203 protein-coding genes, 1 tRNA gene and 2 riboswitches (2 of these 206 only partly in view) are annotated in these 225,147 nt (G+C 69.9%); of the genes, 94 read left to right on the top strand and 110 right to left on the bottom strand.

Going from position 1 to position 225,147, the window contains the following annotated elements:
- The 9 genes in view from AC1MGR_RS22225 to AC1MGR_RS22185 are tightly spaced (at most 31 nt apart) and all read right to left on the bottom strand, a layout consistent with a single transcriptional unit that may run on beyond the window.
- Positions 1-345, bottom strand: the 5' portion of a protein-coding gene (locus AC1MGR_RS22225) for a uracil-DNA glycosylase (RefSeq protein ID WP_480232977.1). 366 nt of this gene lie to the left of the window's left edge; 345 of the gene's 711 nt are visible here — the first part of the coding sequence; the start codon lies at positions 343-345; its stop codon lies beyond the left edge, outside the window.
- Positions 335-1,099, bottom strand: coding sequence for a PIG-L deacetylase family protein (locus AC1MGR_RS22220; RefSeq protein WP_480232976.1), 765 nt, complete (start codon positions 1,097-1,099; stop codon positions 335-337). Before AC1MGR_RS22220 ends, AC1MGR_RS22225 begins: the two co-directional genes overlap by 11 nt.
- Before the next feature lie 4 nt (positions 1,100-1,103).
- On the bottom strand, positions 1,104-2,327 hold the full coding sequence (locus AC1MGR_RS22215; RefSeq protein ID WP_480232975.1) for a glycosyltransferase family 4 protein: 1,224 nt from the start codon (positions 2,325-2,327) through the stop codon (positions 1,104-1,106).
- Positions 2,324-3,169: a sugar phosphate isomerase/epimerase family protein gene (locus AC1MGR_RS22210; RefSeq protein WP_108040165.1), complete on the bottom strand. Its 846-nt coding sequence runs from the start codon at positions 3,167-3,169 to the stop codon at positions 2,324-2,326. Before AC1MGR_RS22210 ends, AC1MGR_RS22215 begins: the two co-directional genes overlap by 4 nt.
- Positions 3,166-4,755: a YcaO-like family protein gene (locus AC1MGR_RS22205; RefSeq protein ID WP_108040167.1), complete on the bottom strand. Its 1,590-nt coding sequence runs from the start codon at positions 4,753-4,755 to the stop codon at positions 3,166-3,168. The genes AC1MGR_RS22210 and AC1MGR_RS22205 overlap by 4 nt, the downstream gene beginning before the upstream one ends.
- A gap of 19 nt (positions 4,756-4,774) precedes the next feature.
- Positions 4,775-5,791: a Gfo/Idh/MocA family protein gene (locus AC1MGR_RS22200; RefSeq protein ID WP_108040169.1), complete on the bottom strand. Its 1,017-nt coding sequence runs from the start codon at positions 5,789-5,791 to the stop codon at positions 4,775-4,777.
- The gene (locus AC1MGR_RS22195) at positions 5,791-6,975 is read right to left on the bottom strand and encodes a class I SAM-dependent methyltransferase (protein WP_480232974.1); all 1,185 of its coding nucleotides are present in this window, start codon (positions 6,973-6,975) and stop codon (positions 5,791-5,793) included. The genes AC1MGR_RS22200 and AC1MGR_RS22195 overlap by 1 nt, the downstream gene beginning before the upstream one ends.
- Positions 6,976-7,006: 31 nt before the next feature.
- Positions 7,007-7,930: a hypothetical protein gene (locus tag AC1MGR_RS22190; RefSeq protein WP_480232973.1), complete on the bottom strand. Its 924-nt coding sequence runs from the start codon at positions 7,928-7,930 to the stop codon at positions 7,007-7,009.
- On the bottom strand, positions 7,930-9,120 hold the full coding sequence (locus AC1MGR_RS22185; RefSeq protein ID WP_108040175.1) for an inositol-3-phosphate synthase: 1,191 nt from the start codon (positions 9,118-9,120) through the stop codon (positions 7,930-7,932). The genes AC1MGR_RS22190 and AC1MGR_RS22185 overlap by 1 nt, the downstream gene beginning before the upstream one ends.
- 314 nt (positions 9,121-9,434) lie before the next feature.
- Between AC1MGR_RS22185 and AC1MGR_RS22180 the strand changes: the two genes are divergently transcribed.
- The gene (locus AC1MGR_RS22180; RefSeq protein ID WP_108040177.1) at positions 9,435-10,622 is read left to right on the top strand and encodes a transglycosylase SLT domain-containing protein; all 1,188 of its coding nucleotides are present in this window, start codon (positions 9,435-9,437) and stop codon (positions 10,620-10,622) included.
- A 1-nt stretch (position 10,623) separates the two neighbouring features.
- Here the strand turns inward: AC1MGR_RS22180 and AC1MGR_RS22175 are convergent, their stop codons facing one another.
- Together AC1MGR_RS22175 and AC1MGR_RS22170 are read right to left on the bottom strand one after the other, a co-directional pair.
- Positions 10,624-12,300: a DHA2 family efflux MFS transporter permease subunit gene (locus AC1MGR_RS22175; protein ID WP_480232972.1), complete on the bottom strand. Its 1,677-nt coding sequence runs from the start codon at positions 12,298-12,300 to the stop codon at positions 10,624-10,626.
- The gene (locus tag AC1MGR_RS22170; RefSeq protein WP_480232971.1) at positions 12,297-13,586 is read right to left on the bottom strand and encodes an HlyD family secretion protein; all 1,290 of its coding nucleotides are present in this window, start codon (positions 13,584-13,586) and stop codon (positions 12,297-12,299) included. Before AC1MGR_RS22170 ends, AC1MGR_RS22175 begins: the two co-directional genes overlap by 4 nt.
- Before the next feature lie 220 nt (positions 13,587-13,806).
- On the opposite strand from AC1MGR_RS22170, the gene AC1MGR_RS22165 reads away from it, so the two are divergent.
- The 6 genes from AC1MGR_RS22165 to AC1MGR_RS22140 all read left to right on the top strand — a co-directional run bounded on the left by AC1MGR_RS22165 (position 13,807) and on the right by AC1MGR_RS22140 (position 22,763).
- A complete protein-coding gene (locus tag AC1MGR_RS22165; RefSeq protein ID WP_480232970.1) occupies positions 13,807-14,469 on the top strand; it encodes an HdeD family acid-resistance protein in 663 nt (220 codons plus the stop codon).
- Between the two features lie 88 nt (positions 14,470-14,557).
- A complete protein-coding gene (locus tag AC1MGR_RS22160) occupies positions 14,558-17,149 on the top strand; it encodes a PBP1A family penicillin-binding protein (protein ID WP_480232969.1) in 2,592 nt (863 codons plus the stop codon).
- A 141-nt stretch (positions 17,150-17,290) separates the two neighbouring features.
- The gene (locus AC1MGR_RS22155; RefSeq protein ID WP_480232968.1) at positions 17,291-18,349 is read left to right on the top strand and encodes a helix-turn-helix domain-containing protein; all 1,059 of its coding nucleotides are present in this window, start codon (positions 17,291-17,293) and stop codon (positions 18,347-18,349) included.
- 101 nt (positions 18,350-18,450) lie between these two features.
- The gene (locus tag AC1MGR_RS22150) at positions 18,451-20,985 is read left to right on the top strand and encodes a heavy metal translocating P-type ATPase (protein ID WP_480234869.1); all 2,535 of its coding nucleotides are present in this window, start codon (positions 18,451-18,453) and stop codon (positions 20,983-20,985) included.
- Positions 20,982-21,494 carry a Cu(I)-responsive transcriptional regulator gene (gene cueR / locus AC1MGR_RS22145; protein WP_480232967.1) on the top strand — a complete coding sequence of 171 codons (513 nt, stop codon included), beginning with the start codon at positions 20,982-20,984 and terminating at the stop codon, positions 21,492-21,494. The genes AC1MGR_RS22150 and cueR overlap by 4 nt, the downstream gene beginning before the upstream one ends.
- A 93-nt stretch (positions 21,495-21,587) precedes the next feature.
- Complete coding sequence (locus AC1MGR_RS22140) at positions 21,588-22,763, top strand: M20 aminoacylase family protein (protein ID WP_480232966.1); 1,176 nt, start codon at positions 21,588-21,590, stop codon at positions 22,761-22,763.
- Between the two features lie 320 nt (positions 22,764-23,083).
- Here the strand turns inward: AC1MGR_RS22140 and AC1MGR_RS22135 are convergent, their stop codons facing one another.
- From AC1MGR_RS22135 to AC1MGR_RS22080, 12 genes are all read right to left on the bottom strand, one after another.
- On the bottom strand, positions 23,084-24,325 hold the full coding sequence (locus AC1MGR_RS22135) for an MFS transporter (protein ID WP_480232965.1): 1,242 nt from the start codon (positions 24,323-24,325) through the stop codon (positions 23,084-23,086).
- A 776-nt stretch (positions 24,326-25,101) separates the two neighbouring features.
- Positions 25,102-25,998, bottom strand: a complete 897-nt coding sequence (locus AC1MGR_RS22130; RefSeq protein WP_480232964.1) for an amino acid ABC transporter substrate-binding protein — start codon at positions 25,996-25,998, stop codon at positions 25,102-25,104.
- Positions 25,999-26,073: 75 nt separating this feature from the next.
- A complete protein-coding gene (locus tag AC1MGR_RS22125) occupies positions 26,074-27,258 on the bottom strand; it encodes an aminotransferase class V-fold PLP-dependent enzyme (protein ID WP_480232963.1) in 1,185 nt (394 codons plus the stop codon).
- A 215-nt stretch (positions 27,259-27,473) separates the two neighbouring features.
- Positions 27,474-28,259, bottom strand: a complete 786-nt coding sequence (locus tag AC1MGR_RS22120; protein ID WP_480232962.1) for an IclR family transcriptional regulator — start codon at positions 28,257-28,259, stop codon at positions 27,474-27,476.
- Between the two features lie 550 nt (positions 28,260-28,809).
- A complete protein-coding gene (gene truB / locus AC1MGR_RS22115; protein WP_480232961.1) occupies positions 28,810-29,838 on the bottom strand; it encodes a tRNA pseudouridine(55) synthase TruB in 1,029 nt (342 codons plus the stop codon).
- 132 nt (positions 29,839-29,970) lie between these two features.
- Positions 29,971-30,405, bottom strand: a complete 435-nt coding sequence (rbfA, locus tag AC1MGR_RS22110; RefSeq protein WP_480232960.1) for a 30S ribosome-binding factor RbfA — start codon at positions 30,403-30,405, stop codon at positions 29,971-29,973.
- 298 nt (positions 30,406-30,703) lie between these two features.
- Complete coding sequence (gene infB / locus AC1MGR_RS22105; protein ID WP_480232959.1) at positions 30,704-33,619, bottom strand: translation initiation factor IF-2; 2,916 nt, start codon at positions 33,617-33,619, stop codon at positions 30,704-30,706.
- A gap of 73 nt (positions 33,620-33,692) precedes the next feature.
- Complete coding sequence (locus AC1MGR_RS22100) at positions 33,693-34,436, bottom strand: RNA-binding protein (RefSeq protein WP_480232958.1); 744 nt, start codon at positions 34,434-34,436, stop codon at positions 33,693-33,695.
- 74 nt (positions 34,437-34,510) lie between these two features.
- A complete protein-coding gene (gene nusA / locus AC1MGR_RS22095) occupies positions 34,511-36,112 on the bottom strand; it encodes a transcription termination factor NusA (RefSeq protein ID WP_108039907.1) in 1,602 nt (533 codons plus the stop codon).
- Between the two features lie 75 nt (positions 36,113-36,187).
- Positions 36,188-36,988: a ribosome maturation factor RimP gene (gene rimP, locus AC1MGR_RS22090; protein ID WP_480232957.1), complete on the bottom strand. Its 801-nt coding sequence runs from the start codon at positions 36,986-36,988 to the stop codon at positions 36,188-36,190.
- Positions 36,989-37,376: 388 nt separating this feature from the next.
- Positions 37,377-38,408 (bottom strand): aspartate-semialdehyde dehydrogenase, encoded by a 1,032-nt coding sequence (locus AC1MGR_RS22085; RefSeq protein WP_480232956.1) that lies wholly within the window; start codon positions 38,406-38,408, stop codon positions 37,377-37,379.
- 266 nt (positions 38,409-38,674) lie between these two features.
- Positions 38,675-39,688 carry an LLM class flavin-dependent oxidoreductase gene (locus tag AC1MGR_RS22080; RefSeq protein ID WP_480232955.1) on the bottom strand — a complete coding sequence of 338 codons (1,014 nt, stop codon included), beginning with the start codon at positions 39,686-39,688 and terminating at the stop codon, positions 38,675-38,677.
- Positions 39,689-40,084: 396 nt separating this feature from the next.
- Between AC1MGR_RS22080 and AC1MGR_RS22075 the strand changes: the two genes are divergently transcribed.
- Complete coding sequence (locus tag AC1MGR_RS22075; protein ID WP_480232954.1) at positions 40,085-40,783, top strand: hypothetical protein; 699 nt, start codon at positions 40,085-40,087, stop codon at positions 40,781-40,783.
- A 140-nt stretch (positions 40,784-40,923) separates the two neighbouring features.
- A complete protein-coding gene (locus tag AC1MGR_RS22070; RefSeq protein WP_056466896.1) occupies positions 40,924-41,331 on the top strand; it encodes a hypothetical protein in 408 nt (135 codons plus the stop codon).
- Positions 41,332-41,421: 90 nt separating this feature from the next.
- On the opposite strand, the gene leuB is transcribed toward AC1MGR_RS22070, so the two are convergent.
- Together leuB and AC1MGR_RS22060 are read right to left on the bottom strand one after the other, a co-directional pair.
- Positions 41,422-42,528 carry a 3-isopropylmalate dehydrogenase gene (gene leuB, locus AC1MGR_RS22065; protein WP_480232953.1) on the bottom strand — a complete coding sequence of 369 codons (1,107 nt, stop codon included), beginning with the start codon at positions 42,526-42,528 and terminating at the stop codon, positions 41,422-41,424.
- Between the two features lie 62 nt (positions 42,529-42,590).
- Positions 42,591-43,553 carry a polyprenyl synthetase family protein gene (locus tag AC1MGR_RS22060; RefSeq protein WP_108039897.1) on the bottom strand — a complete coding sequence of 321 codons (963 nt, stop codon included), beginning with the start codon at positions 43,551-43,553 and terminating at the stop codon, positions 42,591-42,593.
- Between the two features lie 117 nt (positions 43,554-43,670).
- Here AC1MGR_RS22060 and mtgA point away from each other — a divergent pair, with 117 nt between their 5' ends.
- The 4 genes from mtgA (at position 43,671) to AC1MGR_RS22040 (ending at position 46,781) form a co-directional block, all read left to right on the top strand.
- Complete coding sequence (gene mtgA / locus AC1MGR_RS22055) at positions 43,671-44,369, top strand: monofunctional biosynthetic peptidoglycan transglycosylase (RefSeq protein ID WP_480234868.1); 699 nt, start codon at positions 43,671-43,673, stop codon at positions 44,367-44,369.
- A gap of 107 nt (positions 44,370-44,476) precedes the next feature.
- Positions 44,477-45,043, top strand: a complete 567-nt coding sequence (locus AC1MGR_RS22050) for a hypothetical protein (protein WP_108039895.1) — start codon at positions 44,477-44,479, stop codon at positions 45,041-45,043.
- Positions 45,044-45,123: 80 nt separating this feature from the next.
- Positions 45,124-45,888: a histidine phosphatase family protein gene (locus AC1MGR_RS22045; protein WP_108039893.1), complete on the top strand. Its 765-nt coding sequence runs from the start codon at positions 45,124-45,126 to the stop codon at positions 45,886-45,888.
- The gene (locus AC1MGR_RS22040; RefSeq protein WP_480232952.1) at positions 45,885-46,781 is read left to right on the top strand and encodes an NAD(P)H-hydrate dehydratase; all 897 of its coding nucleotides are present in this window, start codon (positions 45,885-45,887) and stop codon (positions 46,779-46,781) included. The genes AC1MGR_RS22045 and AC1MGR_RS22040 overlap by 4 nt, the downstream gene beginning before the upstream one ends.
- Positions 46,782-46,818: 37 nt before the next feature.
- Here AC1MGR_RS22040 and AC1MGR_RS22035 read toward each other — a convergent pair whose 3' ends face one another.
- On the bottom strand, positions 46,819-48,060 hold the full coding sequence (locus tag AC1MGR_RS22035; protein WP_480232951.1) for an argininosuccinate synthase: 1,242 nt from the start codon (positions 48,058-48,060) through the stop codon (positions 46,819-46,821).
- 208 nt (positions 48,061-48,268) lie between these two features.
- Between AC1MGR_RS22035 and AC1MGR_RS22030 the strand changes: the two genes are divergently transcribed.
- The 8 genes from AC1MGR_RS22030 (at position 48,269) to atpC (ending at position 55,378) form a co-directional block, all read left to right on the top strand.
- Positions 48,269-48,895, top strand: coding sequence for a 2-hydroxychromene-2-carboxylate isomerase (locus AC1MGR_RS22030; RefSeq protein ID WP_108039887.1), 627 nt, complete (start codon positions 48,269-48,271; stop codon positions 48,893-48,895).
- 102 nt (positions 48,896-48,997) lie between these two features.
- Positions 48,998-49,708, top strand: a complete 711-nt coding sequence (locus AC1MGR_RS22025) for a DsbA family protein (RefSeq protein WP_480232950.1) — start codon at positions 48,998-49,000, stop codon at positions 49,706-49,708.
- A 256-nt stretch (positions 49,709-49,964) separates the two neighbouring features.
- Positions 49,965-50,537, top strand: a complete 573-nt coding sequence (locus AC1MGR_RS22020) for a F0F1 ATP synthase subunit delta (RefSeq protein WP_480232949.1) — start codon at positions 49,965-49,967, stop codon at positions 50,535-50,537.
- A gap of 69 nt (positions 50,538-50,606) precedes the next feature.
- Complete coding sequence (atpA, locus tag AC1MGR_RS22015) at positions 50,607-52,136, top strand: F0F1 ATP synthase subunit alpha (RefSeq protein ID WP_108039882.1); 1,530 nt, start codon at positions 50,607-50,609, stop codon at positions 52,134-52,136.
- 121 nt (positions 52,137-52,257) lie between these two features.
- Positions 52,258-53,133 carry a F0F1 ATP synthase subunit gamma gene (locus AC1MGR_RS22010; RefSeq protein WP_108039881.1) on the top strand — a complete coding sequence of 292 codons (876 nt, stop codon included), beginning with the start codon at positions 52,258-52,260 and terminating at the stop codon, positions 53,131-53,133.
- Positions 53,134-53,178: 45 nt separating this feature from the next.
- Entirely contained in the window at positions 53,179-54,639 is a 1,461-nt protein-coding gene (atpD, locus tag AC1MGR_RS22005; RefSeq protein ID WP_056466935.1) for a F0F1 ATP synthase subunit beta, read from the top strand.
- A gap of 4 nt (positions 54,640-54,643) precedes the next feature.
- On the top strand, positions 54,644-54,892 hold the full coding sequence (locus AC1MGR_RS22000) for a hypothetical protein (RefSeq protein WP_108039879.1): 249 nt from the start codon (positions 54,644-54,646) through the stop codon (positions 54,890-54,892).
- 84 nt (positions 54,893-54,976) lie between these two features.
- A complete protein-coding gene (gene atpC / locus AC1MGR_RS21995) occupies positions 54,977-55,378 on the top strand; it encodes an ATP synthase F1 subunit epsilon (protein WP_056466941.1) in 402 nt (133 codons plus the stop codon).
- Positions 55,379-55,399: 21 nt separating this feature from the next.
- Here the strand turns inward: atpC and AC1MGR_RS21990 are convergent, their stop codons facing one another.
- The 4 genes from AC1MGR_RS21990 to AC1MGR_RS21975 form a co-directional block, all read right to left on the bottom strand.
- Positions 55,400-56,572 carry a CCA tRNA nucleotidyltransferase gene (locus tag AC1MGR_RS21990; protein WP_480232948.1) on the bottom strand — a complete coding sequence of 391 codons (1,173 nt, stop codon included), beginning with the start codon at positions 56,570-56,572 and terminating at the stop codon, positions 55,400-55,402.
- A gap of 62 nt (positions 56,573-56,634) precedes the next feature.
- Positions 56,635-56,892, bottom strand: coding sequence for a DUF6111 family protein (locus AC1MGR_RS21985; protein ID WP_108039877.1), 258 nt, complete (start codon positions 56,890-56,892; stop codon positions 56,635-56,637).
- Between the two features lie 34 nt (positions 56,893-56,926).
- A complete protein-coding gene (locus tag AC1MGR_RS21980) occupies positions 56,927-57,568 on the bottom strand; it encodes a CoA pyrophosphatase (RefSeq protein WP_480232947.1) in 642 nt (213 codons plus the stop codon).
- Entirely contained in the window at positions 57,565-58,143 is a 579-nt protein-coding gene (locus AC1MGR_RS21975; RefSeq protein ID WP_480232946.1) for a DUF1285 domain-containing protein, read from the bottom strand. The genes AC1MGR_RS21980 and AC1MGR_RS21975 overlap by 4 nt, the downstream gene beginning before the upstream one ends.
- A 241-nt stretch (positions 58,144-58,384) precedes the next feature.
- Between AC1MGR_RS21975 and AC1MGR_RS21970 the strand changes: the two genes are divergently transcribed.
- Genes AC1MGR_RS21970 through AC1MGR_RS21955 form a run of 4 tightly spaced genes read left to right on the top strand, consistent with a single transcriptional unit; the run spans position 58,385 to position 65,271 of the window.
- Positions 58,385-59,389, top strand: coding sequence for an AAA family ATPase (locus AC1MGR_RS21970; protein ID WP_480232945.1), 1,005 nt, complete (start codon positions 58,385-58,387; stop codon positions 59,387-59,389).
- 3 nt (positions 59,390-59,392) lie between these two features.
- Positions 59,393-60,328, top strand: coding sequence for a DUF58 domain-containing protein (locus AC1MGR_RS21965; RefSeq protein ID WP_108039870.1), 936 nt, complete (start codon positions 59,393-59,395; stop codon positions 60,326-60,328).
- A 10-nt stretch (positions 60,329-60,338) separates the two neighbouring features.
- Positions 60,339-63,158 (top strand): DUF4159 domain-containing protein, encoded by a 2,820-nt coding sequence (locus tag AC1MGR_RS21960; RefSeq protein WP_480232944.1) that lies wholly within the window; start codon positions 60,339-60,341, stop codon positions 63,156-63,158.
- Positions 63,159-63,186: 28 nt separating this feature from the next.
- Complete coding sequence (locus AC1MGR_RS21955; protein ID WP_480232943.1) at positions 63,187-65,271, top strand: hypothetical protein; 2,085 nt, start codon at positions 63,187-63,189, stop codon at positions 65,269-65,271.
- A gap of 163 nt (positions 65,272-65,434) precedes the next feature.
- Here the strand turns inward: AC1MGR_RS21955 and AC1MGR_RS21950 are convergent, their stop codons facing one another.
- From AC1MGR_RS21950 to AC1MGR_RS21925, 6 genes are all read right to left on the bottom strand, one after another.
- Positions 65,435-66,325 (bottom strand): alpha/beta fold hydrolase, encoded by an 891-nt coding sequence (locus tag AC1MGR_RS21950; protein ID WP_480232942.1) that lies wholly within the window; start codon positions 66,323-66,325, stop codon positions 65,435-65,437.
- Positions 66,326-66,368: 43 nt separating this feature from the next.
- A complete protein-coding gene (locus AC1MGR_RS21945) occupies positions 66,369-66,872 on the bottom strand; it encodes a GNAT family N-acetyltransferase (RefSeq protein ID WP_108039863.1) in 504 nt (167 codons plus the stop codon).
- Positions 66,869-67,972: a microcin C ABC transporter permease YejB gene (locus tag AC1MGR_RS21940; RefSeq protein ID WP_056212538.1), complete on the bottom strand. Its 1,104-nt coding sequence runs from the start codon at positions 67,970-67,972 to the stop codon at positions 66,869-66,871. Before AC1MGR_RS21940 ends, AC1MGR_RS21945 begins: the two co-directional genes overlap by 4 nt.
- Before the next feature lie 9 nt (positions 67,973-67,981).
- Entirely contained in the window at positions 67,982-69,841 is a 1,860-nt protein-coding gene (locus AC1MGR_RS21935; RefSeq protein WP_480232941.1) for an extracellular solute-binding protein, read from the bottom strand.
- Positions 69,838-71,721, bottom strand: coding sequence for an extracellular solute-binding protein (locus AC1MGR_RS21930; protein ID WP_480234867.1), 1,884 nt, complete (start codon positions 71,719-71,721; stop codon positions 69,838-69,840). The genes AC1MGR_RS21935 and AC1MGR_RS21930 overlap by 4 nt, the downstream gene beginning before the upstream one ends.
- Positions 71,722-71,982: 261 nt before the next feature.
- On the bottom strand, positions 71,983-72,891 hold the full coding sequence (locus AC1MGR_RS21925; protein ID WP_480232940.1) for a c-type cytochrome: 909 nt from the start codon (positions 72,889-72,891) through the stop codon (positions 71,983-71,985).
- Between the two features lie 316 nt (positions 72,892-73,207).
- Between AC1MGR_RS21925 and AC1MGR_RS21920 the strand changes: the two genes are divergently transcribed.
- The 5 genes from AC1MGR_RS21920 (at position 73,208) to AC1MGR_RS21900 (ending at position 77,262) form a co-directional block, all read left to right on the top strand.
- Complete coding sequence (locus AC1MGR_RS21920; protein WP_108039857.1) at positions 73,208-73,951, top strand: 3-deoxy-manno-octulosonate cytidylyltransferase; 744 nt, start codon at positions 73,208-73,210, stop codon at positions 73,949-73,951.
- Between the two features lie 24 nt (positions 73,952-73,975).
- On the top strand, positions 73,976-74,833 hold the full coding sequence (locus tag AC1MGR_RS21915; RefSeq protein ID WP_480232939.1) for a prephenate dehydratase: 858 nt from the start codon (positions 73,976-73,978) through the stop codon (positions 74,831-74,833).
- Positions 74,834-75,139: 306 nt separating this feature from the next.
- Entirely contained in the window at positions 75,140-76,429 is a 1,290-nt protein-coding gene (gene oxlT / locus AC1MGR_RS21910) for an oxalate/formate MFS antiporter (protein WP_480232938.1), read from the top strand.
- 239 nt (positions 76,430-76,668) lie between these two features.
- The gene (locus tag AC1MGR_RS21905; protein ID WP_108039853.1) at positions 76,669-76,869 is read left to right on the top strand and encodes a hypothetical protein; all 201 of its coding nucleotides are present in this window, start codon (positions 76,669-76,671) and stop codon (positions 76,867-76,869) included.
- A gap of 234 nt (positions 76,870-77,103) precedes the next feature.
- Positions 77,104-77,262, top strand: coding sequence for a hypothetical protein (locus tag AC1MGR_RS21900; RefSeq protein ID WP_181259759.1), 159 nt, complete (start codon positions 77,104-77,106; stop codon positions 77,260-77,262).
- An 87-nt stretch (positions 77,263-77,349) separates the two neighbouring features.
- Here AC1MGR_RS21900 and AC1MGR_RS21895 read toward each other — a convergent pair whose 3' ends face one another.
- A complete protein-coding gene (locus AC1MGR_RS21895; protein WP_108039851.1) occupies positions 77,350-78,075 on the bottom strand; it encodes a fused DSP-PTPase phosphatase/NAD kinase-like protein in 726 nt (241 codons plus the stop codon).
- Between the two features lie 215 nt (positions 78,076-78,290).
- Between AC1MGR_RS21895 and AC1MGR_RS21890 the strand changes: the two genes are divergently transcribed.
- The 3 genes from AC1MGR_RS21890 to ppa all read left to right on the top strand — a co-directional run bounded on the left by AC1MGR_RS21890 (position 78,291) and on the right by ppa (position 79,875).
- On the top strand, positions 78,291-78,797 hold the full coding sequence (locus AC1MGR_RS21890) for a GNAT family N-acetyltransferase (protein WP_108039849.1): 507 nt from the start codon (positions 78,291-78,293) through the stop codon (positions 78,795-78,797).
- A 75-nt stretch (positions 78,798-78,872) separates the two neighbouring features.
- Positions 78,873-79,202 carry a hypothetical protein gene (locus AC1MGR_RS21885; protein ID WP_480232937.1) on the top strand — a complete coding sequence of 110 codons (330 nt, stop codon included), beginning with the start codon at positions 78,873-78,875 and terminating at the stop codon, positions 79,200-79,202.
- 124 nt (positions 79,203-79,326) lie between these two features.
- Positions 79,327-79,875: an inorganic diphosphatase gene (gene ppa / locus AC1MGR_RS21880; protein ID WP_056270831.1), complete on the top strand. Its 549-nt coding sequence runs from the start codon at positions 79,327-79,329 to the stop codon at positions 79,873-79,875.
- Positions 79,876-79,974: 99 nt separating this feature from the next.
- On the opposite strand, the gene AC1MGR_RS21875 is transcribed toward ppa, so the two are convergent.
- Positions 79,975-81,231 (bottom strand): FAD-dependent monooxygenase, encoded by a 1,257-nt coding sequence (locus tag AC1MGR_RS21875; RefSeq protein ID WP_480232936.1) that lies wholly within the window; start codon positions 81,229-81,231, stop codon positions 79,975-79,977.
- A gap of 292 nt (positions 81,232-81,523) precedes the next feature.
- Here AC1MGR_RS21875 and tesB point away from each other — a divergent pair, with 292 nt between their 5' ends.
- The 4 genes from tesB to AC1MGR_RS21855 all read left to right on the top strand — a co-directional run bounded on the left by tesB (position 81,524) and on the right by AC1MGR_RS21855 (position 87,782).
- Positions 81,524-82,402, top strand: a complete 879-nt coding sequence (tesB, locus tag AC1MGR_RS21870) for an acyl-CoA thioesterase II (protein ID WP_480232935.1) — start codon at positions 81,524-81,526, stop codon at positions 82,400-82,402.
- Positions 82,403-82,744: 342 nt separating this feature from the next.
- Positions 82,745-83,083, top strand: coding sequence for a P-II family nitrogen regulator (locus AC1MGR_RS21865; RefSeq protein ID WP_055948310.1), 339 nt, complete (start codon positions 82,745-82,747; stop codon positions 83,081-83,083).
- Between the two features lie 90 nt (positions 83,084-83,173).
- Complete coding sequence (locus AC1MGR_RS21860) at positions 83,174-84,679, top strand: ammonium transporter (protein WP_108039841.1); 1,506 nt, start codon at positions 83,174-83,176, stop codon at positions 84,677-84,679.
- Between the two features lie 424 nt (positions 84,680-85,103).
- The gene (locus AC1MGR_RS21855; protein WP_480232934.1) at positions 85,104-87,782 is read left to right on the top strand and encodes a DNA translocase FtsK; all 2,679 of its coding nucleotides are present in this window, start codon (positions 85,104-85,106) and stop codon (positions 87,780-87,782) included.
- A gap of 27 nt (positions 87,783-87,809) precedes the next feature.
- Here the strand turns inward: AC1MGR_RS21855 and AC1MGR_RS21850 are convergent, their stop codons facing one another.
- Together AC1MGR_RS21850 and AC1MGR_RS21845 are read right to left on the bottom strand one after the other, a co-directional pair.
- On the bottom strand, positions 87,810-88,850 hold the full coding sequence (locus AC1MGR_RS21850) for an aldose epimerase family protein (protein ID WP_480232933.1): 1,041 nt from the start codon (positions 88,848-88,850) through the stop codon (positions 87,810-87,812).
- Between the two features lie 55 nt (positions 88,851-88,905).
- Positions 88,906-90,687, bottom strand: coding sequence for an ABC transporter ATP-binding protein (locus tag AC1MGR_RS21845; RefSeq protein ID WP_480232932.1), 1,782 nt, complete (start codon positions 90,685-90,687; stop codon positions 88,906-88,908).
- Positions 90,688-90,867: 180 nt separating this feature from the next.
- Here AC1MGR_RS21845 and AC1MGR_RS21840 point away from each other — a divergent pair, with 180 nt between their 5' ends.
- Positions 90,868-91,809: a metal ABC transporter substrate-binding protein gene (locus tag AC1MGR_RS21840; RefSeq protein WP_480232931.1), complete on the top strand. Its 942-nt coding sequence runs from the start codon at positions 90,868-90,870 to the stop codon at positions 91,807-91,809.
- 92 nt (positions 91,810-91,901) lie between these two features.
- Here the strand turns inward: AC1MGR_RS21840 and moaD are convergent, their stop codons facing one another.
- From moaD to AC1MGR_RS21820, 4 genes are all read right to left on the bottom strand, one after another.
- Positions 91,902-92,153 carry a molybdopterin converting factor subunit 1 gene (moaD, locus tag AC1MGR_RS21835; protein ID WP_108034783.1) on the bottom strand — a complete coding sequence of 84 codons (252 nt, stop codon included), beginning with the start codon at positions 92,151-92,153 and terminating at the stop codon, positions 91,902-91,904.
- A gap of 13 nt (positions 92,154-92,166) precedes the next feature.
- Entirely contained in the window at positions 92,167-92,766 is a 600-nt protein-coding gene (pgsA, locus tag AC1MGR_RS21830) for a CDP-diacylglycerol--glycerol-3-phosphate 3-phosphatidyltransferase (RefSeq protein WP_108035056.1), read from the bottom strand.
- Positions 92,767-92,824: 58 nt separating this feature from the next.
- Positions 92,825-94,933 (bottom strand): excinuclease ABC subunit UvrC, encoded by a 2,109-nt coding sequence (gene uvrC, locus AC1MGR_RS21825; RefSeq protein WP_480232930.1) that lies wholly within the window; start codon positions 94,931-94,933, stop codon positions 92,825-92,827.
- A gap of 84 nt (positions 94,934-95,017) precedes the next feature.
- Positions 95,018-95,752 (bottom strand): protein phosphatase CheZ, encoded by a 735-nt coding sequence (locus AC1MGR_RS21820; RefSeq protein WP_108034785.1) that lies wholly within the window; start codon positions 95,750-95,752, stop codon positions 95,018-95,020.
- Positions 95,753-95,998: 246 nt separating this feature from the next.
- On the opposite strand from AC1MGR_RS21820, the gene AC1MGR_RS21815 reads away from it, so the two are divergent.
- Positions 95,999-96,844, top strand: a complete 846-nt coding sequence (locus AC1MGR_RS21815; RefSeq protein WP_480232929.1) for a L,D-transpeptidase — start codon at positions 95,999-96,001, stop codon at positions 96,842-96,844.
- Positions 96,845-96,925: 81 nt separating this feature from the next.
- On the opposite strand, the gene AC1MGR_RS21810 is transcribed toward AC1MGR_RS21815, so the two are convergent.
- From AC1MGR_RS21810 to pgeF, 3 genes are all read right to left on the bottom strand, one after another.
- Positions 96,926-97,684 (bottom strand): DUF2076 domain-containing protein, encoded by a 759-nt coding sequence (locus tag AC1MGR_RS21810; RefSeq protein ID WP_108034787.1) that lies wholly within the window; start codon positions 97,682-97,684, stop codon positions 96,926-96,928.
- Positions 97,685-97,901: 217 nt separating this feature from the next.
- A complete protein-coding gene (locus tag AC1MGR_RS21805) occupies positions 97,902-98,777 on the bottom strand; it encodes a porin family protein (RefSeq protein ID WP_108034788.1) in 876 nt (291 codons plus the stop codon).
- A gap of 264 nt (positions 98,778-99,041) precedes the next feature.
- Positions 99,042-99,848 (bottom strand): peptidoglycan editing factor PgeF, encoded by an 807-nt coding sequence (pgeF, locus tag AC1MGR_RS21800; protein WP_480232928.1) that lies wholly within the window; start codon positions 99,846-99,848, stop codon positions 99,042-99,044.
- A 184-nt stretch (positions 99,849-100,032) separates the two neighbouring features.
- Here pgeF and AC1MGR_RS21795 point away from each other — a divergent pair, with 184 nt between their 5' ends.
- The 4 genes from AC1MGR_RS21795 to AC1MGR_RS21780 all read left to right on the top strand — a co-directional run bounded on the left by AC1MGR_RS21795 (position 100,033) and on the right by AC1MGR_RS21780 (position 105,224).
- Positions 100,033-100,605 (top strand): hypothetical protein, encoded by a 573-nt coding sequence (locus AC1MGR_RS21795; RefSeq protein ID WP_480232927.1) that lies wholly within the window; start codon positions 100,033-100,035, stop codon positions 100,603-100,605.
- A 453-nt stretch (positions 100,606-101,058) separates the two neighbouring features.
- Positions 101,059-102,144 (top strand): Rieske 2Fe-2S domain-containing protein, encoded by a 1,086-nt coding sequence (locus AC1MGR_RS21790; RefSeq protein WP_480232926.1) that lies wholly within the window; start codon positions 101,059-101,061, stop codon positions 102,142-102,144.
- A 98-nt stretch (positions 102,145-102,242) separates the two neighbouring features.
- Positions 102,243-103,319 (top strand): MBL fold metallo-hydrolase, encoded by a 1,077-nt coding sequence (locus AC1MGR_RS21785; RefSeq protein ID WP_480232925.1) that lies wholly within the window; start codon positions 102,243-102,245, stop codon positions 103,317-103,319.
- A gap of 222 nt (positions 103,320-103,541) precedes the next feature.
- Positions 103,542-105,224: a methyl-accepting chemotaxis protein gene (locus AC1MGR_RS21780; RefSeq protein ID WP_480232924.1), complete on the top strand. Its 1,683-nt coding sequence runs from the start codon at positions 103,542-103,544 to the stop codon at positions 105,222-105,224.
- A gap of 35 nt (positions 105,225-105,259) precedes the next feature.
- Here AC1MGR_RS21780 and hslU read toward each other — a convergent pair whose 3' ends face one another.
- The 11 genes from hslU to AC1MGR_RS21725 form a co-directional block, all read right to left on the bottom strand.
- Positions 105,260-106,573 carry an ATP-dependent protease ATPase subunit HslU gene (hslU, locus tag AC1MGR_RS21775; protein WP_480232923.1) on the bottom strand — a complete coding sequence of 438 codons (1,314 nt, stop codon included), beginning with the start codon at positions 106,571-106,573 and terminating at the stop codon, positions 105,260-105,262.
- The gene (locus AC1MGR_RS21770; RefSeq protein WP_480232922.1) at positions 106,573-107,643 is read right to left on the bottom strand and encodes a hypothetical protein; all 1,071 of its coding nucleotides are present in this window, start codon (positions 107,641-107,643) and stop codon (positions 106,573-106,575) included. Before AC1MGR_RS21770 ends, hslU begins: the two co-directional genes overlap by 1 nt.
- Positions 107,644-107,772: 129 nt before the next feature.
- Complete coding sequence (locus AC1MGR_RS21765; protein ID WP_108034797.1) at positions 107,773-109,443, bottom strand: methyl-accepting chemotaxis protein; 1,671 nt, start codon at positions 109,441-109,443, stop codon at positions 107,773-107,775.
- Between the two features lie 79 nt (positions 109,444-109,522).
- Complete coding sequence (gene hslV, locus AC1MGR_RS21760; protein ID WP_108034798.1) at positions 109,523-110,059, bottom strand: ATP-dependent protease subunit HslV; 537 nt, start codon at positions 110,057-110,059, stop codon at positions 109,523-109,525.
- Between the two features lie 140 nt (positions 110,060-110,199).
- A complete protein-coding gene (locus tag AC1MGR_RS21755; RefSeq protein WP_480232921.1) occupies positions 110,200-110,595 on the bottom strand; it encodes a GFA family protein in 396 nt (131 codons plus the stop codon).
- Between the two features lie 59 nt (positions 110,596-110,654).
- Entirely contained in the window at positions 110,655-111,824 is a 1,170-nt protein-coding gene (locus tag AC1MGR_RS21750) for an ATP-dependent DNA helicase (RefSeq protein ID WP_480232920.1), read from the bottom strand.
- Complete coding sequence (locus tag AC1MGR_RS21745; RefSeq protein WP_480232919.1) at positions 111,824-112,414, bottom strand: suppressor of fused domain protein; 591 nt, start codon at positions 112,412-112,414, stop codon at positions 111,824-111,826. The genes AC1MGR_RS21750 and AC1MGR_RS21745 overlap by 1 nt, the downstream gene beginning before the upstream one ends.
- On the bottom strand, positions 112,411-113,337 hold the full coding sequence (gene hemF / locus AC1MGR_RS21740) for an oxygen-dependent coproporphyrinogen oxidase (RefSeq protein ID WP_480232918.1): 927 nt from the start codon (positions 113,335-113,337) through the stop codon (positions 112,411-112,413). Before hemF ends, AC1MGR_RS21745 begins: the two co-directional genes overlap by 4 nt.
- A gap of 65 nt (positions 113,338-113,402) precedes the next feature.
- Positions 113,403-113,672 (bottom strand): YiaA/YiaB family inner membrane protein, encoded by a 270-nt coding sequence (locus tag AC1MGR_RS21735; protein WP_108034802.1) that lies wholly within the window; start codon positions 113,670-113,672, stop codon positions 113,403-113,405.
- A gap of 29 nt (positions 113,673-113,701) precedes the next feature.
- Positions 113,702-114,391: a PspA/IM30 family protein gene (locus tag AC1MGR_RS21730; protein ID WP_480232917.1), complete on the bottom strand. Its 690-nt coding sequence runs from the start codon at positions 114,389-114,391 to the stop codon at positions 113,702-113,704.
- Between the two features lie 85 nt (positions 114,392-114,476).
- On the bottom strand, positions 114,477-114,944 hold the full coding sequence (locus AC1MGR_RS21725; protein ID WP_480232916.1) for a tRNA (cytidine(34)-2'-O)-methyltransferase: 468 nt from the start codon (positions 114,942-114,944) through the stop codon (positions 114,477-114,479).
- Positions 114,945-115,053: 109 nt separating this feature from the next.
- On the opposite strand from AC1MGR_RS21725, the gene AC1MGR_RS21720 reads away from it, so the two are divergent.
- The 3 genes from AC1MGR_RS21720 to AC1MGR_RS21710 all read left to right on the top strand — a co-directional run bounded on the left by AC1MGR_RS21720 (position 115,054) and on the right by AC1MGR_RS21710 (position 119,695).
- A complete protein-coding gene (locus tag AC1MGR_RS21720; protein ID WP_480232915.1) occupies positions 115,054-116,925 on the top strand; it encodes an ABC transporter ATP-binding protein in 1,872 nt (623 codons plus the stop codon).
- Positions 116,926-117,255: 330 nt separating this feature from the next.
- On the top strand, positions 117,256-117,465 hold the full coding sequence (locus AC1MGR_RS21715) for a hypothetical protein (protein WP_055948402.1): 210 nt from the start codon (positions 117,256-117,258) through the stop codon (positions 117,463-117,465).
- A gap of 193 nt (positions 117,466-117,658) precedes the next feature.
- Entirely contained in the window at positions 117,659-119,695 is a 2,037-nt protein-coding gene (locus AC1MGR_RS21710; protein WP_480232914.1) for a right-handed parallel beta-helix repeat-containing protein, read from the top strand.
- A gap of 41 nt (positions 119,696-119,736) precedes the next feature.
- Here AC1MGR_RS21710 and AC1MGR_RS21705 read toward each other — a convergent pair whose 3' ends face one another.
- Complete coding sequence (locus AC1MGR_RS21705; RefSeq protein ID WP_480232913.1) at positions 119,737-120,054, bottom strand: hypothetical protein; 318 nt, start codon at positions 120,052-120,054, stop codon at positions 119,737-119,739.
- Here AC1MGR_RS21705 and AC1MGR_RS21700 point away from each other — a divergent pair.
- Entirely contained in the window at positions 120,020-120,985 is a 966-nt protein-coding gene (locus tag AC1MGR_RS21700; RefSeq protein WP_480232912.1) for a UDP-glucuronic acid decarboxylase family protein, read from the top strand. The two genes, AC1MGR_RS21705 and AC1MGR_RS21700, sit on opposite strands and share 35 nt — an antisense overlap.
- A gap of 18 nt (positions 120,986-121,003) precedes the next feature.
- Here the strand turns inward: AC1MGR_RS21700 and AC1MGR_RS21695 are convergent, their stop codons facing one another.
- Positions 121,004-123,112: a GumC family protein gene (locus tag AC1MGR_RS21695; protein ID WP_480232911.1), complete on the bottom strand. Its 2,109-nt coding sequence runs from the start codon at positions 123,110-123,112 to the stop codon at positions 121,004-121,006.
- A gap of 155 nt (positions 123,113-123,267) precedes the next feature.
- On the bottom strand, positions 123,268-124,671 hold the full coding sequence (locus AC1MGR_RS21690) for an O-antigen ligase family protein (RefSeq protein ID WP_480232910.1): 1,404 nt from the start codon (positions 124,669-124,671) through the stop codon (positions 123,268-123,270).
- Between the two features lie 469 nt (positions 124,672-125,140).
- On the opposite strand from AC1MGR_RS21690, the gene AC1MGR_RS21685 reads away from it, so the two are divergent.
- Positions 125,141-125,392 (top strand): hypothetical protein, encoded by a 252-nt coding sequence (locus AC1MGR_RS21685; protein WP_480232909.1) that lies wholly within the window; start codon positions 125,141-125,143, stop codon positions 125,390-125,392.
- On the top strand, positions 125,389-126,177 hold the full coding sequence (locus AC1MGR_RS21680; RefSeq protein ID WP_480232908.1) for a helix-turn-helix domain-containing protein: 789 nt from the start codon (positions 125,389-125,391) through the stop codon (positions 126,175-126,177). The genes AC1MGR_RS21685 and AC1MGR_RS21680 overlap by 4 nt, the downstream gene beginning before the upstream one ends.
- A 40-nt stretch (positions 126,178-126,217) precedes the next feature.
- Here the strand turns inward: AC1MGR_RS21680 and AC1MGR_RS21675 are convergent, their stop codons facing one another.
- Both AC1MGR_RS21675 and AC1MGR_RS21670 read right to left on the bottom strand, forming a co-directional pair.
- The gene (locus AC1MGR_RS21675; protein ID WP_480232907.1) at positions 126,218-127,522 is read right to left on the bottom strand and encodes a lipopolysaccharide biosynthesis protein; all 1,305 of its coding nucleotides are present in this window, start codon (positions 127,520-127,522) and stop codon (positions 126,218-126,220) included.
- Positions 127,523-127,544: 22 nt separating this feature from the next.
- Positions 127,545-128,546: a lipid II:glycine glycyltransferase FemX gene (locus AC1MGR_RS21670; RefSeq protein WP_480232906.1), complete on the bottom strand. Its 1,002-nt coding sequence runs from the start codon at positions 128,544-128,546 to the stop codon at positions 127,545-127,547.
- Positions 128,547-128,747: 201 nt separating this feature from the next.
- Here AC1MGR_RS21670 and AC1MGR_RS21665 point away from each other — a divergent pair, with 201 nt between their 5' ends.
- Complete coding sequence (locus AC1MGR_RS21665) at positions 128,748-129,527, top strand: polysaccharide deacetylase family protein (RefSeq protein ID WP_480232905.1); 780 nt, start codon at positions 128,748-128,750, stop codon at positions 129,525-129,527.
- 22 nt (positions 129,528-129,549) lie between these two features.
- Complete coding sequence (locus AC1MGR_RS21660; protein ID WP_480232904.1) at positions 129,550-130,674, top strand: glycosyltransferase family 4 protein; 1,125 nt, start codon at positions 129,550-129,552, stop codon at positions 130,672-130,674.
- 13 nt (positions 130,675-130,687) lie between these two features.
- Here the strand turns inward: AC1MGR_RS21660 and AC1MGR_RS21655 are convergent, their stop codons facing one another.
- Positions 130,688-131,542 (bottom strand): WecB/TagA/CpsF family glycosyltransferase, encoded by an 855-nt coding sequence (locus tag AC1MGR_RS21655; protein WP_480232903.1) that lies wholly within the window; start codon positions 131,540-131,542, stop codon positions 130,688-130,690.
- Positions 131,539-132,798, bottom strand: coding sequence for a glycosyltransferase family 4 protein (locus AC1MGR_RS21650; RefSeq protein WP_480232902.1), 1,260 nt, complete (start codon positions 132,796-132,798; stop codon positions 131,539-131,541). The genes AC1MGR_RS21655 and AC1MGR_RS21650 overlap by 4 nt, the downstream gene beginning before the upstream one ends.
- 717 nt (positions 132,799-133,515) lie before the next feature.
- Here AC1MGR_RS21650 and dps point away from each other — a divergent pair.
- Positions 133,516-134,085, top strand: a complete 570-nt coding sequence (gene dps, locus AC1MGR_RS21645) for a DNA starvation/stationary phase protection protein Dps (protein ID WP_108034817.1) — start codon at positions 133,516-133,518, stop codon at positions 134,083-134,085.
- Between the two features lie 136 nt (positions 134,086-134,221).
- Here dps and AC1MGR_RS21640 read toward each other — a convergent pair whose 3' ends face one another.
- The 3 genes from AC1MGR_RS21640 to arsH form a co-directional block, all read right to left on the bottom strand.
- Positions 134,222-135,103: a lipase/acyltransferase domain-containing protein gene (locus tag AC1MGR_RS21640; protein WP_480232901.1), complete on the bottom strand. Its 882-nt coding sequence runs from the start codon at positions 135,101-135,103 to the stop codon at positions 134,222-134,224.
- 114 nt (positions 135,104-135,217) lie between these two features.
- Positions 135,218-135,469, bottom strand: coding sequence for a DUF2171 domain-containing protein (locus tag AC1MGR_RS21635; RefSeq protein WP_210205174.1), 252 nt, complete (start codon positions 135,467-135,469; stop codon positions 135,218-135,220).
- Positions 135,470-135,552: 83 nt separating this feature from the next.
- Positions 135,553-136,335: an arsenical resistance protein ArsH gene (gene arsH, locus AC1MGR_RS21630; RefSeq protein ID WP_480232900.1), complete on the bottom strand. Its 783-nt coding sequence runs from the start codon at positions 136,333-136,335 to the stop codon at positions 135,553-135,555.
- A gap of 50 nt (positions 136,336-136,385) precedes the next feature.
- Between arsH and AC1MGR_RS21625 the strand changes: the two genes are divergently transcribed.
- The 4 genes from AC1MGR_RS21625 (at position 136,386) to AC1MGR_RS21610 (ending at position 138,904) form a co-directional block, all read left to right on the top strand.
- The gene (locus AC1MGR_RS21625) at positions 136,386-136,730 is read left to right on the top strand and encodes an ArsR/SmtB family transcription factor (protein ID WP_480234866.1); all 345 of its coding nucleotides are present in this window, start codon (positions 136,386-136,388) and stop codon (positions 136,728-136,730) included.
- Complete coding sequence (arsC, locus tag AC1MGR_RS21620) at positions 136,730-137,155, top strand: arsenate reductase (glutaredoxin) (protein WP_480232899.1); 426 nt, start codon at positions 136,730-136,732, stop codon at positions 137,153-137,155. Before AC1MGR_RS21625 ends, arsC begins: the two co-directional genes overlap by 1 nt.
- 57 nt (positions 137,156-137,212) lie before the next feature.
- Complete coding sequence (locus AC1MGR_RS21615; RefSeq protein WP_480232898.1) at positions 137,213-138,508, top strand: arsenic transporter; 1,296 nt, start codon at positions 137,213-137,215, stop codon at positions 138,506-138,508.
- A 102-nt stretch (positions 138,509-138,610) separates the two neighbouring features.
- The gene (locus AC1MGR_RS21610) at positions 138,611-138,904 is read left to right on the top strand and encodes a hypothetical protein (RefSeq protein ID WP_480232897.1); all 294 of its coding nucleotides are present in this window, start codon (positions 138,611-138,613) and stop codon (positions 138,902-138,904) included.
- Between the two features lie 2 nt (positions 138,905-138,906).
- Here AC1MGR_RS21610 and AC1MGR_RS21605 read toward each other — a convergent pair whose 3' ends face one another.
- Together AC1MGR_RS21605 and AC1MGR_RS21600 are read right to left on the bottom strand one after the other, a co-directional pair.
- Positions 138,907-139,287 carry an energy transducer TonB gene (locus AC1MGR_RS21605; RefSeq protein ID WP_480232896.1) on the bottom strand — a complete coding sequence of 127 codons (381 nt, stop codon included), beginning with the start codon at positions 139,285-139,287 and terminating at the stop codon, positions 138,907-138,909.
- 265 nt (positions 139,288-139,552) lie between these two features.
- Positions 139,553-139,987: a DUF3291 domain-containing protein gene (locus tag AC1MGR_RS21600; protein WP_480232895.1), complete on the bottom strand. Its 435-nt coding sequence runs from the start codon at positions 139,985-139,987 to the stop codon at positions 139,553-139,555.
- 285 nt (positions 139,988-140,272) lie between these two features.
- Between AC1MGR_RS21600 and AC1MGR_RS21595 the strand changes: the two genes are divergently transcribed.
- Together AC1MGR_RS21595 and msrA are read left to right on the top strand one after the other, a co-directional pair.
- Positions 140,273-140,542 carry a hypothetical protein gene (locus AC1MGR_RS21595; RefSeq protein ID WP_480232894.1) on the top strand — a complete coding sequence of 90 codons (270 nt, stop codon included), beginning with the start codon at positions 140,273-140,275 and terminating at the stop codon, positions 140,540-140,542.
- Between the two features lie 238 nt (positions 140,543-140,780).
- Positions 140,781-141,299 (top strand): peptide-methionine (S)-S-oxide reductase MsrA, encoded by a 519-nt coding sequence (msrA, locus tag AC1MGR_RS21590; RefSeq protein ID WP_480232893.1) that lies wholly within the window; start codon positions 140,781-140,783, stop codon positions 141,297-141,299.
- A 313-nt stretch (positions 141,300-141,612) separates the two neighbouring features.
- Here the strand turns inward: msrA and AC1MGR_RS21585 are convergent.
- Positions 141,613-141,688: transfer RNA gene (locus tag AC1MGR_RS21585), tRNA-Thr, on the bottom strand.
- Between the two features lie 224 nt (positions 141,689-141,912).
- Between AC1MGR_RS21585 and AC1MGR_RS21580 the strand changes: the two genes are divergently transcribed.
- The 3 genes from AC1MGR_RS21580 to AC1MGR_RS21570 are packed head-to-tail and all read left to right on the top strand — an operon-like array spanning position 141,913 to position 143,511.
- Entirely contained in the window at positions 141,913-142,386 is a 474-nt protein-coding gene (locus AC1MGR_RS21580) for a tellurite resistance TerB family protein (RefSeq protein ID WP_480232892.1), read from the top strand.
- A 13-nt stretch (positions 142,387-142,399) separates the two neighbouring features.
- Positions 142,400-142,798, top strand: a complete 399-nt coding sequence (locus tag AC1MGR_RS21575; RefSeq protein WP_480232891.1) for a CidA/LrgA family protein — start codon at positions 142,400-142,402, stop codon at positions 142,796-142,798.
- Positions 142,795-143,511: an LrgB family protein gene (locus AC1MGR_RS21570; RefSeq protein ID WP_108034830.1), complete on the top strand. Its 717-nt coding sequence runs from the start codon at positions 142,795-142,797 to the stop codon at positions 143,509-143,511. The genes AC1MGR_RS21575 and AC1MGR_RS21570 overlap by 4 nt, the downstream gene beginning before the upstream one ends.
- A 3-nt stretch (positions 143,512-143,514) precedes the next feature.
- On the opposite strand, the gene AC1MGR_RS21565 is transcribed toward AC1MGR_RS21570, so the two are convergent.
- Entirely contained in the window at positions 143,515-145,626 is a 2,112-nt protein-coding gene (locus AC1MGR_RS21565; protein ID WP_480232890.1) for an ABC transporter ATP-binding protein/permease, read from the bottom strand.
- A 137-nt stretch (positions 145,627-145,763) separates the two neighbouring features.
- Positions 145,764-146,057 carry a hypothetical protein gene (locus tag AC1MGR_RS21560; RefSeq protein WP_480232889.1) on the bottom strand — a complete coding sequence of 98 codons (294 nt, stop codon included), beginning with the start codon at positions 146,055-146,057 and terminating at the stop codon, positions 145,764-145,766.
- Positions 146,058-146,252: 195 nt separating this feature from the next.
- On the opposite strand from AC1MGR_RS21560, the gene AC1MGR_RS21555 reads away from it, so the two are divergent.
- The 3 genes from AC1MGR_RS21555 to AC1MGR_RS21545 all read left to right on the top strand — a co-directional run bounded on the left by AC1MGR_RS21555 (position 146,253) and on the right by AC1MGR_RS21545 (position 148,740).
- Positions 146,253-146,885 (top strand): 2OG-Fe(II) oxygenase, encoded by a 633-nt coding sequence (locus tag AC1MGR_RS21555; protein ID WP_055956504.1) that lies wholly within the window; start codon positions 146,253-146,255, stop codon positions 146,883-146,885.
- A gap of 426 nt (positions 146,886-147,311) precedes the next feature.
- A complete protein-coding gene (locus AC1MGR_RS21550; protein WP_480232888.1) occupies positions 147,312-148,235 on the top strand; it encodes a ParA family protein in 924 nt (307 codons plus the stop codon).
- Positions 148,225-148,740, top strand: coding sequence for a hypothetical protein (locus AC1MGR_RS21545; protein ID WP_480232887.1), 516 nt, complete (start codon positions 148,225-148,227; stop codon positions 148,738-148,740). The genes AC1MGR_RS21550 and AC1MGR_RS21545 overlap by 11 nt, the downstream gene beginning before the upstream one ends.
- Positions 148,741-148,859: 119 nt before the next feature.
- Here the strand turns inward: AC1MGR_RS21545 and groL are convergent, their stop codons facing one another.
- Positions 148,860-150,503, bottom strand: coding sequence for a chaperonin GroEL (gene groL, locus AC1MGR_RS21540; RefSeq protein WP_108034834.1), 1,644 nt, complete (start codon positions 150,501-150,503; stop codon positions 148,860-148,862).
- Between the two features lie 86 nt (positions 150,504-150,589).
- The gene (gene groES / locus AC1MGR_RS21535) at positions 150,590-150,877 is read right to left on the bottom strand and encodes a co-chaperone GroES (protein ID WP_018042554.1); all 288 of its coding nucleotides are present in this window, start codon (positions 150,875-150,877) and stop codon (positions 150,590-150,592) included.
- Positions 150,878-151,090: 213 nt separating this feature from the next.
- Here groES and AC1MGR_RS21530 point away from each other — a divergent pair, with 213 nt between their 5' ends.
- From AC1MGR_RS21530 to AC1MGR_RS21515, 4 genes are all read left to right on the top strand, one after another.
- The gene (locus AC1MGR_RS21530) at positions 151,091-152,101 is read left to right on the top strand and encodes a magnesium transporter CorA family protein (RefSeq protein ID WP_480232886.1); all 1,011 of its coding nucleotides are present in this window, start codon (positions 151,091-151,093) and stop codon (positions 152,099-152,101) included.
- An 89-nt stretch (positions 152,102-152,190) separates the two neighbouring features.
- Positions 152,191-153,645: a lipopolysaccharide biosynthesis protein gene (locus tag AC1MGR_RS21525; protein WP_480232885.1), complete on the top strand. Its 1,455-nt coding sequence runs from the start codon at positions 152,191-152,193 to the stop codon at positions 153,643-153,645.
- A gap of 101 nt (positions 153,646-153,746) precedes the next feature.
- The gene (gene glcE / locus AC1MGR_RS21520; protein ID WP_480232884.1) at positions 153,747-154,934 is read left to right on the top strand and encodes a glycolate oxidase subunit GlcE; all 1,188 of its coding nucleotides are present in this window, start codon (positions 153,747-153,749) and stop codon (positions 154,932-154,934) included.
- A 161-nt stretch (positions 154,935-155,095) separates the two neighbouring features.
- Positions 155,096-156,478 (top strand): heterodisulfide reductase-related iron-sulfur binding cluster, encoded by a 1,383-nt coding sequence (locus AC1MGR_RS21515; RefSeq protein WP_480232883.1) that lies wholly within the window; start codon positions 155,096-155,098, stop codon positions 156,476-156,478.
- A gap of 7 nt (positions 156,479-156,485) precedes the next feature.
- Here AC1MGR_RS21515 and AC1MGR_RS21510 read toward each other — a convergent pair whose 3' ends face one another.
- The gene (locus tag AC1MGR_RS21510) at positions 156,486-157,481 is read right to left on the bottom strand and encodes an MBL fold metallo-hydrolase (RefSeq protein ID WP_480232882.1); all 996 of its coding nucleotides are present in this window, start codon (positions 157,479-157,481) and stop codon (positions 156,486-156,488) included.
- 88 nt (positions 157,482-157,569) lie between these two features.
- Between AC1MGR_RS21510 and AC1MGR_RS21505 the strand changes: the two genes are divergently transcribed.
- Positions 157,570-158,409 carry an AraC family transcriptional regulator gene (locus tag AC1MGR_RS21505; protein WP_480232881.1) on the top strand — a complete coding sequence of 280 codons (840 nt, stop codon included), beginning with the start codon at positions 157,570-157,572 and terminating at the stop codon, positions 158,407-158,409.
- On the opposite strand, the gene AC1MGR_RS21500 is transcribed toward AC1MGR_RS21505, so the two are convergent.
- The 3 genes from AC1MGR_RS21500 to fumC all read right to left on the bottom strand — a co-directional run bounded on the left by AC1MGR_RS21500 (position 158,359) and on the right by fumC (position 160,433).
- Positions 158,359-158,577 carry a ribbon-helix-helix domain-containing protein gene (locus AC1MGR_RS21500; RefSeq protein WP_108034841.1) on the bottom strand — a complete coding sequence of 73 codons (219 nt, stop codon included), beginning with the start codon at positions 158,575-158,577 and terminating at the stop codon, positions 158,359-158,361. The genes AC1MGR_RS21505 and AC1MGR_RS21500 overlap by 51 nt on opposite strands.
- A gap of 237 nt (positions 158,578-158,814) precedes the next feature.
- Positions 158,815-159,006, bottom strand: coding sequence for a DUF4169 family protein (locus AC1MGR_RS21495; RefSeq protein WP_108034842.1), 192 nt, complete (start codon positions 159,004-159,006; stop codon positions 158,815-158,817).
- 14 nt (positions 159,007-159,020) lie between these two features.
- Complete coding sequence (gene fumC / locus AC1MGR_RS21490) at positions 159,021-160,433, bottom strand: class II fumarate hydratase (RefSeq protein WP_480232880.1); 1,413 nt, start codon at positions 160,431-160,433, stop codon at positions 159,021-159,023.
- A gap of 143 nt (positions 160,434-160,576) precedes the next feature.
- Between fumC and AC1MGR_RS21485 the strand changes: the two genes are divergently transcribed.
- Positions 160,577-161,986 (top strand): cytochrome P450, encoded by a 1,410-nt coding sequence (locus AC1MGR_RS21485; RefSeq protein WP_480232879.1) that lies wholly within the window; start codon positions 160,577-160,579, stop codon positions 161,984-161,986.
- A gap of 161 nt (positions 161,987-162,147) precedes the next feature.
- Here the strand turns inward: AC1MGR_RS21485 and AC1MGR_RS21480 are convergent, their stop codons facing one another.
- The gene (locus AC1MGR_RS21480) at positions 162,148-162,813 is read right to left on the bottom strand and encodes an SspB family protein (protein WP_480232878.1); all 666 of its coding nucleotides are present in this window, start codon (positions 162,811-162,813) and stop codon (positions 162,148-162,150) included.
- A gap of 347 nt (positions 162,814-163,160) precedes the next feature.
- Between AC1MGR_RS21480 and AC1MGR_RS21475 the strand changes: the two genes are divergently transcribed.
- The 6 genes from AC1MGR_RS21475 (at position 163,161) to AC1MGR_RS21450 (ending at position 169,408) form a co-directional block, all read left to right on the top strand.
- Positions 163,161-163,988, top strand: a complete 828-nt coding sequence (locus AC1MGR_RS21475) for a CPBP family intramembrane glutamic endopeptidase (RefSeq protein ID WP_480232877.1) — start codon at positions 163,161-163,163, stop codon at positions 163,986-163,988.
- Positions 163,989-164,089: 101 nt separating this feature from the next.
- Positions 164,090-164,884 carry a thymidylate synthase gene (locus AC1MGR_RS21470; protein WP_480232876.1) on the top strand — a complete coding sequence of 265 codons (795 nt, stop codon included), beginning with the start codon at positions 164,090-164,092 and terminating at the stop codon, positions 164,882-164,884.
- Positions 164,884-165,381, top strand: a complete 498-nt coding sequence (locus tag AC1MGR_RS21465; protein ID WP_480232875.1) for a dihydrofolate reductase — start codon at positions 164,884-164,886, stop codon at positions 165,379-165,381. The genes AC1MGR_RS21470 and AC1MGR_RS21465 overlap by 1 nt, the downstream gene beginning before the upstream one ends.
- A gap of 259 nt (positions 165,382-165,640) precedes the next feature.
- Positions 165,641-166,813 carry an FtsH protease activity modulator HflK gene (hflK, locus tag AC1MGR_RS21460; RefSeq protein WP_480232874.1) on the top strand — a complete coding sequence of 391 codons (1,173 nt, stop codon included), beginning with the start codon at positions 165,641-165,643 and terminating at the stop codon, positions 166,811-166,813.
- A complete protein-coding gene (gene hflC / locus AC1MGR_RS21455) occupies positions 166,810-167,763 on the top strand; it encodes a protease modulator HflC (protein WP_108034849.1) in 954 nt (317 codons plus the stop codon). The genes hflK and hflC overlap by 4 nt, the downstream gene beginning before the upstream one ends.
- A 106-nt stretch (positions 167,764-167,869) precedes the next feature.
- Positions 167,870-169,408, top strand: coding sequence for a DegQ family serine endoprotease (locus AC1MGR_RS21450; protein WP_480232873.1), 1,539 nt, complete (start codon positions 167,870-167,872; stop codon positions 169,406-169,408).
- A gap of 323 nt (positions 169,409-169,731) precedes the next feature.
- On the opposite strand, the gene AC1MGR_RS21445 is transcribed toward AC1MGR_RS21450, so the two are convergent.
- The 3 genes from AC1MGR_RS21445 to AC1MGR_RS21435 all read right to left on the bottom strand — a co-directional run bounded on the left by AC1MGR_RS21445 (position 169,732) and on the right by AC1MGR_RS21435 (position 172,538).
- Positions 169,732-170,838, bottom strand: coding sequence for an alkene reductase (locus tag AC1MGR_RS21445; protein ID WP_480232872.1), 1,107 nt, complete (start codon positions 170,836-170,838; stop codon positions 169,732-169,734).
- 141 nt (positions 170,839-170,979) lie between these two features.
- Entirely contained in the window at positions 170,980-171,570 is a 591-nt protein-coding gene (locus AC1MGR_RS21440; RefSeq protein ID WP_480232871.1) for a hypothetical protein, read from the bottom strand.
- Between the two features lie 83 nt (positions 171,571-171,653).
- Entirely contained in the window at positions 171,654-172,538 is an 885-nt protein-coding gene (locus AC1MGR_RS21435) for an HpcH/HpaI aldolase/citrate lyase family protein (RefSeq protein ID WP_108034861.1), read from the bottom strand.
- Positions 172,539-172,721: 183 nt separating this feature from the next.
- Here AC1MGR_RS21435 and AC1MGR_RS21430 point away from each other — a divergent pair, with 183 nt between their 5' ends.
- Positions 172,722-173,051, top strand: a complete 330-nt coding sequence (locus tag AC1MGR_RS21430) for a DUF167 family protein (protein WP_480232870.1) — start codon at positions 172,722-172,724, stop codon at positions 173,049-173,051.
- 11 nt (positions 173,052-173,062) lie between these two features.
- On the opposite strand, the gene AC1MGR_RS21425 is transcribed toward AC1MGR_RS21430, so the two are convergent.
- From AC1MGR_RS21425 to AC1MGR_RS21390, 8 genes are all read right to left on the bottom strand, one after another.
- A complete protein-coding gene (locus AC1MGR_RS21425) occupies positions 173,063-173,401 on the bottom strand; it encodes a hypothetical protein (RefSeq protein WP_108034859.1) in 339 nt (112 codons plus the stop codon).
- A gap of 43 nt (positions 173,402-173,444) precedes the next feature.
- Positions 173,445-173,816, bottom strand: coding sequence for a tRNA-binding protein (locus AC1MGR_RS21420; RefSeq protein ID WP_480232869.1), 372 nt, complete (start codon positions 173,814-173,816; stop codon positions 173,445-173,447).
- Between the two features lie 6 nt (positions 173,817-173,822).
- Positions 173,823-174,647, bottom strand: a complete 825-nt coding sequence (locus AC1MGR_RS21415; RefSeq protein WP_480232868.1) for an FTR1 family iron permease — start codon at positions 174,645-174,647, stop codon at positions 173,823-173,825.
- A 49-nt stretch (positions 174,648-174,696) separates the two neighbouring features.
- Positions 174,697-176,163: a 4Fe-4S binding protein gene (locus AC1MGR_RS21410; protein WP_480232867.1), complete on the bottom strand. Its 1,467-nt coding sequence runs from the start codon at positions 176,161-176,163 to the stop codon at positions 174,697-174,699.
- 34 nt (positions 176,164-176,197) lie between these two features.
- Positions 176,198-176,536 carry a cupredoxin domain-containing protein gene (locus tag AC1MGR_RS21405; RefSeq protein ID WP_108034855.1) on the bottom strand — a complete coding sequence of 113 codons (339 nt, stop codon included), beginning with the start codon at positions 176,534-176,536 and terminating at the stop codon, positions 176,198-176,200.
- Positions 176,537-176,541: 5 nt separating this feature from the next.
- A complete protein-coding gene (locus AC1MGR_RS21400) occupies positions 176,542-177,105 on the bottom strand; it encodes an iron transporter (protein WP_480232866.1) in 564 nt (187 codons plus the stop codon).
- Between the two features lie 185 nt (positions 177,106-177,290).
- On the bottom strand, positions 177,291-178,664 hold the full coding sequence (locus AC1MGR_RS21395) for an MATE family efflux transporter (RefSeq protein WP_480232865.1): 1,374 nt from the start codon (positions 178,662-178,664) through the stop codon (positions 177,291-177,293).
- A gap of 47 nt (positions 178,665-178,711) precedes the next feature.
- On the bottom strand, positions 178,712-179,185 hold the full coding sequence (locus tag AC1MGR_RS21390) for a gamma-butyrobetaine hydroxylase family protein (RefSeq protein WP_056467261.1): 474 nt from the start codon (positions 179,183-179,185) through the stop codon (positions 178,712-178,714).
- A 177-nt stretch (positions 179,186-179,362) separates the two neighbouring features.
- Between AC1MGR_RS21390 and moaA the strand changes: the two genes are divergently transcribed.
- Entirely contained in the window at positions 179,363-180,400 is a 1,038-nt protein-coding gene (gene moaA, locus AC1MGR_RS21385) for a GTP 3',8-cyclase MoaA (protein WP_480232864.1), read from the top strand.
- Between the two features lie 96 nt (positions 180,401-180,496).
- Complete coding sequence (locus AC1MGR_RS21380) at positions 180,497-181,378, top strand: NAD(P)-dependent oxidoreductase (protein WP_480234865.1); 882 nt, start codon at positions 180,497-180,499, stop codon at positions 181,376-181,378.
- Here the strand turns inward: AC1MGR_RS21380 and miaA are convergent.
- Positions 181,341-182,306 (bottom strand): tRNA (adenosine(37)-N6)-dimethylallyltransferase MiaA, encoded by a 966-nt coding sequence (gene miaA / locus AC1MGR_RS21375; RefSeq protein WP_480232863.1) that lies wholly within the window; start codon positions 182,304-182,306, stop codon positions 181,341-181,343. The genes AC1MGR_RS21380 and miaA overlap by 38 nt on opposite strands.
- Before the next feature lie 31 nt (positions 182,307-182,337).
- Here miaA and serB point away from each other — a divergent pair, with 31 nt between their 5' ends.
- Complete coding sequence (gene serB / locus AC1MGR_RS21370; protein WP_480232862.1) at positions 182,338-183,234, top strand: phosphoserine phosphatase SerB; 897 nt, start codon at positions 182,338-182,340, stop codon at positions 183,232-183,234.
- Positions 183,235-183,538: 304 nt separating this feature from the next.
- Here serB and AC1MGR_RS21365 read toward each other — a convergent pair whose 3' ends face one another.
- Positions 183,539-183,844 (bottom strand): hypothetical protein, encoded by a 306-nt coding sequence (locus AC1MGR_RS21365; RefSeq protein WP_480232861.1) that lies wholly within the window; start codon positions 183,842-183,844, stop codon positions 183,539-183,541.
- On the bottom strand, positions 183,841-186,138 hold the full coding sequence (locus AC1MGR_RS21360; RefSeq protein WP_480232860.1) for an FdhF/YdeP family oxidoreductase: 2,298 nt from the start codon (positions 186,136-186,138) through the stop codon (positions 183,841-183,843). Before AC1MGR_RS21360 ends, AC1MGR_RS21365 begins: the two co-directional genes overlap by 4 nt.
- Before the next feature lie 289 nt (positions 186,139-186,427).
- Here AC1MGR_RS21360 and AC1MGR_RS21355 point away from each other — a divergent pair, with 289 nt between their 5' ends.
- Positions 186,428-186,739: a hypothetical protein gene (locus AC1MGR_RS21355; protein WP_181259585.1), complete on the top strand. Its 312-nt coding sequence runs from the start codon at positions 186,428-186,430 to the stop codon at positions 186,737-186,739.
- A gap of 90 nt (positions 186,740-186,829) precedes the next feature.
- A riboswitch (cobalamin riboswitch) is annotated at positions 186,830-187,046 on the top strand.
- Between the two features lie 108 nt (positions 187,047-187,154).
- On the top strand, positions 187,155-189,323 hold the full coding sequence (locus AC1MGR_RS21350) for a TonB-dependent receptor (protein ID WP_480232859.1): 2,169 nt from the start codon (positions 187,155-187,157) through the stop codon (positions 189,321-189,323).
- Between the two features lie 278 nt (positions 189,324-189,601).
- Here the strand turns inward: AC1MGR_RS21350 and AC1MGR_RS21345 are convergent, their stop codons facing one another.
- The 3 genes from AC1MGR_RS21345 to AC1MGR_RS21335 all read right to left on the bottom strand — a co-directional run bounded on the left by AC1MGR_RS21345 (position 189,602) and on the right by AC1MGR_RS21335 (position 192,581).
- Positions 189,602-190,720, bottom strand: a complete 1,119-nt coding sequence (locus AC1MGR_RS21345) for a glycosyltransferase family 61 protein (protein WP_480232858.1) — start codon at positions 190,718-190,720, stop codon at positions 189,602-189,604.
- 425 nt (positions 190,721-191,145) lie between these two features.
- Positions 191,146-192,225: a quinone-dependent dihydroorotate dehydrogenase gene (locus AC1MGR_RS21340; protein WP_108034869.1), complete on the bottom strand. Its 1,080-nt coding sequence runs from the start codon at positions 192,223-192,225 to the stop codon at positions 191,146-191,148.
- Positions 192,222-192,581 (bottom strand): DUF952 domain-containing protein, encoded by a 360-nt coding sequence (locus AC1MGR_RS21335; protein WP_108034870.1) that lies wholly within the window; start codon positions 192,579-192,581, stop codon positions 192,222-192,224. Before AC1MGR_RS21335 ends, AC1MGR_RS21340 begins: the two co-directional genes overlap by 4 nt.
- 218 nt (positions 192,582-192,799) lie before the next feature.
- Between AC1MGR_RS21335 and AC1MGR_RS21330 the strand changes: the two genes are divergently transcribed.
- The 3 genes from AC1MGR_RS21330 to AC1MGR_RS21320 all read left to right on the top strand — a co-directional run bounded on the left by AC1MGR_RS21330 (position 192,800) and on the right by AC1MGR_RS21320 (position 195,748).
- Positions 192,800-193,432 carry a S24 family peptidase gene (locus AC1MGR_RS21330; RefSeq protein ID WP_108034871.1) on the top strand — a complete coding sequence of 211 codons (633 nt, stop codon included), beginning with the start codon at positions 192,800-192,802 and terminating at the stop codon, positions 193,430-193,432.
- A gap of 87 nt (positions 193,433-193,519) precedes the next feature.
- The gene (locus AC1MGR_RS21325; RefSeq protein WP_108034872.1) at positions 193,520-194,635 is read left to right on the top strand and encodes an ATP-binding protein; all 1,116 of its coding nucleotides are present in this window, start codon (positions 193,520-193,522) and stop codon (positions 194,633-194,635) included.
- Positions 194,636-194,749: 114 nt separating this feature from the next.
- Positions 194,750-195,748 (top strand): TIM44-like domain-containing protein, encoded by a 999-nt coding sequence (locus tag AC1MGR_RS21320; protein WP_108034873.1) that lies wholly within the window; start codon positions 194,750-194,752, stop codon positions 195,746-195,748.
- 95 nt (positions 195,749-195,843) lie between these two features.
- Here the strand turns inward: AC1MGR_RS21320 and rsmA are convergent, their stop codons facing one another.
- The 5 genes from rsmA to lptF form a co-directional block, all read right to left on the bottom strand.
- Positions 195,844-196,704 (bottom strand): 16S rRNA (adenine(1518)-N(6)/adenine(1519)-N(6))-dimethyltransferase RsmA, encoded by an 861-nt coding sequence (rsmA, locus tag AC1MGR_RS21315; protein WP_108034874.1) that lies wholly within the window; start codon positions 196,702-196,704, stop codon positions 195,844-195,846.
- On the bottom strand, positions 196,701-197,651 hold the full coding sequence (gene pdxA, locus AC1MGR_RS21310) for a 4-hydroxythreonine-4-phosphate dehydrogenase PdxA (RefSeq protein WP_480234864.1): 951 nt from the start codon (positions 197,649-197,651) through the stop codon (positions 196,701-196,703). Before pdxA ends, rsmA begins: the two co-directional genes overlap by 4 nt.
- 107 nt (positions 197,652-197,758) lie before the next feature.
- Positions 197,759-200,425, bottom strand: coding sequence for an LPS-assembly protein LptD (locus tag AC1MGR_RS21305; RefSeq protein WP_108034876.1), 2,667 nt, complete (start codon positions 200,423-200,425; stop codon positions 197,759-197,761).
- Positions 200,425-201,513, bottom strand: coding sequence for an LPS export ABC transporter permease LptG (gene lptG, locus AC1MGR_RS21300; RefSeq protein ID WP_480232857.1), 1,089 nt, complete (start codon positions 201,511-201,513; stop codon positions 200,425-200,427). The genes AC1MGR_RS21305 and lptG overlap by 1 nt, the downstream gene beginning before the upstream one ends.
- Positions 201,514-201,528: 15 nt before the next feature.
- Positions 201,529-202,698: an LPS export ABC transporter permease LptF gene (lptF, locus tag AC1MGR_RS21295; protein ID WP_480232856.1), complete on the bottom strand. Its 1,170-nt coding sequence runs from the start codon at positions 202,696-202,698 to the stop codon at positions 201,529-201,531.
- 282 nt (positions 202,699-202,980) lie between these two features.
- On the opposite strand from lptF, the gene AC1MGR_RS21290 reads away from it, so the two are divergent.
- The 4 genes from AC1MGR_RS21290 (at position 202,981) to msrP (ending at position 208,080) form a co-directional block, all read left to right on the top strand.
- Entirely contained in the window at positions 202,981-204,477 is a 1,497-nt protein-coding gene (locus AC1MGR_RS21290) for a leucyl aminopeptidase (RefSeq protein ID WP_480232855.1), read from the top strand.
- Between the two features lie 5 nt (positions 204,478-204,482).
- The gene (locus AC1MGR_RS21285) at positions 204,483-205,208 is read left to right on the top strand and encodes a hypothetical protein (RefSeq protein ID WP_181259586.1); all 726 of its coding nucleotides are present in this window, start codon (positions 204,483-204,485) and stop codon (positions 205,206-205,208) included.
- An 85-nt stretch (positions 205,209-205,293) separates the two neighbouring features.
- Positions 205,294-206,988, top strand: coding sequence for an AMP-binding protein (locus AC1MGR_RS21280; RefSeq protein ID WP_480232854.1), 1,695 nt, complete (start codon positions 205,294-205,296; stop codon positions 206,986-206,988).
- A gap of 135 nt (positions 206,989-207,123) precedes the next feature.
- Positions 207,124-208,080 (top strand): protein-methionine-sulfoxide reductase catalytic subunit MsrP, encoded by a 957-nt coding sequence (gene msrP, locus AC1MGR_RS21275; protein WP_480232853.1) that lies wholly within the window; start codon positions 207,124-207,126, stop codon positions 208,078-208,080.
- A gap of 56 nt (positions 208,081-208,136) precedes the next feature.
- Here the strand turns inward: msrP and AC1MGR_RS21270 are convergent, their stop codons facing one another.
- The 8 genes from AC1MGR_RS21270 to carA form a co-directional block, all read right to left on the bottom strand.
- Positions 208,137-209,027: a LysR family transcriptional regulator gene (locus tag AC1MGR_RS21270; protein ID WP_108035065.1), complete on the bottom strand. Its 891-nt coding sequence runs from the start codon at positions 209,025-209,027 to the stop codon at positions 208,137-208,139.
- 253 nt (positions 209,028-209,280) lie between these two features.
- The gene (gene trxB, locus AC1MGR_RS21265) at positions 209,281-210,255 is read right to left on the bottom strand and encodes a thioredoxin-disulfide reductase (RefSeq protein ID WP_108035066.1); all 975 of its coding nucleotides are present in this window, start codon (positions 210,253-210,255) and stop codon (positions 209,281-209,283) included.
- A 14-nt stretch (positions 210,256-210,269) separates the two neighbouring features.
- On the bottom strand, positions 210,270-211,295 hold the full coding sequence (locus AC1MGR_RS21260; protein ID WP_108034882.1) for a mitochondrial fission ELM1 family protein: 1,026 nt from the start codon (positions 211,293-211,295) through the stop codon (positions 210,270-210,272).
- Between the two features lie 50 nt (positions 211,296-211,345).
- Positions 211,346-211,858, bottom strand: coding sequence for a hypothetical protein (locus tag AC1MGR_RS21255; protein WP_108034883.1), 513 nt, complete (start codon positions 211,856-211,858; stop codon positions 211,346-211,348).
- 7 nt (positions 211,859-211,865) lie between these two features.
- A complete protein-coding gene (gene greA / locus AC1MGR_RS21250) occupies positions 211,866-212,342 on the bottom strand; it encodes a transcription elongation factor GreA (RefSeq protein ID WP_181017364.1) in 477 nt (158 codons plus the stop codon).
- Between the two features lie 126 nt (positions 212,343-212,468).
- Positions 212,469-215,954, bottom strand: coding sequence for a carbamoyl-phosphate synthase large subunit (carB, locus tag AC1MGR_RS21245; RefSeq protein WP_480232852.1), 3,486 nt, complete (start codon positions 215,952-215,954; stop codon positions 212,469-212,471).
- Positions 215,955-216,117: 163 nt separating this feature from the next.
- Entirely contained in the window at positions 216,118-216,495 is a 378-nt protein-coding gene (locus AC1MGR_RS21240) for a hypothetical protein (RefSeq protein WP_056218810.1), read from the bottom strand.
- Positions 216,496-216,707: 212 nt separating this feature from the next.
- Positions 216,708-217,949: a glutamine-hydrolyzing carbamoyl-phosphate synthase small subunit gene (carA, locus tag AC1MGR_RS21235; protein ID WP_108034885.1), complete on the bottom strand. Its 1,242-nt coding sequence runs from the start codon at positions 217,947-217,949 to the stop codon at positions 216,708-216,710.
- A gap of 225 nt (positions 217,950-218,174) precedes the next feature.
- On the opposite strand from carA, the gene AC1MGR_RS21230 reads away from it, so the two are divergent.
- The 5 genes from AC1MGR_RS21230 to thiO all read left to right on the top strand — a co-directional run.
- Positions 218,175-218,636, top strand: a complete 462-nt coding sequence (locus AC1MGR_RS21230; protein ID WP_480234863.1) for a GatB/YqeY domain-containing protein — start codon at positions 218,175-218,177, stop codon at positions 218,634-218,636.
- 83 nt (positions 218,637-218,719) lie between these two features.
- Positions 218,720-220,642 (top strand): DNA primase, encoded by a 1,923-nt coding sequence (gene dnaG, locus AC1MGR_RS21225; protein ID WP_480232851.1) that lies wholly within the window; start codon positions 218,720-218,722, stop codon positions 220,640-220,642.
- Positions 220,643-220,842: 200 nt separating this feature from the next.
- Positions 220,843-222,837 (top strand): RNA polymerase sigma factor RpoD, encoded by a 1,995-nt coding sequence (rpoD, locus tag AC1MGR_RS21220; protein WP_480232850.1) that lies wholly within the window; start codon positions 220,843-220,845, stop codon positions 222,835-222,837.
- Positions 222,838-223,079: 242 nt separating this feature from the next.
- The gene (locus tag AC1MGR_RS21215) at positions 223,080-224,327 is read left to right on the top strand and encodes an adenylate/guanylate cyclase domain-containing protein (RefSeq protein WP_480232849.1); all 1,248 of its coding nucleotides are present in this window, start codon (positions 223,080-223,082) and stop codon (positions 224,325-224,327) included.
- Positions 224,328-224,372: 45 nt separating this feature from the next.
- A riboswitch (TPP riboswitch) is annotated at positions 224,373-224,501 on the top strand.
- Between the two features lie 76 nt (positions 224,502-224,577).
- Positions 224,578-225,147, top strand: partial view of a glycine oxidase ThiO gene (gene thiO / locus AC1MGR_RS21210; protein WP_480232848.1) — the 5' portion only. Its footprint extends 636 nt past the window's final position; the window shows 570 of its 1,206 coding nt (coding positions 1-570); it begins with the start codon at positions 224,578-224,580; its stop codon lies off the right edge, out of view.

Raw genomic sequence — 225,147 nt, 5'->3', positions numbered from 1 at the left:
CACCCACGGGATCGTGTTCCAGATCAGGGTGTCGCGTCGGGCGATCCCCGCCTCCGCGAGGAAGCGGAACAGGTTGGCGGCGGTGCCCGTCGGGTTGTCCCGCGAGACGAAGCCGGTGTCGCGGATGCTCGGCCCCGGAGTCTCCAGGAGCAGCAGCAGGCGGGCCTCGACGCCGCCGTCGAGGGGATCGGGATCGGGCACGTCGGCTCCCTGCGCGACGGCGATCCGCCGGGCGAGGGCGCGGATCGGGCCGATGTGAGGGCTGTCGAGCAGGGACTTGCGCGCGGCCAGGGCGAGGGGGTCGCGCAGGCTCTTCGGTTCGGCGGGCGGCGCCTCAGCCGACATCGGCGACGAGGCGCCCCAGGCTCTCCGGCAGGGTGCCCTGCCGGCGGAAGCGCTCGCGCCCGTCCTCCTGCGCCAGGCGCCGGGCGAGGCCCTCGGGACCGCCGAACTGGAAGCCGAGCTGCGTCGCGTAGGCGGCGCAGGCCTCGGCCTTGGCCCTGCGGCCCTCGGGGCCGGACCGGACTTCCACCTCCGGCAGGTCGGAGAAGCGCGCCCGCAGGGGCTCCTTCGGGGTCTGGTCGCGCACGGTGTAGGGGAAGTCGCGCCACCACAGGACCGGCGCGGTCGGCTCGGCCGCATCGAGGGCGCGGACCACCTGGACGTGGTCGACATGGCCGCCGATGGCCTGGGGCGCGAGGATCAGATCGGGTGCCGTCTCGGCGAGGAGCGCCCGGAACGCGTCGGTCAGGTCGGGCACGATCCCGTCATCGGTCCTGACGGCCTCGAACAGCTCCGGGGCGGAGGCGTAGCCGCGATGGGGCGCCTCGCGGAAGGGCCAGTGGCACGGGGGCGCCAGCCCGAGCGCGCGGATCGCCGCCGCATCCTCGCACCGGCGCAGCGCCATGTAGTCGACCTCCGGCCCGAGCCCCTTGTCGGTCTGACAGGCGAGAGCGAAGCCCGTCGGGTTCGCCACCGAGCCGGTGAACACCGTCACGGTGGCGACCTCCCAGCCCGCCGCGCCGAGGGCGTGGAGGAGGCCGCCACCGGAGAAGGCGGCGTCGTCGAGATGGGGCGACAGGGCGAGGGCGCGGGGCATCGGCTCAGAGCAGGTGCGGTTCGGCGCGGAAGCGGCAGGACGGATCGTGCGGCAGCACCGTCGGGAAGTCGGTGGCCGGCCTCGCATGGGCCACGTCGGCGTAGACGTCCATGATCTGCCGGCCGACCGCGCGCCAGGAGTAGACCCGCCGGCACTCGGCGAGGCCGTCCGCGGCGAGGCGCCGGCGCAGGGGCGCGTCCTCGATCACCCGCGCCAGGGCGTCGGCCAGGGCCGGTACGTCGCCCGGCTGGACCAGGAGGCCGTTCTCGCCGTCGCGCAGGCAGTCCGAGACGCCGACCGAGTGGGTCGAGACCACCGCGAGCCCGGCCGCCATCGCCTCCAGGATCGTGTTGGAGAACCCCTCCGCGTAGGTCGGCGACACGAAGACGTCCGCCGCCCGGTAGAGGTCCGGCACGGTGTCGTAGTCGGCGTAGCCGGTGAAGCGGATCTCGGCCTCGGAGAAGTTCAGTTCCGCCGCGCGGGCCTTCGACGAGTCCACGTCCGGCCCGATGCCGGAGATGATCGCCTCGAACGGGATGGCGCGGGCGCGCACCAGCGCGAGGGCGTCGATGAAGTCGAGCACGCCTTTCCGGCGGTCGACGCGGCCGTGGTAGAACAGCCGCACCGGGCCGGGATGGTCGCCGGGCCCGGGGGTGAAGCGGGCGGTGTCCACGGCGCCCGGCACGATGGTGAAGCGGGCGGGGTCCGAGCCGAGCCGGTCGCAGACCTCCTCGACGAAGGAGGCGCCGCCGATCAGCAGGGCATTGGCATGGGCCAGCACCTCGCACATGGCGACCCGGTGAGTCTCGCAGCAGGAGCCGACCCAGTGGCCGTCGCCGCCCTGGATCGAGACGACGTTGGGCACGCCGATGGCGCGGGAGGCCAGCAGCGTGGCCCAGCCGGTGGGATAGCCGTACTGCGCGTGCAGGATGTCGAAGGGCTTCTTGGCGTGCTCGGCCCGGATCGTCGCCACCATGGTGTCGATGTCGCGTTCGAAGTCGCCGCTCTCCTGTTCGCCGACCTGCTCCAGGCCGATGACGGTGACGCCCGGCACGGCCGGCGGCGGCCCGCCGCCATAGACCCGGGTGCCGAAGGCGTCGCCGCGATACTGGGAGATCATCGTCACGTCGTGGCCGGCCTCGACCAGCTCGCGCAGGAGGTTCTGCGCGTAGACGCTCATGCCGGAGATCGCCGGGAAGTAGCGGCGCGAGACGAAGCAGATCCTCACGCGGAGGCTCCCGGGTTCGGATTGCGGCAGTCGCGGAGGTATTTCAGGGAGGCCGGCACCATCAGGTCGGCCCGGTGGCTCTCGCGGGAGAGTTCGACGCAGACCAGCCGGTCGAACCCGATCGCGTCCAGGGCGCCCAGCACGCCCGGCACGTCCATATCGCCCTCGCCGAAGGGCAGGTGGACGTGGACGCCCCGCGCCATGTCCTCGATCGCCACGGTGCCGATGCGGTCGGAAAATTCCGCCACCGCCGCGGCCGGCTCGCGCTCGCCGGTGACGAGGCAGTGACCGGTGTCGAGGGCGAGCTTCAGGCCCGGCAGGTCGAGGGCGGCGTAGTCGTCCAGGGTCTCGATCAGCATGCCGGGCTCGGGCTCCAGGCAGGCGACCACCTTCTGCTCGGCGGCGTAGGCGACGACCTCGGTCAGGCCCTCGCGCAGCCAGCCCCGGGCCTCGTCGGGATCGATGCCGGGCTTCGGCACGCCGGCCCAGAACGAGACCGCCTCGGAATGCAGGATCGCCGCGATGTCGACGGCACGCTTGAGGAAGCCGATGCGGCGGGCCCGGCCGGCGGCGTCGCCGCTCACCAGGGTCGGCTCGTGCTTGGCCTTGGGGTCGAGGAGGAAGCGCGCACCGGTCTCGATCACCGAGCCGAGGCCGAGGCGCTGCAGGCGGCTCGACACCCGCTGCGCCTCCTGCAGCCAGTTCTCGGCGAAGGGGTCGAGGTGGTGGATGTCGAGGGTCAGCGCCACGCCCTGGTAGCCGGCCTCGGCGATGAGGTCGATCGCGTCGTCGAGGCGGTGATTGGCGGTGCCGTTGGTGTTGTAGGCGAAGCGCAGGCTCATGCGGCGCGGCCCTGCTGGGCCAGGCGGAACGGCGCATGGTGCGATTCCGGCTCGCGGTAGAGCGGGTAATGCGCGCCGACGATCCGGTCGGCCAGCGCGGTGTCGAACAGCGGCTGCCCGCCGAAATGCGCGATCGCCTCCGGGGTCAGGCGCACGGGCTTCAGGGTGTCTGTGGCCTCGCCGAAGCGGATCAGCGGATGGTCGCGGTCGAGGAGCTTCTGCGTGTTGCGCGCGCCGATCCGGTGGTAGCTCATGGTCTCGACCTCGAGCCCCGGCACGATCGCCTTGACCACCCCGACGCGGCCGCCGGGCGGCGAGCAATCCACGTAGAGGACGTCGAAGCCGGCCTGCTCCAGGCGCTCGCGGGCGATGCGGCCGCGGGCATGTCCGTCCGGCGCCTCCGTGGTCGGCAGGTCCGCGAAGCGCTTGGTGGTGCGCTCGGAATAGACGGTGTCGCGCAGGGTCGCGGCAATGCCCTCCGGCGGCTGCACGATCCATTCGAGCATCGCCTTCAGGGCGCGGCTCTCCTCCAGATCGAGGCTCGGCAGGGCCTTGTCGATGAAGGCCTTGACGTAGCCCGGGGGGGTGACCCGCTCGGCGAAGGACAGCGGCCCGTGGCCGAAGGCCTTGCGCACGCGGGCGGCCTGGAACTCCAGGAGCGCCTTGCGCAGGGCCCGCTCGCGGTCCGGATCGCAGGCCTCGCCGCAGGCCGACAGGGCGATCGGTACCGGCGTGTCCGCCAGGTTCCGGTCGTAGCCCACGACGTAGAGGTTGGTGAGGCCGAACTGGTCGGTGGCGAATTTCGGCAGGGCCTTGATCCCCAGCGATTCGAGCCGGTCGAGCATGCCGCGCGTCTCGGGGCCGAGGCCCTCCGAGAGGTCGAGCACCACGCCCTGGTCGAGGGCGCGGAACAGCAGGCCGTTGCCGTCGCGCTGCAGGAGTTCGAGCAGGCCGTGGCCGAGGGCGAAGTCCACGTCCGGCCCGGCGCCGAGGCCGTTGGTGATGAGGTTGGTGAAGGGCTTGTAGCCCTCCGACAGCTCGAAATAGTCGGTGGCGGCGATGTCGAGGGGCATCAGCACCGTCTCGCCGGTCCGCGCACGGATCGCGGGCGTCCATTCGAGGGTGGTGGCGCGTCCCACCGGGCTGCCGGCCGGCAGGCACAGGGTCAGGGGGTCGGCCACGGCACCGGCGCCGTAGACCCGGACGAGGTCGTCGTAGCTGGCGCGCTCCTTCTTGCGCGGCATCACCGCGAGGGACGGCATCAGGTTCTCGGCGATCTCCGCCACCGCGCCGATGATGGCCTCGTCGTCGGTGGCGCCGTAGCCGATGCCGCTCGGCATGGCGCCGACGAAGAACGGGTCGTCGAGGAACAGCGACACGAACCAGACCGGGATGCCGGTGCGGTCGAGGGGCGCCAGGGGGAAGCCGACGATGCGGCCCTCCGGCAGGATGTCGAGATAGGCGCGCACCGGCTCCGGCAGCGCGGCCGGCAGGCCCTCGATCCGGCGGGGGGCGCCGTGGCTGTAGGCGCGCGGCGCCTTGATCCGGCTGTGGCGGGCGCGGTCGTCCTGGTCCTGCTCGTTCACGGTCGTGGTGTTCCGTTCCTCAGGGCAACGCGGCGTAGGCGCGGGCCAGCAAGCGCATGGTGTGAAGGTCGCGGGTCGCGCTGTAGGCGTCGCGCTCCGCCGGCCGGCGCAGGGCCGCGCCGAAGGCCTTCACCTGTTCGAGGAAGGGCGAGGCCTCCCCGTCGAAGGGCAGAGTGTCCGATGCGCCGGTTGACCCGTCGGTGAACGACAGGGTGCCGCCCGCCACCTGGCCCATCGTGTCGATGGCGGTGAGCAGGCCTTTCGTGCCGGTCACCTCCAGGCGGCGGCGGGGCAGGGCGTCCGGGCAATTGTAGGCGACGTGCAGGTTGGCGAGGACGCCCGAGGGCGTGCGCCCGATCAGGAGGGCGCCGTCGTCGACGGCGTAGTCCTGCGCCCGGGCCTGGGTCAGGGCGGCGAGGTCCTGGATCGACTCGTCGAGGAGGAAGTCCACGAGGTCGAGGCCGTGGGGGGCGAGGTCCATCAGGGCGCCGCCGCCGGCCTTGGCCGGGTCGATGCGCCAGTTGTCCTGTCCGGCGAAGGAGGTCCAGGCCCGCGGCAGCCAGCAGGCATAGACGATGCGGATCGCCGTGACGGTGCCGAGCCGGCCCGCGCGGATCGCGTCCCGCATGGCCCGGTGGGCCGGGTGGTGACGCTGGTCGAAGGCGGTGCCGTAGAAGGTCTCGCCGCCCGCCAGGGCCGCCACCATCGCCTCGGCGTCGTCGAGCGCGGCGGCCATCGGCTTCTCGCAGAGGATCGCCTTGCCGGAGCCGGCCAGGGCCTCGATCGCCTCCCGGTGCAGGTGGTTCGGGGTCGCGACGTAGACCGCCTCGACCTCGGGATCGTTCACGAGGTCTTCGAGCCGGGCATAGGCCCGGGCGCCCTCGGCCTCGGCCGCCGCGCGCGAGGCCTCGCCCGGATCGGCGACGGCCACGAGCCGGTGGCCGGCCGCGCGGATGCCCGGCGCCATGTAGTCGCGGGCGACCCAGCCGTAGCCGACGATGCCCCAGGCGACGGGGGCCTGCTCGGACGACGCCATCACCAGCGCTCCGGCAGATCGACATAGGTCCGGTCGCGGACCCGGTCGGCCTCGGGCGCATCAAGGTCGCCCTGCCAGTCGAGGCGGTCGGAACCCGTGAAGGTCTCCGGGTAGGTGGCGCGGGCGGCGTACTCGGCCTCGTAGCGCTCGGACGGCCAGCGGATCGCGTGCCGCGCCCCGCCCTCGGAGACGTAGAGCGGATTGAGGCGCAGGGTCCGGCCGGGGCGCGGCACGGTGATGCCGTCGATCACGGGGCGGGGGGCCGGGCGCATGCCGGGACCCGCCACCACCGAGAAGGCCTCGCAGTCGGTGAGGTCCTGGGGCTTGCGGGGGGCGGGGGCGCGCCGCTCCAGCATGGCGCGGGTCAGGTCGTCGTCGTCGTAGACGAGGCCGTCGGGGAAGAGGTCGTCGATCTCGGCGGCCGAGACGGCGCGGCCCGCCGAGAAGCCCGGGCGGTCGCTGTTGTGGATGTGGCTGAGGGCGAGCCAGCCGTCGTCGCCGGCATTCTGGCGCAGGCATTCCAGCACCTCGGCCTTGCGGTCGAGGAAGTAGAAGGCGTCGTTGCAGACGACGAGATCGACCGGCGCATCCGGGATCGGCCAGTGGGGCGCGTTGGCGTCGAAGCAGACGAGCTGCGCCGGTTTGCCGACCACCCAGTGCCGCGCGACCCAGAGCTTGGCGAAGACGACGTCGGCGCCGGCGACCTTGATGCCGCGGGTCTGGAATTCGCGCAGGTAGTGGCCGATCCCGCAGGCGAATTCGAAGACGCAGACCGGGTTGTTCCAGTGCGCTTCGAGCAGGGTGAGGCCGGCGAGGAAGGTCGGGTCGGTCCAGCGATGCAGGAAGTAGTCGCCCACCCGGCCCCAGCCGAGGAGCCGTACGGCGTCGCGTAAGGAGCGCGTGTCCCGCTCGCGCACGAGTTCGTGCAGGTCGAGGGGGTCGGCCGGCGGCCCCGTCCACCAGTCGTCCTGGTCGGCGAGGAGCCCTTCGAGGGCGAGGTTCGCCTCGCCGGAATCGAGCAGTTTCAGGGTCTGCGCGACGAGATCGGCCCGGTTGGTCCGCAGGTAGGGGATGCCGTCGATCACCGGCCAGCGTGCGCCGCTCTCCGCCTCGCGGAGCGAGTGGGGGGTGTCGGCCTTGAGGGGCTCGCCGGTCTCCGGCGAGCGAAGATCGAAGGGGATCATGACGGGGCGCCCGCGCGGTCGCGAGGTGAAATCACGGGATCTGCATGTCCTTCAGCACGCGGTCGTGGAAGCCCTTCACCGGACCCGCATGGACGAGTTCCATCTCGTCGAGGACCGTGCCCATGGTCAGGGTCGCGGCCCGCAGGTGCTGGGCGATCTGCAGGACGCGGTCGATGCAGTCGGCGGCATGGAAGGCGCGGCCCTCCGCCGTGGCATCGTCGGGCAGGACCCTGCGTGCCCGCTCGACCGTGTCGCGCAGGGCCGGATCGAGCTCGTCGAGGGCCCATTGCGTGGTCCGGGCCATGATCGGCAGGAGGTGGTCGCCCAGCAGCATCTCGCCGGTGAAGCCGGCATCGGGCATCGCCGCGTTGTGGAAGTGGTGCGCCATGGCGGCGAGGAAGACCTGGGTCGGGTCGGCCCGGTAGAACGGGCTCAGTACGACGCCGTAGACCGCCACCATCAGGCAATGCTCGGCATGGTTCTCCGGCGGCTCCAGCAGGATGCGGGGCTTGCCGGGGCAGGTGACGCCGGCGCGGGGCTGATGCGCCAGGGCGGCGACGAAGCCCGGCAGGGGACCCGGCGCGAAGCTTTCCGGTGCGCGCAGGGCCGCCCGGAGGCGGTCCCGCAGGCCGGCTTCGACGCTGTCGGTGACGGCATCGAAGCCTGAGACCAGGACGTCGGACGTCGCCCGCTCGTCGAGCCCGGCGGCGGCGAGGAACGCCGCGTCGAGGTCGCAGAGCCGGGCGGCGGCGAGCGCCTTGGCGGTGATGTCGAGGGCCACCGCCTCCGGCGCGGCGCCCCCGGTGAGGGCGCCCCAGCCCTGCGCGAACAGGCGCTCGGCGATGGAGCCCGTCCGCCCCGCGGCGTGCACGCGCTTGAGGTCGTTGACCTCGACGAGGAGGGCGCGAAGCGCCAGCGGGGCCGCGGGACCGGCGCCCTCCGTCCGGGTCGACATCAGTGGGTGCCGAGCCACTCGAGCAGCATGGTCTGCTGCTTGCCGAAATCGTGCTCGGGACCGTGGCCGTTCTTCACCATCGGGGCCTTGAAGAAGCTCGAGAGCTGCTCCTGGACACCGCCGTCGCCGCGCTGCTTGGCGAGTTCGAGGACGCGGGCGATCTCGATGACGAGGGGCGCGGCCAGGATGGAGTCCTTGCAGAGGAAGTTGACCTTGATCTGCATCCGCTGGCCCATGAAGCCGCTGACGTCGATGTTGTCCCAGGCTTCCTTGTCGTCACCGCGGGGCCGGTAATAGTGGATGTGCACCAAGTGGTCCTCGACCGGGTAGCCGAGGATCGAGTCGAGCACCGTGCCCTTGGTGTTGAGCTTCGACTGGAGCGAGTCCTTGTCGTTCAGGGCGAGACCGTCGCGGTTGCCGAGGATGTTGGTGGAGAACCAGCCGTCCACGTGCAGGGCGCGGGCCTTGAGGGCCGGGGCCAGGACCGTCTTCATCATGGTCTGGCCGGTCTTGCCGTCCTTGCCGGCCACGGGGACGTTCATCTCCCTGGCCAGTTCGAGCAGGGCTGGCACGTCCGCGGCGACGCTGGGCGTGAAGTTGGCGTAGGGCACGCCGCTCTTGATCGCCGCGTAGGCGTAGAGCATCGCCGGGCTGATCGACTCGTCGCTGCTGTCGAGGCCCTTCTCGAAGGCGGCCGTCGAGTTCAGGGTCGGGTCGGTGAGGTCGGGCCAGCGCTCGGTGGAGGCGAGGTTGATCACTACGACCTCGTCGAGGTTGCTCTCGGCCTTGAAGCGGCGCAGGTCGTTGGCGATGACCGAGACCGCCTCCCGGTGGTCCTTGGCGACGATGCGGTTGGCACCCTCGATGTTCTTGCAGAACTTGGCGCTGCCGACGGCCGGCCAGGGCTTGATGCCCTTCAGGACCTGGGCGCCATTCTCGATATCCTGGGCGGTGAGGACGCCGTGGCCGGTGGCGGCGGAGGCGAGGTCATCGTCGTTCAGGTCCCATCCGCCGAACACGAGGTCCTTGTAGTCGGCCATCCCGGCGACGGGGACGCCCGCGAGGGGCAGGCCATCAAGGCGGTTCGATCCGGATTTAATCATCTCGATGCCTGCGATGGCGGTGGTGGCGACAGCGCCACCCATGCCAACGAACGCAACGCCGACGCGGCGACCGGTCTGCATGCTCATTGGGAAACGGCTTCCTTCTTCAGGCGAACGGGAGCCTGTCCCAACCTGGGGGCCGTTCCGCTCAGCCCTCACTAACTGGGCTTCCGGGGTTGCGTTCCAACCCTGGCCAGGACGCCTTTTTGACGCGGTGCGCCTGAACGGCCTCCGAACGAACCGTTAAAAATTCGTAAATACAATGGCTTAACCCAACGTTAAGCCTGCCATCGTTGAATCACGGAGCTGTCCCATTCTGGTCACAGCAACCGGCGAGACGTCCCCTCGCTGAACGACAACGAAGCCGCGCCCGACGAAGGCAGCGGTACGAACAAGGACCAATGATGGGGGTTTTCCCGGAGCCGGCGCTCTGCGCCGACGACGTGAGCCGTCTCGTGCCCAACGAGGCCTTCAACGCAGACCTGACCGTGGCGTGGCTGCCGCGGACCGAGCGCAGGACGCGCCGGACCTTCGCCACTCTCCGCCGCCGGACCCTCGCGACGCTCGTCACCGGCGCGCTGCTGGGCGGCGCGCTGCCGCAGAACGCCCTGGCCCCCGCCGCGGCGGCCCATGACCGGATCGACGAGCGCGCGCTCTCGGCGCAGGCGCTCGTTCGGGAGCAGGCACAGCCCGCACCTGAAGCTCCCAACGCGTCCGACTGGACCGGGGTTCCCGTGGTGGAGCAGGAACCCGCGACGCTGTCGCTGATCGAGAGCGACCTCGCCGCCCTCGCGCCGAGCCGCGATGCCTCCGGCGCGGAGCGCCTGCGCTTCGGCGACATGGCCGTGCCGCGCGAGATCGTCGACACCATCCTGCGGGCCGCCACCGAGACCGGGGTCGACCCGGTCTACATGATGGCGCTGGCCGACAAGGAATCGAGCTTCTCCACCACGGTGAAGGCCTCGACCTCCTCGGCCGAGGGCCTGTTCCAGTTCCTGTCCGGCACCTGGCTCGAACTCATCCGCGCCTACGGCGCCCGCCACGGGCTCGCCGACGAGGCGGCGGCGGTGAAGGGCCGCGGCAGCGCCATCACGATCGCCGACGAGGCGACGCGCACCCGGGTGCTGCGCCTGCGCCAGGACCCCTACGTCGCCGCCCTGATGGCGGGCGAGCTCATCAACCGCGACAAGGGCCGGATCGAGCAGCGCATCGGCCGCGACCTCTCCACCGCGGAGCTCTACTTCGCGCATTTCCTCGGTACCGCCAGCGCCGGCCGCTTCCTCGAGCTCACCGCCGAGAAGCCGGGCCAGGTCGCCAAGCAGGTGTTCAAGGCCGCCGCGAAGGCGAACCGCAGCCTGTTCACCGAGAAGGCCGGCAAGGGCCGCCGCAGCCTCACGGTCGCCGAGGTCCGCGAGAAGATCGGCGGCATGATCGACCGCCGCCTCGACCGCTACGAGGGCGTGGCCGCCCTGGCGGGGCCCGAGCTGAAATCGGAGGTCACCCTCACGGAGATCGAGACCGACACGGCGCCCGTCCCTGCGCCGGCCGGACGCGTCCACGTCACCGAGGCGACTACGCCGGCCGACTGACTCAGTGCCCGGCCGGCGCCCCGCCGCCGAGCTTGACCTTGCTGAGGATCATCGCGAGCGGCACCGCCGCCCCCGAGACGAGGCAGAGCGACCAGAACACGTCGATGTAGCCCCAGTACGCCACCTGGGTCTGGAGCTGCTGGCCGATCCAGGCCATCGCCTGGTTCTGCGCCTCGACGCCGGACGCCCCGTGGGCCTGGAAGTACTGCGTCGCCGCCCGCAGGGTCTCCTGGTAGTTCGGGTTGGCGCTGGAGATGCTCTCGCCCAGCCGGCTCTGGTGGAATTGCTGCCGGTAGGCGAGGACGTTCTGGGCGAGGCTCACGCCCATCGAGCCGCCGACGTTGCGGGCGACGTTGATCAGCGCCGAGGCCTGATCGGTCTGCCCCTTGTCGATGCCCTCGTAGGAGGCCGCGGTGATCGAGATGAAGATCATCGGCAGGCCGATGCCGATATAGATGCGCGACCAGGCGAAGAACCAGAAGCTGGTGTCGCCGTAGAGGCGCGTCAGGTCGTACATCGCGGCGGAGACGATCGCGGCGCCCAGGGCGATGAGGTATTTCGGCTGCACCTTGCCCGAGATCCGGCCGATCACCAGCATCATGAACACCGTGACGAGGCCGCCGGGCGCCAGGACGAGGCCCGCCAGGGTGGCGGTGTAGCCGTAATATTCCTGCACGAGCTGCGGCACGAACTGCGTCGTGGCGATCAGGATCGCGCCCGTGGCCATCATCACGAGGAAGCACGAGCCGAACTGGCGGCTGCCCAGCAGGCGGAGATCCACCACCGGGTTCTTCCGGGTCAGCTCCCAGGGGATCATCGCCACGAAGGCGACGGCGCAGATCACCGCGAACACCTCGATGAAGTTCGAGCCGAACCAGTCCTTGCGCTGGCCCTCGTCGAGGACGACCTCCAGCGACCCCAGGAAGGTGGCGACGAGGAGGAATCCCACGAGGTCGAAGCGCACGCCCTCGCGGCGCAGGCGATGGCGCTCCTTCACCGCCCCCGGCGGGTCCTCCAGCAGCACGTGCATCAGCCCGAGGGCGATCAACCCGATCGGGCCGTTGATCAGGAAGCACCAGTGCCAGGAGACGTTGTCCGAGAGCCAGCCGCCCAGCGTCGGCCCGATCACGGGCGCCACCACCACGGCGAGGCCGTAGAGGGCGAAGGCCTGGCCGCGCTTCGCCGGCGGGAACGAATCGGCCAGGATCGACTGGGCCAGCGGCGCCATGCCGCCCCCGCCCAGGCCCTGGAGCACCCGGAAGACCAGGAGCGATTCGAGGTTCCAGGCGAAGCCGCACAGCACCGAGGCGACGGTGAAGAGCGCGATGCTCCACATGAAGAAGGCTTTTCGCCCAAAGCGCTTGGCGAGGAAGCTCGACGCCGTGAGCACGATGGCGTTGGCCACGAGATAGCTCGTCACCACCCAGGCCGCCTCGTCAGGGCCGACCGCGAGCCCGCCGGAGATGTAGCGCAGGGCGACGTTGGCGATGGTGGTGTCGAGCACCTCCATGAAGGTCGCCAGGGAGACCACCAGGGCGATGGCCCAGGGGTTGTGCCCGCCCGGCGCCTTGCCAGAGGCGGCCGCCTTGCCGTCTCCGCTGCCGCCCCCTTTGCCGCCCCCTTTGCCCTCCGCCTTGCTCCCCGACCCGCCGCCCGACTGCGCAGCCGCGGCGCTCACCGGACGTGGACCCGGGGCACGATGGACATGCCGGGCCCGATGGCGACGTCGGTGGGCCACTGGTCGACGACGATCTTCACCGGGATGCGCTGGACCACCTTCACGTAGTTGCCGGTGGCGTTCTGGGCCGGGAGCAGGCTGAAGGCGGTGCCGGAGCCGGGCTGGACGGAATCCACGTGCCCGGTGATCTTGCGCTCGGGATAGGCGTCGATCTCGATATCGGCGTGCTGGCCCGGCCGCATGTCGGTGATCTGCGTCTCCTTGTAGTTCGCGATCACCCAGATGTCGTCGGGCACGAAGGTGGAGAGCGTCTGCCCGGCCTGGGCGAACTGGCCCTTGGCCCCCGAGAGCTGTACCACCCGGCCCGGCTGTGCCGCCTTCACGGTGGTGTAGCCGAGGTTGAGCTCGGCCTGCGCCACCTGGGCCTTGCCGGTGGCGAGGCTGGCCTCGGCGCCCGCCTTCTGGGCCGCGAGGGCGCCGACCTGGGTGCGCGCCGCGACGAGGGTGGCCTTCGCGCGATCGTAGGCGGCCTGCTGCTGGTCAAGGGTCGAGGCGGAGGATTGCGAGCGCTGGACGGTGCCCGCCCCCTTCTCGGCGAGGTCCCGGTAGCGGGCCGCGTCCTCCCGGGCGAATTTCAGCGAGGCCTCGGCCTGGGTCACCTCCGCCTCGGAGGCCGCGACCTGCGCCTTCTGGCCCTCGATCTGCGCGTCGAAGTTGCGGATCGAGGCCTCGGCCGAGGCGACCTGCGCCCGGGCCTGCGCCAGGGCCACCTCGTAGTCGCGCCGGTCGATCTGGAACAGCACGACCCCGGTCTCGACATGCTGGTTGTCGGTGACCGGCACGTCGACGATGTAGCCGGCGACCTTCGGCGCGATGGAGAATTGCCGCGCGTCGACGAAGGCGTCGTCGGTGGATTCGAACGGGTGCAGGCGGGTCAGCCAGTAGACATAGGCGCCCGCCGCCACGGCGACGACCGCCACCGCGATCCCGAGCGCCCAGAACGGATGCCGGCGCAGGATGTTCGGCTTCTTGTCCGCCTCCCGGTCGGACTCTTCGCCGGTATCGGACCCGTCATCCGCATCGGCTTCTTGGCGGGAAGGCTGCTGGCGGGAAGGCTGATGGGAGGAAGGCTGGGCGGACGGGCCGGCGTCGTCGCGCGTCCCGGCATCCCCGGGGGACCGCGCCGCGGGCGCTAGCCCCTGAGCTTCGGACCCTTGCGCATCGGAGGGCCGCACCGCCTCGCCCCGTGCGGGCTGGCGCCCCACGGCCTGTTGATCCTGAAGCATCGACTGATCGTCCGAACGCATCCAGGGGCCGCGCGATCGAAACCACGCCGCCCGAAACTCCCGCCTCGGCGACAACAAGAAGTAGCGCAGGCGATTGTTCCCGGGGCGGATCACATTTGCGGGCCGCGTCCGTCACCGGACGGAACGTCCGAAATCCAACGCGCGTTCTCGGGCCTGACGGGCCGGGTTCCGGTTCGTTCGCAAGCTGCAGGAGGCGCGTATGACAGCCGGTACTCCCCTGTCGCCACCCGGTGCCGCCGGTCCGGGCGGCCTGGATCGTCTCGACGCCGGCGCGCGTCTCGATGCGATGAGCACGGTGCTGGCCCGCAACTGGTGGTTGATGGCCCTGCGCGGAGTCGTCGCCATCCTGTTCGGGCTGATCGCCTTCGTGGCGCCGGGCGCCTTCGTCCTCTCCCTCGTGCTGTTCTTCGCCGCCTACATGCTGGTGGACGGCATCGTCGGCGTGGTCGCCTCGGTGCGGGCGGCCCAGCGCCACGAGCGCTGGGGCTTCCTTCTGCTGGAAGGCCTCCTCGACATCGTCGTCGGCGTCGCGGCGGTGCTCGTGCCGGCGGCGGCCGTCTGGGCCTTCGTCTATCTCGTGGCCTTCTGGGCCCTGGTCACCGGCGGCCTGATGGTGGCGGCGGGCTTCCGGCTGCACGCCCATTACGGGCGCTGGTGGCTGGTGCTCGGCGGCGTCGTCTCGCTCCTGTTCGGCATCGCGCTCCTGATCAATCCCGGCATGTCGGCCCTGGTCCTGACCTGGTGGATCGGCAGCTACACGATGGTGTTCGGAATCCTGCTGGTCCTCCTGGCCTTCCGCCTGCGCGGTCGCCACGCGGAGGCGGGCCGGCCCGGCCCCCTGGGGCGCCCCGGAACGGCGTAGCTTTGGCCGCGCGAGATGGTCTAGAACCGGCGGGACAGTGCGGGGCGCCTCGACGCCCGAGCCCCGCCCCCCGTGACCATGGCCCGCGATGACCTCCCCCGACCCGGAACGCCCGCGCCACGAGAGGGTCGACCCGCCCCGGCCCGCCCCTGAGCCCGAGGCCCGGAGCGCCGCCGGGCCGGACGATGCGGACACCCGCGCCGCGGCACGGGAAGCCGCCGCGGCGGCGCGGATCCTCGGACGCCAGCTCGGCGTGCTCGCCATCGGCGCGGCCCGGGGGGCCGGACGCCGGGCCGCCGGCGCGGCGCGGGCGGCAGGGCCCGCCTGGCAGGGCTGGGCCGACCGCATGCGCCCCCGCGCGCCGGCCGAACCTCCGCCCCCGTCCGCCGCCGCACCCGCGTCGGGGCATACGCCCAAGCCGACGCCTACGTCGCCGCCCGAGCCCGCACGCGCGACGGCGCCCCGCGCCGCCGGCTGGCCGGCCCGCCTGCGCCGCCGTCCCTGGCTCGCCGCCGCCCTGGCGGTGGTGCTGCTGCCGCTGCTCGCCCTGGCCGGGCTCGTCCTCTACAGCTTCGCCACCCTGCCGCCCCTGGGCGGCGTGGTGCCGGAGGCCGGCCAGCGGGCGCTCACCGTCGAGGCCGATGACGGCCGGGTCTTCGCCACCCGCGGGGCGTTCCAGGGCCAGAAGCTGACGGCGGCGGAGATGCCGCCCCATCTTGGGCAGGCGATCATCGCGATCGAGGACCGGCGCTTCCGCTCCCACTGGGGCATCGACCCCCGCGGCCTCCTGCGCGCCCTGTACCGCAACGCCGTCGGCGGCGGCGTGCGCGAGGGCGGCTCGACGATCACCCAGCAATATGCCCGGCTCGTCTCCCTGAACCAGGAGAAGTCGCTGCGGCGCAAGATCCAGGAGGCCTTCCTCGCCCTGCGCGTCGAGGCGACGATGTCGAAGGACGAGATCCTGCTCGGCTACCTCAACACCGCCTATTTCGGGGCCGGCGCCTACGGCGTCGATGCCGCCGCCCGGCGCTACTTCGGCAAGGGCGCCAAGGCCCTGACCCTGCCGGAGGCGGCGATGCTGGCCGGCCTCGTGCGCGCGCCCTCGCAGCTGGCCCCGACCCGGAACTTCGGCGGCGCCAAGGAGCGCGCCGACGTGGTGCTGCAGGCCATGGTCGAGACCGGCGCCATCACGGCGGCCGAGGCCGACAAGGCCCGGGCCCAGACCATCACCCTGCGCACGCCCCCCGAGACGCCGCCCGGCACCAACTACTTCCTCGACATGGTCTCGGCCGAGTCGAAGAAGCTCGCCGACGCGCCGGGCGACGTCACCGTGCGCACCACCCTCAACCTCGACCTGCAGAGCCTCGCGGAGGGCGTCGTCGCCCGCCGCCTCGACGCCGAGGGGGCCAAGAAGAAGGCCGGCCAGGGGGCCATGGTGGTGCTGAACAAGGAGGGCGCGATCCTCGCCCTCGTCGGCGGCCGCGACTACGAGGACAGCCAGTTCAACCGGGCCACCCAGGCCAAGCGCCAGCCCGGCTCGCTGTTCAAGCTCTTCGTCTACCTGACCGCCTACGAGAACGGCTTCAACCCCGACACGGTGCTGGTCGACCGGCCGATCCAGATCGGCGACTGGGAGCCGCAGAATTCCACGGGCCGGTTCAAGGGCGCGGTGCCCCTGCGCAGCGCCTTCGCGCAATCGATCAATACGGTGGCGGCGCAATTGGCCGACGAGGTCGGCATCCCGGCGGTCATCGCCACCGCCCACCGGCTGGGCGTGACCGCGGAGCTGCCCAACGTGCCGAGCCTGGCGCTCGGCTCGGCCGAGGTGACGCTGCTCGAGATGACCCGCGCCTATGCGGGGGTGTTGGCCGGCACCGTGCCGGTGGACACGCACAGCGTCCACGCCATCCGGGGCGCCCAGCCGCAGCCGCTCTACCTGCGCGCCGACGCCAAGGGTGGCACCGCGATCCCCACCGAGGCCCGGGCGATGATGCTCGATTCCCTCCAGGCCGTGGTCGACGGCGGCACCGGCAAGGCCGCCCGGGTCGCCGGCCTGCCGGTGGGCGGCAAGACCGGGACGACCCAGGACTATCGCGACGCCTGGTTCATCGGCATGACGCCGGACCTCGTCGTCGGCGTCTGGGTCGGCAACGACGACAATGCCTCGATGAACCGGGTCGGCGGCGGCGATCTCCCGGCGAGCATCTTCCACGACTTCGTCCAGCGGGCGACGGCGCAGCTGGCCAAGGGTCGCAAGCGCCCCTCGGCGGCGCGGGGCGAACCCGCCCGGGCCGAGCCGGTGCCCCCCCGCGAAGTCCCCGCCGGCGTCGCCGCCAATGCCGGCGCGCCCGGTGTTCGCGGCGTGCCGGAAGTGGTCGATACCGGCACCCTGGCCTTCCGCGGCCGCACCGTCCGCCTCCTCGGGGTCGAGGGGGAGGGTGGGGCCCTCGCCCGGCAGCTCGCCCGCTACCTGCGCCGCCGCGAGGTGACCTGCGCCGCCGCATCCGGGGCCGAGGCGGCGGGCGAGCCGCTTCGCTGCCAGATCGACGGCGACGACCTCGCCTCGCTGATCCTCACGGCCGGCGGTGCCCGCGCCGCCGAGGACGCGCCGGCCGACCTCCTCGCCGCCGAGGAGCAGGCCCGCTCCGAGCGCGCCGGCATCTGGGGCCGGCGGCGGTAGGGGAGGCCGCGCTCGTGCGGGCCTGAATCGCGATCCTGTGGTTGCAGCGCGCCGATGATCGACTATCTCGTTGATCGCCCGCGAACGGATGTGGGTCGCAGCGCCGATGCGGTCACGTGCCGATCCGAGGGGACGATCGCTTTGATCAGGGACGACACGGCCCCCGAGCCCGCCGGCCGGATCGTGCCGCACCGGACGGTCCTGATGAACGAGGTCCCGAACGCCTTCGGGATCTACCACGACCTCGTCCGGGCGAGCGGTTCGACCACCTACCGCCTGGGGGAGACGTTCGAATCGGCGGTGACGGCCTACAGCATTCCCCGCTGCACGCTGTTCGACCGGCAACTGGTCGGGGTCGAGCATCGACGCGACCCCGCACAGATCCGGCGCGACGGCTTCGAGCACTTCCACCTTCAGGTTCTGCGGTCGGGCCGCATGGCCGGGGGGCCCTTCGCCGAGGAGCGGAAGCTCGCGCCGGGGGACGCGATCCTGTTCGATGCGACGCTGCCGCAACGGACCCTGGTCGAGGATGCCGACTACGTCACCGTGACCTTGCCGCGTGAACTCCTCGATGCCGTGCTGCCGGAGGCCCGACGCCTGCACGGACGAATCCTGCCGCGGCAATCCGGTCTCCTGGGGGCGGCCGTCCTGTCCCTGGCGCGGCAGGCCTCCGGCCTCGGGGTCGATCCCGGCGCCGACAGCGCGGTCCTGATCGCGGACCTGCTGGCGGCATTGGTTGGGAGCACCCGGCTGACCGGCCGGGAGCGGGTCGACGAAGCAGAGATCGATCGGTCCAGGCGGCTCCGGGCGGAGCTGTTCATCGACGCCAACCTGAGTCGTCAGGAGCTCGACGTCGAGGCCGTGGCCCGCGGCACCGGCCTGTCACGGAGCGTCCTGTATCGGACATTCCAGAGGTCCGGAGGAATTGAGCGGGAGATCATCCGCCGCCGCGTCGCTCGTCTGAGGTCTGCGCTCCTGACGCCGGATGAGGACCGCCGCATGAAGGTCATGGCCTTCGATTTCGGCTTTGCGAGTCTGAGCCACTGCTCGCGCGTCTTCAAGGATTTCTATGGCGTCGCACCGAACCGGCTTCGGGGCGAACTGCGCGGGGCGGCCGGCACGAACGCGCAGGATCTGCGGGTCGATCGTATGGACGCCTGGTACCGGGAGCTGAACCTGTCACCACACGCGTCGGCCTAGCCGCCCTCCGTCTTGCCGCAGCGCGGCGCGCGGCAAGCGCGCTCGACGGCCCTCGCCGAGCCCCTTGACCTTCCCACCATGGGAACCCCCACATGGGGGACATGGACAAGCGCCCGACTCTCGATGCCACGATTCCCACGCCCGGCCGGAGATTCGCCTTCCCGGTGGACGGGCTGACCTGCGCCTCCTGCGTCGGGCGGGTGGAGCGGGCGTTGCGCGCCCTGCCGGGAGCCTCGGAGGTCTCGGTCAACCTCGCCACCGGTCGGGCCGAACTGCGTCTGCCGGGGCCTGCCGCCGCGGCGGTGGAGGCCGTCGCGCGGGCGGGCTACGGGGTGCCGGAGGCGGTCACCACGCTCGAGATCGGCGGATTGTCCTGCGCCTCCTGCGTCTCGCGGGTCGAGCGCGCGCTGGCTGCCGTGCCGGACGTCGCCGCGGTCTCTGTCAACCTCGCCACCGGCCGCGCCGCGGTGCGCCACCCCGAGGGGCTGGTGGTGCACGGGGATCTCGCGGCGGCGGTCGCGAAGGCGGGTTATTCGGCGCAGGCCCCGGCCGAAGCCTTCGCCGAGATCTTCGCCGAAGCACCGGCCGCGGCCCGGGAGAGCCGTCAGGCGCGGGAGAGCGCGGCCCTGCGCCGCGACCTCGTCGCCGCGGCCGTCCTCTCGGCGCCGATCGTCGTCCTCGACATGGGCGGCCACCTCGTCCCGGCCTTCGGACACGCGGTCCACGGCGCCCTCGGGGCCTGGGTCGGCTGGCTCCAGGCCGGCCTCGCCACCCTTGTGCTCGCAGGACCCGGGGCCCGCTTCTTCCGCCAGGGCCTGCCCGCCCTGGTCCGCGGCCATCCGGACATGAACGCCCTCGTGGCCCTCGGGTCCGGCGCCGCCTACCTGTACTCCCTGGTCGCGGTCCTGGCGCCGGCCCTGCTCCCGGCGGGGACGGCGCATCTCTACTTCGAGGCCGCGACCCTGATCGTCACCCTGATCCTCCTCGGCCGGACCCTGGAGGCGCGGGCCCGGGGGCGGACGGGCGCGGCCATCGCCCGCCTCGTCGGCCTCAGCCCCGCCACCGCGCGGGTGATCCGCGACGGCGTCGAGATCGAGGTGGCTCAGGCGAGCCTCCGGCGCGGGGACGTGGTCCGGGTCCGCCCGGGCGAGCGGGTGGCCGCCGACGGTGTCCTGCTCTCCGGGTCGAGCTACGTCGACGAGAGCATGATCACCGGCGAACCGGTGCCGGTGGCCAAGGCGCCCGGCGATCGCGCGGTGGGCGGCACGCTCAACACCCATGGCAGCTTCGACCTGCGGGTGGACACCGTCGGGACCGAGACCGTCCTCGCCCGGATCGTCCGCATGGTCGAGGCGGCCCAGGGCGCCAAGCTGCCGATCCAGGCCCTGGTCGACCGGGTGACGGGCTGGTTCGTGCCGGCGGTCATCGCCGCCGCGGCGGCGACCTTCGCGGGCTGGCTCGCCTTCGGCCCGAGTTCCGACGGCGCCCCCGCCCTCGGCCTCGCCCTCGTCAACGCCATCGCGGTGCTCATCATCGCCTGTCCCTGCGCCATGGGCCTCGCCACCCCGACCTCGATCATGGTCGGCACCGGCCGTGCGGCGGAACTCGGCGTGCTGTTCCGCGACGGCGGCGCGCTCCAGCGCCTGCGCGCGGTCCGGGTCGTCGCCCTCGACAAGACCGGGACGCTCACCCTGGGCCGCCCGACCCTCACCGATCTCGTCGCCGTGCCGGGCCTCGCCACGGACGAGGCCCTGCGCCTCGCCGCGAGCCTCGAATCCCGCTCCGAGCACCCCATCGCCCGCAGCATTGTGGCGGCGGCCGAGGCGCGGGGCCTCGCCCTCGGGACGGTGACGGACTTCGCGGCGGAGCCCGGCTACGGCATCGCCGGCACGGTCGACGGCCGCGCGGTCGTGGTCGGGGCGCAGCGCTTCCTCGATCGCCGCGCGATCCCGGCCGGAGCCCTCGCGGCCGAGGCCGACCGCCTCGCCCGTGCGGGCCGCAGCCCCCTCTACGTCGCCCTCGACGGGCGCCTCGCCGCCGTGATCGCCGTGGCCGATCCGGTCAAGCCCGGGGCGGCGGACGCGGTGGCCGCGCTGCGTGCCCGCGGCCTCGCGGTGGCGATGGTCACCGGGGACGGGCAGGCGGCCGCCGCGGCCGTGGCCCGCACCCTCGGCATCGACACGGTCTCGGCCGAGATCCTGCCCGGGGGCAAGGTCGCGGCGGTGCAGGCCCTGCGCGCCTGCCACGGCGCCGTGGCCTTCGTGGGCGACGGCATCAACGACGCGCCGGCCCTGGCCGAGGCCGATGTGGGAATCGCCATCGGCACCGGCACCGACATCGCGGTGGAGGCCGCCGACGTGGTGCTGATGTCGGGCGCCCTCTCGGGCCTGGTCGGCGCCCTCCGGCTCTCGGCCGTGGTGATGCGCAACATCCGCCAGAACCTGTTCTGGGCCTTCGCCTACAACGTCGCGCTGATCCCGGTGGCGGCGGGGCTGCTCCACCTCGTCGGCGGGCCGCTGCTCTCCCCGGTCCTGGCGGCGGGCGCCATGGCGCTGTCGAGCGTCTTCGTCCTCGCCAACGCCCTGCGCCTGCGCCGGGCCGGCGGCCCGGTGGCGACGACGGGGGCGGGGGCATGAGCGCGGGGGCGATCACCATCGGCGAGGCCGCCCGCGCCAGCGGCGTCTCGGCCAAGATGATCCGCTACTACGAGGAGACCGGCCTGCTGGCGCCCGCCGGCCGGACGGCGGCGGGCTACCGCCTCTACACCGAGGCCGACCTCCATGCCCTGCGCTTCGTGCGCCGGGCCCGCGACCTCGGCTTCACCCTGGAGGACATCAAGGCCCTGCTCGCCCTCTGGCACGACCGCACCCGGGCCAGCGCCCAGGTGCGCCGCCTCGCCCTCGACCACGTGGCGGACCTGCGCCGCCGGATCGACGCCCTGGACGGCATGGCCCGCACCCTGGAGGACCTCGCCGCCCATTGCTGCGGCGATGCCCGGCCCGACTGTCCGATCCTCGACGACCTCGCCAGCGGTCCCCAGAGCGCGCCCGGCGCGACGTCCTCTCAACAAGTCGCGCCCGGCGCGACATCGCGGCAGGGGGAGCGCGCCCCCGGTGCCGCGCCTTCGCGGCGCGGGACGCGTTGACCCCATCCCTGGCCTCTTGTTTGCTGGGTCAACGGCGTCGCAACCCCGGCGCGTCCCCCCTTGAGAGCCGTCGCCTCTCGAAAGTCGCTGTCCATGCCCGTCCTCGACCGGATCGCCGCCTTCGCGGACGAGATCGCCGCCTGGCGCCAGGATCTCCACGCGCATCCCGAGCTGCAATACGACGTCCACCGCACCGCCGGCTTCGTGGCCGACAAGCTGCGGGCCTTCGGCTGCGACACGGTCGCCACCGGCATCGGCCGCACCGGCGTCGTCGGCGTGATCCGCGGCCGCGCCCACGGCTCGAACCGCGCCATCGGCCTGCGCGCCGACATGGACGCCCTGCCGATCCAGGAGGCGCGCGACCTGCCCTACCGCTCCGCGGTGCCGGGAAAGATGCATGCCTGCGGGCATGACGGGCACACCGCGATGCTGCTCGGCGCCGCGAAGTACCTTGCCGAGACCCGCGACTTCGACGGCACGGCTGTGCTGATCTTCCAGCCGGCGGAGGAGGGCGGCGGCGGCGGCGAGGCCATGGTCCGCGACGGCCTGATGGAGCGCTTCGGCGTCGAGACCGTCTACGGCATGCACAACATCCCGGGCCAGGCGCTCGGGACCTTCGCCATCCGGCCCGGCCCGATCATGGCCTCCACGGACCGCTTCACCATCACCGTCACGGGCCGGGGCGGCCACGCGGCCCAGCCGCACAACGCCGTCGACAGCGTGCTGGTGGCGAGCCACGTCATCACGGCCCTGCAATCGGTGGTCGCGCGCAACGTCGATCCCCTGGAGAGCGCCGTGGTGTCGGTCTGCGCCCTGGAGGCGGGGGAGGCCTTCAACGTGCTGCCGCAATGCGTGGTCCTGCGGGGCACCATGCGGGCGCTCTCGAAGCCGATGCAGGCCCTGATCCAGGAGCGGATCCGCGCGATCGTCACCCACGTGCCACGGGGCTTCGGCGCCACCGGCAGCATCGACTTCAACAGCGGCTACCCGGTCACCGAGAACCACCCGGTGGAGACGGACTTCATCGCCGACGTGGCGGCGGAGCTCGTGGGCGAGGCGGGCATCGACCGGGCGGTGGCGCCCATGATGGCGGCCGAGGACTTCTCCTACATGCTCGCCCACCGCCCCGGCGCCTACATCTTCCTCGGCAACGGCGACAGCGCCGGCCTGCACCACCCGGACTACGACTTTAACGACGCCGCCGCGCCCTACGGCGCCTCCCTCTGGGCACGGGTGATCGAGACGGGGCTGCCGATCCGGCAGGCGTGAGGCGGATCGAGACGGATGATCCGGCCCTGGGGGCGGATTCCGGGCGCGACCCTGCCAGGGGCGACCGACGCCTCGACGATGCCCCGTGCCGGACCAGGGCGCCCGTCGGGCGGGATGGAGCCAGGGCGCGGGACCGGTTTGCGGCATCGGATCGGAACCGTCGCGTAAAGTTGCCTCTCGGGCTCGGTGGGTCGGACGCATTCCGATCACCGCACGTGGGTCCGAGCGATGCGGCGGCGCGAGCATCCACCGGATCCCCTCTGGCACGGGATGATTCCGAGGGCGATCCGGTCCTCGGGACCCGGTTCGCGGTCCCTTCCTCAGGCCTTCCCATGCCGTATCGCCCGCCGGGCGACGATCACCGAGAGGACGACGTTCACCACCGCGATGCCGAGCATCAGGTCGAGGAGCACGTCGAGGCCGAACCAGTCCGTGAGATAGCCGCAGGCCAGGGGTGTTGCCGCCTGCCCGAGCAGGGGGAGTCGCGCGAGACGGCCCATGACCGCCGCGTAGTCGTGCTGGCCGTAGAGGGTGAGGGGGAGGGTGCCCCGCACCACCGTGCGCATGCCGTTGCCCGCGCCGTAGAGGACGATGGCGAGCCAGGCGAAGGCCGGCGCCGTGGCCAGGATCAGGAGGCCGAGCCCGACGCTTCCGCTCGACACGAGGAGCGCCCAGGCCGGATGGGCGCGACGCCCGAAGACGAGTTCGAGGATGCGGGCCCCGACCTGGGACGGTCCGATGAGCGCGCTGAGGGCCACGGCGGCCCCGGCGGAGACACCCTTGGCCTGAAGCAGCAGCAGGAGCTGCACCGAGACCGCCGTCATGATGACCGCCGCGCTGGTGAACGTCACGGCGAGGATGTGTTCGCCCGGCAGGCGAGCCGCCCCGGTGGATGGCGCGAGCGGCGTCGCCCCCGCGGCCGGCGGGGGGAGGACGGCCGCGATCCGGTCCCGGCGGGGCAGCGCCCAGGCGAAGAGCGGGGCCACCACCAGGACCGCGAGCGCGGCGTAGACCACGCACGTGCCGCGCCATCCGACCTGGACGACGAGGAAACGGGTCGCCGGCCAGCACACGGTGATGGCGAAGCCGGACGCGATGGCGATCTGGGTCATCGCCCGGCGGGCCGAGGCCCCATAGGCCTGCCCGATGGCGGCGAAGAGCGGATCGTAGAGGGCCGCCGCCATGCCTGCGCCGATGACGGCCCACGCGAGCAGGAAGATCGGCAGGTTCGGGGACACGGCCATCAGGATCTGGCCCGCGGCGATGACCAGGGATCCGGCGACCAGCACGGTCCGGCCGCCATGCCGGTGGATCATCCGGCCGATCCAGGGCGAGAGGACCCCGGAGACCAGGATGGCGAGAGACAGGGCCCCCACCACCATCCCCTGCGGCCAGCCCGTGGACTGGACGATCGGATCGGCCAGCACGGCGATCAGGAAGAACGAGCCGCCCCACAGGAAAATCTGCGTCAGGCCGAGGGCCACGTTGCCCGGCATGGTCGGTCCGGCGAGTGCCGCCGGAGGCGGCGCGGGCGAGGTCTCGGGCAAGGGGGGTCTGGACAACGAGGCTCCGCTCCGCATTCCGGGCCATCGATCGTCGGGCCCGAGAGGATCGCTGTCCGGCGGTGACGTCGGACGGCCGATCCTCTACTCCACCCCGCCGTTGCGCGCGACGAGATCCGCCGCGATGCCCCGGATGGTGCCTCGGACGACGCGGGCCGCGCGGCTCACCCTCCGCGCGGCTTGCCGGGTACGAGGCTTGCCGGCGGGGAGGTTTGCCGGCGGGGAGGTTTGCCGGCGGGGAGGCTTGCCGGCGGGGAGGCTTGCCGGCGGGGAGGCTTGCGGGTGGGGAGGCTCATCGGCCCATCGGCGAGGTCGGCGATCACGCGTGTCCGGGATCGGGTCGGATCGACCCGGGGGGCGACGCTGCGGTCGCCCCGCCACCCCGGGGGGTCGAGCGGAGGCAGGGGCCGCAGCGTCGTGGCCGCCCGCACCGGGTCGATCCGCGACGGAAACCGGCCGGATTGCTCGTTCGGACCGAGCCGGGTGGCGCCTGCCGCAGGGTCGTTGCCTGCCGCTGCTCTCGGCCCCGGCGTCTGCCCGTCAAATTTGAAACCCCAAACCGGACTGGCGGAATTCCACCCGCAGCGGCCATTCCGGTTCCGACCCCAACCAGACGCCGGAAGCGCTGTCGGCGTTCTCCCGAAGCGGACGTTCGTCAGCCGTCCGGCAAACTCAGCTCGGGGTCGACAGCGGAGGCCAGATGAACACCTGGCGAGCGTCTGGTTTCGTGCCGAGATGGACGATCCGGGCGCTCGCTGAACTCCGGACGGCAAGGATCAGAATTCGATCGAGTCGCTTGGGTGGGCGACACGCTCCTTCAGGGCGTCCGACATCGGGAAGTTCAGGTTGTCGCCGTTCGGTGGAATCGGACTCTCGAACCACTTGGCATAGAGCTTGGTGAAGGCACCCGACGCCATCATGCCCTTCAGGACATCGTCCGTAAGCGCCTTGAGCTCCGCGTCGCCCTTGGGCAGCATCAGTCCATAGGGAACCAGGGCGTAGGTTTCGGGCAGGAAGGCGTACGAGGCCGGATCGGGCGTGCGGGCCTTCAGGCTGGCCAACAGGATATCGTCCTCCATGAAGGCCGCTGCGCGCCCGCTCTGGAGCGTGAGCATGGACTCTCCGTGGTCCTTGCCCTGGATGATATTGAAGGTGCCGCCCTTGGTCTTGATGCCGAACGCGAAGTTGGTGGCGTTCGAGCCCTGGGTTACGACAACGGCCTTGCCGTCGAGCCCCTTCACGTCGTGGATACCCGACGAGACCTTGGTCAGCCACCGTGCCGAGGAGACGAAGATCGCGACCGAGAAGGAGACTTGCTTGAGCCGGGCGGCGCTGCTCGAAGTCGCCCCGCACTCCATATCGATGGTTCCGTTCTGGATCAGCGGAATGCGATTGGAGGAGTCCACCGGCTGAAGCTTGACGTCGAGCTTGTCGAGCTTGAGATCGGCTTTGATCCTGTCGACGACCTTGGCGCACAGATCGAGTGCAAAGCCAGTCGGCTTCTGGTCCTTGCCAAGGTACGAGAACGGGATCGAAGCCTCGCGATACCCGAGCATCACGCTGCCGGTCTGCTTGATCTTGGCAAGCGTTGGACTATCCGCGCGGACTGCACTCGTGATGAAGCCGAAGGCGAGCGCACAGGATACTCGTGTGAAAACGCGACCTGAGAACATGACTTTTCTCCTTTCGATAAACTTCGGCTCTTCCCGGTGTCGGACTTGGATGAGGTGAGGGCGGTTTTCGGCCGACTATCCGAGCTTCGAAAGGACAGCCGTGCGCGCCTGCGGTGTCGTCGGCACGTTCCTGGCGCGGATGGCTTCGACGAGCTGGTCGATGTCGGCGGTGGTGTTGAACATGCCGAGGGAGACGCGGATGCCGTCCCGCTCGGGCGAGACCCGGATGCCGGTGCGGGTGAAGTAGTCGAGCCATTCCGCCGCCGGCAGCGCGATGACATAGATGTGCGGCGCGCGGTGCTCCCGCTCGCGCGGGCCGACCAGGCCGACATCAAGCTCGTCGAGACGTTCGATCAGGTAGTCGCCGAGTTCGAAGCAGTGGTTCTGAATGTTCCCGATGCCAATTTCTTCGATGAGATCGAGCGCCGCTCCAAGCCCTTGGATGGCTGGCAGGTTGAAGTTGCCGAGTTCGAACCGCCCGGCGGTCGCCGGCAAGGCCATGTTGTCCGCCCGCGCGATGAAATCCGCGGGCGGTTTGGCGAGGCTGGCTGCCGCCAGATACGCGGGCTCCAGCTCGATGCGTGCAGCATCCCAATAGAGCAGGCCGAGCCCCTGAGGCACCAGCAGGCCCTTGTGCGTGCCGGAGCCGATGAAGGTGGCCTTCATCGCCTTCGCGTCGATCGGCACGACGCCGATGCCCTGCATCACGTCCACGACGAAGTAGAGGTCGCGCTGTGCGCAGAGATCGCCAACGCTCTCTACGTCGAAGCGATGACCGGCGTGGAAGGTGACGTGAGACATGGAAATCGCTCGCGTCCGCTCGTCGATGTAGGGCGCGAAGCTTTCTGCGTTCACCACCGGGCTCATCGGAATGAAGACGATCTCTACGCCCTTCCTCTGCAAGTTGAGGAAGGCGTAGGCATTGTTGGGATGATCCCCATCGATCATCAGAACCTTGTCGCCGGCCTGCAGGGGAAGCGCATTGGCGGCGATGTTCATGCTCTCCGAGGTATTTTTCGTGAAGGCGATCTCGCGGGGTTCAGCGCCGAGGAGGGTTGCGACTTTGGCGCGGGTCTCTTCCAACCGGTTGAGCCAGATCTGCTTCGGACCGGCCGTCTCGAAGCCTTCCTGCAGGAAACGCTCGTAGGCCGCCTTCACGGGCCTGGAGAGCGGTGTCTGGAACCCGCTGTCGAGATAGACGACGTGCTCGACAGCCGGGAACGCCTGACGGACAGCGGCAACGTCATAATACTGCTTCATGCTCATCTCTCGCGACGCGGACATGACGAAGCATTCGCGCCGGCCAGGGCCAGCGGCAATCTTCGCTCAGTCTCGATGTCTATGTGACGCGGAACTGCGCATACTGATTATGATGTAGTCACATCAGTTGCGCGCATTCGAAAATACACGACGTGCCCAAAGCGTCGAGACTCTAACTCGAAAAACGAGAGAGTTAATTCCGAAAAATGAGAATTTCAGATATCTTCGTTGTCTTGCAGGATCGTCTCGGAGAGAAGGGCGGCCGCCTTCTGAAGGGGACCGATGAAGGTATCGAGCTTTGCAAAGCCGACTCTCGCCACGGGCACCGACACGCCCAGGCAGGCAATCAGGTCGCCCGCCGGTGAGACGATCGGTACGGCGCAGCCGACGACCCCCCGCACGAATTCCTCGTTCGTCTTGGCCCAGCCCCTGCGCCGCGTTTCTTCGAGGCTGGCGAGCAATTCCCCGGGATCGACGATCGTCGTGGGCGTGTACCGGGCCAGGACCAGCGAGTGAGCCAGGCGGTTCTTCGTTTTTGCCGGCAATCGGCTCATGTAGATCTTGCCGGTCGAAGTGCAGTGCATGGGCGCGGAGGCACTGGGGTTGAACTGCAAGCCTTGGTGTTCCTTCGACCGCACGCTATCGACATAGACCACGGTATCATCGCGCACGACGCCGATCTCGCATTGCTCGCCGATACGATCGGCTACGGCGCTCAGGACTGCCTGCCGACGTACCGTTCGGAACGCGGCTCCGATCGTCTTGGCGGAGAGCGTGACAAGCTTGCTGCCAACGACGTAGCGCTTCGTGCCCAGGGCCTTCTGGATCAAGCCCCGATCTTCCAGATTGCCGATGAGGCGATGAGCCGTGGGCAAAGGCAGCGCGAGCGCGGCGGCGATCTCCGCAGCCGAAAGGGCCTTCTTCTGCTCGGCGACGAACGTCAGAATAGCGATAGCCCGATCCAGCGGTCCGACGGGCGACCTGTCCTGTTCGTCGGCCACGGTCCATTCCTTCGCGCGCGTGCAACTCGGCTGCGTCCTACAGCAGATTGCCGCCAAAGGCTCCCGCCGACCGAACGACGGCAATCCTGCTCACATCATTCCTTCCGGGGGGGCGCGAAGGGTCGTGAGCGGGCGCAATGGCGATGTCTGCTTCGGCCGATTCCTGTCCGCAAGCGGACCGGCCGGCCCCCCCCTCAGCGGCCCTTCACGCAGGCGCACAGATCGCGTCTCGGCCTGAGGGCGCGGAACGTCTTAGCCTGCCCAGACCAAAGGATCGTGTCCCGGATCTGCTCCCATTCTGCATTCCTTCGCCCGCCTTCGCGTGCGCGGCGCGGACCCTCGCCCATCCGGGGGGACCGGCTGGCCGGCGTTCGCGCTGCCGATGTCGGGCGGCGCGGTTCCGCGCCGGGGCGCAGGCGGTCGCCTCCCGGATGCAGGTCTCGTCGATGGATGGCGGCCCGTCGCGGCACGGGGCGCCCCGATCGGTAGGCGGTGGAGCCCCGGGGCCCGCGGAGGGTGGCAAGCGCTCGACCCCGCGGGGACAGGGGACTCAGGTCGGGCGGTTGGCCGTCCCGCCGAGGTGGAACACCCGGTGCGGCACCAGTTCGCCGCGCTCGACATCGCCCACCGCCACGAGGATGCCGCCGCAGGTGGCGAAGGCCTTGCCCTCCACCGGAGCGTCGCGCCCGCGCAGGATCACCGGCTGGCCGCGCATCAGCCGCAGGGCCATGTCGCGGGAGACCGGCACCGACGGGACCGCGTCCAGGGCGGTCTCGACGGGGTGGAGATGGCCGGCATTGCCGTCCGGCCCGGCTTCCTCGAGGGCGGCGACCTGGCAGGAATCGGCCTCGGTGAAGGGGCCGACGCGGGTGCGGCGCAGGGCCGAGACGTGGCCGTAGCAGCCGAGCAGGCGGCCGAGGTCGCGGGCGATGGCGCGGACATAGGTGCCCTTGCCGCAGGCGGCCTCGATCACCGTGCGCTCGGGGCTGTGCTCCACCACCGCGAGGTGGTCGATCTGCACCGGGCGGGCCACCAGCACGACCTCCTCGCCGTCGCGGGCGAGGTCGTAGGCGCGTTCGCCGGCGATCTTGATCGCCGAGTAGCGCGGCGGCACCTGCTCGATGGCGCCGATGAAGGTCGGCAGCGCCGCCTCCACGGCCTCGCGGCTCGGGCGCGCCTCGCTGGTGGCCACCGGCCGGCCCTCGGCGTCGTCGGTGTCGGTCTCGATGCCCCAGGTCACGGTGAAGACGTAGGCCTTGCGGCCGTCCATCACGAACGGGACCGTCTTGGTCGCCTCGCCGAGCGCGATCGGCAGGATGCCGGAGGCCAGCGGGTCGAGGGTGCCGGCATGGCCCGCCTTCTTGGCGTTGAAGGCGCGCTTCACCACCGCGACCGCGTGGGTCGAGGTCATGCCGACGCCCTTGTCGAGGATCACCCAGCCGTTGACGTCGCGGCGCTTCGGCCGGTCGGGACGCGGCGCGCCCCGCGGCGGACGCCGGCCCTCGGCGGCCACGGGCCGGTCCGCCGGATTCGGCAGCGCTGAGCCCTCGGTGCGCTCGACGGTCGGTTCGTTGATCATGGGGTCCTCGGTCACTGCTCATAGGGGGCGGGCGGCACGTCCTGCGCCGTCATCCGTCCCGGTCGGGGTTCGCTGTTCGGTGTCTCCGTCGCCTCGGGCCGGAGACCCTGCACCGGTCAGGCGCGGTGCGCGTCAGGCCGCATCGGGGTCCGAGGCGCCGTCGTCCTTCTCCGCGGCCGGTGATTCGAGGTCACGGCGCACCTTATCAGTCCGCAGCAGGGCGTCGATCCGGTCGGCCTCGTCGAAGGTCTCGTCGCGCAGGAAGCGCAGGTCGGGGGCGTATTTCAGGTTCACCCGGCGGGCGACCTCCTGGCGCAGCGCCTTCTTGTTGCGCGCCAGGGCCGCCAGCACCGGCGCCTCGTCCAGGCCGCCGAGCGGCATGATGTAGGCGGTGGCGAGCTTCAGGTCCGGCGACATCCGCACCTCCGGCACCGTGATGACGTGCGCGCTCAGCACCGGGTCCTGGATGTCCCCGCGCTGGAGAACCTCGGCGATGGCGTGGCGGATCAGCTCGGCGACGCGCTGCTGGCGCTGCGAGGGTCCGGTGGGGGTCTGTCTCTGGGCCATGTCGGGTTCTGATCGTCTTGTCGTCCAAACGGTTCGACACCGGCGCGCCGGGAGCCGCGGACGATGCGTCGCTGAAACGGAACATCGAGGTGCCGCCGCACGGAAACGCCGAGCCGGCTGAAACGAAGCGGACGTCGAAGGCGATCCTCTTAGCGCAGATCACCGTCCGGGATATAGGCCCGTCGCGCACGTTTCCGCGTCGTCGGTCATGCAACACGCGGCATCCGGGGCTCCCAAATGCGCAACGGGGCCGCGACCTCGTCGCGACCCCGCTGGTATTCCGAAGCGATCCCGGCGCTCAGAGCGTGCGACGGATCTCCTCGACCCGGTAGCACTCGATGGTGTCGCCGGCCCGCATGTCCTGGAAGTTCTCGAAGGACATACCGCACTCGTAGCCGGCGGTGACTTCCTTCGCGTCGTCCTTCAGGCGCTTCAGCTGGGCGAGCTTGCCCTCGTGGATCACCACGCTGTCGCGAATCAGGCGGACATGCGCCCCGCGCTGGACCACACCGTCGAGGATGCGGCAACCGGCGATCTTGCCGACCTTCGACACGTCGAAGATCTGCAGGATCTGGGCTTCGCCGAGACGCTCCTCGCGCAGCGTCGGCGGCAGCATGCCCGACAGGGTCGACTTAATGTCATCCACGAGATCGTAGATGATGTTGTAGTAGCGGATCTCGACACCGTTCCGTTCGGCCGACTCGCGCGCTTCCTTGTGGGCCCGCACGTTGAAGCCGATGACGACCGCCTTCGAGGCCTCCGCCAGGGTGATGTCCGACTCGGTGATGCCGCCGACGCCCGCGAGCAGGATCCGCGCCGACACCTCGTCGTTGCCGAGCTTCTCCAGCGCGCCGTTGATGGCTTCCACCGAACCCTGCACGTCGCCCTTGACGACGAGCGCCAGTTCCTTGCGGCCGGCGCCCTCCTTGAGGTCGCGCATCATGTCCACGAGCGAGCGGTTCGCGCCACCGGTACGGGCGGCCAGGCGCTCGCGCTTCTGGCGGGCACGATACTCCGTGACCTCGCGGGCCCGGGCCTCGTTCGGTACGACCACGACGCGGTCGCCCGCATCCGGGGTGCCGTTGAAGCCGAGCACCTCCACCGGGACCGACGGTCCGGCGTAGGGCACGTTCTCGCCCTTGTCGTCGATGAGGGCGCGCACGCGACCCCACTCGGCACCCGCCACGACGATGTCGCCGGTGAATAGGGTGCCGCGCTGGACCAGGACCGTCGCCACCGGGCCACGACCGCGATCGAGCTTGGCCTCGATGACCGTGCCTTCGCCGTCGCGCGTCTCATTGGCGCGCAGGTTCATGATTTCGGCCTGGAGCTGCAGGCCGTCGAGCAGTTCCTCGAGACCGTCACCCGTCTTGGCCGAGACTTCGAACTCGAGGGTCTCGCCGCCCATCGACTCGACCTGGATGTCGTGCTGCAGCAGCTCGGTGCGGACCCGCTGGGGGTTCGCCTCGGGCTTGTCGATCTTGTTAATCGCGAGGATCAGAGGCACGCCGGCGGCCTTGGCGTGGGAGATCGCCTCGACCGTCTGGGGCATGACGCCGTCATCGGCCGCCACCACGAGTACGACGATATCCGTCACCTTGGCGCCGCGGGCGCGCATGGAGGTGAAGGCCGCGTGGCCGGGGGTGTCGATGAAGGTGACCATGTCGCCGCTCGGGGCTGCGACCTGATAGGCGCCGATGTGCTGTGTGATGCCGCCGGCCTCGCCGGAGACCACGGTGGTCTTGCGGATCGCGTCGAGGAGCGAGGTCTTGCCGTGGTCGACGTGGCCCATGATGGTGACGACCGGGGGACGCGGATCGAGATCCTCCTCCAGCTCCGGCTCGTCGCTGAACAGGCCTTCCTCGACATCCGACTCCGCGACGCGGCGCACGGTGTGGCCGAGTTCCTCGGCGATGAGCTGAGCCGAATCGGAGTCGATCACGTCGGTGATCTTGTGGATCTGACCCTGCTTCATCAGCAGACGGATCACGTCCACCGCCCGCTCCGACATGCGGTTGGCGAGTTCCTGGATCGTGATCGTCTCCGGGATCGTCACCTCGCGGGAGAGCTTCTCCTTCTGCTCCACCTGCCGATTGCCGCTCATGCGCTGCTGGCGGCGGCGGAACGAGGCGACGGACCGCGTCCGCTCGTCCTCACCCGAGGTGGCCGTGGCGATCGTGAGACGGCCGCGGTTGCGATCGCCGCCCGGCTGCTTCGGGGTCTTGGGCGGCGTGATGATCTTGAGCGGCATGCCGGGGCGGCGGATCACACGCTTCTGCTCGCTCTCCTCCTCGGCAGCCTGCGGGCGGCCAGCCGTGCGGGCCGGCGTGGCGCCACCGGCCGGACGGGCAGCGGTGGCTGCGGTCGGAGCGGTGGGCTCAGGCTCCGGCGCCGGAGCGGGACGAGCCATGAAGTTCAGATCGCGCGGCTTGCGCACGTCGGCCGTGATGGTCTTGCGCGGCTCGGCCGTGGCCGGACGCGCCGTCAGCGGCGGGCGAGCCGCCGGACGGGCCGGAGTCGCTGCTGCAGCCGGACGGGTCGGCGCGGCTGCGGCCGCGGGCCGCTCGGCGGCGGGAGCAGCTGCAGGAGGCGCCGAGCGAACGATGGTCGGGGCCGCGGGCATCGGAGCGGTCTTCGACACCGTCGGGGCCGCGGCCGGGGCAGGCTGTGCCTTCGCGGCATCCTGTGCCGCAGCGTCGGCGGCGCGCTGCGCCTCCTCGGCGGCACGGCGCTCCTCGTCCTCCTTGCGGCGGCGAGCTTCTTCCTCGCGCTTCTTGGCTTCGGCGGCCTCACGCTCGCGCTGCTCGGCAGCCAGGCGCTCACGCTCCGCGGCGGCTTCCGCCTCGGCACGCTTGCGGGCCTCCGTCTCGCGACGCTGGGCGTCGGCGAGTGCGGCGGCGCGGGCATCGCGCTCCTGCTCGCTGAGGGTCCGCAGCACGACGCCATTGGCCGAGCGCTGGGCCGGACGGGGTGCGGCCGGCGGCGGGGGCGGAGCCACCCGCGTGGCAGGGGCGACAGGCGTCGTCTCACGTGCGGGGGCGGCCGGCGCCGCGCCGATGACACGGCGCTTCACCGTCTCGACCACGACCTGCTTGGAGCGGCCATGGGAGAAGCTCTGACGCACCGTTCCCTGCTCGATCGGACGCTTCAAGGACAGCGGCTTCGAAGGGGGTCTCGCCTGCGTCTTGTCGCCCGGATTGTTCGTATCGCTCATTCAGTCCAAACCCTGAGGGTTTCCATCGTCCCGTGAACCGGCAAACTGCTGTGCGCCGGGTAGATCCGTCACTTCAATCGTCGTGCAGATCGGAAACGGCCTGCCCAATACGGGCGGAGCCGGCCTCCTCGGCCGTCGTCGCCAAACCTTCGAAGGAGCGGAGCCGACGCCAACGCGCAAGGCAGCCGGAAGCTCCGACTCCTGCGACGAGAGCCGCATGTATCACATGATCCCGACCCAAGGCCATGTCCAATTCTTCGTTGGACAGGTCATCGATGACGGGAATGCACGATATGGCACTGCCATGCCGCCGGTGCAATGCCGCGACGATCTTCCGCCGCCCGTCGGCGCTGCCGTCCGACGCCTGGATCACCGCCGCCACGCCGGCCTTGTCACCGATGGCAGACTCCACCTTGGCGAACCCCGCGACCACACAGCCCGCCTTGTTGGCCAGGGACAGCGACTGACGCAGGTCGGCACGCAGGCCCTCGGCGATGCGGTCGGCGAGGTCGGGGGCCACCGCATCCTTGCTCTTGAAGGCGCGCTGGAAGGCGCGCCGCTTCACCGCTTCGTTGACCACCGCTCGGGTCGGGGTCAGCCAAGCGCCGCGACCGGGCAGGCGGGCCTTCAGATCCGGTACCACGGTGCCATCGGGCCCGAGCACGAAGCGGATCAAGCCGGATGGCGCCTGCGTCACGCGCGTGACGAGGCATGTGCGCAGAGCATTGGCGCGCCCCCGCCCTGGGCCTGGATCGAGCAGAACGCTCGGATCCGGCTCGACGGATGCGGCGGTCACATCGGCGGTTTCGCCCGTCATGCGGCGTGGGATTCTTTCGTCGACAGGAAGATATCCCCGCGATCCGGGACCGCGGGGAACATTGATTCGCTCGCTCAGGCCGAGGCGGGTTCCTCGTCGGTGGTCTCAGTGGCGTCGGGCTCGGCCGGCGCCTCGATCCAGCCGGCATGGACGCGCGCCGCCATGACCATGGCTTCCGCTTCGGCCCGCGAGATCTCGAAACCCTCCAGGTAGCCCGCGTGGCGCTTCGCCTCGGGACCGCGACCTTCGGTGTAGCCCACCAGATCGTCGGTGGCGCAGCCGGCGAGGTCTTCGATCGTTTTCACGTCGTTCTCGCCCAGGGCCACCAGCATGGGCGTGGTGATGCCGTCGATCTCGCGCAGCTCGTCCTGCACCCCGAGCTCCTGGCGCTTGGCATCGAACTCCGATTCGACGCGGGCGAGGTGATCCTGGGCGCGCGCCTGGATCTCGGTGCCGCTCTCCTCGTCGAGGCCCTGGATATTCGCGAGTTCGCCCGGTTCGACGTAGGCGATCTCCTCGACGTTGCGGAAGCCTTCCGCCGCCAGGAGCTGGCCCACCGTCTCGTCGACGTCGAGCGCTTCCATGAAGATCGCAGTGCGCTCGGAGAATTCCTTCTGGCGGCGCTCCGACTCCTCGGCCTCGGTCAGGATGTCGATGTCCCAGCCCGTGAGCTGCGAGGCGAGGCGCACGTTCTGACCACGGCGGCCGATCGCCAGGGAGAGCTGGTCGTCCGGTACCACCACCTCAATGCGGTCGGCCTCCTCGTCCAGCACCACCTTCACGACTTCCGCCGGCTGCAGCGCATTGACGATGAAAGTCGCCTGGTCCTCGGACCACGGGATGATGTCGATCTTCTCACCCTGAAGTTCGCCGACCACCGCCTGGACGCGGGAGCCGCGCATGCCGACGCAGGCGCCGACCGGGTCGATCGAGCCGTCCCGCGAGATCACGGCGATCTTCGCACGCGAGCCGGGATCGCGGGCCACGGCCTTCACCTCGACGATGCCGTCGTAGATCTCCGGCACTTCCTGGCCGAAGAGCTTCGCCATGAACTGCGGGTGCGAGCGCGAGAGGAAAATCTGCGGGCCGCGCACCTCGCGACGCACGTCGAACAGGTAGGATCGGATACGGTCGCCCGGACGGAAGGTCTCGCGCGGGATCATCTCGTCGCGGCGGACGATTCCCTCGCCGCGGCCGAGGTCGACGATGACATTGCCGTACTCGACGCGTTTCACGAGGCCGTTCACGACCTCGCCGATGCGGTCCTTGTACTCGTCGTACTGGCGGTCCCGTTCGGCGTCGCGCACCTTCTGGACGATGACTTGCTTGGCCGACTGGGCGGCGACGCGGCCGAAGTCGAAGGGCGGCAGGGTGTCGGAGATGACGTCGCCCACGAGGGCGCCGGGGTTGTAGCGGCGTGCCTGCTCCAGGGTCACCTCGCGCGCATCGTTCTCGACCTGATCCACCACCACGAGGTGACGCGACAGGCGCAGCGCGCCCGTCTTCGGGTCGATCTCGGCGTGCACATCGGTCTCAGCGCCGTAGCGTGAGCGCGCGGCCTTGGCGATGGCTTCCTCCATCGCGTCGATCACGATGGAGCGGTCGATCACCTTCTCGCGGGCGACCGCTTCGGCAATCTGCAGGAGTTCGAGCCTGTTGGCGCTGACGACGGCCATCGGTTTTCGTCCTTCTCTTCGTCGTGTTCTGTCGCGATGCCCTCCGCCGCTCGGGGGAGCGGGGATCCGGGCGTGTTAGTGGAGCTTGCCGTCTTCCTTCACCCGCACCGCCTTGGTGCGGACGGGCTTCGCCTTGTTTCGGGCCTTGATGGCGAGACTCTCCTCGGTCTCGACCTTCACGGGCTTCGGCCGCTGCGAGGCCTTCGGCTTCAGGGGACGGGAAATTTTTTTCTTGAGCGGAACAGGAGCGGGCTCCGTTTCATCCACCTCGGTATCGTCCATGTCGTCGTCGTGGACGGGCGGACCGCCGCGGCGCAGCGATTCGCGCACCAGTTCGTCAGTGAGCACCAGATAGGCGTCGCCGAGATCACGCAGCGGCAGGTCGATCCGGCTCGGCAGGCCCTCCTTCACATCGGGCAGATCGATCGGCACGGTGAGGCCGTCCGGGTTCGGGGCACCGATGATGCCGCGGAAGCGCTTGCGGCCGTCCATCGGCACCGCAAGCTCGACCTTCGCCTCGTAGCCGGCCCAGCGCGCGAAATCGACCGCCCGCACCAGCGGCCGGTCGATGCCCGGCGAAGAGATCTCGAGGTAGTAGGGCTTGCCGATCGGGTCATCGAGATCGAGCAGCGGCGAGATCGCACGGCTCACCGCCTCACAATCGTCCACCGTCATGGTGCCGTCGGGTCGCTCGGCCATGATCTGAACCGTGCACCCGTTGGCGCTCGACACCTTTACCCGGACCACGCGATAGCCGAGGCCCTGGATCGAGCCCTCGATGACCTGCACCACCCGCGCGGCTACGCCGGTCTCGGTGATGAGGCGCTTCTCGGTGAGATCGCTGTTGAGCGGGTCGCTGTTGAGGTTGTCCGCCATGCTGCGCTTGAAGTCCGGCCTTGTCCGAGGCGATCCGGCGCAGGAGGCATTGCGGCAATAAAAAAGAGCGGACCCGGTGGGGCCCACTCCCGAACCGCAGTCTCACAACTGCAACCAGAACTGATGTTTTCAGACGTAGGCTGGTTCGCTTCGTTTTTCAAGATATTTCGAAGCGGTCGACCATCAGTTTCTGCCTACACTTCGCGAGAGGCGTACCATCCGGCGGACAGCGCCGCAGGCTGCCCTGTGCCCAACTGGACGACCTGCGTCCGCCTCCGGAACTCCGGCCTGACCCACGATCGAGCCCAAAGCAAACGCCGCCCCGCTTGAGGGACGGCGTCGATGATCGTCGTGGACCCAGGGCCGGATCCGGGATCAGCGTCGAAGATCAGGCGGCCTGAACCCGCTTCAACAGCTTGCGGTTCACCAGCATCTCGGCGATCTGCACGGTGTTGAGCGCCGCACCCTTGCGCAGGTTGTCGGCGACGCACCAGAACGAGAGGCCGTTCTCCACCGTGGCGTCCTCGCGGATGCGGGATACGTAGGTAGCGTCCTCGCCGGCTGCCTCGTGAGGGGTCATGTAGCCGCCGGGCTCGCGCTTATCGACCACCATGAGGCCGGGGGCCGAGCGCAGGATCGCGGTGGCCTGCTCGGCCGAGATCGGACGCTCGAACTCGACGTTCACCGCCTCGGCATGGCCGATGAAGACCGGCACGCGCACGGCGGTGGCCGTGAGCTTGATCTTGGGGTCGAGCATCTTCTTGGTCTCGGCGACCATCTTCCACTCTTCCTTCGTGTAGCCGTCCTCCATGAACACATCGATGTGCGGGATGACGTTGAAGGCGATGCGCTTGGGGAACTTCTCGGCCTTGATCTCGCCGGCGGTGAAGACCGAGCGGGTCTGCTGGAAGAGCTCGTCCATGGCATCCTTGCCGGCGCCGGAGACCGACTGGTAGGTCGCGACGACCACGCGCTTGATCGTAGCCGCGTCGTGGAGCGGCTTCAGCGCGACCACGAGTTGCGCCGTGGAGCAGTTCGGGTTGGCGATGATGTTCAGCTTTGAGAAACCGTGGATGGCGTCCGGGTTCACCTCGGGCACGATCAGTGGCACGTCCTGATGGTAGCGGAACGCCGACGAGTTATCGATCACGACGCAGCCGGACTGGCCGATGCGGGGCGACCACTCCTTGGAGGTCTCGCCGCCGGCCGACATCAGGCAGATGTCGGTGTCGGAGAAATCGTAGGAATCGAGGGCCTTCACCTTCAGGATCTTGTCGCCGAAAGACACGTCCTGGCCGGCCGAGCGGCGCGAAGCGATCGCCACCACCTCGTCCGCCGGAAAGGCGCGCTCGGACAGGATGTCCAGCATCTCGCGGCCCACATTGCCCGTGGCACCCACGACGGCGACCTTGTAACCCATTGCTCTTCACTCCGCTCTGCGCGGGCGCCGAGGGCCGGTCTAGGGCCCGCCGGTCTGGCGAGCCGCAGCGTCCGGGTCCGGCGCCGTTCTCAAGCCTCCCTGCCGTGCGCCGAGCCACCTGCGGCGGCCGGCGGCCCGCCGGCCGCGAAGGTTCGCGGTCCGCTCCCGGTCCGCTCTGTCTGGTACCCGCCGCATCGCAGCATGAGTCGCCAAGCGCGGGAGCAAGACGCTTCGCTCCCGCCGCTGTCAAGGGTTGGGCGGCCCGATCACGCCACCAGCGCAGCCGGGGCGCGGCTGAGGGCGTCCCGCGCTTCCGCCAGAATGGCGTAGGAGCGCCGCCGCGCATCCTGGTCGTGGATGGCCGCTGCCACCATGATCTCGTCGGCGCCCGTCTCGCGGATCAGGTCGGCAAGTCCGCGCCGCACGGTCTCGGGCGAGCCGACGAGGGCCCGCGCCAGCATCCGCGAGGCCTGCGCCTTCTCATGCGGGGCCCAGTAGGATTCGATGTCGTCGATGGGTGGCCGCAGGAGGCCGCGCGTGCCGCGCACGAGGTTGGTGAACTGTTGCTGGGCCGAGGTGAACAGCCGACGCGCCTCGGCATCGGTCTCGGCCGCCACGACGTTGACGCCAATCATCGCGTGCGGCCGGCTCAGCTGGGCCGAAGGTTGGAAGCGCTCTCGATAGATGGCGAGTGCTGGAAGCAGCTGATCGGGCGCGAAGTGTGAGGCGAACGCGTAGGGGAGCCCCAGCATCGCGGCGAGCTGCGCGCCGTAGGTGCTCGAGCCGAGAATCCAGAGCGGCACCTTCAACCCGGTTCCGGGGACTGCCTGAACCGCTTGGCCCGGCTGTGGATCGCCGAGGAGCGCCTGCAGCTCCAGCACATCCTGCGGGAACGTGTCGGCGGCATCGCTGGAGCGCCGCAGGGCACGCGTGGTGCGTGGGTCGGTGCCGGGGGCGCGCCCGAGGCCGAGGTCGATCCGGCCTGGGAAGAGGGTCTCCAGGGTGCCGAATTGCTCGGCGATCACCAGCGGTGCGTGGTTCGGCAGCATGATGCCCCCTGCGCCGACGCGGATCGCGCGGGTGCCGGCCGCCACGTGCCCGATTACGACAGCCGTTGCGGCGCTGGCGACCCCGATCATGTTGTGGTGTTCGGCCAGCCAGAATCGACGGTATCCGTGTTCCTCTGCGTGGCGGGCAAGGTCCACACTGTTGCGCAGAGCATCTGCGGGCGTCGCGCCCTCCGGCACGAAGGCAAGGTCGAGGACGGAAAGGGGAATCATGGGTTCCTTGATCTGTGTCTCGCGGTGCTGCCCCGGAACTCACATCGCGACGGTCCCGCCCCACTGCAAGCCGGGGCCGGCATGTGCCGTCCGCATAGGTCGACACGATGGATTCACCCTGTTTCTCGAAAGGCGGCTTCCGCTGCGTGTCCGGAAACCTAGGCTTGCCGGCGCGCGGAGCAGGATCGGCTTGGGCGGCGCGCGGCCGCCGGAGAACCCCGGAACGCGATGCGAACGGTTTTCGAGCGAGACGGATTCGGCACGGATACGACGGAGCGGAAGCGCCTTTCTCGTCCGTCGGCCCACCACCTCATGCAGGTGGTTGCAGCCGGTGCCGTGGTTGCGGTCTTGAGTTGGGCGGCACGGAGCGGAGGGTCCGACGCTGTCGTCCCGGTTATGGAGACACCGTCAGGGCTCGGCTTCGTGTCGATCTCGGCGCAGGCCGTCCGCCCGGCGACACCCCTTGCCCTATCGGCACCGCGCTTCCGCCTCGACGATCCCGAGGCGATCGAAGCGCCACGCGCGGAGGCGGCCCGGCTCAATCCGGCGAGCGGCCGGCGCGAAGATCTTCTGGTCCAGGGCGGCTTCGACACGATCGAGGCGCCATACCTGCGCCTTACCGTCACCGACGTGTCCGGGGTCGAGCCGGGCCCTGGCCTGTTCGTCACCCTGGCCCGACGGGCCGCGGACGGCCAAGCCCTAGCCGTGATCCGTACGGGGGAGCGGGGTGTGATCGAGACCAAGTTCGGTCCCATGGAGACTCTTGAAGTCACCCTCGGCCGCGAGGGCAAGCGTGTCTGCACGGGCTTTGCCAGCTTGAATCCCAGCGCGCTCCGCCTGGATGGCTGGCTCTGCGCACCCCTGGGACAGGCGCCCGAACCACGGTCCGTCACCTGTCTCCTCGACAAGGTCGCCCTGAACGGTCAAGCGTCGTTAGACATGGTGGCGGCCTTCGCGGGCTTCGAGGCCCGGCGTAATTCCGGCTGTGGCCCTCATGCCCCCCTCGCGAACGGATCGCCGCGGGAAATCGGAATCGAGACGGGATCGATCCCAAGCCAACCTAATGGAAAGAAGCCGGGCCACACGAAAAAATGAGGCCAAACTGCGGCGATCGCGCGAAGCGCGGCCATATTTCGGGAACCTCGGCGGCCCTGGCACGTCTTCATCCCATAAGAAGGCCTCAGTTTCTTAAGGAAGCCCGGCCTACAGTCCCACAGCTTCAACGAAGGTGCGTCATGCGCTCTGTCTCGATTGCCCTGATGGGTGCCCTCACGCTCGCAGCCGTCGGCGCGAACACCGCTGCCGAGGCCCAGGGGCGCTACGCGCCGGCCGGCTATCGCGTCAGCCAGCCCTTGCCGATCCGCATCCGTCCGCGCAGCTGGCTCGATGCTGGCAATGTGGTCGAGGCGAACAACGGCTCGGTCAGCAACCCGGCGACCAACCCGCAGTTCATCACGGCCAGCTACCTGAACTCGCCGCCCTATGGCCGGAACGACCGCTTCGGCGGCGGCATCCTGCCCGATCCGATCACCAACGGCCCGTTCATCGGCGCCCGCTCGAGCGCGATCCGCAACGTGGACTTCTCGGCGGTCGATGCGATCGATCCGACCTCTTACGTCTCGCGCTTCGGTAATCCCTACTAAGTCCAGTTTAACAGGCCGGACATGCGACGGGCCCCTTGCGGGGCCCGTTTTCGTTTGCGCGTCGTCCGCTCGTAGACGGCGTGACCCAAATTAGGCGGCTGCGTGCTTGAGCTCGCGGATGATCGCATCGCCCATTTCGGCGGTGCTGATCGGCGTGGTGCCCTCGGCCGCGATGTCCCGAGTCCGATTCCCCGAAGCGAGGGTGCGGGTGACGGCGGAGTCCAAGAGGTCGGCGGCCTCGCCCAGTCCGAAGGAATAGCGCAGGCACATGGCGAGCGACCCGATCATGGCGATCGGGTTCGCGTAGCCCTTGCCGGCGATGTCCGGCGCTGAGCCGTGGACGGGCTCGTAAAGGGCCTTGCGGCTGCCCTTGGCATCGACGGCGCCCAGCGAGGCGGAGGGCAGCATGCCCAGTGAGCCGGTGAGCATCGACGCCACGTCCGAGAGCACGTCGCCGAACAGGTTGTCGGTGACGAGGACGTCGTATTGCTTCGGGCGACGGACGAGCTGCATGGCGCAGTTGTCGGCGAGTACGTGCTCCAGGCTGACGTCACTGTACTCGGCATGGACCTGGGTCACGACCTCCTTCCAGAGGACGCCCGACTTCATCACGTTGTGCTTCTCGGCCGAGGCGACCCGGCCCGAGCGCTTGCGGGCGAGGTCGAAGGCCACGTGGGCGATCCGCTCGATCTCGGCCGTGGTGTAGACCTGCGTATCGACGGCGCGCTTCGAGCCGTCCGGCAAGGTGGTGATCTCCTTCGGCTCGCCGAAATACACGCCGCCCGTGAGCTCGCGCACGATCATGATGTCGAGGCCCTCGACCAACTCGCGCTTCAGGGCCGAGGCATCGGCGAGGGCTGGGTAGCAGATCGCCGGGCGCAGGTTGGCGAAGAGGCCGAGATCCTTGCGCAGGCGCAAGAGGCCCGCCTCGGGCCGGATCTCGTAGGCGACATCTGCCCATTTCGGTCCGCCCACCGCGCCGAGCAGGATGGCATCGGCAGCATCGGCCCGTGCCAGGGCCTCATCGGTCAGCGGCTTGCCATGGGCATCGATTGCGCTGCCGCCCACGAGGTCGCGCTCAAGCTCGAAGCGGGCGAGACCCAACGTGTCCAGGGCGCCGATCACCTTCTCGACTTCTGCCATCACCTCGGGGCCGATGCCGTCGCCGGGGAGGAGGAGGAGGTTGTAGGAGGTCATGGGATCAACTCGCGAAGGATGTTCGAAGGACGGAGGCGGTCGGTCCGCCGCTGGACCAGGCGTCAGACCTTGCGCGCCACCGTAAATCGCGCCGCCTGGCGCAGGGTCTCGGCCTTGTCGCCCCAGGATGCCACGGCCTCTTCGCAGACGCCGACGAGGCGGTCACACTCGGCACGGGCGCCGTCGAGGCCGAGACGGTCGACCAGGGTCGCCTTGCCGGCATCCTTGTCCTTGCCGGTGGCCTTGCCCATGGCCTCGGACGACGCCTCGCGGTCGAGGATGTCGTCGGCGATCTGGAAGGCCTGACCCAAGGCGTGGCCGTAGCGCAGCAGTGCCTTGCGTTGATCCGGCGTCGCACCGCCGACGATCGCACCGGCTTCCACCGAAAAGGCCAGGATCGCGCCGGTCTTCATCGCCTGGAGCTGTAACGTGTCGTCGACGTCGAGGGAGACGGGGCCGAAACGGCCTTCCGCGCCGAGATCGAGCAGCTGGCCGCCGACCATGCCACCGAGGCCCGAAGCCTTGGCGAGGCCGAGCACCAGGTCGGCGCGCACCGACGGGTCGGGCTGCCAAGCGGCGTCGGCCAGGATCTCGAAGGCCAGGGTCTGGAGGGCATCGCCGACCAGGATCGCGGTGGCCTCGTCATAGGCCTTGTGCACGGTGGGCTTGCCGCGGCGCATGTCGTCGTCGTCCATGGCGGGCATGTCGTCGTGGACGAGGGAGTAGCAGTGCACCAGCTCAATGGCCGAGCCGGCCGCGAGGGCGCCGGTCTCGGACCCGCCGAGCATCAGGGCGGTCTCGATGGCGAGGAAGGGGCGCAGCCGCTTGCCGCCACCGAGCACGGCATGGCGCATCGCTTCCATCAGGCGAACCGGACGGGTGATCTCGCCGGCCTGCGTCTCCGGAGTCAGTCGCTCGGCGAGGTAGGCCTCGACCCTGTCCGCGACCGTGGCAAGCCTGTGGGAAAACGCGTCGACCGGGGCATCCGCCTTGACCGAAGCGTGGGATCCTTGCGTTGAGGTCATGTTCGGTCGGGCCTTCGGTCAGACGGTGTCGTGTCGTGGGCGGGGGAGGTTCGAATTCAGGATCGGGAGGAGAGCGCGGAGCAGCCGTTGCGGCAGGTTTCGGCGCGCCCGTTGCCGATGCGCGAGGCATCCGGCAGGAAACGGGCGGGAGGCTTGCGACGGATCGTCAACCTCATCCTGCTCCTCCCCGTCATCGGCCTCGTCCTCTTATTGTCGCTCGCGCTCGTCTATAGTGCGCTGACCCCGCCCTCAACCCTGATGCTGGGACGATGGTTGACGCTGCGGCCCGTCGACCGGCAGGCGGTGGGGCTCGAGGCGATCTCGCCCCACCTCGTCCAGGCGGTCATCGCCTCGGAGGACCAGCGCTACTGCCTTCACAACGGTGTGGATTGGGGCGCCCTGCGGGATGTGGTCGACGACGAGGAGGGCCCGAGCCGTGGCGCCTCGACGATCCCGATGCAGACGGTGAAAAACGTCTTCCTGTGGCCGGGCCGCTCGGTGATCCGCAAGGCCCTGGAGATTCCCCTGGCTTTGATGGCCGACACCCTGTGGGGCAAGCCGCGCACCATGGAGATCTACCTCAACATCGCCGAGTGGGGGGAGGGGGTGTTCGGGGCCGAAGCCGCTGCCCGGCGCTGGTTCGGCAAGCCGGCGCGTGCCCTGACCCGCGGCGAGGCAGCGCTGCTGGCCGCTGTGCTGCCGAACCCGATCCTGCGCAATCCGGCCCTGCCGTCGCGTGGCGTCCGGGCTCAGGCCGCGCGGATTCAGGCGCGCATGAACGGCGTCTTGGGGCTGATGGGCTGCCTCAAACGGTAGCCCGGCGCGACGGGATCGGCTACCTGCCGCCCAGACCCTCATCGCGGTGCTGAAAACGGCCGCGACTACGATGTGCCCCGCGCGGCCCCACGGGCGAAAGACCGACGATGACCCAGCCGACCTTCGAACTCACCCTCGAGCGCATCGCTCTGATTCGCCGGATGGTGGTGGCCTGGAATCCCGAGGGCGTGGGTGCGCCCATCGTCCATCCCGACGCGCCCTACGGCAGCACGGATCGCGACGGCGACATCTTCAACGTCACGGGCGACGACGACGGCGCCGACGAGGAGCACCGGGCCCTGGGCGATGCCCTCGCGGTGTTCACCGCCAATGCCGTCCTCAAGCCGGGGCGCTACGCCTACCACAACACCCTGGCCAAGCTCGCCTCCGACGATGTCGGCGACGTCTTTCGCGATGAGGCTACCGGGGAGACGCCCGAGCACGTCACCTTCGACGTCACGACCGAACAGGTCGCCCGCGTCAAAGCCCTGGCGATCCGCTGGGACGCCGCCCGCGACGTGCCGGCCGTCGACGCGGCCGAACCCTACGGCACGGGCGCCGACCTGCCGAGCGAGCACCGTGAGATGCAGCCGGTGCTCCAGATCTTCCTGCGCTACGCCGATCTCGGCCCAGGCGATTTCTCCCGCACCGCGTCGGGCTGGCAGCCGGCCTGAAGGTCTCGAACGACGCAGGAGGCGAACAGATCGGCCCGCAGGAACGTTGCCGAGGTGTCACGAACCGAGGACCATGACGGATGCTGCAACGCTGGCCGAGCCGGATCTGGGTCGTCCGACACGGCGAGAGTGCGGGCAACGTCGCGCGCGACGCCGCCCATGATGCCGGGCTGGAGCGGATCGACATCGCGGAGCGCGACGTCGACGTCCCCCTGAGCGAGCGTGGCCGTCTGCAGGCCGAGGCCCTGGGGCGCTGGTTTTCCGAAATGCCCGACGGCGAGCGCCCGAACGTGGTGCTCACCTCGCCCTATCTCCGCGCGCAACAGACGGCTGCGGGCATTCGCCGGGCCGGCGGCATCGCGTCGGACGCGGCCGACGTCACCGTCGACGAGCGATTGCGCGAGAAGGAGCTTGGTCTGCTTGACCGGCTTACGCGCACGGGCGTCGAGGCGCTTCATCCGGAACAGGCTGAATTGCGGGCCCGTCTCGGGAAATTCTACTATCGCCCGACCTGCGGCGAGAGCTGGTGCGACGTGATCCTGCGCCTGCGCGGCGCCATGGACACGATCTCCCTCCACTACGGTGAGAAGCGCGTCTTGATTGTCGCCCACCAGGTAGTGGTTCTCTGTCTGCGCTATCTCATCGAGAATCTCACCGAGGCCGAGATCCTGGGCATCGATGCCGAGGGCGACGTGCTGAACTGCTCGGTGACGGAGTACGCGTTCCAAGAGAAGGCGGGCTCCACCGGTCGCCTGCATCTCGCGCGCTACAACTTCGTCGCCCCGGTGCAGCGGGCCGGCGCCCCCGTCACCGCCGAACCCTCGCCGCAGGAGGATGTGCGATGACCGGCACAAAACTCGGCGCGGATTGCCTGCGGGCGCGTCCGCTTCCAACCCCGGAGGCTGGCAGCAAGGACGATCGCGGTAGCGTTCTCGTCCTGGGCGGCTGCGCCGAAGTGCCGGGTGCCGTCTTCCTCGCCGGCGTCGCAGCCCTGCGAGCCGGAGCGGGCAAACTGAAGATCGCCTCTGTGCGGAGTGTCGCCGTGGCAATGGCCCTGGCCGTGCCCGAGGCACTCGTCATCGGACTGCCGGAGACCGACGAGGGCGAGATCGCGGCGGAGTCCGCGGCCCCCCGCATCGCCAAGGCGGCCCAGCGCTGCGACGCGGTGCTGCTCGGCCCCGGCATGAACACCTGCGATATCACCACGACGCTGGTGAAGACGCTTCTCGCGGAGCAGAATGAGACCGCCTACGTGCTCGATGCCGGGGCAATCTGCGGCCTCGCGGCCCACGCTGAGACAGTCCGCGCCCTTAAGGCCCCGCCGGTGCTGACGCCCCATGCGGGCGAGATGGCGCAACTCCTCGACTGGAAACGCGAGGCGGTCGAGGCCGAGCCCCTGACGGCGGCCCTGCGCGCCGCCGACCTCATGCGGGCGGTGGTGATCATGAAGGGGGCGGAGAGCTGGATCGTTGCCCCCGACGGCGCGCACTGGCACTACGACGGCGGCGGGGTCGGCCTCGCCACCTCTGGTTCGGGTGACGTCCTCGCAGGCCTCGTCGCAGGGATCCTCGCCCGGGGCGCCGATCCGCTGACGGCCGCCCTCTGGGGTGTCTACCTGCACGGTGAAGCCGGAGCCCGGCTCGCGAAATCGATGGGACCCTTGGGGTTTCTCGCCCGGGAAATCTCAAGCGAGGTGCCGCAGATCCTCCGGGGCTTCTCCGCGCGTCCGTCCGTGTAGCCGGGTCCCCGGTGAGGGGGGCCCGACCCGTTTCGCCTCAGGCGCCGAGCTTCTTCTTGCGCTGAGCGAGGGTGCGCAGCCGCAAGGCGTTGAGCTTGATGAAGCCGGCTGCGTCGTGGTGGTCGTAGGCGACGGCGCCCTCCTCGAAGGTGACGAGATCCTGGTCGTAGAGCGAGTTCGGGCTGGTGCGGCCGATGACGTGGACGCCGCCCTTGTAGAGCTTCAGCCGGACCTCGCCGGTGACCATCTCCTGGCTTTTGTCGATCAGGGCCTGGAGCATCTCGCGCTCGGGCGAGAACCAAAAGCCGTTGTAGATCAGCTCCGCGTATTGCGGCATCAGCTGGTCCTTGAGGTGTGCGGCACCGCGGTCCAGCGTGATCGACTCGATGGCCCGGTGGGCGGGGAGCAGGATGGTGCCGCCCGGTGTCTCGTACATGCCGCGGCTCTTCATGCCGACGAAGCGGTTCTCGACAAGGTCCAGGCGTCCGATGCCGTTGTCGTGGCCGAGCTGATTCAGCTTGGCGAGAAGGCTCGCGGGCGACAGTCGCTCGCCGTCGATGGAGACCGCGTCTCCCTTCTCGAAGCCGATGGTGATCACGGTCGGCGTGTCCGGCGCCTCCTCGGGCGAGCGGGTGCGCGAGTAGACGTAATCCGGCACCTCGTCGGCGGGATCCTCCAGCACCTTGCCCTCCGAGGACGCGTGCAGGAGGTTGGCGTCCACCGAGAACGGGCTCTCGCCACGCTTGTCCTTGGAGATCGGGATCTGGTGCTGCTCGGCGAAAGCGATCAGCTGCTCGCGGCTCTTCAGGTCCCACTCGCGCCAGGGGGCGATGACGGTGACGTCGGGCTTGAGGGCATAGTAGCCGAGCTCGAACCGGACCTGGTCGTTGCCCTTGCCGGTGGCACCGTGGCAGACGGCGTCCGCGCCCAGCTTCTCGGCGATCTCGATCTGCTTCTTGGCGATCAACGGCCGGGCGATGGAGGTGCCGAGGAGGTAGACGCCCTCGTACTGGGCATTGGCCCGGAACATCGGGAACACGTAGTCGCGGACGAACTCCTCGCGCAGATCCTCGATGAAGATGTTTTCAGGCTTGATCCCGAGCAGTTCCGCTTTCTTGCGGGCCGGCTCGAGCTCCTCGCCCTGCCCGAGATCGGCCGTGAAGGTGATGACCTCGCAGCCATAGGTGGTCTGCAGCCACTTCAGGATGATCGACGTGTCGAGTCCGCCCGAATAGGCGAGCACGACCTTGTTGACGGGCTTCGGGTTCGCGTCGGTCATGGGCTCGCTTCCGGTTCGGGCGTCGTGTGCGTCGGCGTCTTGCGCCTCCGCGTCGGGATGTCGGCGGCTTATCAGCGGAGCGCGGGACCGTGCAACCGCTGTGCCGTCGGACGCGTTCGCTCGGCGTGGCCGTGGTCGTGAACCGCCTTGTCGCGAACCTCCGGGCGGGCGACACTCACGCCCATTCTCGATCCCGGAGATTCGACGCATGCCGCGCAGGCCGACCCTCGAATTCTGGTACGAGTTCGCTTCGACCTATTCCTACCTCTCGGCCATGCGGATCGAGGCCCTGGCGGCGGCGGCGGGCGTCGAGATCCGCTGGCGGCCCTTTCTCGTCGGGCCGATCTTCGCCGCACAGGGCTGGAATTCCTCGCCGTTCAACCTCTACGCCGCCAAGGGACGCCACATGTGGCGCGACGTCGAGCGCGAGGCGGCCCGGCTCGGCCTCCCGCCCGTCAAGCGCCCCGATCCCTTTCCACAGAACAGCCTGAGCGCCACCCGCGCAGCCACCTACGGCATGGACCACGATTGGCTCGTGCCGTTCTCCAAGGCCGTCTACGAGGCCGAGTTCGGCCGCGGGCAGTCGATCGCCGAGCCGCCCGCCGTGGTGTCGATCCTCAACGGCCTCGGCCTCGACGGCACGATCATCCTGAAGCAGGCGGCGGCGGAGACCAACAAAGGGCGGCTGCGCGTCAACGGCGAGGAGGCACGTTCCCGGGGGATCTTCGGTGCACCGACGTTCCTGGCCGACGACGGCGAATTGTTCTGGGGCAACGACCGGCTGGAACAGGCCCTCGCCTGGGCGGCGGGGGACCGGCCGGGCGCGATGCGCTGAGGCCGGTCGGCGCGGCGCCGCTGGCGGTCGGGCACCGGCGGGTCTAGAACCCGGGCGGCTTTCCCCTCGCTTTTCCGTTCCCCACGCTACCAGGGCCGCCCCATGAGCTTCGCGTTACCGGGCCTCGATCGCCGGCGCTTCCTTCTCGCCGCCACCAGCCTCGCCACTGGCGTCGCGATGGGCGGGGAGGGGTCGGCACAGGGCTACGGCCAGGCGTTCAAGGTCGACAACGACGAGGGCCGCCCTGTCGCGAACATGCGTCTGCCCGGCGAGATCGTCGGCGAGATTCCGGGCTTGCGCGGCGTGACCTATGTCGGATCGGCCGAGGCCGAGACGACCCTGTACGAATTCTTCGACTACAATTGCCCCTATTGCCGGAAGGCGGCGGGCGACATGGTCTCGCTGAGCGAGAGTGATCCGTCGTTGAGAATCGGCCTGATCAACAATCCCATCCTCGCGGTGCAGTCGGCCCAGGCCGCCAAGGTTGCCCTGGCGATCCAGCGCAAGCTCGGTTCGGCCGCGGCCTGGACCCTGTATCGGACGTTGCTGGCCAAGCCCGGCAGGATCGACGGGCCCGGCGCCCTCCAGGCCGCCGTCAAGCTCGGCGTGCCCGCCGCCGAGATCGAGGGCATCGCCGACAGCGAGGAGGTGCGCCTCGCCCTCAAGGCGCAGATGCGCATGGCCGCCGATCTCGGCCTCACCGCGACCCCCTCCTACGTTCTCGGCAACACGGGGCTTCTCGGCCATCCCGGACCGAAAGCCCTGGCCCGGATGGTCGCCGCGACCCGGCGCTGCGATCGCATCGCCTGCTGAAGGCGGCCTCACCTTCGCCACCGTTTGCCCGCATCGGAACGGGGTTCGGTATCTCGCGTTGCACAACGCATCGGCGCAAGTTCCCTCGTCTTGCGCCCCCCGGACACGCATGCTAGGCCCTCGCCGCGCCGGAAGGGCGGGCTTTTCATGGCCCGCGCAGACCGGCACGTTCCCAATCCTGACGGTTTCAGAGCCCGCGCCGGACACGGCGCGACGCGGCCGGAGCCCTCAGGCAGGATTGAAGAGAGAGCGGCGCGTGGCGCAGAACGGTTCCGAGGCGGGTTCCCCGGTTGCAGGCGTAGCGGCGCGCTACGCATCGGCCTTGTTCGAGCTGGCGCGCGATGAGCGCGACGTCGATGGCGTGGCGGCAAGCCTCGACCAGTTCGACGCAATGCTCAGGGAGAGCCCCGACCTGCGCCGTTTCGTGCGCAGCCCGATCTTCACGGGTGCCGAGCAGGAGGCCGCCATCGTGGCCCTGCTGGAGAAGTCCGGCATCGGTGGAATCGGCGGCAACTTCATCCGCCTTGCAGCTGCCAACCGCCGCCTGTTCGCGCTCCCTGACATGATCCGCGCCTTCCGCACCCTGGTGCGCGAGTCGAAGGGGATCATCCGCGCCGAGGTGACCGTCGCCGAGCGTCCCTCCGACGCCGTCGTCGAGGAGATCAAGGCGTCGCTGCGCGACGTCGCCCGCTCCGAGATCGACCTCGACCTCAAGATCGACCCCAGCCTGATCGGCGGCCTCGTGGTCAAGATCGGCAGCCGCATGGTGGACGCCTCTCTGCGCACCAAGCTCAACGGAATTCGCCTCGCGATGCGGGAAGCCCGGTAAGGACCCTCGAGGCCCGACCGCTTCCCGTTCCCAGCCCCATTCATTCAATCCAAGACAAGAGGCCCGACGATGGACATCCGCGCCGCCGAGATCTCCGCGATCCTGAAGGATCAGATCAAGAATTTCGGCCAGGAAGCCGAAGTCACCGAGGTCGGTCAGGTTCTGTCCGTCGGTGACGGCATCGCCCGCGCCTACGGCCTCGACAGCGTCCAGGCCGGTGAGATGGTCGAGTTCGAGTCGGGCGTGCGCGGCATGGCCCTGAACCTCGAGCAGGACAACGTCGGCATCGTGATCTTCGGGTCCGATCGCGACATCAAGGAAGGCCAGACCGTCAAGCGCACCGGCGCGATCGTGGACGTTCCGGTCGGCAAGGCGCTGCTCGGCCGCGTCGTCGACGCGCTCGGCAACCCGATCGACGGCAAGGGCCCCATCGCCACCACCGAGCGTCGCCGCGTCGACGTGAAGGCCCCGGGCATCATTCCGCGCAAGTCCGTGCACGAGCCGATGGCCACCGGCCTCAAGGCCATCGACGCCCTGATCCCCGTCGGCCGCGGCCAGCGCGAGCTCATCATCGGCGATCGCCAGACCGGCAAGACCGCCATCGCCCTCGACACCATCCTGAACCAGAAGCCGGCCCATGCCGGCACCGACGAGAACGCCAAGCTCTACTGCGTCTACGTCGCCATCGGTCAGAAGCGCTCCACCGTCGCCCAGTTCGTGAAGTCCCTCGAGGACAACGGTGCGCTCGAGTACTCGATCGTCATCGCCGCCACCGCGTCGGACGCCGCGCCGATGCAGTTCATCGCGCCCTTCGCCGGCTGCGCCATGGGCGAGTACTTCCGTGACAACGGCATGCACGCCGTGATCGTTTACGACGATCTCTCCAAGCAGGCCGTCGCTTACCGCCAGATGTCGCTGCTGCTGCGCCGCCCCCCGGGCCGCGAGGCCTACCCGGGCGACGTGTTCTACCTCCACTCGCGCCTGCTCGAGCGCGCCGCCAAGATGGGTGATGCTGCCGGCAACGGCTCGCTGACCGCGCTGCCGGTCATCGAGACCCAGGCCAACGACGTCTCGGCCTACATCCCCACCAACGTGATCTCGATCACCGACGGCCAGATCTTCCTCGAGACCGACCTGTTCTACCAGGGCATCCGCCCGGCGGTGAACGTCGGCCTCTCGGTCTCCCGCGTGGGCTCCTCGGCCCAGACGAAGGCGATGAAGAAGGTCGCCGGCAAGATCAAGGGTGAGCTCGCGCAGTACCGTGAGATGGCCGCCTTCGCGCAGTTCGGCTCGGATCTCGATGCTTCGACCCAGAAGCTCCTGAACCGCGGTTCGCGACTGACCGAGCTCCTGAAGCAGCCGCAGTTCTCGCCGCTGAAGATGGAAGAGCAGGTAGCGGTGATCTACGCCGGCGTGAACGGCTACCTCGACAACCTGCCGCTGAACAAGGTCCGTCCCTTCGAGGACGCCCTGCTCTCGGCCCTGCGCACCAAGCATGCCGATCTCCTCACCAAGATCCGCGACTCGAAGGACCTGTCGGACGACAGCGCCAAGACGCTCAAGGGCGTCGTCGAGAGCGTCGCCAAGTCGCTCGCCTGAGGCGAGGCATCGACAGCGAAACCGGTCGCCCGCGGGCGACCGGATCTTGAGCGAGCGCAGGCGCCCGGGTCGTCCGGGCGCCTCGCCTTGAGCGGCAGCGGATGGATCTGGAAGTCACCCCATGGCGAGTTTGAAGGATCTGCGGAACCGCATCACCTCGGTGAAGGGCACGCAGAAGATCACAAAGGCGATGCAGATGGTCGCCGCCGCCAAGCTGCGGCGCGCCCAGATGGCCGCCGAGAGCGCGCGTCCCTACGCCGAGAAGATGTCCCAGGTACTCGGGAATCTCGCGGCCAACCTCGTCGGCGGCGTGCAGGGCCCCCGGCTTCTGTCCGGCACCGGCTCGGAGAAGACCCACCTGCTCATCGTCTGCACCGCCGATCGCGGCCTGTGCGGCGGCTTCAACTCCTCGATCGCCCGCCTCGCCCGTGACCATGCCCGCAAGCTGATGGCCGAGGGCAAGACGGTGAAGATGATCACCGTCGGTAAGAAGGGCTACGACCTCCTTCGTCGCCAGTTCCGCGACGAGATCATTGAGAACCGCGACCTGCGCGGCAACAAGGCGGTCGACTACGAGTTCGCTGCCGAGATCGCCGACAGCATCATCGCGCGCTTCGATGCCGGCGAGTTCGATGTCGCGACGTTGTTCTACTCGCGCTTCCGCTCCGTGATCTCGCAGATCCCGACGGCGCAGAAGCTCATCCCGGCCGAGCTGCCGGAGACCGGCGCCACGGCGCCGGACGCCGCCCTTCAGTTCGAGCCGAGCGAGGAGGCCATCCTCGACACGCTGCTCCCGCGCAACCTCACCGTCCAGGTTTTCCGTGCGCTCCTGGAGAACGCCGCCTCCGAGCAGGGCGCTCGCACCGGCGCCATGGACTCCGCCACGCGCAACGCGGGCGAAATGATCAAGAAGCAGACGCAGATCTACAACCGGACGCGTCAGGCCATGATCACCAAGGAACTCATCGAGATCATCTCGGGCGCCGAAGCGCTCTAAGCGCAGACGACGCCCTGACCGCAACATATCCAAAGGACCCGTAACATGGCGAACACCGCGATCCCCGGCGCCGGCTCGAACAAGGTCGGCAAGATCACCCAGGTCATCGGCCCCGTGGTCGACGTTCACTTCGACGGCCACCTGCCCGAGATCCTGAACGCCCTGGAGACCAAGAACAACGGCAGCCGCCTGGTGCTCGAAGTCGCCATGCAGCTCGGCGAGAGCACCGTGCGCTGCATCGCCATGGACACCTCGGAAGGCCTGGTCCGCGGCCAGGAGGTCACCGACACCGGCGAGGCCATCAAGGTTCCGGTCGGCTTCAACACCCTCGGCCGCATCATGAACGTCATCGGCGAGCCGATCGACGAGGCCGGCCCGATCCAGTCGGACACCCTGCGCGCCATCCACCAGCCGGCGCCCGCCTATTCCGAGCAGTCCACCGAGTCGCAGATCCTCGTCACCGGCATCAAGGTGGTCGACCTCCTCGCCCCCTACGCCAAGGGCGGCAAGATCGGCCTGTTCGGCGGCGCCGGCGTCGGCAAGACCGTGCTGATCATGGAGCTCATCAACAACATCGCCAAGGTGCACTCCGGCTACTCGGTGTTCGCCGGCGTCGGTGAGCGCACCCGCGAGGGCAACGATCTCTACCACGAGATGATCGAGTCCAAGGTGAACATGGACCCCAAAGAGCACAACGGCTCCGCCGAGGGCTCCAAGTGCGCGCTGGTCTACGGCCAGATGAACGAGTCCCCCGGCGCCCGCTCGCGCGTCGCCCTCACCGGCCTGACCATCGCCGAGGACTTCCGCGACCAGGGCCAGGACGTGCTGTTCTTCGTGGACAACATCTTCCGCTTCACCCAGGCCGGCTCGGAAGTGTCGGCGCTCCTCGGCCGCATCCCGTCGGCAGTGGGCTATCAGCCGACCCTGGCCACCGACATGGGCGCCCTCCAGGAGCGCATCACCACCACCACCAAGGGCTCGATCACCTCGGTGCAGGCCATCTACGTGCCGGCCGACGATCTGACCGATCCGGCGCCGGCCGCCTCGTTCGCCCACCTCGACGCCACGACCGTGCTGTCGCGTTCGATCGCCGAAAAGGGTATCTACCCGGCCGTGGATCCGCTGGACTCCACCTCGCGCATGCTCAACCCCGCCGTCCTCGGCGAGGAGCACTACGAGGTCGCCCGTAAGGTCCAGCAGACCCTGCAGCGCTACAAGGCCCTCCAGGACATCATCGCGATCCTGGGCATGGACGAGCTCTCGGAAGAGGACAAGCTCACCGTCGCCCGCGCCCGCAAGATCGAGCGCTTCTTCTCGCAGCCCTTCTCGGTGGCCGAGATCTTCACCGGCTCGCCGGGCATCCAGGTCCCGCTGGCCGACACGATCAAGGGCTTCAAGGGCCTGGTGAACGGCGAGTACGACGACCTGCCGGAGGCGGCGTTCTACATGGTCGGCACGATCGAGGACGCCAAGGAGAAGGCGAAGAAGATCGCCGCGGCGGCCTGAGGTCTTGAACGCCAAAGTCGTTCTCCTCCTCGTCGGTCTCGTGGTCGGTGGCCTTGCAGGGTATCTCACCCGACCCGAGGCGGCCGAGATCAAGATCGGGTCGTTCAGCCTGGAGGTTCAGGGGGATTCGCCGGCGGGAACCCGCGGCGGTTCCCTGACCACGGGTCAGATGCAGCATATCGGCATCTTCGCCGTCATCGGCGCGGTGCTGGGCCTCGGGATCGGCTTCGTCGCCGATCGCCGCAGGGCCTGACGACGAACACGACGGCGCGCGCCTCTTTCGGGCACGGCGCGCCGTCCTTCCGCACAGACAACCCGAGCCGGGATCCTCGACCTCATGGCTACCTTCCAGTTCGATTTCGTCGGTCCCGAGCGGACGCTGTATTCCGGCCAGATCGAAGCCGTGCAGCTGCCCGGCATCGAGGGCGAGATGACCGTGCTCCCCGGTCACGCCCCCGTGCTCACCGCCCTCAAGGTCGGCGTCATCGTGATCAACGAGGCCGGCCATACCGGCAAGCGTGTCCTGGTCCGTGGCGGCTTCGCCGATATCGGCCCGACCTCCGTCACCGTCATCGCGGAGCGCGCGAACCCCTTCGAGGAGATCTCGCCGGAATCCCTCGATCGCGACATCGAGGCGGTCGAGATGCTGCGCGACGCCACCGAGGACTTCGCCAAGAAGGACGAACTCACCGGCCAGATCGTTCAGCTCCGCGACGCCAAGGTCGCGCTCAACTTCTAAAGGCCGATCGGCCGCGAGACCCTACCCGGCCGCGTGCTCGAGCAAAGCCTCGCGTGCGGCCGGATCGTCCGGGCAGCCGAGATCCAGCCACCGGGCCCGGGCCCGGGCGAGCCGACGACCGATCTCCGGGCCGGGCCGAACGCCCCGCGCCACCAGATCGGCCCCTCCGAGGGGAAATGTCGGTGCCGTGATACGGCCATCCGCCAGATCATCGAGATACCGGTCGGCTTCCTTCGAGAGGGCCGGCGTCGGTTCGCCCCGGGTGCTCGTCCGCGCGAGGGCGAGGCCCAGGCGGTCGTGATCGGCGGCCAGGCGGCGAACCTCCGTACCGTCGATAATGGCCCGTCCATGCAGAGCTCCGAGGGCTCGCCCATAGGCCACGAGGGCCGCAACGTCCGTCTTCGAGAGCCGTAACCCAAGCTCGAGACGCCCGGCATCCGAAGCGGACCAGACCGCCAGCGCCGCCAGTCGTTCGATCGCGGACGTCGTCTCGCCCTTTGCGAGGGCGCGGGCGAGGCGTCCGCGATCCCCGAACCCGCCGATCAGCCGCAGGAGCAGGCCGGTCTCGCTCAAGGTCGCGACCGCCGTGGCCACGCCGGGCGCCAGCAGCAGCTTGAGGAATTCCGCCCGGATACGCTCCCGCGAGAGCCCGTCCAGGGCATCGCGGGCGTCGATGCAAGCCGACAGGCCTTCAGGGTCGGGCGGTCCGGCCCCGTAGCGGGCATGGAACCGGAAGAAACGCAGGATGCGCAGGGCATCCTCGCGGATGCGGGTCCGGGGCTCGCCGATGAAACGAACGCGTCCCGCTCTGAGATCGTCGACTCCGCCGGTCGTGTCGCGGAGCTTGCCATCGGGCGTCAGGGACAGCGCGTTGATGGTGAAATCCCGGCGCTGCGCATCGAGGGCGAAATCGCGCCCGAACCGCACCACGGCGTGACGGCCGTCGGTTTCGACGTCCTCCCGCAGGGTGGTGACCTCGAAGGCCGCCTTGTCCGCGAGCAGCGTGACGGTGCCGTGCTCGATCCCGGTCGGGATGGCGCGCAGGCCGGCCGCCTCGGCCCGGGCGATCACCGCCGGTGGCAGCAGCGTGGTGGTCAGGTCGATGTCGTCGCCGGCACGCCCGAGCAGCGCATCGCGGACGCAGCCACCGACGAGCCGGGTCGCTTCACCCTCTGCCGACAGGGCGGCGAGCACGCGACGGACTCCCGGTCGGTCGAGAAGTTGGCCAAGGCCATCTTGGTCGATGACGTGCTCGCTCACTGGAACCGCCCGGGCACCACTTGGCCGTTCTCCAGGTGGGGCGGCACGTAGCCGCCACGGTGGCGCTCGCTGAAGAGTCCCGTCGCCACGAGGGAGAGGATGACGAGGACGATGCCCGCCAGGGTCAGGCGGAAGGCCTGCCCATCCCAGTGCACGCCATGATCGGGCCGGCGTCCGCGGATCGCGAGGTAGAGCGCGTAGAGGAGGAACGGCGAGAGGAAGATCAGGAGCTCTTCGAGGACGCGGCGGATCATGACTGTCTCGAATGGCGGTGGGGCGGGCGCTGCGTCACGGGAAGAGGCGCTCCTGCAGGTTGTTGACGATCCCGGCGGTGACGCCCCAGATCCGGAACTCGCCGTAGGTGATGGCGTAGTAGCGTCGCTGCCGACCGCGCCAGACCGCGCTCTCGATTCGGCGCTGGGCCGGATCGAGGAGGTGGCCCAGCGGGACCTCGAAGGTCGCGGCGACCTCGTCGGGGTTCAGGAACAGGTCTGCCTCCGGGTCGACGAGACCGAGCACGGGCAGGACCAGGAAGCCCGTGGCCGAGAGATATGGATCGAGGTAGCCGAGCACACGGATCGCCTCGGCGGGAAGCCCGACTTCCTCGCGAGCCTCGCGCAGGGCGGCATCGGCCGGGCTCGAATCCACGGCGTCGATCTTGCCCCCCGGGAAGGCGATCTGCCCCGAATGATCGCGCAGATGCGCGGCCCGGACGGTGAACAGCACGTGGGGACCGTCGGCGCGAGGCAGCACGGGCACGAGCACCGCCGCGCGCCGATGCGGCCGCTCCGGCACCACCGCTGCATCGGCTCCGTCGAGGTCGTGGTCACCGCGCGGATTCGCCGTCGGAGCGCCATCGCCCGGCGGCTCCGCGGACAGGTACTCGGCGGCCCGGGCGACGAGGTCCGCCAGCGCAGGGTTCTCCCTCATGCGCTATCGGCGGGTGCGACGCGGTGAAAGGTGCCGCCGGCCATCACGCCGAGCCAGCCGTCCTGCTCCTCCGCGAGGGCCAGGAGGTCGAAGGTCAGAGCCCGGGTCAGGAGCGCCCAGAGATCGCGGCGGACATGGACGTAGGGACGCAGGCCGCCGCCGGCATCCTGCGCGAAGCGCAGAGCATGATCGGCATCCACCGGCACGAGGTCGTCGACATTGGTGCGGAAGGCAATGCGCCGCCCCGGACCGTCGCCCTCGACCGCCATCTCCACGGCCACGAAGGGGGCATCCTCCACCGTGATGCCGACACTCTCCACGGGGGTGACCAGCACGTAGCCGCCGTCCGGTTCGCGACGAAGGATTGAGGCGAAGAGCTTGACCAGGGCCGGGCGGCGGATGGGCGCGCCGTCGTGGTGCCAGGTGCCGTCGGCGGCGATCCGCATGTCGATCGGCCCGCAGAAGGGCGGGTTCCAGCGTTCCACCGGGGGCGGACCGCGACGCGCCGCGTCGCCGAGGGCGGCGCTGAGGCGGTCGATCGTCGGATCGGCGGCGGGAGGGCTCGGGTCGGTCATGCGATCACAAGATAGCGCATTCGGATGACGGGGGAACGGCGGTGCGACGTCCTCTCAGCGGCGGGCGAGGTCTGCGCGCGCCAGGGCTGAACCCTGCGTCGTCGCGCCGACCTTGCCAGGGTGCCGCAAAGGGCGCCACACTCTCCCACAGACGGCCGACGCCAGGCCCGCCCCTCGATGGCGCATTCCCGCCGTGCGCGGCCCCTCGACGGCCGACGCGGAGAAGCCAGGACCGACACGCATGATTCAGGGCTCCCAGCCGGCCACCACCCTCGATGACGGCATCGTCGCCACGGCGGAAGCCTGTCTCGGTTCGGTGGGGCAGGCCCGCGAGGCGATCCACAAGGTCATCTTCGGCCAGGAGCAGGTCGTCGACCTCGCCCTGGTGACGATCCTGGCCGGCGGCCACGGCCTGCTGGTCGGTCTGCCTGGCCTTGCCAAGACCAAGCTGGTCGAGACCCTCGGCACCGTCCTTGGCCTCGATGCCCGCCGGGTGCAGTTCACGCCGGACCTGATGCCCTCCGATATCCTCGGCACCGAGATCCTGGACGAGGACGCCGATCGCCACCGCTCCTTCCGCTTCGTCAAGGGCCCGGTCTTCACGCAACTCCTCATGGCGGACGAGATCAACCGCGCCAGCCCGCGCACGCAGTCCGCCCTGCTGCAGGCCATGCAGGAGAACTTCGTCTCCGTGGCGGGCGAGCGCCATGACCTGCCGCGCCCCTTCCACGTGCTGGCGACCCAGAACCCGATCGAGCAGGAGGGCACCTATCCGCTGCCCGAGGCGCAACTCGACCGCTTCCTCCTGGAGATCGACGTCGGCTACCCCGACCGCGCCGCCGAGCGCCGCATCCTGATCGAGACCACGGGCGTCGACGAGCACAAGCCGGTGGCGGTGATGTCCACCGAGTCCCTGCTGACGGCCCAGCGCCTCGTGCGCCGTCTGCCCGTCGGGGACGCGGTGGTGGATGCCATCCTCGACCTCGTGCGCGCTGCGCGCCCCGACGGCGGCGATCCCGCCCTGACGGGCAAGCTCCTCTGGGGGCCGGGCCCCCGCGCCAGCCAGGCGCTCACCCTGGCGGTGCGCGCCCGTGCCCTGATCGAGGGCCGGGTCGCGCCTTCCATCGCCGACGTGAAGGCACTGGCCGAGCCCGTGCTCAAGCACCGTATGGCGCTGAGCTTCGCGGCCCGCGCCGACGGCGAGACCATCTCGGGTCTCATCGCCCAACTTGCCGGCAAGCTCTAGGGCATGGCGATTCCCCGGCCCGGCGGCGGCGCCACCCAGGTCCTCGACCGGAGCGCCCGCAATCCCGGACGCCGCGAGACCGAGAACGCGCTCGCCCTGGCCGAGCGCATGCCGCGGCTGATCCTCGAATCCCGCCGGGTGTCCTCGACGCTGGCCCATGGCATCCACGGCCGCCGCCGGGCCGGACCGGGCGAGAGCTTCTGGCAGTTCCGGCCCTTCGTCGCCGGCGAGGCCGCCGCGCGCATCGACTGGCGCCGCTCGGCCCGGGACGACCGGCTCTACGTGCGCGAGCGCGAGTGGGAGGCCACCCACAATATCTGGTTCTGGATCGACCGCTCGGCCTCCATGGGCTTCGCCTCGCACTTGGCGCAGGCGCCCAAGGTCGAACGCGCGCTGGTGCTCGGCTTTGCCCTGGCCGATGCTCTGGTCGAAGGTGGCGAGCGCACTGGCCTGCTCGGCCTCACCCGCGCCACCGCTTCCCGCCGCATCGTCGAGACCATGGCGCAGGCCCTCGTCGCCGACGCCAAGGGTCAGGACGACGACGCTCCGCCGTCAGCCACGCCGGGCCGGTTCGACGAGGCCGTTCTGATCAGTGACTTCCTGTCGCCGCCCGAGGCCGTGAAGGCGTCGGTGGATCGGCTTGCCGGCCGGGGTACCCGGGGCCACCTCGTGATGATCGTCGATCCTGTGGAGGAGACCTTCCCGTTCACGGGGCAGGCGGTCCTGCACGATCTCGAATCGAAGCTCAGCCTCAATGTCGGGGATGCCGGGGCCTGGGGCGAGGCCTACCGGGTTCGGATCGCCGCCCATCGCGACCGCCTCGCGGAAATCGCCCGGACCCAGGGCTGGACCCTGACGATCCATCGCACCGACCGTCCGGCGAGCGAGGCGGCCCTGCGCCTCCTGACCCTCGTCGCCGCGGCGCGCGGGACCGGCTGAGGATCGCCGCATGCTCGGATTACCCCTCACCTTCGCCGCGCCCCTGGCGCTCGCCGCGCTCGTCGCCCTGCCGGCGCTCTGGTTTCTGCTGCGGGTGACCCCGCCGCGGCCGCGCCGCATCGACTTCCCGCCCCTGCGGATCATGGCCGACCTGATGGGGAAGCGCGAGACGCCAGCCCGGACACCGCCCTGGCTGCTGATCCTGCGCATCCTCGCCGCCGCCTGCCTGATCCTGGCGGTGTCCGGCCCTGTCTGGAACCCCTCCGGCACCGGCGCCGCCACGGGGCGGACGCCGCTCCTCGTCGTTCTCGACAACGGTTTCACCGCCGCTCACGACTGGCGCGACCGCCTGCGGGTGGCCACCGACGCGATCGAGAGCGCGGCCCGCGACGGCCGGCCGGTAGCTGTGACGGCCCTGGCCGAGCCGGCGGCGGCCCTGGAGTCCCGGGTGCCGGCCGCCGCCCTGGAACGCCTGCGCGCCATCGCGCCGCGTCCGCACCTCGCCGACCGCGCCGCGCACTTGGCCTCCCTGACCGCCTTCCTCGATCGCAACCGGAGCACGGCGATCCTCTGGATCAGCGACGGCGTGGCCGGACCGGGCGAGGAGACGTTCGGCAAGAGCCTCGCGGACCTAGTCGGCCGAACCGGAGCCGCGCTCACCATCCTGAAGGCCGACCAGCCGCCGGCCCTCGCGCTCTCGGCCGCGGAAGCCAGCGGCCAGCTCACCGCGCATGTCCTGCGCGCAGCACCGAACGGCCGCGATACCGGCCTCGTGCGCGCCGTTGACCAGAAGGGCCTGCCCCTGGCCGAGCACGCCTTCACCTTCGGGCCTGACGCCACCGAGGCCGACATCGGGTTCGACCTGCCGGTGGAGCTGCGCAACAGCATCAGCCGGATCGAGGTCGCGGCCGAGCGCTCGGCCGGGGCCGTGACCCTGGTGGACGAACGCGGCAAGCGCCGCCGCGTCGGCCTCGTCTTCGGCGGGACCAGCGATCAGGCTCAGCCGCTGCTGGCGCCGACCTACTACCTGTCGCGCGCGCTCAGTCCCTACGCCGACGTGCAGGAGCCCCGGGGCGCCAAGGGCATCGCGGAATCCATCGGGCAACTCCTCGACAACCAGGTCTCGGTCCTCGTCCTGGCCGATGTCGGTGCCCTCGACGGTCCGACGCTCGCCCGGGTCGAGCAGTTCGTCGACGAGGGCGGCCTCCTGCTGCGCTTCGCCGGGCCCCGCCTCGCCGCCGGCAACGATCCCCTCGTGCCGGTGCGCCTGCGCCGCGGCGGCCGCACCCTCGGCGGCACCCTCTCCTGGGACAGCCCCAAGACCCTGGCGCCCTTCGCTCCCGAGAGTCCCTTCGCCGGCTTGACACCGCCTGCCGATATCGGCGTGCGCCGGCAGATCCTGGCCGAGCCCGACGGCGACCTGCCGGGCCGGACCTGGGCGTCCCTCCAGGACGGCACCCCGATCGTCACGGCGCAGAAGCGCGGCCAGGGCCTCGTCGTGCTCTTTCACGTCACCGCCGACACCACCTGGTCGAACCTGCCCCTGTCGGGCCTGTTCATCGACATGCTGCGCCGGGTGGTGAATCTCGCCGGCGCCAAGGCGCTGCCGGCGGGCGATGCCGGCGCGCGGGCGACGGCCGTGCTCGCGCCGCGTCTCACCCTCGACGGCTTCGGCGCCCTCGGCGCACCGCCGGCCGGCGCCACCGCGGTCTCTGCCGATTACGGCGATCGGGCGACCCTGGAGCACCCACCGGGCTTCTACGGACCGGCCGACGGCGGCATCGCGGTCAACGCCCTCGCGGCGACGGACCGGTTGAGGCCCCTCGATTTCGCGGCCCTGTCCGGCGCCCGCCTCGGCTCGCTCGCCGGTGCCGAGACACTCGATCTGCGCGCCACCTTCTTCACCCTGGCCCTGATGCTCCTCATCCTCGACACCCTCGCGGGCCTCTGGCTCGGCGGCTTCCTGCGGCGCGGACGGGGCTTCGTCTCGCGGCCGGCCGCACTCTTCTTCACCGGGCTGGCGCTCGGCGCGCTGATCGGCACGCCCGTGCCGGTACGGGCCCAGCCGGCCCCGCCGGTGCGCGCGGGCGCCTTCGACTCGGCCCTGGCCACACGGCTCGCCTACGTGATCACCGGCGACGAAGCGGCGGACACCGCGAGCCGGGCCGGCCTCTCCGGCCTGACGCAGATGCTGGCGAGCCGTACGGCCCTGGAGCCGGGCGACCCGATCGGGATCGATCCCGCGAAGGACGAACTCGCCTTCTACCCGCTGATCTACTGGCCCATCGTCGCTGGGCGGCCGCAGCCGAGCGAGACCGCGATCCGGCGTATCGACGCCTTCATGCGCAACGGCGGCACCGTGATCTTCGACACCCGCGACGCGCTCACCGCGCGGCCGGGCGGCCCGCCGACGCCGGAGGGCGCCTATCTCCGCAAGATGCTGGCGACCCTGGAGGTCCCCGAACTCGAGCCGGTGCCGCCCGATCACGTGCTGACCAAGGCCTTCTACCTGGTCGACAATTTCCCGGGCCGCTACGCCACAGGCCAGACCTGGGTCGAGACCCTGCCGCCGGCGGGGGAAGGCTCCGAACGTCGTCCCGCGCGCGCCGGCGACGGCGTCTCGCCCATCGTCATCACGAGCAACGACCTCGCGGCCGCATGGGCGGTGGGCAAGCGCGGCGAGCCGCTCTACCCCATCGTCGGCGGCGACCAGCGCCAGCGCGAGATGGCCTTCCGCGGCGGCATCAATTTCGTGATCTACACCCTCACCGGCAACTACAAGGCCGATCAGGTTCACGTCCCGGCGCTGCTGGAGCGGCTGGGCCAGTGACGTTCCCTGTATCGGAGGCCATCCGCCCATGCTGAGCCTCAGCTTCACCCCCCTGGTGCCCTGGCCGGTGCTGATCGGCTTCGGCGTCCTCGTCGCGGTCTTCGCCGTCCTGGCCGTCCTGGCCCGGGGCCGCACCGCGATCCTGAGGGCGCTCGTTCTGGCGCTGGTTCTCCTCGCGATCGCCAACCCGTCCCTGGTGCGCGAGGACCGTGAGCCGGTGAAGGACATCGCCGCCATCGTGGTCGACCGCTCGGCCTCGCAGGGCCTCGGCGACCGGCCAGCCATGACCGATGCGGTGCGCGCGGAGTTGCAGCGTCGCTTCGGCGCCCTGACCAACATCGAGCCGCGCTTCATCGACGTTCCCGACGCCAAGGAGGGCGACGAGGGCACCCGGCTGTTCACGGCCCTGTCGCAGGCGCTGGCGGACGTGCCGGCCGAGCGCCTTGCGGGCGTCGTCATGCTGACCGACGGCGTGGTCCACGACATTCCGGCTTCGGTGGCGGCCCTGGGCCTGAAGGGGCCGCTCCACGTCCTCGTCACCGGCCATCCGGACGAGCGCGACCGGCAGATCAAGCTGATCGAGGCACCGCGCTTCGGCATCGTCGGACGCGACCTGACCATCCGGGCCGAGGTGATGGAGCGTGGCGGCACCGGCAGCGCCACCCTCACCGTGCGCCGCGACGGCGAGGAGGTCGGCCGCCGGACCTTCCCGACCGGCCAGCCCTTCTCCCTGACCATGCGGATCGAGCATGGCGGCCCGAACGTGGTCGAGATCGAGGTGGAGCCGCTCCCGGGCGAGCTCACCACCATCAACAACCGTGCAGTCCTGCCCATCGAGGGCATCCGCGAGAAGTTGAGGGTGCTCCTCGTCTCGGGTGAGCCTCACCAGGGCGAGCGCACCTGGCGCAACCTCCTGAAGTCCGACGCGAATGTCGACCTCGTACACTTCACCATCCTGCGCCCGCCCGAGAAGCAGGATGGCACCCCGATCTCCGAACTGTCCCTGATCGCCTTTCCGACGCGCGAGCTGTTCGTTCAGAAGATCAAGGATTTCGACCTGATCATCTTCGACCGCTACGCGAACCAGAGCGTGTTGCCCTCGGCCTATTTCGACAACATCGTCCGCTACGTCCGCGAAGGCGGCGCCCTGCTGATCGCGGCGGGTCCCGAATTTGCCTCACCCTCGAGCCTGTCGCGCACACGCCTCGCCGCGATCCTGCCGGGCGAGCCCAACGGGCGGGTGGTCGAGCAGCCTTACAAGGCGGCCCTCACGGCCATCGGTAACCGCCATCCGGTCACCCGGGCGCTGCCCGGTTCGGAGGCTTCGCCGCCGGCCTGGGGCGACTGGCTGCGCATCGTCTCCGCGCAGGTGAAGCCCGGCATCCAGCCGATCCTGCAGGGGCCGAACGCCCTGCCGCTCCTGGCCCTGTCGCGCGAGGAAAAGGGGCGGGTGGCGCTTCTCCTGTCCGACCACGCCTGGCTCTGGGCCCGCGGCTACCAGGAGGGCGGCCCCTATCTCGACCTGCTGCGCCGCCTCGGGCACTGGCTCATGAAGGAGCCGGCCCTGGAGGAGGAGGCCCTGCGGGCCCAGACCACCGGGCATGGCCGCGAGGTCCGCGTCGAGCGCCAGACCATGGCCGACACCGTGGAGCCCGTCACCGTCACGGGTCCGACCGGCAACCAGCGCACCCTGACCCTAACGCAGGGCGAGCCGGGCCTGTTCGCGACGACCTTCGAGGCGGCCGAACTCGGCCTGCACACCCTGCGCTCGGGCAATCTCGTCGCCTTCGTGAGCGTCGGTCCGCCGAATCCACGCGAGCTCGCCGACGTCTTCAGCGACACCGAGCGCCTGAAGGCTCTGGCGGAGGGTACCGGCGGCTCGATCCGCCGGGTCGCGGAGGCCGGCGGCGGCACCGTGGTGCCGCGCCTGCAATCGGTCCGTAGCGGCCGCCTCAGCGGGGCCGACTGGATCGGCTTCCGCCCGAGCGACAGCGCCAATATCCGGGGCGTCGAGGTTTATCCGCTGGCCCTCGGCCTATGGGCGCTCGCCGCCCTGGCGGCCGCCGTGCTGGCGATGTGGCTGGTGGAAGGACGTCGCGGCCGAGCGGCGTAGGGTAACCGACTCTCCCCCCTCTGCGGGGGAGGGGGTCGCGGAGCGACCAGGAGAGGGGAAGCCCTATCCGAAAAGGTCGCTCCCCTCATCCGTCCCGCTTCGCGGGCCACCTTCTCCCGCAGGGGGAAGAAGGATGACGTGGTCGAAGCGACACCGACGCAGATCAGTCCGGCAGCCCTTCGAAGAACCGCGCGATCTCGGCCGCGGCCCGGTCGGGGTCCTCCCGGTGCGGGAAGTGGCCGACGCCCGGAAATGGCGCGAGATCGAGTTCCGCGAAGGTCTCGCCGAGGCGGTCGGTCCAGGCATAGGGGAACAGTGGATCGCGATCGCCCCAGCGGATGCCGGTGGGAACGGTGATCGGCGGCAGGCGTGGGGCCTCGCCGCGGATCATGGCCAGGCGCCCCTCCTGGGCGCTGACGTACCAGTTGAAGCCGCCCTGCAAGTTGCCGGGCGCCAGGAAGTTGTCGACGAAGCTCTCCAGCACGTCGTCGAAGGCGGCCGGGTTGCCGCCGGCCCAGTGACGCAGGAAATGGCCGATATAGAGCCGGCAGCCCTCGCGCGAGGCCCCGACCTGGGCCGCCGCGAAGGGCTTCACGTGGTAGGACTGGTACCAGATCTCAACGAGCATCTCAGGGACGGCGAGGCGCGGGCCGATGCCCGGATAGGGGCAATCGAAGGTGAACAGCCCGGTCAGCCGCTCCGGCGCGGTCCGACCCAGGGCCTGGACCACGTAGGCCCCGACATCGTGGCCGACGATACCGGCCCGGGGGATACCGAGGGCATCAAGCAACGCGACGATATCGGCGGCATGCACGTCGGCGCCGGCCTTGTCGGATGGGTTGAGGTCGGGCTTCTCGCTGGCGCCGAAGCCTCGCAGGTCCGGGGCGATCAGCTCGAAACGGTCGGCGAGGCGCCGCATCACCGGCTCCCAGGTCAGCCAGAATTCCGGCCAGCCGTGCAGCAGAACCAGGGGGCGGCCGCGCCCCAGTCGCGCCACGTGGAGCGCCACCCCGTTCGCCGTGATCGTGTCGTGTCGGATCGCGGAATCATCCATCGAGTGTGGTCCCTGCCGGCGCCGGTCGACGCCCTCGGCGGGGTCAACGCCGGCGGAGGGCGGTCACGTTCCCGGAGATCGTAGCGGCCGCGCTGGGCCGGAGCTCGCGCCAGAGGAAGCGGGCCGGGTCGACGGGGGAAGGCGGGACGAGGCGTCCGGGCGGGATCGGGGAGAAGCCGAAGCGCCGGTAATAGGGCGCGTCGCCGATCAGGACGACGAGGCCGTGTCCGGCGGCGGTCGCCGCATCGAGGCAGGCCGTCATCAGGGCAGCCCCGATGCCGCGGCCCTCGAAGCTCGGATCGACGGTGAGCGGCCCGAGCACGAGGAGGCGATCGCCCGCCTCGGCCGGCCCCACGCGCACCGAGCCGACGAGATAGGTCGCCACCAGGGCGGTGAAGCAGAGCTCGGCCACCGGTACCGTGCCCTCGCGCAGGCGGTAGGCGGTGCGGGCAAAGCGGCCGGGACCGAAGGCGCGGGCATGGAGACGCTCGATCGCCTCGGCGTCGCCAGCGTGCTCATGTCGGATGACGAGGGGGAGGGTGGTCACGTTGCCCGCGCCGAGAAGTCGATGCGCGGGTCGATCCACGTGTAGATCAGGTCGGAGAGCAGGTTCACCGCCAGGCCGAGCAGGGAAAAGATGTACAGGGTCGCGAACACCACCGGGTAGTCGCGCCCGACGATCGAGGTGAAGGACAGGAGCCCGAGGCCATCCAGGGAGAAGATCGTCTCGATCAGCAGTGAACCGGTGAAGAAGGCCGAGATGAAAGCCGCGGGAAAGCCCGCGATCACGATGAGCATCGCGTTGCGGAAGACGTGGCCGTAGAGAACCCGGCGCTCGGACAGGCCCTTCATCCGGGCCGTGAGCACATATTGCTTGCGGATCTCGTCGAGGAAGGAGTTCTTGGTCAGCAGGGTCGAGGTCGCGAAGGCGCCGAGCACCAGCGCCGCCAGCGGAAGCGTCATGTGCCAGGCGTAGTCGACCACCTTGCCCCACAGGCTCAGGGACTCGAAGTTCTCGCTGGTGAGGCCCCGGATCGGGAAGATCTGCACGAAGGAGCCGCCCGCGAACAGGATGATCAGCGCGATGCCGAAGAGGAAGCTCGGGATCGCGTAGCCGATGATGACGACGGTCGAGGTCCAGAGGTCGAAGCGCGAGCCGTCATGCACGGCCTTGCGGATGCCGAGCGGAATCGAGATCGCGTAGGAGATCAGCGTCATCCAGAGGCCGAGCGAGATCGACACCGGCAGCCGCTCGCGGATCAGTTGCAGGACCGAGACGTCGCGAAAATAGCTGTTGCCGAAGTCGAACCGGACGTAGTCCCAGATCATCTTGGCGAAGCGCTCGGGCGCCGGTTTGTCGAAGCCGAATTGCTGCTCGAGCTTCTTGATGAAGGCCGGGTCGAGCCCCTGCGCCCCACGATAGCGGGCATTGGCCTCGCCCCCACCGCCGCTGCGTGCGGCGCCACCGAGGTCGCCGGCGCCGCCGGTCACCCGCGACAGGCTACCCTCGTTCTGGCCCTGGAGCTGGGCCAGCACCCGCTCCACCGGGCCGCCGGGGGCGAACTGCACGATGACGAAGGTGATGAGCATGATCCCGAAGATAGTCGGGACCATGAGCGCGATGCGGCGCAGGATGTAGCCGAGCACGGGTGTCCCTCAGGTTCGGCCGATGCGCCGGGCCTTGGCGGCATCGTACCACCAGACGTTCGGCACGCCGAGATCGTAGGTCGGCCCCTTGGCCGGGCGGCCATAGACATCCCAGAGGGCCAGCCGGTGGTCGGCCTTGTACCACATGGGCACCCAGTAGCGTCCGGCCCGCAGCACCCGGTCGAGGGCGCGCGCGGCGTGGATCATGTCGGCGCGGGAGGTCGCCTCCGTCACGCGCTCGATCAGGGCATCGATGGCGGGGCTGGCGATACCCGCCAGATTGTTCGACCCGGGCGTGCCGGCGGCGCGCGACCCGTAGGCCTCGCGCAATTCCGGCCCCGGGGTGAGCCCGGACCCGAAGCGACGCGCGGTTAAATCGAAGTCGAAGTCCTTGACCCTGGCCTGATACTGCGAGGGATCGACCAGCCGGATGCTGGCGCGGATGCCGATCAGCCCGAGATTGCGGATGAAGGGCTGCGTCACCGGCTGGAATACCGGGTCGTTGTCGAGAAACTCGATCTCCAGCGGCTTGCCGGAGGGTAGCCGGATCACGCCGCCGTCGCGGGTGCAGCCAGCCTCCCGCAGCAGGGCCACGGCCCGGCTGAGCAGGGCGCGGTCCTGGCCCGAACCATCGGAACTCGGCGGACTCCAGGCCTCGCCGAAGACCTCCGCCGGCAGGTCGCCCCGCATGGGGTCGAGGAGGGCCAGCTCCTCCGGTGCCGGCCGGCCGGCAGCCTTCAAGTCCGAATTCTCGAAGTAGGAGGCTGTGCGGATATAGGCGCCGTACATCAGGTTGGCGTTCGACCAGTTGAAGTCGAAGCACAGGCCGATCGCCTCGCGCACCCGGGGATCGCGAAAGGCCTCGCGGCGGGTGTTCATCCACCAGCCCTGCGTGCCCGAGGGGCGGGCATCGGGCACCACCTCCTTGCGGACGCGGCCCTCCTGCACGGCAGGGAAGTCGTAGCCCGTGGCCCAGACCCGGGCGGTGAATTCCTCACGGAAGGTGAAGGCGCCGCCCTTGAACGCCTCGAACGCCACCTGCCGATCGCGGAAATACTCGTACCGGATGGCGTCGAAGTTGTTCTGGCCGACATTCACAGGCAGCTCGGCGGCCCAGTAATCCTTCACCCGCTCCAGCTCGATGAAGCGGCCCGCCTCCAGGCGGCTGACCTGATAGGGGCCGGACCCGAGCGGCGGCTCCAGGGAGGACGCCTCGAAGTCGCGCTTGGCGTAGTAGGCGGCCGAGAACACCGGCAGGGTGGCGACGAAGAGGGGCAGGTCGCGACTGCGGCCGGGGGCGAAGCGCAGGGTCACCGTGCCGTCGTCCTCGGCGACGGCCTCGGCGAGGTCGCGGATCACCTGCGAGATCTCGGGATGGCCCTTCTCCTTCAGGAGGCGCATCGACGCCGCCACGTCGTGGGCGGTCAGACGCGCGCCGTCGTGGAAGCGGGCCTGCGGCCTCAGGGCGAAGCGGTAGGTCAGCCCGTCCTCGGAGATCTCCACCGACCGGGCGAGGAGGCCGTAGAGCGCGTCCGGCTCGTCCAGCGCCCGCACCATGAGCGAGTCGAAGGTCAGGTTCATGCCGGCGGCGCCGTCGCCGCGCAGGACGTAGATGTTCAGGGTGTTGAAGGTGTCCGAGGCCTGGTTGCCCAGGGTGGAGGCGAGCTGCGCCGAGAAGCGGCCCCCCCGCGGGGCATCCGGGTTGACGTAGTCGAAGTTCGGGAAATCGGCCGGGTACTTCAGGTCGCCGAAGCTCGACAGGCCGTGGCTGGTCCGGGTCGCCGCCCGGGCGGGAGGCGGCAGCACCAGCGTGGCCCCGAGGGCGCCGGCGCCCGCGACGACGGCGCGCCGGGTCGGCCCGACGCTCATCGCGGCGACCCGGTCTTGGCGGCTAGGGCCTCGTCGTACCACCAGGTCGCGGGGAAGCCCGAGCTGCCGTATTTCGGCAGTACCGCCGGATGCCCGAAGCGGTTCCAGCGCAGGGTGCGCGAGACGTTCGAGCCCCATTGCGGCACGACGAAGTTGTGGGCGAGCAGCACCCTGTCGAGGGCGTGGGTCGCCGCCAGCACGCCGGGGCGATCCTTCGCGAAGATCACCTTCTCGATCAGGGCATCGACGGCCGGATCCTTGATGCCGATCAGGTTGCGCGAACCGGCCTTGTCGGCGGAGGCCGAGCCCCAGTACTCACGCTGTTCGTTGCCCGGGGAAAGAGATTCCGGCCACGAACTCGTCGTGATGTCGAAGTCGAAGGCCCGCAGGCGGTTCTGGTACTGGGCCTGGTCGATGACCCGCAGGGTGCTGTTGATGCCGATCAGCTTGAGCTGTGCCGCGTAAGGTAGCACGACCCGTTCGAACACGCTCTGGAATTCCAGGAACTCGACGGTGAGCGGCTCGCCGCTCTTCACGTCGGTCATCTGACCGTTGCGCAGCTCGTAGCCGGCCTCCTTCAGAAGGCCGACGGCCTCCCGCAGGTTGGCCCGCACCGCGTCCGGCGTTCCGTTGACGGGGTTCGTGTAGGGCGTGGTGAAGACCGAGGCCGGGACCTTGTCCTTCACGCCCTCCAGGATCGCAAGCTCGTCGCCCTCGGGCAGGCCGGACGAGGCCAGCTCCGAGCCGAAGTAGTAGGAGTCGATCCGCTTGTAGAGGCCGAAGAACAGCGACCGGTTCATCTCCTCGAAGTTCATCGCGAGGTTGAAGGCCCGGCGCACCCGCGGATCGGCGAACTTCGCCCGGCGGGTATTGAGCACGAAGGCCTGCATGTTGCCGTTGCCGCGATCGGGGAACTCCTCCTTGATCAGGCGGCCGTCCTTCACGGCGGGAAAATTGTCGTAGGCCGTGGCCCAGTTGCGGGCCACGTTCTCGGCCCGGAAGTCGAACAGGTCCCCCTTCAGCGCCTCGATCAGCACCGTCGCATCGCGAAAGTACTCGTTGCGCATGGTGGCGAAGTTGTTGCGGCCGACATTCACCGGCAGGTCCTTGCCCCAGTAATCCGCCACCCGCTCGTAGGTGGCGCTGCGGCCGGCCTCGAACTTCGCCAGACGGTAGGGGCCGGAGCCCAGGGGGATCTCCAGGGCGGTCTGCGTGACGTCGCGTGGCCGCCCCTGCGCGTCGGTGCCGGTCCACCAGTGCTTGGGCAACACCCGGAGCTGGCCGAGCACCTGCGGCAGTTCGCGATTGCCGGCCTCCGAGAAGGTGAAGGTCACCTCGCGCGGACCGGTGACGGCGGCCTTAGTCACGGTCTGGTAATAGGCCGAATAGAATGGGCTGTTGGCCTTCAGGACCTCGAAGGACCAGACCACGTCTTCGGGCGTCACCGGCTGGCCGTCATGCCAGCGTGCGCCCTCGCGCAACCGATAGGAGACGGCGGACAGATCAGCGGCGAGGCGAACGCCATCGGCCAGGAGGCCGTAGGAGGTGAACGGTTCATCGGCCGATTCCGTCATCAGGGTATCGTAGATCTGGACGACCCCGCCCTCGAGATCGCCCTTCAGCCCCGAGACCACGTAGTTGAAGTTGTCGAACCCGCCCTGGGCGCCGAGGCGCACGAGGCCGCCCTTCGGCGCGTTCGGGTCGGCATAGTCGAAATGCTTGAAGTCGGGGCCGTATTTCGGTTCGCCCATCAGCGTGATCGCCGGCATCCAGGCGCCTTTGGGCGCGGCGGGATCCGGATCGGGGGCGGCCCGGGCGGGCAGGCCACAGGCCAGGAAGGCGAGGGCGGCGACGAGGCGTCCGATCAGGGCAATTCGCATCACGGGCAGGCGGTCTCCGGATTCCGGGGTCGCGGTTCCGCCGCCGCACCGGCGACGGCAGGCGGGTGTTCTAGGACGGACCGGCGGCGAACGCCAACCGGGCGCGTGCGCGCAGGATCAGCGAGTGCGTACGCGCTGGAGCCCAAGACGATGTCTCCGTGCGCAGGATTGCCAAACCAGGATCGCCAAACGAAAAGGCCGGGCGATGGCCCGGCCTTGTTGGCTCCGTCAGAGGTCCTCGGGGTTCCCCGCAGACCGGCCCTACGGCTGGGCCGGCTTCTCGGCCGGCACGGTCGCGGCCGGGGCGGGCGGTGCGGGGGGAGCCGCGCCGACCGGGGTGTCGTCGGCGGGCTTCACCGAGGCCGGCTTGTTCGCCTCCTCGCCCGCGACGGTGGGCTTGGCGGCCGTCGCCGGGTTGGCGACCTCAGGCTTCTGATCCTCGGCCGGCTTGCTGGCGTCCGCGGGCTTCGGTGCCTGCTCGCGCCGTACTTCCGCGGCGGGCTTCGACTCGGGATTTGGCTTGGCGTCGGCGGGCTTGGCTTCTGCCGGCTTGGCGTCGGCGGGCTTGGCATCCCCGGTCTTGGCGGCGGCCGGCTGGGCCTCGGCCGGCTTGTCGCCCTCGGCCTTCTTCTCCACGGCCGGCAGCGGCGCCGGCGTGTCGGCGAGGCTGCGGAGATAGAGGATGACGTCGGCGCGCTCGGTCGGCGAGGTGATGCCCGCGAAGGCCATCTTGGTGCCGGGCACGTAGCCCTTCGGGTTCGTCAGGAAGTGGTCGAGCTCGTCATAGGTCCAAGTGCCGCCCTTTTCCTTCAGTGCGGCCGAGTACTCGAACCCGGGCTCGTGGGCGCGCTGGCGGTCGACGACACCCCAGAGATGCGGGCCGACCTTGTTCGGTCCGCCCTTCTCGAAGCTGTGGCAGGAGGCGCACTTCTTGGCCGCGGCCTGACCTTTGTCCACGGTGGCGCTGGCCAAACGGATCGGCAGGGGCTCGGCCTTCGCCTCGGGCGCGGCGCCGCCGGCGGCCTTCGCCTGCGGCTCGGGGAGGGCATAGCCCGCATCGCCCGCGGGCTTGGGATGATAGATCAGCTCGGCGACGAAGCCCGACCCCACGGCGAACAGCAGCGCGCCGAGCGCGGCACCCGCAACCTTGTTCAGCTCGAAAGAGTCCATTCTCGACAACTCCGGTGCGGCCGGCCTGAGGGGGGAGAATTCAGGGCGAAGTCCAGCGCGTGCCTGTGCCGGACTTTGGAAACGGTCGAGGGTGCTTAGCCGTTGAAGCCCGACCTTGACAATGGCCGAGTCGCGCTTCGCGTAGTCGCAGACGGGCAAGTGTCGCCGCCATCCCTCACTTCTTCAGACGCGGGTGGGCGCATCCGGTTCCCGCTCAGGCGGACGCGGTGCCACCGGCCCGGCGCGACACCTCTAGCATGACAATCCGGGGCGCCGCTGTTAAGCACCGGCCCCAGCCGGAGCAGGACCCAGACCGATGTCCGATCCCATCGTCCTCATTCCCGCGCGCATGGCCGCGACCCGCCTGCCCAACAAGCCGATGGCCGACCTCGCCGGGGAGCCGATGATCGTGCACGTCTGGCGCCGCGCCGTGGAGTCCGGCATCGGCCCCGTGGTGGTGGCCACCGACACACCCGCCATCGTCGAGACCATCGAGGCCGTGGGTGGCCTCGCGGTCCTGACCCGCGCCGACCATCCTTCCGGTTCGGATCGCTTGGCCGAGGCGCTGGAGATCATCGATCCGCAGGGCAACCACGACGTGGTCGTCAACGTCCAGGGCGACCTGCCGACCATCGACCCGGGCATCATCGGGGCGGCGATCCTGCCGCTGGCCGACCGCTCCGTCGACATCGCCACCCTCTGCGCCGTCATCACCGAGGAATCCGAGCGGCGCGATCCCAACGTGGTCAAGCTCGTGGGCCATACGGTGGGCACCCGCCGCCTGCGTGCGCTCTACTTCACCCGCGCCGAGGCGCCCTGGGGGGAGGGGCCGCTCTACCATCACATCGGTCTCTACGCGTATCGCCGGAAGGCGCTCGCCCGCTTCATGGCCTTGTCGCCCGGTGAACTCGAGACCCGCGAAAAGCTGGAGCAGCTCCGCGCCCTCGAAGCCGGAATGCGCATCGACGCCATCGTGGTCGACGACCTGCCGCTCGGCGTCGACACGCCCGCCGACCTGGAGCGCGCCCGCGCCATCCTGTCGGCCCGCCGCCTGAACTGAAGCGCCTCGGAAAGACCAGCTCGCATGCCCCAGCACATCGTCTCGTACCAGGGCGAGCCCGGCGCGAATTCCCACATCATCTGTGCCCAGGCCTATCCAGATTGGACGCCGCTGCCGTGCCCGACCTTCGAGGACGCCTTCGCGGCCGTGAAGGAGGGCCGCGCGACCCGTGCGATGATCCCGATCGAGAACTCGATCGCCGGACGGGTGGCGGACATCCACCACCTGATCCCGACCTCGGGCCTCCACATCGTCGCCGAGCACTTCCTGCCGATCCATTTCCAGCTGATGGTCCTGCCCGGCACGCCCGTGGAGCAGATCCGGACGGTGCACAGCCACGTCCATGCCCTCGGACAATGCCGCAAGATCATCCGGCGCCTCGGCGTGCGCCCCATCGTGGCCGGCGACACGGCGGGTGCCGCGCGCGAGGTGGCCGAGGCGAGGGATCCCACGCGCGGTGCCCTGGCTCCCGCGCTCGCGGCCGAGGTCTATGGCCTCGACATCCTGGAGCGCGATGTCGAGGACGAGAGCCACAACACCACCCGCTTCGTCGTGTTCTCGCCCGAGCCCGAGCCGGTCTCGCCCGAGGCCGGCCCGATGGTCACGAGCTTCGTGTTCCGGGTCCGCAACATCCCGGCCGCCCTCTACAAGGCCCTGGGCGGCTTCGCGACGAACGGCGTCAACATGTCGAAGCTCGAGAGCTACATGGTCGACGGGCAGTTCGTCGCGACCCAGTTCTACGCGGAGGTGGACGGCCACCCGGAAGAGCCTGGCCTGTCGCGGGCGCTGGCCGAGCTCACATACTTTTCGCGCGAGATACGCGTGATCGGGACCTATCCGGCGCATCCCTACCGCGAGGCCAGCCGGATCGCCGCCGAATAACGGGTCCGCCCTGCCGCCTCGTCGAAGAAAGAAGGATTTCTCCCGGGCCGGTGGCAGCTGCGCCATACCTGACGGCTCTCGTCGACGTCGCGTGGGCCGAGCCGGCGCGCGTCCGGCGATCCGGAGAGGACGCATTGGCGTCCATCGACAACCTGCAAGATGATACACGGCAACGGCTTGCGGGCATGGCCTGATGGCACCCGCACGTCCCAAACGACATTTCATTCCCTGGTATATTGCATACAACGAATTTTGGTGCATGCTGGGTCCATCGGTGCGAACAATCCGATCAAGAAGGAATTCGGGATGGAACGTCAGGACTCACCGTCCGCCAAATGGTGGCAACTCGCCTTCGGCGTGCTCTGCATGGCGATGATCGCCAACCTCCAATACGGGTGGACGCTGTTCGTCGACCCCATCGACGCCAAGTTCCACTGGGGCCGGGCGGCGATCCAGTTCGCGTTCACCATCTTCGTGGCCACCGAAACCTGGCTGGTGCCGATCGAAGCCTGGTTCGTCGATCGCTACGGTCCGCGCATCGTGGTCTGCTTCGGCGGCATCATGATCGCCCTGGCGTGGTTCGTGAACGCCCACGCGGATTCCCTCTTCCTGCTCTACGCGGCGGCCGTCATCGGCGGCATCGGCGCCGGCTCGGTCTACGGCACCTGCGTCGGCAACGCCCTGAAGTGGTTCCCGCATCGCCGCGGCCTCGCCGCAGGCGCCACCGCGGCCGGCTTCGGTGCGGGCGCGGCCGTCACGGTGATCCCGATCGCCAAGATGATCGCCACTAGCGGCTACCAGGACGCGTTCCTGTACTTCGGTCTGGGACAGGGGGCCATCGTGGTCCTGCTGTCGTTCTTCCTGCGCAAGCCGTCACTGGCGGTCCCGGTCCAGCGCAAGACCCTGCGCCTTCCGCAGGCCAAGGTCGATCGCACCCCGCGCGAGGTCGTGCGCACCCCCGTCTTCTGGTTGATGTACGTGATCTTCGTGATGGTCGCCTCCGGCGGCCTGATGGCGGCGGCGCAGATCGCCCCGATCGCCCACGACTTCAAGGTCGCGGACGTCCCCGTCAGCCTGTTCGGCCTGCAGATGGCGGCGCTCACCTTCGCGATCTCGCTCGACCGCATCTTCGACGGCTTCGGGCGTCCGTTCTTCGGCTTCGTCTCCGACAATCTCGGGCGCGAGAACACGATGTTCATCGCCTTCTCGATCGCCGCCCTGGCGATCATCACCCTGCTGACCTACGGCACCTATCCGCTGGTCTTCGTCTTCGCCACGGCGGTGTATTTCGGCGTCTTCGGCGAGATCTACTCGCTGTTCCCCGCGACCTGCGGCGACACCTTCGGGTCCAAGTTCGCCACGACCAATGCCGGCCTGCTCTACACCGCGAAGGGCACCGCCTCGTTCCTGGTGCCGATCGCCAGCGTCATCTCGGCCAAGTATGGCTGGTCGGCGGTGTTCTCGATCATCATCGGCCTCAACGTCGTGGCGGCGATCCTGGCGATGTTCGTGCTCAAGCCCCTGCGCCTGCGCTTCCTGACGGACGAGACCGTCGCGACCCCCGTGGCGGCGGCGCGGCCGGTGCAGGCCGCCTGACGCGCGGGGCCGTTCCGCCTGCGACGCGAGCCGAAACCCGGGGCTCGTCCACCCGCCCTCATTCATCGGGCGGCCCAGGACATGCGACGCGACGACGTCGACCCTGGAACGCCCGTGTCCGATCGGCCCGAGGGGTGCCGATCGGACGCGGGACCGATCCGACGGTCGGGCTGAATTCGACGCCGTCCGAGGACCCATCCCTACCGAGAACCGACGTCGTCCACGAACCGAGGTTGTCCATGAACATTGCGGCGGCACTCACCCTTCAGACGGTCCCGTTCGCCGGGATCGTTCTGGCCGGTCGTGAGGACAAGGATCTCTTCGCGGTCGTGTATCTGGGGGCAGTGGGCTTGATCCTGACGCTGATCATCCTCACCGGCGAAAGTCCGAGCTACGTTTCATCTTTCGCCGCGGACCTCGAAAGCCTGTCGCTCAACTGAATGCTGCGCTGCGAAATCTAGGGTATGCAGGAGGAAGTTCTTCTCACGAAGGCTGGGTCAACTTTGGAGGTTCGGGAGTCGAGCAATGCGGCGCTTGCCTAGCGGGAGCCCCTCGCAAGCGCAGTCAGCGAGAGCCCTGCGTGGACGGCATGAGTGGTGTGTAGAATTTGGTATACCAACAGAAATGGTGCGGTGCCATATCAGGCTCAACGCAACCGCTCTGGAACACCACCGATGATCGCTCTTCTCGTTGTCGCCGCCGCTGCTCTCAACGTCTCGCTGGTCTTCGTGGCTGCGAACCTGCTGACCCCTGCCAACGGCCCGCTCTCCAATTCCGGTCGTTTCATCGCCAACAACGAGAACGCCCCGTCGACGATCCGCCTCGCCGCCTGAGCGCGGTTCTGCCGGGCGTTTGCTTCCTGGCAGAGAGTTCTCGAGAAGCCCGCCCGGCTCGGCCGCGGCGGGTTTTTTCGTATCCGGCTATTCGCGCTTGAAGATCCGGTCCACCACGAGATCGGACCAGAAGCCGGGGCGGAACGAGCGCTTCAGCGCCTCAGGATCGTACTCGGTCTCGACCCAGGTCATGAAGTCGAGGCCCTTCGGCTCGCCCTCCCGTCGGTAGAGCGCGAAGAACGCGTCGAGGATCCCGGTCTTTGCGAACCGGAAATGGCCATAGCGGGCCGAGAGCTGACCCATGGCCTCCGCCACCGGCAGGCCCTCGTGCAGGATGAGGTAGAGCGCCGCCGCAAGGCCAGCTCGGTCCGCGCCCGATTTGCAGTGCATCATCGCCGGGTACTCGACCCCGTCGAAGAACGCCTTGGCGGCCAGGATGGTCTCCCGCGAGGGTGCCTCTCGCGAGCGCAGCACGAATTCCACCAGGGTCAAGCCCTGGCGCTCGCAGGCCTCGCGCTGGAGCGGCCACGAGCCGTGCTCGCGCCCGCCCCGCAGGGAAATCACGGTGCGGACCCCCTGGCGCTTGAACCAGGCCAGCTGGTGCGGCGTCGGCTGGGCCGAGCGCCAGAGCTTCCCCGCGCCGATCCGGTGGCGGTTGAGGTAGGCCAGGCGGAACACGCCGTGATCCACCAGCAGCATGTTCGCCCAGGCCTTGGCCCGCGAGACCGGGCCGGCGATCGGGCGCTCGAAGCGCGCGATCCGCGCCATGCGCCGGGCGTAGCGGGTCTCGTACGAGAGAAAGCGGTTGAACACGGGGACGGCGGGACCGGTCTGGCGGGGAAAGGGGAGGGGCTGATCTACCAGCGCGCGGCGGCCGCGGCAAACACGCTGTGGAGAGCGGGGAGCAACCGGCATCGACCTTGCGTTGGTTTCCGTCGCCTTGTCTTCGCCCGGATCGTCGCCTCCGATGCGCGTGTCGACACCGATTGCGAACCGTCCATCGTCTTCATCGAGCGCGGGGATCCGTCATGCGAACGAGTACCACCAGCATCCGCCGCGCCCGCCCGGCCGACGCCGACCGCCTGGCGGATTTGTTCGACGAGACCTGGCGCGAGGCCTATCGGGGAATCATCCCCGGGGTCGCCCTGGAGCGGATGATCTCCCAGCGCAGCTCGCAGTGGTGGCTCGGGGCCACCCAGCGCAGCCGGCCCCTCGTGGTGGTCGAGCAGGAGAGCAGCATCGTCGGCTACGCGGTCTACGGACCGGCGCGGGGCCGCATGCTCCAGGCGCCCGGTGAGATCGACGAACTCTACATTCGCCCGACCTACCAGGGGCTCGGGCTCGGCCGCCGCCTGTTCCGTGCGGTCTGCAACGACTTGGCCGACCATGGCCTGACCCGGGTCGGTGTCTGGGCCCTGGAAGGGAACGAGCGGGCCTGCGCCTTCTATGCCGGCCTCGGCGGCACCGCGATCGGCCAGGCCGTCGACCGGATGGCCGGAACGGTTCTGTCCAAGGTCGGTTTCCGCTTCGACTGACTTCGCCGAAGCCTGCGCCGCCCCCGCGGTCCGGTCCGGCGGATCGGATCCTCGGGCGAGCGAGCGGGACAACGAATGAGCGTGACGGCGGCGGATTGGGACAGGCGGGTCACGGACCTCAGCGCGAAGCTACCGGATCGCATCCGCCGGGCCGTGGACTGGCTGCGGGAGCCCTCCCGGTTCTGGGTCCGCCTCATGGCGGCGATCCTCTTCATCCTCGGCGGCATTTTCGCGATTCTGCCGGTGCTCGGCCTGTGGATGCTGCCCGTGGGCCTCGCCCTCCTAAGCCAGGACGTGCCCGCTCTGAAGGTGCCCCTGGAGCACGCGGCCCGCTGGATCGAGCGCATGGTCCGGCGCGTCGCCGCGGCTTGGCGCCGGCGCTTCGGGTCCTCCGACCGCTCCTGAAGGGCACCCGACAATTTCGTGCAAACGTCGCCGCCTGCCGCAAGGTACGATTTCCTTCGCGGCGGAAGGGTCTTAAGACACCCGGCAACGGGGCTGGAATGCCCCTGCTTGCGGGAGCATGGATATGATCATCGACGCGGTCTCGATCGGCAAGAATCCGCCGGACGACGTGAACGTCATCATCGAGGTTCCGATCGGTGGCGACCCGATCAAGTACGAGATGGACAAGGAGGCCGGCGCCCTGGTGGTCGACCGCTTCCTCTATACGGCGATGCACTATCCGGGCAATTACGGCTTCATCCCGCACACCCTGTCGGGCGACGGCGACCCGTGCGACGTGCTGGTGGCCAACACCCGCGCCATCGCCCCCGGCGCAATCATCAGCGCCCGCCCGATCGGCGTCCTCGTGATGGAGGACAATTCCGGTGAGGACGAGAAGATCATCGCCGTTCCGTCGCGCCACCTGACCATGCGCTACGACCGGATCGAGAACTACACCGACCTGCCCGACATCACGATCCACCAGATCCAGCACTTCTTCGAGCACTACAAGGATCTCGAGCCCGGCAAGTGGGTGAAGATCAAGCGCTGGGGCGGCAAGGACGAGGCGCACCGCCTGATCCTCGAGGGCATCGAGCGCGAGAAGGCCAACAAGGCCGCCAAGGGCAAGTAAGGCCGCCAAGGGCAAGTCAGGCCCCGGGCGGATCGGTCTTCCAGAGGTGGAATGCGCGGTGCGGCGGCCCCTTCCTGACGGATGGGGCCGTTTCACGTTTCAGAGCGCCTCGCCCCGCATCAGCCGGGGCTGCGGTCCGCGCGCGGCGGCCGCTTCGCCGATGAACAGCCGCTTCAAACCGGGCAGCCGGTCGACGAGGCCGAGGCCGAGATCGCGGACGAGGCGCAGCGGCGTCACGTCGTTGGAGAACAGGCGGTTGAGCCCGTCCGTGACGGCCGCCATCGCCACGGTGTCGAAGCGGCGCGCCCGCTCGTAGCGCTTCAGCACGTCCGGGCTCCCCGGATCGAGACCGAGGCGGAGTGCGTCGGTCACCGCCTCCGCCAGGACTGCCGCGCCGGCGAGGCCGAGGTTGAGGCCCTGGCCGGCGATCGGGTGAATGACGTGCGCGGCATCGCCTAGGAGCGCCAGGCGCTCGCCCCGGAAGCTCCGGGCCATGCCGAAGGCGAGGGAGTGCGCGCTCGGTCCCCGCTCCAGCGTCAGGCGCCCGAGATTGAGGCCGAAGCGGCGCTCGATCTCCGCCAGGGTCTCGTCCGGGCCGCCCCCCGTCAGGGCCGGCACGTCGGCGGCCCGCTCCGTCCAGACGATCGACGAGCGGTGCCCGAGGGCGCCCCCGTCCACCAGGGGGAGAATGGCGAAGGGGCCGCTGGGCAGGAAATGCTCGTAGGCCCGGCCTGCATGGTCGCGCTCGTGCCCGATCGTGGCGACGAGACCCATCTGCGGATAGGACCAGCCGACCCAGCCGATCTTCGCGGCTTCCCGGAGGCGCGAGCGCGCCCCGTCCGCAGCGACCAGGAGCGCGGCCTGCAAGACGCGCCCATCGGCGAGGGCGACGCGGGTGCTGCCGCCGGCGGGCACGGCCTCGACGATGCCGGTGGGCTCGAACACCACCCCGGCCGCCTCGGCCGCCGTGAGCAGCGCGGCCACCAGGGGTTCGGCCTCGACCATGTGGGCGAAGGGCGCGCCGGCCTCCGCTTCCTGCGCGAAGGTGAGGAAGACCGGGCGCACCGGGTCGGACAGGCGGCTGTCGCTCACCACCATGTCTTGGATCGGCTGCGCCGCCCGCTCCACCGCGTCCCAGAGGCCGAGGCGCGCGAACATGCGTCGTCCCCCGGCCGCCACCGCATAGGCCCGCCCGGCGTGGCGCGCCGCTCCGGCGCTGAGGCCGGGATCGCAGAGCGTGACCGTCAAGGCCGGGCCGTTGGCCTGGGCCAGCGCCAGGGCGAGCGTCAGCCCGGGAATGCCGGCGCCGGCGATGACCACGTTGCGCTGGTGTCCGCGCTTCTCCGATCCGTCCATGCCGATCCCCGCCGCCCTCGCTGCCAGGGAGGAAGTGCCACTCCCCGGCGCCGGGGGCAACGCGTGGCATCGGGGATCGGACCCGCGCCATCGTCGCTGGCCACGGTCACCGAAACCGGCGTCGCCGGGCCCCCTGAACCCGCCATCGATCCTCGCTGCCCCGTATCCGTGCCAGCCCGAAATCCTTGCCCGGCCGAAATCCTTGCCAGCGCGATGGTTCACATGTGAAGGATCGCCCGAGGCGCCGCGGCGCTATGCGGCCCGGGTATCCCCGGGCGACCAGGGAAGCGGCATGACCGGCATCGTCACCGAACTCCTCGATACCCTCGACCTGAAGAGCCTGGAGCCGGACCTCTACCGGGGCGAGAGCCTGCAGACGGGCTGGTTCCGGGTCTTCGGCGGGCAAGTGGTGGCGCAGGCGCTGGTGGCGGCGACCCGCACCGTGCCGGAGACCCGGCCGCCGCATTCCCTCCACGCCTACTTCCTCCTCGGCGGCGACCCGAAGGCCCCGATCGACTACGCGGTGGAGCGCATCCGCGACGGCCGCAGCTTCACCACCCGCCGCGTCGTCGCGCATCAGCACGGCCGGGCCATCTTCGCCATGTCGGTCTCGTTCCACGACGCGGAGGAGGGCGCGACCCACCAGGCGACCATGCCGGACGTGGCACCCCCGGAAGCGGTGCCGGAGGCGCCCGCCGCCACCGCCGAGGCCGCCCGGCACGGGCTCGCGATCCCGGCGCCGATCCTCTCCTATTTCGGCCGTCGCCGCCCGATCGAACTCCGTCCCGTCGAGATCGAGCGCTATCTGCGCCGGGCGCCGCGGGAGCCGCGTTTCCACGTCTGGATGCGCGCCGTGGATCGCCTGCCCGACGATCCCGCGATCCACCGCGCCGTCCTCGCCTACGCCTCCGACATGACGCTGCTCGACGCCACGCTGATCCCGCACGGGCAGACCGTGTTCGATCCGGAGATCCAGTCGGCGAGCCTCGACCACGCCCTGTGGTTCCACCGGCCGTTCCGGGCCGACGACTGGCTGCTCTACGCCCAGGACAGCCCGAGTGCCGAAGGGGCCCGGGGCTTCGCGCGCGGCCAGATCTTCACCCGCGATGGAACCCTCGTGGCCTCCGTCGCGCAGGAAGGAATGATCCGGCCGCGCCGCGCCGAGGCCTGACGTTCCAGCCTCGACCGGCGCGAACCGCACTTCCGGTGTACGAAGTGCCTACACCATCAGCTGTTTGCTTATTTTGCAGGCAAGCTCGGCCTTAGAAACGCCGCGTCCTGAGTCAGTGCCCGGATACTTCTTGGGCAGATACGCATCCGGCGAAAAAGTTCCGTTGGCATAGTCCTTGAATATGGGTGCGGGCGAACGGGTCGGAAGCGGCCCGGGCGCACCGGCCGGTCCGATCGTGTCGCGACGCTTGCGTGCGCCGGCCGGTGGCCTCCACGCGCGCAAGTTTCCGTCCACCCGGTTCAACTCGTCGAACTCAACTCGTAGCTTAAGGGGGCGTCGCCCATGAAAATCGTGATGGCCATCATCAAGCCGTTCAAGCTGGAGGAGGTGCGCGACGCTCTGACCGGCATCGGCGTCCACGGCCTGACCGTCACCGAGGTGAAGGGCTACGGCCGCCAGAAGGGCCACACCGAGATCTACCGGGGCGCCGAGTACGCCGTGAGCTTCCTGCCCAAGCTCAAGATCGAGGTGGCCGTCGCCTCCGACCTCGTCGCCAGCGTGATCGACGCGATCGCGGCCGCTGCGCGCACCGGCCAGATCGGTGACGGCAAGATCTTCGTCGTGCCCCTCGAGAAGGCCGTCCGCATCCGTACCGGCGAGACCGACGTCGACGCCCTCTAATGCAAATGCCTGTCCGGACGATCGCGTCCGGGCGCCCCTGACCTGCCCCCTTCACATCAGCATCGCACCGCGATCGGGAGTCTCGTTTCCATGAAACTTCGCAATGCCCTGGCGCTCGGGCTGGGGGGTGCCGCGCTGGCACTCCTGTTCATCGAGCCATCCCTCGCGCAGACGCCGACGGCGGAGGCCGTACCGGCCGCCGCGAGCGCCGCGCCCGTCCCGAACAAGGGCGACACCGCCTGGATGCTCATCTCCAGCGCCCTCGTGCTGCTGATGGTCGTGCCCGGTCTGGCTCTGTTCTACGGTGGCCTCGTCCGCACCAAGAACATGCTCTCCGTGCTGACGCAGGTCTTCGCCATCGCCTGCATCTCCTGCCTGCTGTTCGTGATCTTCGGCTACAGCCTCGCCTTCACCAACGGCGGCGGTCTCAACGACTTCGTCGGCGGCCTGTCGAAGGCCTTCCTGAAGGGCATCGACGCGAACTCCACCGTCGCCACCTTCTCGAACGGCGTCGTGATCCCCGAATACGTCTACATCTGCTTCCAGATGACGTTCGCGATGATCACCCCGGCCCTCATCGTCGGCGCCTTCGCCGAGCGGATGAAGTTCTCGGCCCTGGTCGTGTTCATGATCCTCTGGACCACGCTGATCTACTTCCCGATGGCGCACATGGTCTGGTACTGGGGCGGCCCGGACGCGGTCGGCAACGCCGCGAAGGCGCTGGCCGCCGCGACCGACGACGCCTCGAAGGCGACCGCCCAGGCGGCCCTCGACGCGGTGAACGCCGATGCCGGCCTGCTCTTCAAGTGGGGCGCCCTCGACTTCGCCGGCGGTACCGTGGTGCACATCAACGCCGGAATCGCGGGCTTCGTCGGCTGCCTCATGCTCGGCAAGCGCATCGGCTACGGCCGTGACCTGCTCGCCCCGCACTCCCTGACCATGACGGCGATCGGCGCCTCGCTCCTCTGGGTGGGTTGGTTCGGCTTCAACGCCGGCTCGAACCTCGAGTCCAACGGCACCGCCGCCATGGCCATGCTCAACACCTTCGTCGCCACCGCCGCCGCGGCCCTCTCCTGGCTGCTCGTCGAGTGGATGCTGAAGGGCAAGCCGTCGCTGCTCGGCATGCTGTCGGGCGCCATCGCGGGTCTGGTCGCCGTCACCCCGGCCGCCGGTTTCGCCGGCCCGATGGGCTCGATCATCCTCGGCCTCGTCGCCGGCGCGGTCTGCTTCATCATGTGCTCCACGGTGAAGAACGCCCTCGGCTACGACGACTCCCTGGACGTGTTCGGCGTCCACTGCATCGGCGGCATCCTCGGTGCCGTCGCGACCGGCCTGCTCGTGAATCCGGACTTCGGCGGCGTCGGCCTGCCCGACTACACCTCCAAGCCCGGCGAGCTCGCCGTCGGCGCCTACGAGACCAGCGCCGCCCTCCTGAGCCAGATCAAGGCCGTCGGCTTCACCATCGTCTGGTCGGGTGTCGGCTCCGCCATCCTGTACAAGCTCGTCGATCTGACCATCGGCCTGCGCGTCACCCAGGACGAGGAGCGCGAGGGCCTCGACATCGCCGATCACGGCGAGCGCGCCTACAACTACTGAGGCTCACGCACTCAGCCACGCGACGCCCCCGGGCATCGAACGGAAAGGCCCCGGTCCCTGCGACCGGGGCCTTTCTCGTTATGGCGATTCCGGCGGGGCGGGATTTCCATGGGGGACTAGCGGCCTCACGGCGCCGTGAAAGGGAGCTTGCCCGGTCGCGCGCCACCTGCCCGCGAAGCGCCCAGCTCGTCGCAATCGTCCAGGGCACGATCGACCCGAGAAAGGCTCGCCCCAGGTCATGATCGCCCCAGGGCGCGATCGACCCTGGACGCGATCGACCCTGGACGCGATCGACCCAGGACGTGATCGACCCAGGACAGGATCGGATTGCGACGGCCTGCGCAGGGAAGTCTCAACCTTAGCCAGCCGTTAACTCCGCCGACGCTACCGTCCCCGGACAGTTTCCCATCGTGTCTGGTACCGCATGCGCTCGCTTCGCCGTTCCGCATCGCCCTACGATACTTTCGTCGACAGCTTTCGCCCGTTCCTGGCCAAGCGGATGACGGAGTTGGGCGGTCTCGTGCTGTTTGCCGGTGCCACCGCGCTGACGGTCGCCCTGGCGACGTGGTCGATCGACGATCCGAGCCTCAACCACGCCACCGACCATCCGGCCCACAACGTCCTGGGCACCGGCGGCGCCGTGATCTCGGACCTGGCGATGCAGCTCCTGGGACTCGGCTCCCTGGCTTTCGTGCTGCCCCCGGCGCTCTGGGGTATCCAGTTGATGCGTACGCGGGCGCTGCCCCGGGGCGGGCTGCGCCTGACCCTGTGGATCATCGGCTTCTTTGCCGCGAGTGCGGTGGCGAGCGCGCTGCCCTCGACGGCCCGCTGGCCCCTGCCCACCGGCCTCGGCGGCGTCGCCGGCGACGCGCTGATGCATGCTGCCCGGACGATGCTCGGCATCGTGGCGACGCCGCTCCTCGCCTTTGCGGGCTTCCTGTTCGCCGGTGTCGCGATCCTCTGCCTCACCGGCGCCTGCCGGGTCGGCGAACTCGATGCCGAGGATTTCGACGCCTACGACGCGCCGCCGGCCCCCGCCCACCAGCCCGCACGCGGTCGGCCCGATGCCAGCCAGGACGGACGCTACGAGGACGACGAGCCGAGCCTCGGCATCGTCTCCCTCGGGGCGATGGCGCAGGCCGTGATGGGCGGGCGCGCGGCCCTGGCGGCGCGCATCGCCGACTGGCGCGCCGAGCGCGCGGCCGCCGCGACCGCGCTCGCCTATGCGGGGGCCTCACCGGCCCTTGCCGCGCAACGCGCCTTCGCGGCGCCCGAGGACGCTCCCTGGGCGACTCACGCTCCCGATGCCCGGGTGGCTCCGTCGGACGGCCGGCGGGAGCCGGTCTTCGATGCGCCGCCGCAGGCGCCGGCCGCGTCCCGGCGCCCTCCGGCACCCGTGCATCACGAGGACGAGGAGATCGACGAGACGGACGCGTTCGAGGCGGAGCCCGTCGAGGCCGCCGCACCGGCGCGCTCCCGCGTGGCGCCGGCGGCCCCACCGCCCGTCCCGGCCGCCCCCCGCCGCGCCGCCCCGCCCCAGCCCCAGAACGCCGAGAACTACCGGCATCCCGCTCTTGAGCTTCTCGCCGACGCTCCGCGCCTGCCGGCCTCGAGCCAGATCTCGTCGGAGGCGCTCGAGCAGAACGCCACCCTGCTGGAGGCCACGCTCAGCGATTTCGGCGTCCGCGGCGACATCCTGGCGGTGCGTCCCGGCCCCGTCGTCACCCTGTACGAGCTGGAGCCCGCCCCCGGCACCAAGTCGAGCCGCGTGATCTCGCTCTCGGACGACATCGCCCGCTCGATGTCGGCGGTCTCGGCCCGCGTCGCCGTGGTCCCGGGGCGCAACGCCATCGGCATCGAGCTGCCGAATGCCCGGCGCGAGACGGTGTACCTGCGCGAATTGCTGGCCTCGGCCGATTTCGCCGAGACGAAGCAGAGCCTGGCCCTGTGCCTCGGCAAGAACATCGGCGGCGAGCCGATCATCGCAGACCTGGCCAAGATGCCCCACCTGCTGGTGGCCGGCACCACCGGCTCGGGCAAGTCGGTGGCCATCAACACCATGATCCTGTCGCTGCTCTACCGGATGAAGCCGGAAGAGTGCCGCCTGATCATGGTCGACCCGAAGATGCTGGAGCTCTCCGTCTACGACGGCATCCCGCACCTGCTCTCCCCCGTGGTCACGGACCCGAAGAAGGCGGTCATCGCCCTCAAATGGGCTGTGCGCGAGATGGAGGAGCGCTACAAGAAGATGTCGAAGGTCGGTGTGCGCAACATCGACGGCTTCAACGCCCGCCTCGCCGAGGCGCGCGGGCGCGGCGAGATCCTGACCCGGACCGTGCAGACGGGCTTCGACCGGGAGACCGGCCAAGCCGTCTACGAGACGGAGGAGATGGACCTCTCGGCGCTGCCCTACATCGTGATCGTGGTCGACGAGATGGCCGACCTGATGATGGTGGCGGGCAAGGACATCGAAGGCGCGATCCAGCGCCTGGCGCAGATGGCGCGCGCGGCCGGCATCCATCTGATCATGGCGACCCAGCGTCCCTCGGTCGACGTGATCACGGGCACGATCAAGGCGAACTTCCCGACCCGGATCTCCTTCCAGGTGACGAGCAAGATCGACAGCCGCACGATCCTGGGCGAGATGGGCGCCGAGCAGCTCCTGGGCCAGGGCGACATGCTGTTCATGGCCGGCGGCGGGCGCACGACCCGCGTGCACGGGCCGTTCTGCTCGGACTCCGAGGTCGAGAGCGTGGTCGCCCACCTCAAGCGCCAGGGCCGGCCCTCCTACCTCGAGGCCGTCACGGCGGAGGAGGACGGCGCCTCGGGCGGCAAGGGCGGCGCCGACGAGATCGAGGTGGACGGTGCGGTCTTCGACCAGGGCAGCTTCGGCGAGGCCGGCGGCGACCTCTACGACCAGGCGGTGCAGGTGGTCCTGCGCGACAAGAAGGCCTCGACCTCCTACATCCAGCGCCGGCTGCAGATCGGCTACAACCGCGCCGCCTCGCTGATGGAGAAGATGGAGATCGAGGGCATCGTCGGCCCGGCCAACCATGCCGGCAAGCGCGAGATCCTGGTCGAGCCGGACTCGCATCACGGCTGAGGCATCCGGCGGCGCCGGACGGCCGACCTACGGCACGGTGCCGAACCGGTAGGTCGTGGTCGCCCGGAACGGCGCGTCCGGCCGCAGGACCGTGCTGGGAAAGTCCGGGTGGTTCGGCGCGTCGGGAAACCCCTGCGCCTCGAAGCAGACCGCGTCGCCCGCGCGGTAGAGCCCGCCGCCGGAGCCCGTCACCGTCCCGTCGAGCATGTTGGCGGTGTAGAGCTGCAGCCCCGGCTGCGTCGTCGCCACGGTGAGGCAGCGTCCGCTCTCCGGATCGACCGCCCGCGCCACCACGCGCAGGGTTCCGTCGCCACCGAGCACGTAGGTGTGGTCGTAGCCGTGGGCCAGGGCGAGCTGCGGGTGCGCCGCCCGGATGCGCGCGCCGAGCGCCGTCGCCGTCCGGAAATCGAACGGCGTCCCGGCCACGGGCAGGATCGCGCCCGTGGGGATCTGCTCGGCATCCGTCTCCAGCAGCGTGTCCGCCGCGACGGTGACGACGTGCCCGAGGGCCGAGCCCGCCCCCTCGCCGGCGAGGTTGAAGTAGCTGTGATTGGTCAGGTTGACGATCGTCGGCCGGTCGGTGACCGCGGCATAATCGATGGCGAGGGTGTCGTCGTCCTCCAGGCGGTACGTGACGGTGACGTCGAGATTGCCCGGAAACCCCTGCTCTCCGTCGGGGGAGCGGTAGGCCAGGGTCAGGCTCGTGGCATCGGCGGCCTCGACCTGCCAGACCCGGCGGTCGAAGCCCTCCGGCCCGCCATGCATGGTGTTGCGCCCTTCGTTGCGGGGCAGCCGGTAAGTCTGTCCGTCGAGCTTGAAGCGGCCGCCGGCGATCCGGTTGGCGTAGCGCCCGATCAGGGCTCCGAAATGCGCGTCGCTCGCCGCGTAGCCGGCCAGATCGACGGCCCCGAGGACGACGTTGGCCACGCGGCCGGCCCGGTCCGGCACCTCGATCCGGCTGACGATGCCGCCGTAATCGAGCACCTGCACACGCAGGGCGCCACGCGCGAGGGTATGGCGCATCACGGCCACGCCGTCCGCCGTGGTTCCGAAAGGCTCTGCCTGCATCGATCTCCGAGTCCCGCTCCGGCCGGCTCAACGCATGGCGGGCGGATCGGTCCCGTCAGGCCGGCACGGCCGCGTCCTCGGCGTCGCCGGAGAGCTGCATCCGGTGGAGGCGGGCATAGGCGTCCCCCGCCGCCACCAGCGCCTCGTGCCGTCCGGTCTCGACGATCCGCCCGGCCTCCATCACGACGATGCAGTCCGCGTCGCGCACGGTGGAGAGGCGATGCGCGATGACCAGGGTGGTGCGGCCCCGCATCAGGCGCAGGAGCGCGTCCTGCACGAGGCGCTCGGACTCGGAATCGAGGGCGCTGGTCGCCTCGTCGAGGAGGAGGATCGGGGCGTCCTTGAGGAAGGCGCGGGCCAGGGAGATGCGCTGGCGCTCGCCCCCCGAGAGGCGCCCGCCCGAAGGGCCGACCGAGAAGTCGTACCCCTCCGGCAGGCGGCTGATGAAGCCGTGGGCCGCCGCCGCCTCGGCCGCCGCCTCGATCTCGGCCCGGGTCGCGCCCGGCCGGCCGAAGCCGATATTGGCCGCGATGGTGTCGTCGAACAGGACCACGTCCTGCGAGACCACCGCCACCGCCGCCCGGAGCGAGGCGAGGGAGACGGTCCGGATGTCCTGCCCGTCGATGCGCACCGCGCCCTCGGTCACGTCGTAGAGGCGCGGCACGAGGTTGAGCAGGGAGGACTTGCCCGAACCCGAGCGCCCGACCAGGGCCACCGTCGCCCCGGCCGGGACGGTGAGGTCGATGCCCTCCAGGGCCGGCGCGTCGGCGCGGTAGCGGAACTGCACGCCGGTGAAGCGGATCTCGCCCCCCGCCACCTGCAGGGGGCGCGCGCCCGGCGCATCGCGGATCTGCGGCGCCTCGTCCATCAGGGCGAAGTAGCGCTGGAGGGCGGCCCCGGCCTCTTGGAGGATCGCGTTCAGGGTGCCCAGCGTCCGGATCGGCTGCGAGGCCAGGAGCAGAGCGGTGACGTAGCCGGTGAAGTCGCCCACCGTGCGGTCGCCCGAGGTCACGCGCTGGCCGACCAGGGCCAGCACGGCCGCCACCGCGAAGCCACCGCCGATCTCGAGGAGCGGGTCGAGGCGCCCGCGGGCATTGGCGGCCTTCATCTTGAGGCGGCGCACCTCGTCGAAGGCGCCCTGCGCCCGGCCCTTGAGGTAGCCTTCGAGCGCGTAGGTCTTGGCGATGCGCGCGCCCTGCAGGCTCTCGGTGATCAGGCTGGCGGTCAGGCCCATCCGCTCCTGCGTCGCCGTCGAGACCCGCCGTAGCTTCTTGCCGACCCGGCCGATCGGCCCGGCGACGAACGGTACCACCACGCCGGCCACCAGGGTGAGGACCGGGTCCATCCAGACCAGGGCCGCCACCAGGGCGATCAGCATGGCGATGTCGCGCAGGAGCACGGTGGAGATGCGCGTCAGGGCCTCCTTGATGAAGGCGAAATCCGTGGTGAAGCGCTGCGTGAAGGCCGCAGGGCTCTCGCGGCCGAGCTGGGCGAGGTCGGATTCGATGAGGTGTCCGTAAAGGGCGGCCTGCATGTCGGCCTCGACCCTTGTGACGACCCGGTTGGTCAGGACATTCTGCCCGAACAGCGCGAAGCCGCGGATCGACGTGATGGCGATCACGATCACCGGGCCGTAGGCGAGGGCGGCCATGTCCTTGCGGTCGAAGGCGTCGAAGGCGAGCTTGATCAGGGTCGGGTACAGGCCCGTGGCCGCGCCCACGATGGCGATGAGCACCAGAACCACCGCGAGGGTCGCCCGGTGCGGACGCAGCCATTCCCGCCAGACCCGGCCAAGGAGGGGAAGGATGTCGCTCTTGGGAAGCGCCCGTCGCGCCATCTGATCCGCTCTTTCCGTGTCATGCCCGCCCGCCGGCGCGCGGGCCGCGACTGCGGGGGTGTTTGCGTCCGCCCGCGGGCGAGATCAAGCGAAAGCCATGGGGAAGCAGTTCGGGGTCCGGCTAGGAAATGTGATAATGTTACAGTAGAGCGTGGGAGCTTACCGAAAGGATCGTCCCCGATGCCGCTCCGGCTCCCGTTCCCGCGCCTGCCCTTCCGTCTGCCTTTTGCCCTCGTGCTCCTGCTCGGCCTGTTCGGTCCGGCCTCGGCGGTGGAAACGAAGCTGCGGGCCGTCGCGACCTTCTCGATCCTGGCCGATCTGGTGACCCAGGTCGGTGGAGACCATGTGGCCGTGACCTCCCTGGTGCAGCCGAACGCCGATGCCCACGGATACACGCCGGCGCCGAGCGACGCCCGCACCCTGGCGGATGCGAGACTCGTCGTGGTCAACGGCCTCGGGCTGGAGGGCTGGATCGACCGGCTGATCAAGGCCTCTGGCACCAAGGCTCCGGTCATCGTCGCCTCCGCCGGGGTCAGGCCGATCGAGGCCGAGGACGATGACCACGGGCAGTCCGGTCACGCGCACGGCCACCACGACGATCCCCATGCCTGGCAGAGCATCGCCAACGCCCGGATCTACGTCGGCAACATCCGGGATGCCCTGGTGCGGATCGACCCGGACCATGCGGCAGCCTATGCCGACAACGCGAAGGCCTATCTCGCCACCCTCGACGCCCTCGACGCCGAGGTCCGGACGGGGATCGCCGCGATCCCGCAGGCCCAGCGCCGGATCATCACCACGCACGACGCCTTCGGCTACTTCACCGCTGCCTACGGCCTGACCTTCATCGCCCCGCAGGGCGTGTCCACCGACAGCGAGGCGAGCCCCCGCGACGTCGCCCGGATCATTCGCCAGATCCGCCAGGAGAAGATCCCGGCGGTGTTCCTGGAGAACATCAGCGATCCGCGCCTGATGCAGCAGATCGCCCGCGAGAGCGGTGCCGTGGTCGGGGGCAAGGTCTTCTCCGACGCCCTGTCGGGGCCGGACGGCCCGGCGCCGACCTACGTGGCGATGATGCGCCACAACCTCGCGGCCTTCACGGCGGCCCTCGGCAAGCGCTGAGTGGAGCGACCCGGCCGCCGGTCGGCGGCGGCAAGGGCTGAGGCAAAGGCCTCACTTCTACCTCATGGGGAAAAGGGGCTGAGGCTGGAGCCTCAACCCCCGGTCATCGGCGGGAAGAAAGCGATCTCGGAGGCGCCGGCGATCGGCGCGTCCGGCTTGGCGTGGACCCGGTCGATCGCCGCGCGAACGATGCCGGTGGTCTCGAAGGCATAGGCGTATTCCTCGCCCCGGCCACGCAGCCAGTCGACGAGATCCGCGACCGTGACGATCCCGGCGGGGAGGTCGACACGCTCCTCGGCCTTGCCGACGCGCTCGCGCACCCAGGCGAAATAGACGAGCTTCATCCCGTGGTGTCCCTCAGCGCGGGTCGTCGATGACGTGCTTGATGCCGGCGCGCAGGTAGTCCCAGCCGGTATAGAGCGTCAGCGCGGCGGCGATCCAGAGGAGGACGGTGCCCGCCTGGATCGTGCCCGGCAGGATCGATTCCCCGGCCGGGCCGGCGACCAGGAAGCCGATGGCGATCAGCTGCACGGTCGTCTTCCACTTGGCGACCTTGCTGACCGGAACGCCGACCTTCAGCTCGGCGAGGTACTCGCGCAGCCCCGAGACCAGGATCTCCCGGCAGAGGATCACGATGGCGGCCCAGAGGGTCCAGCCCACGATGGTGTTGTCCGCGGCCAGCATCAGGAGGCAGGCCGCCACCAGGAGCTTGTCGGCGATGGGATCGAGCATCCGCCCGAGGGCCGAGCTCTGGTCGTAGGTCCGAGCCACGTAGCCGTCGAGGTAATCGGTGATCGCCGCCAGGATGTAGACCGCCAGGGCGCCGAAGCGCGCGCCCGGCTCGGTGGGCCAGTACAGCAGCGCGACCACGACCGGCACCGCCACGAGCCGCCCGTAGGTCAGGCAGTTCGCGAGCGTCCAGGCTGGCGACCGGCGGCGGGTGAGGACGGGATTCATCGCAGGCGTGAAACCATGTGCGGCGGTGGGGGTCAACCGCTCGGACACGCCGATCTCGTCACGCATGGGTGTGAAAGAAGTCGTAGACGGCGCGGGCCGTGGCGGCGTTGACCCCCGGGGTCTTCGCCAGGTCCTCGAGGGCCGCGCGCTGAATCGCCTTCACGGTGCCGAAATGGTGCAGAAGCGCGCGCTTGCGGCTCGGGCCGATTCCCGCGATCTCGTCGAGGGGGTTCTTGACCATCTCGCGCTTGCGCTTGGCCCGGTGGCTGCCGATGGCGAAGCGGTGGGCCTCGTCGCGCAGGCGCTGCACAAAGTAGAGCGTCGGGTCGCGCGGCGGCAGCTTGAAGGGGGGCCGTCCCGGCACGAAGAATGTCTCGCGGCCCGCGTCGCGGTCCCGGCCCTTGGCGATGCCCACCAGGGCGACGTCGGTGACGCCGATCTCGTCCAGGGCGGTCCGAGCGGCGTCGAGCTGCCCCTTGCCGCCGTCGATCAGCACGAGGTCGGGCCAGGCCGGCAGGGTGTCGCTCTCCGGCGGCGGCTCCGCCACCGGCGCCCCGGCGCCGCCCTCGCTGGCGGCGATCGCGGCCTCCCGGGCGGTGCGCGGGTTCTCCTTGACGAGGCGCTTGAAGCGGCGCTGCAGCACCTCGCGCATCATTCCGTAATCGTCGCCCGGGGTCAGCTCCTCGGACTTGATGTTGAAGGTGCGGTAATGCTGCTTGGCGAAGCCCGTCGGCCCGGCGACGATCATGCCGCCGACGGCGTTCGTGCCCATGATGTGCGAGTTGTCGTAGACCTCGATCCGCCGGGGGGCGCCGGCGAGTCCGAAGGATTGGCCGAGGGCGGCCAGGAGCTTGCCCTGCGAGGCGGTGTCGGCCAGGCGCCGGCCGAGCGCTTCCTTGGCGTTGCGCTGGGCGTACTCGACGAGATTCTTGCGCTCGCCCCGCTGAGGCTGGTGGATCTCCACCCGGTAATCCGTGCGGCTCGACAGGGCGGCGGCCAGGAGCTCGGCGTCCTCGATGGCGTGCGAGACGAGGACGCTGCGCGGCGCCGGCTTGTCGTCGTAGAACTGCCCGATGAAGGAGGCCAGCACCTCGTCCGGCGTCATGGTGCGGTCGGCCTTGGGGAAGTAGGCGCGGTTGCCCCAGTTCTGGAAGTTCCGGAAGAAGAACACCTCGATGCAGAACTGGCCCGCCTGCTCGTCGAGGGCGAAGACGTCGGCCTCCTCGACACCCTGGGTGTTCACGCCCTGGGTGCCCTGGATCGCCGACAGGGCCGCGATGCGGTCGCGGAACCGGGCCGCGCGCTCGAACTCCATCTTCTCCGAGGCGTCCTGCATCTCCTCGCGCATCCGGTCCTTCACGGCGTTCGACTTGCCCGCGAGGAAGCTCTTCGCGTTGTCGGCCAGAGCCCGGTAATCGGCGAGGTCGATCTCGCCGGTACAGGGGCCGGAGCAGCGCTTGATCTGGTAGAGCAGGCAGGGCCGGGTGCGGTTCTCGTAGTAGCTGTCCGTGCAGGTGCGCAGGAGGAAGGCCCGCTGCAGGGCGTTCACCGTGCGGTTCACCGCCCACACGCTGGCGAAGGGGCCGTAGTAGCTGCCCTTCCGGCGCCGGGCGCCGCGATGCTTGATGATCTGCGGCGCTTCAGAATCCGCCGTGACGAGGATGTAGGGAAACGACTTGTCGTCCCGCATCAGCACGTTGAAGCGCGGCTTCAGCTGCTTGATGAGGTTGGCTTCGAGGAGGAGCGCCTCGGTCTCGGTGGCGGTGGTGACGAACTCCATCGCCGCCGTCTGCGAGATCATGCGGGCGATGCGGTTCGAATGCGCCTGACCCCTCGCATAGGAGCCGACCCGCGCCTTCAGGTTCTTGGCCTTGCCGACGTAGAGCACGTCGCCCTTGTCGTCGAACATCCGGTAGACGCCGGGCGAGGTCGGCAGGGTCGTCCAGAACCGCCGGATTACCTCGGTGCCGGCCTTGACCGCGCCCTCCTCGAAATCGAAGTCGATCTCGGGGGCGTCGTCGGCCTGGACGTGATCCTGCGCCTCCGCGGACTCGTCCTCCTCGGAGCCGGCCTCCGGGAAACCGTCCCGCAGGAAGCCGTCCTGATCGTCGAAGCCGTCAGGCGGAAGATCTTTCGAGGCGTGGTCTTTCGCGGGCGCGCGGCTCATGCCGCTGACTTAAGCCTCGGGGGAAGGTGAGGGAAGGGGCGATCGAAGGGGCGGCGGCGTGCGGGGCGCCTGGACCCCGTCGCCTCAATCGAACAGCGCGTCGATGTCGCCCTGGTCGACGTGGCCGATATCGTCCTCGAGCTTCGGCCCGTTGAGGAGCGAGCTCTCGTCGTCGATGTCGATCTTGGCGGGATGGGCGCCGAGCAGTTCGCTGAAGCTGTCGAGGCCGCCCCAGGCCTCGATCATCCGGTCGAGGTGTTCCTCGATGAACTTCAGAACGCCGACGATCTTGTTGATGCGCTGGCCGGTGAGGTCCTGGAAGTTGCAGGCCTCGAAGGCGACTACGACGCGGTCGAGGATCGCGTCGATGTTCTCGCGTCCCGCCATGGTGGTGGTCATGGCGCGCAGCATGCTGGCGTTGGTCTCGATCTCCTCGATCGCGCCCAGGATCGTGCTGGTGGCGCGCTCGGTGGAGTCCACGACGGCATCGAGTTCGCCCGCCACGCGGCGCATGCCCTTGCCGGTGTTCTCCGAGCGGTAAAGCGTCGCGATCTCCTGCTTGGTGCGGGTGATCGCATCCTTCATGATGTCGAGCTCGGAGCGCATCGCGAAGGCTTCGTTCAGCTCGCGCCGGCAGGCTTCGATCGTCTCGACGGTGCTCGTCTGCGTGACCTTCCGCAGATCCTGGATCGCCGCGAGAATCTCCTCGAGGCGCTTGCTGTTCAGGGTCACCGCCTCCGACGAGGCGGCGGCTTCGACGGCCACGGCGGGACCTGCGAGCCCGAGGCTGTCCTCGATGCGGTAACGTTTGAGAGTCATCGGTCGCGATCAGCCGGAAAGAGTGAAGCCCGGTGACGATGCCGCCAACAGATTGCGATTTCTTGAACGTCGCAACGGGCCGGCAACCTTTACCGGCCGTTCACGCTGAATCCGACGATCTGTTCGAAGCCGCACCGGGCTGAACGATTCACCATGTTCCTTCACCGGGTCCTCGTCCCGGTCTCCGATCCTTCGGGCATGGCGGACCCGCGGACGGGTCCGACCGGGCTTGGAGCGTGGACGAGCATGCGGTTCGATTGGTGCGTGGTCGTGACCTGCCTGACGGTGGGACTGGCGGGGCAGGGGGCACAGGCGCAGGCGCAAGGGGCGGCGCGGCCCGGCGCCTATGGCGGGGGCTTCATCGAGTACATGCTCGGAAGCGGCTCGGCCGCGCGCCCGGCCGCGCAGACCCCGGTCCGCTACGTGTCGGGCAATCGCTTCTCAGACCCGCGCGCGATGGCGCCCGAGGCCGGCGTCGCTCCGGCGCCCCGCCTGCTGCATTCCGGCGACCGAGTGCCCGAGGAGCGCTTCGAACCCCGGTCCTTGCCGCCCGTGGCCGCGGCACCCGCCCGGGCGCCGATCCGCCTCGCCGCCCTGCCGTCGACCCAGGCGATGGAGCCGGCGGTCGAGACCATCGCCCGGGCGCCCGATCCGCGCTACGCCCGTCAGGTCGTCGCCTTCGACGGACCCCAGCGCCCGGGGACGATCGTCGTCGATACGCCCGGCAAATTTCTGTATCTCGTCCAGCCCGGCCATCAGGCCATCCGCTACGGCATCGGCGTCGGCCGGCCGGGCTTCGCCTGGTCGGGCCTGAAGACGATCAGCCAGAAGCGGGAATGGCCGGACTGGACGCCGCCCCAGGAGATGATCCGCCGCCGTCCGGACCTGCCGCGCCACATGGCCGGCGGCCCCGGCAATCCGCTCGGCGCGCGTGCCCTCTATCTCGGCTCCTCGCTCTACCGCATCCACGGCACCAACGAGCCGCATACGATCGGGCAGAACGTCTCGTCCGGCTGCATCCGCATGATGAACGAGGACGTCATCGATCTCTACGAGCGCACGCCGGTCGGCACCCGCGTCGAGGTCCTCTGAAACCTCGGGTCTGAACGAACCAGGCCCTGAAACGCGAAGAGCCGGCGCCCCATCGAGGCGCCGGCTCTCCGTCGTCCGGGATCAGACCCAGTCGTCGTCCCCGCCGCCGCCGAGGTCGCCCCCGAAATCGCCGCCGGAATCCTCCGTGAAGGAGGCGTCCTGGAGGTCGTTGCCGCCGCCGAGGGCCGATCCGAGATCCTCGTTGCCGCTACCGCCAAAGAAGTTGTTCTCGGTAATGTTCGGCGCACCGCCGAGCCCGGCCGCCGCTGCGCTGCCGAGCTGGGAATGGCCGCCCGCGAAAGCGTTGGAGAGGGCGCTACCGAGCAGCATGCCGCCGGCGGCACCGGCCGCCATGGGCAGGGCCGTCGCCATGAAGCCGCCGCCGCGTGCCGGCGCCGCCTGCTGGCCGCCCCAAGGGCCGCCCTGCTGCGGACCGCCATAGCCCGGCTGCTGTCCGTAACCCGGCTGCGGCTGACCATAGCCCGGCTGCTGCGGCTGGCCGTAGCCCGGCTGGCCACCCTGGTTGCCCCAGGCCCCGCCCTGGCGGGGCGGCTCGGGCTGGCGGGCGGAGGAGCCGCCGCCGAAGATGCTGGACAGGAAGCCGCCGCCGCCCTGGGGCTGCTGCTGACCGGCCCGACGGAGCTGCTCGAGCTGCTCGTTCAGGCTCTTGATCGCTTCTTCCTGCACGTAGATGAGCTGCGCCATGGCGTAGGGCGCGTAGGGCTGTGCCCGGATCTTGTCGGCAATGAAGCGCTCGGCTTCCGCGTCACGGGGCTGGCTCGAAGCCTGCTCCAGGCGCTGGAAAATGCCGCCGATGACGTCGCGTTCTTCGCTGTTCATGGAGTTGTCCTCCTGGGGCAAGCCGGCGGGTGACCACCCGCACGGGCGGGTCACAGATGGGGGTGCCGCCGGCCTTTGTCAGGGGTTCAACGCAAACTTTGCCGTCCCGGATGCATGTGCCACTTTCAAATGTGCGCAGAACGCGGAAAAGCCCGGCCTTGCGGCCGGGCTTTCCTGAGAATGCGCGCCCCCTGGGGGAGCGCGATCAAATCGGGTCCTAGTAGGAGCCGAACTTGTAGTTCAGGCCGGCGCGGACGACGGCGAACTCGGTGTCGCGCACCTGACGGCCGCCGCTGACGAGCACGACGCCCGGGCTGGTGACGCTGACTTCCTGGCCGGCATTGTTGACGGCGAAGACACCGTTGTTGCGGTTGCCGCGGTCGAGGTTCACGTACAGACCTTCGATCTTCAGCGTGACGGCCGAGGACTTGAAGAAGTTCAGGAACGAGTCGGTGGGGAGCGCGTACTCGACGCCGCCGCCGGCAGCCCAGCCGGTCTGGAAGTCGTCGCGGCTGGAGTTGCTCAGACCGAAGTCACGACCGCCGCCCGAACCGTAGGCGAAGCCGCCGGTGCCGTACACGAGGGTGCGGTCGAAGGCGTAGCCGAGGCGACCGCGGACGGTGCCGAAGTAGTCGAGGCCCGAGACGCCGGCCGGGTTGAAGACCTGCTGGGCGGCCAGCGGGCCGGTGGCCGAGAAGCGGTTCCGCTCACGACCGAAGTCGACGTACTGGGCGTCGGCTTCGATACCAACGACCACGCCCGAACCCGGGGTGAACTGGTAGTTGTAGCCGACCTGACCACCGCCGACGAAGCCGTCGTTGCTCTGGCCGTTGCTGAAGGCGATGGCGGCCGTGGTGCCGGGCAGGACCAGGGTGCTGGCGCCGTTCACGCCGATGACGGTCGGCTGGCTGTTGCTGGAGGCGTCGAAGCCGTAACCGGCGTTGAAACCAGCGTAGAAGCCGGTCCAGGTGAACACTGGCACCGGCACGAACACCGGCGGGGGAGCCTGACGACGCGGAAGGTCGGCGGCGAAGGCGGAGCCGGCGATCGCGATGCCGGCGAGCGCGGTGGCGCTGCGAAGGAAGGATTTCATGATCTGGTCCTCTAACCGTTACGCAGCGGCGCCACTTTTACGGGTGGCGTCCGCTGCAGTTCCCCGTCTTTAAGCCAGCAGCGTGCGAGAAGCTGTTGCGTTACGATCACGCCAGCCGCAGTGAACACGGCCCCTTTGTGGCGATACTCGTCTTATTCTCACCCACTCCGTGAACACCGAACGCGCATCAATGGCCAAGGTTCGCGCACGGCCACGCTTTTTTCCGCATTGGCTTTTGACAAAGTGTCGCAGGGGCTGGACGGCTCACGCCGACAGGGCGATCGCCGAGATCAGGCGGCCATAATCCGCCTCGCCGCGATGGGTGGTGCGGCGGAAGCTGTAGAAGCGCTCGGGATCCGCGTAGGTACAGCACCCGAGATCGCTCGCCCGGGCGATCCCGGCCTCCGCGAGGCGCGCCAGGATGAAGCCCGGCAGGTCGAACTGGGCGTGGCCCTCACGGGCTCCGGGACCGAGGAACCGCTCGAAGCCGGGGGCGTCCGCCCGGAACCGGGCGATGAAGTTGGGTCCGACCTCGTAGGAGGCCTGCGCGATCGTCGGCCCGAGAACTGCCACGATACGGTCGCGCGCGGCGCCGAGGTCCTCCATCGCTGCGAGGGTCCGGTCGATCACGCCGCCGAGGGCGCCCTTCCAACCCGCATGGGCGGCGCCGATGACGCGGTTCTCCGGGTCGGCGAACAGGATCGGGCCGCAATCGGCCGTGGCGATCCCGAGTGCGAGGCCGGGCACCCGGGTCACCATCCCGTCGGCCTTGGGGCGATCGGCCAGGGCGATCGGACCTTCGACCACCACCACGTCGGGCGAGTGGACCTGGTACAGGCTGACGAGGGCGTCCTCCGGAACGTCCAGATGGCGGCTCATGCGGCGGCGGTTCTCGCCCACGTGCACGGGCGCATCGTTCGAGCCGAGGCCGCCATTGAGCGCGGCGTAGATCCCCTCCGAGACGCCGCCGCGCCGGGTGAAGAAGGCGTGCCGAATGCCCGGGAGGCCGGCGAGATGCGGGGACTCGAGAGCTTCGGCATGATCGAAGGTTTCGGGATGTTCGCGCGTCATGGGCACTTCGATCCTTGCGGAGAATGGCATCGCTGGGGACGGGGCGGGGCGCGTACGGCCCTCGCCACGGTGAGGCCCGCGGGCGGGACCTTGGTGTCTCTCGGCGACACCCTGACGGCGCGGCTCTTTACGGTTCGTTAAGCATGTTTTGATCGGATGCGACTCAAGAGTCGAGGATCAGCCGATGTCGGAAGCAGCCCGTCACCCCGCCCCGTACGAAACGGCGCCCCGGCCTCAGCCCGGTCCGCTGCGCGACTGGCTGGCCGCCATGAAGGCCGCGACCCATCCGGCGGGCGCCGAGCCGCAGGCCGCCATGGCCCCCGTCGCCCTGCCGGAAGAGCCGCGGGCCGCCGAGCAGGGCAAGTCCTGGACCCCGCGGGTCGTGACGCCGGCCCCCGCGCCGGCGGATGCCGTCGAGGGCGACCTCTCGGACCTCATGGCCGAGAACATCATGCTGAAGGCCAAGCTGAAGGTCGAGAACGACCGCTACGACGCCCTCCAGGGCGTCATCGCCCGTGAGCTGCGTAACCTGCGCGCCCATGTCGAGGCCGAGATGCAGGAATTCGAAGAAGCGCGCCGCGAGCGCGACCGGCTCACCGCGAGCCAGGGCGAACTCGAGAGGGAGGTCCACGACCTGCGGGCCAAGGGCGCGGACGATGCCGCCCAGCTCGCCGAGATGCGCAGCGAGCGCGACCTCTGGGCCGCCCGGGCCGAGGCGCTGGCACAGCCCATCTTCCAGAAGCGCAGCGGCCTCTGAGGCTGGCGCCCCGACGTCATCCCCTGAAACGACGTCACCCCCCTGAAACATCGAAGGGCCGCCCCGTGAGGGGCGGCCCTTCCATTGCCGAACCACTCGTGTCCGGCCGGAACTGTCGTGGTCGCGTCGAGCGCTAGAAGGCTGCGCCGGAGGCGACGGTCCAGGTCCGGGAGGCCGGGGTGAGCGGCTGATGACAATGAGACACTGGATCACCTCCTTTCGTTCGTTGCGGGTGAGCCGAAGTTAGTCAGCCCCTTCCGGTTTGAAAAGGCCCGCGCCCGCGCCCATCCGCCGCCCCCCTCGGGGACGGTGCCGCCCCCCCTCGGGGACGCTCCACGGTGCCGCGGGGAGCCGGCTGGCCTCCGCCCCGCCGGAGGTCTAAAGGTTCCGGCCTTCCCCTCGCGCGGCGCGGCATCGGCCTCGCGCCCGCCGGCCACGGACCCGCGCCCCCCCATGTCCACAGCCCTGCGCATGCCGGCGCCCGACGAGGCGGCGCTCGACCCGGACGCCATGCGCCAGCCCCTGCCCGACGGCTGGTACTGCGTCGGCCGGTCCGAATCCCTGAAAGCGGGGTCCCTGCGCGCCGTCGAACTCAACGGCGAGCAGATCGTGCTCGGTCGCGAGGCCTCCGGCGCCCCCTTCGCCCTGCGCGACCGCTGCCCCCATCGCGGCATGGCCCTGTCGAAGGGGCGCTTCGACGGCGGCGAGCTGACCTGCCCGTTCCATGGCTGGCGCTTCGGCACCGACGGGCGCTGCCGCGACGTGCCTACCCTCTCGGCCTCGGACACGGCCGATTTCTCGCGGATCGCGGTGCAGCGCTTCCCCATCCGCGAGAGCGCGGGCTTCGCCTGGGTCAATCCGTATCTCGGGCCGGAGACCGGTTCGCCTCCGGCGGCGCTGCCGGAACTCGGCTTCACCCCGGCCGGCTCCCTGGTGGTCGAACTGGTGGTCGAGGCCTCCTTCGACCTGACGACGCTCAGCCTCGTCGATCCCGGCCACGTCGCCTTCGTGCACGATTCCTGGTGGTTCCGGCCCTCGAAGGAGCTGCGCGAGAAGGTGAAGACCTTCACGCCGACCCCGCACGGCTTCACCATGACGAGCCACGCCACGACGACCAGCTCGCCGGTCTACCGGCTCCTCGGCGGCGTGCCCGCGGTGGAGATCGAGTTCCGCCTCCCCGGCGTGCGGCTGGAGCGGATCGAGGCCGGCACGAAGCGGGTGGCGAACTACACCTTCGCCACGCCACTGACCCAGAACCGGACCATGCTGACGAATGCCCTGTACTGGAACATGCCGGCGCTGAACCTTCTCAAGCCCCTGGCGCGGCCGCTGATGCGCCAGTTCCTCACCCAGGACCAGCAGGTGCTCCAGCACGCCCAGGCCGGCCTCGACCGCAAGCCGACCATGGTGCTGTTCGGCCAGGGCGACCTGCCCTCGCAATGGTATTTCCGCCTCAAGCGCGAGGCGCTCCAGGCGGCCCGGGAGGGGCGGCCCTTCGCCAATCCCCTGGCCACGCAGGAGCTGCGCTGGCGCTCCTGACCGCCGGGCGCCCGCGACCCGGGGGGATGCTGCGTCTTCGGGACGCGATGCCTGGCTGCGGCGCTTGATCGGCGCGCCGCAACCGCCATCTCGGAGCCATGAAACGGCACAGTCTGATCAAGGCGTTGAGCGCCGCCACGGTGATGACGCTCGGCGGGGTCGGCTATGCCGCCCACAAGCGCGGGCGCAATCCCTATTATCGCGGGCCGCGCAGCGACCATTTCGACGGGGTCCGCTTCCACAGCCCGGACCAGCCGGCGGACAAGACCCTTGGCGACATCGCCCGCTGGCGTTCCCGGCGCGGGGTCGACAGCCCCCTGCGCCAGACCTGGCCGGCCTTCCACCCGAGCCCCTACGCGCGCGACGTCCCGCCGGAGCGGGTCGGGGGCCTCCGTGTCACCCTGATCGGGCATGCGAGCTACCTGTTCCAGGTCGCCGGCCGAAACATCCTGGTCGACCCCGTCTATGCGCGCCGGGCGAGCCCGGTGCGGTTCGCCGGGCCGAAGCGGGTGAACCCGCCGGGGATCGCCTTCGCCGACCTGCCGCCGATCGACGCCGTCCTGATCACCCACAACCATTACGACCATCTCGACGGTCCGACGATCGCGCGGATCTGGCAGGCCCATCAGCCGCTGATCCTGGCGCCGCTGGGCAACGAGGCCGTGCTGCGCGCCTACGACGACACCATGCACGTGGAGACCCGCGACTGGGGCGATTCGGTGGATCTCGGCGGCGGCCTGACCCTCCACGTCACCCCCGCCCACCACTGGTCGGCCCGCGGCCTGAACGACCGGCGGATGGCCCTGTGGTGCTCCTTCGTCCTGACCACGCCGGTGGGGGTGCACTATCACTCGGGCGACACAGGTCTCCGCGACGGCGCGACCTTCCGGGAGGCCCGCGCCCGCTTCGGGCCGCCGCGCCTCGCCACCCTGCCGATCGGGGCCTACGAGCCCCGTTGGTTCATGAAGGACCAGCACATGAACCCCGCCGAGGCCGTCGAGGCCGGGCTCCTCCTCGGGGCCGACCAGATGCTCGGCCACCACTGGGGTACCTTCCAGCTCACCGACGAGGGCATCGAGCAGCCGGTGGACGCCCTGGCGGAAGCCTGCGCCGCGCAGGGCCTGGCGCCGGAGCGCTTCCTCGCGATGCGGCCTGGCCAGGTCTGGGAAGCCTGACGCGGTCCGGATCGCCGATCGATCTTTCGTACAGTTTAAGACAAACAGCCTGATAGATGATCCGAGGCCAGTTCAGGTGTTCGCGACCGAGGTTCGACCATCCGGTTTCAAATCGCGCCATCTGGATCCGTCGTTAAGAGGTTGATAGCGTCTCTCAGCCACGTCTAGATCGTACATTGAATACGATCGTTGACGGGCTGCACGATGATTCACCTCAGGACGTTGACCGCGAAGGTCATTCTGCTGGCCGCCGGCGCCATTGTGCTAGTGTCCGCGGCGTTGTTGCTGGTGACCGGCTACGAGATCGGCTCACAGCTCGAGGCCAAGCAGCGCGCCGACGGCGAGCGCCACCTGCGCACCCTGGGCCTCGTCGCGGGCGACCGGATCCCGCAGGCCGAGATCGCCTTCGACGGCGACCGGGTCCGGACGGCGCGCATGCCCGACCTCGGCGGCCTGTCCGACGCGGCGATCGTCGACCGCACCGTGGCGTATGTGGGCGGCAGCGCGACGGTGTTCGCCTACGACCCGGCCGGCGACCGTTTCGTGCGCCGGGTGACCACGATGAAGAACGAGCGCGGCGAGCGGGCGGTGGGCACCGCCCTGGCCACGGACCATCCGGCCCAGGCCCTGATCCGCGCCGGCCAGGCCTATAGCGGTCCCGCGACCCTGTTCGGCCGCTCCTACCTCACGGTGTACCAGCCGACCTTCGACGCGGCGGGCCGGGTCAACGGCATCCTGTATGTCGGCGTGCCCCTGGAGTCCTACGAGGCGGTCTACGCCCAGACGATGGCGGCGATGCGCTGGACCATCCTGTCGGTCGCGCTCCTGGCCTGCCTGCTCGTCGGCCTCGTGGCCGTCCGCCTGTTCCGGCCGATCCGGGTGATCGCGGAGCGGACCTCCGGCCTGGTGGCCGGCGACTACGAGGGCGCCATTCCCTACCGGGACGCCCAGGACGAGGTCGGCGCCGTCGCCCGCGCCCTGGAGGCCCTGCGCGACACCAGCCTGCGGGCGCGGGCGCTGGAATCCGATCGCTCCGCCATGAGCCAGGTGACCCAGGACCGCCGGGCCCTCCTCGACGCCGAGATCGCGCGCTTCCGCAGCCAGGTCTCCGAGGCCCTGAGCGCCGTCGGCGCCCAGACCGGCGACCTGCGCACCCGCTCGGCGGCGATGTCGAGCGCCTCGGCCGAGGCCTCCCGCGCGGTGGACGGCGCCTCCGCCGGCTCGCGCGAGACCTCGTCGCACGTCCAGACCGTGGCCAGCGCCGCGGAGGAACTCACTGCCTCCATCGTCGAGATCAGCGGCCGCCTCGAAGCCGCCAAGGGCGAGGTCGACGCCGCCTTCGACGAGGCCTCCAGCACCAACCACCGCATGGGCCAGCTCGCCGGCACGGCCCAGCGCATCGGCGACGTGGTCGGGCTGATCCGCGCCATCGCCGACCAGACCAACCTGCTGGCCCTCAACGCCACCATCGAGGCGGCCCGGGCCGGCGAGGCGGGCCGCGGCTTCGCGGTGGTCGCCTCCGAGGTCAAGGCGCTGGCGAGCCAGACCGCCAAGGCCACGGACGAGATCGCCAGCCAGGTGGCCTCGGTCCAGACCTCGACGGGGCAGGCGGTGGACGCGATCGGCCGCATGACTGACCGGATGGGCACGATCAGCGCGATGACGAAGGATCTCGCCGCCGCGGTCGCGATGCAGGGCGAGGCCACCGGCGAGATCTCGCGCAACGCGGGGAACACCGCCACGACCTCGGTGGCCATCGCCCGCGACCTCGGCACCGTCTCCGACGCCACCCGCCGGACGGCCGCCATGGCCGAGAGCGTCCAGGGCAGCGCCGCCTCCGTCGAGGACGTGGCGGCCGGCCTCGAAGCCGAGATCGGCCGCTTCCTCAGTGCCGTCGCGGCCTGACCCGCGACGCCATTCGGGTTCGAAGGCTCACGCGCTCAGAGGATGAACCGGCTCAGATCCGCGTTGGCCGCCAAGCTCTCGACGCGGGCGCGCACGTAGGCGGCGTCGATCGGCACGGTCTCGCCCGCCCGGTCGGTGGCCGTGAAGGAGATCTCGTCGATGACGCGCTCCAGCACGGTCTGGAGCCGGCGGGCGCCGATGTTCTCGACCGAGTTGTTCACGTCGACCGCGACCCGGGCGAGCGCGTCCACGGCGTCCTCGCTGAACGTGAGGGTGACGCCCTCGGTCTGCATCAGCGCCACGGTCTGCTTCAGCAGGCTCGCCTCCGTGGACGTCAGGATCTGGCGAAAATCCTCGACGGTGAGCGGCTGCAACTCGACGCGGATCGGCAGGCGGCCCTGCAGCTCCGGCAGCAGGTCGGAGGGCTTCGAGACGTGGAAGGCGCCGCTGGCGATGAACAGGATGTGGTCGGTCTTCACCGGCCCGTGCTTCGTCGCCACGGTGGTGCCCTCGATCAGGGGCAGCAGGTCGCGCTGCACGCCCTCGCGGGAGACGTCGGCCGAGGAGCGGCCCTCGCGGGCGCAGATCTTGTCGATCTCGTCGAGGAAGACGATGCCGTTGTCCTCGACTTCGCGGATCGCCTCCTGGGTCAGGGATTCGGCGTCGACGAGCTTGTCGGATTCCTCGGCCAGCAGGGGCGCGTAGGCGTCCTTCACCGTCATCCGGCGCGGCTTGCCCTTCTGGCCGCCCAAGGCCTTGCCGAGCATGTCGCCGAGATTGACCGCGCCCATGGAGGCGCCGGGCATGCCGGGGATCTCGAACATCGGCAGGCCGCCCGGGGCACCGCCCGCGAGCTCGATCTCGACCTCCTTGTCGTCGAGCTCGCTCGCCCGCAGCTTCTTGCGGAAACTGTCGCGGGTGGCCTGGCTCGCGGTCGGGCCCACCAGGGCGTCGAGGATGCGGGCCTCGGCCGCCGCCTCGGCCTTGGCCTTCACCGAGCGACGCTTGTCCTCGCGCTTGAGGCCGATGCCGACCTCCACGAGGTCGCGGACGATCTGCTCGACGTCGCGGCCGACATAGCCGACCTCGGTGAACTTGGTGGCCTCGATCTTGAGGAACGGCGCACCGGCGAGGCGCGCGAGGCGGCGGGCGATCTCGGTCTTGCCGCAGCCCGTCGGGCCGATCATCAGGATGTTCTTCGGGGCGACCTCCTCGCGCAGGGGGCCGGTCAGCTGCTGCCGGCGCCAGCGGTTGCGCAGGGCGATGGCGACGGCGCGCTTGGCGTCGGCCTGCCCGACGATGAAGCGGTCCAGTTCCGAGACGATCTCGCGGGGGGAGAAGGTGGTCATCACGCTCCGATCGGGTGCGGCAGCCGCGCTGCCAGGGGCGGGGGAAGGGCGCGCAGGATGAGGGCGCGCAAAGGGTGCCACCCGGCGCTGAGCGCCAGGATGAAGGCCCCGAGGGTGAGGAGGCTCAACGGGACGGTGCTGCCGGAAAACCCGGCCTCGCGCACCAGGGCGCCGAGGGCGAGGCCGGCATAGACGAGGCCGGAGATCAGGAGGGCGCGCCGGTCCACCGCCAGGGCGATGCCGGCGAGGCCGACGACGATGCCCAGCACCCCGAGGGTCGCGGCCTGGCCGCCGCCGGCGGTCAGGCCGCCCAGGATCGGGTGGACGATGAGCGGCGCGGCCAGCAGGTGCAGCCAGAAGGCGATGTCGGTGCGCCGGGTGACGCGGGCCGGGTCCGACAGGTCGAAGCGCATCGCGAGCGCGAAGACGCCGAGGCCGGCGGCGATGAACAGCCCGTTGCGCGCGGCGCGCGTCAGGTCCGGCGCCACGGCGAGCAGCAATCCGAAGATCAGGGCGCAGAGTGCCGCTGCCCCGGCCGCCACCGTGATCGGCACGGCGAAGCGCCGGTAGTGCAGGGTGACGAGGGCGAGGGTCGCCAGGGCGCCGCCGATCAGCGGGAGCGGGCCGAGGCGGGGATCGGCCGTGAGGTCGAGGAGGGTCGGCCAGCTCGCCCCGGTGCGGCCCGCTCCGGCCAGCGCGAAGGCCGCCGCCGACTGCACCGCCAGGGCGAAGATCACGAGCAGCACGAGGCTCGGCAGCGCCATCCGGCGCCGGCGGGTGAAGAACTCCGCGAGACCCCAGGCGAGGGCGGCGATCAGGGCGTAGCCGGACGCCGGGCCCAGGGCCGACCAGCCGAAATGCGCGCAGGCGCCGAGGAACAGGAACAGCCCGAGGGTGACGAAGATGTCGGCGAAGCCCGAGACGAAGCGCAGGCGCTCGTCGTCGCGCGGCACGTCGAGGCCGGCCTCCGGCCCCGGATTCGCCCGGGCCAGCCGGTCGAGGGCCGCGGCCTGGATCTCGGTGATGATGCCCTCGGCCACGGCGCGGCGGAGGTGGTCGGCGGTGATCACGACGGGACCTCGCGGTGGGTCGCCCTGCGGGAAGCGAGGGCGATGCCGCGTCGGGCGGGACAGGGAGCTGGGCGACGCACGCACCCGACTTAAGCGCGCCGCTGCCCCCTTTCCAGACGTTCCCGTGTCTTAGGCGGCGCGGATCGAGCCCACGAAGTGCGTAACCTCGCCGTCGAGGGCGCTGGAGCGGCGGGCGAGCTCCGCCGCCGAGGCCAGGACCTGCGCGGCCCCGGCGCCGACCTCCACCGCGGCCCCCTGGACCTCCGCCATGGTCTCGGTGACGTCGTGGGTGCCGCGGGCGGCGTCGCTGACGCTGCGGGCGATCTCCTGCGTGGCGACCTGCTGCTCCTCCACCGCTGCGGCGACGCCGAGGGCGATGCTGTGCACGCTGCCGATGGTGGTGCCGATCTCGCGGATCGCCTCGACGGTCTCGCGGGTAGCGGCCTGGATCATGCCGATCTGCGCGGTGATCTCGTCGGTGGCCTTGGCGGTCTGGGCCGCGAGAGTCTTCACCTCGGTGGCGACCACCGCGAAGCCACGGCCCGCCTCGCCGGCGCGGGCCGCCTCGATCGTGGCGTTCAGGGCCAGCAGGTTGGTCTGCCCGGCGATGTTCGAGATCAGGGCGACGACGTCGCCGATGCGGGCAGCGCCCTCGGCGAGGGCTTCCACCCGGGCGTTGGTCTGGCGGCTGCTCTCTACGGCGGTGGCGGCGGCGGCCGAGGTCTGGCCGACCTGCTGGCCGATCTCGTTGGCGGTGGCGGCGAGTTCCTCCGTGGCGGCGGCCACGGCCTGGACGTTCTGCGCCGTCTCCTGGGCGGCGCGCATCACCGCGGCCGATTGCTGGTTGGTGCGCTCGGCCTGTGCCGACATCGAGCGGGCGGTCTCCTCCATGGCGGCCGCGGCGTCCGAGAGGTCGCCCACGAGGGCGCCGACGCTGCCCTGGAAGCGGTCGGCCAGCTCGGTCCGCTCGGTGCGCCGGCGGGTCGAGGCGAGCCCGGCGGCCTCGTCCTGCGTCATCCGCAGGGTCTCGGCCTCCCGCATGGAGCGGGCGAAGACCTGCATGCTGGCCCAGATCGCGCCGATCTCGTCGCGGCCCGGCTTGACGGCCGGCAGGTCGAGCTGGCCCTCCGACAGGCGCCGGATCGCCGCGGTGACCCGGGCGAGGGGAGCGGCGATCTGCCGGTGCCCGATCAGGATGCCGAGCACGAGGCTCGCGAGGGTGCCGCCGGCCGCCAGGGCGATCAGCAGGGCGAGGCGGCTGTCGTAGAGGGCGTCGGTGGCGGCATCGATGGCGCCGACCTGGGCCTGGCCGCTGGCCACCAGGGCGTCGATGGAGTCCTGGAAGGCCTGGCGGTTGGCGCGGTTGGCCTCGTTGAAGCCGAGATCGGCCGCCGCCTTCGGGGCGACCGCGGTGCCCGCCCGGGCGATCTCCTCGCGCAGGCTGGTGAAGGTGGCGGCGCCCTGCACGACCCGAGCGAACTGCGCGCGCTCCGCCTCGGGCACCCGGCGGCCGAGGGTGGCGAGGAGGTCGTTCATCGCCGTCAGGTTCTGGCGCATCCGGTCGGCGTATTTCTGGGCATCGGCCGTGTCCTTGGCGGCGTAGACGCCGCGGGATTCCAACACGACGTTGCTCACGAGCCGATTGACGTTGGCGGCGTCGAGGGCCCGGCGGGCCGCCTGTCGGGACTCGACCATCGCGGCGTTGAAAGCCGAGAGCGTGCCGATACCGACGCCCGCGACGACCAGGGTGATCGCCCCGCAGGCCAGGACGAACATCAGTATCTTCGCCTTGATCGTCATGTCCGGGACCCTGTCACGAGCTCTGACCTAAGCTCGTAAGCAGTGTCTCGAAAACTTCGGTTAACGCGTCGGCGCTCGGTCAGCTTTCGGACGTGTCCAAGCTCTCGAGTACGAGGCTGTCATTCGTGTAGACGCAGATCTCGGCCGCGATGCGCATGGCCCGGCGAACGATTTCTTCTGCATCGTGACTGCTGTCTTCGAGCGCACGGGCGGCCGAGAGGGCGTAGTTCCCGCCGGAGCCGATCGCCATCACGCCGCTTTCCGGCTCCAGCACGTCGCCCGCGCCCGAGAGCAGCAGGCTGACCTCCTTGTCGGCCACCAGCATCATCGCCTCCAGGCGGCGCAGGTAGCGGTCGGTGCGCCAGTCCTTGGTCAACTCGACGCAGGCCCGGGTGAGCTGCCCCGGATACTGCTCGAGCTTGGCCTCAAGCCGCTCGAACAGGGTGAACGCATCGGCGGTGGCGCCCGCGAAGCCGCCGATCACCGAGCCCTTGGCGAGGCGCCGGACCTTGCGGGCGTTGCCCTTGACGATGGTCTGGCCGAGACTGACCTGCCCGTCGCCGCCGATCACCACCCGGCCGCCCTTGCGGACCATCAGGATCGTCGTGGCGTGCATCTGCGGCGGACCGCTCGCTTCGGAATGGGACAAGACAGGCTCCGGTTCGGTTGGGAACCCCGCTCACGTAGTCGCTCCCGGGGTCCGCTCCAAGCACCGCAGGACAAGCACCGCAGGACAGGCAACACTGCCGGCGTGGCCTATCCGGGATACCGCGGAAAGGCCGGCAGCGCGTCGAAGCGGCCGAACCATTCATGGGCGTCCGCGACCTGGATGCGGATCGACGGGGGCAGGGCGTCGGGGTCGTCCAAGGTCGCCGTGTGGAGGTCGACCTGGCCGGGAAAGACGGCCCCGTTGCGGTAGAACAGGTTGGTGCCGCAGGTCCCGCAGAATTCGCGGATGACGCCGGGCGAGGATTCGTAGGCGGCCGGCGTGCCGGTGATGGTGAGCCGGTCGTCCGGGAACAGCGCGAACCCCACCGCGGGCGCGCCCGAGGACCGCCGGCAATCGGCGCAGTGGCACAGGGCGCTGTGGCTCGGCTGGCCCTCGGCCACGTAGTGGATGGCGCCGCAGCGGCAACGTCCGGTCAAGGCCATGCGAATCTCCTCTCGTTCGCACCCGTTGTCCCCGAGCGGCCGGGATCTCACAAGCCGCGCTACACCACCACGGTGATCCGCTTCGCCGCCCGGGTCAGGCCGGTATAGAGCCAGCGGGCCCGGTGCTCGCGGAAGGCGAAGGATTCGTCGAACAGCACGACGTCGTCCCATTGCGAGCCCTGCGCCTTGTGGACCGTGAGGGCGTAGCCGTAGGTGAACTCGTCGGTCTCGCGCTTCAGGAAGGCCGGGATCTCCTCTTCGGAGCCGGACATCACGGCCTTGAGGACTTTGATGTCCACGGGGCGGCGGCGCAGGGCCGGATCGTCCTCCGGCACCACGTCGAGGCGCACCGTGTCGGTGCGCGGCGAGGAGCGCTGGGCGTGCACAGTCCAGGTCGAGCCGTTGAGGAGGCCCTTGGTCCGGTCGTTGCGCAGGCAGACGAGCTTCTCGCCCACCGCCGGCATCGGGTCGGTGTGGCCGGCGAGCTCGCGCAGGCGGTTGTTGTAGAGCCGCCGGGTCTTGTTCATGCCCACCAGCACCTGGTCGGCCTGCAGCACCACGGCCGGGTCGATGGACCTGCGCGAGACGATGCGGCTCTCGCCGTACTCGCCGATGGCGAGGCGTCCGCCCTCGCGCACCGTCATCGCCATCCGGACGATCGGGTCGTCGGCGGCCTGCCGGTGGACGTCGGTGAGCATCACGTCGGGCTCGGCCTCGGTGAAGAAGCCACCCCCGCGCACCGGCGGCAGCTGAGCCGGATCGCCGAGCACCAGCACCGGCCGGTCGAAGGACAGGAGGTCGTTGCCGAGATCGGAATCGACCATCGAGCACTCGTCGATGACGATCAGCTCGGCCTTCGAGACCGGTCCGGTCCGGTTCAGGGTGAAGGCCGGGCCGCCATCCTCAGTCTCCTTGGTGCGGTAGATCAGGCTGTGGATCGTCGCGGCGTCGTGGCAGCCCTTCTGCCGCATCACCGAGGCGGCCTTGCCCGTGAAGGCGCCGAACACCACCGTGCCCTCGACGTCGTCGGCGATGCGCCGGGCGAGGGTGGTCTTGCCGGTGCCGGCATAGCCGAACAGGCGGAACACCTGCTGGCCGCCGGACTTGCGCCACGCGGAAATCGCCTTCAGGGCCGCGTCCTGCTGCGGGGCGAAGCGGGTCGGCAGATCGGTCTTGGTCGCGGTCTTAGTCGCGGTCTTAGTCGCGGTCTTGCCGTCGGTCTCCGCCATCAGAGCACCGAGGACCGCTGGAGGTCGAAGAGGTCGGTGCCGCGCGCGGCGAACAGGTCCTCCAGGGCATCGCCCCCGGCCTCCTGCGCGAAGGCGTACTCGGCATCCGAGATCGGCACGGCCTGCAGGAAGGCCAGCGCCGGATCGGACGCGGGGAGCGTCTGCAGCCGGGCCTCGAACAGGGTCGGCGGCACGAACAGGACGTGCGCGAGGCTCGCCGAGAGGCCGGTGAGCAGGCCGGGGAAGACGATGCCGGGGGCCAGGAACCAGCGCCCGCCGATGACCTGGAAGGCGCAGGCCGCCAGCATCCGCGCCACGTCCGGGTCGCGGCTCACGCCCAGGATCTCGCAGCGTCCGGGGAATTCGACGCCGTCCCGGTAGAGCGGGTGGTTGGCCAGGGTCACCGTCGCGCAGGCGGTGAGGCCGGGGCGCGGGGCGTCGCGGCAGGTCAGGATGTCGACGTGGCTGCGCCCCGTCTCGTCGGCGTGACGGGCGACTGAGGGCGCGCCGCCGAAGGCCGCCGCCAGCATCCGCGCCACCGCGCGGTTGGTCTCGGTGATGTCCGCCGGAGGGGCGGCCGGGGCGCTCACGGCCAGCGCACCGTCGGGGGCAGCGACGACAGGATCGAGGCGACGTTGCCGCCGGTCTTCAGGCCGAAGATCGTGCCGCGGTCGTAGAGCAGGTTGAACTCGACGTAGCGCCCGCGCCGGACCTGCTGCTCCAGCCGGTCCGCCTCGGTCCAGGGCGTCGCCAGGTTGGCGCGCACGATGGCCGGGTAGGCCTTGAGGAAGGCGCCGCCCACGTCGCGGGTGAAGGCGAGGTCGGCCTTCGGGTCGCCGGTCCAGTGATAGTCGTAGAAGATCCCGCCGATGCCGCGGGGCTCGTTGCGGTGCTTCAGGTGGAAGTACTCCTCGCACCAGGCCTTGTAGCGGGCGTAGTCGGCGGCCGGGGCGTGGGCGTCGCAGGCCTCCCGCATGGCGGCGTGGAACGTCAGGGAATCCGGGTCGTCCTGGGTCCGGCGCCGGTCGAGCACGGGGGTCAGGTCGGCGCCGCCGCCGAACCACGTCTTCGTGGTCACCACGAAGCGGGTGTTCATGTGCACGGTGGGCACGTTGGGGTTCCAGGGATGCGCGATCAGCGAGATCCCGGTGGCGAAGAAGCGCGGGTCCTCGGCGGCGCCCGGCATCTGGGCGCGGAACTCCGGGGCGAACTCGCCGTGCACGGCCGAGACGTGGACGCCGGCCTTCTCGAACACCCGGCCCTTGATCATCGCCATGGTGCCGCCGCCGCCGGGCGCACCGCTGTGGTCGGTGCGCTGCCAGGGGGTCTTCACGAAGGTGCCCGGCTCGGCCGGGGCGTCGGGATGGAAGGGGCCCGTCGCCTCCGCCTCCAGGGTCTCGAAGGCGGCGACGATCCGGTCGCGCAGGGTGGTGAACCACGCCGTCGCCTCGGCCTTCACGGCGTCGCGCTCGGCCTCGGGCAGCGGGGGGACGGAGGATTCGGGCATGGTCATGCCGGGGGATGTCCCATCCCGCCGCCCGGCCGTCAATTCACCGGGCCGCGGTCGGGACGCGGCGCTCAATCCTTGACGGACATCAGCAGCCGCTCGGTCTTGGCGTCCTCGATCCGGTTGACCATGCGCCGGCCCTCGTGGACGTCGCGGATGGTCTTGGTGGCGGTGATGCAGGACTGCACGAGCATGATCGTGCCCATGGCGAGGTAGCCCTTGATCCAGATGTCCATGGGCATGAACAGGATTCCGAGGCCCACCATCGCGGCGGAGCCGAGGAACGACGCGTAGGTGAAGGCGACCCAGGCGCCGGAATGCTGCGTGGTCTCGTTGGTCATGGTCGTGCTCCTTGGGGTGCGGGTCGGGGTCAGACGGTCGGCTGGCGGGGCGCCTCGGCCCGGGCGCGCAGGCGGTCGAGGATGGCGGAGGGGGCCGGACGGGTGCTCGGGCCGAAGCCGGCGCGCTCCATCCGCTCGGCGATGTCGAGGCCGGGCTCGGCCTCGCGCAGGGCCGCCTCGGTGTCGTCGGCCTCGGCCTGGAGGCTGCGCAGGCGCGCCAGGGTCGCCTCGGCTTCCTTCAGCGTGGCCCGGTCCTCCGGGGCGGCACACACCCGCAGGCGCCGGGCCGTCTCGGCGGCCGCGGCGAGGCGGCGGCCCCGCTCGAGCTCCGCCTGGCGCCGGGTGGCGTCGGCGACCTTGGCGCGGATGCGGGCCAGCTCGGCGGCGAAGCGGCCCCGGGCGGTGCGGATCGCGTCGCGCTCGGCCTCCAGTTCGGCGATCGCCTCCGCCGCCTCTGCGGCGAGGTCGTCGCGGCCAGACTGGAGCGCCGCCACGGCCCGGGTCTCGAGATCGGCGGCGCGGGTCTCCACTTCGGCGAGGCGGCGTTCCTCGGCCTGGTCGCCCGCCACCGAGGCGGCGAGCGCCTGGCGGCTGCGCTCCAGGGCGGCGCGGGTTTCGCGGATCTGCTGGTCGAGGATCAGGAGGGCGTTGCGGTCGAACAGGTCTTCTTCGGCGCGGGCGGCGGCGCCGCGGGCGAGGGTGCGAAACAGTCTGAGCATCGTCGGGCTCCGGGTCGGTGGCTGCTGTCCACGCCCCGGTTGTCGCAGCTTTTGAACACTGTTCAAGTGCGCAATTGCACGGCGTTCAATCCGGCATCGGGAAGCCGTCGGTCTGGCGCAGGGCCTCGCCCAGGATCATGGCGGCGCAGACCGCGACGTTGAGCGAGCGCAGCTCGGCGCGGATCGGCACCACGACCCGGGCATCCGCTGCGGCGTGGACGGCCTCGGGTACGCCGGCCGATTCCCGGCCCATCAGCAGGCAATCCCCGTCCCGGTAGGCGAACGCGGCGTAGGGCAGGGCGCCCTGCGTCGTGGCGAGGACGAGGCGGATGTTCTCCGCGCGGCGCCACGCCGAGAACGCGTCCCAGGAGCGGTGGCGGGTGACGGCGACGCGGTCGAGGTAGTCGAGGCCCGAGCGGCGCAGGTGCCGGTCCGAGACGTCGAAGCCGGCGGGCTCGATGATCTCCACGGCGGCCCCGAGGCAGGCGGCCATCCGCAGGAGGGTGCCTGTGTTCTGCGGAATGTCGGGCTGGTAGAGGGCGAGGCGGAGCATCGGCGGCGTCTCGGAGGAGGGGTGGGCGGTTCCGTGCGGCATCGCCCCCCGGTTGGCAGACGGTCAAGGCGGCATAGCTAAGGGAGCGCTGCAGCAACCGGATGTTCTCATGTTTCTCGATTGGCTCGAGCGCCGGATCGACACCTTCGCGCCGTTCGACGACGGCCGCATGCCACCGAAATCCGTGCTGGGCTTCGCCGGCTTCTATCTCCGGCCGATCCGGGGCGCCCTGGCGATCCTGTTCGTGGTGGCGGTCCTGGCCGGGTCGGTGGAAGCCTCGCTCTACCTGCTCATGGGCTGGTTCATCGACCTCCTGAACAAGGCCGACCGCGCCACCCTCTGGCAGGAGCACGGCACCGGCCTGATGCTGGCGGCCGGCCTGCTGCTGGTGGTGCGCCCGATCACGATCTGGCTGCACGAGATCCTGTCCAACCAGCTCATCGTGCCGCAGGCGACGAACCAGATCCGCTGGCGCACGCACCTCTACACCCTCGGGCACTCGCTCTCGTACTTCCAGGCGGACTTCGCAGGGCGCCTCGCCAACCGGGTGGTGCAGGTGGGGCCGGCGGTGCGCGAGCTCGCCGTCGTGTTCATCGACACCCTGCTCTACGTCGCGATCTACGCGGTGACGGCGGTCGGCCTGTTCGGCTCGATCTCGCTCTGGCTCGCCCTGCCGGTGGTGGTCTGGATCGCGGCCTATGCAGCCCTGACGCGCTGGTTCGTGCCGCGCGCCCGGTCCCGCTCGCTGCTCACCGCCGACACACGCTCGGCCCTGATCGGGCGCATCGTCGACAGCTACACCAACATCCTCACGGTGAAGCTCTTCGCCCGCGACCGCGAGGAGCGGGCGGCGGTGCGCGACGCAGTGGACGTGCACACCAAGGCCTACCTGCACCAGTTCCGCCTGGTCAGCAGCACCACGACCCTGCTCGGCCTCCTCAACAGCCTGCTGATCCTGTCCACCGCCAGCGTCTGCGTGATCCTGTGGCAACGCGGCGGCATGACCACCGGCGAGGCCTCCGCCGGGCTCGCCCTGGTCCTGCGGCTGATGGCGATGTCTGGCTGGGTGATGCAGACCGTGCGGGGCATCTTCGAGAATGTCGGCGTGATCCAGGAGAGCATGCAGACGATCGCCCGTCCGCACGCCATCACCGACCGGCCCGATGCCGGGACCCTGGCGGTCACGGGCGGCGATATCCGCTTCGAGGACGTCAGCTTCCATTACGGGCGCGACGACGCCGCGATCATCGAGAGGCTGAACCTGCACATCCGGCCGGGCGAGAAGGTCGGCCTCGTCGGCGTCAGCGGCGCCGGCAAGACCACGATCACGGCCCTGCTCCTGCGCCTGCACGACTTGGAGAGCGGCCGCATCCGCGTGGACGGCCAGGACATCGCCGGGGTGACGCAGGGATCGCTGCGCAGCGCCATCGCCATGGTGACCCAGGACACCTCGCTGCTGCACCGCTCGATCCGCGACAACATCGCGTATGGCCGCCCCGACGCCACCCAGGCCGAGGTCGAGCGCGCGGCGCGGCTGGCCCAGGCCGACACGTTCATCCGCGATCTCGTCGACCACAAGGGCCGCACCGGCTACGACGCCCAGGTGGGCGAGCGCGGCGTGAAGCTCTCGGGCGGCCAGCGCCAGCGCATCGCCATCGCCCGGGTCATCCTGAAGGACGCGCCGATCCTCATCCTCGACGAGGCGACCTCGGCCCTCGATTCGCAGGTGGAAGCGGCGATCCAGGAGAGCCTCGATACCCTGATGGAGGGCAAGACGGTGCTGGCCATCGCGCACCGTCTCTCGACCATCGCGGCCCTCGACCGCCTGATCGTCCTCGATACCGGCCGGGTCATCGAGGAGGGGACCCACGCCGAGCTCGTGGCCCGCGGCGGGCTCTATGCCCGCCTGTGGGAGCGCCAGTCCGGCGGCTTCCTCGCCGACGGCCTCGCCGCCCAGCCCTACGAGGCCGCGGCCGAGTAGGCGACGACCCTCCGGCAGGCCGATCCATAGGTCGGTGATGTCCAGTTCCGGGATATCCGTGCTGCACCGCACATGGGCTCCGCAAGTCTCTGCCGGAGCTTTGAGCAGACAGCATCGAGCGGGGCGGGTTACGAGCGTGAAAACCATAGCGTCAAGAGGAATTTAGACGCGTTCTGCGCAGGGCTTGAGCATGTGCTGCTCGTTTCATGTCCATCCTGCATAGCAGACCGGCCGCATCAGCCCTCGTGCTGCGGTGCGGCGAAGCCTACATCAGGCCCATGGCGACGGGGCACAGACCCCGTGGCACGAACAGTTTCGGACCCGACTCCCATGGTACATTCGATCATCAACCACATCCGTTCTTCCTGGAAGGAGAACGCCTCGGCGCGCCAGATCGCGGATCTGACCGACCAGCAGTTCGCCGACATCGGTGGCGACCGCCTCGACAGCCGCTTGCTCGACAAGGCCCGCCGCCACCGGGCGCGCGAGACCGTGCAGTTCCACAAGTCGGTAGGTGTGTTCTCCTACCCGACCGCCTAAGGTCTTCCGGCTACCCCGGCCGTCAATCCGACGGTCGGGAAGCCGGTAAACCGAGGGGCGTCGCTTGCGGCCAGGCAGTCTGAATCTGGGTAACTGGAATTCGGGCGGCCGGCCCCGGCCCCATCCGGATGACCGGCGGAGCGCCGTCGCGTTCCGTCTCCGAGCCGCCCTCGCGGCTCTTCTCTTTTCGGCGATGCCGGTCTTTCTGGCGATGCAGGCTGCGGCGAGCGCCGCCGAGCCCGTCGTCATCACCGTCGATCCAAGATCCGGCGCAACCGCTCCGACTCAGGCCATCGGCAACGCCGTCGTCGCCACCCTGCCGGACGCCCTGGCCCTGCGCAGGACTTGGCAGAGGACGTGGCATAAGACTTCGCAGAAGTCTGGGCGCCGCTCCGATCCCCGGCGGTCGATCGACATCGTCCTCGCACCCGGCCTGCACCGCCTCGACAAACCCGTCCGGTTCGGTCCCGAGGATGGCGGCACGTCCGCCGATCCCCTGGTGGTGCGCGGCAGCTCCGAAGGCAGCAGCCGCCTCGTCGGCTCCGTCCCCCTGCAGCCCGCGCCCGGCGGCATTCCCGCCGATCTCCTGGCGCGCCTGCCCCCCGCCGCCCGCGCCCAGGTCCGCGCCTATCGGCTGCCGCCGGCGGCCGGCCTCGAACTCCGCATCCAGGATCCCCGCACCCTCGCGCAGCGCGACGCCCGGGTGAACCTCGCCGTCTTCGACGGCGCCGGAGCGCTCTGGCCCGCGCGCTGGCCGAATGCCGGCTGGGCCAAGGTCGCCTCCGCCACGGACGGGGAGGCCGGCTTCACCGTCGCCGATGGGCGCGCGGCCGGCTGGCGCGGCGAGCCCGACCTCTGGGCCGAGGGCTACTGGCACTGGGACTGGCTGTTCGAGGCTTTTCCGGTGGTCGGCCTCGACGGGGCGGCCCAGCGCCTGACCCTGGAGGCCCGACCCTACGAGGGCATCGTCCGGGGCGCCCGCTACCGGATCGTCCACGCCCTCGCCGAGCTCGACGCGCCCGGCGAATGGTGGCGGGACGTCGGCTGGGGCATCCTCCTGGTCTGGCCGCGCGATCCCGCCGCTGCGCCGGAGGTGGCGGTCACCGACACCCTGCTGGCGGTGGAGGGCGCGTCGCACCTGCGCCTGAGCGGCCTCACCCTCGAACAGGCGCGCGGCGACCTCGTCCGCGTCTCGGACGCCACCGACGTCGTCCTCAGCGACATGACCCTGCGCCGGACTCCCGGCCGCGCCCTGTCGATCGCGCGCGCAACGGCCAGCGGCCTCGAACGCAGCCGCGTGGCGGAGACGGGCATCGGCGCCCTGCGCCTATCGGGCGGGGACCGGGCCAGCCTGACCCCGGCCGGTCTGTTCGTGCGGGATTGCCGGATCCGCGACTACGCCGAAGTGGCCCGGACCCAGAGCCCGGCCATCACCCTGGAGGGCGTCGGCCAGAGCGTGGAGGGCAACTACATCCACGACACCGACGAGTACGCGATCCTGCTCCGCGGCAACGCCCACCGGGTCGCCGGGAACGAGATCGCCCGGGTCCTGTCCCATTCGACCGACAGCGGCGCGATCTATTCCGGGCGCGACTGGACCGCCCGTGGCACGGTGATCGAACACAATTACCTGCACGACATCCGCGCCGCGCCGGGCTTCGAGATCAAGGGCGTCTACCTCGATGACATGGCGAGCGGCTTCACCGTGCGGGATAACCTGTTCGTCCGCGTCGACCAGCCCGTCTTCCTCGGGGGCGGCCGCGACAACCGTGTCGTCGACAACCTGTTCGTGGAGTCGAGTCCGGCCATCCACGTCGATGCCCGCGGCCGGACCTGGGCCCGGGACGCGATCGCGGACCCGCAATCGGAGTTGCGGGCGGCCTTCGCGGCGATGCCGGTCGGCTCCCGCCTCTGGCGCGCCCGCTATCCCGGCCTCGCCACGATCCTTCAGGACGATCCGGCGGCGGCGCGCAACGGCCTGACCGGGAACGTCTTCCTGGGCAGCGACCCGTTCCGGTTCGGCGACGGCGCCCGGGCCGACGAGCAGGTCGTGTCCGGCAATCGCGGGCCGGATGGCCTGCACCTGCCCGCCGACGCCCCCGCGCAGGGCGCGGCGCGCTTCGGCACGGTGCTCGACGCCGCCGGCGCGGTGGTGCGGCAGGCGGATCTCAGCCGCCTGGACCGCGACGTGCGCCTCGCCCCACCGCTCGTGCCCTCGGCAGGACGATAGTTCCGAACCGCGCGCATCCGCGTCCTGACGGTCGGAACACGTCACACCGCCAGTATCGCGAAGATGATCTCCCTGCCGCCATGCCGCCGGAGCGGCGCGCGGCCTCGCTCGCGCAGCCACGACATCTGTTCACAGGCGCGACGCATCGGCGCCCCGACGGCCGCGTTCGTCGCGGAGACATCGCCTGCCTGGGTCGATACGGTGGCGGACGCCTGAGGATCGCGGACGTGCTGCGCAATCTGGTCGCGTGAGCGCCGGCTCCCACCCGGACCCCTGACGACGACGGCGGCATCATCCTGCAACGCGAGGCGGTTCGGATCCGGCATGCGATACGGCGAGACGAAGACGGTGCTGGTCACCGGCGGGGCGGGCTTCCTGGGCTCCCACCTCTGCGAGCGCCTGCTGGAGCAGGGCCACGAGGTGCTCTGCGTCGACAACCTCTTCACCGGCTCCCGCCGCAACATCGCGCCGTTGCTCGACAATCCCCGTTTCGAGTTCATGCGCCACGACGTGACCTTCCCGCTCTACGTCGAGGTGGACGAGATCTACAATCTCGCCTGTCCCGCCTCGCCGGTGCACTACCAGTTCGATCCGGTGCAGACGGCCAAGACCAGCGTCATCGGGGCGATCAACATGCTGGGGCTGGCCAAGCGGCTGAAGATCAAGATCTTCCAGGCCTCGACCAGCGAGGTCTACGGCGACCCCGAGGTGCATCCGCAGCCGGAGGAATACTGGGGCCGGGTCAACCCGATCGGGCATCGCTCCTGCTACGACGAGGGCAAGCGCTGCGCCGAGACGCTGTTCTTCGACTACCACCGCCAGCACAAGCTCTCGATCAAGGTGGCGCGGATCTTCAACACCTACGGCCCGCGGATGCATCCGAACGACGGGCGGGTGGTGTCGAACCTCGTGGTCCAGGCCCTGCGCAACGAGGACATCACGATCTACGGCGACGGCTCGCAGACCCGGGCCTTCTGCTACGTCGACGACCTCATCGACGGCGTCCTGCGCCTGATGGCGACCGGCCCCGCCGTGACGGGCCCGATCAACCTCGGCAATCCGGGCGAGTTCTCGATCCGCGCGCTCGCCGAGCTGGTGATTGCGCTGACGGGCTCGCGCTCGCGCATCGTCGCCCGCCCGCTGCCCCCCGACGATCCGCGCCAGCGCCGGCCCGACATCGCCCAGGCCAAGGCGCTCCTAGACTGGGAGCCGACGGTGTCGCTGCGCGAGGGGCTGATGCACACGATCGGCTATTTCGACCGGCACCTCGGCGCCGACACCCCCGCCTGATGGGGGCGCTCCGGCGCCTCAGTCGAGGGCCTCGGCCTCGGTGAGCACGAGGCCGACGAAGGGGCGCGGGCCGATGGCCGCGAGCGCCCGGTCGAGGGTGGCGTAGCGGCTCTTTCCGTGGCGGACGGTGACAAGCACCGCCGTCACCCGCGGATCGGCCGCCAGGCGCTCGGCGACGGCATCGGCGCCGATCAGGCCCACATGGATCACCACGAGGTCGTAGGCGTCCTGGGCGCCCAGGATGCTGTCGACGTAGTGGCGCAGGTCGCTGCGTGCGGTCTGGCCGTCCTGCGGGATCAGGGCGAGGCCGGAGCGGTGGCGCACCAGCACGTCGGAGAGGTCGGACCGGCCGGCTGCCGCACCGGCGCGCCGGGGCGGCAGCCCGACCTCGCGGGTCACGGTGCCGTCGGCGGAGGCGTCGACCAGGAGGACGCGCTCGTTCTCCTGGGCGGCCGAGGCGGCGTAGTCGAGGGCGAGCATCGAGCGGCCGGCCACGTCGTCCGCGGAGGTGACCACGACGACGTGCGGACGCTTGGCCGGCAGGTCCCGCCGCAGGCGGTTGCGCAGGCGGGTGATCGCGACCTCGTAGGGGCCGCTGCCCAGGCGGTCCGTGCCGTTGCGGGCCCCGCGCGGCAGGGTCGGCAGGAGCCCGAGGACGAGGCGCTGGGTCCGGGCCTCCAGGCGGGTGCGCGAGCGGATGCGCCCGCTGAACTGCTCGGCCATCAGGCTGCCGCCGATCCCGAGGCCGAGGCCCGCCACGAGGGCGGCCGCGAGGACGATGGCGGCGGGCGGCCCCTGGCGCCGGGTCGGCGGCAGGGCCGGCGAGATGATGCGCGAGGTCGAGGTGTCGAGCTGCTGCTGCTCCTGCAATTCGCGGGTGCGCACCAGGAAGGCCTCGTAGACCCCGCGCCGGGCCTCGACCTGGCGCTCCAGCTCACGCAGCTTCACGAAGCTGTCGCCGACCTTGAGGGCCTCGGCCTTGCGCTTCTCCAGGGCCTGCGAGAGCTCGGTGACGTTGGCGAGGCTGGCGCGGTACTCGTTGCGGATGGCGGCGCCGATGCGCTTCACCTCGGCGTCGATCTGATTGCGGGCGCTGCGCACCTGCACGTCGGAGGCGTTCATCGCCGGGTGGCGCTCGCCGAGGCTCAGGGCGGCGTCGGCGCGCTGGCGCTCGGCCTGGGCGAGCTGGCCCCGCAGCTGCCCGATGGTCTGAGACTGCAGCACCTCCTGGATCGAGTCGAGCTTGGCCGGGTCGCCGCCGGCGGCGCCCTCGATCTGGCGCAGCTTCGCCTGCTGCTCCGCGGCCTTGGCGCGGGCGGCGCCGAGCTGGTCGCTGAGCTGGCCGAGCTGCTGCTCGCTCACGAGCTGGGTGCGGGTGCCCACGAGGTTGTTCCGGGTGCGGAAGGCCTGGGCGGCGGTCTCGGCCTGCTGGACGCTGTCGCGCAACTCGCCGAGGCGGCTGTTGAGCCCCTCCCGCGCCCGGCGGATCGCCTCGGAGCGGTTGCCGATCTCGGTGGCGAGATAGGTCTCGGCGATGCTCTGGGCGAGGCGGGCGGACTTCTCGCGGTCGTTGGACGAGACCGAGACGTCGACCGCGAAGCTGCGTTCCAGGCGCCGGGCCGACATCCGGTCGCGCAGGGCCCGCAGGGCCGTCAGGGCGGGGTCGGCCTCGGGCTCCGCGGGGCGTCCGAGGAGGTGGCCCACCCAGGCGCGGAAGCGGTCGAGCGCGCCGGGCTCCACGAAGTCCGGGTCGGTGGCGAGGTGCTGCGCGGCCACGACCTTGCGCAGGACGTCGTCGGACTGCAGCACCCGCAGCTGGCTGTCCACGAGGAGCAGGGTGGATTCGTTGGCCTGGCCCTGCGGGTTGGCCTCGTCCTTCAGCACGGCGAGGCCGCGCGGGTCGATCAGGAGCTGGACCGTCGCGGCGTACTGGGCGGGCAGGGCGAGGAAGCCCGCCGCCAGGCCCAGGAGGACGAGGATCGGCAGGATCACGGTCAGCCAGCGGCGGCGCAGGATGCGGCCGACCTCGCCCATGTCCAGGAACCAGGGCAGGGACTCGCGCGACGGCTCGGTGCCGGCACCGAGGTGCTGCAGGATCGCTGGGGGGGCGCGTTCGATGACAGCCATGGACGCTTTCCGTTACGCAATCGGCGGGGGCTGGGGCCCGGGGGCCCCGATGTCCCGACCTGGGACACCGGGGGCCGCCGAGTCCCGGCCCGGTCGGTCGATCCGGCCGATTTCGGCACGTCGCGCGCCGAAATCCGCCGGGTGGGGGCCGCGTTTCATGAAATGCGCCACGCGGCCGGGACACCGGCCTCGGGAACGGGCGCGCTCGAGACCGGCGCGGGCGCGCGGGGATTGGCCGGGGGATAGGCCGGCACGCGCCCGTCCGGCGGCAGCTGGACGCGGATGAAGGCGAGCAGGCCCGCGAGCGCCAGGACGTTGACGTTCCAGTCCTGGAAGATTCCGGGCGTGGTCATGCCGTTGAGCACCAGCATCAGCACGGAGGCGGCGACGAAGCGGCGCCCGCCGAGGTCGAGCTTCATCCCCCAGGACAGGGTGGTGAGCAGGACCACCAGGGCGAAGCCGAGGCCGATCAGGCCGGTGCCCGCCCAGGCGCTGAGGAACATGTTGTGCGAGCTGGTGATGAAGACGTCCTCCCGCCCCAGGGTCTCGGCGAGGGCCGTGGTGGGGATCAGGAGCTGGATGAAGCGGTCGCCGGCCGAGAAGCCCGATCCGGCCAGCCGGTCCTGCGTCGCCGCGATGAAGGTCGGCCAGAAGGTCGAGCGCCCGGTGCCGTTGGCGAGCTCGATGGCGGGCTTCTGGAGGATCGTGGCCAGGAGGTCGAGGAGCGCCGGGAAGGCGGCGAGGTCGAGCATCAGCAGGACGAAACCCACGATGGCCAGGAGGGCGCCCGCGATGCCGAGGCGGCGCAGGACGGCATGGCGCGAGGACATTAGCAGGGCCGGCCCCACCGCGACCAGGGCGCCGGTGCTGGCCGCCGAGCCCGCGATGACGAAGCCCGCGAGGGCGAGGGCGAGGTAGGCCCGCCGGCGCCGCTCGGGGGGGCGGAAGATCACAAGGAAGCCCAGCATCGCGCAGACGAAGGGCATCATGTTGTTCTTGGCGGCCGAGAACACGATGCCGTGCGCCAGGCTGTCCAGGATGATCGGCAGCACGGCGACGAGCCAGGCCACGGTGATGATCGCCAGCAGGTCGGCGAAGCGCCGTTCGATGTCGGTCCGGTCGAAGATCACGATCGAGGCGTGATAGAAGATGAACAGTTCGGCACTGCGATAGAGGGTATAGGGCGGCACGATCGACCAGGCCGCACTGAGGGTGTTCACGCCGATCATCAGGGTGAAGGGCAGGTAGGGCATCGCGAAGGGCAGCAGTGCCACCCGCCGGTCGAGGGCGATCTTCGCGAACAGGTACAGGCCGGTCAGGCCGGTGAGCACCAGGGTGATGATGTTGGAGGCGCTCAGGCCTTCCTCCAGCACCGCGTTTCCGTCTTCGCGCGGCACCGTGAAGACCAGGGGCATGAACGCGAAGGTGCAGACCAGCACCATCGGAAGCACAAGCCGGGCATCCAGCGGGCGAACCGCTGCCGCGAGCCTGCGCCGAAGCATGGGGTAGAGCATCGCGAACCAGGCGGGAATCGCCAGGACGAGGAACAGGTTCAGCACGCGTGTTCCTCCCTGGTGGCCAGCGGACCCGACGATGACGACACTTCCGGTGTGAAGCGTTTCATCGATGTGAATTGCTCCCCAAACACGGCCGGACTTCGGCATTATCGTAAATGCCGGCCGAACGGTCGCGACGACTCTCGGTCGCGGAAGACGCGGTCGGAGAAAAGCTTGTGGACGCCCGGGTCCGAGCGGTTAGCCCGCCATAGACCTCGCCACCGAGGTCCGGGCCGGCCGGCGAATCCTGACGAAGTGGTCCTCTCCTCCAATGGCGATGCGACGAGCCGGGCTTCTCGATCGACTTGAGCTTGTCTGAGCCTCCCGTGTGAAAGTACGGACACAGCACAGGCCGGGTCGGGTCGGGGCCGGCAGCGGGCATCCCCGGCCCAGGACGGTCCACGACGCGGCGCAGACCCTCGAACGAGATGCAATGTCCGAAAACCCGAACTCCGAAGATCCCGATTCGGAGATGCCCGATCCGCAGGATCCCGCGTCCGAGGACCCGGGCGCCGCGATCCCGTGCGACCGGTTCCGCTTCCCCGACGACCCGGCCCGGTGGGCGCGCTCCTGGGAGGAGCATCTCGCGTCGATCTACGCGGTCACGGTCGCCCGCGATGCCGACCCGTCGGCGGGCTTCGGCCTGACGACCTACAATTTCGGGTCCGTGCTGCTCGGCAGCGTCTCGGCGCCGGCCCAGCGCCTGAGCGCAACGCCCGCATGATCGCGCAGCAAGGCATCGACCACATCCTGCTGCAATTCTACACGGTCGGGCGGAGCAGGGTGGCGAATGGGCGCCGGGCCGCCGCGGTGAAGCCGTGGCAGCTCGTCGTCTTCGACATGGCCCAGCCGGTGGTGACCGAGGCGGAGGCCGTCTGCGCCACCAACATCATGCTGCCCCGCGCGCTCCTGGCCGAGCACGGCGCGACGATCGAGGGCCTGCACGGCCAGTCCCTCGATTACGGCGGCACGCCGGTGCGCCGACTGTTCCACACCTTCCTGTCCGGGCTCGCCGCTTGCGCCGGGGGTTTGAGCGCTCACGAGGCCCGCCACCTCTCCCGCTCGGCCGCGTACCTGTGCAGCGCCTGCTTCCGGCCGGAGGAGGGCGCCGCCCGGGCCTCGGACCAGCTCACCGGCATCGCGATCCGGCGCTTCGTCGAGGCGGAACTGGGCTCGGAGGCCCTGGATGCCCAGGCGATCCTCGCCCGGTTCGGCCTCTCCCGCTCGAAGCTCTACCGCCTGTTCGAGGCCGAGGGCGGGGTCGCCGCCTATATCCGCGAGCGGCGCCTGTTGCGCGCCATGCGCCTGCTCACCGCCCCCGGGGGCAAGCCGCGCGTCTCTTCCGTGGCCTACGCCACCGGGTTCTCCAGCGAGAGCGCGTTCAGCCGCGCCTTCAGCCGGCGCTTCGGCGTCCTGCCGCGGGATGCGGGCCTGAGCGAAGCCCTGTCCGGCATGGGCCGCGAGGCCCGGCCGCCCCTGTTCTCTTGGATGAAGGCCCTGGCGGCCTGACCCCGCGCGGCGCGGGCATCCGCCGGGTCGGTCGCGGCACTCAGCCGATCGGGGCCGAGCGCCGGCGCATGGTCAGGATCAGGTGGGTCGCCGAGACCGCGTGCCCGATCGTGATGACGAGGGCCGCGCCGGTGATGCCGTCATAAGCGATCAGTGGCACCATGATCGCCAGGGAGACGATTAGGCTCACCACGAAGGCGCGGAAGACCGGGCCGGTGTCCTGGATCGCCCGGAAGTACTGGGTCACCATATCGCGCAGGAAGATGCAGGCGACCGCCAGGGCCAGGATGCGCACGCTGGCGGCGTAGTCCGCGAAGGCCGGCCCGAAGACCAGGGTGAGCCAGGTCCCCGCCGGAAGCGCGATGGCGAGGAGGAGCAGGGCGACGACCGGGCCGAGGGTCAGCGTGGCCTTCTCCAGATAGGCGCGCAGGGCGCTCTCCCCGCCGGACTCGTAGGCCCGCGCCGCCGCCGTGGGCAGGATGTTTTCCGTGGCGGTCAGCAGGATGATGACGAAGCCCACGAGGTACTGGGCCGCGCGCAGGCCGCCGATCGCCTCGTCGCCGAGCATGATCCCGGCGAGGATCCAGGCCACCTGCTCCTGCCCGAAGGTGACGAAGACCAAGGGGAACATCCAGCGGCCGATGCCCCAGTGCCGGCGCGCTACCGGCCTCAGGCGCAGGGTGCGCCGGGGCGCGCGCCAGATGCCGTAGGCCAGGGGGGCGGCGGTGACGAGGGCGGTCCCCGCCAGGGCCGCGGTGGCGAGGGCGGCGTCGAGCGGCAGCCCCGCCCACCAGACCGCCCCGAGCACCAGCGGGAAGGCGACGGCCCGGGCCGTGTCCATCGCCACGGCGACGAGGCCGCGCCCGCGGGCGAACAGCGTCCGGCGGACGGTGAGCTGGAGGTTCTGCGCCACGGTGAGCCCCGCACCGGCGATGACCACGCCCGGTTCGACGGCGTGGTGGCGCAGGGCGAAGATGCCCACGAGGGCGAGGGCCACCCCGGCGGCGGCGACGAGGGCGGCCAGGAGGGTCGCGGCCAGGACGGTGGCGTCGTAGGTCGGGGCCGACCGGCGCCCCTGCGCCGCGAGCGTCATCATCGGGGCCGTCACCAGGGCGTTGTGCAGCCCCTGGGCGAAGGCGGTGACGATCAGGATCAGGACGAAGAGGCCGAACTCCTCGATGCCGACGAGGCGTGCGGTGGCGATCCCGCTGACGAAGCCGAAGCCGCTGACGACGGCCTGGTCGAGCAGGGAGGCCAGGGCCGGCCGCCGGGCGAAGCGCCGCGCGCGGGCGACGAGCCCGGCTTCGTCGCCGAGGGGCTGGATTACGGGAGCTTGCGGGACCATCGACCTCCGGGGGATGCCTCGCTCAGCGATAGGACAGGAATGCCGCCGCGGCATCCCGCAGGCGGGGGGTGCGGCCATAGATCCAGCGCGGGCCGCTCAGGGCCGGCCGCTTGCTCAGGCCGTGCTTGAAATCGAACACGCCGCGATTGTTGGCCGGGTCGATGCCGCCGAAGTCGAAGGTCTCGCGGCCCTCCGCATGGGCCTGCTCGACGAAACGCCAGACCGCCAGGGTGGGCGCGGCGCAGGCCCGGGCCCGGTCGGTCGAGGCCGTGTAGAAATCGGTGAAGCGCCGGCCGGAGACGTGGGCGATCCGCACCAGGACGCGCTCGCCCTTCTCCCGCACCTCCAGGATGCGGTGATGGGGGTCGCGCGCGACGAGGTCGCGGAAGAGCGGCCCGTTGAGGCTGTCGCTGAACCCCTTCTGGGCCTGCAGCGCGCCGTACATCGCCCAGAACGCGTCGAAGGCCGCGAGGCGCTCGTCGAGGTCGGTGAGGAAGCGCGTGGTGAGATCCGGGTTGCGCTCGGCCTTGCGCAGGGCCTTGCGCCAGCGCTGGTCCATCGCCTGCAGGATCGGCTCGGTGCCCCCCGTCAGGTCGAGCTCCAGGGTGAAGTACTTGGCCGATTGGGCCGGCACGAAGCCGTGGCCCAGCAGGGCGAGGAGGATGGCGTCGGACTGGAAGTGCTCGAAGCTCACCGCCAGGAGATCGAGGCGCCCGAGGGCGAGGTGCTCCAGCAGCAGGCCGACCACCGCCTCGGCGTGTTTCTCGCCCTTCTCGGTCAGGAGCGGGCAGCCCTGGAGCAGGACGAAGCGCACGAAGCCGCGGCGCTTCACCTGGTACTGGATCAGCGCCACCGGCGCCTCGCTGGCGTCGCGCACGATCAGGCGGGTCACGTCCCAGCCGACCTGGGACTTGTAGGTTCCCCACATCCACGACGCGAAGACGTTGCCGCGGGGCAGGGCCCAGATGGCGTCGTCCCAGGCCGCCGGATCCAGGCAGGGACGGATGCTCAGTGCCGCGCTCATCGGAGCTTCATGCCTCGTGTCCTCGACGCATCCCTCGCGGGACGCGCCTTCCTACGGCGAAACGCTTGCCATCCCGCCCTGCGGACCGAAGATCTCCCGCCCAGACTGTGAAGATCCTTAATTTAACGCTGTTCGCGAATGCTGTCGGGGATCGCCGTCCCGTCCGTGCCGTGGAAACGGCGAAACTGCTAACATTCCTCAATGCCGAGGTCGCTCGAACATCTCATCCGCGACACGCCCGTCCTGCGCGAGGCGGCCCTGCGGGTGCGCGCGCTGTCCCGGTCGATGGCGGCGGCGCCGGCGGGGCTCTACGTGCTCTGCTACCACCATGTCGCGCCGGGCGAGCAGGCGCGCTTCGCCCGGCAGATGCAGTTCCTCGGCCGCCACGGCCGCTTCGTCTCGGCGGACCGGGCCGCCGATCTCCTCGCCGACGGCACGGCCGGGCAGGACCGTTACTTCCTCGTCAGCTTCGACGACGGCTACGCCGACAACCACGCGGTGGCGCTCCCCGTCCTGCGGGCGCTGTCGATCCCCGCGATCCTGTTCCTCGTCAGCGACTGGGTCGACGCGCCCCCCGGCGGGGACCGGGCCGGCTACATGGACCGCGCCGCCGTGGCCGACTGGCTCGCCGCCGGCCTCGATATCGGCTCGCACTCGGCCCGGCATCGCAACCTCGGGCGCCTCAATGCGACGGACGTCGCCGAGGAGCTGACCCGCTCGCGCCGGGACCTCGAGGCGATGACCGGCCGTCCGGTCCGGCACTTCGCCTGCCCCTGGGGCGTGGCCGGCACCGATTTCGACCCGGACCGCGACCCGGCGCTGGCCTGCGCGGCCGGCTACCGCAGCTTCCACACCACCCGGCGGGGCGTGGCCCGGGGGCCGGACGATCTCCTGCTGATGCCCCGCCACGTCCTCGAACCCGCCTGGGGGCTCTACCAGATCGACGCCCTCGTGGGCGGGCCGACCCGCGCCGCCCGATGAGCCGCCCGATGAGAGTCGCCCGATGAGCCGCTCCGCATCCGGACGCCGCGACGGGCCCGTCGTGATCGTGATCGGCGCCCGCGCGCCCTACATGCACCGCCTCTACGAGCGCCTCGGCGCGACCCTGGACCGGCCCCTCCACGTCCTCGCCTGCAGCGCCCGCGAGGCGGCACGGCAATGGGAGATGCCCGAGCCCGAAGCCTATCGCTTCGCCGTGGTCCCGGGCCTGCGCTGGTACCGCAGCGCCGTGAGCAACCTCTACATCAACCCCGCCATCGTGCCGCGCCTCGCGGCCCTGCGTCCGAGCCTCGTCGTCGTCAACGACTTCGCCCCCACCATGCTGATGGCCGCCGCGGCGGCGCGGTGCCTCGGCGTGCCCTACGGCCTGCGCACCGACGGGGTGCCGGAGACCGATCCGGGCCGGCGCTCGCGGCCGCACCGGGCGATGCGGCGCCTGCTGGTGCCGGGGGCGCGCTTCGGGTTCGGGCCGAGCGCCGGCAGCCTCGCGCTCCTCGAAGGCTACGGCCTGCCCGCCGACCGCCTGGCGCTGGCGCCGCTCTTCCCCGCCTGGGACCCCGGCCCGGCGGCGGCGATCCCGGAGGCGGAGCGGCCCTACGACCTCCTGTTCTGCGGCATCCTCAACGAGGCGGTGAAGGGGGCGCGCTTCTTCACCGACGTCGTCCTCGCCTGCCAGGCCCGGGGCCGGAGCCTGCGGGTCCGGGTCGCGGGCGACGGCCCCCTGCGGGCGGAGATGGAGTCGCGGTTCGCGGCGGCCGGGATCGCGGCCCGGTTCGACGGCTTCGTGCAGCAGGCCGACCTCGGAGCGGTCTACGCCTCGGCCCGCCTCTTCCTGTTTCCGAGCCGGGGCGACGTCTGGGGCATCGTGCTGCAGGAGGCGCTGCAGAGCGGCGCCGCGGTGCTGGCCTCGCCGCATTCGGGCGCGGCGCGCGAGCTCGTCGCGGCCTGGGATTGCGGCGAGGTCCGGCCGATGACGGTGGACGGCTGGGCCGAGGCCGCGCTGGCGCTCCTCGACGACCCTGCCCGGCGCGCGGCCGACCGCGCTCGCGCCGTCCCGGCCCTGGCGCGGTTCTCCCTGGAGGCGGCGACGCAGGCCTACCGCGCGGCTCTGGACCCCGCCGCCGCCTGAGGCGCGCCCGGTCTCAGACCGAGCGGACGCCGTTCGGGGGCGCGGCCGGCTTGGCCCGGCGCGCCCGGTCGAAGGCCACGATGGCGAGGAAGCGCGGCACCACCTGGGCGTAGCGGGCCCGCAGGCGCTTGGGCTCCTGGATCAGCCGGAAGAGCCATTCGAGGCCGCACCGGGTCATCAGCCGGGGCGCGCGCGGGATCGTGCCGATGTTCACGTCGAAGGCGGCTCCGACCCCCATGGCGATGACGCCGGGCAGGAAGGGCGTGTGCGCCTGCATGAAGAGTTCCTGCTTGGGCGTGCTCAGGCCGATCCACAGGATCTGGGTGCCGTTGGCCCGCAGGCGCGCGTAGAGGTCCTGGGCCTCCGGCTCCGTCAGCGGCCGGTAGGGCAGGGTCTCGGCCCCCGCCACGGCGAGGCCCGGCGCGCGCCGGGTCATCTCGGCGGCGAGTTTCTCCGCGACGCCGGGGCCGCCCCCGAGGAAGAAGTGGCGCCAGCCCGCCTCGACCCCGGCGCGGCACACCGCCTCGACGGATTCGATGCCCGGCACCTGCGCGATGGCCCTGTGGCCGCGCAGGCGCCCGACCCAGGCCAGGGGCCGCCCGTCGGCGCAGACCAGGAGGGCGGCATCGTGGGCGGCCCGCACCTCGGGCTCGTCCTGCGCCCGCACGATGCCGTGGGCGTCGCGGAAGACCACGAAGGTCCCGGGACCCGGAACCCGCCGGCTCAGGCGGCGCCGGAGGGCGCCGACCAGGCCGGCCATGTCGGTGATCGAGACGGGGACGCCGCCGAGGAGGAAGTGGGGGACGTCCGGATCGTGGCCCCAGGCGCGAGCAGGCATCTCGTTGTCCGGTGTGAGGGGGCGCGTCATGCGGCAGCCCGGGGTGTGTCGGCGGAACGGGTGGCGATGGCTTCGCGGTAGATCGCGAGGGCGCGTGCGGTGACGGCGTCCTCGGTCCAGTCGCGCTCGTAGGCGAGGCGGGCGTGGCGGCCCATGGCCCGCGCGGCGTCCGGGTCATCGACGATCCGGTCGAGGGCCTGAGCGAGGGCGGCGGGATCGCGCGGCGGGACCAGGAGGCCGGTCCGGCCATCCGTCACGAGGTCGGCGAGGGCGCCGATGCGGGCGGCGACCACCGGCGTGCCGAGGCTGAACGCTTCCGCGATCACCATGGGCAGGCCCTCGTACCAGTGCGAGGGCACCACCAGGGCGGCCGCCCGCGCCATCGCCGCCTGCACGGCGGCGGGGGCCTGCCGGCCGAGGAGGGTGAGGCCGGGCTCGCGGCCGAGGGCCTCCGCCTCGGGGCCCTCGCCGATGACGGTAATCGGCGCCCGGGTCAGGCGCGCGGCCGCCAGCAAGGTGCCGACGCCCTTCTCGGGCACGAGCCGGCCGACGAACAGGATGCCGGCCCGGGGGCCGCCCGGGTCGAGGCCCGGATCGGCCAACCCGTTGGGCTTGATGCGGATACGGCTCTCCGGCAGTCCCGCGGCCAGGAAGCGGGTGCGGGCGAAGGGCGTCAGCGCGATGAAGCGGTCGACGTCCCGTGCCCAGGTGCCGGCCCGCCGGTGCACGTCGATCATGCGCGCCACGGCGAGGGAGCCGAACCGGGAGCCGCGATAGCAGGCGTGGCGCACCGCCCGATAGGGCGAGCCGGTCACGCAGTCCTCGCATGGGCGGGACTCGCGCATGAGGATGCCGTTGGCGCAGGTCACGCGGAAGTTGTGCAGGGTCTGGACGGTGGCGACCCCCTCGGCGCGCACCGCGGCGTGCATGCCCGGCGAGACCTGCGGGAAGGTGTTGTGCGCATGGACCACGTCGGGACGGAAGGATCGGACGGCCTCGACCACGGCAGCGATCCCGCGCGGGGCGTAGGGCGCCTCGTAGGCCGTGCGCAGGCGGTCCCAGCCCGTCCGGATCGTGGCATTGTCGAAGAACAGGGTCTCCACGACCTGCCCGGCGCGGCGCAGGCTCGCGACCTCCTGGGCCACCACCGAATCCTCGCCGCCCCGCACCTGATAGCGATTGTGAACCACGAGGATGCGCAGGGCCGCGCCGGCGCCCGTCGGGCTGTCCTGCCGGGCCGGATACCCTCCGGTCGGACGACGCTGTGCGACCTCTGGTTTCATCATCGCAGCCTGCCAAGCCTGGGACACCGGCAGCGGGGCTGCCGGCGAAGAGCGAGACGATCGTGACGCGACCGTCGATATTTTGCAAGAATAAGCGCAGTCCCTTTAAGATTTACCACCGCGCCTGAACAAGCATTGTGCACTGCCGTTCACCATCGTCTTACCAAGTTTGTTTCCGTTGCGGCAGAACCCGAGGAGATCCATGCATTGCCCGGCATTGAAGGTCCGGTGGCGAGACGTTTCGGGATCGGTGTCGCGACAAAGAGTCATGGTTCACGGTGCGGGCCGTGCGCTGGACTGTGCCTCCCGTGTCTTAAGAGCCAACGCCGTTTCGGCGCGGCCGTTCGGATCGGTGGCCGCGAAGCCAATTTATGGTTGACGATGGCCTGCCCGCGTCGTGCGCACCCCGACTGGTCAGACGCCGGTCGGCCCTGTCGGCAAGCCCAACCAGCCGGGCCGGCCCAGTCGGCATGCCCGAGGTCCGCAAGCCCGAGTGGGAATCGCGGGCAGTGGGTTGTTATCCACGCAGATCAGGCGCGCGCGACCACGGGGACAGGAACATGGGCCGGGGCCTGTCGTTGATGGGGCAGACTGATCGCACGGGCGGCGAACGCCGCCTGTCCGAGATCACGTTCAGCCGACATCGGAGGCTCGGCGTCGCGCCCGCTCAGGCTGCGGGTTGAGCGACGCGCCTTCCATGAGACTTGAAGGACGAAGTGAATGGCCGATTCCAAGACCCAAGATTCCAAGACCCAAGCCGGAAACCAGCGTCTCCACGAGACCCAGAACGGCACGAAGTCCAACGCGAAGAAGGTTTCGATCGAGGTGCTCAACGCGCGCCTGTCGGACGGGATCGATCTCGCCCTCGACGTGAAGCAGGCGCACTGGAACCTGAAGGGTCCGCAGTTCATCGGCATCCACGAGATGCTCGACGGCTTCCGGACCGAGCTCGACGACTACAATGACAAGGTCGCGGAGCGCATCACCCAGCTCGGCGGCACCGCCCGCGGCACTGCCCAGGCCGTCGCGTCGGCCTCGCAGCTGAAGGCCTACCCCCTCGACGCCTACGCGATCGCCGACCACCTGGCCGCGCTGATCGACCGCTACGGCGTCTACGCCAACGCGGTGCGCCAGAACATCGACGACACCGACGAGGCGGGCGATGCCGGCACCGCCGATCTCCTCACCGAGGTCTCCCGCGGCGTCGACAAGCAGCTCTGGTTCCTCGAGGCCCACGTGCAGGAGCCCACGGGTGCCCTGCGCGACGGCGACCACGCCGGCCAGCGCTGAGCGCTCGCCAACGGGTCGACGGATCAGGGGACGCCGAGAGGCGTCCCCTTTTTCGTGGGCGGAGCGCCGGTGGCGGCCGATCGGCACCCGGGGGCCGTACCGTGAGCGCACCCGGGCCGAGAGCGCCCGCAGCCGGTCATCGACGCGGGCCGGCCGCGCCCGTCTCCAGGAACCCGCCCGCGATCCGCGAGAATTCCGGCGTGCGCAGGTAACCGTAGGACTTGTGGTGGTTCGCCTCGCCGGTGGGTCGCCGGTAGTCGTTCACCACCCGGTGGTCGGCGATGGCGACCCCGGTGTCGCTGGGGGCGTAATCCTCCGCGAGGGTGCCGGTGACGGTGACGATGTCGTTGCCGTCGGCGAGGTTGGTCCAGTGCCCGAGGTTGTTCGGCACCCGGGTGGCGCCGAATTCGCTCGCGATCTTCATCTTCACTTTCGCGAGACCGAGGGGCGAGCCGACCGTGACGAGGTGCTCGACGTGCAGGTCCGGCGCGTCGCGCTCCAGCAGGCGCAGGACATCGTAGGCAATCACCGAGCCCATGGAATGCGCGACCAGCAGGATGCGGTGGCCGCGGAATTCCGCGAGGCGCTCGCTCAGGCGGGTCCGGACCTCGGCCGCGAAGGCGCGCTCGCCGTGATAGTGCCAGAGATCGTCGAAGCGGTGCTCCAGGATGACGTCGTCGACCAGGGTGATCCCCGTCAACGCCTCGATGCGGTCGATCCCGGCATAGAGGGTGGCCAGCACGTCCTGGCCGGTCAGGCCCGGCGCGTCCGCCTCGGCGGGGAGGGGTTCGGAGGCCGCCTGCGGGCGGTAGGGCTCGGCCAGCGCGTCGCTGGCCAGCGGCGTCTCGTAGCGCAGGTCGGCCCAGTACACGAAGGCGAAGGCGAAGGCGGCGCCGTCCAGGCCCTCGTTGCGCGACAGGCCCTCGGTGATGGCGTCCCGCCACCAGCGCGTCTTCTCATCGACCGGCGGCTTGTTGGCCAAGCCGTGGATGCCGATGATGACGGTGGGCCGTTCCATGGAGTCCGAGGGGTTCCTGATCGTGGGCGGCGGCGCGGCCGCATCACCTGAGGATCTAGGGCCGCGGGCGCGCCCGGCGACCGGGCGAAAGGTCGCCCGGAGGCGGCAGGCGGCTCAGCCGGCATCTTCCCAGTAGCCGCGGACATCGGCTGCCGTGGCCGTGAGGTGGACGTGCTCGTCCACCCGCTCGACCCAGGACAGCGGCAGCAGGTGGTGGCGGCCATGGGCCGCCGGGTCGGACCGGGTCAGCTTGATCAGGGTGTCGCCTTCCATGTGGTCGACCGTGCCGACGTGCAGTCCGTCCGACGAGCGCACCTCCATGTGCGCCGCGATATCCTGCGCCGTGATCTCCGATGGCTCTGCCATGTGGCCTTTCCGCTTTGGACCCTCCTGCCTCAACGGCCCGGCGCCGCCCTGGTTCGACCCCGCGGGCGCTTCGCCACGGGGCCTCAGGCGGGCCGCTTCCTGAAACCGATATCCGCCGCCACCGCCCGGAGCCGTTCCGGCTCGCGCTCCTTGCGCTCCGAGTAGCGGTCGACGAGGTGATCGGCCCGTTCGCGGGTCAGGAGCGTGAACTTCACCAGCTCCTCGCAGACATCGACCACGCGGTCGTAGAGCGGCCCCGGATTCATCCGGCCGGCCGCGTCGAACTCCTGGTAGGCCATCGGCACCGAGGACTGGTTCGGGATGGTGATCATCCGCATCCAGCGCCCCAGCACGCGCAGGCCGTTGACCGCGTTGAAGGATTGCGAGCCGCCGGAGACCTGCATCACCGCGAGCGTCCGCCCCTGGGTCGGGCGCACCGAGCCCTCCGACAGCGGCAGCCAGTCGACCTGGGCCTTCATCACGCCGGTCATGGCCCCGTGGCGCTCCGGGCTGACCCAGACCTGGCCCTCGGACCAGATCGAGAGGGCGCGCAGCTCCTGCACCTTGGGATGGTCGGCGGTCGCGTCGTCCGGCAGCGGCAGGCCGTGCGCGTGGTAGATCCGCACCTCGCCGCCCATCGCCTCCAGCAGGCGCGCCGCCTCGTAGGCCAGGAAGCGGCTGAACGAGCGCTCCCGCAGGGACCCGTAAAGGATCAGGAAGCGCGGTGCGTGGGTGAAGGCCTGGGGGACTCCCAGAGCGGCGGAGGTCGGAACCGCGAAATGCGCCCCGCTCAGCGCCGGAAGGCCATCGGCGAAGGGCTGCGGGGGCTGCGCGAGCGCGGTCGTGCGGGAATCGGCCTTGTCCAAGGGATCGGTATCCTTTACGTTTCAATGATGTTTGAAATATTGACATCATGATGGACGAGGGGCAAGCCGTCGCCGCCTTCGCGGCCCTCGGCCAGGCGCATCGCCTCCGCATCGTGCGCCGCCTCGTCACCGCCGGGCCGGACGGGCTGGCCGCGGGCCTGCTCGCGGAGGTGGTCGGCGTGTCGGCGACCAACCTGTCGTTCCATCTCAAGGAACTGAGCCGCGCCGGCCTCGTCACCGCGCAGCGGGAAGGCCGCTCGATCCGCTACCGCGCCGCCTACCCGGACCTGTCGGCGCTGATCCAGTTCCTGATGCGCGATTGCTGCCAGGGCCGGCCGGAGGTCTGCGCCCCCGCCGTCGCCGCCCTCGCGACCTGCTGCCCGGAGACCGCCTGATGGACGTCGTCATCTACCACAACCCGGCCTGCGGCACGTCCCGCAACACCCTGGGGCTCATCCGCAATGCCGGCATCGAGCCGCACGTGATCGAATACCTCACATCGCCCCCCGCCGGCGCGCTGCTGCGCCGCCTCGCGGAGCGGGCGGGCCTCGGGGTCCGCGATCTCCTGCGCGAGAAGGGCACGCCCTATGCCGAACTCGGTCTCGGCGACCCGGCCCTCACCGACGACCAGCTCCTCGACGCCATCGCGGCACACCCGATCCTGCTGAACCGGCCCCTGGTGGTGAGCCCCCTGGGCGTCGCCCTGTGCCGCCCCTCGGAGACCGTGCTCGCCCTGCTGCCGCCCCAGCAGGGGGCCTTCGCCAAGGAGGACGGCGCGTCCGTCGTCGATGCGCAGGGGTGCCCGGTCGCGGGTCCCTGATCTCGCCCGGGCGCACGATCTCGCAAGACGTCGTCGCGACACGAACAGAAAACGCCGATGCTCGCCCTCGCCATCTTCGTCGTCACCCTGGCTCTCGTCATCCTCCAGCCGCGGGGACTCGGGATCGGATGGAGCGCCCTCGCGGGGGCCGCCATCGCCCTGGCCACCGGCGTGATCCAGCCTGGCGACATCCCGCTGGTCTGGCACATCGTCTGGGACGCCACCTTCACCTTCGTGGCGCTGATCGTGATCTCCCTCCTCCTCGACGAGGCGGGCTTCTTCCAATGGGCCGCCCTGCACGTCGCCCGCTGGGGCGGCGGTCGCGGCCGCCGCCTGTTCCCGCTCGTGATCCTGCTCGGCGCCGCCATCGCGGCGGTCTTCGCCAACGACGGGGCCGCCCTGCTGCTCACCCCGATCGTACTGGCGATCCTGCTCCGACTGGACTTCCGGCCGGCGGCCGCGATGGCCTTCATCGTCGCCTGCGGCTTCGTCGCCGATTCGACCAGCCTGCCGCTGGTCATCTCGAATCTCGTCAACATCGTTTCGGCGAATGTCTTCGGCATTTCCTTCGGGCGCTACGCCGCCGTGATGGGGCCGGTGAACCTCGTCTCCCTGGCCGCGACCCTCGTGGTGCTGTGGCTGTTCTACCGGCGCGACCTCGACACGACCTACGCGGTATACCGCCTGGACCTGCCGGCCTCCGCCATCCGCGATCCGGCCGTGTTCCGGGCGGCCTTCCCGCTCCTCGCCGTGCTGCTCGGCGCCTACTTCGTCACCGCCCCGTTCGGCGTTCCGGTCTCCGCCGTCACCGGCGCCGGCGCCCTCATCCTGCTCGCCCTGGCCGGCCGGAGCGGCGTGATTCCCCTGCGCAGGGTCCTCGCCGGCGCCCCCTGGCAGATCGTCCTGTTCAGCCTCGGCATGTACCTCGTGGTCTACGGCCTGAAGAACGCCGGCCTCACCGAGCTCCTCGCCCAGGGCCTGGTCCGGCTGGCCGGGGCCGGACCGGTGGTCGCCACCCTCGGCACGGGCGTCGCCGCCGCCCTGCTGTCCTCCGTTATGAACAACATGCCGAGCGTCCTGATGGGCGCGCTGGCGATCCAGCAGGCCCCCGACCTGTCGCCCCTCACGCGGGAATTGATGATCTACGCCAATGTCATAGGCTGCGATCTCGGCCCGAAATTCACGCCGATCGGCAGTCTCGCGACCCTGCTGTGGCTGCACGTCCTCGCCGCCAAGGGCCACCGCATCAGCTGGGGCCAGTACATGCGGGTCGGCCTCCTGATCACGCCGCCGGTCCTGCTGGCGAGCCTCCTCGCCCTGGCCCTCTGGCTGCCGCATCTCGGGACGCCCTGAGCCGCCGGCGGCGCGAAATTGCCCTGGCGACCAACAATCGTGAATGCACGTTTCCGTTTGTTGCTGGAACTTGTCCGCTCACCGAGGCTCCGAGGGGGTCCCATGAGCATGGCGTTGGAGGAGGGGCTCGCGGCCCTGGAGCGGATCATCGCCGCGGCCGAGGAGCGCCGGGTCGACCAGATGATCCGGATCGCCGTCCTCCTCGCCGAGGAGCAGGACCCCTCCGACGTGCAGGACGCATTGCGGCGGACCGAACGCCTCCTCAAGATCATGCGGACCCAGCGGACCCTGCTGATCGGCGTCCATCCGGTGCCCACCGCCACCGTCGGGGAGGTCGATCCCGTCCTCGCGGCGGCCCTGTCGGGTTCGGCACCGGGCCACGCCGCGCGGCTGTAGTCTCACCGCTCCAATGCGAGCGGAAAGCTGAGGTCCGTGGTGCCGGCCGGAGTCAGTAGCGGCGCAGGCGGCGGGCTGAAGGGGCCCGCTGCGCGGACCAGCCCCCGCGCCCGCTCATCGAGATCCGGAACGCCGGAACTCCGCTCGACCTCCACCCGATTGACGAAGCCGTCGGCCGCGATCTGGACCCGGACCACAACCGTTCGGCGCCCGCGCCTGCGCCCCGCAGCGGCGGGAGGCCGCTCGGCCATGTCGATCTTCGCGATGACCGCGGACACCCAGCCTGTCACCTCCGGAGAGGGTCGCTCGCGTGCCTGGAGTCCCGCGCCGCTCACGAGCGTCGCGCCGAGGCTGATCCAGCGAACGACCGAGCGCAGTCTCATCGGTGGTACTCCAGCACGCTGCCATCGGATGGATCAACCGGTCCGGCTCGCCGGTCCCGTCACCCCGCGGCGCGGATAAAACACAAACGGCGCAGGGCCTTGAGGCCGCTGCGCCGCTGGTTCTGGCCGCCGAGGGGGCGAAGGCGGCCGCTGGTGTGATGCGCCCGGATCGCCAGCGCGGATGTGCGCCGAAGCACCCCCGATGCGACGAGCCTGTCGCGATCGCCTCCCTGAAGGACGGCAGGAGGCCTTGCCGGCCTGCCGATTACGGGACCGCGGGTTTGATCGGTCCGCTCCGCGTCAGGCGCAGAGGACGATAATCCAAGTTCGCGTGATGTGGACTGGGGTGCCGCACCTTGGACGGGCGTCCCGCTGCGCGCATCCGCTGATCCGCCTCGGTCCAGGATGGCGGGCCCGACTCGGGTTGGATCCAGTGAACCACCGAGGCTTCGTCGCACCAGTGAACCAGCTTTGGCATCGCCTGCCGATGGGCACCGGCCATCATGTACCGGCGCATGGCGGCCTCGTCGTCCCAGACGGTCATGGTCCAGAAGGTCCAGGCCCGGTCGGCCAGGATCGCCCCCGCCCGGAAACCCGTGGCCTTGCGCGTCTGCCTCTGCGTGCGGAAGGCGTGGACGGCAAAGCCTGGTAGGAACCGAACCGAGCGGATTCTCAGGCGGGTGATACTGACGAAGGGCACGTCCAGCTGTCCCCGATCGCGTCCCGGCGAAGCCGCCTGGCGACAGCGTAGACCATCATCCGATCGCGGGGGAAGTTCGAACGGCCACGCGGTCATGATCCAGTGGCTGCGAACCGAACTGTGCGTCCACGCGGATTTTGATCTCTCTCGCATCCATGATTGTGCGCTGACGCCGTGCCAAACGGCACGGAGTTTCCGATTATGGAAGCCTAGATCAACACCACTCAACAAGTCACGGCCAGCCGCCATTCGACGGAGACCGCGCAAGCCTGATTGGATTGTGCTATGAATACGCGTGTTGCTTCTTTTATCATGGCCATTGTTTTGACCGCTGGCGCGGTTGCTTCGCCCGCCCTGGCCCAGAGTTATACGGCGCCGGCCGGCATCACTGCGGCTGTGGCGCCTGGCGGTCATGAAACCCGCGCCTACGACGATATCACCACCGGCTCCATCGGCTATGGCCGCCAACCCTCCTCCGCACAGGAAGGCAATGCCGAGCAGAACAGCTTCCCGGTCTGGCAGTACGGCCGTACCTCCGGGGGGACCGCACGGTAACACCGGATATCGGGCGGCGGGGTGAAAGCCCCGCCGTCTCCATGTCCAGCCCCCGCCTTTAGGGCGCTGCCGACGGAATCTCCTGAGCCACCCGCGTAGTCCTCCCGCGCCGTGTCATACCGCGGGAGACCCAAACAGCGCGACGATGTCCCGCGACATCATCGGATGGCGGCAAAAGACGCTTCGACTCCCTATCTATCGACCAGCGATGTCACGCTTCGAACCGAGAGAGGGAACCATGAGCCAGGAACGCGCAGTGCTCGCAGGGGGATGCTTCTGGGGGATGCAGGACCTGATCCGGCGGCAGGAGGGCGTCGTGTCGACCCGTGTCGGTTATACGGGGGGCGATGTTCCGAATGCGACCTACCGGAACCACGGCACCCATGCTGAGGCGATCGAAATTACTTTCGATCCCGAGCGCACGAGCTTTCGCCGGGTGCTGGAGTTCTTTTTTCAGATCCACGATCCGACAACCCTCAATCGACAAGGAAACGATCGCGGCCTAAGCTATCGCTCGGCGATCTATTACACCGACGACGCGCAGCAGAAGGTCGCCGAAGAGACCATCGCCGACGTCGATGCCTCCGGTCTCTGGCCCGGAAAAGTCGTCACGGAACTGGCTCCCATGGGGCCCTTTTGGGAGGCTGAGCCTGAGCACCAGGATTACCTCGAGCGCCGACCCGATGGTTACACATGCCACTTCGTCCGCCCGAATTGGCGGCTTCCCGTGAGGACGGCCGCCCCGCAGGACGCCTGACCGTCTGTAAGGTGTTGGACCCGCTCCCTCCACGGCGGCGGGAGAGGGTGCTGGCCTGGCTGGGCGTCGGTCCGATCGCAAGGTTTCTGAACCGCCCGGCCCGAATCGGCCACGCAGGCACGGGTCTTCGTCACATTGAGGCCGTCGCGAACGCTTCGGCTCCAAGACGACAAGCCGCGCCGACCACTGACCCTGGGATGGGCGCTCCATTGCCGACAAACTTCTCGACGATGGACGCGCAGCATTCGGCACCGTGACGAGAAAAACCGTCCTCTCCCGATCAATCGGATTGTGGTGCTGCCCGGGAAAGAAGTGGTGCCGCAAGAGGGATTCGAACCCCCGACCCCCTCATTACGAATGAGGTGCTCTACCAGCTGAGCTATTGCGGCCCGGTTCCGGATCAGGCGCTGCTGCCGACGGGACCGTTCGGGTGAGGGTCATATCGGTCGTGGCGTGGAATGGCAAGCTTCGGCCGGCCCTGCGGGCGGTGGAATGTGTCCGCAAAAGCGATGCAGCACGGCCACGGTGCCGGGGCATCGTGCTGGCAGCTCGGCCGCTTGCTTGACGACTCGATGGTCGCCCTCGAAGGATTCGGGGCGTTCCAAGGATCATCATGTCGCTGCTCGCCCGACTCCGCGCCTATGCCGCCGAATCCTTCGGTCTGGGAAGCCATGCTGCGGCGACCGAAGAAGCCGATGAGCGCTTGGCGGCGATCGCGCTCCTGGTGCATGTGGCACGGGCCGACGGTATTCTCGCTCCGGAGGAGACCGAGCGCCTGGGCCGATTGGTCGAGGGCCGGTTCACCGAGACCCGGGCGGAGGCGGAGGCGCTGATTGCTCGGGCTGCCGCGTTCGACGCCCAGACCCGCGACATGGCACAACTCGTCGAGATGATCGGGCACGAGGTCGGTCCGGACCGACGTGCCCGGCTCCTTGCCATGGCCTGGTCGGTGGCCGGAGCAGACGGCAGTGTCCACGAGTTCGAGGAGGCCCTGGTCTGGCGTCTCGGTGGCCTTCTCGGCCTCGACGAAGCTGCCATTGGCGAGGCTCGGCGCAGTGCCGCGGAAGGGCAGGTCTCGCTCAGCTGAGCACGCGTCCGCGATGATCCTCAGCCTCACCCTGATTCTCCTGGCGCAACTCATCGGCGAGGCGCTGGCGCGGGCGACCGATCTCCCCGTCCCCGGCCCGCTGATCGGCATGGCGTTGCTGCTGCTATTCTTGGTCGTTCGGGATCGCGCCTCCCGCTTGGCGCCCCGGGTTTTGGCACCCCCCTTGGTGGACGGCCGTCTCGAGAGCACCGGCAAGGGGCTTCTCGCCAATCTGTCGCTGATGTTCGTGCCCGCCGGAGCCGGCATTGTCGGGCGCCTCGACGTGCTTGCCGTGCACGGCATCGCACTGGCAGTGGTTGTTGTTGTCTCGACGGTCACGACCTTGGCCGCGACCGCCTTGACCTTCGTCGCGGTGTCGCGCTGGCTCGCCAAGCCGAAGGCGCGGCCGTGACCGGCGACTTCGCCGTCTGGGTCTATCTCTCGCGGACGCCGCTGCTGTGGCTGACCGTGACACTCCTCGCTTACGTGGTCGCAGATCGGATCGCCCTGGCGACCCGGCGCCATCCGCTCGCAAACCCGGTCCTCATCGCCATTGCGCTGACCGCTGCCGTCCTCGAATTTACCAAGACCCCCTACGCCACTTATTTCGAGGGCGCCCAGTTCGTGCACTTCCTGCTCGGCCCAGCCACAGTGGCCCTGGCGATTCCTCTCTACGAGTATCGTGCCACGGTCCTGCGCTCTCTCGCGCCGATGCTGGCCGCCCTCGTGGTCGGTTCGTTGGTGGCGCTGAGCTCGGCTCTGCTGCTGGGCCATGCCTTCGGTATTCCACGGGATGTCATCATCTCGCTGGCGCCGAAGTCCGTGACCACCGGCGTCGCGATGGGCATCGCTCAGACGCTCGGCGGAGACCCGACGCTGGCCGCCGTCATCGTCATGCTCACCGGCATGACCGGCGGTATCCTCGTCACGCCGCTGATGAACGCCCTGCGCATCCGGGACATGCGGGCCCGCGGATTCGCAGCCGGTCTCGCCGCCCACGGCGTTGGCACCGCGCGCGCCTTCCAGGTGAACGAGGTGGCGGGCGCCTTCGCAGGCATAGCCCTTGGCTTCAACGCCTTCCTCACCGCAATCCTGGCGCCGATCGCGGTGACGTTCCTGCGCTAAGATCTACTCGGCCGCGACGGGCGCCGGAACCTCCCGCGGCACGAACCGGCCGTCATTGGCCGGCTGCATATCGAGGCGGCGCTCGTGCAGGTCGTGCAGGGTCGATCGATGGCCGATGGAGACGATCGTGGTGCCGGGCAGTCGTTCGCGCAGCATCCGGTAGATCGCGGCCTCGCTCGGCTCGTCCAGGGCGGCGGTGGATTCGTCCAGGAACAGCCAGTCTGGCTTGGCGAGGATCGCCCGAGCCATGGCCAGCCGCTGCTGCTCGCCGCCGGAGAGGCGCTGATCCCAGGCATCAACCTCGTCGAGACGGTCGACCAGCGCCGGCAGCTGGGCAGCCGCCAGGGCGTCGCGGATCGCCTCGTCCGGAAACATGTCCGTGGTGTTCGGGTAGACGACGGCGCCGCGCAGGGTCCCCAGGGGGATGTAGGGGCGTTGCGGCAGGACCAGGGCCGACTGTCCCTTGGGCAGGTCGATTCGGCCCTTCGCGAAGGGCCAGATGCCCGCGATGGCCCGGAACAGCGTCGACTTGCCGGAACCGGAAGGTCCCGTGAGGAGCGTCGCACCGCCCTTGGTGATCGTCAGCGCGTCCGCGGCGACGATCTCCCGTCCGTCCGGCAGGCCGAGGCTGAGCTTCGAGGCAGTGACGTCACCCTTGGTGTCGTTACCCTGGAACAGGCCTTCGCCCGTTCCTCCGATCGCCTCCGCCTTGGTCATCGCCTGCTTGAACGAGGAGAGACGGTTGGTGTTGGCACGGTAGGCTGCGATGGTGACGTAGGAATTGATGAAGAACGACAGCGAGGACTGTACGCTGCTGAAGGCATCGCCGGTCTGCTGGAACTGCCCGAGGGTGATCTTTTTCAGGAAGTACGAGGGAGCGGCAAGGATGTAGGGAAACACGACGCTGATCTGGCTGTAGGACAGCGTGAAGCTTCCGAGTTTGATCCGCCGGACGATGATGTCGAGGTAGTTGTCGACGATGGCATGGAACAGGCTGCCGAGGCGTACCGTCTCGGCGCGTTCGCCGCGCAGGAGCGCGATCTGCTCGCCGTAGATGCGGGTGCGGGCCAGGGAGAAGCGGAAATCGGCCTCCACCTTCTCTTGGCGGAAGTCGAGCCCGATCAGCGGGCGGCCGATGACGTGCGTCAGCCAGGTTCCGACCACCGCGTAACCAACCACGAGCCAGACGAGGAACCCCGGTACCACCGTATCGGTGAAAGGCAGGACGAAGTCGCGCGACAGGCCCCACAGGATGACCATGAAGGACACCAGGGTGGCAGCCTGCGACAGGAGCCGGATGGAGAGCGTCGTGGTCTGAGAGATGAAGAGGTTGATGTCGCTCTGGATGCGCTGATCCGGGTTGTCCGCACTCTCCCCGGTGAAGGGGACCCGGTAATGCGTCCCGGCATCTAGCCAGCGCCCGTAGAAGCTGCGGGTGAGCCAGGTGCGCCAGCGGATGTGAAGCGTGGCATCCACGAAGGTGTCGAACATGCCGACCACGACCCAGATCGTGGCGAGCGGCGTGAACACCCAAACCAATTGATACCAGAAAGCGTCGGCGTTGTATTCCTGAAGGGCGTTGAACAGGTCGCGGAACCAGAAGTTCAACCTGAGCTGCAGGGCGACCTGCGCGAAGGTGATGAAGATCGACAGGGCGACGAGACGCTGCCCGACCTTGCCCTCGGTGCTGCCGAACAGGCGGAAAGGCCCGATCTCCCGGGTGGGCTTGTCGGCGGTGGCGAAGTAGGGGTCCGCGATCAGGGTGATCGCGCGGATCGGCTCGAGGTACGAGATCGCAAGGACGATCCCGGCGAATACCACGGCTCCGGTGGCGGCGAAGCTCGGCGGCAGCAGAGCGGCAAGGGTCGGGGGCAGGAAGCCCATAACCGCCAGTTGTTTGGCCCCGGCGAGGAACAGGTAGCCGATCCCGTAGACCGAGACGAAGACCTTCAGGTAAGACGAAAGACGCGCCGACGCGAGCAGAATGCCCGCCATGGCGAGGCCGCTGAGACCGACGTAGAGCGGCGAGCTAACACCAGGTAGAACCAGAAGCGCGAGGGCGAAGAACGCCGTGATGGCGGCTTGCAGGCCGAGGCCTGTCCTCAATACGGCCACGCGCGTCTCCCCTCAGTTCTTGCCATCGTCCGGCGCTGTGCCCCGGGGGGGACCGCCTATGCATCGGCATTGAAGGCCGGTCGTGGCGAGATCGTGGCGCGTGGCTGCGGCTGACTATCCTCGTGCCGCCGGTCGTCTCACCAGTCCCAGTCGCCGAATTCCGGCTCGCGACAGCGATAGCCGATGGGACATTCGGGATTGTCGCGGGTGGGTACGAAGCGAAGTTCGGCGATTTCGGTGAGATTGCACTGGCCCCGGTCGCGCACGAAACGCTCCGGCGCTCCACCGGAACTGATCGCGACCGAGCCTCGGCTCTTCACCAGAGCCATCGCATCGGCACAGGTCATGCGCTGGGTCGTCGAGAGGGGGCTTTGGGCACCGGCCGGCGTCGCCAGGGCGACGCAGACGGCGAGTGCGAGGCGTCTCGTCACGATACTCGGCGCCACTTTTCAGTTTCGACACGGTCAAGCATGGCAGTTTCCGACTGGCGCGGAAAGGGCTTGCCGTTCGCTTGCCGCAATCGGACGCTCTATCCACCGGGATTGCGCCATTGCAGCGGCGCTCCCACCCAGCGCGCACCCGCCCGGACCCGGCCCGGTGTGCCCGAACGGACGAACGTCGAAGCCATGACGGGATTGTCGATCCTCAACCTTGATGCCGTGCGGGCCGCTCCGGTCTCGCGAGAGCCCTACAGCTTCTTCCTCGGCAACGACGTGCTCAAGCCCGAGGCGGTGGACGAGATCCGCCAGGATTTTCCCGCGATCGCCAAGCCCGGGTATCTCACGGTCGACGAGGTCGCCCTCAAGGGCCGGTTCAAGGCGTTGATCGACGAACTGGAGAGCGACGCGTTCTCGCGCATCATGGGCGAGAAGTTCGGCATCGACTTGGTCTCCTGCCCGCGCCTCACCACCATCATGAAGCGCAGTCAGCTGAAATACGGCTCGATCCACACCGATGGCCCATCCAAGGTGATGACGATGCTGATCTACATGAACGACGCCTGGGACGCCCCGGCCGCCGGCCGCCTGCGGGTGCTGTACGACGGCAAGAACTACGAGCCCTTCGCCGTCGAGGTACCGCCCACCATGGGCACCATGTTCGCCTTCCTGCGCGCCGACAATTCCTGGCACGGCCATGAGCCGTTCGAGGGCGAGCGTCGGGTGGTCCAGGTCGCCTGGGTCAAGGATGCCAATGAGCTCGAGCGTAAGAAGAAGCGCAACCGGACTGCCCAGTTCCTCAAAGGCATCTTCGGCCGCTAAAGCCGCCCCGAACCCACGTTTGCCCTGGTCTTGAGGGACTGGGGCCCGCCGCTCGATCGGTAGTGCACCGTGCCTCGCAATCCCAGCAGCAGGACGGACAGTTCGCGCATCGAGAAGCTCAGGCCTCGGCGACTGTCTGGTCGCGTCGGCTGACCCTCCATGCCCGGCGAAGATCGCAGGCGGCATGAGCGTGAGACTGACGATGCGGCGAGATCGCAAACCCTCCTCGCTTTGCTACGCCGATATTGCTCCCTCCTGACAACCGTGCGTTGCCGTGACCGATGGGGGATGCCTGTCGGTCGTTGACGTTCGACGCATCGAACTGCGCCGCTCGCATGATTCGCGCGTCCGGTGCGTTCGATCCCCCGATTTGCGGCGCGCCGTCCCGACCGCTGGCGACGGGAAACGACTTTGGGGGGAACGGGCATGAGCGAAACCGCGCGCCGGCCACGGATGCACGGCCGGCTGATCGCCGTAGCGAACATGAAGGGCGGCGTGGGCAAGACCACGACGGTGGTCATGTTGGCCGAGGCATTGGCCGCGGACGGAGCTTCGGTGCTGGTCATCGACCTCGATCCGCAGGCAAGCGTCTCGGTCTGCCTCGCCGGGGAAACGGTCCTGGCCGAAATGATCACCCGGGGCCGAACGCTGGAGGCTTATCTCGCCCTCAAGCTCGTGAGCCGAGAGAAGCCACGCCTGGCACCCCGCGTCCGGGATCAGGTCAGCGTCACGATGCACGGAAACGAGCCGTTGGCGCTCGCACTACTCCCGGCCGGTCCCTACCTTCGATTGGTCGAGCGCGAGATCCTCTACGAACTCACGGCGCGCAACTTCTCCATGCGCGCCATCGACGGAAAGCTCCGGACGATCTTCGAGGACGAGTTCGTCCCGCTCTCGGAGCGCTATGACTACATTCTCTTTGATTGCGCACCGGGCATCTCTCCGCTGACCGAGATCGCCATCCGGCGGGCTGACCTCGTCATCGTCACGTCGATCCCGGACTATCTCTCGACCTATGGGCTCGATGCATTCATTCAAACGGTATGGGGCGACAGGGATCGAGGGTACGACGCGGTCGTACCCGCGCGTCTGCCGCACGTCCTGGTGACACGGTATCAGCCGCAGGTTCGCCAGCATCAGCACACGCTGGCACGACTCCAAGCGGAAGCGAGCGCCGAGGACGCGGGGTTCCGCCTCCTCGCTACGCGCATTCCCCAGTCCGCGGCGCTGGCCGGAGCGCTCATGCCACGCCGGGATACGCCCACGTTCTCGGCCAAGTACGGCATCCATGTCTCCACCATCCTCATCCCGCTGGTCGCGGAAGTTAAAGGGGTCTTCGATGGCGCTTGATGTGGATGGTTTCGTAGCCCTCGGGGCGATCGCGCGTTCGCCGGAGGTCTTTCCGGATATTCGGGCGGACCTCGCCAGGACCGTCCGAACCCTGGTGGTGAAGCAATTGAAGGTCAAGAATCTGACGATCGATGGCCTGCGGCGTGTGCGCAGGTGCCTAGGCGCCGAAACCTACGTTCTCATCGTCGATGGCCTCAGCGAGGCCGAGGCGCGGACGTTGATTGGACGCCTCGACCAGCATCACGCCGAGGCGAAGCTCGCAAAAGCCGATTGGCTGAGACGCCGCCTGGCCGATCTCGCTGCCGGTGCCGAGCCCGCCGTCAGAGCGAAGGCGCCTCCGCAGCGCCGATCCGGATCCGCCGCTGAGTCCCGGCGCGTCGCTCGCGCGCTCGGATCTCCTGCCTTCACGGCATCCTGGGACCGCAAGGATCACGACGGAAGCGAGAGGGTCGAAACGCTTGCGGCTAAGGCCAAGGCGGCGCGGGGCAAGAAAAAGCGCACCTGACCCGCCTCCGGCAATCGTGCTGCAATCTTGGCCGGCGAGCCGCCGCAGGTTGTGCTGCAAATGAAAAAAGGGGCCGCCTTGCGGCGACCCCCATACCGATCCGGTGCGGTTCGGACTTCTTAGAAGTCCATGCCGCCCATGCCGCCGCCGCCCGGCATCGCCGGGGCGCCGCTGTCCTTCTTCGGAGCATCGGCGATCATGGCTTCGGTGGTGACGAGGAGGCCGGCGATGGAGGCGGCGTCCTGCAGGGCGGTGCGCACGACCTTGGCCGGATCGACGATGCCGGCCTGGATCATGTCGACGTACTCTTCGGTCTGGGCGTTGAAGCCGAAGGTGATCGAGGAGGTGTTGTCGGTGATCTTGCCGACCACGATCGAGCCTTCGACGCCGGAATTGGCGGCGATCTGGCGGATCGGGGCCTCAAGGGCCTTCAGCACGATCTTGATGCCGGCCTGGACGTCCGGGTTGTCGCTCTTGAGGGCGCGGACGGCCTCGCGGGCACGAAGGAGAGCGGTACCGCCGCCGGGGACGATGCCCTCTTCCACCGCAGCGCGGGTGGCGTTGAGCGCGTCGTCGACGCGGTCCTTCTTCTCCTTGACCTCGACCTCGGTCGCGCCGCCGACGCGGATGACCGCGACGCCGCCGGCGAGCTTGGCCAGGCGCTCCTGGAGCTTCTCACGGTCGTAGTCCGAGGTGGTCTCCTCAATCTGCGCCTTGATCTGGCCGACGCGAGCCTCGATGTCCGACTTCTCGCCGAGACCGTCGATGATCGTCGTGGTCTCCTTCTCGATGCGGATGCGCTTGGCGCGGCCGAGCATCGGGAGGGTAACGTTCTCGAGCTTGATGCCGAGGTCCTCGGCGATCATCTGACCCTGGGTCAGGATCGCGATGTCCTCGAGCATCGCCTTGCGACGATCGCCGAAGCCCGGAGCCTTCACGGCCGCGACCTTCAGGCCGCCGCGCAGCTTGTTCACGACGAGCGTGGCGAGCGCTTCACCCTCAATGTCCTCGGCGATGATGACGAGCGGCTTGCCGGTCTGCACCACGGCCTCGAGAACCGGCAGCATCGCCTGGAGCGAGGACAGCTTCTTCTCGTGGATGAGGATGTAGGGGTCCTCGAGCTCGGCGACCATCTTCTCCGCGTTCGTGATGAAGTACGGGGAGAGGTAACCGCGGTCGAACTGCATGCCTTCGACGACGTCGAGTTCGGTCTCGGCCGTCTTGGCCTCCTCGACGGTGATGACACCCTCGTTGCCGACCTTCTGCATGGCATGGGCGATCATCTCGCCGATTTCCTTGTCGCCATTGGCCGAGATGGTGCCAACCTGGGCGACTTCCTCGGAAGAGGCGACCTTCTTGGCGCGGCCGGTGATGTCCTTCACGGCGGCGGTGGTGGCGAGGTCGATGCCGCGCTTGAGGTCCATCGGGTTCATGCCGGCGGCGACGTACTTGGCGCCTTCACGGACGATGGCCTGGGCCAGCACGGTGGCGGTGGTGGTGCCGTCACCCGCGATGTCGTTGGTCTTCGAGGCAACTTCGCGCACCATCTGGGCGCCCATGTTCTCGAACTTGTCGGCGAGCTCGATCTCCTTGGCGACGGTGACGCCGTCCTTGGTGATGCGCGGCGCACCGAACGACTTCTCGATGACGACGTTGCGGCCCTTGGGGCCGAGCGTGACCTTCACCGCGTCGGCGAGGATGTCGACGCCACGGAGCATCTTCTCGCGGGCGTCGGAGGCGAAGCGGACTTCTTTCGCTGCCATGTCAGATCCTTGTCAGTGATGGGCCCCGAGGCGCCGGATGGCGCCCTCGAAGGGCTCGTGAAAGGGAGGAGAACCGGAAAACCGACTTAGGCGACGACGCCCATGATGTCGGATTCCTTCATGATCAGGAGGTCCTGACCGTCGATCTTGACCTCGGTGCCGGACCACTTGCCGAACAGGACACGATCACCGGCCTTGACGTCGAGCGGGTTCACGCGGCCGGCCTCGTCACGGGCGCCGGGTCCGACGGCGACGATCTCGCCCTCTTGCGGCTTCTCCTTGGCGGTGTCCGGGATGATGATGCCGCCCTTGGTCTTCTCTTCGCCTTCGATGCGGCGGACGACGACACGGTCGTGCAGCGGACGGAACTTCATGAGCTGCCCTCTTGCTTCAAATTCGTGGATGGCGTTGATGCGGCGCGGCAGCGCGCTCAACCCAGGCCGTTAGCACTCGCCTCGGGTGAGTGCTAACGATGGCGCCGAGTTAGGCGCGGAAGCCCTACGAGTCAAGACTGTCGCAGGCTCCGACGACGATCCGGCGACAGGATCATCCCCCGAATCCACACGCCGACGGAAAGTCCTTCGCGGATGATCAAGCTTCATGGTCCGCAGGGCGCGGTCGAGCCCGACGTGCAGGCGCCCGCGACAGCCTACCCGTCGGAAGTCGTATGGATCGATCTCGATGATCCGAGCGCCGAGGAGGCCGAACGGGTCGAGGCCTGCACCGGCATCCGGGTGCCTTCGCGCAAGGCCCTCAGCGAGGTCGAGAATTCGAGCCGCCTGAGGCGCCTGAAGACCGGATTCTCCCTCTCGACGCCGATGGTCACCTTCGACAAGCTCGACACGCAGCTGAAGCCATTGGGCTTCGTGCTCACCCGGGATCGCCTCGTGACCGTGCGCTTCCACGAATTGCGGGCCTTCGCGGAGGTCAAGAAACGCATCGACACCGGCGACGGGCCGGGCACCACCTCCACCGAGATCTTTCTTCTCCTGATGGAGGAGCTGGTCGACAGCCTGGCAGATTCCCTCGAGGACATGGGCGCCGACCTCGACGAGTTGTCTACGCGGATCTTCGATTTCGACGTCCGCAGCGGTGCGCCGGCAGGGGACGCCAAGCTGCGCAACCAGACGCCGCGTCGGCGTGACCTGGCGCTGCGCCGAATCCTGCGCGGCATCGGGCGCCGCGGAAAGACCCTTGGCAAGATCCGTTCTAGCCTCCTCGGCTTGGAGCGGATCGTGCCCTTCGTCGCCAATGAGTGCGAGCACATCCTCGGCGAGGAACAAGTGCCGCGCTTCGAGGCCGTGCGGCGCGACATCGCCTCCCTCGACGAGTTCGAGATTCGGCTATCGGAAAACGTCCAGTTCCTTCTCGATGCAACCCTCGGCCTGATCAGCATCGAGCAGAACAACACCTTCCGGGTTCTCACCGTGGCGTCGGTGGTCGGTATCCCGCCGACCCTGATCGCCTCGATGTACGGCATGAACTTCAAGCACATGCCCGAACTCGAATGGGTCTACGGCTATCCCTACGGCTTGGCGCTCATCTTGATCAGCGCCATCATTCCGATCGTTTTCTTCCGCATCCGGGGCTGGTTGTGACCGGTTGACGGAATGTTGGGCGCCCTGCGCTAGAGCTTAGCGCGGCGATGCCCCGTGTCGCCGGTATCCGAGGATGACCTGTCCGCGCCATGGCCGTGATCGCTGCCTTCGTCCTCAATGCCGGCCTGAACTTCGTCCTCGGTCTCCTCATCGCCAAGCTGCTGGGCCCGGCCGAGTTCGGCCTGTTCGCTCTGGCGACGGCGGGTGCGATTGTGGCCAACACCGTCTTGTTCGAGTGGCTGCGTCTCTCGGCGACGCGCTTCTATTCTGGTCGTGTCCGGATCGAGGAGCCTTGGATTCGCCAGGGACTGGACCATGCCTACCTGATCCTGACCCTTTTCCTCTTCGTCGCGGCCGTGATCTGTGCGGGCCTCGGATTCACCATCGAGCCCAGCGCGGGAAGCCGCTTCGCGATCACCGCCGGTGCCGCGATGGCCGCTCTCGGCATCGGCGTGTTCGACTACCACGCGGCGCTCGCCCGGGCGCGATTCGACGGTCGGCTCTATTTCAATCTCGTGGCGGTCAAGAACGGTCTTGCCTTCGTGCTGATGGCGGGTGCCGCCTGGTTCTCCCCCCAGCCCGTCTGGGTCCTGACGGCGGCCGGGATCAGCCAAGCCTTCGCGATCCTGCTGCTGCATCGGCCGCTGCGCGACCCGGTCGCCCCCCGCGTCCGGCTGAAGCTGCGGGAGGCCTGGCGGCTCTTCGTCGCCTACGGTCTCCCTCTCATCGCCGCCAATGCGATCTACCAGCTCCTGCCGTTCCTCAACCGGGGCAGCATCGCGGCGCATGCGGGCCTTGCCGAGGCGGGCTACTTCGCCCTGGCTGCCGACGTGACCACCCGGAGCATCGGTACCCTCGGGACCGCGCTTGACCTGCTGCTCTTCCAACTCGCGGTCCGGGTCGAGGAGGAACAGGGGCGTGCCGCGGCCGAACGCCAAGTCGGTCTCAACATCGGCGTTGTGGTGGCGCTGCTGCTGCCTTGCGCCGTCGGGTTCTGGGCGGTGCTGCCTGCGCTCGAGGCACTGGTCGTGCCGGAGGCCTATCGCGGTCCCTTCGCCGCCTATGCGGGGCTGATGGTGCCGGGTTTCTTCTGCCTCGCGATGACCAACTTCGCCCTCAACCCGATCTTCCAGATTCGCCGGCGCACGCGCCCGGTCATCGCCGCCGCCCTGGTGGGGCTCGCCCTGAACGGGCTCGGGTTGTGGCTGCTGCCGTCCCGGTACGGTCCCGAGGGCGTCGCGATCGCCCAGACCGTCGGCCTCGGGGCCGCCACCCTCATCCTGGCTTGGCGTGCCCTCACCGGTCCCGAGCGCCTGCACCTGCCCTGGTGGGAGATCCTGGCGGCCGGCGTCGCGTCCCTCGCCATGGCGCTCTGCCTCTTGCCCCTGCGCCATATCGAGCCGACCAGGGCGCTGCTGCTGTCCGTGCCCCTCGGCATCGTGATCTATGGCGCGCTCGTCTGGCTGTTCGACATCGCAGGCTTGCGCGGTCATGTGGCGGCACGTTTCAGCCGCGCGCCATCGGAAACCGCGCCTGCCGAATAGCCGATCCGGACCAGATGCCATCGGCACGAACCTCCTCTAAGGTGTTGCCACAGGAACAGGATCGAGGGCGCCGCAGAGTGCCCCGGATCGGGCAGGAAACGATGCGTACATATGAGCCTCACGACGAGGGCGCCGCGGCCGAGATCGTCCGCGCAGCGGTCGGCAGCCCGGAGCGGCTTCGCCTCGTCGGCGGAGCGACCAAGGCCGGGATCGGCCGACCGGCCCAGGACGAGGCGACGCTCTCCAGCGTGGGCCTCAGCGGCATCACGCTCTACGAGCCCGCCGAGATGGTGGTCGCTGCCCGGGCCGGAACGCCGCTGGCCGAGGTCCAGGCCCTCCTCGCGGCGCGCGGTCAGATGCTGCCCTTCGAGCCCATGGACCATCGCCCCCTGATGGGCACGACCGGCGAACCGACCTTCGGGGCCGTGGCGGCCGCCAACAACTCCGGACCGCGCCGGATCAACGCGGGCGCCGCCCGCGACAGCCTCATCGGGGTGCGCTTCATCAACGGTCGGGGCGAGGCGATCAAGTCGGGCGGCCGGGTGATGAAGAACGTCACCGGCCTCGACCTGGTGAAGCTGATGGCCGGGTCCTGGGGCACCCTCGGTCTTCTCACGGAGGTGACGTTCAAGGTGCTGCCCGTTCAGGAGCGGGTCGCCACGCTCGCGTTTCCGGACCTCGACGATGCCCGCGCTATCGCGGCCCTGAGCGCGGCCCTCGGCTCGCCGTTCGAGTTGACCGGCGCCGCCCACCTGCCGGCCGGGATCGAGGGGGGCGCGGCGCGGACGCTGATGCGGATCGAGGGGTTCTCGGAGTCGATCGATTACCGCCTCGGCGAATTGCGTCGTCTTCTCAAGCGCTTCGGCCAGCCCGAGATCGTCGAGGACGAGGCGGGGACCGCGCTCTGGGCCGGCATTCGCGACGCCGCGGCCTTCGCGGAGCCGCGGAGTGCCGCGGTCTGGCGCATTTCCGTGGCACCGACCCGCGGCGCCGCCGTCACCACCGCGATCGGCGCCCGGCGCGACGCCCGCTGGTTCTACGACTGGGGCGGCGGGCTGATTTGGCTCGCGACGGAGGCTTCCGGCGATGCCGGCGCGGAGGTCGTGCGGGCGGCCGTACGGGCACAGGGCGGGCACGCGACCCTGGTCCGGGCGCCCGATGCCGTCCGGGCGGCCGTGCCGGTCTTCGAACCGCTGGCCGAGCCCCTGATGCGGGTCACCGCGGGCATCAAGGCGGCGCATGATCCCCACGGTCTGTTCAATCCGGGGCGGATGTATGCCGGCCTCTGAGGGAGGGGCGGTGCGGGTCGAGGTCGCGCCGCACGCGCTGTTCGGAGCGATTCCAAGGCTCGGCAACCGGCGCGAGACCCTCTAAACAGACGGGATCAAGAAGACGATGCCGACGCGGGCGGGCCCGATGGACGGCACGAGGGTGGACCCGAGGACGCACCGTGCAGACCAATTTCAGCCTGACGCAGCTCGCCGATCCGAGCATGGCGGCGTCCGAGAAGATCCTCCGGACCTGCGTGCATTGCGGGTTCTGCACCGCGACCTGCCCGACTTATCTCCTGCTCGGTGATGAACTCGATTCCCCGCGCGGGCGGATCTACCTGATCAAGGACATGCTGGAAGGCGGAAAGCCGGCGGTGCCGGAAGTCGTCAAGCATGTCGACCGCTGCCTGTCCTGCCTGTCCTGCATGACGACTTGCCCGTCGGGCGTGCATTACATGCATCTGGTCGACCATGCGCGGACCTATATCGAGGAAACCTATCGGCGTCCGTTGAGCGATCGGCTGCTCCGCAGCGTGCTGGCCTTCGTGCTGCCCTACCCGAACCGCTTCCGGCTGGCGCTCCTGGGGGCGAAGATCGGCGCCCCGTTCCGGCCCCTGGTGGCGCGCCTGCCGCGGGTCGGAAACCGCCTCGCGGCCATGCTCGACCTCGCCCCGGCCCATCTGCCGAACCGCAATCCGACCGACCGGCCCGGCACCTTCCCGGCCGAGACCCGGGCCCTGGAAGCGAGCGCGGCGTTGCATGGGTATACCGCACCGTCGCGTCGAGGTCGCGTGGCTCTGCTGCGCGGTTGCGCCCAGAGCGTGCTGCGTCCCGATTTCAACGAGGCGGCGATCCGACTCCTCACCCGGCACGGGGTCGAGGTGGTCCAGGCCGCGGGGGAGGGATGCTGCGGCGCGCTCACCCATCACATGGGCAAGGCGGATTCGTCGCATGCCCAGGCCCAGCGCACGATTGACGCCTGGATCGCCGAGATGGACGGCGCCGGGCTCGACGCGATTCTCGTCACCGCCTCGGGGTGCGGCACGACGATCAAGGATTACGGCTTCATGTTCCGCGAGGACCCGGCCTACGCGGAGAAGGCGAAGCGGGTCTCCGCCATCGCCAAGGACGTGACCGAGTACATGGCCACCATCGGCTTGATGCCGCCGATCGTCGAGACCGACCTCGTGGTCGCCTACCACTCGGCCTGCTCGATGCAGCACGGCCAGGGCATCCGCACCGAGCCGAAGAACCTCCTGAAGACGGCGGGCTTCACCGTGAAGGACGTGCCCGAGGGGCACATCTGCTGCGGCTCGGCCGGCACCTACAACATTCTCCAGCCCGAGATCGCGAACCGCCTGCGGGACCGGAAGGTCGCCAACATCGAGCGGATGCGCCCCGACGTCATCGCCACCGGCAACATCGGCTGCGCCACCCAGATCGGGAAGGGCACGGCGATCCCGATCGTCCACACGGCGGAACTGCTGGACTGGGCGACCGGCGGCCCGAAGCCGGCGGCCCTGGAGGGCCTGCCCGCGCGCACGCTGCTGGCGGCGGAGTAGGGGCGCGTCAGCGCCCGGGCCGATCTGCCATCGGAATCCAGCGGTATCCCAGTCCGTCGCGGGTGACGTGGCCCAGCGACGGGAAGGCGGTGTGATAGCCGGCGACGAGAATGCGGTCGGTGGCCGCCATGTCGTAGATCGCCCGGCGGGTCGCGGCACCGGCCGCCTTGTCCATGTCGAACAGGGCGTGCCAGTCGGGCCGTGCCAGCGAGGCGACCTCGTGGTGGGCGCAATCCCCCCAGACCAGGAGGCGCTGCCCCTCGCTCTCCAGGTGGAAGGCGAGGTGGCCCGGCGTGTGGCCGAAGGCCGCCACGGCGTCGATGCCCGGCACCACCGTCTGGCCCGGCGATACGAGGCGGATGCGCTCGGCGAGGGGCAGCAGGTGGCTGCGGAACACCCGCGCCGAGGCGTACGCATTTCCGTCCGGCGGAGCGCCGAGGCGTTCGTCGTCTTTCCAGAATGCGAATTCCCGGTCGCCCAGCACGTACCGGGCGTTGGGAAACAGAGGCTGCCCGGCTTCCAGGAGCCCGCCGATATGGTCCGTGTGGCAATGGGTCAGCACCACGAGGTCGATCGCGTCCGGTGACAGGCCGGCCTGCCGAACGAGCTGCGCCAGCCGACCGCCGGAAGGGCGCGGGATGAAGCCGACCTCGCCGTTGCCGGTGTCGAATAGGACGGTCTCGCGGCCGGTCCGGACCAGGATCGGCGTGAAGCCCGGCTTGAAGCGGTTCGGGGGCAGCCGGTTCTCCCGCATCAGCGCCTCGACCTCCGCCTGCGGTCGGTCCTCGCCCACGATCGGCCAGGGGCCATCGATCATGGCGTCGGCGTCGCGCAGGGCGATCACCGTGAAGGCGCCGAGGCGGATCTGATGCAGCCCGTCGGGCAGGGGCGGCGGGGAAGGTGTCGGCAGGGTTCGCATCGGCATGCCGGCGAGCGCGGCCTGCGGCAGGGCGAGGCCGGCGACCAGGGTCGCGGCGAGACGACGGCGGGTGAAGTCGATCATCGCTGGGAGTTTCCCGAGGGGCCCGGTTCCGTCAGGATGGTCGCGGGACCGGTCCCCGGCGGTCTATCGCGGTGGGAGGGCTTCGCGCTTGAAGGAACGTGCTGCGCCGGCGGGCGCGTCGCCCAGACCGATCTGGCATGTGGAGGGCGCGCATACGCTCTTCGCCGGGCCGCTCGCCTACAATGCCCGTCACCAGCACGGTGCACCGGTCTACCTCGCGGGGCTCTATGGCGCCTTCCGGGTCCGGTTCGCGGCGGGGGACTGGATCCGCTGCCGGACGGCCTTCATCCCGGCCGGAATTCCGCACGAGCTGGCGTGCGGCGGCGATCCCATCGGCGTCCTCTATTGCGAGCCCGATGCCGGGGCGCGGGCCCTCGCCGGGCTGATGGGGCCGGCCGACACGGTCGGTTCCGCCCTCGTGGGTGGGAGCGGGGAGATCGGCGTCCTGCGCGCGCTGTTCGAGCGCGGCGACGCCTGCGACTGGGCCGGCGCGGCCGTCGCCGACCTGTCCGGCTTCGCGGCCCGGCGGGCCGATCAGCCGGTCGACCCGCGGATCGCCAAAATTCTCGTCGCTCTGCGCGCCCGGCCGGAGGCCGGGATGAGCGCGGGTCGGCTCGCTGCGGCGGCGTCCCTGTCCTCCTCCCGGATGCAGCACCTGTTCAGCGCCGCCATGGGTGTTCCGTTCCGGCGCTATCGCGCCTGGCTGCGCATGCGCCGCGCCATCGAAGCCGTCGTGTGCGGCGCCAATTTCACCCGGGCCGCGCACGAGGCGGCCTTCGCCGACCAGGCGCATTTCGCGAACGCCTTCCGCCGGACCTTCGGCGCACCGGCCTCGTACAGCCTGCAGCACATTCGCCGCCCGGGCCCATCGCGACCGTCAGGCCCGGTCCCGGACCGCCGCCAGCACGAACACCCGGAGGGCGGATGAGAGGTTCTGGCCGTCCCGGCCGGCATCGATGGCGCCGATCAGGGCCTGGACGGACTGGCCGCGGGCCGCCGCGATCTCCCGCAGGGCCTCCCAGAACGGGTCCTCCAGGGACACGCTGGTCCGGTGGCCGGCGATCATGACCGAGCGCTTGGTGATGCCGGCGGTCATCCTCTCCGGACCTTCATGTCCAATGCCCCACGCCAGACTCACCCGCGCGTCTCTCTTCCCCTTGTGGGGAGAGGTTAGGCGTGGGGGTGGTTCCGCCGGCCTCCACCGGTCGAGGGTCGCCCAGCCACCCCCACCTCCATCTCCTCCCCACAAGGGGGAGGAGGGCCGGGTCGCGCCGATGTTCGAAAACGCGATCTCGGCAGCGGTTTGGAGGAGGGCCCGAGAGGGCCATCCCCATCACCCCTCCGAGTCAGGGCCCACCAGCTTGTGGCCCTCGTGGCGCGAGACCTCGATGGCCTTCTTGGCCTCCGCCAGGGTCCTGGCCTTCTTCGGGCGGCCGAAGGCGATGCGGTTGTCCGCCGCCTTCGCCTCCTTGGCGTCGCGGGCCTTGGCCTTGCGGGCCTGGCGCAGGTTGATGATCTCCGCCATGCCGGTCGGCTCCCTTATTCGGCGCTGGGCGCCAGCATCGTCTCCGGGCGCACCACGCGCTCGAACTCGTCGGCCGTGACGTAGCCGAGGCGCAGGGCCTCCTCCTTGAGGGTGGTGCCGTTTTTGTGCGCGGTCTTGGCGATCTCGGCGGCCTTGTCGTAGCCGATCGAGGGGGCGAGCGCGGTCACCAGCATGAGCGAGCGGCTCATCAGGTCGGCGATCTTGTCCTCGTTGGCCTTGATGCCGACGACGCAGTTGTCGGTGAAGCTCACGGCCGCGTCGGCGAGGATGCGGATCGACTGCAGGACCGCGTTGGCGATCACCGGCTTGAACACGTTCAGCTCGAAGTTGCCCTGGCTGCCGGCGAAGCTCACCGTGGTGCCGTTGCCGATGACCTGGGCGCAGACCATGGTCAGGGCCTCGCACTGGGTCGGGTTGACCTTGCCGGGCATGATCGACGAGCCGGGCTCGTTCTCGGGCAGCGAGAGTTCGCCGAGGCCCGAGCGCGGGCCGGAGCCGAGGAAGCGGATGTCCTGGGCGATCTTGAACAGGCCCGATGCCAGGGCGGTCAGCGCGCCCTGCGTGAAGACCAGGGCGTCGTGGGTGGCCAGGGCCTCGAACTTGTTGGCGGCCGAGGTGAAGGGCAGGCCGGTCAGCTCCGCGACCTTGGCGGCGAACTTCTCCGCGAACTCGGGATGCGCGTTGAGGCCGGTGCCCACCGCGGTGCCGCCCTGGGCGAGCGCCAGCACGCCCGGCAGCGTCGCCTTCACGCGCTCGGTGCCCAGGGCCACCTGGGCGACGTAGCCGGAGAATTCCTGGCCGAGGGAGACCGGGGTCGCGTCCTGCAGGTGGGTGCGGCCGATCTTGACGATGGAGGCGAAGGACTCGGACTTCGCCTGGAGCGCATCGTGCAGGTGGTGCAGGGCGGGCAGCAGCCGGTCGTTGATCTCGCGCGAGACCGCGATGTGCATCGCCGTCGGGAAGACGTCGTTCGAGGACTGGCCGCGATTGACGTGGTCGTTGGGATGGACCGGCGACTTGCCGCCGCGCTTGCCGCCGAGCAGCTCGTTGGCAAGGCTGGCGATCACCTCGTTGGCGTTCATGTTCGACTGGGTGCCGGAGCCCGTCTGCCAGACCGCCAGGGGGAATTCCTGGTCGTGCTCGCCGGAGACAACCTCGGCCGCGGAGGCCGCGACGGCCTGGGCCACCTTCGGGTCGAGGGCGCCGAGGTCCTGGTTCACCAGGGCGGCCGCCTGCTTGACCATGCCGAGGGCGTGGACGAGGGGCGCGGGCATCTTCTCCGTGCCGATCTTGAAGTTCTGGATCGAGCGCTGCGTCTGCGCGCCCCAGTAGCGATGCGCCGGGACCTCGATCGGGCCGAAGGTGTCGGACTCGGTGCGGGTGGCGGGCGTCTCGGTGGGCGACATCGTGGCCTCTTCGTCTGGTTCAAGCGGACCCTACTTAAACCGCACGTGATCCAAGTGCGATGGCGCATGTCCAGCGGGCCGTGTGCCCGGCGCCGAATTGTCATGGCTTATCAGCCCTCAGCCCGGGCCCGGAGTTGTCGTCGATGTCGAGTGCCGCCGCCCGCGTTGAAGTCCCTCTCGACCCCGCCGCGCCGGTCCGCTTCCGGCCGGCGGTCCCCAAGCCCCTGCGCGAGCAGCCGGGCCTGTTCGGCTTCCTGAAGGCGGCCCGCGCCAACCCGCTCACGACCTGGCTCGACGTGCATTTCGAGAAGCCGGTGGTGGCCGCCGACGGCGCCCTCGGCCGCGTCACCGTGGTCAGCGACCCGGCCCTGATCCGCTACCTCTACGTCGAGAACGCCGCCAACTACCGCAAGGACGACCTGCAGCGGCGGGTCCTCGCCCCCGGCCTCGGCAACGGGCTGCTCACCGCCGAGGGCGAGGAGTGGAAGCTGCAGCGCCGGACCCTGGCGCCGATCTTCTCGGCCCGGCACGTGCTCGGCTTCAACGCACCGATGAACGCCGCCGGCGCCCGCATCGCCCGCCGGCTGGCCCGTCGCGACGGCACCCGCATCGACGTCGCCCTGGAGATGACCCGCGTCACCCTCGACGTGCTGGAACGGACGATCTTCACCCACGGCCTCGCCAGCGACCCCGACGCCCTCGGCCGGGCGATCACCCGCTTCCTCGAATCGGTCGGGCCGATCGACCCCCTCGACGTGTTCGGGGTGCCGGGCTTCGTGCCCCGCATCGGCCGGCTGCGGGCGCGGCCCGCCATCCGCTTCTTCGCCGAGGTGGTGGACGAGCTGATCGACCGCCGCCGCGCCCTGATCGCGCAGGGGACCGCGCCCGCCGACCTGCTGACCCTCCTCCTGAAGGCGCAGGACCCCGAGACCGGCAAGGGCCTCACCGACCTCGAGGTGAAGGCCAACATCGTCACCTTCATCGCCGCCGGCCACGAGACCACGGCGAATGCCCTGACCTGGGCCCTCTACTGCCTGTCGCAGGACCCCGCCGCCCAGGCGCGGATCGAGGCGGAGGTCGATGCCGTGCCGGCGTGCCAGGATTTCGACGCCGACGCGCTGCCCTACACCAAGGCCGTGATGGAGGAGACCATGCGGCTCTTCCCGCCGGTGCCGTTCCTGAGCCGGCAGGCCATCGCGGAGGACCGGATCGGCCGCATCAAGATCCCCAAGGGATCGCTGGTGATGGTGGCGCCCTACGTGCTCCATCGCCACAAGACCCTGTGGCAGGAGCCGGGCGCCTTCATGCCGGAGCGCTTCCTGCCCGAGGCCCGGGCCGCGATCCCGCGCTTCGCCTACCTGCCCTTCGGGGCCGGCCCCCGCGTCTGCATCGGCCAGAGCTTCTCGCTGCAGGAGGCGGTGGTGGTGCTCGCCCACATCGCCCGCGCCGCCCGCTTCACCCTGGCCGACGACCACGCCCCGGTGGTCCCGCTCCACCGCGTCACGCTGCGCCCGGAGCACGGGCTGCACATGACGGTGAACCCGCGGGGGTGAGGACGGGAGGCACGACAGAGCCCTCCTCCCCTTTGTGGGGAGGAGCGGGAGGTGGGGGTGGTTGGGCGACCCTCGACCTGGGGAGGCTGGCGGAGCCACACCCACACATCGCCTCTCCCCGCGAGGGGGAGGGGGACGCGTTCTGGGTTACGCCGCTTCGATCAGCTCTTCTTGCGGAAGGCGTCGAGGCTGACGACCTCGGCGCTGGTCTCGCTGCCGTCCTCGGCCTTCTTGGAAGCGGGCTTGGACTCGTCCTCGGATTTCGTGGCGCCCTTGGCGGCCTGGGCGGCGGCGGGCACCGGGGTGGTACCGGAGCCGATCTTGGGGACGGCGCCGCCGATGGTGGCGAGGCCCGTGCCCTTCGGCTTGATCTCGGTCGGCTCGGACGCGGCGCCCCGGGGCGGGGTCTTGCCGGCGAGGGCCGGCGCGTCGTCCGACTCCTCCTCCTCCTGGGCGACCGCCTCGTTGCCCTCGCTGAGGTCGAACTTCAGGCCGAACTGGACGGAGGGGTCGAAGAACCCGGTCAGGGCGTCGAAGGGCACGAGCAGGCGCTCGGGCACCCCGGAGAAGGAGAGCCCGACCTCGAAGGTGTGCTCGGTGACGCCGAGGTCCCAGAACTGGTGCTGGAGCACGATCGTCATGTCCTGCGGATATTTCTCGCGCAGGCGCTGCGACATGCGCACGCCCGGCGCCTCGGTGCGGAACGAGACGTAGAAGTGGTGCTCGCCCGCGAGCCCCTCGCGCGCCGCGTCGGTCAGCACCTTGCGCACCACGCCGCGCAGCGCGTCCTGCACCAGAAGATCGTAGCGGATCAGGTCGTCTGCCATCTGCGGTCGCTTATGCCCGGTCACTGCCCGCCGTCACACGCCGCGATGGCGCTCCGGGTCGGATGAAAATCGAATGGGAAGGCCGGTGCCCGGCTCCCCCAGAACCCTGCCTGAACGGCCGGCGCGGCCACCGGCCGAAATCCGAGCTTCCGCCAAAACCCAGGGCCTGTCGAGCCTCGGGCCCTTGCGTCCAAAAGCCCGTGGTCCGCAGCGGGGCTGACGGGTTACCGTTCGGGCCTCGAAGCCGTTCCGGCACCGCCGGATCCCCGTCCTCGCCGAGCCTCTCGGCCAACGCCTTGATTATAGTGGGAGTGCCGCCGCTTTTGAAGCCCGATGATGGGGCGCCGATGCCCGAGATGCCGGCGGCTTGGTCCGCCCCCGCGCGGCCCCGGCCGTCCCGGGTCCGCACCGGCCTCGGGGCGGCGACGGCGCTCGTCGGGCTGGCCTTCGCGGCGTTCCTGGCGCTGGCGGTGGCGACCCTCCTCGCCGTGGTGATCGTGCGGGTCGGCGGTGACTGGATCGACGGCGTCGCGGTCCTCGGCGGGGACCGGCCGCGCCTGCACCCCCGCCAGCTCGCCATGCGGGAGCTCGCCGTGGACGTGGTGCGGCAGGTGGTCCTGGCCCTCCTCGTCGTGGGGGCGGTGCGCTGGCGCGACGGCGCCGCCTGGCGCCGGACCCTGGCCCTGGTCCCGCCGGAGCCGCCGCCCTGGGGGGCCGGCGCCCCGGGCCTGTCGGCGCGCCACTTCGCCGTGATCCTGCTGGTCTGGCCGGTGCTCCACATCACCTGGGTGACCGGCACCGCCGAGCTGTTCCGGATGCCCATCGGCCGGCACACGGCCCTGTCGCCCGGCCTCACCCCGGCCGCGGCGGCCCTGTGGTTCGCCTACGTGCTGGTCCTGGCCCCGGTGGCGGAGGAACTCCTGATGCGCGGGGCGCTGTTCGCCCGGGCGCTGGAGGCCTTCACGGCGCGGGGCGCGATCCTGGCGACGGCCGTGCTCTTCGCCGGGGCGCACATCACGCCCGCGGGCTTCGCCCGGCCGCTCTCGCTCATCCCCCTCGCGCTGATCCTCGGCTGGGTGCGCTGGCGCAGCGGACGGCTCTGGCCGGGCATCCTGCTCCATGCCTGGAGCAACCTGGCGATGATCGCCTACGTGCTCGGGCCGGCCCTGGACTGAGGCCGGAGGGGCGCCGGCACGAGCTGTTGACGCCCCGGCCCGCGACCTCGCCAGCCCCGGCGCTTCGGGGTATTCCGGGTGCCCCCCGCCTCGGAGCCGCGATGCACGCCTATCACCAGCTTCTCGAACGCATCCTGCAGGACGGGGTGCGCAAGGACGACCGGACCGGCACCGGCACCCTCTCGGTGTTTGGGCACCAGATGCGCTTCGACCTGGCGCAGGGCTTTCCCCTCGTCACCACGAAGCAGCTGCACCTGCGCTCGATCATCCACGAGCTGCTGTGGTTCCTCACGGGCGACACCAACGTGCGCGCCCTCCAGGCCAACGGCGTCAGCATCTGGGACGAGTGGGCGGACGCCAACGGCGACCTCGGGCCGGTCTACGGCCACCAGTGGCGCTCCTGGGCCAGGCCCGACGGCGGCAGCGTCGACCAGATCACCTGGGTGCTCGACGAGATCCGGCGCAACCCGGATTCGCGCCGCCTGATCGTCTCGGCCTGGAACCCGGCCGACCTCGACCGGATGGCGCTGGCGCCCTGCCACTGCCTGTTCCAGTTCTACGTCGCCGAGGGGCGGCTCTCGTGCCAGCTCTACCAGCGCTCGGCGGACGTCTTCCTCGGCGTGCCCTTCAACATCGCGAGCTACGCCCTCCTGACCGCGATGATCGCCCAGGTGACGGGTCTGCAGCCCGGCGACTTCGTCCACACCCTGGGCGATGCCCACCTCTACGTGAACCACCTCGAGCAGGCCCGGCTCCAGCTGACGCGGGACCAGCGGCCGCTGCCGCGCCTCGTCCTCAATCCCGCCGTGACCTCGCTCTTCGACTTCCGCTTCGAGGACATCGCCGTGGAGGGGTACGAACCCCATCCGGCGATCCGCGCCCCGGTGGCGGTCTGATGCCGGCCCCCCGCATCACGATCATCGCGGCGGTCGCCCGCAACGGCGTCATCGGCCGCGACAACGACCTGATCTGGCGCCTGCGCAGCGACCTGCGCCGGTTCAAGGCCCTGACTATGGGCAAGCCGCTGCTGATGGGGCGCAAGACCTTCGCGTCGATCGGCCGGCCGCTGCCCGGCCGGCGCACCATCGTGCTCACCCGCGATCCCGCCTTCGCGGTGCCCGAGGTCGCGGTGGCGCACGACTGGGCCGGTGCCCTGGCGGCGGCCGAGGGAGCCGAGGAGCTGATGGTGGCCGGCGGCGGCGAGATCTACGCCCTGGCGCTGCCCCGGGCCGACCGCATCCACCTCACCGAGGTCGATCTTGCGCCCGACGGGGACACGGTGTTCCCGCCCTTCGACCGGGGCCGCTTCCACGAGACGCACCGCGAGGCGCATCCCCCCGGCGATCACGATGCCTGCGCCTTCAGCTTCGTCGATCTGGAGCGCACGGCGTGACCGCGCCGTAAACCATGGCGCCGCGACCCATTGCGCAATGGCGCGCGGTGCGGTTGTCTTTCCCGCGCCCGATGCCCAAGTGGCAATCTTGACAGGATCCCGCGCGCCCACGCAGGTGCCAGGGTCGGGTCACGACGAGATCAACACTCTTGTCCACGCGGGGGAGTTCCGGCCCGCCTCCTGAGGAGGCCGGGTCGGGGAGCGCGGGTGGGCTTCGTGCGCGGCGCAGACGCTGCTGGAACAGGAGAGATCGGCGAGCATGCCTTGGAGCAATCAGAGCGGCGGCGGTAGCGGCAACGGGGGAGGGCCCTGGGGCCGAGGCGGCGGCGGCAATGGCGGCGGGGGTGGCCCGTGGGGTGGCGGCGGCGGCGGGGGTGGCAAGACCCCGCCCGACCTCGAGGAACTCCTCCGGCGCAGCCAGGACCGCCTGCGCGGCGTGCTCCCGGGTGGATCGTTCGGCGGAGGCCGCGGCCTCCTCATCGCCGGCGGCATCGTGGTCGCCGTCTGGCTCGCCACCGGCTTCTACACCGTGGCGCCGCAGCAGGTCGGCATCGAGACGGTGTTCGGCCGTTACCTCAGCACCACCGGCCAGGGCCTGAACTACAACTTCCCGGCCCCCATCGGCGCCGTGACCAAGCCGAATGTCGGTCAGGTCAACAGCGTGCAGATCGGCTACCGCGCCGGCCTCGGCAGCCAGACCCGCACCGTCGACAAGCCCGAGGAGAGCCTGATGCTCACCGGCGACGAGAACATCGTCGACCTCGACTTCGAGGTGCAGTGGCGCATCAATCCCCTGAAGGCGTCCGACTTCGTCTTCAACCTCGAGAACCCCGAGGGCACGATCAAGGCCATCGCCGAGAGCGCGATGCGCGAGGTCGTCGGCCGCCGCAACATCCAGCCGATCCTGACCAACGAGCAGTCGAGCGTCGCCCAGGAGGTCCGCGAGATCACCCAGAAGGCCCTCGACGAGTACGGCGCCGGCGTGCGCATCGAGCTCGTGCAACTCGTCAGCGTGCAGCCCCCGCCCGAAGTCCGGCCCGCCTTCTTCGACGTGAACGCGGCGCAGCAGGATGCCGAGCGCGCCAAGAACGACGCGCGCACCTACGAGAGCCAAAAGGTGCCGCTGGCCAAGGGTGAGGCGCAGAAGATCATCCAGGCGGCGGAAGCCTACAAGACGCAGTCCACCGCCGACGCGACCGGTCAGGCCGCCCGCTTCAGCCAGGTCTACGAATCCTACAAGGTCGCCCCGGTCATCAGCCGCGAGCGCATCTTCCTCGAAACGATGGAGCGGGTCCTGGGCTCGGTCAACAAGGTGATCATCGACCAGAACGGCGCCGGTGCCGGCACGGGCGCCAGCGCCGCCGGCGTGCTGCCGGTGCTGCCGCTCGCCGAGTTCGGTCCCCGCAACGCTGCCGGTGGAGTGGCCCGATGAACAACCAAGCCCTCCGCACCGGCCTGATGATCGTGGCGGCCGCCATCGTCGTCGGCCTCTACGCCTCGGTCTTCACCGTCGGCCAGATGCAGCAGGCCCTGGTGCTCCGCTTCGGCGGCGTCCGCGCCGTGCTGAACCAGACCGGCACCGACAAGCCCGGCCTCTACTTCAAGCTGCCGTTCTTCGAGAACGTCGTCCTGTTCGACAAGCGGGTGCTCGACCTCGACCTGCCGGTCCAGACCCTGCTGACCACCGACCGCCAGAACCTCGAGGTGGACGCCTTCGCGCGCTACCGGATCATCGATCCGCTGAGGTTCTACCAGTCGGCCAACAACATCCCGCGCGCCAACACCCTGCTGGCGAGCTTCACCAACTCGGCCCTGCGCAACCTGCTCGCCCGCTCGACCCGCGACGCCATCGTCCGGACCCAGCGCGCCGAGCTGATGAACCAGATCCAGGCCGACGTGAACAAGCAGGCCAAGGAGCTCGGCGTCGAGATCGTCGACCTGCGCATGACCCGCGTCGACCTGCCGGCCCAGAACAGCTCGGCGGTCTACAAGCGCATGACCACGGAGCGGCAGCGCGAGGCGGCCGATATCCGGGCCACCGGCGAGCAGGCCGCGGTCACGATCAAGGCAAAGGCCGACCGCGACGTCACCGTGCTGCTCTCGGAAGCCAACCAGACGGCCGAGACCCTGCGCGGCCAGGGCGACGCCGACAAGAACCGGATCCTGGCGGAGGCCTACGGCAAGGACGCGGACTTCTTCAGCTTCTACCGCTCCATGCAGGCCTACGAGAGCGGCCTGAAGGGCTCCGATACGCGCCTGGTGATCAGCCCGTCCTCGGACTTCTTCCGCTACTTCAGCGATCCGCAGGGCCGGACCCCCGCGACCCCGGCTGCCCGCACGCGGGCCCCGGCCGAGCCCGGCACGACGGGCAGCACCCGCTGACGGGACCCGATGACACGCCGGCGGCGGACCCTGGTTCGCCGCCGGACTCTTGATCGGGGCACGGCGCGGACGATCTAACACCGGCCAGACAGACATGAGGTCGACCATGCTTCCCGTTGCGAGCGCCGTCCGGGCGCCCCGTTCCCGAGCGCTCCAGCGCAGCCTGCGCTCCGCCCTCGCCGCCGCGGCGCTGGCGACCGCCCTCGCCGTGACCGGCGCCCCCGCTCCGGCCTTCGCCAAGGGTCCGGAATCCCTGGCCGACCTCGCCGATCAGGTCACGGACGCCGTGGTGAACATCTCGGCCTCGACCACCGTCGACGCGCGACCGAATACCCGCTCCGGCCCGCAACTCCCGCAGGGCACGCCGTTCGAGGACCTGTTCGAGGAGTTCTTCAACAAGCGCGGCCAGCGCGGCGGGGGCGACCGCAGCGAAGCCGACCGGCCGAAGCCGCAGCAGCGCAAGTCGAACTCGCTCGGGTCGGGCTTCATCATCGACGCCTCCGGCATCGTGGTGACGAACAACCACGTCATCGGCGACGCCAACGACATCCAGGTCATCCTGCACAACGGCACCAAGCTGAAGGCCGAGATCATCGGCAAGGACGCCAAGATCGATCTCGCGGTGCTGCGGGTGAAGCCGGACGCCGGCAAGCCCCTGAAGGCGGTGCCCTTCGGCGATTCCGAGAAGATGCGCCCGGGCGACTGGGTCATCGCCATCGGCAACCCGTTCGGCCTCGGCGGCTCGGTCTCGGCCGGCATCGTCTCGGCGCGGGGCCGCAACATCGAATCCGGTCCCTACGACAACTACATCCAGACCGACGCGGCCATCAACAAGGGCAATTCCGGCGGCCCGCTGTTCAACATGAACGGCGAGGTCATCGGCATCAACACCGCGATCCTGTCGCCCACCGGCGGCTCGGTCGGTATCGGCTTCGCGGTCCCGTCGAACAACGCCTCCCAGGTCATCGACCAGCTGCGCGAGTTCGGCGAGGTCCGCCGCGGCTGGCTCGGCGTGCGCATCCAGAACGTCGACGAGACGACGGCCGAAGCCCTCGATATGAAGGACGGGGTCAAGGGCGCGCTCGTGGCCGGCGTCGACGAGAAGGGCCCGGCCAAGGCCGCCGGCCTCGAGATCGGCGACGTGATCGTCAAGTTCAACGGTACGGCGGTCAAGTCCTCGAGCGACCTGCCCCGGATCGTCGCCTCGACCCCGGTGGGCAAGACGGTGGACGTGCTCGTCATCCGCAAGGGCGCGGAGACGACGAAGTCGGTCACCCTCGGCCGCCTCGAGGACACCGAGAAGCCGACGCTCGCCAGCGTCAAGCAGCCGGAGGCCGAGAGCGCCGTGCGCCAGGTGCTCGGCCTCAACCTGTCGGGCATCACCGACGAGGCCCGCAAGCGCTACAGCCTCAAGGACGGCCTCAAGGGCGTCCTCGTGACCCGGGTCGATCCCAACTCCACGGCGGCCGACAAGCAGATCAAGCCGGGCGAGGTGATCGTCGAGGTCGGGCAGGAGGCGGTGAACGCCCCGGCCGACGTCGGCAAGCGCATCGACCAGCTCAAGAAGGACGGCCGCAAGTCCGTCCTGCTCCTGGTCGCCAGCGCCAGCGGCGACGTCCGCTTCGTGGCCCTCGGGATCGACTGACCCACCACGCCACACCGACACTGCCAAGCCGCCGCCCGAGAGGGCGGCGGTTTCGTTTTGATGGGAGGAGCCTCCCGTTCGAGGCCGCCTGATCGTCGACCGGAAGCACGGTGTCGGAACCTGCTTGCAGCATCCCGGGGTCACGCAGCGGAGCGCGGGAGTCAGAAACGCAGCTCAACCGTCAGCAGATCTGGATTGGACGCCTCCGGCGCGCGCCTTCGAGGCTGGGCTCGCTTGCAGCGCCCTGGAATGACGGAGTGGGGCCGTCTTTCCGACTCACCCACTCCGGCTTGCCCCGATGACGGAAAGAGAGCGCCTCCCGTTCAGCGCTTGATCTGCACCGGGCCGTTCATGCCGGGCCAGTCCGAGTAGCCGTTGGCGCCGCCGCCGTACCAGTACTGCTTCGGGGCCTCGGCCAGGGGCGCGCCGGTTTCCAGGCGCTGCACCAGGTCCGGGTTGGCGATGTAGGGCCGGCCGAAGCTGAAGAGGTCGGCGCGGCCTTCCGCGAGGTCCTTCTCGGCCAGCTCAAGGGTGTACTGGTTGTTGCCGATATAGGCGCCCTGGAAGCGCTTGCGGATCTGGCCGAAATCGACCGAGTCCGGCACGTCGCGGGTCTGCTGGGTCACGCCCTCGATGGTGTGGACGTAGAGCAGGCCGAAGGCGTTCAGGGCCTCAACGTAGGCACCGAAGGTCGCCTTCGGGTCGCTGTCGAGGGGGGTCTTGCCGGGCTCGGTGGTGGCCGGCGACAGGCGGATGCCGACGCGGTGGCCGCCGCCCCAGACCTCCGTCACCGCCTTCACCACGGCCAGGGGGAAGCGCAGGCGGTTCTCGATCGAGCCGCCGTACTGGTCGGTGCGGTGGTTGGTGGAATCGCGCACGAACTGCTCGAGCAGGTAGTTGTTGGCCGAGTGAATCTCGACGCCGTCGAAGCCGGCGCGCTTCGCGTTCTCGGCCGCCCGACGGTAATCCTCGACGATGCCCGGGATCTCGTCCGTCTCCAGGGCCCGCGGCGTCACGTGCGGCTGCATGCCGGATGTGGTGAAGGCGGTGCCCTCGGGCTTCAGGGCCGAGGGGGCCACCGGCAGCTGTCCGTCCGGCTGCACGTCGGGATGCGAGATCCGGCCGGTGTGCCAGAGCTGCAGGAAGATCAGACCGCCATTGGCGTGGACCCCCGCGGTGACGGGCTTCCAGGCGTCGACCTGCGCCTCGCTCCAGATGCCGGGCGTGTAGGCGTAGCCCACCGCCTGCGGCGAGATGTTGGTGGCCTCGCTGACGATGAGGCCGGCATTCGCGCGCTGGGCGTAGTAGTCCACCGCAAAGTCCGGCGGCACGCCCTCGGTGGAGGATCGGCTGCGGGTCAGCGGCGCCATCACGACGCGGTTCTTCAGGGTGAGGTCGCCCAGGGTGAAGGGCTGGAGGATCGGGCTCATGCGGTCGGCTGTGTCCTGGATGGGACCGGGCGCGCAACGGTGCCCGGTTTCAGCCGGGACAAGCAGCGGCGCCGGAGGGTGTTCCGCCGGGGCGTCTGGACGCAGCCCTGCCCTGCTGCACCGGTCGCTTCGGGCGGGCGCTCAGCGCTCCACCCGCCCGCCATGGGCGACGACGCGCGCGAGCATCGTCTGGCCGAGCACGTGCTGGCGGACGTCGAGGTGAGTGATGTCGATGTTGTACGCGTCCGGCGCGCGACGCCCGAGCAGGCCGGTGCCCCCACGATCGAACAGGAGCCGTGGCGGCAGGGGCGTCCGCAGGCTCAGGCGGACGGACGCGGCCTTGCCCCGGACGAGGCGTGCCGACGCCACGTCCGTCCAGCGAATCGTCCGGCCGGAACGCCCGTCGGTGACGCCGTCGGCATCGACGATGAGGGTCGGTCCGACGCGGGTGAAGTCTTCCAGACCGAACAGCGCCTGCGGCATGAAACAGAGCAGCATGAACGCCAGGGCGCACAGGACCAGCGCCGATCCGCCGGGATCGGCCGCGACTGCGGCGTGCCAGAGCAGCATCACGAACAGCACCAGCGTGGGCATCATCAGGCACCACGCGATGGCGGTGACCGCCGCCTGCCCGAAGGTGCGGGCCCGGGCGATCAGCGGAAGCCGCACCGGGATCGGCGGGATGTTGTAGGTCCGCGAGAAGGTGATCTCACCGGGGATCTCGACGATCATCGGGCCGCCTCTGTCCGTGGCCGGACCGTCCGCAGGCTCGGCGCCGCGGGACCGATCCGGGCTCCTCGGTAACTCCGGCTCGCTCAGTACCCCTTCGCGGCGATCGCCTCGCGCCAGTTCACCGCCCGGCGGGCCATGCCGATGTGCTGGCGCTCGTACATGCGCCCTTCGATCTTGATCGCGCCGCGCTTGGCGTTCTCCGGCCGGTCGAAGGCCTCGATGACGAGGCGGGCGCGGCGGACCTCCTCGTCGGAGGGGGCGAAGCAGGTGTTGGCCGGCTCGAGCTGGTTGGGGTGGATCAGGGTCTTGCCGTCGAAGCCGAGGTCGCGGGCCTGCTGGCACTCGGCCCGGCAGCCGTCGACATCCGCGATGTCGTTCCAGACGCCGTCGAGGATGGTCAGGCCCTCGGCGCGGGCGGCCGCCAGGGTGAACATCATCCAGGGCAGCATCGGCACGCGGCCGGGCACGAGCTGGGCCCAGGTGTCCTTGGCGAGATCGTTGGTGCCCAGCACGAAGCAGGTCAGGCGCGTGCGCCGGTCGCGCTGCGCCTTGGCGATCTCCTGGATGTTCAGGATCGCCGCCGGGGTCTCGATCATCGCCCAGACGGCGATGCTCTCCGGGGCGTCGAGGGCCTCGAGGTGGTTGGCGATGCTCTCCAGCACGGCCGGCGACGACACCTTGGGCATCAGGATCGCGTCGGGGCGGGCCTGGATCGCCGCCTTCAGGTCGGCCTCGCCCCAGGGGGTCTGGGGAGCGTTGACGCGGATGATGATCTCGCGCTCGCCGTAGCCGCCGCCCTTCACCGCGGCGCAGACCTGCTCGCGGGCGATCTCCTTGGCGTCGGGTGCCACCGCGTCCTCAAGGTCGAGGATCAGCGAATCGGCCGCCAGGGTCTTCGCCTTGTCGAGCGCCCTCTGGTTCGAACCGGGCATATACAGCACGCTGCGGCGCAAGCGGAGGTCGGACATCTGGCGTTCCCTGATTTTCGGTGAAGCTTAGTGCAACACGCCGGGCGAGACACCCCGAACCGGGCGGAATGACGTGGCATTCCAGCGATTTTGTTGCAATGCACGCGGCGCCGTCGTTCGGTCCCGTCCGGGACTCCGGGCAAGGGCCTGGACGGATCGGACGCGATCCCGCATCGGTGACGGATGCGCGAGCCCTATCAGGTGACCCCGGACGGCCTGCGCCTCGCCCTGCGGCTGACCCCGCGGGCGGGCCGCGACGGGCTGGACGGCCTCGTGGCGGATGCGGAGGGGCGCGTCGCCCTGCAGGTGCGGGTGGCCGCGCCACCCGTCGCGGGCGCCGCCAACGCGGCGCTCATCGCTTATCTCGCCAAGGCCCTGAAACTTCGCCGGTCCGAGATCCGGATCGTGTCCGGCGAGACCGCCCGCCTCAAGATCGTCGCCCTGTCCGGCGAGGGCCCGGCCCTCGCCGCGTGGGTGGCCGACTGGACGCGGGAGGCCCCCTTACGCCGCTGAGCGGAATGCCCCTAGTGGCGGAGCGGCGCCGTGAGGCTGAAGACGACCGTATAGTCGGGGTTCTCGACCACCGGGTCCTCCGGGGAAAGCTGGTACGAACCGGGATCGGCCGGCTCGATGGCCTCCAGGATCGGCACCATGGTGAAGGGGGCCGCGCCGTCGAAGGGCCGGATCGTGATTCCGGCCTCGGCATCCACGGTCTCGACCCGGCCGAAGACCTGCTCGCGGCGGATCAGGGTTCCGTCATGGTCGAGATAGGTGATGCCGACGAAGAGCGTCGCGCCGATCAGCTGATCGGCGAACCCGTCGTCCCACTCGATGCCGGATTCGTCGTGTCCGTGGTCGCTCATGCGGACAGGGATGGCGAAAAACCGACCGTCGGGCAACCCGCCCTCAGAACAGGCGGCTGCCGTTCGGCACGGCCTGGTCCGGGCGAAACAGCACCACGGCCCCGTTCGGATCGGCGAATCCGAGGGTCAGCACCTCCGACAGGAACTTGCCGATCTGGCGCGGCGGGAAGTTCACCACGGCGGCGACCTGCCGGCCGGGCAGGTCCTCGGCCCGGTAATGCTCGGTGATCTGGGCGCTCGACCGCTTCGTGCCGATGGCCGGCCCGAAATCGATGACCAGCTTCAGGGCCGGCTTGCGCGCCTCCGGGAAGGGCTCGGCCGAGACGACCGTACCCACCCGGATGTCTACCGCCAGGAAATCGTCGAAGGTGACGGCCGGGGCGGCCGGCGCATCGGCGGGATGGGTGACGTGCATGGGCGCTCAGGCCGTGCGGAGCTGGCGGCGCTTGCCGGCGGACGAGACCTGCATCAGCGCGACCATCACCAGGATGGTGCCGAGATAGACCAGCACCTGCATCCCGCTCGGGCGGTCGGTGTAGCCCACGAGGGCGTGGAGCACGCGCCCGACGAGGCTGTCCTCCCGCAGGACGGCGGAGGTGTTCCACAGGGGCCGGTCGAGCACGGTGATCAGGCCCGCATTGGTCAGGAACTGCGCCGCCTGCGCCGCGAGGCCCGCCGCCAGCAGGACGATGAGGCCGCTCGTCACCGAGAAGACGTAGCGGGTCGGGATCGCGGCGAGGCCGAAATAGCTCACCGAAGAGGTCGCGGCGCCGACCGCGACGCCCGCCAGGGCGCCGAACTGGATGTCCGGCCCGGAGGTGCCGGAGGCCACGAGGCCGTAGAGGAACAGCACGAGCTCCGCGCCCTCGCGCAGGATCGCGGCGCCGACCACCAGGGCGAGGCCGGCGGCCGTGCTCTGGCCGGTCCGCACCGCCTCGCCGGCGGCCCGCAGCTCGCCCGCGAGCTCGCGCCCGTGCTTGGCCATCCAGGTGTTGTGCCAGATCAGCATCAGCACCGCGACGATGAGGACGCCGGCGTTGAGGATCTCCTGTCCCGCGCCCTCGAAGGCGTCGGAGATGCGTTCGGCGAAGAGCGCCACCAGGCCCGCGCCCGCGAGGCCGCCGAGGACGCCGAGGGCGATCCAGCGTCCGCGCCCGGCGATGCCGCGGGTGGCGGCGAGCACGATGCCGATGATGAGGCCCGCCTCGATGACCTCGCGGAAGGCGATGACGAAGGCTCCGATCATGCGGAGGATTCCTTTTCGCGTGTTCGCAGGAGCGGCCGCGCCGGCCGCCCTACCAGATCCAGAACAGCAACACCCAGCCGGAGACCGAGAGGGTGCAGGCGGCGGCGATGCCGAGGGTCGCGCCGATCCGGCGCAGGCCCCGCGCCGAGAGGCCGGCCACAGACCAGGCGAGCCAGACGCTCCACAGGCTGGTGCCCAGCAGCAGCGCGGCGCGCATCTCCGAGACGTAGGGGATGAGGATGCCGTCGCCGCGCAGGAAGGTGACGGTGAGGGCCGAGAGGCCGAGGAAGACGCCGCAGCCCGCCACCGGGATCAGCGTCTGGGTGAGATGGTGGAAGCGGGCCCGCGACCAGCCGAGGGACAGGGTGGCCAGGGCCACGAGGCCCGAGAGCGAGAGGCCGAGGACGATCGCGGCGGCGGCGATGTAGCCCAGCAGCAGGGCGCCATCGAGGACGCTGAGCACGTCGTTGTGCTCGGGGTAGTTCGTCAGGATGTACCAGGGCAGCGTGGTTTCGAGGGGCCAGGTCGTGCCGCGCTCGATCAGCCAGGTGGCCAGGGCCTGCTTCACGTCGATGAACCAGGGGCTCGACGACCACTGGAAGGCGCCGACGGCCAAGCCCATCATGCCGAACAGGATCAGCACGGTCTGGTCGAGGCTCGGCTCGGTGCCGGCAACGTGGACGATCTCGTGGGTGGGCGAGCGCCGGGCGAGGCGCACGGCACCGCGATAGCCCGAGCAGCGCCCGCACATGTGGCATGCGCCGGCGCCGTTCATGGTCTTCACGGGCACCAGCGGCGCGCAGTTGAAGGCCTCTCCGCGCGGCGTGGATGCGGTGGCGCCGCGAGGCTTGGGCGAGGCCGCCCAGGCGGCATGGTCAACCTGGAAGCTCACCGGCGCGAGCTTGGCCAGCACCGCGAAGACGCCGTTGACCGGGCAGAGGTAGCGGCACCAGACCCGCTTGTTGCGCCCGTAGAGCAGCCCGACGAGGATTGCCGCCACGGTGGAGCCGCCGAGCACCGCCAGCACGGGCTTCGGGTAGCCGTAGACGCTGACCATCTGGCCGTAGACCGTGGTGCCGGCGAAGGCGATGAAGGGCCAGCCGCCCCAGGTGATCCAGCGCGGCACGGCGCGGCCGAGGCTCCAGCGGCTGGCGAACTCCGTCAGCGCGCCCTCGGGGCAGAGGATGCCGCACCAGGCCCGGCCGACCACCACCATGCTCACCAGCACGAAGGGCCACCAGATGCCCCAGAACGCGAACTGGGCGAAGACGGTCAGGTTGTTCCACAGGTGCGCGCTGCGGTCGGGGAGCGGCAGGAAGGCCGGCACCGCGACCAGCACGAGATAGACCGCGACCACACCCCACTGGATGGTGCGGATGGTACCGCCGTGGCGCTGCATCCACTGCCCGAGATCCGCGAGCTTCGCGTCGATCCAGGCGTCTCGGGCGTCGCGCGGCGTGCGGGCGTCGCGCGGCGTGCGGACGTCTTGCGGCTTGAGGGACGTCGAAGCTGCCATTCCGGTTCGGTTCGCCTGGGCTGTCAGGCCCGCTTCACTTCGCCACCAGGGTGGCCTTGGAGTTGGGGTGGAAATCGTCGAACACGTCGTAGCTGCCGGGATCGACGGTGCGGAACACGATGGAGGAGGTCGCCCCCGCGGCAAGCGCCTTCTCGCGCTTCAGTTCCACGCTCTCGAACTCCACCGGGCTGGTGCCCGTGTTGGTGATCTCGAGCTTGAACCGGGTGTTGGCGGGCACCTCGATGACGTTCGGGGTGATGGTCCCGTCCTTCATCTCGACCTTGATGACCGGCAGGTCCTCGGCACGGGCCGGAACGGCGGCGAGGAGACCGGCCGCGAGGGCGGCGGCGAGGGTTCGGCGGAGAACGGCCATGGAGCTCAGTAGGCTCCTTTCTTGCCGATACCCGCGAAGGTGAAGTCCTGGATCAGGTCGAAGGGCTTGAACCACTCGGCGACGCCGGTCTCCTTGTCGACGTGCCGGCCGAAATGGCTGTGCGGGCCGGGCGGTGCGACGGTGAGCTTGAGGCGGTAGCGCCCCGGGCCGGAGAGCTTGACGTTGTCGCCGTAATGCGGGCCGTCATTTGCGACCATCGGCATCAGCGAACCGGTGACCTTCGGGCCGGTGGCGGCCTCGCCCTCGAGCTTGGTGATCTCGAAGCTCACCGTCAGGGACGGAACCCAATCGCCCTCGGCGAAGCCGTTGCGGTTGTCCTTCGCGGCGTGGATGTCGGCCTCCAGATGGATGTCGGACTGCGCGGCGGCGCGCATCATGTCCGGCGGGTCCATCTCGATCGGCTGCAAGTAGACGGCGCCCACCTCGATCCCGTTCTGGGTCACGTGCGGGCCGATGGGCGTCTCCTTCGCCTGGGCCGCACTCCCGAGGGAGAGGCTGCCGGCGATCAGGAGGGCCAGGGCGAGGGAGGAGCGGAGATTCTTGCGCATCGTGGCTAGCGCGTAGACCAGACGTTTAAACAAGCAAAGAGGCTTTTTCGTCACGTTTCTTAATCAGAACAATTCCAAACTAAGGTTTTACCTGCGCAGTCAAGTAAATCCCCGTCGCTGTCGCGACAGCTGACCTTGTACGGCCTTCGACTTGCAGATGCCGCCGCACGACATGCGGTTCGGCGTCACGCAGGCGTGAATTCACCCGCGCGCTTATCCAGAGGAATTCCGCCCGCCTGGGCGAAAGTCCGGCGCGTCAGGCCGGGATAGGCCAGGGCCTGGCTGATCCCGCGCCCGGCCAGCAGGATCAGGAACGAGAGCCAGAGGCCGCCATTGCCGAGGCCGGCTGCGTGAGCGGCGACCAGGGCGAGGCCGTAGACCGCGCTCGCCACGAGCATCAGGTTGCGCATCGCCCGGGTCCAGGTCGCCCCGATGTAGATGCCGTCGAAGGCGAAGGGCAGTGCCGCCAGGAACGGCGCGAGGGCCGCGGGCAGCAGGTAGATCCGGGCCATCGCCCGCACCTCCGGGCTCGTGGTCACGGCGTCGATGAAGGCGTGGCCGGCGAGGAGGAAGCCGCCCGCGATGGCGCCGCCGAAGGCGAGACACCAGAGCAGGCTCAAGGTGGCGGCCCGGCGGAACCGGGCCTCGTCGCGGGCGCCCACCGCCTGCCCGCACAGGGTCTCGGCGGCGGTGGCGAAGCCGTCGAGGAAGAAGCCGCCGATCATGAAGAGATTCCACAGGACGGCGTTGGCGGCGAGCACCACGTCGCCCGAGCGGGCGCCGAGGGCGGAGAACAGGGTGATGCAGCCCACCAGCAGCAGGGTCCGGATCATCACGTCGGCGTTGACGCTGAGCATCCGGGCGAGCGCCAGGGGATCGCGCACCACCCGGAAGGGGACCGCGAAGGGTCGCGAGCCGAGTCGCGCCAGCAGGATCAGGCCGAGGCCGGCGCCGGCCGCCTCGGCGATCAGGGTGGCGAGCCCGGCGCCGGCGACGCTCATGTCCCCCCAGAGGACGAAGGCGAGGGTGAGGACGATGTTGGTGAGGTTGATGGCCACCTGCAGGATCAGCCCGAGATCCGTGCGGCCGCGCCCCAGCACCGAGCCCAGGATGGCGTAGTTCGCCAGGGTGAAGGGGGCGGCGAAGATGCGGATGTGGAAATAGGCCGAGAGCGCGGCGATCACCGCGGGGCTCGCACCGCTCACGGCGAAGGCCGCCCGGCCGATCGGTCCCTGCAGCACGACGATCACCAGTCCGACCACGACGGCCGCCGCGAGGGCGCGGGCCAGCGTGCGGTCGACCTCGGCGGGGTCGTCGGCGCCGACCGCCTGCGCGGTGAGCCCGGCGGTGGCCATGCGCAGGGAGCCGAACGACCAGAAGATCGCGTCGAAGATCACCGCGCCGAGCGCCATCGCGCCGAGGAGCGCGGCGTCGCCGAGCCGGCCGATCACGGTGGCGCCGACGAAGCCGAGGAGCGGCGTCGTCACGTTGGCCAACGTCATCGGCAGGGCGAGCGCGAGGACGCTCCGGCTCGTCGCCGGGCTGGTCGAAGGCGTCATGTCACGGGTGTCCTGCAGCGGCCGTCCGGGCGGCGGTCTCGATCCGGTCAGTGGCAGCCGCAGCCGCTGCCGCAACTCCCGCCCGTATCGCTTGGCGGTGCGGCCGGCTTCGCACTCCGGCGCACGGGATCGCGGCTGAGGCCACGGTCCTCCAGCTCGGACAGGTAGGTGGCCCAACGGTTCCGGTACTCGCGCCCGAGGTCGTAGAGGTAGCCCCAGCCGAACAGGCCGGTGTCGTGCATGTCGTCGAAGGTGAGCTTGACGGCGTAATTGCCGATCGGCTCGACCTTGAGGATCGCCACGTCGCGCTTGCCGCCCACCACCTTGCGCTCGGAGGGCGAGTGCCCCTGCACCTCGGCCGAGGGGCTCGAGACCCGGAGGTATTCCGCCGGCAGGGCGAAGCGGCCGCCATCCTCGAAGGCGACGTTGAGGGTGCGCTTGTCGCCCGAGAGGCGGATCTCGGTGGGCCAGCGCTCGGGTGCGGCCGGGGCCGCGTGCGGATCAACAGCCTGTTGGGTCATGGTGGCTTCCTTCCGGCCGCGTCGGCCCCGTGGATCACGGGAGGTCGGCCTTGCATGGCCCCTGCGACCGACGCAAACTTGCTCGCGAGGCTCCGAGACCTCATATGACGTGCCATGTTAGGTTCGTCACGCGACCGCGCCAACGTTTCCTCACCCCAACAGAGCACAGAATCCCGCATGTGGGGTCCCCGCGCCACCAACGACGCCGCCCCGGTCGCTCCTGCGCCGCTGATCGACCCGTTCCAGCGGGCGATTACCTACCTGCGCATCTCCGTGACCGATCGCTGCGACCTGCGCTGCGTCTACTGCATGTCCGACGACATGCAGTTCCTGCCCAAGCGCGACCTGCTCTCCCTGGAGGAACTGGACCGGCTCTGCGCCGTCTTCATCCAGCGCGGCGTGCGGAAGCTGCGCATCACCGGCGGCGAGCCGCTGGTCCGCCGCGACATCATGCACCTGTTCCGGCGCCTGTCCCGTCACCTCGACACGGGCGCCCTGGAAGAGCTGACGATGACCACCAACGGCACGCAGCTCGGCCGGTTCGCGCCGGAACTCGCCGCGCTCGGCGTGCGCCGCGTCAACGTCTCCCTCGACACCCTCGACCCCGACAAGTTCCACGCGGTGACCCGCCGGGGCGACCTCAAGGTGGTGCTCGACGGCATCGAGACGGCGCGCAGGGCCGGCATCAAGGTCAAGATCAACGCCGTGGCACTCAAGGGCGTCAACGAGGACGAGATCGCCGACATGATCGCCTGGGCCCACGGCGACGGCATGGACATGACCCTCATCGAGGTCATGCCGCTGGGCGAGATCGAGGGCGACCGCACCGACCAGTTCCTGCCCCTCTCGGTGGCCCGGGCCCGGCTCGAGCAGCGCTACACCATGACCCCCTTGCCCGACCGCACCGGCGGCCCGGCTCGCTACGTGCGCATCGCCGAGACCGGCGGCCGCCTCGGCTTCATCACGCCGCTGACCCATAATTTCTGCGAGAGCTGCAACCGGGTGCGCCTGACCTGCACCGGGAAGCTCTACATGTGCCTCGGCCAGGAGGACGCCGCCGACCTCCGCGCGGCCCTGCGCGCCTCGCCCGACGACGCCCTGGTGACCCAGGCGGTGATCGACGCTATCGCCCGCAAGCCCAAGGGCCACGACTTCGTCATCGAGCGGGCCCGCCCCGCCGCCGTGCCGCGCCACATGAGCGTCACCGGCGGATAAGTCTTCGCCCGGGGGATTAAGCCCGCGCAGGCGTTTGACCCCCGCGGGCATCGCTCCTAGACCCCGATCGTATTCAGGATACGAGCGGAGAAGATGATGGCGAAGGTCGCATTTCTGGGCCTCGGCGTGATGGGCGGCCCGATGGCCCGCCACCTCGCCGCGAAGGGCCACGAGGTCACCGTCTACAACCGTACCACCGCCAAGGCCGAGGCCTGGGTCGCCGCGCATGGCGGCGCCTTCGCCGCGACCCCGCGCGAGGCCGCCAAGGGCCAGGCCATCGTCTTCGCCTGCGTGGGCAACGACGACGACCTGCGCAGCGTCACCCTCGGCCCGGATGGCGCCTTCGCGGGCATGGAGAAGGGTGCGGTCTTCGTCGACCACACCACCGCCTCGGCGGAGGTCGCCCGCGAACTGGCCGAGGCCGCCGGGGCCGCCGGCCTCGGCTTCATCGACGCCCCCGTCTCCGGCGGTCAGGCCGGCGCCGAGAACGCGGCCCTCACCGTGATGTGCGGCGGCGAGGCGGAGACCTACGCGGCGGTCGAGCCCGCCATCCTGTGCTTTGCCCGCGCCAGCCGCCTGATGGGTCCGGCCGGCTCGGGCCAGCTCACCAAGATGGTCAACCAGATCGCCATCGCGGGCCTGGTCCAGGGCCTGTCCGAGGCGGTGCACTTCGCCAAGCGGGCGAACCTCGACGTCGAGGCCGTGCTGGAGGTGATCTCCAAGGGCGCCGCCGGCTCCTGGCAGATGGAGAATCGCGGCAAGACCATGAACGCCGGCAAGTTCGACTTCGGCTTCGCCGTGGACTGGATGCGCAAGGACCTGGGGATCCTGCTCGCCGAGGCCCGGCGCAACGGGGCCCAGCTCCCCGTCACCGCCCTGGTCGACCAGTTCTACGCCGACGTGCAGGGCATGGGCGGCAACCGCTGGGACACCTCGTCCCTCATCGCCCGCCTGGAGAAGCAAGGCCCGAAGGCCTGAGCGCGGCCTGCGCGCGCCCGAGGGCCTCCTCGGGCGGCGTCCACAGCCAGTCCGGGCCCATCTGGTGCCGGAACCAGGTGAACTGGCGCTTGGCGTAGCGCCGGGTGTCGCCCTGCCCGCGCCGGATCGCCTCCGCCCGGGACAGGGTCCCGTCGAGATGCGCGATCAGGCCCGGCACCCCGTGGGCGCGCATGATCGGCAGCATCGGGTCGAGGCGCCGGTCGCGCAGGGCCTCGACCTCGCCGAGCGCCCCTTCGGCGATCATCGCCTCGAAGCGCGCGTCGATGGCCCGGCGCAGGGTCTCGCGCTCGGGCGCCAGGAACAGCTTCAGGAGCGGCAGGCCGGCGAGCGGCCCGGGCGTACGCGCCCCGTGGAACGCCGCGATGGGCCGGCCCGTGGCGGCGAACACCTCGAGGGCGCGCATCACCCGGGCCCGGTCGCTCGGGCGCAGGGCCGCCGCCCCGGCGGGATCGCACGCGGCCAGATCGGCGTGGAGGTCCTCCGTCGCCCGGCCCTCGGCCCGCGCCCGCAGGGCCGACCGGACGTCGTCGGGCACCGGCGGCAGTTCCGAGAGCCCTTCCTCCAGCGCCCGGAAATACAGGCCGGTCCCGCCGACGAAGATCGGCAGGCGGCCTTCCGTCCGCAGCGCCCGGATCAGCGGCTCCGCCTCACGCGCGAAGTGGCCGGCGGAGTAGTTCACCGCGCCGTCCACGTGGCCGTAGAGCCGGTGGGGCGCGAGCTCCGTCTCGGCCGCGCTCGGCCGGGCCGAGAGCCGGCGCAGGTCGGCATAGACCTGCATCGAGTCCGTGTTGATCACCACCCCGCCAAACGCGCGGGCCAACGCCAGCGCCAGGCCCGACTTGCCCGAGGCGGTCGGCCCTGCGATGAGGATGCCCGCCGGCAGGGTGGGCGCGTGCGTGCGTTGCATGACCGGCGGCACTGGCGTGGAAAGCTCCCGGATGACCCTCGTCGCGATCCTGATAGCAAACGAGAGCCGCCCCGCCATCACCGATGCGGTCCTGGCCGAGACCCGCGCGGTGATGCGCACGGAGCACCAGCCCCGCATCCTGCACGGCGAGGTCGCGGCCGAAGTCCTGGTGCCGGGCGCCGAGGCGGACGCGCCGGCCCTGGCGCGCCGCCTGCGCGCAGCCCTGGCCTCCGAGCCGATCGACGTCGCGGTGCTCGGCGCCGGACCGCATCGGCGCAAGCGCCTGTTCCTGGCCGACATGGACTCGACCATGATCGAGCAGGAATGCATCGACGAGCTCGCCGACACCATCGGCCTGAAAGACCACGTCGCCGCCATCACCGAGCGGGCGATGCGGGGCGAGATCGCCTTCGGCCCGGCCCTGCGCGAGCGCGTCGCCCTCCTGCGCGACGTGCCCGTCGAGAAGATCGACGCCCTGATCGCCGAGCGCATCACCCTGACGCCGGGCGGCCGCACCCTGGTGCAGACCATGAAGGCGCACGGCACCCACACCTGCCTGATCTCCGGCGGCTTCACCCTGTTCACCGGCCCGGTCTCGGCCCGGATCGGCTTCGACGAGGCCCACGCCACCACCCTCGGCATCCGCGACGGCCGCCTCACCGGCGAGGTCGTCGAGCCGATCGTCGACAAGGCGACGAAGCGCGGGACCCTGATCGCCCTGCGCAGCCGCTTCGGCCTCGATCCCGCCGAGACCCTGGCGGTGGGCGACGGCGCCAACGACCTCGACATGCTCGGCGAAGCCGGCCTCGGCGTCGCCTTCCGGGCCAAGCCCAAGGTGGCGGCGGCCGCACAGGTCCGCATCGACCACGGCGACCTGACGGCGCTGCTGTACCTGCAGGGCTATGCCTCGGCCGAATTCGTGGGCTGAGCGGCGCCTGAGAGAGTCCGCCGTAGCCCTTCTCACCCGTCCGGGAAGGTGTCGAAGGTGCCGGGGATTGGGGGACCACGCCGGTGGTGCCGCAGGAAACTCTTCGGCTGACACATTCGCAAACGATACTGCTCCATTATTCCAGGACGCAGCATGCAAGGCCGGGATTCAATCTCGATTTTTGTTTAAAGTCTTACACTGCCTGCGTTTCTGGATCCGAGGCTTTGCTGCGCGGACCCGGGATGACGACGTGCTGACCCCACTCTTTCGGTAGAGGGGCGATGCGCCCGGCGCGAGAGGGCGCTTACGTGTGCAATTGCGCCAGCACCGCATCCCCTGCCGGGCTGGCGGCGTAGCGGGTGCGCTGGGTTCGCGGGTTGCGCTCCTGCAGGGCGAGGAGGCCGGCGTCGCTCGCCAGCGTCTCCACCGCCCGCAGGACCAGGGCGTGTTCGAGGCCGAAGACGCGGGCGAAGCTGCGGCTGTCGCGGGCGAGGTCGAGATGGAGGGCGGCGAGGATGCCGGCCTCCAGGGTCGAGAGGCCGGGCTGGAGGGCGGCCACCGAGTCGGTGACCGCCAGGAAGGTCTCGGCGTCGGCCGGCGGTTCGCTCATGCGGCGGCCGGTGCGCGCAGGCGCACCAGCACCGACTTCGAGGTCGGCGTGTCGCTGCCCTCGCCGAAGGTCGAGAGCGGCACCAGGACGTTGAGTTCCGGGTAGTAGCCGGCGAGCGACCCGCGCGGCATGTCGAAGGGCACGAGGCGGAAATCCTCGGCCACCCGCGTCACGCCGTCGGCATGGGTGCCGACGATGTCGACCCGGTCGCCGGTCCGGGCCCGGATCTCGGCCAGGTCGTCCGGATGGGCGAACACAACGCGACGCTCGCCGTAGACGCCGCGGTAGCGGTCGTCGAGGCCGTAGATCGTGGTGTTGTACTGGTCGTGGCTGCGGAAGGTCTGGAGCACGAAGGTGTCGGCCGCCCGCTGGGCCTGCTGGTGCTCCGTCGCCGCGGGGAGGGGATCGGCGGAGAAGGTGGCCCGGCCGGTCGGCGTCTCGAAGCTGCGCTCGGCGGCGAGGTTCTTCAGCATGAAGCCGCGTGGGCGCCGGACGCGCAGGTTGTAGCCGGTGAAGCCCGGGATCGTGCGCTCGATCAGGTCGCGGATGCGGTCGTAATCGTCGGCGAGGGACGCCCAATCCACCCGTGCCGAGCCGACCGTCGCCGCCGCCATACCGGCGATGATGCCGATCTCGGAGCGAAGCTCGGGCGAGGCCGGCTTGTTGATGCCCCCCGAGCCGTGGACCATGCTCATGGAATCCTCGACCGTGACGATCTGGGTCTTGCCCTTCGTGTTCCGGTCGATCTCGGTGCGGCCGAGGCAGGGCAGGAGGTAGGCGACGCGGCCGGGCACGAGGTGTGAGTGGTTGAGCTTCGTCGCGATGTGGACGGTGAGGTCGCAGGAGGCCAGGGCCTGGGCCACCCGGGCGGTGTCCGGCGTCGCCCGGGCGAAGTTGCCGCCGAGACCGATGAAGGCCTTCGACGACCCGTCGAGCATGGCCCGGATGGCGGCGAGCACGTTGTGGCCGTGCGTGCGCGGCGCGGGGAAGCCGAATTCCCGCTCCAGGGCGTCGAGGAGGGCGGCTGGCGGCTTCTCGTTGATGCCGACGGTGCGATCGCCCTGCACGTTGGAATGGCCGCGCACGGGGCACAGGCCGGTGCCCGGGCGGCCGACATGGCCGCGCAGCAGCATGACGTTGGCGAGTTCGCGGATGGTGGCCACCGAGTGGCGGTGCTGGGTCACGCCCATCGCCCAGGTGCAGATCACCTTGTCGGCCGCGAGGTAGACCTCGGCCGCGACCTCGATGTCGGCGCGGGCCAGGCCCGACTGGTCCTCGATCGCGTCCCAGGACGTGGCATCGACGGCGGCGCGATAGGCCTCGTATTCCGCGGTGTGGTTCCGGAGGAAGGTCCGGTCGAGACGCGACGGCCGGCCGGCGGCCAGCGCCGCGTCGTCGGCGGCGAACACCGCCTTGGCGATGCCCCGGAACGCCGCCATGTCGCCGCCGAGGCGCGGCTGGTAATAGTGGCTCGCCACCGGCGCGCTGGCGCCGCGCAGCATCTCGACGGTGTTCTGCGGATCGGCGAAGCGCTCCAGCCCGCGCTCCCGCACGGGGTTGAATACCACGACCTTCGCGCCGCGCTGGGCCGCGCGCCGCAGGTCGCCGAGCATGCGCGGATGGTTGGTGCCGGGGTTCTGCCCGACGACGAAGATCGCGTCGGCCTTCTCGAAGTCCTCCAGCAGCACGGTGCCCTTGCCGACGCCGATGGCCGCCTGCAGGGCGATGCCGCTGGCCTCGTGGCACATGTTCGAGCAGTCGGGGAAATTGTTGGTGCCGTAGTGCCGGGCGAAGAGCTGGTAGAGGTAGGCGGCCTCGTTCGAGGCGCGGCCCGAGGTGTAGAACTCGGCCTGGTCCGGGTGGTCGAGCCCGCGCAGGGTGGCGCCGATCTCCGCGAAGGCGGCGTCCCAGCTGGTGGCGACGTAGCGGTCGCTCGCCGCGTCGTAGCGCATCGGGTGCGTCAGGCGGCCCTCGCCCTCGAGCGCGTAGTCGGTCCAGCCGCGCAGCTCGGTCACGGTGTGCTTGGCGAAGAACTTCGGCGGCGTGCGCTTGTCGGTGGCCTCCCAGGAGACCGCCTTCACGCCGTTCTCGCAGAATTCGAACGAGGAGCCGTGCTCCGGGTCGCCCCAGGCGCAGCCGGGGCAGTCGAACCCGTCGGGCTGGTTGGCCTTCAGCATGGCGCGGGCGCCCGACAGGGGCGCCCGGCTGCCGAGCAGGTGCTTGCCGCAGCTTTTCAGGGCGCCCCAGCCGCCGGCGGCGGAGGAACGCTTCGGGGACGCGGCCGGGTGATCCATCGGGGAGTCCTGAGGCAGGGGGCTGAAGCACGGCTGGCGCGGCCGACGATCGGGCGCCAAGCGGAGCAGTCTCCCTTCAGCGATATCGCGATGCACAGCGCGCGCTCAATCACGCGAAAACGCAGGCCAGTCATGCCGTTAGGGGTACCATGCGTTTTTTGCAGGGCGGGTGAAGGGCGGGTTAAAACCGTTCCAGACCGCGCCGCGGCATCGGCGCAGGATCCACCCTGGCGGCGGGCCCGCCAATCGCTTAACCCTCCGGTCGAAACGGCGCGGGAGGACGGGCAGGATGCGGACGCCGGTGAGGATCTTCGCGGCGGCGGCCGTCGGCCTCGCGGTCGGCCTCGCGGTGATGGCACATGACCGGCAGATCGGTGCCGAATGGGCCGTGTCGGCCGAGCAGATCGCCGACGCGCAGGCCTACGGCAAGCCGGGCGTCGAACTGCCGCCGGGGCACATGGTGACCGAGCCCCAGCGCAGCGAGGGCGCGGAGCGGCTTCCCCTGAAGTGGATCCTGCTCGGCCTCGCGGCCGGCGGCGCCGTCCTGGCCGGGACGGGCCGCCGGCGGGAGCCGGCGCGGAAACCGGAGGGACGACGCTGACGCGCGGCCTGCCTCGTCCGGCGCCTGTCGCCGGCCGGGCACACCGGCCTGAAAACCCCGTCCGGCCATTGACGGCGCCCCCGCGCATCGGGCCTCCTGCCACCCGACGGTTCCTCTTCGTCGAGGATCAAAAGGGAACGCGGTGAGGACGGGAGTCCAAGGCTGCGGCTGCCCCCGCAACTGTAAGCGGCGAGCTCCTCATCAGCACGTCACTGGGTGAACGGTCCGTCAGGACCCGGGACCTGGGAAGACGATGAGAGGGCGGTGACCCGCGAGCCAGGAGACCTGCCGTCAGTCGTGGTCACACGCGAAACGCATCGGGCGGGGTGTCCTGGTGGGTGTCGGGGTGGATGCCGTTCGGCATCCAGGCCGGCCTCGTTCGCGGTGACGTGCCACAGACGTCGCCCGAGGTCCCATGTCGTCCTCTCGTTCCCGATCGTTTCCCCGTTCACGGCCCAGCTATCGATCCTGGCTCCTGGCCTCCTGCGCCGGCCTCGCGTCCACCGGCGCCGCGCTCCGCGATGCCGGCGCCCAGACCGCGCAGGCGGACCTCGCCGAACTCTCCGTGACCGCCGAGGCGCCGCCGACCGGCGGGGCCGGACCGGCCGCCAGTGCCGGGTTCGTCGGCGGGGTCACCGGGATCGGCGGCGGCCTCCGGACCGTCGATGCGGCGAGCGCCGGCGTGATCTCGGGCGCGGCCCTCAACAGCCGGCCGATCACCCGGCCCGGCGAGGTGCTGGAGAGCGTGCCCGGCCTCATCGTCACCCAGCACTCCGGGGAGGGGAAGGCCAACCAGTTCTTCCTGCGCGGGTTCAATCTCGACCACGGCACCGACATCGCCATCTCGGTGGACGGCATGCCGGTGAACATGCGCACCCACGCCCACGGCCAGGGCTATGCCGACCTCAACTTCCTGATCCCCGAGCTCGTCGGCGCGGTGGAATTCCACAAGGGACCGTACTTCGTCCGCGACGGCGATTTCGCCTCCGCCGGCTCCGTGCGGATCGACTACCTCGACACGGTAGCGCGCAACCTCGCGCTGACCTCGTTCGGCAGCTTCGGCTACAAGCGCGCCCTCAGCATCGCCTCCGCGCCCCTCGGCGAAGGCCACCTGCTCGTGGCCGGGGAGGCCCAGACCTATGACGGGCCCTGGGACGTGCCGGACCGGCTCGCCAAGCTCAACGCCGTCTTCCGCTACAGCCAGGGCACGGCCCTCGACGGCTTCGCGCTGACCGGCATGGCCTACTGGGCCAAGTGGAACGCCACCAACCAGATTCCCGAGCGGGCGGTAGGGGAGGGCCTGATCGGCCGCTTCGGCTCCCTGAACCCCACGGATGGCGGCGATACCGGCCGCTTCTCCCTCTCGGGCCGCTGGAGCCGGACGAGCGACGCCGGAGTCACCCGGGCGAGCGCCTACGTCATCCGCTACGGGATGAACCTGTTCAACGACTTCACCTATTTCCTCAACGATCCGGTGAACGGCGACCAGTTCCGCCAGCGCGACAGCCGGGTGCTCGGCGGTGGGGAGGTCAGCCACACGATCCAGGGCAGCCTGTTCGGCCTGGCCATGGAGAACGAGATCGGCCTCCAGACCCGGACCGACGCCATCCGGGTCGGCCTGTTCAACACCACGGCCCGGCAAGTCCGCTCCACCGTGCTGGACGACCGGGTGCTGGAGGCGAGCGCGGCGCTCTACTACGAGAACCGGGTGCGCTGGACCGATTGGCTGCGCACCAGCGTCGGCTTTCGCGCCGACGGTTTCCACGCCGATGTCCGCTCGGACACGCCGGCCAATTCCGGCACGGCCCGGGACGGCATCGTCAACCCGAAGCTGGGGCTCGTGCTCGGCCCCTGGTTCGACACCGAATTGTTCGTGAACTACGGCGGCGGCTTCCACTCGAACGATGCCCGCGGCGTCACCGCGACGGTCGATCCGACGAGCCCCCTCTTCAACATCAGCCGCTCGCCCTTCCTCGTGCCCTCGACGGGCTCGGAGATCGGCCTGCGCAACCGCAGTCTCAGTGGGTTGGAGACGGCCGTGACGCTGTTCCAGCTCGACTTCGCCTCCGAGAACCTGTTCCAGGGCGACAGCGGCACCACCGAGCCGAGCCGCCCCACCCGCCGCTTCGGCGTCGAGTGGACCAACCGCTACGCGGTCACGCCCTGGCTCTCCCTGGAGGGCGACCTGACGGTGACGAACGCCCGCTTCGCGGACCGCGATCCGATCGGCAACCGGGTGCCGGAGGCACCGACCACCATCGCCTCGGCCGGGTTCACCTTCGGCGAGGGGCCGGGCTGGTTCGGATCGATGCGCGTCCGCTATTTCGGGCCGCGGCCGCTGATCGAGGACAATTCGGTGCGCTCGCGTCCGACGGCGCTGGTCAACGGCCGGGTCGGCTACAACTTCGACAACGGGATCAGCCTGTCCCTCGACGTGCTGAACCTGACCAATGCCCAGGCCGACCAGATCACCTACTTCTACACCTCCCGCCTGCCGGGCGAGGCGGCAGACGGCGTCGCCGATCGGCACTTCCACCCCGTCGAGCCGACGGCGGTGCGGTTGACGTTGGCGGGGCGCTTCTAGGCCCTCGGACGGCCGGGTGTCTCGGGATCCGGCCGTTGTTCAGGCCCGTGGCCTCCGCTCACGCGTCCAGCTCGAGGTGGCGGGCCACAATCCCGGTGCCGTCCCTCTCGGACTTTGTCACGGGCGGGCCTGGGCGTCCGCAAGGGAATCGTTGCACCGGCCTCGACAGAGGTACGCACCGGACGCGGCGTCCCGGATGCGAGGCTACGCTCTCGCTGCGCCAGAGCTTCGGTTCCTGCTGCCGCGCGGACGGTCGGCGATACCCAATGGGGACGCGCTCAGGGATTGCGGCGCCAGGTCATCCAGTCGAAGGCCAGCGCGATGTCGGCGGGTTCGAGCGAAAAGGCGCCCGAGCCATCCAAGTTCGCCGCGCCGATGAGGTAGCCGGTCTGGTGACCCAGGACGCCATCGATACCGGATTGGAGGAAACCCAGTTCCTCTCGGTTGTCGCGGGCTGCCACGACGAGCGCCCCGGGATCCGAGAACATGGAGCTATGCAGACCGGAGCCGTATTCGCCGACGATGGTCCCCGCGTGTTGGAACAGCGCGACTTGATCCGGCACGCTCAGCAATTCCGGCGATACGATCGTAAATCCGCGCGACCTTGCGGTCTCCTCGAACAGCTGGCGCTGGATCAGCACCCGCGTGTTGTGGGCAAATCTGTTCGTCGGACGCGATACGAACAGCTTCGTCCGGTTTCGGGAGGGACGCGTTCGCCCGATCGCCGCCTGCCGCATAGCGGCGCTCGCCTTCGCGAAGAGCTGCGACACCCGCGTTCCAAATCGCAAAGTGGAGGGAACGATCAGCTCATCACAATCGATGATCTCGCGGGTTCGATCATAAAATCGGCACTGGCTCGGCTCCACGTTCAGCAGGGCAAGCCAATCTCGTGCAAAGCCGGGAGTGTCGGAGGGCAGAAGAAATCGCAGTCGATCGATCCTGTAGCCTGCCAACCGTAGCAGATGGATCTTGGGCAGGAAGTCGACGATCCAATGGCCGTACCCGAGGTGGCCCGGTCCGGCCAACAACACCGACGGCCCCGGTGCATGCCGTCGCACCGCACCGGTCTGCCATGCGCGCGTGTTCCGATGATGGGTGTTCAGGTAGTCGAGACTGGTTTGCAGATCGTAGCTCACATTGAAGCGGCCATCGGTGATGATCATGCCTTCACCGATCACCGAGGCGTTTCGTAGGTTATAAATCGACGTGCCAAGGACGATATGCTGCGAATGATAGAGTCGGAGCAGATCCGGGGTGACGGACCCGGCGAGGAAGGCCGGCGGATCGAAACGTGTCGTATCCGACCGCGTCAACGCGACCATCGAGCCGCGCCCGGCTTCGACGTTGCTGCGCAGATCGATCACATCGTCGGCAGCGAGCCGGGCCACTTCGTCCATTACAGGTACACGCTCCCTCTCCTCGGTAAGATGACGGTGGCGGATCGGAGACAGTCTCGTAGCACCTGCGATGCCGACCTGTCCGGGTGCGCGACGTCCGCGTCATAGACCGGCAGGCCGGTCCCGGCGGAAGTGACGCCGCGAGGGAAGGGCGGGATCGATGCCGGACGCCGCCCTCACCCCTGTTCCCAAGGTCCGCGAGGGCGCCGTGGGAGGATGTTCGAACACCGGGGCGATCACGGCTCCCTGTTCGGGGCGTTCCGCGATCTGGCGCGCACGGCGCGGACGGCCTTCGTCCGCGATGCCCTGGCCGGCGACACCGCCCCCTGCCGGGCGAGGGGGCGGACGGCGTCGCCGGTTGGCACGTCCACCTGGGGTCAAACCGTCGGCGGTGCGGCTGACGCCGGCGGGGCGGTTCTTGGCCGTCAGTCCGTCAGCTTCGCCAGGGCGGCGGCGTCACGCCCGACCAGGGGAGCAAGCTGCGCGGCGCCCTCGGCCTTCATCCGCGAGACGAGGCCGGCCTTGATCTCGGGGATCAGGCCGGGACCGGCATAGACCAGGCTCGAGTAGAGCTGGAGCAGGCTGGCGCCGGCCCGGATCTTGGCCCAGGCGGCCTCCGCCGAGTCGATGCCGCCGACGCCGACCAGGGGGAGTTTTTCGCCGACGCGGAGATAGGTCTCGGCGAGGAGCCGGGTCGCCGCCGCGAAGAGCGGCCGGCCGGAGAGGCCGCCGGTTTCGCGGGCGAGGCTCGCCTCGCGGAGGGTGCCGGGGCGGGCGATGGTGGTGTTCGAGACCACCAGACCCTGCACGCCGCGCCGGAGTGCCGTGGCCGCCATCGCGTCGAGGGCATCGAGGGTGATGTCGGGCGCGATCTTCAGCAGGATGGCGGTGGCCGGATGGGTCGTGTCCCGGGCCTCGACCACCCGGGCGAGCAGCTCGTCGAGGAAGGCCTCGCCCTGGAGGTCGCGCAGGCCGGGGGTGTTCGGTGAGGAGACGTTGACGGTGACGAAATCCACCAGCGGCGCCAGGGCGCGGGTGCAGGTCACGTAGTCGGCGAGGCGGTTGGTGGAATCCTTGTTGGCGCCGATGTTGACGCCGACGCGGCCCGGACGGCCCTGGCGGGCGGCCAGGCGCCCGCGCACCACGTCGAGGCCCTCGCTGTTCAGGCCGAAGCGGTTGATGACCGCCCGGTCCTGTGCCAGCCGGAAGACCCGGGGCCGTGGATTGCCCGGCTGCGCCTTCGGCACCACGCCGCCGACCTCGACGAAGCCGAAGCCGAGCCCGAGCAGGGCGTCGGGAACCTCGGCGCCCTTGTCGAAGCCCGCCGCGAGGCCGACCGGGTTCGGGAACCGGTGGCCCAGGACCTCGACGGCCAGGCGGGGATCGTCGGCGGGCGGCCGGCGCGGGGGCAGGGCGGCGAGGCCGCGCAGCGTGAGGTTGTGCGCCGTCTCGGCGTCGAGGCGGTGCAGCAGGGGCTTGGCCAGGGGGAAGAGGGCGCCGATCATGCCGAGGGCCCCCCGGCGAGATCGCCCGGGAAGACGTGGCGTCCGTCGGCCCCGAGGGGCAGGTCGGTCACGGAGCGGACGGCCGTCAGGTCCAGCTCGGCGTAGAGATGCGGGAACAGCTCGCCCCCCCGGGAAGGTTCGTATCGCAGGGCCGGCCCGAGATCGTCGGCGTCCACGGCGACGAGAACGAGATCCGCGGCCCCGGCGAAGTGGCGGGCCGCGGTCTCGGCCACCTGGGCGGCGGTGGAGAAGTGGATGTAGCCGTCGGTGCGGTCGATCGGGGCCCCCTCGAAGCGGCCGATATCCTCGGCCCTGCGCCAGAGGGCCCGGGGGGAGATCTTGTAGATGAGCGCCATGCCCGCTCCGTAACGGGTTTCGCAGGGCCGATCAAACACCGTCGGAGCGCGTGAAGCCGCAACCTCACGGACACAGTTGACATCATGAGTTGTCAGGGCCTCACGATGAACCCGTCGGCCGGTTTCGCAGCCTTCGCACCATTGCTATCCGAGAAGAATAGTTCTACTTTCCTAACTCTAGGCTGGACGTCTTAACCGTAATACGCTTTGAGCTTTCGATGCTGTCTCATGAACAGATTTGGACCGCAATCGACCGCCTAGCGGAACGCCATGGATTTTCCGCGTCCGGTCTTGCGCGGCGTGCCGGACTGGATGCGACGAGCTTCAATCGCTCGAAGCGCATCGGCCCCGACGGCCGAAAGCGCTGGCCCTCCACCGAGTCGGTCTCGAAGGTGCTGGCCGCCACCGGGGCGAGCCTCGACGAATTTCTCCGGCTGATCGAGGCGCGCGAGGGGCCACCGCGCACGATGATCCCGCTGATCGGCATGACCCAGGCCGGCGCCGGGCGCCTGTTCACCGACGAGGGCATGCCCACCGGCGGTCCCGGCTGGGAGGAGATCGAGTTTCCCGACCTTGCCGACGACCGTGCCTTCGCCCTGGAGGTCCAGGGCGATTCGATGGCGCCGCTCTACCGCGACGGTGACGTGCTCATCGTGTCGCCGACCGCCGGGGTCCGCAAGGGCGACCGGGTGGTGGTGCGGCTCGCGGCCGGGGAAGTGCTGGCCAAGGAACTCAAGCGCAAGACCGCGCGCACGATCGAGCTCGCCTCCCTCAATCCGGATCACGCGGACCGGGTCGTCAACGTCAGCGACATCGCCTGGATCGGCCGGGTGATGTGGGTGCGCCAGTAGCGGCGCCGGCACAGCTTTGCCGTTTCCGCGCTTGCGGCTATGCCTTGCGGCCGGAGGGGCCGCGTGCCCCGGATCGGCGGACAGGCCATGGCATCGCCCCGGACGGACGATCACCCCGCGGAGCGCGCGCCGGAGGCCGGCCTCGCCCGCCTGCTGGCCGCCTCGGCCGTGCCGGCCGCGCTGCTGGCGCCGGACGGGCCCGGAAGCCGCATCCTCCTGGCCAACAACGCGCTCCGCGAACTCGTCCGGCGGCCCGCCGATGCCCCCGCCGACGGCGACCTGCGCGACTGGCTCGGGCTCGCCGGCGACCGGGACTCGGGAAGCCTGTTCGCGGCGGCCCTCGCCGACGGGGCACCCAAGGGCGTCGAGGTTCTAGCGCGACCCGGCGGTGGCGGCGCGTTCTGGGCGCAGGTCTACCTCGTTCCGGTTCCGGAGACGCCCTACCGGCTCGCACAGGTGGTGGACGTCACCCGCCGGCACGACGCCGAAGGGGCTCTTGCGCTCTCCCGCCAGCGCGAGGCTCTGGGCCTGCTCACCAACAGCGTAGCGCACGAGTTCAATAACTTTCTCCAGATCCTCATCGGCTACATCGACGGGCTGAAGCGGCGCCTGGGCGACCGCGACGAGCCCTTCATCCAGCGCGCCATCGTCCGCTCCACGGACGCGGCCGAGCGCGCCACCACCCTGACCCGCCAGCTCCTGGCCTTCTCGCGCCGCATCGCGCCGGACGTCCGCCCGGTCGACCTGAACCGGCTCATCGAAGCGTTCGGCGCCCGGATCGGCCCCACGCTGCCGACCCGGATCACCCTGGAGACCCGGACCACGCCGGGGCTCCCCTGCGGCCTCAGCAATCCGACCCAGATCGAGCTCGCCCTCAACCACATCGTGGCCAATGCCTGCGAGGCCATGCCGGCCCCCGGGCGCATCGTGATCGCGACCTTCGCGGTGCCCCCGGGGGACCGGGCCCTGCAGCGGCCCGGCGACGGTGCGGTCGGCATCACAGTGACCGACGAGGGCCAGGGCATGTCGCCCGAGATGGCCGCCCGCGCCCTCGCGCCCTTCGTCACCAGCCGCGAGGCCGGACGCGGTGCCGGGCTCGCCATCGTCCACGGCCTCGTGAAGCGCCAGAACGGGACGGTGTCGATCGACTCGAAGCCCGGCGAGGGCGCCACGGTCCGGATGGTGTTCCCCGCCGCGCTCTGAGGCGAATCCACGGGATTCTGTCAAGAACAGCGGACTAAAACTCCGGCGCGAACGTCACCATATCAGGAGCGGCGTCATCGCCGGACTTCCCAGTTGTTCATCAGAGGCGTTTTCATGCTCACCTCCACCACTCGCCGGAAGCGCGCGGCGTCCATCCTCGCGCTCGCCGCGACGCTGGTTCTCGCAGCGCCCGTCGTCGAGGCGCGTCCCGGAAGCGGCAGCAGCGGTGGCATGGGCTCGCGCGGCTCGCGCACCTACGCGCCGCCCTCGGCCACCACTACGGCGCCCGGCGCCCCGGCCCCGATCCAGCGCTCGCAGACCCAGCCCGGCCCGGCCATGGGCAACCCCGGCATGAACACCGCCGCACAGCCTGGACGGCGCTTCGGCGGCGGCTTCATGGCCGGCCTCCTCGGCGCGGGCCTGCTCGGCGCGCTCCTGGGCGGCGGCTTCTTCGGCGGCCTCGGCGGCATCGCCTCCTTCCTCGGGCTGATCCTGCAGGTCGGCCTCGTGGTCCTGCTCGTGTCCTTCGCCGTGCGCTGGTTCCGCCGGCGCCAGGGCCAGCCGGCCGCGGCCGGCCTGTCCCGCTCGAACCTCGACGGCGCCGGCCCGACCCCGAGCCCGATGGGTGGAGCCCCTCTCGGCGGCGCCCCGATGGGCGGCGGCTACGGCAACGCCCAGCGCGGTCCCGCCCCGGTCCAGCCGGTGCAGGCGCGCCCGGTGCAGATCGGCCCCGGCGATTTCCAGAGCTTCGAGATCGCCCTCAACGACGTCCAGGCGGCCTATGGCCGTGAGGACGCCGCCGCCCTGCGCAACCTCGCGACCCCGGAAATGGCTGGCTACTTCATCGAGGAGCTGCGGGCCAACGAGGCGCGCGGCGTCGTCAACCGGATCTCGGACGTGAAACTGCTGCAGGGCGACCTGTCCGAGTCCTGGGGCGAAGGCAACGCCGAGTACGCCACGGTGGCGATGCGCTACGCCATCAAGGACGTGACCTTCGACCGCCGCACCGACCGCGTCGTCGAGACCGGCGAGCCGGAGGCTGTGGAGCTCTGGACCTTCGTGCGCGAGCGCGGCGGACGTTGGGTCCTCTCGGCGATCCAGCAGGGTCGCTGACACCCGGCATCGTCCCACCCGACCCGAAAAAAAGGGCCGCCCGGAGAGATCCGGGCGGCCCTTCTCGCGTTTCGGACGACTCGGCCGTCCGAAGATCAGACGGGCCGGTAGGCCTGGGCCATCGCCACGAAGGCGGAGACCGGGACCTCCTCGGCCCGCGCCGTCTCGGGAATGCCGGCGGCCTCCAGCAGCCGGGCCGGGTCCGGCACCGCCGCCTTGAGGCTCTGGCGCAGCATCTTGCGGCGTTGCCCGAAGGCCGCCCGGGTGATCGCTTCGAGGGCCTGCACCGAGCAGGGCAGGGGATCGCGCCGGGGGGTGAGCCGGACGATGGAGGAGGTCACCTTCGGCGGCGGCACGAAGGCCGAGGGCGCCACGTCGAACAGGATGTGCGCCTCGGTGCGCCAGCCGCAGAGCACGCCGAGGCGGCCATAATTCGCCCTGTCCTCCTCGTCCGCCACGATGCGCTCGGCGACCTCGCGCTGGAACATCAGCGTCAGGGACTCCCACCAGGGCGGCCAGGGTCCGCCCGCGAGCCAGCCGACGAGGAGCGGCGTGCCGATATTGTAGGGCAGGTTCGCGACGATCCGCACCGGCCCCGTGCCGATCAGCGGCACCGGGTCGAAGCTCAGGGCGTCGGCATCGACCACGTCGAGGCGCCCGGGATAATGCGCCGCGATCTCGGCGAGGGCCGGCAGGGCACGGGGATCGCGCTCGACGGCGATGACTCGGGCGGCGCCCTCCGCCAGCAGGGCGCGGGTGAGGCCGCCGGGGCCCGGGCCGATCTCGACGACGGTCACGCCCTCCAGCGGCCCGGACGAGCGGGCGATCCGTCCCGTCAGGTTGAGATCGAACAGGAAGTTCTGCCCGAGCGCCTTCTTGGGCTCCAGGCCGTGCCGGCGCACCACCTCCCGCAGCGGCGGCAACCCGTCGATGCTGACGCTGCCGTCCTCGCTCACGCGCCGGCCTTCACGAGGCGGGCGGCGAGGCGAAGCGCCGCCATCAGGCTGTCGGGCCGGGCGATGCCCTTGCCGGCGATGTCGAAGGCGGTGCCGTGGTCCGGCGAGGTGCGGATGAAGGGCAGGCCCAGGGTGACGTTGACGCCCTCGTCGAAGGCCAGGGTCTTGATCGGGATCAGGGCCTGGTCGTGGGACGGCGTCAGCGCCACGTCGTAGGTCTCGCGCGCCCGGGCATGGAACAGGGTGTCGGCGGGCAACGGCCCGCGGATGTCGATGCCCTCGTTCTGCAATTGCAGCACCGCCGGCTCCAGCACGTCGCGATCCTCCGTACCCATGGTGGCGTTCTCGCCCGCATGGGGGTTGAGCCCGGAGAGGACGAGGCGGGGCCGGGCGATGCCGAAGCGCCGGCGCAGGTCCTCCGCCACGATGCGGGCGGTGCGCAGGACGAGATCCTGCGTCAGCAGGTCGGGCACCCGCCGCAGGGCGACGTGGATGGTGATGGGCACCACCGCGAGCGTGTCGCTCCACAGCATCATCACGGGGAGGGGCGGGGTCTCGCCGGGCTCCACCGAACAGGCGGCCAGGAACTCGGTATGGCCCGGATGCGCGAAGCCGACCTGGGTCAGGACATACTTGGCGATCGGGTTTGTGACGAGGGCGGTCGCCGCCCCGGAACGCACGAGGGTCACCCCCGTGGTGATCGACTCGAGCGTCGCGCCGGCATTGGCGGAGTCGGGGCGGCCCGCCGCCGCGTGGATCGCGGCACCGCTCGGCAGGGCCATCACCGGCAAGGCGCGCCCGAAGACTTCGGTCGCGAGGTCCGGGCCGACATCCGCGATGGGAACCTGCAGGTTGAGCTCGCTCGCCCGCCGCTCGACGAAGGCAGGGTCGCCGATCAGGAAGAACGGCGGCAGGCCGGGGCCGGCATCCCGCAGCCGCCAGGCCATGAGGGCGATTTCCGGCCCGATGCCGGCCGGATCTCCGAGGGTGAGGGCGATCGGCCCGTGCAGGCTGCTCACCGCATCACTCCGTGTCGTTCCAGGGGCGGGCCGCCTCAGCGGACCGTCGAGATGCCGTCGGCCGTGATGGCCGTGTTCAGGTTCTGGCGGAAATCCGCCTCGCCCAGGGTCTTCAACTCAAGTCGCAGCAGGACGGTCCGGTTACGCTCGCTGGTGCCGAGGGCGGCCGCCACCGGCGAGACGATGTAGTTCACCGAGACCGTGGTGCACTCGTCCTGGTAGCCGCCGCCGATGCTCATGCCCGAGAGATAGGCGCGGCCCGGGTTGCGGTAGACGGGCGCGTCCCCGACGGGGTTCGCCAGGTAGGAGGCGTAGGCGGTCTGGAAGTTGTCGCGCACGTCGAGGTAGTGCGAGAGGTCTACCAGGGCCGAGCCCGTGACGAACCAGTTCGGCGTCACGTGGTAGGTCGCCGAGGCGGTGACGCCCTCGCGGCGGTTGGCGAAGCCGAGGGCCGGCTGGGCCTTGTAGTAGGAGTAGAAGGCCGAGAGATCGATCGGCGCGAAGGGCGCGAGGCGGGCGATCACGCCGGTCTCGACCCGGTTCACCCCGAGATCGGCGTGATCGAAGCGGCCGCGGGTGATGAAGGTGATGTGCTGGTTCGGCGAGAGCTGGAACCGGCCGACGAAGTCCGAGGCCCGGCTGTCGAGCCCGGAATCGAGGCCGACATTGGCGATGTCGCCGCGGCGGAACGAGTTGACGCCGGCGATCTGAATCGACTCGCCGAACATCACGTTCGCGTACCAGCCGGCGGGCGTCACGACGGAGTACTGCGCGCCGAGATTGGTGCGGACACCGCCCTCGACCCGGTCGTAGCCCGAGAACTTGTCCCATTCGAACAGCGACGTGTCGTCGAAGATCAGGCTCTGTGCGTCCTCGTTCGGCAGGCGGCCGATATGGGTCTCGCTCGGCCGCGCGATGACCTGCGCGATCGGCTCGATCGTGTGGACGCCGAGCGGCCCGAAATTGCTGACGAACGGGTAGCGGTAGTCGATGCCGACGGCGGGCAGCACCCGGCCGGAGAAGTCCGCATCCTGCGTCGCGATGTTGGCGGACAGGGCGTTCTGGTAGCCCGAGGTACGCGGATCGACGAAGAACGCGTCCGTGCGCAGGTAGGCGAAGGGCGTGAAGACCTGGCCGACATCGTCGATGAAGCTGCGGCGCCAGGAGAGCTGGGCCGAGGCGCGCGTGTTCGTGCCCGCGAGGCCCCGGATCACGCACTGGCCGCGCGAGAACGAGCTGCAGGTCTCGTAGAGGTAATAGGTCCGGCCGTTGATCGTCGGCGTCTGGAGATAGGCGGTCGGGCTCTGGACGGCCTGGAAATCGGTCGCCTGCCGGGTCAGGCTGGTGATGTTGGCCTCGAACCGCACCTCGCCGCCGAGGAAGCCCGGCCCGTTGATGCGCTTGTCGTAGTCGATCACCGGCGCGACGAACGGCTGCTCCTTCTGCCAGTCGAAGCTCGACAGGCCCTTGAAGTAGTAGCCCCGCGCCTCGAACCACGAGCGATCGCCCTGGCCGATCAGGTAGGCCGTCGAGACGGCCTCACGGAAGTAGTCCGTGGTGATGCTCTGGTTGCGGATGCGGTAGTTGTCGAGGAACCACTTGTCGGTGACGCCGACGACGTCCCAGCCCGTGCGCCAACGGTCGTTGATGTAGAACTGGCCCTTCGACTCGACCGAGCCGCGGAAGTCGCGGTCGCCCGCCCCGAGCGGGCCGGGCAGGAAGGCGCTCGGCGTGGTCTGGAAGATGCCGGAGAGGCGCAGGTTGTACGAGCCGGTCTCAAGCCGGTGCCGGAACTCGGCCTGGCCGAGGACGCCCTGGTTGCTCAGGAAGGCCGGCGACAGCGTCAGGTCGTAGTTCGGTGCCAGGTTGACGAAGAACGGGGTCGCGAGGCCGGAGCCCAGGGCCGTCGAGGTGAGGAAGCGCGGCGTCAGGAAGCCGGTCTTGCGCTTCACCGTCGGGTCGGCGGTCTCGAAATACGGCAGGTAGGCGACCGGGATGCCGCCGATCTCGAGGGTCGATTCCTCGAAGGCGACGGTGTGGGTCTGGTTGTTGTGGACGATCTTGGTGGCGCGGATCTGCCAGAGCGGCGGCGTCTCCGGATTGTTCTTGCACGGCTCGCAGGCGGTGTAGGTGCCGTAGTCGAAGCTGGTGCTGTCGCCCTCGATCCGCTCGGCGCGGGGCGCCGAGAAGCGGGTGCGGACGGTCTGCCCGTTGAGCTGGACGCTCTGCTGCACCCGGAGCGCGTCGATGAAGCCGTTCTTGAAGTCGTCGGTGAGCTCCATCTTGGAGCCGGTGACGACCGCGCCCGAGGCCTCCGTCAGGCGCACGTTGCCCTCGGCGAAGACCCGGCTCGCCTTGCGATCGTAGATCACCCGGTCGGCCTGCAGGGTGCGCGGGCCGTAATGCAGCTCGGCGTTGCCGCGGGCCGTCACGGTGTTGCGGTCGTTGTCGTAGATGAGCTCGGCGGCCTCCACGAGGAGGCGCTCGGCGGGCTTGCCAGATTCCGGCTTGCCGGCGGCCACCGGCGGGGTGCCGGTCCTCGATCCCCCCTGGGCGAGCGCCTGCCCGCCGGGCGCCGCGGGAGCGACGGCCGTGAGCAGCACCACGAACCCCGTGGCCAACGTGATGTCGGCGACCTTACGCAACGCCAGTCCCAACTCCTGCCAAGGCCTGCGCCCCTTCGCCACCACCGAGTCCGACATCAGCCGTCCTCCTGATAGAGAAGCGTGAGCGTACCAAGGAGACTCCCTACCACGGCCGGGAACCACGCCGCCACAGCCGGCGTCACGATTCCCGAGGCACCGAGGCCTTCCAGCACCTGTCGGGCGACGTACAGCACGAACCCCGCCGCGACGCCGCCCAGCACCAGTTTGCCGACACCACCAAAGCGGAAGAACCTTAAGGAAACGCTGGCCGCCACCAGCACCATGGCCAGGAACAGGACGGGCCGCGCCAGCAGCACGTCGTACTGGAGTCGGTACCGCGTGGCATCGAGGCCGGCCCGCTCGGAGCGTGAAATGGTCTCCGGCAGTTGCCAGAAAGGCACGGATTCCGGCGGCGTGAAGCGCTGGCGCACCTGCGAGGGCACCAGGGTCGAGGCGATCAGGTAGGTGTCGAAGGTCTCGGCCGGCTCGCCCTTGGCCATCACCCGGGCCTGGCTCAGTTCCCAGTAGCCGTCGTGAAGGCTGGCCTTGGCCGCCTCGATCTGCGCGGTGAAGATGCCGGCCTCGTCGAAGGTGAAGACCGAGACGCCCGCCAGCGTGGTGGTGCCCTCCACGGCCGTGTCGGCCCGGATGATCGCCTGCCCGTCGAGGCTGCGCTGGCGGATCCACAGGTCCTTGCCCGAATTGGCCTTGGTCGAGCGGGCGAAGATCTTCGCCTCGATCTCGGTGGAGCGCTGCTTCATCAGCGCCGAGACCGGGTTGTAGACCCCCACCGTGAAGGCTCCGATGGCCAGGGCCACGAACGCGCCCGGCTGGAGGAACTGCCAGGCCGAGATGCCGGCGGCCCGGGCCACCACCAGTTCGAGCTTGCGCGAGAGCTGGAGCAGCGCGGCCATCGACCCGAACAGGATTGCGAAGGGCAGCACGCCCTCGGCCACCGCCGGGGTCCGGTAGAGCGAGAGCTGCGCCATCAAACCTGTGGACGCCCCCTCGGCATCGCCGGCGCGCCGCAGGAGCTCGACGAAATCGAGGGTGTAGACGAGCGTGAAGACCGTGAGGAACACGCCCAGGATCGTGCGCACGAAGCGCATCGCGAAGTAGCGGCCGAGGGTGGCGCCGATCAGCATGCCGTCAGCTCTGCCTCACTGCACGCCGAGGCGCGGGCGCCGGCCGAGGCGGCCGAGGAGCCCGGTCGCGGCCCGGCCCATCCGGGTGTTCCAGTCCCGCACCGCCGCGCCGTTGAAGATCATCACCGCGGAGATCAGGATGGCGAGGAGGGGCACGGCGTAGACCGCCACGACGGCGCCCTGGCTGCGCGCGGCCGCGCTGGAGGCCGCGAAGCCCCCGATTCGCACGATGACCACGGCGAGGACGGCGCCGGCCACCGCGAGGCCGCGCCCCTGGCGGGTGGTGCGCGGGTCGCCGAGGGCGGCGAAGGCGATGAAGGTCAGGGCCAGAGGGTAGAGCCAGGACGAGAGCCTGTCGTGCAGCTCGGCCCGGAAGCGGCCCTTCTGCTGCTTGTAATAGGTCTCGCTGGTGTCGGGGAACAGCAGCTGCGCCGTAGCGCGCTCGCGCGGCTTGTAGACCAGCTCCGCATCGGGCGGCGTGAAGGCGGCGAGGTCGACCGTGTAGCGCTCGAAGGTGATGATCGAGGCGTCGCGGGAATCCTTCTGCTGCCGGTGGATGCTGCCCTTTTCCAGGGCGAGATAGCTCTGGCCGCCATATTCCAGCGCCTGTCCGCGCTCGGCGAGGTAGACCACCGACTTGCCGGCCTCGCGCTTGTCCTGGATGAACAGGCCGAGCAGTGCACCTCCCGGGCCGCGCTCGCGGAAGTGGAAGGTGATGCCGCTGTCGAGGCTGGTGAATTGTCCCTCCTTGACCACGTTGGCGATAAAGTCGCCGCGCACCCGGGTCAGCACGTCCCGCAGCTCCTGGAACGAGGACGGCATCACCTGGATCGTCAGGAAGGCCACCGCGAGGCTGACCGCGAGGCCGAGGCTGAGGAACGGGCGCAGGATCTGCCGTGGCCGCATCCCGGCCGCCGACATCACGATGAGCTCGGAATCGCCGTTCAGCTTGTTCAGGGCGTAGACGACGGCGATGAACAGGGCCACCGGGGCGATCACGGTGATCAGTGTCGGCAGCGACAAGCCGGTGATGAGGAAGAAGATCACCAGGGTCTGGCCCTTGGCGGTGATGAGGTCGAGCTCGCGCAGGGCCTGCGTCACCCAGATCGTGCCGGTGAGGCCGACGAGGCAGGCGAAGAAGGCCCCGAGCGCGATTTTGAAGATGTAGCGCTCGATCTGCGTCATGGGTTCTCGTGGATCGGCGTCTCGCGGAACGCCCCCCGCATCGCCCGACGAGGCCTCGGCCCCGCCCGTTTCTACCCGTCCCGCCCCCCGGCCGTCGACTCCGATCCGGGCGCGCCGATTCGGGCGCTTTCACGGCCGTCCGATCGCGTTGCGTTCTCTGCCTCAACAGGTACACAGAAGCGCCGGGAGTGGCACGTCCGATGCCGTGCCGCTCCGCACATCCTGCACGCACCACTTCGAACGCACGGTTCGTTCGAGACCAATCCTCGGAAAGCTAGCGTCATGGCGGACGGAATTACGATCGCGTTCGGGCCCCTCGGCCCGGTGGGCCGGGGCGACGTCGTCCTCTTCGTCGGCGACGACCTCGCCCTGGCTCCGGCCGTCGCCCAGGCGATCGGCGGCAACGTGGCCGATCTCGTCGCCCGCGCCGCTGCCAGCGAGCGCTTCAAGGGCAAGTCGCTGTCGGCCCTGTCGCTGCCCGCGCCCGCCGGCCTCGATGCCGACCGCCTCGTGGTGGTGGGCCTCGGCTCGGAGAAGGACCGCGCCAAGATCGACTGGCCGGCCCTGGGCGGCTTCACCGCCAGCAAGGTCTCGGGCCGGAACGCCCAGGCCGCACTGATCTTCGCCGGTCTCGACGTCACCGCGGCGAACGCCGCCGACTTCGCCCTCGGGGCCCGCCTGCGCCACTACAGCTTCGACCGCTACAAGACCAAGAAGAAGCCCGAGGGCGAGGACGCCAAGAACACCGCGCTGACCCTGATGGTGGCCGATGTCGCCGCCGCGGAATCGGCCGCGAAGATCTCCGAGGCGGTCTCCGACGGCGTCATCCTGGCGCGCGAACTCATCAACGAGCCGCCGAACGTTCTCTACCCCGAGGAGTTCGCCCGCCGCGCCGAGGCGCTGACGCAGCTCGGCGTCGAGGTCGAGGTGCTCGGCCCGGGCAAGCTGGAGGCGCTCGGCATGCGCGCCCTCCTCGCCGTGGCGCAGGGCTCGACGAAGGAGGCCCGGGTCGTGGTGATGCGCTGGAACGGCGCCGCCGACCCGTCCGAGGCGCCCCTGGCCTTCATCGGCAAGGGCGTCTGCTTCGATTCCGGCGGCGTCTCGATCAAGTCCGCCGGCGGCATGGAGGACATGAAGGGCGACATGGGCGGCGCTGCCTGCGTCGTCGGCACGATGCATGCGCTCGCCAGCCGCAGGGCGAAGGTGAACGTCGTCGGCGCCATCGGCATCGTCGAGAATATGCCGGACGGCAACGCCATGCGCCCGAGCGACATCATCACGTCGATGTCGGGCCAGACCATCGAGGTCATCAACACCGACGCCGAGGGTCGCCTCGTCCTCGCCGACGTGCTCTGGCACATCCAGAGCGCCTACAAGCCGAAGTTCATGATCGACCTCGCGACCCTGACGGGGGCGATCATCGTCGCCCTCGGGCAGGACATCGCCGGGATGTTCTCCAACGACGACGCCCTGTCGGCCAAGATCACGGCGGCCGGCGAGGCGACCGGCGAGTCCGTGTGGCGGATGCCGCTGATCCCGGCCTACGACAAGGCGATCGACTCGAAGTTCGCCGACATGAAGAACTCCGGCGGCCGCCACGGGGGCGCGGCTACCGCGGCGTCCTTCCTGAAGCGCTACGTCAACGACGTGCCCTGGGCGCATCTGGACATCGCCGGCGTGGCGATGTCCTCGTCGGCCAGCGAGATCAACCGGAGCTGGGGCGCGGGCTGGGGCGTGCGCCTGCTCGACCGCCTGGTGCGCGACAACTACGAGGCCTGACCCACGTGCTGCCGGCCGTGATCCCGCTGGCAGCAGCGCTCCTGGCGATCGGGCTCGCCTTCGCCACCGGCTTCGACCAGCGGGTGGCCCTACCGCCCGAGCTGGACGCCCGCTTTTACGGCTTCTTCCTCGATCGCTATCCGCTCTTTTCGGTGGCGATCGTCTACGGGCTCGCCTGCCTCGGCCTGTGGATCCTCCGGCCGGGCCGTGCCGGCTGGCTCCGCCGCCTCGTCGGTGGAGCCCTGGCCCTGGCCATGTTCCTGGCGGCCTGCCTCTATCCCACCTTCGGCGGCGCGGCCCTGCGCCTCGCCTTCGCCAGTGGCGGCACCGCCTTCATCACGCAGCAGCCGATGCCGGCGGCCTACGCCCTCGGCTCGGCCCTGGCCGCCACGGTGTTCGGGAGCGTCCTGGGCCTCGGCGCCCTGCTCATCGGCAACGGACCTGCGCGGCGATCGCAGCCCCGGCGCTGGCTGCGGGCCGCGGCCAACCTCCTGCTCCGGTACCTCGCTCTCTGGTTCGCCCTGGCCGTGCTCGGCCTTGCCCACGCGGCGGGTTTCGGCATCTGGCCGCGCCGATCGATGACGATGGGGGATGCCCTGTTAGCCGGTGCCCTGGCGTGCATCGCGTTTCTGCCGCACCTGAGTTGCAACGCACTGGCGATGCGGCGGGATCGTTCGCCCCAGAATCGTGGGTGGCGGGATCGTTGGCATCCGTCCCGTGCCGCCGCTTGATCCCGCCGCCGAGATGGCCGAGGATGGTTTAGATGTGAACTAAGGAGGCAGAAAGCCGCCGGGTCGCATCGCAGGGAGGATCGACATGGCCGAAACCCGGAGCGCCGCGCGCCCGTGGCTGTCCGCATATCCGCCGGGTATTCCGGCCGAACTCGACATCGACGGCCTCGGAACGCTGGTCGATCTGTTCGACGAGTGCATGACGCGCTCGGCCGCACGGCCCGCGCTGGAGAGTTTCGGCGCCCGCATTTCCTACGCGGCGCTCGGGGCATCGTCGGAGGCCGTCGCCGCGTGGCTGGTGGCGCAGGGCCTCAACAAAGGCGACCGCGTCGCGATCATGATGCCGAACGTCGCCGCCTATCCGGCGACCATCTTCGGCGTGCTGCTCGCCGGCTGCACCGTCGTCAACGTCAATCCCCTCTACACGCCGCGCGAATTGACGGCGCAGCTGAACGATTCGGGCGCGCGTATCCTCTTCGTCCTGGAGAACTTCGCGCACACCGTGGCGCGGGCCCTGCCGGACCTCACCCTCGACCGCGTGGTCCTGGCCGGTCCGGGCGACGGCCTCGGCCTGAAGGGGCGCCTGATCACCCTGGCCTCGCGTCACCTGAAGAAGGCGGTTCCGGCCTATCGCCTGCCCGAAGGACTGGCGGTCCGGTTCGATGCGGTGATCCGCGCGGGCACCGGCAAACCCAAGGTCCGGGTGCCCGTCGGACAGGACGACCTCGCCTTCCTGCAATATACCGGCGGGACCACGGGGGTCGCCAAGGCCGCGATGCTGACCCATCGCAACATCATGGCCAATGTCGAGCAGAGCCGGATCTGGTTCCGCGTCTCGGCCGAGGACGGCGCGGCGCGCGTCATGGTCACGGCGCTGCCTCTCTACCACATCTTCGCCCTGACCTGCTGCTTCTTCTTCTTCATGAAGGTCGGCGGCTGTTGCCTGCTGATTGCCAACCCGCGTGATGCCGACGGCTTCATCAAGACCCTCAAGGGCACGCCCTTCACCCACTTCTCGGGGGTGAACACCCTGTTCAACCTGCTCATCAACCACCCGAAGATCCACGAGGTCGACTTCTCGAAGCTCGATTTCGTCATCGCGGGCGGCATGGCGGTGCAGGCGACCGTCGCCGAGAAATGGAAGGCGATCACCGGTCGGGCCATCGTCGAGGGCTACGGCCTGTCCGAGACGTCCCCGGTGGTCTGCGTCAACCCGCCGGACCTCACGGCGTGGAGCGGCACGATCGGTTATCCGTTGCCCTCGACCGACGTCTCGATCCGTGACCTCGACGGGCGCGAGGTCGCCACCGGCGAGGCCGGCGAACTCTGCGTGCGCGGTCCCCAGGTGATGGCCGGCTACTGGAAACGCCCGGACGAGACCGCCCGTGCCACCTCCACCGACGGCTATTTCCGCACCGGCGACGTGGCGGTGCTGAACCCCGACGGACAGGTCCGCATCGTCGACCGGATGAAGGACATGATCCTGGTCTCGGGCTTCAACGTCTACCCGAACGAGATCGAGGACGTGCTCGCGAGCCATCCGGGCGTGCTCGAATGCGCCGTGGTCGGCGCGGTCAACGACGAGACCGGCGAGATGGTCGTCGCGCACGTGGTGCGCAGGGACGACGCGATGACCACCGATACCCTGCGGGCCTTCGCCCGCTCGCAGCTCACCGGCTACAAGGTTCCCCGCCGGGTGGTCTTCCACGACACCCTGCCCAAGACCAACGTGGGCAAGGTGCTGCGCCGGGCCCTGCGCGACGATCCGCCTCCTCCGTGACCGCGTTCCGCCCGTAACCCGCGGCCGATCCCCGGCGAAGGGTGACATCGAGACGGCTTGCGCGCGCGCCGCGGCCGGCCAATGTCAGGGCAACAGGCCGGCGCGCCGCGATTCGCGCCGAACGGAGGGAACGACATGCACATCCGACGCACCCACGCCTGGGAGATCCCCGAGCATCTCGCGACGCCGGAGAGCGTCTTCCTCGATCGCCGAAGCCTGCTCGGGGGCGCCGCCGGTCTGGCGGCCGCCTCGCTGATCGGGACGCAGAGCGCATGGGCGGCGTCCGACCTCACCGCAGACCTCTATCCGGCCAAGCGCAACGAGGCCTATACCCTCGATCGCCCACTGACCCCGGAAAAGTTCAGCGCCGACTACAACAACTTCTACGAATACGGCACCTCGAAGTCGGTGCTGCCGGCCGCCAACGCTCTGAAGACGCGGCCCTGGACGGTGGCCATCGATGGCCTCGTCGAGAAGCCGATGACCCTCGGGATCGACGACCTCATCCGCAAGATGCCCCTGGAGGAGCGCCTCTACCGGCACCGCTGCGTCGAGGCCTGGTCGATGTCGGTGCCCTGGACCGGATTCCCGCTCGCGAAGCTGGTCGCGCTGGCGAAGCCCACCGCGGGAGCGAAGTACATCCAGATGCAGACCTTCCTCGACCGGTCGATGGCGCCGGGCCAGAAGTCGTTCCTGTATCCCTGGCCCTATACGGAGGGACTGACCCTCGAGGAGGCGGGCAACGACCTCGCCTTCGTCGCCACCGGGGTCTACGGCAAGCCGCTGGCCAACCAGTTCGGCGCGCCGATCCGCCTCGTGGTGCCGTGGAAGTACGGCTTCAAGTCGGTGAAATCGATCACCAAGATCTCGTTCGTGGCCGAGCGGCCCAAGACCTTCTGGGAAGGTCTGCAATCGGCCGAGTACGGCTTCTGGGCCAACGTCAACCCAGCCGTGTCGCATCCGCGCTGGAGCCAGGCGACGGAACGGGTCCTGGGGACCGACCAGCGTGTGCCGACCCTGATCTACAACGGCTACGGCGAGCAGGTGGCCGGCCTCTACAAGGGGCTGGAGAAGGAGCGCCTGTTCGTCTGACAGATGCGCGGCGGGGCAGAGCGCTGCCCTGCCGCGTCACCCGTCCGGCGCCGGTCCTAGTAGGTCCAGCGCTGCGCCTTGGCGACGAGAAAGTCGCGGAAGGCCTGGACGCGGGCCACCGAGCGCATCTCCTCGGCATAGACGAGGTAGCTCTCCATGTGCGGCATCTCGGTCTCGCGCATGACCTGCACCAGGCCGGCCTGACCCTCCGCCGCGTAGTCGGGCAGGATGCCGATGCCGGCGCCGGTCTCGATGGCCTGCTGCAGGGCCGTGATGTTGTTCACCGTGAAGTGGATCGTCCGGCGCTCCTGGCCCTCGCGGCCGACGGTGGAGAGCCAGTGCGTCGCCAGCAGGTAGGACGGCTCGTTGCCGCCGAACGAGACCAGGCGGTGGTTGTCGAGGTCGGCGATGGATTTCGGCTCGCCGAAGCGCTTCACGTAATCCTGCGACGCGAAGGCGTGATAGTGGACCGTGAACAGGCGCCGCTGGATCAGGTCCGGCTGGGCCGGGCGCCGCATCCGGATCGCCACGTCGGCCTCGCGCATGGCCAGATCGAGCTCCTCGTTGGTGAGGATGAGTTCGACGCGCACGTCCGGGTAGAGGTCGAGGAATTCGGCGACGCGCTGGGCGAGCCAAGCGGTTCCGAGACCGACGGTGGTGGTCACCTTGAGGTCGCCTGTCGGCCGCTCGCTCGTCTCGACCAGGCGCGCCTTGGTGTTCTCCAGGCGCAGCTTCATGTCCCGTGCGGCGCGGAACAGCAGGTCGCCCTGCTCGGTCAGGATGAGGCCGCGCGCGTGGCGGTGGAACAGCGGCGCCTTCAACTCGCGCTCGAGGGCGCTGATCTGACGGCTCACGGCCGATTGGCTCAGGCCGATGTCGTCGCCCGCGCGCGTGAAGCTGCCGGCCTCCGCTACGTTGAGGAAGATGCGGATCTTGTCCCAGTCCACGGCGTCCACTCCCGTACGCAACCCGACGCCGGCTGACCAAGGCCTTCCATCCCGCGGCAAGCGGGTCGGACATCCATGCCAGGCCCGATCGACCCGGGCCTTCCGGCCCACGCAGCACGTGGGGCGGATCGATTCGAGTCATGCGGGTGACGCCGACGGCTCATGCCGTCAGCGCTTAGGTTAGTGGTTCGACCTTGCGATTGTCTTGACGCCGCGCGCAAGACGCATGGCGCACTCGTCCGCCAGAATCTTCCTATTCTGCGGCGGCTTGCTGGGGCGTTTCGCCGACTTCGAGGGCGGCGAGGTACTTCTCGGCATCGAGGGCAGCCATGCAGCCCATGCCGGCGGCGGTGATCGCCTGGCGGTAGACGTCGTCGGTGACGTCACCCGCGGCGTAGACGCCGGGGATCGCCGTATGCGTCGTGCCCGGCGCGGTCTCGATGTAGCCGCCGTCGCGCATGGCGAGCTGGCCCTCGAAGATCGCGGTCGCCGGCTGGTGGCCGATGGCGATGAACACACCATCCGTCCGGCGCTCCGTGATCTCGCCGGTGCGGGTGTCCTTGAGGCGCACATGGGTCACCGACGGCGGCTTCTGGCTGCCGCAGATCTCCTCGACCGCGTGGTGCCACACGACTTCGACGTTGGGGTGCTTGAACAGGCGCTCCTGCAGGATGCGCTCGGCGCGGAACTCGCCCCGGCGGTGGACCACGATGACCTTGGCGGCCAGGTTGGCGAGGTACAGCGCCTCCTCCACGGCGGTGTTGCCGCCGCCGACCACCACGACCTCCTTGCCCCGGAAGAAGAAGCCGTCGCAGGTCGCGCAGGCCGAGACGCCGAAGCCCTGGTACTTGGCCTCCGACGGCAGCCCGAGCCACTTGGCCTGCGCTCCCGTGGCGATGATGACGGCGTCGGCCGAGTAGGTCTCTCCGGAATCGGCCTCCAGCCGGAACGGCCGGACCTGGAAATCCACCTTGGTGATGTACTCGGACACGATCTTGGTGCCGACATGCTCGGCCTGGAGGCGCATCTGCTCCATCAGCCAGGGACCCTGGATCGCCTCGGCGAAGCCCGGATAGTTCTCGACATCGGTGGTGATCATGAGCTGGCCGCCGGGCTGGAAGCCCGAGATCATCAGCGGCTCGACCATCGCACGGGCGGCGTAGATCGCCGCGGTGTAGCCGGCGGGACCGGAGCCGATGATGATGAGTTTGGAATGGGTGTGCGCCATCGCTCTCGTCTCCTTCAGGCCCATCGCGCGCGGTGTTCGGCATAGGCCTTGGCCATCGCGCCTGCGATGACGGGTGTCGCATCCAGGGGCTGGTAGTGCAGTTCCTCCAGGCGGCCGACGAAGGGCTTCAGGGCCCCCGCCATCGCGAGTCCCGCGAAGAGCCGCCTGTGGCGGATATAGGTCTTGGGCAGGTCGAACAGGAGGACGGGAGCCCCGGTGCTCACGGCCTCGCCGACCATGTTGGCCGAATCCGAGGTGACGACGATCGAATCGGCGATCGCCAGCATCGAAACATAGGGATTGGGGCTGCCGCCGTCCCAGAAGAAACCGCCCTTGGTCGCCACCATGGTCCGCAGCGCGTCCCGCAGGTTCTGCGGCGTGCGTCGCGACACGGTGACCATCAGCGAACAGCCGCCGTCGGTCAGCTTGTCGAGGTCGCGCAGGAGCCGGCGCATATCCGCCGGGCGGTAGCTGAGATGCCGGCTGTCGCCGCCGATCAGCACGGCGATGCGGGGCCACGGCAGGGCGGACAGCCGCGGGTCCGGCTGGGCGCGCGCCTCGGCGAGGCGCTCCGGCGTGACCTGATGCGGCGGCGTCAGGGTGGTGAAGACGTTGGGGCCGCGCAGGTCGTCGTAGTCGGGCACCCAGACGAAGTTCGCCGCATCGTGGCCGATGCGCGGATCCTTCAGGAAAGCCGTGAAGGTGCGGCCCCCGGACGCCGCGCGCACGGCGCGGAGGTACGGGACGGAGCGGCGCCCGGAGGCGATCAGCAGGTCGGGGAGGGGCCCGGACAGGACACCGCGCGGATTGCCCGGCCGGTCCCGCGGGTCGGTCGGTCCCCAGGGGGCCATCCAGCCGAAGGGCGGGCGGGGCGCGATCCGGCGGATCTCGAAGGGCAGGCCCAGGGTCTCGGCGAGGCCGACGCACTGGTTCTCGTCGCCCGCCTTGCCGTCGGTGACGATCCAGGTCCGGGCCTGAGCGAGTTCGGGAAGCGGCACGGCGGCGCCGGTGGGGGAGGGCATCGCGGACGCTGCCGACATCAGGTGATCCAGGTCAATCCTCGAGCGGAGCCATCCGCCGCGCCGTCCACTCAATCCTGGGGCAGGGCGCGCCGGAGCCAGCCCGCATAATGCTGGGCGATGGCGGTCACCCGGCGGCGCTCGGAAGCCGGGTCGTACCACGCCCCGCCCGAACTCGACGGGACCGCGGAGAGCTGAGGGTGGCGCGCCAGGACCTCGCCCCGACGGCCGACGAGCAGGGCCTCCCCATCGAGGTAGTCGCTCTGCGTGCCGCCGCCGAGGCGACCGCGTCCCCCGTCGCCGCCCGCATAGGGATTGAGCGAGAGACCCGTGATCCGCACCAGCAGCACGGGCCCGCGGCCACCGAGCCGGTCTGCGAATTCGGCCTTCAGGGCGGCGAGAAGATCCTCGCGCAACGCCAGGGCCGGGGTGCCGCCGCCGAGTGCGACCAGCGGGCGGACATCCACGTCGACGCCGGCAAGGCGCTCGCCCCCGAGGCTCGGAAAGTCCTCGGCCCGGGCCGATCCGAGCAGTGCGACGAGACCGAGCAGCGCCGCCGCTGCCCGGAGGAGGCCCGACCGCATGGGCGGCTCAGCCGCCGTACTGGACGGCGACGACCTCGTAGGACTTGCCGCCACCCGGCGTCGTCACCTCGACGGTGTCGCCGACACCCTTGCCGATCAGCGCGCGGGCGATCGGGGAGGTGATGGAGACCAGGCCGGAGCGCACGTCCGCCTCGGGCTCGCCGACGAGCTGATAGGTCTTCTCTTCTTCGGTGTCTTCATCGAGGAGCTTCACCGTGGCGCCGAACTTGATCTTCGTCCCCGAAAGCTTCGACACGTCGATCACCTCGGCGCGCGAGATCATGCTCTCCAGCTCGAGGACGCGGCCCTCGTTATGGGACTGCGCTTCCTTGGCGGCATGGTACTCGGCATTCTCCGACAGGTCGCCGAGGGCGCGGGCCTCGGCGATGGCCTGGATGATCCGCTGGCGCTCCACCTGCTGGCGGTGCTTCAACTCCTCCTCCAGCGCCGCGTAACCGCGCACCGTCATCGGAACCTTGTCTATCGTCATCGTCTCGCGCCACAATGAATAAGCCCGGCCAGGAGCGTGCCGCTCCTTCCGGGCCAGAGTAAGTTACTCCTGAACCGCCAACAACACGGCTTCCGTTCAACACGGAAGCCGTGCGAGAATTCAGGCCGCGAAGTATTCCTGCAAGGCGCGGACCTTGAGATCGCCTCCGAGATAGGCCTTGATCCCCTCGGCCGCCGCCATCGCTCCTGCAAGAGTGGTGTAGTACGGCACTTTATGCAAGAGGGCCGCGCGCCGGAGGGATCGGGAGTCCGAGAGCGCGCCGGCGCCCTCCGTTGTGTTGAAGACGAGCTGGATATCGCCGTTCTTGATCGAGTCGACGACGTGCGGCCGGCCCTCCAGGACCTTGTTCACGCGCTCGGTCGGAACGCCCTCATCGGCGAGATAGCGCTGGGTGCCGCCGGTCGCGACGATCGAGAAGCCGAGCTCCGACAGCAGGCGGATCGCCGGCAGGATGCGCTCCTTATCGGCGTCGCGCACCGAGACGAAGACCGCACCGCCCTTGGGCACCAGGGTGCCCGAGCCGAGCTGGCTCTTGGCGAAGGCGACGCCGAAGCTCGAATCGAGGCCGATGACCTCGCCGGTGGAGCGCATCTCGGGTCCGAGCAGGACATCGACGCCGGGGAAGCGGGCGAAGGGGAACACCGCCTCCTTGACGGCGATGTGATCCAGGACCTTCGGCTTGAGGGCGAAGCTCGCGAGGGATTCACCGGCCATCACGCGGGCCGCGATCTTGGCGATCGGATCGCCGATCACCTTGGCGACGAAGGGCACCGTCCGCGAGGCACGGGGGTTCACCTCGAGCACGTAGATCGTGCCGTCCTTGATGGCGTACTGGACGTTCATCAGGCCGCCGACCTTCAGCGCCAGGGCCATGGCCCGGGTCTGCCGCTCCAGTTCGGCGATGATCTCCGGCGAGAGCGAGCGGGAGGGCAGCGAGCAGGCGGAATCGCCCGAGTGGATGCCCGCCTCCTCGATGTGCTCCATGATGCCGGCGATGAACACGTCCTTGCCGTCGCAGATGGCGTCGACGTCGATCTCGGTGGCATCCGACAGGTAGCGGTCGAACAGCAGCGGGTTCTTGCCCAGGACCGTGTTGATCTGCCCGGTCTTGTCGTTGGGGTAGCGCGCCTTCACGTCCGACGGGATCAGGCTCGGCAGGGTGTCGAGGAGGTAGTCGGCGAACTGGGCCTCGTCGCGGATGATCGCCATGGCGCGGCCGCCCAGCACGTAGCTCGGGCGCACCACGAAGGGCAGGCCGAGATCCGAGGCGATGAGCCGGCTCTGCTCCACCGAGTAGGCGATGCCGTTCTTCGGCTGCTTCATGCCGAGCTTGTCGAGGAGGCGCTTGAACTGGTCGCGGTCCTCGGCGAGGTCGATGGCATCCGGCGAGGTGCCGAGAATCGGCACCCCGGCGGCTTCGAGGGCGCGGGCCAGCTTCAGTGGCGTCTGGCCGCCGAACTGCACGATGACGCCGTGGAGCGTTCCGGCCTGACGCTCGGTCTCGATGATCTCGAGCACGTCCTCCTGGGTCAGCGGCTCGAAATAGAGCCGGTCGGAGGTGTCGTAGTCGGTCGAGACCGTCTCCGGGTTGCAGTTGACCATGATGGTCTCGTAGCCGGCCTCGGAGAGCGCGAAGCAGGCGTGGCAGCAGCAATAGTCGAATTCGATGCCCTGGCCGATCCGGTTCGGGCCGCCGCCGAGGATGATCACCTTCTTGGCGTCGGTGGGCCGCGCTTCGTCCACCACCGTGCCAGCGAAGGGCGCCACGTAGGTCGAGTACATATAGGCGGTGGGCGCCTGGAACTCGGCGGCGCAGGTGTCGATGCGCTTGAAGACGGGGCGCACGCCCAGGGCCCGGCGCGCAGCCCGCACGCTGTCCTCATCGGTCTTGGCCAGCACGGCCAGGCGGGCATCGGAGAAGCCCGCGGCCTTCAGCTGGCGCAGGGCCCCGGGGGTGTTCGGGATGCCGTGTGCCTTGACCCGGTTCTCCAGGTCGATGATCGCCTGGAGCTGCTCCAGGAACCACGGATCGATCTTGCATGAGGCGTGGACCTCCTCGTGGCTGACGCCGAGACGCAGGGCCTGGCCGACCTTGAGCAGGCGGTCGGGGGTCGGCGTGCCGAGGGCGGCCTTGATCGCGTTGTGGTCGTCGCCCTTGCCGAGCCCCTCGATCTCGATGTCGTCGAGGCCGGTGAGGCCGGTCTCCAGGGAGCGCAGGGCCTTCTGCAGCGATTCGGCGAAGCAGCGGCCGATCGCCATGGCCTCGCCCACCGACTTCATCGCGGTGGTGAGCGTCGGCTCGGCGCCGGGGAACTTCTCGAAGGCGAAGCGCGGGATCTTTGTGACGACGTAATCGATCGACGGCTCGAACGAGGCCGGGGTGGCACCGCCCGTGATGTCGTTGGCGATCTCGTCGAGGGTGTAGCCGACGGCCAGCTTGGCCGCGACCTTGGCGATCGGGAAGCCGGTGGCCTTCGAGGCGAGGGCCGACGAGCGCGACACGCGCGGGTTCATCTCGATCACGATCATCCGGCCCGTGGCCGGGTCGATGGCGAACTGCACGTTCGAGCCGCCGGTCTCGACGCCGATCTCGCGCAGCACCGCCAGCGATGCGTCGCGCATCACCTGGTATTCCTTGTCCGTCAGCGTAAGGGCCGGCGCGACGGTGATGGAGTCGCCGGTGTGGACGCCCATCGGGTCGATGTTCTCGATGGAGCAGACGATGATGCAGTTGTCGTTCTTATCGCGAACGACCTCCATCTCGTATTCCTTCCAGCCGAGGACGCTCTCCTCGATCAGGACCTCGTTGGTCGGCGAGGCGTCGATGCCGCGCTCGACGATGTCGAGGAACTCCTCCCGGTTGTAGGCGATGCCGCCGCCGGTTCCGCCCATGGTGAAGGAGGGGCGGATGATCGCCGGCAGGCCGACCTCGGCGAGCGCGATCAGCGCCTGCCCGATGGCGTGCTCGCCGTAGCGCTTGCGTCGCTCGGACTCGCCCCGGTGCCAGGTCTTCTCGAAGGCCGCGAGCGCCGTGGCACGGGCCTCGCCCTCGTTCGCCGCCTCGATGCGGGCGACCTCGGCGAGGTACTTCGCGCGGTCGGCCTTCTTGGCCGCGGAGGCATTGGCCAGCGCCGATTTCGGCGTCTCCAGGCCGATCTTGGTCATCGCATCCCGGAAGAGGTGGCGGTCCTCCGCCTTGTCGATCGCCTCCGTGGTGGCGCCGATCATCTGGACGTCGAACTTCTCCAGCACGCCCATCTTCTTGAGGGACAGGGCGCAGTTCAGCGCCGTCTGCCCGCCCATGGTCGGGAGCAGGGCGAAGCCGCCCGGAATGGCGTGACGCTCCTTCTCGATGATCTTGGCGACGATCTCGGGCGTGATCGGCTCGACATAGGTCGCGTCCGCCATGTCCGGGTCGGTCATGATCGTGGCCGGATTCGAATTCACCAGCACGATCCGGTAGCCCTCCTCGCGGAGGGCCTTGCAGGCCTGGGTCCCGGAATAATCGAACTCGCAGGCCTGACCGATGACGATCGGCCCCGCACCGATGATCAGGATCGAGGAAATGTCGGTGCGTTTCGGCATCGGGCGCCTTGGCTGCAGGCACGCGCGCCCGGCCATGCGCAGTGCCGGAGAAGCGGCACGGGCCTGGGGGCGCTAGCGGCGTGGATTGTCGTTGATCTTGGCACTTACACGCAGCCCGTCGCCATTGGAAGGGCGCGAGCGGAAGGTGAAGCGCCGAAGCGTCTCAGAAGCCCAGGTAAAGAGCCGAGACGGCGCGGTCGATCGACAGGTAGAACACCCCGAAGGCGACCACGGCGGCGGCGGCGAATTCGAGTGCCGCATTGGAGAGGGTCTGGCTCCGGCGGAGCATCTCGCGGCCGAAATACAGGCCGATCCAGGCGAGCGTCATCACCACCGGCAGCGCGAACAGGAAGGACCAGGTGCTCTCGACGCGGTCGAGGCTCGCGGCCGGGTCGATCAAGGCGCGGATGTTGCGGACCCACGGCGCGTAGCAGGCCGAGTAGAGAGCGGTCATCCACGCGAGGCTGACGGCCACGCCGAGATGAAACGTGAAGAGGCGATGCAGGCGCGAGAAGTCGTCGCGCGCGTCGTCGAACGTCATGTGGAAATCCCCGGCAAGCGTCGGAATCGACCCGGCGGCGATCTTCGAACGCCGTCCTTAGCGGGCCGTTAACGATGCCGGGATGCCCCGGAATGCCGGATTTTTTGTGACGCGGCGGGAACCTTTTCGCGGTTGGCATCGCCTGCGTGCAGGGCTGGCCTGCAGCCGCCGCGGCGGCCGGACGGGGCATCGCCTCCGCCCGGCCATACGGATCAGTCGGCGGTGGTGACCAGGGTCTCGGGCTTGCCGGCCTTCATCAGGGCGACGAAGCGCTCGAACAGGTAGTGGCTGTCCCGCGGGCCGGGCGAGGCCTCCGGGTGGTGCTGCACCGAGAAGGCCGGGCGGTCGGTGAGGGTGAGGCCGCAATTGGAGCCGTCGAACAGGGAGACATGCGTCTCCAGGGCGGTCTCGGGTAGGCTCGCCGGATCCACGGCGAAGCCGTGGTTCATCGAGACGATCTCGACCTTGCCGGTGGTCTTGTCCTTCACGGGGTGGTTCGCGCCGTGGTGGCCCTGCGCCATCTTCACGGTTCGGCCGCCCAGCGCCAAGCCCATCAGCTGGTGCCCGAGGCAGATGCCGAAGGTCGGCACCTTCTCCTGCAGCAAGGCCCGGATCACCGGGACCGCGTATTCGCCGGTGGCGGCCGGATCGCCCGGGCCGTTCGACAGGAACACCCCGTCCGGCTTCATCGCCATGATCTCTTCGGCGGTCGTCGTCGCGGGCACCACGGTGACGTCGCAGCCGGCCTCGGCCAGCAGGCGCAGGATGTTGCGCTTCACGCCGTAGTCGATCGCCACGACCTTGAGCCCGGTTCCGGGCTTGCGGTCGCCGTAGCCGGTCTTCACGCCCCAGGTGGTCTGGGACCATTCCGAGCGCTCGCGGCTGGTGACCGGGGGGACGAGGTCGAGACCTTCCATCGGTGCCAGGGCCGCGGCGCGGGCCTTCAGCGCCTCGCGGTCGAAGCGACCCTCCGGATGGTTGGCGATGACGGCGTTCGGCATACCGTTGTCGCGAATCAGCGCCGTCAGCGCGCGGGTGTCGACGCCGGTGATGCCGACGATGCCGCGAGCCTTGAGCCAGGCGTCGAGATGGCTCGACGAGCGCCAGCTCGAGGGCTTGGTCACCGCCGAGGCGATCACGGTGCCGCGCACGCCGGAGGCCGGCGCTGCATCGAGGCTCTCGAGGTCCTCGTCGTTGGTGCCGGTGTTGCCGATATGCGGAAAGGTGAAGGTGACGATCTGCCCAGCATAGGAGGGGTCAGTCAGGATCTCCTGGTAACCCGTCATGGCGGTGTTGAAGCAGACCTCGCCGTCGGCGATTCCGGTCTGCCCGATGCCGAAACCCTCCAGCACGGTCCCGTCCGCCAGGACCAGGAGAGCGGTGGCCAGGGGCTCCGCCCAGGGAGCGGGGGGCGCGGGCACGGCAGGCGTGTGGACGCCTTCATCTTGCAGCATCGGCGTGATCTCGCTTATGTCCGGCCGATCCCGGCGCCGTGAGCGGCGCGTGCGGGCGGCTTATCGTGCGGCGCTCATAGCGAGCGTGCCGCGTTGGGGTCAATGTGGCCCCGGCGGCGGCGCGTCTCAAGAACCCCGGTTCGCGCAGCAATTCGCAGACCACGCCCTCGATCCGTCGTCCGAATCCCGCTTTTTCCGGGGTCCCGCTATTTCAGGAGTCACATGATGCTGCGCGCCCGTCTCACCACCGAGATGAAGGAAGCCATGAAGTCCGGCGACAAGGCGAAGCTCGCCACCGTCCGGATGATTCAGGCCGCCCTGAAGGACAAGGACATCGAGGCGCGCGGCCTCGGCAAGGAGCCGGCCTCCGAGGAGGAGATCCTCGCGCTGCTCCAGAAGATGATCAAGCAGCGGAACGAATCGGCCGCGGTCTACGACCAGGGTGGCCGGCCCGAACTCGCCGAGAACGAGCGCAACGAGGTCGCGATCATCGCCGGCTTCCTGCCCCAGCAGATGGACGAGGCCGAGACCCGGGCGGCGATCGACAAGGCCGTGGCTGAGGTGGGCGCTGCCGGCCCCAAGGACATGGGCAAGGTCATCGCCGCCCTGAAGAGTGCCTATGCCGGCCGCATGGACTTCGCCAAGGCGAGCGGCCTCGTGAAAGAGGCGCTGAACGCCAAGGCGTGAGGGTGTCTCGAACCTCGTTCGCGAGCCCGCCGGTCGAGATTCCTTAAGCGCCTTACGCTAAGATTGTCGGCCGCAGAGGTCCCATGCGTTACCCGCCCCACATCCTCGAAGAGATCCGTGCGCGCCTGCCCGCATCCGATATCGTGGGGCGTCGCGTGCGTCTGAAGAAGGCGGGTCGCGAGTGGCGCGGCCTGTCGCCGTTCAATGCCGAGAAGTCGCCCTCGTTCTACGTGAACGACCAGAAGCAGTTCTACCACTGCTTCTCCTCCGGCAAGCACGGGGACGTCTTCACCTTCCTGATGGAGACGGAGGGGCTGAGCTTCCCCGAGGCGGTGGAGCGCCTGGCGGCGGAGGCCGGCGTGACCCTGCCGGCCCCGAGCGCCGATGCCCGCGAGCAGGAGACCCGGCGTGCCGGAGCCATCGAGGTCATGGAGATGGCGGCCGTCTTCTTCGAGGAGCAGTTGCGTGACCGCGCCGGCGCGGAGGCGCGCGCCTATCTCGACCGGCGCCAGCTCGGGCCTGAGATCCGGAGCCGCTTCCGCCTCGGCTACGCTCCGGGCGACCGCTACGCCCTGCGCGATCATCTCGCCGCCAAGGATGTCGACCGGGACCTGATGATCGAGCTCGGCCTGCTGGTGGCCGGCGAGGACATCCGCGTTCCTTATGACAAATTCCGCGATCGGGTGATGTTTCCGATCGCCGATTCCCGCGGGCGCGTCATCGCTTTCGGTGGCCGGGCGATGCAGAAGGACGCCAAGGCGAAGTACATGAATTCGCCGGAGACGCCGCTCTTCCACAAGGGGCAGCTGCTCTACAACCTGCACCAGGCCCGGAAGCCGGCGCACGATCGCGGCGTCATCATCGCCGTCGAGGGTTACGTCGACGTCATCGCCATGACCCTGGCGGGCCATCCCAACGCCGTGGCGGGCCTCGGCACCGCGCTCACGGAGGAGCAGATCGGCCTCCTCTGGCGCAACGCCGACGAGCCGATCCTGTGTTTCGATGGCGACGGCGCCGGCCAGCGTGCCGCTTTCAAGGCTCTCGATGTGGCCCTCCCGGGGCTGACGCCGGGCAAGTCCCTGCGTTTCGCCATGCTGCCTGAGGGGCAGGACCCCGACGATCTCTTGCGCAACGAGGGCAAGTCGGCGATCGACCGGGTGCTCGACGCCGCACGCCCCCTGGTCGAGGTACTGTGGTCACGCGCCACCGACGGGGCGCCCCTCGATACGCCCGAGCGGCGGGCCGGCCTCGCCAAGTCGCTGCGCGAGATGGTCGCTTCCATCCGCGACGAGACCGTGCGGGGCTTCTACCGGGACGAGATCGAGGGCCGCCTGCGCGCCCTGTCCCCGCAGGCCGCCTCGGGCCGTCGCGGCCCGTGGGAGCCGCGGACAGGCTCGGCCCGTCCGGCCTTCCAGCGCAGTCCCCGGCCCGGCGATCCGCCGCCGTCGCCGCGAATCACCACGAAGTTCAACCCCCTCTACGCCGGCGAGACGAATGCGTCCGGCCCGGTCGCCTTCCGCGACCGGGAGGCGATGATCGTCTCCAGCCTCCTCGTCCACCCGGAACTGCTCGGGATCGAGGCGGAGGATCTCGCCGAACTCGAGCTCGGTGACCCGGATGCGCAGGCTCTGCGCTCTCTCCTGCTCGACAGTCACGCCGACGCAGACCAGCCCGGCGTCGAGGTTCTGGAGAGCCGCTTGAAGCGCGCCGGACTCATAGATGCTGCGGTTCGGCTCGCCAGTCATGTGCGCCCGGGCGATCGATGGACCCTTGACGCGCATGCCGATCCTGTGCGTCTCGAAGACGCATTGCGTCAGGCCGTGATCTTGCACCGCAAGTCTGGAGCGCTAAATAGCGAACTCCGCTTGGCTGAGCGGGCCCTGGTCGAGGACGAGACGGAGGCGAACTTCGCTTGGCTGTGCGACGTAAAGGCCCGTATGGCCGTCATCGCTGGTGCGGAGGCGGACGAGGTGGTGCCGGATGCAGATGAGGCATCGGCACACTGAAACGCGCGCCGCGAACGAATTCGGCCGCCATCGGCGGCTCATGGTTAACAATCGGTCAAGCGTCTCGCTTGCATACCGGGATCTGATATCGACGCGGCTGTCACTTCGGCGGTCCGCACATCACATGCATTTCGGCGTCGACGACGCGGAGTGAGCGACACGCTCCCGCGCGACGCTGACACGACAACCATAGGCGGACCATGGCGACGAAGGCAACGGAACGGGACGAGACGGATGCTGCTCCGGAGCAACAGACCGACGGGCCGCTCCTCGATCTGACGGATGCCTCCGTCAAGCGGATGGTGAAGCTCGCCAAGAAGCGCGGCTACATCACCTACGAGGAGATCAACGAGGTTCTGCCCGACGGCCAGTCCGACCCCGACCAGATCGAGGACGTGCTCTCGCAGCTCTCGGAGATGGGCATCAACGTCGTCGAGGCGGAAGAGACCGAGGAGACGACGGAGGCCAAGGCCAACGGCGAGGCCGACGACGAGGAAGGGGCCGAGGGCACCGAGGTCGCGGAGATCGCGCCGACCAAGCCCGTCGCCCTGCGCGCCGAGACCACCAAGGAACCCACCGACCGCACGGACGATCCCGTGCGCATGTACCTGCGCGAGATGGGCTCCGTGGAGCTCCTGTCCCGCGAGGGCGAGATCGCCATCGCCAAGCGCATCGAGGCCGGTCGCGAGGCGATGATCGCCGGGCTCTGCGAGAGCCCGCTGACCTTCCAGGCCATCATCATCTGGCGCGACGAGCTCGTCGACGGCCGGGTGTTGCTACGCGAGATTATCGACCTCGAAGCCACCTATGCGGGCCCGGACGCCAAGAACGCGATGCAGATCGCCGACGGCGCCGAGGAGACCGAGGACGGCGAGGGCGATGCGCCGACGCCGCCGGAGGGCGACGACGAGGACGACATGGAGAACAATGTCTCCCTGGCGGCCATGGAGACGGAGATCAAGCCGCGCGTCCTGGAGACGTTCGACAACATCGCCAACAATTACCGCAAGCTGCGCAAGCTGCAGATCGAGCATGCCGAGCTGAAGGCCTCGGGCGGCACCCGCACCAATGCGCAGGAGCGCAAGCAGGAGGAGCTGAAGGACGCCGTCGTCACCGACGTGAAGTCGCTCTCTCTCAATGCCAACCGTATCGAGGCCCTGGTCGAGCAGCTCTACGACATCAACAAGCGCCTCATTTCCCATGAGGGCCGCCTGATGCGCTACGCCGAGAGCCACGGCGTCGCCCGCGACGAGTTCCTGCGCCACTACCAGGGCTGGGAACTCGACCCGAACTGGATGGAGCGCGTCGGCAGCCTCGGCGGTCGCGGCTGGAAGAATCTCGTCGAGAAGGGCTCGAACGAGGTGGCCCGCCTGCGCGAGCAGATTCTGACCCTGGCCTCCGAGACGGGCCTGGAGATCGGCGAGTACCGCAAGATCGTCAACATGGTCCAGAAGGGCGAACGCGAAGCCCGTCAGGCCAAGAAGGAGATGATCGAGGCCAACCTGCGTCTCGTGATCTCAATCGCCAAGAAGTACACCAACCGCGGCCTGCAGTTCCTGGACCTGATCCAGGAGGGCAACATCGGCCTGATGAAGGCGGTCGACAAGTTCGAGTACCGCCGCGGCTACAAGTTCTCGACCTACGCGACTTGGTGGATCCGGCAGGCGATCACCCGCTCGATCGCCGACCAGGCCCGCACGATCCGCATTCCGGTGCACATGATCGAGACGATCAACAAGATCGTCCGGACCTCGCGCCAGATGCTGCACGAGATCGGGCGCGAGCCGACCCCGGAGGAGCTGGCCGAGAAGCTCGCCATGCCGCTGGAGAAGGTGCGCAAGGTTCTCAAGATCGCCAAGGAGCCGATTTCCCTCGAGACGCCCATCGGCGACGAGGAGGATTCGCACCTCGGCGACTTCATCGAGGACAAGAACGTCGTCCTGCCCATCGACGCGGCGATCCAGTCGAACCTGCGCGAGACCACGACGCGCGTGCTCGCCTCGCTCACGCCCCGCGAGGAGCGGGTGCTGCGCATGCGCTTCGGTATCGGCATGAACACCGACCACACCCTCGAGGAGGTCGGCCAGCAGTTCTCGGTGACCCGCGAGCGCATCCGTCAGATCGAGGCGAAGGCCCTGCGCAAGCTCAAGCACCCGAGCCGGTCGCGCAAGCTGCGCAGCTTCCTCGACAACTGACGTCTTAGGTTGTGCCGGCTCGCCCCGGCCGACGCCCCCTGCGAAAGAGCCGGTTCCTCTCGGGGCCGGCTCTTTCGTTTCGACGGTGTTCCAGGCCATCGGCGCGCATGAGGCGTGCCGCACGGCGTCGGCTCCGGCGCCCGGCCCGGTCTGCGATGTTGAAGCGGCCACGCCTGCACGATACTCACAAAACCCGAGTGGTGGCCGTTGCCGGACGCCGTCTCCCAACCCACCTTGGCCATATGCTCGATCGAGGCCCGCCCCAGCCTTCCCCCACCGCCGAAGCCGACGGCTCGGAGGCGGCCGACGTGCCTTTCGGCGCCCTGCAGCAATGCGTCGCCCTGCGCGACTGGCTGCTGAGCGAGGGCGCGCGCATGCCGAAGGCGGAGGACCTGCTCTCCGGGCTCGCCGAGCGCCTGATCGCCCTCGACGTGCCGGTGGACCGCGCCACCACCGCCATCGATGCCCTGCATTCCGAGTATTCCGGCGTCGGGCGGTTCTGGACCCGCGAGAGCGGTTCCACGGTCCGCCTGTTCCCTCACGGGGAGGCGTCGGACAGGGCCTATCGCGCCAGCCCGTTCTTTCGCGTCCACGAGACCGGCGAGTGGCTGATTCTCGATCTCGCAGAGACGCCCGATGATGCCTTCGCGGTCATCCCGGACCTGAAGGCCGAGGGGTATCGGCACTACATCGTCGCGCCGCTGTTCTTCACCAACGGCACCCGCAACGGCATCTCGTTCGCGACCCGATCCGAGGCGGGATTCCGCGACGAGGACGTGGCGATCCTCCGCTTCGTCATGCCGACCCTCGCGGCCGTAATGGAGATGCGCAGCGTCAACAAGCAACTCGACCACGTGCTGCGGATCTATGTCGGGGACGAGCCGCACAAGGCGATCCTCGGCGGCTCCATCCGACGCGGCCACGTCCAGCGCATCCGCTCGGCGATCCTGTTTGCCGACATGCGCGATTACACGCGCATCTCCGCCGACATGACGCCGGAGGAGGCGGTCGACCTCCTGAACATCTTCTTCGACTGTCTGGTGCCGGCCATCGAGCGCGAGGGCGGCGAGGTCCTGAAGTATCTCGGCGACGGCCTGCTGGCGATCTTTCGCGAGCCGGGCGACGACCTGGGCGGCGCGGCCAAGGGCGCGCTCACGGCGTCGCAGAGCGCGATGGCGGCCCTGGCCGAGGCCAATGCCCTGGGCCGGTTCGCCAACCCGGTGGCCGCCGGCATCGCCCTGCATCACGGGGAGGCCGCCTACGGCAATGTCGGCTCCGGCGCGCGGCTGGACTTCACGGTCATCGGCCGCGACGTGAACCTCGCGAGTCGCGTCGCCCGCCTGAACCGGACGCTCGGCGAGCCGATTCTGATGACGAAGCCCTTCGTCGATTTCCTCTGGGACATGCCGGAGCCCCTCGGCGAACACGCGCTCGACGGGTTCACCGAGTCCATGGGCGTCTATCGGCCGGCGCGTCCGCCCGCCGCCTGAGCCCCCCGCGGGGATTGACCCCGGCGCGTGGACGGCCCACATCAGGGATGTTCCAGGGAGATCCCCGGCAAGGGGCTGAGAAACCGATGGCCGTCCGTTCGCGGATGGCGGCGCGGAAATCCTTCGAACCTGACCCGGTTCATACCGGCGTAGGGATTGGACCGCGGGTTTCTCCTCAAGCCCGGCACGCTTCACCATTCGAAGCTGCAGCCCACCAATCTCGACGCCTGTCGCGGAGATTGCGTTGGACGTGACCCCGAGTTCCTTCCTCAACCTGCGGCGGACGCACGGCGCTGCCCCGCCGGCCGCCGTCGCCCCGGCCCGCAGTGACGTGGTCGTCGTCGGCGCCGGCCTAATCGGGCTGTCGGCGGCGTGGCGCCTGGCCCAGGCCGGACTTTCCGTGACTGTCCTGGAGCGCGACACCGTCGGGGCCGGGGCGAGCCTCGCCGCCACCGGCATGCTGGCCCCCGCCGCCGAGCACGAACCCGGCTCCGACCCGCTCCTGCCTCTGGCCCTTGAGAGCCTGTCGCGCTGGCCGGGCTTTCGCGACCAGCTTCAGGCCGCGGCCGCCCTCGACATCGACTACCGGGAGGAGGGCACCCTGGTACTCGCCATCGGACGGGACGAGGTGGAGCGCCTGCGCTTCCGGCACGACCTTCAGAAGCGCTCCGGCCTTGACGCTCGATGGCTCACCGGTCCGGAGGTGCGGGCCCGCGAGCCGCGCCTGCGCCCCGCGGTCACCGCCGGCCTGTTCTGCCCGCATGACCACCAGGTCGATCCGAGCCGGGTGATGGCCGCCCTCGTGCGGGCTTGCCTCGCA

This window comes from Methylobacterium sp. BI1, assembly GCF_056680125.1.
This window is presented reverse-complemented; position numbering and strand designations above follow the sequence as displayed.

Bases quoted from the DNA above. Each gene is read 5' to 3' on its own strand.
- AC1MGR_RS22220 (WP_480232976.1), bottom strand. From the start codon at position 1,099: ATGCCCCGCGCCCTCGCCCTGTCGCCCCATCTCGACGACGCCGCCTTC.
- AC1MGR_RS22210 (WP_108040165.1), bottom strand. From the start codon at position 3,169: ATGAGCCTGCGCTTCGCCTACAACACCAACGGCACCGCCAATCACCGC.
- AC1MGR_RS22200 (WP_108040169.1), bottom strand. From the start codon at position 5,791: ATGGCGTCGTCCGAGCAGGCCCCCGTCGCCTGGGGCATCGTCGGCTAC.
- AC1MGR_RS22195 (WP_480232974.1), bottom strand. From the start codon at position 6,975: ATGATCCCCTTCGATCTTCGCTCGCCGGAGACCGGCGAGCCCCTCAAG.
- AC1MGR_RS22190 (WP_480232973.1), bottom strand. From the start codon at position 7,930: ATGTCGACCCGGACGGAGGGCGCCGGTCCCGCGGCCCCGCTGGCGCTT.
- AC1MGR_RS22185 (WP_108040175.1), bottom strand. From the start codon at position 9,120: ATGAGCATGCAGACCGGTCGCCGCGTCGGCGTTGCGTTCGTTGGCATG.
- AC1MGR_RS22180 (WP_108040177.1), top strand. From the start codon at position 9,435: ATGATGGGGGTTTTCCCGGAGCCGGCGCTCTGCGCCGACGACGTGAGC.
- AC1MGR_RS22170 (WP_480232971.1), bottom strand. From the start codon at position 13,586: ATGCTTCAGGATCAACAGGCCGTGGGGCGCCAGCCCGCACGGGGCGAG.
- AC1MGR_RS22165 (WP_480232970.1), top strand. From the start codon at position 13,807: ATGACAGCCGGTACTCCCCTGTCGCCACCCGGTGCCGCCGGTCCGGGC.
- AC1MGR_RS22160 (WP_480232969.1), top strand. From the start codon at position 14,558: ATGACCTCCCCCGACCCGGAACGCCCGCGCCACGAGAGGGTCGACCCG.
- AC1MGR_RS22150 (WP_480234869.1), top strand. From the start codon at position 18,451: ATGGACAAGCGCCCGACTCTCGATGCCACGATTCCCACGCCCGGCCGG.
- cueR (WP_480232967.1), top strand. From the start codon at position 20,982: ATGAGCGCGGGGGCGATCACCATCGGCGAGGCCGCCCGCGCCAGCGGC.
- AC1MGR_RS22140 (WP_480232966.1), top strand. From the start codon at position 21,588: ATGCCCGTCCTCGACCGGATCGCCGCCTTCGCGGACGAGATCGCCGCC.
- AC1MGR_RS22130 (WP_480232964.1), bottom strand. From the start codon at position 25,998: ATGTTCTCAGGTCGCGTTTTCACACGAGTATCCTGTGCGCTCGCCTTC.
- AC1MGR_RS22125 (WP_480232963.1), bottom strand. From the start codon at position 27,258: ATGAAGCAGTATTATGACGTTGCCGCTGTCCGTCAGGCGTTCCCGGCT.
- truB (WP_480232961.1), bottom strand. From the start codon at position 29,838: ATGATCAACGAACCGACCGTCGAGCGCACCGAGGGCTCAGCGCTGCCG.
- rbfA (WP_480232960.1), bottom strand. From the start codon at position 30,405: ATGGCCCAGAGACAGACCCCCACCGGACCCTCGCAGCGCCAGCAGCGC.
- infB (WP_480232959.1), bottom strand. From the start codon at position 33,619: ATGAGCGATACGAACAATCCGGGCGACAAGACGCAGGCGAGACCCCCT.
- AC1MGR_RS22100 (WP_480232958.1), bottom strand. From the start codon at position 34,436: ATGACGGGCGAAACCGCCGATGTGACCGCCGCATCCGTCGAGCCGGAT.
- nusA (WP_108039907.1), bottom strand. From the start codon at position 36,112: ATGGCCGTCGTCAGCGCCAACAGGCTCGAACTCCTGCAGATTGCCGAA.
- rimP (WP_480232957.1), bottom strand. From the start codon at position 36,988: ATGGCGGACAACCTCAACAGCGACCCGCTCAACAGCGATCTCACCGAG.
- AC1MGR_RS22085 (WP_480232956.1), bottom strand. From the start codon at position 38,408: ATGGGTTACAAGGTCGCCGTCGTGGGTGCCACGGGCAATGTGGGCCGC.
- AC1MGR_RS22080 (WP_480232955.1), bottom strand. From the start codon at position 39,688: ATGATTCCCCTTTCCGTCCTCGACCTTGCCTTCGTGCCGGAGGGCGCG.
- AC1MGR_RS22075 (WP_480232954.1), top strand. From the start codon at position 40,085: ATGGAGACACCGTCAGGGCTCGGCTTCGTGTCGATCTCGGCGCAGGCC.
- AC1MGR_RS22070 (WP_056466896.1), top strand. From the start codon at position 40,924: ATGCGCTCTGTCTCGATTGCCCTGATGGGTGCCCTCACGCTCGCAGCC.
- leuB (WP_480232953.1), bottom strand. From the start codon at position 42,528: ATGACCTCCTACAACCTCCTCCTCCTCCCCGGCGACGGCATCGGCCCC.
- AC1MGR_RS22060 (WP_108039897.1), bottom strand. From the start codon at position 43,553: ATGACCTCAACGCAAGGATCCCACGCTTCGGTCAAGGCGGATGCCCCG.
- mtgA (WP_480234868.1), top strand. From the start codon at position 43,671: ATGCGCGAGGCATCCGGCAGGAAACGGGCGGGAGGCTTGCGACGGATC.
- AC1MGR_RS22050 (WP_108039895.1), top strand. From the start codon at position 44,477: ATGACCCAGCCGACCTTCGAACTCACCCTCGAGCGCATCGCTCTGATT.
- AC1MGR_RS22045 (WP_108039893.1), top strand. From the start codon at position 45,124: ATGCTGCAACGCTGGCCGAGCCGGATCTGGGTCGTCCGACACGGCGAG.
- AC1MGR_RS22040 (WP_480232952.1), top strand. From the start codon at position 45,885: ATGACCGGCACAAAACTCGGCGCGGATTGCCTGCGGGCGCGTCCGCTT.
- AC1MGR_RS22035 (WP_480232951.1), bottom strand. From the start codon at position 48,060: ATGACCGACGCGAACCCGAAGCCCGTCAACAAGGTCGTGCTCGCCTAT.
- AC1MGR_RS22030 (WP_108039887.1), top strand. From the start codon at position 48,269: ATGCCGCGCAGGCCGACCCTCGAATTCTGGTACGAGTTCGCTTCGACC.
- AC1MGR_RS22025 (WP_480232950.1), top strand. From the start codon at position 48,998: ATGAGCTTCGCGTTACCGGGCCTCGATCGCCGGCGCTTCCTTCTCGCC.
- atpA (WP_108039882.1), top strand. From the start codon at position 50,607: ATGGACATCCGCGCCGCCGAGATCTCCGCGATCCTGAAGGATCAGATC.
- AC1MGR_RS22010 (WP_108039881.1), top strand. From the start codon at position 52,258: ATGGCGAGTTTGAAGGATCTGCGGAACCGCATCACCTCGGTGAAGGGC.
- atpD (WP_056466935.1), top strand. From the start codon at position 53,179: ATGGCGAACACCGCGATCCCCGGCGCCGGCTCGAACAAGGTCGGCAAG.
- atpC (WP_056466941.1), top strand. From the start codon at position 54,977: ATGGCTACCTTCCAGTTCGATTTCGTCGGTCCCGAGCGGACGCTGTAT.
- AC1MGR_RS21985 (WP_108039877.1), bottom strand. From the start codon at position 56,892: ATGATCCGCCGCGTCCTCGAAGAGCTCCTGATCTTCCTCTCGCCGTTC.
- AC1MGR_RS21980 (WP_480232947.1), bottom strand. From the start codon at position 57,568: ATGAGGGAGAACCCTGCGCTGGCGGACCTCGTCGCCCGGGCCGCCGAG.
- AC1MGR_RS21975 (WP_480232946.1), bottom strand. From the start codon at position 58,143: ATGACCGACCCGAGCCCTCCCGCCGCCGATCCGACGATCGACCGCCTC.
- AC1MGR_RS21970 (WP_480232945.1), top strand. From the start codon at position 58,385: ATGATTCAGGGCTCCCAGCCGGCCACCACCCTCGATGACGGCATCGTC.
- AC1MGR_RS21965 (WP_108039870.1), top strand. From the start codon at position 59,393: ATGGCGATTCCCCGGCCCGGCGGCGGCGCCACCCAGGTCCTCGACCGG.
- AC1MGR_RS21960 (WP_480232944.1), top strand. From the start codon at position 60,339: ATGCTCGGATTACCCCTCACCTTCGCCGCGCCCCTGGCGCTCGCCGCG.
- AC1MGR_RS21955 (WP_480232943.1), top strand. From the start codon at position 63,187: ATGCTGAGCCTCAGCTTCACCCCCCTGGTGCCCTGGCCGGTGCTGATC.
- AC1MGR_RS21950 (WP_480232942.1), bottom strand. From the start codon at position 66,325: ATGGATGATTCCGCGATCCGACACGACACGATCACGGCGAACGGGGTG.
- AC1MGR_RS21935 (WP_480232941.1), bottom strand. From the start codon at position 69,841: ATGAGCGTCGGGCCGACCCGGCGCGCCGTCGTCGCGGGCGCCGGCGCC.
- AC1MGR_RS21930 (WP_480234867.1), bottom strand. From the start codon at position 71,721: ATGCGAATTGCCCTGATCGGACGCCTCGTCGCCGCCCTCGCCTTCCTG.
- AC1MGR_RS21925 (WP_480232940.1), bottom strand. From the start codon at position 72,891: ATGGACTCTTTCGAGCTGAACAAGGTTGCGGGTGCCGCGCTCGGCGCG.
- AC1MGR_RS21920 (WP_108039857.1), top strand. From the start codon at position 73,208: ATGTCCGATCCCATCGTCCTCATTCCCGCGCGCATGGCCGCGACCCGC.
- AC1MGR_RS21915 (WP_480232939.1), top strand. From the start codon at position 73,976: ATGCCCCAGCACATCGTCTCGTACCAGGGCGAGCCCGGCGCGAATTCC.
- oxlT (WP_480232938.1), top strand. From the start codon at position 75,140: ATGGAACGTCAGGACTCACCGTCCGCCAAATGGTGGCAACTCGCCTTC.
- AC1MGR_RS21905 (WP_108039853.1), top strand. From the start codon at position 76,669: ATGAACATTGCGGCGGCACTCACCCTTCAGACGGTCCCGTTCGCCGGG.
- AC1MGR_RS21900 (WP_181259759.1), top strand. From the start codon at position 77,104: ATGATCGCTCTTCTCGTTGTCGCCGCCGCTGCTCTCAACGTCTCGCTG.
- AC1MGR_RS21890 (WP_108039849.1), top strand. From the start codon at position 78,291: ATGCGAACGAGTACCACCAGCATCCGCCGCGCCCGCCCGGCCGACGCC.
- AC1MGR_RS21885 (WP_480232937.1), top strand. From the start codon at position 78,873: ATGAGCGTGACGGCGGCGGATTGGGACAGGCGGGTCACGGACCTCAGC.
- ppa (WP_056270831.1), top strand. From the start codon at position 79,327: ATGATCATCGACGCGGTCTCGATCGGCAAGAATCCGCCGGACGACGTG.
- AC1MGR_RS21875 (WP_480232936.1), bottom strand. From the start codon at position 81,231: ATGGACGGATCGGAGAAGCGCGGACACCAGCGCAACGTGGTCATCGCC.
- tesB (WP_480232935.1), top strand. From the start codon at position 81,524: ATGACCGGCATCGTCACCGAACTCCTCGATACCCTCGACCTGAAGAGC.
- AC1MGR_RS21865 (WP_055948310.1), top strand. From the start codon at position 82,745: ATGAAAATCGTGATGGCCATCATCAAGCCGTTCAAGCTGGAGGAGGTG.
- AC1MGR_RS21860 (WP_108039841.1), top strand. From the start codon at position 83,174: ATGAAACTTCGCAATGCCCTGGCGCTCGGGCTGGGGGGTGCCGCGCTG.
- AC1MGR_RS21855 (WP_480232934.1), top strand. From the start codon at position 85,104: ATGCGCTCGCTTCGCCGTTCCGCATCGCCCTACGATACTTTCGTCGAC.
- AC1MGR_RS21850 (WP_480232933.1), bottom strand. From the start codon at position 88,850: ATGCAGGCAGAGCCTTTCGGAACCACGGCGGACGGCGTGGCCGTGATG.
- AC1MGR_RS21845 (WP_480232932.1), bottom strand. From the start codon at position 90,687: ATGGCGCGACGGGCGCTTCCCAAGAGCGACATCCTTCCCCTCCTTGGC.
- AC1MGR_RS21840 (WP_480232931.1), top strand. From the start codon at position 90,868: ATGCCGCTCCGGCTCCCGTTCCCGCGCCTGCCCTTCCGTCTGCCTTTT.
- moaD (WP_108034783.1), bottom strand. From the start codon at position 92,153: ATGAAGCTCGTCTATTTCGCCTGGGTGCGCGAGCGCGTCGGCAAGGCC.
- pgsA (WP_108035056.1), bottom strand. From the start codon at position 92,766: ATGAATCCCGTCCTCACCCGCCGCCGGTCGCCAGCCTGGACGCTCGCG.
- uvrC (WP_480232930.1), bottom strand. From the start codon at position 94,933: ATGAGCCGCGCGCCCGCGAAAGACCACGCCTCGAAAGATCTTCCGCCT.
- AC1MGR_RS21820 (WP_108034785.1), bottom strand. From the start codon at position 95,752: ATGACTCTCAAACGTTACCGCATCGAGGACAGCCTCGGGCTCGCAGGT.
- AC1MGR_RS21815 (WP_480232929.1), top strand. From the start codon at position 95,999: ATGCGGTTCGATTGGTGCGTGGTCGTGACCTGCCTGACGGTGGGACTG.
- AC1MGR_RS21810 (WP_108034787.1), bottom strand. From the start codon at position 97,684: ATGAACAGCGAAGAACGCGACGTCATCGGCGGCATTTTCCAGCGCCTG.
- AC1MGR_RS21805 (WP_108034788.1), bottom strand. From the start codon at position 98,777: ATGAAATCCTTCCTTCGCAGCGCCACCGCGCTCGCCGGCATCGCGATC.
- pgeF (WP_480232928.1), bottom strand. From the start codon at position 99,848: ATGACGCGCGAACATCCCGAAACCTTCGATCATGCCGAAGCTCTCGAG.
- AC1MGR_RS21795 (WP_480232927.1), top strand. From the start codon at position 100,033: ATGTCGGAAGCAGCCCGTCACCCCGCCCCGTACGAAACGGCGCCCCGG.
- AC1MGR_RS21790 (WP_480232926.1), top strand. From the start codon at position 101,059: ATGTCCACAGCCCTGCGCATGCCGGCGCCCGACGAGGCGGCGCTCGAC.
- AC1MGR_RS21785 (WP_480232925.1), top strand. From the start codon at position 102,243: ATGAAACGGCACAGTCTGATCAAGGCGTTGAGCGCCGCCACGGTGATG.
- hslU (WP_480232923.1), bottom strand. From the start codon at position 106,573: ATGACCACCTTCTCCCCCCGCGAGATCGTCTCGGAACTGGACCGCTTC.
- AC1MGR_RS21765 (WP_108034797.1), bottom strand. From the start codon at position 109,443: ATGACGATCAAGGCGAAGATACTGATGTTCGTCCTGGCCTGCGGGGCG.
- hslV (WP_108034798.1), bottom strand. From the start codon at position 110,059: ATGCACGCCACGACGATCCTGATGGTCCGCAAGGGCGGCCGGGTGGTG.
- AC1MGR_RS21755 (WP_480232921.1), bottom strand. From the start codon at position 110,595: ATGGCCTTGACCGGACGTTGCCGCTGCGGCGCCATCCACTACGTGGCC.
- AC1MGR_RS21750 (WP_480232920.1), bottom strand. From the start codon at position 111,824: ATGGCGGAGACCGACGGCAAGACCGCGACTAAGACCGCGACTAAGACC.
- hemF (WP_480232918.1), bottom strand. From the start codon at position 113,337: ATGACCATGCCCGAATCCTCCGTCCCCCCGCTGCCCGAGGCCGAGCGC.
- AC1MGR_RS21735 (WP_108034802.1), bottom strand. From the start codon at position 113,672: ATGACCAACGAGACCACGCAGCATTCCGGCGCCTGGGTCGCCTTCACC.
- AC1MGR_RS21730 (WP_480232917.1), bottom strand. From the start codon at position 114,391: ATGCTCAGACTGTTTCGCACCCTCGCCCGCGGCGCCGCCGCCCGCGCC.
- AC1MGR_RS21725 (WP_480232916.1), bottom strand. From the start codon at position 114,944: ATGCTCCGCCTCGCCCTCTACCAGCCCGACATTCCGCAGAACACAGGC.
- AC1MGR_RS21720 (WP_480232915.1), top strand. From the start codon at position 115,054: ATGTTTCTCGATTGGCTCGAGCGCCGGATCGACACCTTCGCGCCGTTC.
- AC1MGR_RS21715 (WP_055948402.1), top strand. From the start codon at position 117,256: ATGGTACATTCGATCATCAACCACATCCGTTCTTCCTGGAAGGAGAAC.
- AC1MGR_RS21710 (WP_480232914.1), top strand. From the start codon at position 117,659: ATGCCGGTCTTTCTGGCGATGCAGGCTGCGGCGAGCGCCGCCGAGCCC.
- AC1MGR_RS21700 (WP_480232912.1), top strand. From the start codon at position 120,020: ATGCGATACGGCGAGACGAAGACGGTGCTGGTCACCGGCGGGGCGGGC.
- AC1MGR_RS21695 (WP_480232911.1), bottom strand. From the start codon at position 123,112: ATGGCTGTCATCGAACGCGCCCCCCCAGCGATCCTGCAGCACCTCGGT.
- AC1MGR_RS21685 (WP_480232909.1), top strand. From the start codon at position 125,141: ATGCCCGATCCGCAGGATCCCGCGTCCGAGGACCCGGGCGCCGCGATC.
- AC1MGR_RS21680 (WP_480232908.1), top strand. From the start codon at position 125,389: ATGATCGCGCAGCAAGGCATCGACCACATCCTGCTGCAATTCTACACG.
- AC1MGR_RS21675 (WP_480232907.1), bottom strand. From the start codon at position 127,522: ATGGTCCCGCAAGCTCCCGTAATCCAGCCCCTCGGCGACGAAGCCGGG.
- AC1MGR_RS21670 (WP_480232906.1), bottom strand. From the start codon at position 128,546: ATGAGCGCGGCACTGAGCATCCGTCCCTGCCTGGATCCGGCGGCCTGG.
- AC1MGR_RS21665 (WP_480232905.1), top strand. From the start codon at position 128,748: ATGCCGAGGTCGCTCGAACATCTCATCCGCGACACGCCCGTCCTGCGC.
- AC1MGR_RS21660 (WP_480232904.1), top strand. From the start codon at position 129,550: ATGAGCCGCTCCGCATCCGGACGCCGCGACGGGCCCGTCGTGATCGTG.
- AC1MGR_RS21655 (WP_480232903.1), bottom strand. From the start codon at position 131,542: ATGACGCGCCCCCTCACACCGGACAACGAGATGCCTGCTCGCGCCTGG.
- AC1MGR_RS21650 (WP_480232902.1), bottom strand. From the start codon at position 132,798: ATGATGAAACCAGAGGTCGCACAGCGTCGTCCGACCGGAGGGTATCCG.
- dps (WP_108034817.1), top strand. From the start codon at position 133,516: ATGGCCGATTCCAAGACCCAAGATTCCAAGACCCAAGCCGGAAACCAG.
- AC1MGR_RS21640 (WP_480232901.1), bottom strand. From the start codon at position 135,103: ATGGAACGGCCCACCGTCATCATCGGCATCCACGGCTTGGCCAACAAG.
- AC1MGR_RS21635 (WP_210205174.1), bottom strand. From the start codon at position 135,469: ATGGCAGAGCCATCGGAGATCACGGCGCAGGATATCGCGGCGCACATG.
- AC1MGR_RS21625 (WP_480234866.1), top strand. From the start codon at position 136,386: ATGGACGAGGGGCAAGCCGTCGCCGCCTTCGCGGCCCTCGGCCAGGCG.
- arsC (WP_480232899.1), top strand. From the start codon at position 136,730: ATGGACGTCGTCATCTACCACAACCCGGCCTGCGGCACGTCCCGCAAC.
- AC1MGR_RS21615 (WP_480232898.1), top strand. From the start codon at position 137,213: ATGCTCGCCCTCGCCATCTTCGTCGTCACCCTGGCTCTCGTCATCCTC.
- AC1MGR_RS21610 (WP_480232897.1), top strand. From the start codon at position 138,611: ATGAGCATGGCGTTGGAGGAGGGGCTCGCGGCCCTGGAGCGGATCATC.
- AC1MGR_RS21605 (WP_480232896.1), bottom strand. From the start codon at position 139,287: ATGAGACTGCGCTCGGTCGTTCGCTGGATCAGCCTCGGCGCGACGCTC.
- AC1MGR_RS21595 (WP_480232894.1), top strand. From the start codon at position 140,273: ATGAATACGCGTGTTGCTTCTTTTATCATGGCCATTGTTTTGACCGCT.
- msrA (WP_480232893.1), top strand. From the start codon at position 140,781: ATGAGCCAGGAACGCGCAGTGCTCGCAGGGGGATGCTTCTGGGGGATG.
- AC1MGR_RS21580 (WP_480232892.1), top strand. From the start codon at position 141,913: ATGTCGCTGCTCGCCCGACTCCGCGCCTATGCCGCCGAATCCTTCGGT.
- AC1MGR_RS21575 (WP_480232891.1), top strand. From the start codon at position 142,400: ATGATCCTCAGCCTCACCCTGATTCTCCTGGCGCAACTCATCGGCGAG.
- AC1MGR_RS21555 (WP_055956504.1), top strand. From the start codon at position 146,253: ATGACGGGATTGTCGATCCTCAACCTTGATGCCGTGCGGGCCGCTCCG.
- AC1MGR_RS21550 (WP_480232888.1), top strand. From the start codon at position 147,312: ATGAGCGAAACCGCGCGCCGGCCACGGATGCACGGCCGGCTGATCGCC.
- AC1MGR_RS21545 (WP_480232887.1), top strand. From the start codon at position 148,225: ATGGCGCTTGATGTGGATGGTTTCGTAGCCCTCGGGGCGATCGCGCGT.
- groL (WP_108034834.1), bottom strand. From the start codon at position 150,503: ATGGCAGCGAAAGAAGTCCGCTTCGCCTCCGACGCCCGCGAGAAGATG.
- groES (WP_018042554.1), bottom strand. From the start codon at position 150,877: ATGAAGTTCCGTCCGCTGCACGACCGTGTCGTCGTCCGCCGCATCGAA.
- AC1MGR_RS21530 (WP_480232886.1), top strand. From the start codon at position 151,091: ATGATCAAGCTTCATGGTCCGCAGGGCGCGGTCGAGCCCGACGTGCAG.
- AC1MGR_RS21525 (WP_480232885.1), top strand. From the start codon at position 152,191: ATGGCCGTGATCGCTGCCTTCGTCCTCAATGCCGGCCTGAACTTCGTC.
- glcE (WP_480232884.1), top strand. From the start codon at position 153,747: ATGCGTACATATGAGCCTCACGACGAGGGCGCCGCGGCCGAGATCGTC.
- AC1MGR_RS21510 (WP_480232882.1), bottom strand. From the start codon at position 157,481: ATGATCGACTTCACCCGCCGTCGTCTCGCCGCGACCCTGGTCGCCGGC.
- AC1MGR_RS21500 (WP_108034841.1), bottom strand. From the start codon at position 158,577: ATGACCGCCGGCATCACCAAGCGCTCGGTCATGATCGCCGGCCACCGG.
- AC1MGR_RS21495 (WP_108034842.1), bottom strand. From the start codon at position 159,006: ATGGCGGAGATCATCAACCTGCGCCAGGCCCGCAAGGCCAAGGCCCGC.
- fumC (WP_480232880.1), bottom strand. From the start codon at position 160,433: ATGTCGCCCACCGAGACGCCCGCCACCCGCACCGAGTCCGACACCTTC.
- AC1MGR_RS21485 (WP_480232879.1), top strand. From the start codon at position 160,577: ATGTCGAGTGCCGCCGCCCGCGTTGAAGTCCCTCTCGACCCCGCCGCG.
- AC1MGR_RS21480 (WP_480232878.1), bottom strand. From the start codon at position 162,813: ATGGCAGACGACCTGATCCGCTACGATCTTCTGGTGCAGGACGCGCTG.
- AC1MGR_RS21475 (WP_480232877.1), top strand. From the start codon at position 163,161: ATGCCCGAGATGCCGGCGGCTTGGTCCGCCCCCGCGCGGCCCCGGCCG.
- AC1MGR_RS21470 (WP_480232876.1), top strand. From the start codon at position 164,090: ATGCACGCCTATCACCAGCTTCTCGAACGCATCCTGCAGGACGGGGTG.
- AC1MGR_RS21465 (WP_480232875.1), top strand. From the start codon at position 164,884: ATGCCGGCCCCCCGCATCACGATCATCGCGGCGGTCGCCCGCAACGGC.
- hflK (WP_480232874.1), top strand. From the start codon at position 165,641: ATGCCTTGGAGCAATCAGAGCGGCGGCGGTAGCGGCAACGGGGGAGGG.
- hflC (WP_108034849.1), top strand. From the start codon at position 166,810: ATGAACAACCAAGCCCTCCGCACCGGCCTGATGATCGTGGCGGCCGCC.
- AC1MGR_RS21450 (WP_480232873.1), top strand. From the start codon at position 167,870: ATGCTTCCCGTTGCGAGCGCCGTCCGGGCGCCCCGTTCCCGAGCGCTC.
- AC1MGR_RS21445 (WP_480232872.1), bottom strand. From the start codon at position 170,838: ATGAGCCCGATCCTCCAGCCCTTCACCCTGGGCGACCTCACCCTGAAG.
- AC1MGR_RS21440 (WP_480232871.1), bottom strand. From the start codon at position 171,570: ATGATCGTCGAGATCCCCGGTGAGATCACCTTCTCGCGGACCTACAAC.
- AC1MGR_RS21435 (WP_108034861.1), bottom strand. From the start codon at position 172,538: ATGTCCGACCTCCGCTTGCGCCGCAGCGTGCTGTATATGCCCGGTTCG.
- AC1MGR_RS21430 (WP_480232870.1), top strand. From the start codon at position 172,722: ATGCGCGAGCCCTATCAGGTGACCCCGGACGGCCTGCGCCTCGCCCTG.
- AC1MGR_RS21425 (WP_108034859.1), bottom strand. From the start codon at position 173,401: ATGAGCGACCACGGACACGACGAATCCGGCATCGAGTGGGACGACGGG.
- AC1MGR_RS21420 (WP_480232869.1), bottom strand. From the start codon at position 173,816: ATGCACGTCACCCATCCCGCCGATGCGCCGGCCGCCCCGGCCGTCACC.
- AC1MGR_RS21415 (WP_480232868.1), bottom strand. From the start codon at position 174,647: ATGATCGGAGCCTTCGTCATCGCCTTCCGCGAGGTCATCGAGGCGGGC.
- AC1MGR_RS21410 (WP_480232867.1), bottom strand. From the start codon at position 176,163: ATGGCAGCTTCGACGTCCCTCAAGCCGCAAGACGTCCGCACGCCGCGC.
- AC1MGR_RS21405 (WP_108034855.1), bottom strand. From the start codon at position 176,536: ATGGCCGTTCTCCGCCGAACCCTCGCCGCCGCCCTCGCGGCCGGTCTC.
- AC1MGR_RS21400 (WP_480232866.1), bottom strand. From the start codon at position 177,105: ATGCGCAAGAATCTCCGCTCCTCCCTCGCCCTGGCCCTCCTGATCGCC.
- AC1MGR_RS21395 (WP_480232865.1), bottom strand. From the start codon at position 178,664: ATGACGCCTTCGACCAGCCCGGCGACGAGCCGGAGCGTCCTCGCGCTC.
- AC1MGR_RS21390 (WP_056467261.1), bottom strand. From the start codon at position 179,185: ATGACCCAACAGGCTGTTGATCCGCACGCGGCCCCGGCCGCACCCGAG.
- moaA (WP_480232864.1), top strand. From the start codon at position 179,363: ATGTGGGGTCCCCGCGCCACCAACGACGCCGCCCCGGTCGCTCCTGCG.
- AC1MGR_RS21380 (WP_480234865.1), top strand. From the start codon at position 180,497: ATGGCGAAGGTCGCATTTCTGGGCCTCGGCGTGATGGGCGGCCCGATG.
- miaA (WP_480232863.1), bottom strand. From the start codon at position 182,306: ATGCAACGCACGCACGCGCCCACCCTGCCGGCGGGCATCCTCATCGCA.
- serB (WP_480232862.1), top strand. From the start codon at position 182,338: ATGACCCTCGTCGCGATCCTGATAGCAAACGAGAGCCGCCCCGCCATC.
- AC1MGR_RS21365 (WP_480232861.1), bottom strand. From the start codon at position 183,844: ATGAGCGAACCGCCGGCCGACGCCGAGACCTTCCTGGCGGTCACCGAC.
- AC1MGR_RS21360 (WP_480232860.1), bottom strand. From the start codon at position 186,138: ATGGATCACCCGGCCGCGTCCCCGAAGCGTTCCTCCGCCGCCGGCGGC.
- AC1MGR_RS21355 (WP_181259585.1), top strand. From the start codon at position 186,428: ATGCGGACGCCGGTGAGGATCTTCGCGGCGGCGGCCGTCGGCCTCGCG.
- AC1MGR_RS21350 (WP_480232859.1), top strand. From the start codon at position 187,155: ATGTCGTCCTCTCGTTCCCGATCGTTTCCCCGTTCACGGCCCAGCTAT.
- AC1MGR_RS21345 (WP_480232858.1), bottom strand. From the start codon at position 190,720: ATGGACGAAGTGGCCCGGCTCGCTGCCGACGATGTGATCGATCTGCGC.
- AC1MGR_RS21340 (WP_108034869.1), bottom strand. From the start codon at position 192,225: ATGATCGGCGCCCTCTTCCCCCTGGCCAAGCCCCTGCTGCACCGCCTC.
- AC1MGR_RS21335 (WP_108034870.1), bottom strand. From the start codon at position 192,581: ATGGCGCTCATCTACAAGATCTCCCCCCGGGCCCTCTGGCGCAGGGCC.
- AC1MGR_RS21330 (WP_108034871.1), top strand. From the start codon at position 192,800: ATGCTGTCTCATGAACAGATTTGGACCGCAATCGACCGCCTAGCGGAA.
- AC1MGR_RS21325 (WP_108034872.1), top strand. From the start codon at position 193,520: ATGGCATCGCCCCGGACGGACGATCACCCCGCGGAGCGCGCGCCGGAG.
- AC1MGR_RS21320 (WP_108034873.1), top strand. From the start codon at position 194,750: ATGCTCACCTCCACCACTCGCCGGAAGCGCGCGGCGTCCATCCTCGCG.
- pdxA (WP_480234864.1), bottom strand. From the start codon at position 197,651: ATGGCCTGGCGGCTGCGGGATGCCGGCCCCGGCCTGCCGCCGTTCTTC.
- AC1MGR_RS21305 (WP_108034876.1), bottom strand. From the start codon at position 200,425: ATGTCGGACTCGGTGGTGGCGAAGGGGCGCAGGCCTTGGCAGGAGTTG.
- lptG (WP_480232857.1), bottom strand. From the start codon at position 201,513: ATGCTGATCGGCGCCACCCTCGGCCGCTACTTCGCGATGCGCTTCGTG.
- lptF (WP_480232856.1), bottom strand. From the start codon at position 202,698: ATGACGCAGATCGAGCGCTACATCTTCAAAATCGCGCTCGGGGCCTTC.
- AC1MGR_RS21290 (WP_480232855.1), top strand. From the start codon at position 202,981: ATGGCGGACGGAATTACGATCGCGTTCGGGCCCCTCGGCCCGGTGGGC.
- AC1MGR_RS21280 (WP_480232854.1), top strand. From the start codon at position 205,294: ATGGCCGAAACCCGGAGCGCCGCGCGCCCGTGGCTGTCCGCATATCCG.
- msrP (WP_480232853.1), top strand. From the start codon at position 207,124: ATGCACATCCGACGCACCCACGCCTGGGAGATCCCCGAGCATCTCGCG.
- trxB (WP_108035066.1), bottom strand. From the start codon at position 210,255: ATGGCGCACACCCATTCCAAACTCATCATCATCGGCTCCGGTCCCGCC.
- AC1MGR_RS21260 (WP_108034882.1), bottom strand. From the start codon at position 211,295: ATGTCGGCAGCGTCCGCGATGCCCTCCCCCACCGGCGCCGCCGTGCCG.
- AC1MGR_RS21255 (WP_108034883.1), bottom strand. From the start codon at position 211,858: ATGCGGTCGGGCCTCCTCCGGGCAGCGGCGGCGCTGCTCGGTCTCGTC.
- carB (WP_480232852.1), bottom strand. From the start codon at position 215,954: ATGCCGAAACGCACCGACATTTCCTCGATCCTGATCATCGGTGCGGGG.
- AC1MGR_RS21240 (WP_056218810.1), bottom strand. From the start codon at position 216,495: ATGACGTTCGACGACGCGCGCGACGACTTCTCGCGCCTGCATCGCCTC.
- carA (WP_108034885.1), bottom strand. From the start codon at position 217,949: ATGCTGCAAGATGAAGGCGTCCACACGCCTGCCGTGCCCGCGCCCCCC.
- AC1MGR_RS21230 (WP_480234863.1), top strand. From the start codon at position 218,175: ATGCTGCGCGCCCGTCTCACCACCGAGATGAAGGAAGCCATGAAGTCC.
- dnaG (WP_480232851.1), top strand. From the start codon at position 218,720: ATGCGTTACCCGCCCCACATCCTCGAAGAGATCCGTGCGCGCCTGCCC.
- rpoD (WP_480232850.1), top strand. From the start codon at position 220,843: ATGGCGACGAAGGCAACGGAACGGGACGAGACGGATGCTGCTCCGGAG.
- AC1MGR_RS21215 (WP_480232849.1), top strand. From the start codon at position 223,080: ATGCTCGATCGAGGCCCGCCCCAGCCTTCCCCCACCGCCGAAGCCGAC.